At 62.0% G+C, this 223421-nt stretch carries 214 protein-coding genes, 1 tRNA gene and 9 pseudogenes (1 of these 224 only partly in view); 116 read left to right on the top strand and 108 right to left on the bottom strand.

Annotated features, from left to right (window positions below):
• Positions 1–34: 34 nt before the first annotated feature.
• The 6 genes from ACVINW_RS01380 to ACVINW_RS01355 all read right to left on the bottom strand — a co-directional run bounded on the left by ACVINW_RS01380 (position 35) and on the right by ACVINW_RS01355 (position 8272).
• Entirely contained in the window at positions 35–1276 is a 1242-nt protein-coding gene (locus ACVINW_RS01380; RefSeq protein WP_456749643.1) for a M48 family metallopeptidase, read from the bottom strand.
• Positions 1277–1310: 34 nt separating this feature from the next.
• Positions 1311–1871, bottom strand: coding sequence for a LemA family protein (locus ACVINW_RS01375; protein WP_092124555.1), 561 nt, complete (start codon positions 1869–1871; stop codon positions 1311–1313).
• Positions 1872–2084: 213 nt separating this feature from the next.
• Complete coding sequence (locus ACVINW_RS01370) at positions 2085–3092, bottom strand: small ribosomal subunit Rsm22 family protein (RefSeq protein ID WP_456749642.1); 1008 nt, start codon at positions 3090–3092, stop codon at positions 2085–2087.
• A gap of 110 nt (positions 3093–3202) precedes the next feature.
• Positions 3203–6667: a chromosome segregation protein SMC gene (gene smc / locus ACVINW_RS01365; RefSeq protein ID WP_456749641.1), complete on the bottom strand. Its 3465-nt coding sequence runs from the start codon at positions 6665–6667 to the stop codon at positions 3203–3205.
• A 346-nt stretch (positions 6668–7013) separates the two neighbouring features.
• Positions 7014–7670 carry a DsbA family protein gene (locus tag ACVINW_RS01360; RefSeq protein ID WP_456749640.1) on the bottom strand — a complete coding sequence of 219 codons (657 nt, stop codon included), beginning with the start codon at positions 7668–7670 and terminating at the stop codon, positions 7014–7016.
• A gap of 122 nt (positions 7671–7792) precedes the next feature.
• Positions 7793–8272, bottom strand: a complete 480-nt coding sequence (locus ACVINW_RS01355; RefSeq protein ID WP_456749639.1) for a DUF721 domain-containing protein — start codon at positions 8270–8272, stop codon at positions 7793–7795.
• Positions 8273–8413: 141 nt separating this feature from the next.
• Here ACVINW_RS01355 and mutY point away from each other — a divergent pair, with 141 nt between their 5' ends.
• A complete protein-coding gene (gene mutY, locus ACVINW_RS01350; protein WP_456749638.1) occupies positions 8414–9526 on the top strand; it encodes an A/G-specific adenine glycosylase in 1113 nt (370 codons plus the stop codon).
• A gap of 71 nt (positions 9527–9597) precedes the next feature.
• Positions 9598–10017 carry a PaaI family thioesterase gene (locus ACVINW_RS01345; protein ID WP_456749637.1) on the top strand — a complete coding sequence of 140 codons (420 nt, stop codon included), beginning with the start codon at positions 9598–9600 and terminating at the stop codon, positions 10015–10017.
• A 139-nt stretch (positions 10018–10156) separates the two neighbouring features.
• On the opposite strand, the gene ACVINW_RS01340 is transcribed toward ACVINW_RS01345, so the two are convergent.
• Entirely contained in the window at positions 10157–11422 is a 1266-nt protein-coding gene (locus ACVINW_RS01340) for a flavin-dependent oxidoreductase (protein WP_456749636.1), read from the bottom strand.
• 178 nt (positions 11423–11600) lie between these two features.
• Here ACVINW_RS01340 and ACVINW_RS01335 point away from each other — a divergent pair, with 178 nt between their 5' ends.
• Entirely contained in the window at positions 11601–12221 is a 621-nt protein-coding gene (locus ACVINW_RS01335; RefSeq protein WP_456749635.1) for a glutathione S-transferase family protein, read from the top strand.
• A gap of 177 nt (positions 12222–12398) precedes the next feature.
• On the opposite strand, the gene ACVINW_RS01330 is transcribed toward ACVINW_RS01335, so the two are convergent.
• The gene (locus ACVINW_RS01330) at positions 12399–13313 is read right to left on the bottom strand and encodes a LysR family transcriptional regulator (RefSeq protein WP_456756266.1); all 915 of its coding nucleotides are present in this window, start codon (positions 13311–13313) and stop codon (positions 12399–12401) included.
• A 152-nt stretch (positions 13314–13465) separates the two neighbouring features.
• On the opposite strand from ACVINW_RS01330, the gene ACVINW_RS01325 reads away from it, so the two are divergent.
• Entirely contained in the window at positions 13466–13909 is a 444-nt protein-coding gene (locus ACVINW_RS01325) for a nuclear transport factor 2 family protein (RefSeq protein ID WP_456749634.1), read from the top strand.
• 73 nt (positions 13910–13982) lie between these two features.
• Positions 13983–14090 (top strand): annotated as a pseudogene (locus ACVINW_RS01320) (DUF1127 domain-containing protein); the annotation flags it as partial.
• A 64-nt stretch (positions 14091–14154) separates the two neighbouring features.
• Here ACVINW_RS01320 and ACVINW_RS01315 read toward each other — a convergent pair.
• Together ACVINW_RS01315 and ACVINW_RS01310 are read right to left on the bottom strand one after the other, a co-directional pair.
• Positions 14155–14841 carry a glutathione S-transferase family protein gene (locus ACVINW_RS01315; protein WP_456749633.1) on the bottom strand — a complete coding sequence of 229 codons (687 nt, stop codon included), beginning with the start codon at positions 14839–14841 and terminating at the stop codon, positions 14155–14157.
• 368 nt (positions 14842–15209) lie between these two features.
• Positions 15210–16343: a DNA methyltransferase gene (locus ACVINW_RS01310; protein WP_456749632.1), complete on the bottom strand. Its 1134-nt coding sequence runs from the start codon at positions 16341–16343 to the stop codon at positions 15210–15212.
• 382 nt (positions 16344–16725) lie between these two features.
• Here ACVINW_RS01310 and ypfJ point away from each other — a divergent pair, with 382 nt between their 5' ends.
• Both ypfJ and moaB read left to right on the top strand, forming a co-directional pair.
• Entirely contained in the window at positions 16726–17664 is a 939-nt protein-coding gene (gene ypfJ / locus ACVINW_RS01305) for a KPN_02809 family neutral zinc metallopeptidase (protein ID WP_456749631.1), read from the top strand.
• Positions 17665–17792: 128 nt separating this feature from the next.
• Positions 17793–18356, top strand: a complete 564-nt coding sequence (gene moaB / locus ACVINW_RS01300) for a molybdenum cofactor biosynthesis protein B (protein WP_456749630.1) — start codon at positions 17793–17795, stop codon at positions 18354–18356.
• A gap of 138 nt (positions 18357–18494) precedes the next feature.
• On the opposite strand, the gene ACVINW_RS01295 is transcribed toward moaB, so the two are convergent.
• Positions 18495–19436 (bottom strand): bifunctional helix-turn-helix transcriptional regulator/GNAT family N-acetyltransferase, encoded by a 942-nt coding sequence (locus ACVINW_RS01295; RefSeq protein ID WP_456749629.1) that lies wholly within the window; start codon positions 19434–19436, stop codon positions 18495–18497.
• Between the two features lie 53 nt (positions 19437–19489).
• A complete protein-coding gene (locus ACVINW_RS01290; protein ID WP_456749628.1) occupies positions 19490–20059 on the bottom strand; it encodes a glycosyl transferase in 570 nt (189 codons plus the stop codon).
• Between the two features lie 164 nt (positions 20060–20223).
• On the opposite strand from ACVINW_RS01290, the gene ACVINW_RS01285 reads away from it, so the two are divergent.
• From ACVINW_RS01285 to ACVINW_RS01270, 4 genes are all read left to right on the top strand, one after another.
• Complete coding sequence (locus ACVINW_RS01285; protein ID WP_456749627.1) at positions 20224–21402, top strand: PA0069 family radical SAM protein; 1179 nt, start codon at positions 20224–20226, stop codon at positions 21400–21402.
• Positions 21403–21519: 117 nt separating this feature from the next.
• The gene (locus ACVINW_RS01280; protein ID WP_456749626.1) at positions 21520–21966 is read left to right on the top strand and encodes a VOC family protein; all 447 of its coding nucleotides are present in this window, start codon (positions 21520–21522) and stop codon (positions 21964–21966) included.
• A gap of 79 nt (positions 21967–22045) precedes the next feature.
• Positions 22046–22822, top strand: coding sequence for a ribonuclease HII (locus ACVINW_RS01275; RefSeq protein ID WP_456749625.1), 777 nt, complete (start codon positions 22046–22048; stop codon positions 22820–22822).
• 250 nt (positions 22823–23072) lie between these two features.
• Positions 23073–24578: a glycosyltransferase family 39 protein gene (locus ACVINW_RS01270; RefSeq protein ID WP_456749624.1), complete on the top strand. Its 1506-nt coding sequence runs from the start codon at positions 23073–23075 to the stop codon at positions 24576–24578.
• 115 nt (positions 24579–24693) lie between these two features.
• Here the strand turns inward: ACVINW_RS01270 and ACVINW_RS01265 are convergent, their stop codons facing one another.
• Positions 24694–25512: a uracil-DNA glycosylase gene (locus ACVINW_RS01265; RefSeq protein ID WP_456749623.1), complete on the bottom strand. Its 819-nt coding sequence runs from the start codon at positions 25510–25512 to the stop codon at positions 24694–24696.
• A gap of 188 nt (positions 25513–25700) precedes the next feature.
• On the opposite strand from ACVINW_RS01265, the gene ACVINW_RS01260 reads away from it, so the two are divergent.
• The 7 genes from ACVINW_RS01260 to ACVINW_RS01230 all read left to right on the top strand — a co-directional run bounded on the left by ACVINW_RS01260 (position 25701) and on the right by ACVINW_RS01230 (position 36484).
• Positions 25701–27374 (top strand): electron transfer flavoprotein-ubiquinone oxidoreductase, encoded by a 1674-nt coding sequence (locus ACVINW_RS01260; protein WP_456749622.1) that lies wholly within the window; start codon positions 25701–25703, stop codon positions 27372–27374.
• 454 nt (positions 27375–27828) lie between these two features.
• Positions 27829–29616: a tetratricopeptide repeat protein gene (locus ACVINW_RS01255; RefSeq protein ID WP_456749621.1), complete on the top strand. Its 1788-nt coding sequence runs from the start codon at positions 27829–27831 to the stop codon at positions 29614–29616.
• A 287-nt stretch (positions 29617–29903) separates the two neighbouring features.
• Positions 29904–30791, top strand: coding sequence for a 4-(cytidine 5'-diphospho)-2-C-methyl-D-erythritol kinase (locus ACVINW_RS01250; protein WP_456749620.1), 888 nt, complete (start codon positions 29904–29906; stop codon positions 30789–30791).
• A gap of 919 nt (positions 30792–31710) precedes the next feature.
• On the top strand, positions 31711–32889 hold the full coding sequence (locus ACVINW_RS01245) for an IS481 family transposase (RefSeq protein WP_456749619.1): 1179 nt from the start codon (positions 31711–31713) through the stop codon (positions 32887–32889).
• 269 nt (positions 32890–33158) lie between these two features.
• Positions 33159–34085 carry an SMP-30/gluconolactonase/LRE family protein gene (locus ACVINW_RS01240; protein WP_456749618.1) on the top strand — a complete coding sequence of 309 codons (927 nt, stop codon included), beginning with the start codon at positions 33159–33161 and terminating at the stop codon, positions 34083–34085.
• A gap of 133 nt (positions 34086–34218) precedes the next feature.
• Positions 34219–34812, top strand: a complete 594-nt coding sequence (locus ACVINW_RS01235; RefSeq protein ID WP_456749617.1) for a GNAT family N-acetyltransferase — start codon at positions 34219–34221, stop codon at positions 34810–34812.
• A 28-nt stretch (positions 34813–34840) separates the two neighbouring features.
• Positions 34841–36484, top strand: a complete 1644-nt coding sequence (locus ACVINW_RS01230) for a GMC family oxidoreductase (protein ID WP_456749616.1) — start codon at positions 34841–34843, stop codon at positions 36482–36484.
• 168 nt (positions 36485–36652) lie between these two features.
• Here ACVINW_RS01230 and ACVINW_RS01225 read toward each other — a convergent pair whose 3' ends face one another.
• Together ACVINW_RS01225 and ACVINW_RS01220 are read right to left on the bottom strand one after the other, a co-directional pair.
• The gene (locus ACVINW_RS01225) at positions 36653–38155 is read right to left on the bottom strand and encodes a flavin-containing monooxygenase (protein WP_456749615.1); all 1503 of its coding nucleotides are present in this window, start codon (positions 38153–38155) and stop codon (positions 36653–36655) included.
• A 90-nt stretch (positions 38156–38245) separates the two neighbouring features.
• The gene (locus tag ACVINW_RS01220; RefSeq protein WP_456749614.1) at positions 38246–39088 is read right to left on the bottom strand and encodes an AAA family ATPase; all 843 of its coding nucleotides are present in this window, start codon (positions 39086–39088) and stop codon (positions 38246–38248) included.
• 357 nt (positions 39089–39445) lie between these two features.
• Between ACVINW_RS01220 and ACVINW_RS01215 the strand changes: the two genes are divergently transcribed.
• The 3 genes from ACVINW_RS01215 (at position 39446) to sseA (ending at position 42152) form a co-directional block, all read left to right on the top strand.
• Positions 39446–40621 carry a vWA domain-containing protein gene (locus ACVINW_RS01215; RefSeq protein ID WP_016847779.1) on the top strand — a complete coding sequence of 392 codons (1176 nt, stop codon included), beginning with the start codon at positions 39446–39448 and terminating at the stop codon, positions 40619–40621.
• A 132-nt stretch (positions 40622–40753) separates the two neighbouring features.
• Positions 40754–41167: a rhodanese-like domain-containing protein gene (locus ACVINW_RS01210; RefSeq protein WP_456749613.1), complete on the top strand. Its 414-nt coding sequence runs from the start codon at positions 40754–40756 to the stop codon at positions 41165–41167.
• Positions 41168–41294: 127 nt separating this feature from the next.
• A complete protein-coding gene (gene sseA / locus ACVINW_RS01205; RefSeq protein ID WP_456749612.1) occupies positions 41295–42152 on the top strand; it encodes a 3-mercaptopyruvate sulfurtransferase in 858 nt (285 codons plus the stop codon).
• 111 nt (positions 42153–42263) lie between these two features.
• Here the strand turns inward: sseA and ACVINW_RS01200 are convergent, their stop codons facing one another.
• The gene (locus ACVINW_RS01200) at positions 42264–43112 is read right to left on the bottom strand and encodes a hypothetical protein (RefSeq protein WP_456749611.1); all 849 of its coding nucleotides are present in this window, start codon (positions 43110–43112) and stop codon (positions 42264–42266) included.
• Between the two features lie 329 nt (positions 43113–43441).
• Between ACVINW_RS01200 and ACVINW_RS01195 the strand changes: the two genes are divergently transcribed.
• Positions 43442–44596: a L,D-transpeptidase family protein gene (locus ACVINW_RS01195; RefSeq protein ID WP_456749610.1), complete on the top strand. Its 1155-nt coding sequence runs from the start codon at positions 43442–43444 to the stop codon at positions 44594–44596.
• Positions 44597–44693: 97 nt separating this feature from the next.
• Positions 44694–45437 (top strand): DUF4336 domain-containing protein, encoded by a 744-nt coding sequence (locus ACVINW_RS01190; protein ID WP_456749609.1) that lies wholly within the window; start codon positions 44694–44696, stop codon positions 45435–45437.
• A 61-nt stretch (positions 45438–45498) separates the two neighbouring features.
• Here the strand turns inward: ACVINW_RS01190 and ACVINW_RS01185 are convergent, their stop codons facing one another.
• Together ACVINW_RS01185 and ACVINW_RS01180 are read right to left on the bottom strand one after the other, a co-directional pair.
• Positions 45499–46461, bottom strand: coding sequence for a D-2-hydroxyacid dehydrogenase family protein (locus tag ACVINW_RS01185; protein WP_456749608.1), 963 nt, complete (start codon positions 46459–46461; stop codon positions 45499–45501).
• Between the two features lie 117 nt (positions 46462–46578).
• Entirely contained in the window at positions 46579–46830 is a 252-nt protein-coding gene (locus ACVINW_RS01180) for a hypothetical protein (protein ID WP_456749607.1), read from the bottom strand.
• A gap of 274 nt (positions 46831–47104) precedes the next feature.
• Between ACVINW_RS01180 and ettA the strand changes: the two genes are divergently transcribed.
• Complete coding sequence (ettA, locus tag ACVINW_RS01175; protein WP_456749606.1) at positions 47105–48754, top strand: energy-dependent translational throttle protein EttA; 1650 nt, start codon at positions 47105–47107, stop codon at positions 48752–48754.
• A 168-nt stretch (positions 48755–48922) separates the two neighbouring features.
• Positions 48923–49507 carry a TIGR00645 family protein gene (locus ACVINW_RS01170; protein ID WP_456749605.1) on the top strand — a complete coding sequence of 195 codons (585 nt, stop codon included), beginning with the start codon at positions 48923–48925 and terminating at the stop codon, positions 49505–49507.
• Between the two features lie 127 nt (positions 49508–49634).
• Here ACVINW_RS01170 and ACVINW_RS01165 read toward each other — a convergent pair whose 3' ends face one another.
• Positions 49635–50807 (bottom strand): toll/interleukin-1 receptor domain-containing protein, encoded by a 1173-nt coding sequence (locus tag ACVINW_RS01165; RefSeq protein WP_456749604.1) that lies wholly within the window; start codon positions 50805–50807, stop codon positions 49635–49637.
• Between the two features lie 82 nt (positions 50808–50889).
• On the opposite strand from ACVINW_RS01165, the gene ACVINW_RS01160 reads away from it, so the two are divergent.
• On the top strand, positions 50890–52119 hold the full coding sequence (locus tag ACVINW_RS01160; RefSeq protein ID WP_456749603.1) for a lytic murein transglycosylase: 1230 nt from the start codon (positions 50890–50892) through the stop codon (positions 52117–52119).
• Between the two features lie 84 nt (positions 52120–52203).
• On the opposite strand, the gene ACVINW_RS01155 is transcribed toward ACVINW_RS01160, so the two are convergent.
• Together ACVINW_RS01155 and ACVINW_RS01150 are read right to left on the bottom strand one after the other, a co-directional pair.
• Positions 52204–52488: a hypothetical protein gene (locus ACVINW_RS01155; protein ID WP_029084043.1), complete on the bottom strand. Its 285-nt coding sequence runs from the start codon at positions 52486–52488 to the stop codon at positions 52204–52206.
• A gap of 235 nt (positions 52489–52723) precedes the next feature.
• Complete coding sequence (locus ACVINW_RS01150) at positions 52724–53029, bottom strand: hypothetical protein (RefSeq protein WP_456749602.1); 306 nt, start codon at positions 53027–53029, stop codon at positions 52724–52726.
• A 364-nt stretch (positions 53030–53393) separates the two neighbouring features.
• Here ACVINW_RS01150 and ACVINW_RS01145 point away from each other — a divergent pair, with 364 nt between their 5' ends.
• Both ACVINW_RS01145 and bfr read left to right on the top strand, forming a co-directional pair.
• Positions 53394–53669, top strand: a complete 276-nt coding sequence (locus tag ACVINW_RS01145; RefSeq protein ID WP_456756265.1) for a (2Fe-2S)-binding protein — start codon at positions 53394–53396, stop codon at positions 53667–53669.
• A gap of 130 nt (positions 53670–53799) precedes the next feature.
• Positions 53800–54288 carry a bacterioferritin gene (gene bfr, locus ACVINW_RS01140; RefSeq protein ID WP_456749601.1) on the top strand — a complete coding sequence of 163 codons (489 nt, stop codon included), beginning with the start codon at positions 53800–53802 and terminating at the stop codon, positions 54286–54288.
• 92 nt (positions 54289–54380) lie between these two features.
• Here bfr and ACVINW_RS01135 read toward each other — a convergent pair whose 3' ends face one another.
• From ACVINW_RS01135 to ACVINW_RS01115, 5 genes are all read right to left on the bottom strand, one after another.
• Positions 54381–54794 carry a hypothetical protein gene (locus ACVINW_RS01135; protein WP_456756264.1) on the bottom strand — a complete coding sequence of 138 codons (414 nt, stop codon included), beginning with the start codon at positions 54792–54794 and terminating at the stop codon, positions 54381–54383.
• 184 nt (positions 54795–54978) lie between these two features.
• On the bottom strand, positions 54979–55332 hold the full coding sequence (locus tag ACVINW_RS01130) for a hypothetical protein (RefSeq protein WP_456749600.1): 354 nt from the start codon (positions 55330–55332) through the stop codon (positions 54979–54981).
• A 156-nt stretch (positions 55333–55488) separates the two neighbouring features.
• Positions 55489–55836: an MmcQ/YjbR family DNA-binding protein gene (locus tag ACVINW_RS01125; protein WP_456749599.1), complete on the bottom strand. Its 348-nt coding sequence runs from the start codon at positions 55834–55836 to the stop codon at positions 55489–55491.
• Between the two features lie 16 nt (positions 55837–55852).
• Positions 55853–56914: an alpha/beta fold hydrolase gene (locus ACVINW_RS01120; protein ID WP_456756263.1), complete on the bottom strand. Its 1062-nt coding sequence runs from the start codon at positions 56912–56914 to the stop codon at positions 55853–55855.
• 111 nt (positions 56915–57025) lie between these two features.
• Entirely contained in the window at positions 57026–57427 is a 402-nt protein-coding gene (locus tag ACVINW_RS01115; protein ID WP_456749598.1) for a nuclear transport factor 2 family protein, read from the bottom strand.
• Between the two features lie 140 nt (positions 57428–57567).
• Between ACVINW_RS01115 and ACVINW_RS01110 the strand changes: the two genes are divergently transcribed.
• Positions 57568–58257, top strand: coding sequence for an ArsR/SmtB family transcription factor (locus tag ACVINW_RS01110; RefSeq protein ID WP_456749597.1), 690 nt, complete (start codon positions 57568–57570; stop codon positions 58255–58257).
• Positions 58258–58272: 15 nt separating this feature from the next.
• On the opposite strand, the gene ACVINW_RS01105 is transcribed toward ACVINW_RS01110, so the two are convergent.
• Entirely contained in the window at positions 58273–58518 is a 246-nt protein-coding gene (locus ACVINW_RS01105) for a DUF2188 domain-containing protein (protein WP_016840968.1), read from the bottom strand.
• 175 nt (positions 58519–58693) lie between these two features.
• Between ACVINW_RS01105 and ACVINW_RS01100 the strand changes: the two genes are divergently transcribed.
• Together ACVINW_RS01100 and ACVINW_RS01095 are read left to right on the top strand one after the other, a co-directional pair.
• A complete protein-coding gene (locus ACVINW_RS01100; protein WP_456749596.1) occupies positions 58694–58960 on the top strand; it encodes a DUF2277 domain-containing protein in 267 nt (88 codons plus the stop codon).
• Positions 58961–59047: 87 nt separating this feature from the next.
• Positions 59048–59275, top strand: a complete 228-nt coding sequence (locus ACVINW_RS01095; RefSeq protein ID WP_456749595.1) for a hypothetical protein — start codon at positions 59048–59050, stop codon at positions 59273–59275.
• Between the two features lie 53 nt (positions 59276–59328).
• Here the strand turns inward: ACVINW_RS01095 and ACVINW_RS01090 are convergent, their stop codons facing one another.
• A complete protein-coding gene (locus ACVINW_RS01090) occupies positions 59329–59856 on the bottom strand; it encodes a collagen-like protein (RefSeq protein ID WP_456749594.1) in 528 nt (175 codons plus the stop codon).
• Positions 59857–59986: 130 nt separating this feature from the next.
• On the opposite strand from ACVINW_RS01090, the gene ACVINW_RS01085 reads away from it, so the two are divergent.
• Positions 59987–60991: a GNAT family N-acetyltransferase gene (locus tag ACVINW_RS01085; RefSeq protein WP_456749593.1), complete on the top strand. Its 1005-nt coding sequence runs from the start codon at positions 59987–59989 to the stop codon at positions 60989–60991.
• Positions 60992–61115: 124 nt separating this feature from the next.
• Here the strand turns inward: ACVINW_RS01085 and ACVINW_RS01080 are convergent, their stop codons facing one another.
• Positions 61116–61376 carry a helix-turn-helix domain-containing protein gene (locus tag ACVINW_RS01080; protein WP_456749592.1) on the bottom strand — a complete coding sequence of 87 codons (261 nt, stop codon included), beginning with the start codon at positions 61374–61376 and terminating at the stop codon, positions 61116–61118.
• Positions 61377–61547: 171 nt separating this feature from the next.
• On the bottom strand, positions 61548–62315 hold the full coding sequence (locus ACVINW_RS01075; RefSeq protein ID WP_456749591.1) for an SDR family NAD(P)-dependent oxidoreductase: 768 nt from the start codon (positions 62313–62315) through the stop codon (positions 61548–61550).
• Positions 62316–62439: 124 nt separating this feature from the next.
• Between ACVINW_RS01075 and ACVINW_RS01070 the strand changes: the two genes are divergently transcribed.
• The gene (locus ACVINW_RS01070) at positions 62440–62913 is read left to right on the top strand and encodes a hypothetical protein (RefSeq protein WP_456749590.1); all 474 of its coding nucleotides are present in this window, start codon (positions 62440–62442) and stop codon (positions 62911–62913) included.
• 136 nt (positions 62914–63049) lie between these two features.
• Here the strand turns inward: ACVINW_RS01070 and ACVINW_RS01065 are convergent, their stop codons facing one another.
• Positions 63050–63304 carry a hypothetical protein gene (locus ACVINW_RS01065; RefSeq protein ID WP_456749589.1) on the bottom strand — a complete coding sequence of 85 codons (255 nt, stop codon included), beginning with the start codon at positions 63302–63304 and terminating at the stop codon, positions 63050–63052.
• A gap of 242 nt (positions 63305–63546) precedes the next feature.
• Here ACVINW_RS01065 and ACVINW_RS01060 point away from each other — a divergent pair, with 242 nt between their 5' ends.
• The 3 genes from ACVINW_RS01060 (at position 63547) to ACVINW_RS01050 (ending at position 66329) form a co-directional block, all read left to right on the top strand.
• Entirely contained in the window at positions 63547–63987 is a 441-nt protein-coding gene (locus tag ACVINW_RS01060) for a hypothetical protein (protein WP_456749588.1), read from the top strand.
• Between the two features lie 32 nt (positions 63988–64019).
• A complete protein-coding gene (locus tag ACVINW_RS01055) occupies positions 64020–65057 on the top strand; it encodes a helix-turn-helix domain-containing protein (protein ID WP_456749587.1) in 1038 nt (345 codons plus the stop codon).
• 117 nt (positions 65058–65174) lie between these two features.
• Positions 65175–66329, top strand: coding sequence for an acyltransferase family protein (locus ACVINW_RS01050; RefSeq protein ID WP_456749586.1), 1155 nt, complete (start codon positions 65175–65177; stop codon positions 66327–66329).
• 191 nt (positions 66330–66520) lie between these two features.
• Here ACVINW_RS01050 and ACVINW_RS01045 read toward each other — a convergent pair whose 3' ends face one another.
• Genes ACVINW_RS01045 through ACVINW_RS01030 form a run of 4 tightly spaced genes read right to left on the bottom strand, consistent with a single transcriptional unit; the run spans position 66521 to position 70024 of the window.
• Complete coding sequence (locus ACVINW_RS01045; RefSeq protein ID WP_456749585.1) at positions 66521–67102, bottom strand: GDP-mannose pyrophosphatase; 582 nt, start codon at positions 67100–67102, stop codon at positions 66521–66523.
• 19 nt (positions 67103–67121) lie between these two features.
• Entirely contained in the window at positions 67122–67565 is a 444-nt protein-coding gene (locus tag ACVINW_RS01040) for a GNAT family acetyltransferase (RefSeq protein WP_456749584.1), read from the bottom strand.
• A gap of 14 nt (positions 67566–67579) precedes the next feature.
• The gene (locus ACVINW_RS01035) at positions 67580–69007 is read right to left on the bottom strand and encodes an FAD-binding oxidoreductase (protein WP_456749583.1); all 1428 of its coding nucleotides are present in this window, start codon (positions 69005–69007) and stop codon (positions 67580–67582) included.
• Between the two features lie 30 nt (positions 69008–69037).
• Entirely contained in the window at positions 69038–70024 is a 987-nt protein-coding gene (locus ACVINW_RS01030; protein WP_456749582.1) for an L-threonylcarbamoyladenylate synthase, read from the bottom strand.
• 79 nt (positions 70025–70103) lie between these two features.
• Between ACVINW_RS01030 and ACVINW_RS01025 the strand changes: the two genes are divergently transcribed.
• Positions 70104–70180 (top strand) — tRNA-Pro (locus ACVINW_RS01025).
• Between the two features lie 135 nt (positions 70181–70315).
• Here ACVINW_RS01025 and ACVINW_RS01020 read toward each other — a convergent pair.
• Positions 70316–70747, bottom strand: a pseudogene (locus ACVINW_RS01020) (site-specific integrase); the annotation flags it as partial.
• Positions 70748–70801: 54 nt separating this feature from the next.
• Here ACVINW_RS01020 and ACVINW_RS01015 point away from each other — a divergent pair.
• Positions 70802–71224, top strand: a complete 423-nt coding sequence (locus ACVINW_RS01015) for a hypothetical protein (RefSeq protein WP_456706924.1) — start codon at positions 70802–70804, stop codon at positions 71222–71224.
• On the opposite strand, the gene ACVINW_RS01010 is transcribed toward ACVINW_RS01015, so the two are convergent.
• The gene (locus ACVINW_RS01010; RefSeq protein WP_456706923.1) at positions 71221–71595 is read right to left on the bottom strand and encodes an excisionase; all 375 of its coding nucleotides are present in this window, start codon (positions 71593–71595) and stop codon (positions 71221–71223) included. The two genes, ACVINW_RS01015 and ACVINW_RS01010, sit on opposite strands and share 4 nt — an antisense overlap.
• 905 nt (positions 71596–72500) lie before the next feature.
• On the opposite strand from ACVINW_RS01010, the gene ACVINW_RS01005 reads away from it, so the two are divergent.
• Positions 72501–72824, top strand: coding sequence for a DUF736 domain-containing protein (locus tag ACVINW_RS01005; RefSeq protein ID WP_163155369.1), 324 nt, complete (start codon positions 72501–72503; stop codon positions 72822–72824).
• A gap of 175 nt (positions 72825–72999) precedes the next feature.
• Here the strand turns inward: ACVINW_RS01005 and ACVINW_RS01000 are convergent, their stop codons facing one another.
• Together ACVINW_RS01000 and ACVINW_RS00995 are read right to left on the bottom strand one after the other, a co-directional pair.
• Positions 73000–73635, bottom strand: coding sequence for an Lrp/AsnC family transcriptional regulator (locus ACVINW_RS01000; RefSeq protein ID WP_456706922.1), 636 nt, complete (start codon positions 73633–73635; stop codon positions 73000–73002).
• Between the two features lie 310 nt (positions 73636–73945).
• Entirely contained in the window at positions 73946–75352 is a 1407-nt protein-coding gene (locus tag ACVINW_RS00995; RefSeq protein ID WP_456749581.1) for a helix-turn-helix domain-containing protein, read from the bottom strand.
• A 132-nt stretch (positions 75353–75484) separates the two neighbouring features.
• Between ACVINW_RS00995 and ACVINW_RS00990 the strand changes: the two genes are divergently transcribed.
• The 15 genes from ACVINW_RS00990 (at position 75485) to ACVINW_RS00920 (ending at position 91259) form a co-directional block, all read left to right on the top strand.
• On the top strand, positions 75485–77014 hold the full coding sequence (locus ACVINW_RS00990) for an acyl-CoA carboxylase subunit beta (protein WP_456756262.1): 1530 nt from the start codon (positions 75485–75487) through the stop codon (positions 77012–77014).
• A 2-nt stretch (positions 77015–77016) separates the two neighbouring features.
• Positions 77017–79032, top strand: a complete 2016-nt coding sequence (locus tag ACVINW_RS00985) for an acetyl-CoA carboxylase biotin carboxylase subunit (protein WP_456749580.1) — start codon at positions 77017–77019, stop codon at positions 79030–79032.
• A gap of 105 nt (positions 79033–79137) precedes the next feature.
• Positions 79138–79530, top strand: coding sequence for a hypothetical protein (locus tag ACVINW_RS00980; protein ID WP_456749579.1), 393 nt, complete (start codon positions 79138–79140; stop codon positions 79528–79530).
• An 84-nt stretch (positions 79531–79614) separates the two neighbouring features.
• The gene (locus ACVINW_RS00975; protein ID WP_456749578.1) at positions 79615–79974 is read left to right on the top strand and encodes a VOC family protein; all 360 of its coding nucleotides are present in this window, start codon (positions 79615–79617) and stop codon (positions 79972–79974) included.
• Between the two features lie 46 nt (positions 79975–80020).
• Positions 80021–80548, top strand: a complete 528-nt coding sequence (locus ACVINW_RS00970) for a flavin reductase family protein (protein ID WP_456706917.1) — start codon at positions 80021–80023, stop codon at positions 80546–80548.
• 298 nt (positions 80549–80846) lie between these two features.
• A complete protein-coding gene (locus tag ACVINW_RS00965; protein ID WP_456749577.1) occupies positions 80847–81716 on the top strand; it encodes a branched-chain amino acid ABC transporter permease in 870 nt (289 codons plus the stop codon).
• Positions 81700–82731 (top strand): branched-chain amino acid ABC transporter permease, encoded by a 1032-nt coding sequence (locus tag ACVINW_RS00960; RefSeq protein ID WP_456749576.1) that lies wholly within the window; start codon positions 81700–81702, stop codon positions 82729–82731. The genes ACVINW_RS00965 and ACVINW_RS00960 overlap by 17 nt, the downstream gene beginning before the upstream one ends.
• Positions 82728–83453: an ABC transporter ATP-binding protein gene (locus ACVINW_RS00955; protein WP_456749575.1), complete on the top strand. Its 726-nt coding sequence runs from the start codon at positions 82728–82730 to the stop codon at positions 83451–83453. The genes ACVINW_RS00960 and ACVINW_RS00955 overlap by 4 nt, the downstream gene beginning before the upstream one ends.
• A 55-nt stretch (positions 83454–83508) precedes the next feature.
• On the top strand, positions 83509–84165 hold the full coding sequence (locus ACVINW_RS00950; RefSeq protein WP_456749574.1) for an ABC transporter ATP-binding protein: 657 nt from the start codon (positions 83509–83511) through the stop codon (positions 84163–84165).
• A gap of 162 nt (positions 84166–84327) precedes the next feature.
• On the top strand, positions 84328–85095 hold the full coding sequence (locus tag ACVINW_RS00945) for an enoyl-CoA hydratase/isomerase family protein (RefSeq protein ID WP_456749573.1): 768 nt from the start codon (positions 84328–84330) through the stop codon (positions 85093–85095).
• On the top strand, positions 85096–85878 hold the full coding sequence (locus ACVINW_RS00940) for a creatininase family protein (RefSeq protein WP_456706911.1): 783 nt from the start codon (positions 85096–85098) through the stop codon (positions 85876–85878). It abuts the gene before it with no gap.
• Positions 85879–86078: 200 nt separating this feature from the next.
• On the top strand, positions 86079–87209 hold the full coding sequence (locus tag ACVINW_RS00935; RefSeq protein WP_456706910.1) for an LLM class flavin-dependent oxidoreductase: 1131 nt from the start codon (positions 86079–86081) through the stop codon (positions 87207–87209).
• Positions 87210–87236: 27 nt separating this feature from the next.
• Complete coding sequence (locus tag ACVINW_RS00930; protein ID WP_050401602.1) at positions 87237–88016, top strand: enoyl-CoA hydratase/isomerase family protein; 780 nt, start codon at positions 87237–87239, stop codon at positions 88014–88016.
• Position 88017: 1 nt separating this feature from the next.
• The gene (locus tag ACVINW_RS00925) at positions 88018–89889 is read left to right on the top strand and encodes an AMP-dependent synthetase/ligase (protein ID WP_456749572.1); all 1872 of its coding nucleotides are present in this window, start codon (positions 88018–88020) and stop codon (positions 89887–89889) included.
• 137 nt (positions 89890–90026) lie between these two features.
• A complete protein-coding gene (locus ACVINW_RS00920; RefSeq protein ID WP_456749571.1) occupies positions 90027–91259 on the top strand; it encodes an ABC transporter substrate-binding protein in 1233 nt (410 codons plus the stop codon).
• A 64-nt stretch (positions 91260–91323) separates the two neighbouring features.
• On the opposite strand, the gene ACVINW_RS00915 is transcribed toward ACVINW_RS00920, so the two are convergent.
• Both ACVINW_RS00915 and ACVINW_RS00910 read right to left on the bottom strand, forming a co-directional pair.
• Positions 91324–92187: an AraC family transcriptional regulator gene (locus ACVINW_RS00915; RefSeq protein ID WP_456706907.1), complete on the bottom strand. Its 864-nt coding sequence runs from the start codon at positions 92185–92187 to the stop codon at positions 91324–91326.
• A 1258-nt stretch (positions 92188–93445) separates the two neighbouring features.
• Complete coding sequence (locus ACVINW_RS00910; protein ID WP_456749570.1) at positions 93446–93913, bottom strand: MarR family winged helix-turn-helix transcriptional regulator; 468 nt, start codon at positions 93911–93913, stop codon at positions 93446–93448.
• A 284-nt stretch (positions 93914–94197) separates the two neighbouring features.
• Between ACVINW_RS00910 and ACVINW_RS00905 the strand changes: the two genes are divergently transcribed.
• From ACVINW_RS00905 to ACVINW_RS00865, 9 genes are all read left to right on the top strand, one after another.
• Complete coding sequence (locus ACVINW_RS00905) at positions 94198–96456, top strand: xanthine dehydrogenase family protein molybdopterin-binding subunit (protein WP_456749569.1); 2259 nt, start codon at positions 94198–94200, stop codon at positions 96454–96456.
• 2 nt (positions 96457–96458) lie between these two features.
• On the top strand, positions 96459–96908 hold the full coding sequence (locus tag ACVINW_RS00900) for a CoxG family protein (RefSeq protein ID WP_050401596.1): 450 nt from the start codon (positions 96459–96461) through the stop codon (positions 96906–96908).
• A 2-nt stretch (positions 96909–96910) separates the two neighbouring features.
• Positions 96911–97783 (top strand): FAD binding domain-containing protein, encoded by an 873-nt coding sequence (locus ACVINW_RS00895; protein ID WP_456749568.1) that lies wholly within the window; start codon positions 96911–96913, stop codon positions 97781–97783.
• On the top strand, positions 97780–98259 hold the full coding sequence (locus ACVINW_RS00890) for a (2Fe-2S)-binding protein (protein WP_456749567.1): 480 nt from the start codon (positions 97780–97782) through the stop codon (positions 98257–98259). Before ACVINW_RS00895 ends, ACVINW_RS00890 begins: the two co-directional genes overlap by 4 nt.
• A 39-nt stretch (positions 98260–98298) precedes the next feature.
• Entirely contained in the window at positions 98299–99510 is a 1212-nt protein-coding gene (locus tag ACVINW_RS00885; protein WP_456749566.1) for an FAD-dependent monooxygenase, read from the top strand.
• Positions 99511–99541: 31 nt separating this feature from the next.
• Positions 99542–100258, top strand: a complete 717-nt coding sequence (locus ACVINW_RS00880) for an isochorismatase family protein (protein ID WP_456749565.1) — start codon at positions 99542–99544, stop codon at positions 100256–100258.
• Complete coding sequence (locus ACVINW_RS00875) at positions 100255–101067, top strand: alpha/beta fold hydrolase (protein WP_456706899.1); 813 nt, start codon at positions 100255–100257, stop codon at positions 101065–101067. Before ACVINW_RS00880 ends, ACVINW_RS00875 begins: the two co-directional genes overlap by 4 nt.
• A gap of 60 nt (positions 101068–101127) precedes the next feature.
• Complete coding sequence (locus ACVINW_RS00870; protein ID WP_456749564.1) at positions 101128–102180, top strand: leucyl aminopeptidase; 1053 nt, start codon at positions 101128–101130, stop codon at positions 102178–102180.
• Between the two features lie 111 nt (positions 102181–102291).
• Entirely contained in the window at positions 102292–103641 is a 1350-nt protein-coding gene (locus tag ACVINW_RS00865) for an MFS transporter (protein WP_456749563.1), read from the top strand.
• 330 nt (positions 103642–103971) lie between these two features.
• Here ACVINW_RS00865 and dinB read toward each other — a convergent pair whose 3' ends face one another.
• The 4 genes from dinB to ACVINW_RS00845 are packed head-to-tail and all read right to left on the bottom strand — an operon-like array spanning position 103972 to position 106681.
• A complete protein-coding gene (gene dinB, locus ACVINW_RS00860) occupies positions 103972–105075 on the bottom strand; it encodes a DNA polymerase IV (RefSeq protein WP_456749562.1) in 1104 nt (367 codons plus the stop codon).
• On the bottom strand, positions 105072–105797 hold the full coding sequence (locus ACVINW_RS00855) for an SOS response-associated peptidase (RefSeq protein ID WP_456749561.1): 726 nt from the start codon (positions 105795–105797) through the stop codon (positions 105072–105074). The genes dinB and ACVINW_RS00855 overlap by 4 nt, the downstream gene beginning before the upstream one ends.
• Before the next feature lie 3 nt (positions 105798–105800).
• On the bottom strand, positions 105801–106250 hold the full coding sequence (locus ACVINW_RS00850) for a hypothetical protein (protein ID WP_456749560.1): 450 nt from the start codon (positions 106248–106250) through the stop codon (positions 105801–105803).
• A 44-nt stretch (positions 106251–106294) separates the two neighbouring features.
• Positions 106295–106681: a hypothetical protein gene (locus tag ACVINW_RS00845; RefSeq protein WP_456749559.1), complete on the bottom strand. Its 387-nt coding sequence runs from the start codon at positions 106679–106681 to the stop codon at positions 106295–106297.
• Positions 106682–106826: 145 nt separating this feature from the next.
• On the opposite strand from ACVINW_RS00845, the gene ku reads away from it, so the two are divergent.
• Positions 106827–107756: a non-homologous end joining protein Ku gene (gene ku, locus ACVINW_RS00840; RefSeq protein WP_456706894.1), complete on the top strand. Its 930-nt coding sequence runs from the start codon at positions 106827–106829 to the stop codon at positions 107754–107756.
• Between the two features lie 134 nt (positions 107757–107890).
• Here ku and ACVINW_RS00835 read toward each other — a convergent pair whose 3' ends face one another.
• Positions 107891–109573 carry a PHP domain-containing protein gene (locus tag ACVINW_RS00835; protein WP_456749558.1) on the bottom strand — a complete coding sequence of 561 codons (1683 nt, stop codon included), beginning with the start codon at positions 109571–109573 and terminating at the stop codon, positions 107891–107893.
• A 464-nt stretch (positions 109574–110037) separates the two neighbouring features.
• Here ACVINW_RS00835 and ACVINW_RS00830 point away from each other — a divergent pair, with 464 nt between their 5' ends.
• Both ACVINW_RS00830 and ACVINW_RS00825 read left to right on the top strand, forming a co-directional pair.
• Positions 110038–110535, top strand: coding sequence for an NUDIX domain-containing protein (locus tag ACVINW_RS00830; RefSeq protein WP_456749557.1), 498 nt, complete (start codon positions 110038–110040; stop codon positions 110533–110535).
• The gene (locus ACVINW_RS00825; RefSeq protein WP_456749556.1) at positions 110535–110999 is read left to right on the top strand and encodes a metallophosphoesterase family protein; all 465 of its coding nucleotides are present in this window, start codon (positions 110535–110537) and stop codon (positions 110997–110999) included. The genes ACVINW_RS00830 and ACVINW_RS00825 overlap by 1 nt, the downstream gene beginning before the upstream one ends.
• 21 nt (positions 111000–111020) lie before the next feature.
• Here ACVINW_RS00825 and ACVINW_RS00820 read toward each other — a convergent pair whose 3' ends face one another.
• The gene (locus tag ACVINW_RS00820) at positions 111021–111584 is read right to left on the bottom strand and encodes an MOSC domain-containing protein (protein ID WP_456749555.1); all 564 of its coding nucleotides are present in this window, start codon (positions 111582–111584) and stop codon (positions 111021–111023) included.
• A gap of 261 nt (positions 111585–111845) precedes the next feature.
• The gene (gene ligD / locus ACVINW_RS00815; RefSeq protein ID WP_456749554.1) at positions 111846–112793 is read right to left on the bottom strand and encodes a non-homologous end-joining DNA ligase; all 948 of its coding nucleotides are present in this window, start codon (positions 112791–112793) and stop codon (positions 111846–111848) included.
• A 143-nt stretch (positions 112794–112936) separates the two neighbouring features.
• On the opposite strand from ligD (ACVINW_RS00815), the gene ACVINW_RS00810 reads away from it, so the two are divergent.
• Positions 112937–113539: a cell envelope biogenesis protein TolA gene (locus ACVINW_RS00810; protein WP_456706889.1), complete on the top strand. Its 603-nt coding sequence runs from the start codon at positions 112937–112939 to the stop codon at positions 113537–113539.
• An 82-nt stretch (positions 113540–113621) separates the two neighbouring features.
• Here the strand turns inward: ACVINW_RS00810 and ACVINW_RS00805 are convergent, their stop codons facing one another.
• Entirely contained in the window at positions 113622–113825 is a 204-nt protein-coding gene (locus ACVINW_RS00805; RefSeq protein WP_456749553.1) for a hypothetical protein, read from the bottom strand.
• Between the two features lie 340 nt (positions 113826–114165).
• Positions 114166–115086, bottom strand: coding sequence for a non-homologous end-joining DNA ligase (gene ligD / locus ACVINW_RS00800; protein ID WP_456706887.1), 921 nt, complete (start codon positions 115084–115086; stop codon positions 114166–114168).
• A 103-nt stretch (positions 115087–115189) separates the two neighbouring features.
• Here ligD (ACVINW_RS00800) and ACVINW_RS00795 point away from each other — a divergent pair, with 103 nt between their 5' ends.
• Positions 115190–115378 (top strand): DUF3606 domain-containing protein, encoded by a 189-nt coding sequence (locus ACVINW_RS00795; RefSeq protein ID WP_456706886.1) that lies wholly within the window; start codon positions 115190–115192, stop codon positions 115376–115378.
• A gap of 25 nt (positions 115379–115403) precedes the next feature.
• Here the strand turns inward: ACVINW_RS00795 and ACVINW_RS00790 are convergent, their stop codons facing one another.
• Entirely contained in the window at positions 115404–115682 is a 279-nt protein-coding gene (locus ACVINW_RS00790) for a hypothetical protein (protein WP_456749552.1), read from the bottom strand.
• A 928-nt stretch (positions 115683–116610) separates the two neighbouring features.
• On the opposite strand from ACVINW_RS00790, the gene ACVINW_RS00785 reads away from it, so the two are divergent.
• From ACVINW_RS00785 to ACVINW_RS00775, 3 genes and pseudogenes are all read left to right on the top strand, one after another.
• On the top strand, positions 116611–118623 hold the full coding sequence (locus tag ACVINW_RS00785; protein ID WP_456749551.1) for a ParB/RepB/Spo0J family partition protein: 2013 nt from the start codon (positions 116611–116613) through the stop codon (positions 118621–118623).
• A gap of 717 nt (positions 118624–119340) precedes the next feature.
• Positions 119341–119656: pseudogene (locus ACVINW_RS00780) on the top strand (DUF736 domain-containing protein).
• A gap of 48 nt (positions 119657–119704) precedes the next feature.
• Positions 119705–119932 (top strand): hypothetical protein, encoded by a 228-nt coding sequence (locus ACVINW_RS00775; RefSeq protein WP_456749550.1) that lies wholly within the window; start codon positions 119705–119707, stop codon positions 119930–119932.
• Positions 119933–120792: 860 nt separating this feature from the next.
• Here ACVINW_RS00775 and ACVINW_RS00770 read toward each other — a convergent pair.
• Positions 120793–121224 carry a hypothetical protein gene (locus tag ACVINW_RS00770; RefSeq protein WP_456749549.1) on the bottom strand — a complete coding sequence of 144 codons (432 nt, stop codon included), beginning with the start codon at positions 121222–121224 and terminating at the stop codon, positions 120793–120795.
• A 53-nt stretch (positions 121225–121277) separates the two neighbouring features.
• Between ACVINW_RS00770 and ACVINW_RS00765 the strand changes: the two genes are divergently transcribed.
• The 3 genes from ACVINW_RS00765 to ACVINW_RS00755 all read left to right on the top strand — a co-directional run bounded on the left by ACVINW_RS00765 (position 121278) and on the right by ACVINW_RS00755 (position 122565).
• A complete protein-coding gene (locus tag ACVINW_RS00765) occupies positions 121278–121487 on the top strand; it encodes a helix-turn-helix domain-containing protein (protein ID WP_456749548.1) in 210 nt (69 codons plus the stop codon).
• Between the two features lie 507 nt (positions 121488–121994).
• On the top strand, positions 121995–122243 hold the full coding sequence (locus tag ACVINW_RS00760) for a hypothetical protein (RefSeq protein WP_456749547.1): 249 nt from the start codon (positions 121995–121997) through the stop codon (positions 122241–122243).
• A gap of 13 nt (positions 122244–122256) precedes the next feature.
• Complete coding sequence (locus tag ACVINW_RS00755) at positions 122257–122565, top strand: hypothetical protein (protein WP_456749546.1); 309 nt, start codon at positions 122257–122259, stop codon at positions 122563–122565.
• 447 nt (positions 122566–123012) lie between these two features.
• Here ACVINW_RS00755 and ACVINW_RS00750 read toward each other — a convergent pair whose 3' ends face one another.
• The 3 genes from ACVINW_RS00750 to ACVINW_RS00740 all read right to left on the bottom strand — a co-directional run bounded on the left by ACVINW_RS00750 (position 123013) and on the right by ACVINW_RS00740 (position 124793).
• Positions 123013–123216 (bottom strand): hypothetical protein, encoded by a 204-nt coding sequence (locus tag ACVINW_RS00750; RefSeq protein ID WP_456749545.1) that lies wholly within the window; start codon positions 123214–123216, stop codon positions 123013–123015.
• A gap of 498 nt (positions 123217–123714) precedes the next feature.
• On the bottom strand, positions 123715–124224 hold the full coding sequence (locus tag ACVINW_RS00745) for a recombinase family protein (protein WP_456749544.1): 510 nt from the start codon (positions 124222–124224) through the stop codon (positions 123715–123717).
• A 341-nt stretch (positions 124225–124565) separates the two neighbouring features.
• Positions 124566–124793, bottom strand: a complete 228-nt coding sequence (locus ACVINW_RS00740) for a hypothetical protein (protein WP_456749543.1) — start codon at positions 124791–124793, stop codon at positions 124566–124568.
• 308 nt (positions 124794–125101) lie between these two features.
• Between ACVINW_RS00740 and ACVINW_RS00735 the strand changes: the two genes are divergently transcribed.
• Positions 125102–125419 (top strand): hypothetical protein, encoded by a 318-nt coding sequence (locus tag ACVINW_RS00735; RefSeq protein WP_456749542.1) that lies wholly within the window; start codon positions 125102–125104, stop codon positions 125417–125419.
• Positions 125420–126793: 1374 nt separating this feature from the next.
• Here ACVINW_RS00735 and ACVINW_RS00730 read toward each other — a convergent pair.
• A complete protein-coding gene (locus ACVINW_RS00730; protein ID WP_456749541.1) occupies positions 126794–126958 on the bottom strand; it encodes a hypothetical protein in 165 nt (54 codons plus the stop codon).
• Between the two features lie 281 nt (positions 126959–127239).
• Between ACVINW_RS00730 and ACVINW_RS00725 the strand changes: the two genes are divergently transcribed.
• Complete coding sequence (locus tag ACVINW_RS00725) at positions 127240–128367, top strand: IS630 family transposase (RefSeq protein WP_456749540.1); 1128 nt, start codon at positions 127240–127242, stop codon at positions 128365–128367.
• Positions 128368–129466: 1099 nt separating this feature from the next.
• Here ACVINW_RS00725 and ACVINW_RS00720 read toward each other — a convergent pair.
• The 4 genes from ACVINW_RS00720 to ACVINW_RS00705 form a co-directional block, all read right to left on the bottom strand.
• The gene (locus ACVINW_RS00720; RefSeq protein ID WP_456749539.1) at positions 129467–129820 is read right to left on the bottom strand and encodes a hypothetical protein; all 354 of its coding nucleotides are present in this window, start codon (positions 129818–129820) and stop codon (positions 129467–129469) included.
• Complete coding sequence (locus ACVINW_RS00715; protein WP_456749538.1) at positions 129798–130178, bottom strand: hypothetical protein; 381 nt, start codon at positions 130176–130178, stop codon at positions 129798–129800. The genes ACVINW_RS00720 and ACVINW_RS00715 overlap by 23 nt, the downstream gene beginning before the upstream one ends.
• Positions 130179–130334: 156 nt before the next feature.
• Positions 130335–131762, bottom strand: a complete 1428-nt coding sequence (locus ACVINW_RS00710) for a hypothetical protein (RefSeq protein WP_456749537.1) — start codon at positions 131760–131762, stop codon at positions 130335–130337.
• An 89-nt stretch (positions 131763–131851) separates the two neighbouring features.
• Positions 131852–133060 (bottom strand): hypothetical protein, encoded by a 1209-nt coding sequence (locus ACVINW_RS00705; RefSeq protein WP_456749536.1) that lies wholly within the window; start codon positions 133058–133060, stop codon positions 131852–131854.
• A gap of 355 nt (positions 133061–133415) precedes the next feature.
• On the opposite strand from ACVINW_RS00705, the gene ACVINW_RS00700 reads away from it, so the two are divergent.
• Complete coding sequence (locus tag ACVINW_RS00700; RefSeq protein WP_456749535.1) at positions 133416–133748, top strand: YybH family protein; 333 nt, start codon at positions 133416–133418, stop codon at positions 133746–133748.
• Between the two features lie 183 nt (positions 133749–133931).
• Here the strand turns inward: ACVINW_RS00700 and ACVINW_RS00695 are convergent, their stop codons facing one another.
• Complete coding sequence (locus ACVINW_RS00695; protein WP_456749534.1) at positions 133932–134363, bottom strand: DoxX family protein; 432 nt, start codon at positions 134361–134363, stop codon at positions 133932–133934.
• 634 nt (positions 134364–134997) lie between these two features.
• Between ACVINW_RS00695 and ACVINW_RS00690 the strand changes: the two genes are divergently transcribed.
• On the top strand, positions 134998–135138 hold the full coding sequence (locus tag ACVINW_RS00690) for a hypothetical protein (RefSeq protein WP_456749533.1): 141 nt from the start codon (positions 134998–135000) through the stop codon (positions 135136–135138).
• A 606-nt stretch (positions 135139–135744) separates the two neighbouring features.
• Here the strand turns inward: ACVINW_RS00690 and ACVINW_RS00685 are convergent.
• The 3 genes from ACVINW_RS00685 to ACVINW_RS00675 form a co-directional block, all read right to left on the bottom strand.
• Positions 135745–136062, bottom strand: a complete 318-nt coding sequence (locus ACVINW_RS00685; protein ID WP_456749532.1) for a hypothetical protein — start codon at positions 136060–136062, stop codon at positions 135745–135747.
• 694 nt (positions 136063–136756) lie between these two features.
• On the bottom strand, positions 136757–137095 hold the full coding sequence (locus ACVINW_RS00680) for a hypothetical protein (protein WP_456749531.1): 339 nt from the start codon (positions 137093–137095) through the stop codon (positions 136757–136759).
• Between the two features lie 180 nt (positions 137096–137275).
• Entirely contained in the window at positions 137276–138217 is a 942-nt protein-coding gene (locus ACVINW_RS00675) for a LysR family transcriptional regulator (protein ID WP_456749530.1), read from the bottom strand.
• Between the two features lie 129 nt (positions 138218–138346).
• On the opposite strand from ACVINW_RS00675, the gene ACVINW_RS00670 reads away from it, so the two are divergent.
• Together ACVINW_RS00670 and ACVINW_RS00665 are read left to right on the top strand one after the other, a co-directional pair.
• On the top strand, positions 138347–139312 hold the full coding sequence (locus ACVINW_RS00670; protein ID WP_456749529.1) for a tripartite tricarboxylate transporter substrate-binding protein: 966 nt from the start codon (positions 138347–138349) through the stop codon (positions 139310–139312).
• Positions 139313–139320: 8 nt separating this feature from the next.
• On the top strand, positions 139321–140334 hold the full coding sequence (locus ACVINW_RS00665) for a methyltransferase (RefSeq protein WP_456749528.1): 1014 nt from the start codon (positions 139321–139323) through the stop codon (positions 140332–140334).
• A 15-nt stretch (positions 140335–140349) separates the two neighbouring features.
• Here ACVINW_RS00665 and ACVINW_RS00660 read toward each other — a convergent pair whose 3' ends face one another.
• The 4 genes from ACVINW_RS00660 to ACVINW_RS00645 all read right to left on the bottom strand — a co-directional run bounded on the left by ACVINW_RS00660 (position 140350) and on the right by ACVINW_RS00645 (position 143397).
• Complete coding sequence (locus ACVINW_RS00660) at positions 140350–140829, bottom strand: lipocalin-like domain-containing protein (protein WP_456749527.1); 480 nt, start codon at positions 140827–140829, stop codon at positions 140350–140352.
• Between the two features lie 413 nt (positions 140830–141242).
• Complete coding sequence (locus tag ACVINW_RS00655; protein ID WP_456749526.1) at positions 141243–141734, bottom strand: lipocalin-like domain-containing protein; 492 nt, start codon at positions 141732–141734, stop codon at positions 141243–141245.
• Positions 141735–141791: 57 nt separating this feature from the next.
• Positions 141792–142508 (bottom strand): dienelactone hydrolase family protein, encoded by a 717-nt coding sequence (locus ACVINW_RS00650; protein ID WP_456749525.1) that lies wholly within the window; start codon positions 142506–142508, stop codon positions 141792–141794.
• Between the two features lie 16 nt (positions 142509–142524).
• The gene (locus ACVINW_RS00645) at positions 142525–143397 is read right to left on the bottom strand and encodes a tripartite tricarboxylate transporter substrate binding protein (protein ID WP_456749524.1); all 873 of its coding nucleotides are present in this window, start codon (positions 143395–143397) and stop codon (positions 142525–142527) included.
• A gap of 230 nt (positions 143398–143627) precedes the next feature.
• Here ACVINW_RS00645 and ACVINW_RS00640 point away from each other — a divergent pair, with 230 nt between their 5' ends.
• Positions 143628–144569, top strand: coding sequence for a LysR family transcriptional regulator (locus ACVINW_RS00640; protein WP_456749523.1), 942 nt, complete (start codon positions 143628–143630; stop codon positions 144567–144569).
• A gap of 107 nt (positions 144570–144676) precedes the next feature.
• A protein-coding gene (locus ACVINW_RS00635; RefSeq protein WP_456749522.1) for an IS5 family transposase occupies positions 144677–145439 on the top strand; the annotation gives its coding sequence in 2 pieces (ribosomal slippage) (positions 144677–145008 and positions 145007–145439; 765 coding nt in all).
• Positions 145440–145658: 219 nt separating this feature from the next.
• Here the strand turns inward: ACVINW_RS00635 and ACVINW_RS00630 are convergent.
• Positions 145659–146324, bottom strand: coding sequence for an SOS response-associated peptidase (locus ACVINW_RS00630; RefSeq protein WP_456749521.1), 666 nt, complete (start codon positions 146322–146324; stop codon positions 145659–145661).
• A 125-nt stretch (positions 146325–146449) separates the two neighbouring features.
• On the opposite strand from ACVINW_RS00630, the gene ACVINW_RS00625 reads away from it, so the two are divergent.
• Entirely contained in the window at positions 146450–147334 is an 885-nt protein-coding gene (locus tag ACVINW_RS00625) for a recombinase family protein (RefSeq protein WP_456749520.1), read from the top strand.
• Between the two features lie 87 nt (positions 147335–147421).
• Positions 147422–147595, top strand: a complete 174-nt coding sequence (locus tag ACVINW_RS00620; RefSeq protein ID WP_157863303.1) for a hypothetical protein — start codon at positions 147422–147424, stop codon at positions 147593–147595.
• A 211-nt stretch (positions 147596–147806) separates the two neighbouring features.
• Here ACVINW_RS00620 and ACVINW_RS00615 read toward each other — a convergent pair whose 3' ends face one another.
• From ACVINW_RS00615 to ACVINW_RS00600, 4 genes are read right to left on the bottom strand one after another with little or no spacing between them, the layout of a single operon-like run.
• Complete coding sequence (locus ACVINW_RS00615) at positions 147807–149066, bottom strand: ATP-binding cassette domain-containing protein (protein WP_456749519.1); 1260 nt, start codon at positions 149064–149066, stop codon at positions 147807–147809.
• Positions 149053–150696: a hypothetical protein gene (locus tag ACVINW_RS00610; RefSeq protein ID WP_456749518.1), complete on the bottom strand. Its 1644-nt coding sequence runs from the start codon at positions 150694–150696 to the stop codon at positions 149053–149055. Before ACVINW_RS00610 ends, ACVINW_RS00615 begins: the two co-directional genes overlap by 14 nt.
• Positions 150693–152894 carry an NHLP family bacteriocin export ABC transporter peptidase/permease/ATPase subunit gene (locus tag ACVINW_RS00605; RefSeq protein ID WP_456749517.1) on the bottom strand — a complete coding sequence of 734 codons (2202 nt, stop codon included), beginning with the start codon at positions 152892–152894 and terminating at the stop codon, positions 150693–150695. Before ACVINW_RS00605 ends, ACVINW_RS00610 begins: the two co-directional genes overlap by 4 nt.
• Entirely contained in the window at positions 152887–154197 is a 1311-nt protein-coding gene (locus tag ACVINW_RS00600; RefSeq protein ID WP_456749516.1) for an NHLP bacteriocin system secretion protein, read from the bottom strand. The genes ACVINW_RS00605 and ACVINW_RS00600 overlap by 8 nt, the downstream gene beginning before the upstream one ends.
• Positions 154198–154303: 106 nt before the next feature.
• Here ACVINW_RS00600 and ACVINW_RS00595 point away from each other — a divergent pair, with 106 nt between their 5' ends.
• Complete coding sequence (locus ACVINW_RS00595) at positions 154304–154831, top strand: hypothetical protein (RefSeq protein WP_456749515.1); 528 nt, start codon at positions 154304–154306, stop codon at positions 154829–154831.
• 380 nt (positions 154832–155211) lie between these two features.
• Positions 155212–155442, top strand: a complete 231-nt coding sequence (locus ACVINW_RS00590) for a Blp family class II bacteriocin (protein ID WP_212018041.1) — start codon at positions 155212–155214, stop codon at positions 155440–155442.
• 25 nt (positions 155443–155467) lie between these two features.
• Here the strand turns inward: ACVINW_RS00590 and ACVINW_RS00585 are convergent, their stop codons facing one another.
• Positions 155468–155680 (bottom strand): hypothetical protein, encoded by a 213-nt coding sequence (locus tag ACVINW_RS00585; protein WP_456749514.1) that lies wholly within the window; start codon positions 155678–155680, stop codon positions 155468–155470.
• 726 nt (positions 155681–156406) lie between these two features.
• Here ACVINW_RS00585 and ACVINW_RS00580 point away from each other — a divergent pair.
• Positions 156407–156886: a Crp/Fnr family transcriptional regulator gene (locus tag ACVINW_RS00580; RefSeq protein WP_456749513.1), complete on the top strand. Its 480-nt coding sequence runs from the start codon at positions 156407–156409 to the stop codon at positions 156884–156886.
• A 20-nt stretch (positions 156887–156906) separates the two neighbouring features.
• Here the strand turns inward: ACVINW_RS00580 and ACVINW_RS00575 are convergent, their stop codons facing one another.
• Both ACVINW_RS00575 and ACVINW_RS00570 read right to left on the bottom strand, forming a co-directional pair.
• Positions 156907–157095: a hypothetical protein gene (locus ACVINW_RS00575; RefSeq protein ID WP_456749512.1), complete on the bottom strand. Its 189-nt coding sequence runs from the start codon at positions 157093–157095 to the stop codon at positions 156907–156909.
• Between the two features lie 484 nt (positions 157096–157579).
• Positions 157580–157777, bottom strand: a complete 198-nt coding sequence (locus tag ACVINW_RS00570; protein ID WP_212018050.1) for a hypothetical protein — start codon at positions 157775–157777, stop codon at positions 157580–157582.
• A 679-nt stretch (positions 157778–158456) separates the two neighbouring features.
• Here ACVINW_RS00570 and ACVINW_RS00565 point away from each other — a divergent pair.
• Positions 158457–158636 (top strand): hypothetical protein, encoded by a 180-nt coding sequence (locus ACVINW_RS00565; protein WP_456749511.1) that lies wholly within the window; start codon positions 158457–158459, stop codon positions 158634–158636.
• 464 nt (positions 158637–159100) lie between these two features.
• Here the strand turns inward: ACVINW_RS00565 and ACVINW_RS00560 are convergent, their stop codons facing one another.
• The 4 genes from ACVINW_RS00560 to ACVINW_RS00545 form a co-directional block, all read right to left on the bottom strand.
• Positions 159101–160279, bottom strand: coding sequence for a DUF2252 family protein (locus tag ACVINW_RS00560; protein ID WP_456749510.1), 1179 nt, complete (start codon positions 160277–160279; stop codon positions 159101–159103).
• Between the two features lie 388 nt (positions 160280–160667).
• A complete protein-coding gene (locus ACVINW_RS00555; RefSeq protein ID WP_456749509.1) occupies positions 160668–160871 on the bottom strand; it encodes a DUF3606 domain-containing protein in 204 nt (67 codons plus the stop codon).
• Positions 160872–161387: 516 nt separating this feature from the next.
• The gene (locus ACVINW_RS00550; protein ID WP_456749508.1) at positions 161388–161603 is read right to left on the bottom strand and encodes a hypothetical protein; all 216 of its coding nucleotides are present in this window, start codon (positions 161601–161603) and stop codon (positions 161388–161390) included.
• 473 nt (positions 161604–162076) lie between these two features.
• The gene (locus ACVINW_RS00545; protein ID WP_456749507.1) at positions 162077–162346 is read right to left on the bottom strand and encodes a hypothetical protein; all 270 of its coding nucleotides are present in this window, start codon (positions 162344–162346) and stop codon (positions 162077–162079) included.
• Between the two features lie 706 nt (positions 162347–163052).
• Here ACVINW_RS00545 and ACVINW_RS00540 point away from each other — a divergent pair.
• The gene (locus ACVINW_RS00540; RefSeq protein WP_456749506.1) at positions 163053–163694 is read left to right on the top strand and encodes a hypothetical protein; all 642 of its coding nucleotides are present in this window, start codon (positions 163053–163055) and stop codon (positions 163692–163694) included.
• Between the two features lie 617 nt (positions 163695–164311).
• Here ACVINW_RS00540 and ACVINW_RS00535 read toward each other — a convergent pair.
• Together ACVINW_RS00535 and ACVINW_RS00530 are read right to left on the bottom strand one after the other, a co-directional pair.
• Complete coding sequence (locus ACVINW_RS00535) at positions 164312–164854, bottom strand: trimeric intracellular cation channel family protein (RefSeq protein WP_456749505.1); 543 nt, start codon at positions 164852–164854, stop codon at positions 164312–164314.
• A gap of 157 nt (positions 164855–165011) precedes the next feature.
• Complete coding sequence (locus tag ACVINW_RS00530; protein ID WP_456749504.1) at positions 165012–166280, bottom strand: M20 family metallopeptidase; 1269 nt, start codon at positions 166278–166280, stop codon at positions 165012–165014.
• A gap of 887 nt (positions 166281–167167) precedes the next feature.
• Here ACVINW_RS00530 and ACVINW_RS00525 point away from each other — a divergent pair.
• From ACVINW_RS00525 to ACVINW_RS00510, 4 genes and pseudogenes are all read left to right on the top strand, one after another.
• Positions 167168–168379 (top strand): annotated as a pseudogene (locus tag ACVINW_RS00525) (PAS domain-containing protein); the annotation flags it as partial.
• A gap of 24 nt (positions 168380–168403) precedes the next feature.
• Positions 168404–168985: a sensor histidine kinase gene (locus ACVINW_RS00520; protein ID WP_456756261.1), complete on the top strand. Its 582-nt coding sequence runs from the start codon at positions 168404–168406 to the stop codon at positions 168983–168985.
• Positions 168986–169657: 672 nt separating this feature from the next.
• Positions 169658–172021 carry a PAS domain S-box protein gene (locus tag ACVINW_RS00515; RefSeq protein WP_456749503.1) on the top strand — a complete coding sequence of 788 codons (2364 nt, stop codon included), beginning with the start codon at positions 169658–169660 and terminating at the stop codon, positions 172019–172021.
• A gap of 1344 nt (positions 172022–173365) precedes the next feature.
• Positions 173366–174709 (top strand): sensor histidine kinase, encoded by a 1344-nt coding sequence (locus ACVINW_RS00510; protein ID WP_456749502.1) that lies wholly within the window; start codon positions 173366–173368, stop codon positions 174707–174709.
• A gap of 143 nt (positions 174710–174852) precedes the next feature.
• On the opposite strand, the pseudogene ACVINW_RS00505 reads toward ACVINW_RS00510, so the two are convergent.
• Together ACVINW_RS00505 and ACVINW_RS00500 are read right to left on the bottom strand one after the other, a co-directional pair.
• Positions 174853–175721 (bottom strand): annotated as a pseudogene (locus ACVINW_RS00505) (transglutaminase-like domain-containing protein).
• A 175-nt stretch (positions 175722–175896) separates the two neighbouring features.
• Positions 175897–176694, bottom strand: a complete 798-nt coding sequence (locus tag ACVINW_RS00500) for an NAD(P)/FAD-dependent oxidoreductase (protein ID WP_456749501.1) — start codon at positions 176692–176694, stop codon at positions 175897–175899.
• A 385-nt stretch (positions 176695–177079) separates the two neighbouring features.
• Here ACVINW_RS00500 and ACVINW_RS00495 point away from each other — a divergent pair, with 385 nt between their 5' ends.
• The 3 genes from ACVINW_RS00495 to ACVINW_RS00485 all read left to right on the top strand — a co-directional run bounded on the left by ACVINW_RS00495 (position 177080) and on the right by ACVINW_RS00485 (position 178351).
• On the top strand, positions 177080–177295 hold the full coding sequence (locus ACVINW_RS00495; protein ID WP_456749500.1) for a DUF6894 family protein: 216 nt from the start codon (positions 177080–177082) through the stop codon (positions 177293–177295).
• A 295-nt stretch (positions 177296–177590) separates the two neighbouring features.
• Entirely contained in the window at positions 177591–177794 is a 204-nt protein-coding gene (locus tag ACVINW_RS00490; RefSeq protein ID WP_456749499.1) for a hypothetical protein, read from the top strand.
• 305 nt (positions 177795–178099) lie between these two features.
• Positions 178100–178351 (top strand): hypothetical protein, encoded by a 252-nt coding sequence (locus ACVINW_RS00485; protein ID WP_456749498.1) that lies wholly within the window; start codon positions 178100–178102, stop codon positions 178349–178351.
• A gap of 32 nt (positions 178352–178383) precedes the next feature.
• Here ACVINW_RS00485 and ACVINW_RS00480 read toward each other — a convergent pair whose 3' ends face one another.
• The 3 genes and pseudogenes from ACVINW_RS00480 to ACVINW_RS00470 form a co-directional block, all read right to left on the bottom strand.
• Positions 178384–178533, bottom strand: a complete 150-nt coding sequence (locus ACVINW_RS00480) for a hypothetical protein (RefSeq protein ID WP_456749497.1) — start codon at positions 178531–178533, stop codon at positions 178384–178386.
• A gap of 1503 nt (positions 178534–180036) precedes the next feature.
• A pseudogene (locus tag ACVINW_RS00475) lies at positions 180037–180405 on the bottom strand (SOS response-associated peptidase family protein); the annotation flags it as partial.
• Positions 180406–181273: 868 nt separating this feature from the next.
• Positions 181274–182557 carry an ATP-binding protein gene (locus ACVINW_RS00470; protein ID WP_456706834.1) on the bottom strand — a complete coding sequence of 428 codons (1284 nt, stop codon included), beginning with the start codon at positions 182555–182557 and terminating at the stop codon, positions 181274–181276.
• Positions 182558–182690: 133 nt separating this feature from the next.
• Between ACVINW_RS00470 and ACVINW_RS00465 the strand changes: the two genes are divergently transcribed.
• Complete coding sequence (locus tag ACVINW_RS00465; RefSeq protein ID WP_456749496.1) at positions 182691–183335, top strand: response regulator transcription factor; 645 nt, start codon at positions 182691–182693, stop codon at positions 183333–183335.
• A 2057-nt stretch (positions 183336–185392) separates the two neighbouring features.
• Positions 185393–185824: pseudogene (locus ACVINW_RS00460) on the top strand (Ku protein); the annotation flags it as partial.
• A gap of 738 nt (positions 185825–186562) precedes the next feature.
• Here the strand turns inward: ACVINW_RS00460 and ACVINW_RS00455 are convergent.
• Positions 186563–186844, bottom strand: coding sequence for a hypothetical protein (locus tag ACVINW_RS00455; RefSeq protein ID WP_456749495.1), 282 nt, complete (start codon positions 186842–186844; stop codon positions 186563–186565).
• Between the two features lie 710 nt (positions 186845–187554).
• On the opposite strand from ACVINW_RS00455, the gene ACVINW_RS00450 reads away from it, so the two are divergent.
• Positions 187555–187758: a cold-shock protein gene (locus tag ACVINW_RS00450; protein ID WP_456706831.1), complete on the top strand. Its 204-nt coding sequence runs from the start codon at positions 187555–187557 to the stop codon at positions 187756–187758.
• A 145-nt stretch (positions 187759–187903) separates the two neighbouring features.
• On the opposite strand, the gene ACVINW_RS00445 is transcribed toward ACVINW_RS00450, so the two are convergent.
• The gene (locus ACVINW_RS00445) at positions 187904–188059 is read right to left on the bottom strand and encodes a hypothetical protein (RefSeq protein ID WP_456749494.1); all 156 of its coding nucleotides are present in this window, start codon (positions 188057–188059) and stop codon (positions 187904–187906) included.
• A 79-nt stretch (positions 188060–188138) separates the two neighbouring features.
• On the opposite strand from ACVINW_RS00445, the gene ACVINW_RS00440 reads away from it, so the two are divergent.
• Positions 188139–188366: a hypothetical protein gene (locus tag ACVINW_RS00440; RefSeq protein WP_456706829.1), complete on the top strand. Its 228-nt coding sequence runs from the start codon at positions 188139–188141 to the stop codon at positions 188364–188366.
• Between the two features lie 1341 nt (positions 188367–189707).
• On the opposite strand, the pseudogene ACVINW_RS00435 reads toward ACVINW_RS00440, so the two are convergent.
• Together ACVINW_RS00435 and ACVINW_RS00430 are read right to left on the bottom strand one after the other, a co-directional pair.
• Positions 189708–189935 (bottom strand): annotated as a pseudogene (locus tag ACVINW_RS00435) (transposase); the annotation flags it as partial.
• Positions 189936–192294: 2359 nt separating this feature from the next.
• The gene (locus ACVINW_RS00430) at positions 192295–192489 is read right to left on the bottom strand and encodes a hypothetical protein (protein WP_456749493.1); all 195 of its coding nucleotides are present in this window, start codon (positions 192487–192489) and stop codon (positions 192295–192297) included.
• Positions 192490–192991: 502 nt separating this feature from the next.
• Here ACVINW_RS00430 and ACVINW_RS00425 point away from each other — a divergent pair.
• Positions 192992–193561, top strand: coding sequence for a peptidase S14 (locus ACVINW_RS00425; RefSeq protein WP_456749492.1), 570 nt, complete (start codon positions 192992–192994; stop codon positions 193559–193561).
• Positions 193562–194045: 484 nt separating this feature from the next.
• Here ACVINW_RS00425 and ACVINW_RS00420 read toward each other — a convergent pair whose 3' ends face one another.
• From ACVINW_RS00420 to ACVINW_RS00405, 4 genes are all read right to left on the bottom strand, one after another.
• Entirely contained in the window at positions 194046–194468 is a 423-nt protein-coding gene (locus ACVINW_RS00420; protein WP_456749491.1) for a hypothetical protein, read from the bottom strand.
• Between the two features lie 172 nt (positions 194469–194640).
• Positions 194641–195156 (bottom strand): inorganic diphosphatase, encoded by a 516-nt coding sequence (locus tag ACVINW_RS00415; RefSeq protein WP_456749490.1) that lies wholly within the window; start codon positions 195154–195156, stop codon positions 194641–194643.
• A gap of 103 nt (positions 195157–195259) precedes the next feature.
• Positions 195260–196027, bottom strand: coding sequence for an SDR family NAD(P)-dependent oxidoreductase (locus tag ACVINW_RS00410; RefSeq protein WP_456749489.1), 768 nt, complete (start codon positions 196025–196027; stop codon positions 195260–195262).
• Between the two features lie 23 nt (positions 196028–196050).
• Positions 196051–196233 carry a hypothetical protein gene (locus tag ACVINW_RS00405; protein ID WP_456749488.1) on the bottom strand — a complete coding sequence of 61 codons (183 nt, stop codon included), beginning with the start codon at positions 196231–196233 and terminating at the stop codon, positions 196051–196053.
• Positions 196234–196312: 79 nt separating this feature from the next.
• Between ACVINW_RS00405 and ACVINW_RS00400 the strand changes: the two genes are divergently transcribed.
• On the top strand, positions 196313–196462 hold the full coding sequence (locus tag ACVINW_RS00400; RefSeq protein WP_157113683.1) for a hypothetical protein: 150 nt from the start codon (positions 196313–196315) through the stop codon (positions 196460–196462).
• Between the two features lie 284 nt (positions 196463–196746).
• On the opposite strand, the gene ACVINW_RS00395 is transcribed toward ACVINW_RS00400, so the two are convergent.
• Positions 196747–197250, bottom strand: coding sequence for a YciE/YciF ferroxidase family protein (locus ACVINW_RS00395; protein ID WP_050401572.1), 504 nt, complete (start codon positions 197248–197250; stop codon positions 196747–196749).
• A gap of 189 nt (positions 197251–197439) precedes the next feature.
• On the opposite strand from ACVINW_RS00395, the gene ACVINW_RS00390 reads away from it, so the two are divergent.
• Positions 197440–198162 (top strand): hypothetical protein, encoded by a 723-nt coding sequence (locus tag ACVINW_RS00390; protein WP_456749487.1) that lies wholly within the window; start codon positions 197440–197442, stop codon positions 198160–198162.
• Between the two features lie 702 nt (positions 198163–198864).
• Here ACVINW_RS00390 and ACVINW_RS00385 read toward each other — a convergent pair.
• From ACVINW_RS00385 to ACVINW_RS00365, 5 genes and pseudogenes are all read right to left on the bottom strand, one after another.
• The gene (locus ACVINW_RS00385) at positions 198865–199971 is read right to left on the bottom strand and encodes a DUF1236 domain-containing protein (protein WP_456749486.1); all 1107 of its coding nucleotides are present in this window, start codon (positions 199969–199971) and stop codon (positions 198865–198867) included.
• A gap of 262 nt (positions 199972–200233) precedes the next feature.
• The gene (locus ACVINW_RS00380; protein WP_456709689.1) at positions 200234–201262 is read right to left on the bottom strand and encodes a glycosyltransferase family 4 protein; all 1029 of its coding nucleotides are present in this window, start codon (positions 201260–201262) and stop codon (positions 200234–200236) included.
• A gap of 134 nt (positions 201263–201396) precedes the next feature.
• A complete protein-coding gene (locus tag ACVINW_RS00375) occupies positions 201397–201603 on the bottom strand; it encodes a hypothetical protein (protein ID WP_456709688.1) in 207 nt (68 codons plus the stop codon).
• A gap of 45 nt (positions 201604–201648) precedes the next feature.
• Positions 201649–202096, bottom strand: a pseudogene (locus tag ACVINW_RS00370) (hypothetical protein).
• Between the two features lie 138 nt (positions 202097–202234).
• Positions 202235–202393 carry a hypothetical protein gene (locus tag ACVINW_RS00365; RefSeq protein ID WP_157113681.1) on the bottom strand — a complete coding sequence of 53 codons (159 nt, stop codon included), beginning with the start codon at positions 202391–202393 and terminating at the stop codon, positions 202235–202237.
• A 15-nt stretch (positions 202394–202408) separates the two neighbouring features.
• On the opposite strand from ACVINW_RS00365, the gene ACVINW_RS00360 reads away from it, so the two are divergent.
• The gene (locus ACVINW_RS00360; protein ID WP_456709686.1) at positions 202409–202828 is read left to right on the top strand and encodes a hypothetical protein; all 420 of its coding nucleotides are present in this window, start codon (positions 202409–202411) and stop codon (positions 202826–202828) included.
• Between the two features lie 375 nt (positions 202829–203203).
• On the opposite strand, the gene ACVINW_RS00355 is transcribed toward ACVINW_RS00360, so the two are convergent.
• Complete coding sequence (locus ACVINW_RS00355) at positions 203204–203548, bottom strand: DUF1236 domain-containing protein (RefSeq protein ID WP_050401567.1); 345 nt, start codon at positions 203546–203548, stop codon at positions 203204–203206.
• Positions 203549–203700: 152 nt separating this feature from the next.
• Between ACVINW_RS00355 and ACVINW_RS00350 the strand changes: the two genes are divergently transcribed.
• A complete protein-coding gene (locus ACVINW_RS00350; protein ID WP_456749485.1) occupies positions 203701–205104 on the top strand; it encodes a TAXI family TRAP transporter solute-binding subunit in 1404 nt (467 codons plus the stop codon).
• Between the two features lie 808 nt (positions 205105–205912).
• Here the strand turns inward: ACVINW_RS00350 and ACVINW_RS00345 are convergent.
• From ACVINW_RS00345 to ACVINW_RS00335, 3 genes are all read right to left on the bottom strand, one after another.
• The gene (locus tag ACVINW_RS00345; RefSeq protein WP_456749484.1) at positions 205913–206143 is read right to left on the bottom strand and encodes a hypothetical protein; all 231 of its coding nucleotides are present in this window, start codon (positions 206141–206143) and stop codon (positions 205913–205915) included.
• A 315-nt stretch (positions 206144–206458) separates the two neighbouring features.
• Positions 206459–206671, bottom strand: a complete 213-nt coding sequence (locus tag ACVINW_RS00340) for a hypothetical protein (RefSeq protein ID WP_456749483.1) — start codon at positions 206669–206671, stop codon at positions 206459–206461.
• Positions 206672–206776: 105 nt separating this feature from the next.
• Complete coding sequence (locus ACVINW_RS00335; protein WP_456749482.1) at positions 206777–206974, bottom strand: hypothetical protein; 198 nt, start codon at positions 206972–206974, stop codon at positions 206777–206779.
• 341 nt (positions 206975–207315) lie between these two features.
• Here ACVINW_RS00335 and ACVINW_RS00330 point away from each other — a divergent pair, with 341 nt between their 5' ends.
• Positions 207316–207480: a hypothetical protein gene (locus ACVINW_RS00330; RefSeq protein WP_157113680.1), complete on the top strand. Its 165-nt coding sequence runs from the start codon at positions 207316–207318 to the stop codon at positions 207478–207480.
• A gap of 254 nt (positions 207481–207734) precedes the next feature.
• Here ACVINW_RS00330 and ACVINW_RS00325 read toward each other — a convergent pair whose 3' ends face one another.
• Both ACVINW_RS00325 and ACVINW_RS00320 read right to left on the bottom strand, forming a co-directional pair.
• Positions 207735–207953 carry a hypothetical protein gene (locus tag ACVINW_RS00325; RefSeq protein WP_456749481.1) on the bottom strand — a complete coding sequence of 73 codons (219 nt, stop codon included), beginning with the start codon at positions 207951–207953 and terminating at the stop codon, positions 207735–207737.
• Positions 207954–208095: 142 nt separating this feature from the next.
• Entirely contained in the window at positions 208096–209928 is a 1833-nt protein-coding gene (locus tag ACVINW_RS00320; protein WP_456749480.1) for an outer membrane protein assembly factor BamB family protein, read from the bottom strand.
• Between the two features lie 246 nt (positions 209929–210174).
• Here ACVINW_RS00320 and ACVINW_RS00315 point away from each other — a divergent pair, with 246 nt between their 5' ends.
• From ACVINW_RS00315 to ACVINW_RS00305, 3 genes are all read left to right on the top strand, one after another.
• Complete coding sequence (locus ACVINW_RS00315; protein ID WP_456749479.1) at positions 210175–211749, top strand: sugar ABC transporter ATP-binding protein; 1575 nt, start codon at positions 210175–210177, stop codon at positions 211747–211749.
• Positions 211746–212738, top strand: coding sequence for an ABC transporter permease (locus tag ACVINW_RS00310; RefSeq protein ID WP_212022824.1), 993 nt, complete (start codon positions 211746–211748; stop codon positions 212736–212738). Before ACVINW_RS00315 ends, ACVINW_RS00310 begins: the two co-directional genes overlap by 4 nt.
• A 105-nt stretch (positions 212739–212843) precedes the next feature.
• Entirely contained in the window at positions 212844–213995 is a 1152-nt protein-coding gene (locus ACVINW_RS00305) for a substrate-binding domain-containing protein (RefSeq protein ID WP_456749478.1), read from the top strand.
• 287 nt (positions 213996–214282) lie between these two features.
• Here the strand turns inward: ACVINW_RS00305 and ACVINW_RS00300 are convergent, their stop codons facing one another.
• On the bottom strand, positions 214283–215080 hold the full coding sequence (locus ACVINW_RS00300) for a DeoR/GlpR family DNA-binding transcription regulator (RefSeq protein ID WP_456749477.1): 798 nt from the start codon (positions 215078–215080) through the stop codon (positions 214283–214285).
• Positions 215081–215430: 350 nt separating this feature from the next.
• Between ACVINW_RS00300 and deoC the strand changes: the two genes are divergently transcribed.
• The 7 genes from deoC to ACVINW_RS00265 form a co-directional block, all read left to right on the top strand.
• Positions 215431–216348, top strand: coding sequence for a deoxyribose-phosphate aldolase (deoC, locus tag ACVINW_RS00295; RefSeq protein WP_456756260.1), 918 nt, complete (start codon positions 215431–215433; stop codon positions 216346–216348).
• 1 nt (position 216349) lies between these two features.
• Positions 216350–218737, top strand: coding sequence for an aldehyde dehydrogenase family protein (locus tag ACVINW_RS00290; RefSeq protein WP_456749476.1), 2388 nt, complete (start codon positions 216350–216352; stop codon positions 218735–218737).
• Positions 218738–218817: 80 nt separating this feature from the next.
• Complete coding sequence (locus tag ACVINW_RS00285) at positions 218818–219273, top strand: RbsD/FucU family protein (RefSeq protein WP_456749475.1); 456 nt, start codon at positions 218818–218820, stop codon at positions 219271–219273.
• Positions 219274–219277: 4 nt separating this feature from the next.
• Positions 219278–220201, top strand: a complete 924-nt coding sequence (locus tag ACVINW_RS00280; RefSeq protein ID WP_456749474.1) for a ribokinase — start codon at positions 219278–219280, stop codon at positions 220199–220201.
• A 7-nt stretch (positions 220202–220208) separates the two neighbouring features.
• On the top strand, positions 220209–221084 hold the full coding sequence (locus tag ACVINW_RS00275; protein WP_456749473.1) for a carbohydrate ABC transporter permease: 876 nt from the start codon (positions 220209–220211) through the stop codon (positions 221082–221084).
• The gene (locus ACVINW_RS00270) at positions 221081–222118 is read left to right on the top strand and encodes a carbohydrate ABC transporter permease (RefSeq protein ID WP_456749472.1); all 1038 of its coding nucleotides are present in this window, start codon (positions 221081–221083) and stop codon (positions 222116–222118) included. The genes ACVINW_RS00275 and ACVINW_RS00270 overlap by 4 nt, the downstream gene beginning before the upstream one ends.
• 49 nt (positions 222119–222167) lie before the next feature.
• Positions 222168–223421, top strand: the 5' portion of a protein-coding gene (locus ACVINW_RS00265; protein ID WP_456756259.1) for an extracellular solute-binding protein. The gene runs 186 nt beyond the window's last position; the window shows 1254 of its 1440 coding nt (coding positions 1–1254); its start codon is at positions 222168–222170; its stop codon lies beyond the right edge, outside the window.

The raw sequence follows: 223421 nt of genomic DNA, 5'->3' as shown, positions 1-223421 counted from the left end.
ATTTCCTTAATGGACTGAGGTGCCTAGCGTGCAATCAGCGATGCTGGCCCCAAGGTCCTTGAAGCGGTCCCTGAAGCGGCTCGAATGGTCCCTGCGCGGGGCCTGTGCCCGGCAGCGGCGGCGGGGCGTTCGGTTGCGCGGGCGGCACGTCGCCCCACGGGCCATGGGTCACCGGCGGAGGCTGGCCGCCCGGTGCGGACGGTTGGTCCTGTGCCTGCGTCGCGTCCGACGTCTCATCCGGCAGCGCCAGCGGTCCGGGATCGTGGCCGCCGGCATATTTGACCAGGGCATCGACCCGGGACTTCACCGAGGGATGGGTGGCGAACAGGTCGGCAAAGCCCTCGCGCGGGTTGTCGACGCAAAGTTCCATCACGGCCGAGGTGGCGTCCGGTAGCTCGCCACGGTTCTCGATCTTGCGCAGCGCGGAGATCATCGCATCGGGGTTCTTGGTCAGCTCCACCGAGCCGGCATCGGCGAGGAATTCGCGCGACCGCGACAGCGCGAGCTTGACCACCTGCGACAGCAGCCAGGCCAGCACGATCAACGCGACCGCGATGATGATCACGACGATCGCGCCGCCGCCCGAGCCCTTGCTGTCGCGATCCGAGGATGATGACGATCGGGAGGATGACGAGGACGACCAGCCGCCTCCGCCGCCGCTCGAGTTCCACGACAGGTTTGTGAACAGGCGGAAGAACAGCTCGCCGAAGAAGCCGACTACGCCGGCGATGATCACCGCGATCACCATCAGCTGCACGTCGCCGTTCTTGATATGGGTGAGCTCGTGGCCGAGCACGGCCTCGATCTCCTGATCGTTCAGTGCCTTCAACAGCCCGGTGGTGACCGTGATGGCGTATTGCCGCGGGTTCAGCCCGGTCGCGAACGCATTCAGCGCCGGGCTGTCCATCACCTTCAACTTCGGCATCGGGATGCCGCGTGAGATGCAGAGATTTTCCAAGAGATTGTAGAGCCGCGGCTGCTGCTGCCGTGTCACGCTCTCGCCGCCGGTGACGGCGTCGATCATCTTCTGGTGGAAGAAATAGGCGATCACGATCCAGGCCGCCGCCGCGATCGTCGCCCACGGGAACGCCGACATCAGGTCGCGCGAGGCTCGCGCCAGGTAGTAGTCGACCGTGCGGCCGCTATCGATCACCACCTCCGCAACCAGCGCGCCGGCATAGACCAGCACGTAGATCAGCAGGAACAGGCCGGCGAGCAGCAACATCGAACGAAACTTGTTCGATGCGATATGCGTGTAGAGACCATAGGCGGCCATGACGGAGCAGCCTCTCGCCGGCGCGCGTCGCGCCTCAGAACTTCACGCTCGGTGCCGCCTCGACCTCCGTGCGGCTGGCGCCGAGGTCGAAGAAATCCTTGCGGGTGAAACCGAACATGCCGGCGAACAGCGCAGCCGGCATCTGCTGGATGCCCGTGTTGTATTCCTGGACCGCGTTGTTGAAGAAGCGGCGGCTGGCAGCGATCTTGTTCTCGAGATCGGACAGCTCGGAGGCAAGCTGCTGGAAATTGGCGTTGGCCTTGAGGTCCGGATAGGCCTCCGACAGCGCGATCAGCCGGCCGAGCGCGCCGGAGAGCTGGTTCTCGGCCGCCGAGACCTGGGCCGGACCCTGCGCCGAGATCGCCGAATTGCGCGCCTTGATGACGTCGTCGAGCGTACCGCGCTCGTGCGCGGCATAGCCCTTCACGGTCTCGACCAGGTTCGGGATCAAATCGTGGCGCTGCTTGAGCTGCACGTCGATGTCGGCAAAGGCCTGGCTGACCCGCTGACCGAGCGCGACGAGGCGGTTGTAGGCGCCGAACGCAAACAGCACGAGAAGGACGATGACGCCGATAACGATCCAGCTGGTCGACATGACAGGGCAACTCCTGATGGACGAGACGGCGGCACCGTAGCCCAGGATCGGGGCGCAGGGCAGCCCGCCGCGAAAAGGTGGGCAAAGCGTTGGTCGGTGATGGACGCGAACGGGTTCAATACGTCGTCCCGGCGAAGGCCAGGAGGCCATACGCCGCGGCCTGTGGAAAGGGCACAAGCGGCGTCGGCTTTGCTTCACACTCGAGATCGGTGGCTATGGATTCCGGCCTTCGCCGGGACGACCCGCAAGGGGTGTCTCGACCGCATCGCCCCAGCGCCATCTGCGGCCACGGGCGTAATCGGCCTTGGCGCGGCGCGGCACCCTGGTGACGACGACGCCCTCGGGCGTGCAGAGCTTGGCCGCAATCTCGACCTTGCCGACATCCGGCTGCGCCAGGACGCGCGACGGCCTGTTCTCAACGCGCGCGCGGCTCAGCGCGACATAGGCGAAGCGTTCGTCCTCGAACGGGGCGTCGGCGCCCTTGACCTGCCTATGCGCGCGCGAGCGTTGCAGGCGCTGCGAGAAATGGCACCAGTCCGGCGCAACCAGCGGACAGCCGCCGTCATGCGGGCAGGGGGCTGTGACATGCGCGCCGGCGGCGATCAATCGTGCGCGCAGCGCGATAATCCGCGCATAGCCCGCGGGCGTGCCGGGTTCGACGACCAGCAGCGTGTCGCGGGTTTTTGACCACAGCGCATCGGCCAGCGCCGCGCGCTCGGCGTCGCCGAGTTCGCCGATCATGTAGCTGGCAACGACGAGATCGGCGGGCTCGGCCTTGTCGAGCAGGGCGCCAGCCTGGCCGAGTTGGTAGTTGATGTCGTGCAGACGAATGCTGCCGTCAAACAGCCCCTCGGCCAGCCTCCGCAGCGCGCCATTGGCATCGAGAAGGGTGAAGTCCTGCAACGATGGGAACGCCTCCGCAGCCGCCCATGTCGCGGTCCCCGGGCCGGCGCCGACATCAAGCAGACTTGCGGGCGAAAAATCCGGCCTGATCTCGGTCAGCGCATTGAGGCTCGCCACCACGGCGGCATAGGTCGCCGGCATCCGCGCCAGCGCGTAAGCCAGCGCATCGGTCTCGGTCCTGATCGTCGAGGAGCCGCCGCCGTCGCGGTAGGTCTGCGAGATCACCGCGGCGCGGCCGGCGGCGTCGCTGCGCGGCTGGCCTTCGAGGCGCGTGTTGAGGGCCGCCTTCAGTTCAGCAGGCAGGTCAGGTGAGGTCATGGCTCGCCGTCATCTGCACGTCATTCCGGGGCGATGCGCAGCATCGAACCCGGAATCTCGAGATTCCGGATATGGTCCTTCGGACCATTCCGGAATGACGGAATCCAACTTTACGCCACGTTCTGGTCGAGGATATCGACGGCGCCCTGCAGGTCGACCGAGACCAGCTGCGACACGCCGCGCTCGGCCATGGTGACACCGAACAGCCGGTTCATCCGCGCCATCGTGATCGGATTGTGCGTGATGATGATGAAGCGGGTGTCGGTCGAGCCGGTCATTTCGTGCAGCAGGGTGCAGAACCGTTCGACGTTGTGGTCGTCGAGCGGCGCGTCGACTTCGTCCAGCACGCAGATCGGCGACGGGTTGGTGAGGAACACCGCGAAGATCAGCGAGAGCGCGGTCAGCGCCTGCTCGCCGCCCGACAGCAGCGACAGCGTCTGCGGCTTCTTGCCTGGCGGCTTGGCGATGATCTCGAGGCCGGCCTCGAGCGGATCGTCGCTCTCGATCAGGTGCAGCGCGGCTTCGCCGCCGCCGAACAGCTCGGTGAACAGCCGCTTGAAGTGGTTGTTGACGGTCTCGAACGAGGTCAGCAGGCGCTCGCGCGCTTCGCGGTTGAGGCTCTGGATGCCCTGGCGCAGCCGCTTGATCGCCTCGACGAGGTCGTCGCGTTCGGTGGTCAGCGCGGTGTGCTGGGTCTCGACTTCCTTGAGCTCTTCCTCGGCGCGCAAATTGACGGCGCCGAGCCGCTCGCGGTCGCGGCGCAGCTTTTCAAGCTCTTCCTCGACCTGCGCGACCGGCGGCAGCTCCGCGCCGGGCTCGATCTCGGCCATGGCGACGACGGCGCTGGGCTCGACCTCGAGCATGTCGTGGATCTCGCGCTCGATATCGGCGAGGCGGCGGCGGGTGCCTTCCATCCGCTCTTCGGCACGTGCGGTGGCTTCACGGGACGAGGACAGCGCTTCGAGCGTGGCCTTGGCGACGCGATCGGTTTCCGCCATCGCGGCTTCCGCGGTCGCCAGCGCGTCGGCGGCGATGCGGCGATCGCCTTCGGCGTGCTCGATCTCCGAGATCAGCGCGCTGCGCTTCTCGGCGAACACCTCCGGCGCATTGGCCAGTTCCTCGCGCTCGGCCGACACCTCGGCGATGCGCGCCTCGACGGTCTCGACCTGTGAGGCGGCGCTGGTCTTGCGGTTCTGCCACTCATTGCGCTCGGCAACGATCGCCTGCACGCGGCGGTCGGCAAGCTCGGCCTCGCGGGCGAGCGCCTGCGCCTCGGCGCGGACCTGCGCCGCGGCACGGCGCTGGTTGTCGATCTCGGAGCGAACCGCGGCGAGCTGGGCTTCGGTCTCCACGCCCGGCGGCAGTTCGGACAGCGCAGCGACCGCGCTCTCATGCGCGGCTTCGGCCTCGGCGCGATCGGCGGCGACACGGCTGTGCGCCTCGGTCAATGCCGATTTGCGCGCCGAGTGGCGGTTGATCTCGCGCTCGGTCGCGGCATGGCGCTCGCGCGCGGCGTCGGCCTCGCGGCGGGCGGCGCGCACGGCTTCGCGCGCGGCACCCTCGGCGGCGGACGCCGAGCGCAGTGCTTCTTCGGCCGTCTCCAGCGCCTGGCGCTTGGCGGCGGCATCGATGCGGGCCTGTTCCAGCTCATGCTCGATATCGACCAGGCGGGCGCGCTCGGCGAGCCGGCGCGCGGCGCCGGTCGGAGCATGCGCGTCGGCGACAAAGCCGTCCCAGCGCCAGACATCGCCTTCGAGCGACACCAGCCGCTGGCCGGTCTTCAGCTGCGACACCAGGTCTGCGCCGCGTTCCTTGGCCACCACGCCGATCTGGGCCAGGCGGCGCGCCAGCTCCGGCGGCGCCTGGACGTGATCCGCCAGCCGCTCGACACCGTCGGGCAGCGCCGGATCGCCTGCGGTTTCGCCGACATTGGTCCAGCGCATCGGCGCGGAGGAATCCACGGGCGCATCGAGGTCGTCGCCGAGCACGGCGCCGATCGCCTTTTCATAGCCCTTCGCGACCGTGATGCCGTCGATGATCGGCGGCCACAGATTCTTGGTCTCGCTGGTGACCAGCTTGGAGATGGTGCGGGCTTCGGTCTCGAGCCGCTGCACGCGCTTCTCGGCCTCGACCAGCGGATTGCGGGAGGATTCCAGCGTCTGCCGCGCGGCGGCGTGATGCGCCTCGCTCTCCTGCACCGCGGCCTCGGATTCGGCCAGCGTCTGCTGTGCCATGTCCATGGCGGCGGCGAGCGCATCGATGTCGCCGAGATTGCCGGTCTCCTGCGCGAGCTTGGATTCCTCGGCCTGGACGTTGGCGATCTCCTGGTCGAGCCGGGCCAGGCGGTCGCGATGGGTGCGGACGCCGGCTTCGAGCTGATTGCGTTTGGCGGTGAGGTCGGCGAGCTGCGTGGTCAGCTCGGAGAACTGGCGCTCGGTCGCGGCCAGGATCTCCTCGGCCTCGGCGACGCGCTCGTCGACGCCGGACCGCTTCTCGACCCGCGACTTGATCTCTTCCTTCAGCTCGGCGTCTTCGGTGTCGAGCCGCTGCAGCGCGATGTCGGCGTCCGAGGTCTGCTGCTGCTCGCGCGCGATGTCCTGGGCGAACTGGGTCAGGCGGCGATCGAGCTCGCCGACGCGCTCCTTGGCGCGCTGCTCCTCGCGGTCGAGCATCTCGCGCGCATTGGTCAGACGCTGCAGGCCGGCGGCGGCGCGCGCCTCGGCGTCGCGCAGCGCGGGCAGTTCGGTGGCGCGGATCGCCTGGATGCGCGCGGCTTCCGCCTGATGCTGGGTGCGTTCCGCCATCTCGCGCACGGCGAGATCGTGGGTGTGCGCGGCGTCGTTGACGTCGGCATTGGCCTCGATCCAGCGCAGATGGAACAGCATGGCCTCGGACTTGCGTACCTTGGCCGCGACCTCGCGGTAGCGGATCGCCTGGCGCGCCTGCTTCTTCAGGCCTTCCATCTGGCCGGTGAGCTGACCGATCACGTCTTCGACGCGGGTGAGGTTGGTTTCGGCCGCCTTCAGCCGCAGTTCCGCCTCATGGCGGCGGGCATGCAGGCCGGCGACGCCGGCGGCGTCTTCCAGCACGCGGCGGCGCTGCTCCGGCTTGGCCTGGATGATCTCGCCGATCTTGCCCTGGTGAACCAGCGCCGGCGAACGCGCGCCGGTGGCGGCGTCGGCGAACAGGATCTGCACGTCGCGGGCGCGCACATCGCGGCCATTGATGCGGTAGACCGAGCCGGCCTCGCGCTCGATGCGGCGGGAGATTTCCAAGAGCTGGCTGTCGTTGACAGCGGCCGGCGCCGATCGATCGGAATTGTCGATCGTCATCACGACTTCGGCGTGATTGCGCGCCGGGCGATTGCCGGATCCGGCGAAGATCACCGCATCCATGTCGGCGGCGCGCAGCGATTTGTGCGAGGTCTCGCCCATCGCCCAGCGCAGCGCTTCGACGAGATTGGATTTGCCGCAGCCGTTCGGTCCGACGACGCCGGTCAGGCCCGGCTCGATCATGAAATCGGTGGGTTCAACGAAAGACTTGAAACCGTGCAGGCGGAGGCGCGTGAGCTTCATGTACACAAATCTCGTTTGGCCGGGCGCGAATCTCCCTGCCGTGACAATACCATGGATGGCAATGTCGGTGTCTGGGTTGAATAGCTGCGTGCAGCTCTCATGAGCGGCGACAATGGCGATGCCTGTGCGTCAGGGCAACCGCTTGACCAAGCTTTTCCCAAGGGATTTACAAGGGATTTGCAGGGGTTTTGTGGCCTCTGCATGTCCCCGGAGATTCGCAGCACGCGAATCAGGTTTTCAACAACCAAATCATGCGACGGCCGCATGCCGTGACCGCAAGTCATCCACAATTATCGTGCCCGACTCGGAAGCGGGCACGACGTCGTCGGGCATCGAAGATGCGCGATCAGCTCTTCAGCAGCGGATCGATGTGCTTGCTGAACTCCTCGAACGAGGTCTCGCCCTTCAGCATCTCGCCATTGACGAAGAAGGTCGGCGTCGAGTTCACCTTCAGCACGTCGTTGGCGTACTTCTGGTCGGCGGCGATCTTGTCGAGCAGCTTCTGATCCTTCAGGCAGTCCTCGACCTGCTGCTGGCTGAGGCCGGCCTGCTTGCCGATCCGCGTCAGCGTCTCGGTGGTGTTCTTGACCACCCAGTCGTTCTGCTGGCGGAACAGGAGGTCGATCACGGCGAAGAATTTCGGCGCGTCGTCCTTGGCGATGCAGCGCGCCAGCATCGAGCCGGCGGCGGCCTTGATGTCGAGCGGGAATTCGCGGAACACGTAACGGACCTTGCCGCTGTCGATGTAGGTCGACTTGATCTTCGGGAACACGGTCTCGTTGAAATTGGCGCAGTGCGGGCAGGTCATCGAGGCGTATTCGACGATGGTCACCTTGGCGTCCTGCGGGCCGAGGCCCATGTCCGGCAGCGACTGCGGCTTGGCGACCTCGGCTGCGGTCTGCGCGAACGCCTCAGAGATCAGGCGCAGCGGCGACAGCCCGGCGAGGGCGGCAAGCCCGGTCAGCGAGAGAGCGGTGGTGAAAGCGCGGCGCGTGATGATCAAGGTCAGCTCCCGGATTGGCGCATGCACGCCGGAATGAAGGGTCCCGAAAAAAGAAGCCTTCGCTAGCTTGAAACCACCATTGTGGCAATGCCGCGGTCTCGCGGCCGCCCCTACGAAAAGCGTCAATTTCGCTTGATCGTGGCACCCAGCCGGGCCAGCGCCGCGCGCAGATCGGCGTCCTCGACGGCTTCCAGGTTTGTCGCCTCCCGGGCGACGATTTTGGCGTCGGGCGGGCGCGGCCGCGACGGCCGGCTGCGGCGCGACAGCGGGGCCTGGCGGATCGTCAGGCGGCCGACCGCGTGCCAGCCGAAGAAGCGGTTCACCCGCTCCAGGATGACGTCGGAGGAATGCTGGATCTCCAGCGCCATCGGCCCCTCGACCCGCAGCACCAGGGTGGCCGGCTCCTGCGGCTGCCCCTCCACCGGCCGCGGCCACTGGATCTTCATCGGCTCGCAATAGGGCGCGATCCGGTCGCCCGCGATCTCGGCCCAGCGCGTCACCAGTTCGCGCGCGGCAAAGCCCTGCTTGGCATAGGCGTCCTTGAAGACGTCGCTGAGCAGGATCGACAGGGGTTTTGCGCTGATCGGGCCGGGTTTGGACATAAGAGGGGTTATAGCAGCGGTGGCGACGCGGCTGAAACCTCGTTCATCATTGTGGCCGCGCTTCGGTCTGGACAAAGAAAGACGTGGATGCCCGGGTCAAGCCCAGGCATGACGTGCCGGGATTTGCCTTAAGATACGTCCATGAGCTCGCGCGCGGCCGCCAAAACCAAATCGACCGACCAGGAAACCGACCGCCCGGCGCGGCTGCTGGCCTGGTATGACCGGCACCGCCGGCAGCTGCCGTGGCGCGCGGCGGCGGGGGAGCTCGCCGATCCCTACCGCGTGTGGCTGTCGGAGATCATGCTGCAGCAGACCACGGTGCGGGCGGTCGGGCCTTATTTCGAGAAATTCGTGTCGCGCTGGCCCGATGTGACCGCGCTCGGCCGCGCCTCGCTCGACGACGTGCTCAGGATGTGGGCCGGGCTCGGCTATTATTCGCGGGCGCGCAATTTGCACGCCTGCGCGGTCGCGGTGCTGAGCGAGCACGGCGCGGCCTTTCCGGACACCGAGGACGGCCTGCGCGGGCTGCCCGGCATCGGGCCTTATACGGCGGCCGCGATCGCGGCGATCGCTTTCGACCGCCGCACCATGCCGGTCGACGGCAATATCGAGCGCGTGGTCAGCCGGCTCTACGCCATCGAAGAGGCGCTGCCGCAGGCCAAGCCGCTGATCAAGGAGATGGCGGCGACCTTGCTCGGTCCGTCCCGCGCCGGCGACGAGACCTCTCGCGCCGGCGACAGCGCGCAGGCGCTGATGGACCTCGGGGCCACCATCTGCACGCCGAAGAAGCCGGCCTGTGCATTGTGTCCGCTGAATGACGATTGCGCGGCGCGCGTCCGCGGCGATCAGGAGACGTTCCCGCGCAAGGCACCGAAGAAGAGCGGCACCTTGCGCCGCGGCGCCGCCTTCGTGGTGACGCGCGGGCGCGAGCTCCTGGTGCGCTCGCGCCCGGACAAGGGGCTGCTCGGCGGCATGACCGAGGTGCCGGGATCGGAGTGGCTTGCCGGGCAGGAGGATGCCGCCGCGCTGGCGCAGGCGCCGGAACTCAAGGGCGTCACCCGCTGGCACCGCAAGGCGGGCGTCGTGACCCACGTGTTCACGCATTTCCCGCTCGAGCTCGTCGTCTATGCCGCCAGCGTTGCGCCGCGGACCCGCGCGCCGGACGGCATGCGCTGGGTGCCGGTGGCGACGCTCGATGGCGAGGCGTTTCCGAATTTGATGCGCAAGGTGGTCGCCCACGGGCTCAATCTCTAGGAGATGACGACCTGCTGACACCATGCTGGCAGCAGCGCTCGGCTACGACCTCCGGAACAACAGAGGCTCCCATGATCGCAACCGCCCTCGACCGCATCCCGATGCCACCCGTCGCCAGGCTGCTCGGCTGGCGCGTGGTCGATGTGCGTCCGCAGCAGGGTTGGATCAGGATCGTGTTCGATGGCAAGCCGGATTTTTGCAATCCGGCCGGCTTCATCCAGGGCGGCATGCTGTCTTCGATGCTCGACGACACGATGGGCCCGGCGGTGTTCGTGATGACCGAGGGCCGGCTGTTCACCACGACGATCACGATGACCGTGAACTTTCTCGCGCCCGCGAAGCCCGGGCCGATCACCGGCGAGGCGACCGTGACGCAGCTCGGCAAGACCATCGCGTTTGTCGAGGGCCGGCTGACGGCTGAAGATGGCACGCCGCTCGCGACGGCGAGCAGCTGCATCCGCCTGGTTGACGCGTCGCGGGCGCTGCGCTGATGCCTCTTGCGCCCAACCTAACCCGTCATCCTGAGGAGGCCGCAACGCGGCCGTCTCGAAGGGTCGACGGCCCCACTGGTGGCCTTGCATCCTTCGAGACGCGCTACGCGCTCCTCAGGATGACGGGTAGAGAGTTGCGTCAGCCCGCCCGCTGCACGATCGGCGGCTTGGCGTTCAGGCCCTCGACCTGGAAGCCGGCGACGCGCTTGTAGTTGGCGGCGATGTCTTCCAGCTCCTGCTGCGACAGCACCTCGGTGACGACGCCGAAGCCGTCGGGCGCGCGCTCCTCGACCAGTTGCATCACCTGTTCCGGGCCGTTGCGGCGGTTCAGCATCACGAGATCGGTGGTCGCCGGCCGCCGCTCGGCCTCATAGGCGGACAGCGCCGCCTGCGTCGGGCCATGCGCCAAGATCTCGCGCGTCAGCGTGCGCGCATCCAGGATGGCCTGCGAGGCGCCGTTGGAACCGATCGGGTACATCGGGTGCGCGGCATCGCCGATCAGCGTGACGCGGCCGAAGGTCCATTGCGGGATCGGGTCGCGATCGACCAGCGGATATTCATAGGCATGCGGACAGTTCCGGATCAGGCCGGGCACGTCGAGCCAGTCGAAATTCCAGCTCTCGAACCACGGCAGGAACTCGTCGAGCCGGGCGGTGCGGTTATAGTCCTCGCGGCGCCATTGATAGGTCGGCGGCATGTGCCGCTCGGCGACCCAGTTGATGTCGAACTTGCCGTCCGGGCCGGCCTCTTTCGAGATCGGATAGCAGACGAATTTCAGGACCTCGTGGCCGGCCATGATCATCGTGCGGCCGGTCAGGAAGGAGTTCGCCCGCGTGATGCCGCGCCACAGGATGCGGCCGTTCCAGAGCGGCGGCCCCTCCTGCGGATAGAGTTTTTCGCGCACCGCCGAATGGATGCCGTCGGCCGCGACCAGCACCGCGCCGTCATAGCTGCCGGCGGGCCTGCCGGTCGCCTTGTCGATGAACTCGGCGCGGACGCCGTCCGCGGTCTCGGTCCAGCCGGTGAGGTGGTGGCTGGTCAGGATGTTCGCAGCACCCAGCCGTTCGGTCGCGGCATCGAGCAGCAGCTGTTGCAGCCGGCCGCGATGGATCGAGAATTGCGGCCATTTGTAGCCGGCTTCGAGCCCGCGCGGCTCGCTCCAGATCGGCTTGCCGTGCTTGGAGAAATAGGCGAGCTCGCGGGTCCGCACGGCGGATGCGTCGAGCACGTCGTGCAGGCCGAGTTCGATCAATTCGCGCACCGCATGCGGCAGCACGTTGATGCCGACCCCGAGCGGCCGTAGCTCCGGCACGCTTTCGAACACGCGGCAGGGCACGCCGATCTGGTGCAGGCTGAGTGCCAGCGTCAGCCCGCCAATTCCGCCACCTGCAATGAGCACCGTCATGAAAAGCCCCTCTCGATTGGCCATGGTCATCGCATGGCGGCGGTGCCGCGGGCAAGGTCCGGTCCGCGGCACGGTGCGGGGTGGACGGCGAGGGGGGCTGCCGCTAACGTCCGCTGCATCTCATAAAAAGCGAGGGCCGGGTCGCAACGGACCGACAAGGCCCGCAGAGGACATCGACATGTTCAAGCTCTATACCGCCCCCGGCACCTGTGCGCTCGCCTCCCACATCGCGCTGGCTGAGGCCGGTGCGCCCTACACGGTCGAGCGGCTCGATTTCAAGGTCAACCAGCAGAACAGCCCGGAATATCTCAAGATCAATCCGAAGGGCCGCGTGCCGTCGCTGGTGACCGACCGCGGCGTGCTGACCGAAACCCCGGCGATGCTGGCCTACATCGCGCAGACCCATCCGCAGGCGAAGCTCGCGCCGCTCGACGACGCCTTCGAGTTCGCCAGGCTGCAGGCCTTCAATTCCTATCTCTGCTCGACGGTGCATGTCTGCCACGCCCACAAGATGCGCGGCGCGCGCTGGGCGACCCAGGAGACGTCATTCGCCGACATGAAGTCGATGGTCCCGAAGACCATGGGCGCCTGCTTCGACCTGATCGAGCGCGACATGCTCAGGGGACCGTGGGTGATGGGCGAGAACTACACGATCGGCGACGCCTATCTCTACACGCTGACGCTCTGGCTCGACGGCGACGGCGTCGACGTCGCGACCCTGCCCAAGGTGAAGGCGCATCGCGCGGCGATGGAACAGCGGCCTGCGGTGAAGAAGGTGCTGGCCGAGGTGAAGGCGTAAGCGCCAAAAACTCGGTGTCGCAAAAAAATCGGTGTCGTCCCGGCGAAGGCCGCGACCCATAACCACAAATCTCAATTGTGGCGCGACGCTGGGGCCATGGCCCTTCATCTCCAATTCACAACTGTGGTTATGGTCACCGGCTTTCGCCGGGACGACGTGTGGAGAGAGAGCACGCCGTCACGTCCTCTGCGTCTCGAGCTCCCGTCCCGTCTCCAGCATCAGCCTGCGCAGCCAGATCGAGCCCGGATCCATCTGCGCCCGGGTCGGATAGAACATGTGCTGCTCGTCGATCCCGGGATCGAGCGGCGGGGTCACGATCATCAGCGACAATTGCTTCGCCAGCGCCGCGATCAGCCGGCGCGGCACGAAGGCGACGAGGTCGGTGCGCGCGGTGACGTGCAGCGCCTCGATATAGCCCGGCACCACCAGCGCGATCCGCCGTTCGATGCCCTTGGCGCGCAGCCAGGTGTCGATCAGATCCTCGTTGTGGCCGCGGATGATCACGGCGACATGGCGCGCGGCGAGGAATGCTTCGCGCTTCCGCAGCTTCGCCCCGGCGGGGTGGCCGCGCCGCACCGCGAGCGCATCGATGTCGGTGTAGAGCCGCTGGCGGTGAAAGCCCTTGAAGGAGTTGCCGATCGAGATCACGAGATCGATGGTGCGGGCGAAGTCCGGCGTGAAGATCGTGGAGCTCCGCCACGGCACCACGTCGATGGTGACGTGAGGCGCGAGCCGCGTCACCTTCTCCATCAGCGGCGGCATCAACAGCTCGACCGCGAGGTCGGGCATCATCAGGCGGAAATGCCGCTCGCTGCGGGTGGCGTCGAAATCGTCCGCCACGAACAGCGTGCGCACCTGATCGAGCGCCTGTGCCAGCGGCGAGCGCAGCGCCTGCGCCCGCGGCGTCAGCTCCATCCGCGCGCCGTTGCGCACCAGCAAGGGATCGCCGATCAGGTCGCGCAGCCGCTGCAGCGCATGGCTGGTCGCCGGCTGCGACAGATTGAGCCGCAGCGCGGCGCGGCTGACGCTGCCGTCGCGCAGCAGCGCGTCGAGCGCGACCAGCAGATTGAGGTCAAGCGAATTCAAATTCATCAGGTGAATATATATCATATCACCTATCGATTGGAAGAATGGCTGGCTGCACCGCAGGATTGGAAGGCAAGGCGATCTCACGCGAAGCGGACACTGCTTCGCGTGCGGAACGCTGCACGTCAAAGCCAACCCATCGCTAAAGGAGACGCGCCATGAGCGCAGCCGACAACAAGAAACTGGTGCAGGAGATGTTCGTGATCGCGGGCAGCCCCGATCCCGCGGTGCGCGAGAAATCGCTGTTCATGGCAACGCTTGCCGACGACGCGACATGGACCGTGACCGGGCAATATTCCTGGTCGCGCACTTTCACCGGCAAGCCATCGATCATGACCGATCTGCACGGCCATGTCCGCTCCAGGCTGGTCGAGCGCGGCCGCACCGTCGCGCATCGCATCATCGCCGACGGCGACATCGTCGTGGTCGAGGCCAAGGGCAACAACCTCACCAAGGAAGGTCAGCGCTACGACAACGATTATTGCCTGGTGTTCCGCTTCGACGGCGGCAGAATCAAGGAGGTGAGGGAATATTGCGACTCGGTGCTGACCGAGAAGGCCCTCGGTCCGTTTCCTGCCGCTGAGGTTCGCGCCGCGGGTTGAAACACCAATGGCCGCGCTCGCGGCGGCGCTGATCTGGTTCGGGCAATGGCGCGAGGACCGGCGCGCATAGCGGCAACTCGCCACCATGAGCGAGCGCGAACTGCAGGATATCGGCGTCTGCCGTGCCGATATCTGCCATCGTCGCAGTGACGACAAGCGCAGGCCGTACTGGCCGCCATAACAAGAACTCTCGTCAAGATTCCGGGTTCACGCGCGTTGCGCGTGCCCCGGAATGACGACTTGCGTCAGGCCACCTTGTTCTTGAGGTGACCGAACATGATGTCGCGCGCCGCGTCATCCATCTCGGCCTTGAAGGTGTGCTTGTCCTTCAGCGCGAGCGCACGCGCCGCCGCCGGCCGCGCCGAGATCTCGTCGACCAGCCGCTTGACGTTCGGGTATTTGGCGTAGCCTTCCTCGCCGAGGATGAAGGTCGCCATCCGCGCCCAGCCCCAGAACGCCATGTCGACGATGGTGTAGCTGTCGCCGACCATGTAGCGCGATTTGGCCAGGTGATCGTCGAGGATCTTGTAGTGACGATGCGCCTCGTACTGGTAGCGGTTGTTGGCGTAGTCGAGGTCCTTCGGCGCGAAATGCTTGAAATGCACGGCCTGGCCCGAATACGGGCCGAGCCCGGTCGCGATGAACATCAGCCAGGACAGCGTCGCGGCGCGGTTGGCCGGGGTGTTGGCGGGCAGGAACTTGCCGTGCTCCTCGGCGAGGTAGAGCAGGATGGCGTTGCTGTCGAACACCTGCACGCCGTCATCGTCGATCGCCGGCACCTTGCCGTTCGGGTTGACCTTGAGGAATTCCGGCGCGAACTGCTCGCCCTTGCGGGTGTCGACCGGGATCGCCTCGAACGGCAGGCCGGATTCTTCCAGGAACAAGGCGACCTTGGTCGGGTTCGGCGCGCCGTTGAAATAGAATTTGATCATGAAGGGACTCCCTTGATTCTTGTGACCGGCGGGTTCGGGACGCGGCGGGGGGAAGGCCGCACGGCCCCTCATGCGCAAACTTCGCTGCGATGCGCAAGCGACGAGTTTGTGAATCAGGGTCGCGTGGCGCGCTGGTCAGCGGGCCGCGTTCAAGAGGGGGCGTCATCTCTCTATCTGTCATTCCGGGGCGCCGCGAAGCGGCGAGCCCGGAATCCATTAGGCCGCGGAGCTTGCGGCGCAATGGATTCCGGGCTCGCGCTGCGCGCGCCCCGGAATGACAGGGAGAGAGGCGGAAGCGTCGGACAGGTCTCGCTTCCGCCTTCTGTTCGCCGCTAGATCTATCCTGCGGTCGCAATGACGGAGAGATCTCAGCCCACCGCCATCTCGGAGCGGATCTCGGCGCGCAGCTCGTCGATCAGCTTGAGGCCGTTCTTGGTCTCGACGTGCCAGAAGGTCCAGCCGTTGCAGGCGCCGGAGCCTTGGGCCACCGCGCCGATGCGGTGGATCGAGCCGACCTTGTCGCCGAGCATGATGGCGCCGTCGGCGCGCACCAGGGCGCCGTGGCGTTTCTTGGCGTCGACCAGTCTGGCACCGGGTACGATCATGCCGCGCTCGATCAGCTCGGAGAAGGCGACGCGCGGCGCCTCGCGCGCGGTCATGAACGGCGCCAGCGTTGCCTCCGGCAGCGGCTCTATCGCGGCGATGCGGGCTTCGGCGGCGGCGGCATAGGTCCGGTCGCGCTCGAAGCCGATATAATTGCGGCCGAGACGCTTGGCGACGGCGCCGGTGGTGCCGGTGCCGTTGAACGGATCGATCACGAGATCGCCCACCTTCGACGACGACAGTAGCACGCGGGCGAGCAGCTGCTCGGGCTTCTGGGTCGGATGCACTTTCTTGCCGTCATCGCCCTTCAGGCGCTCCTCGCCGGTGCACAGCGGGATCAGCCAGTCGGAGCGCGCCTGGACGTCCTCATTGGAGGCCTTCAGCGCTTCATAATTGAAGGTGTAACCCTTGGCCTTCTCGTCGCGCGCGGCCCAGATCATGGTCTCGTGCGCGTTGGTGAAGCGGCGGCCGCGGAAATTCGGCATCGGATTGGACTTGCGCCATACGATGTCGTTCAGGAGCCAGAAGCCGAGGTCCTGCATGATCGCGCCGACGCGGAAGATATTGTGATAGGAGCCGATCACCCACAGCGTCGCCGACGGCTTCATCACGCGGCGGCAGGCCAAAAGCCAGGCGCGGGTGAAATCGTCATAGGCAGCGAACGAGGAGAACTTGTCCCAATCGTCGTTGACGGCATCGACATGCGATTCGTCGGGACGCTTGAGATCGCCCTTGAGCTGCAGATTGTAGGGAGGATCCGCGAACACCAGGTCGACCGAGCCGGCCTGAAGCTTCGACAACTCGGCCACGCAATCGCCAATGACGATGTGGCTCGACGGGGCACTCTCAAATTTAGTGCGGGGCGCCCTTGCAGACGCCCCGCGACGCGACACTACCATGACTCAAGAACTCTGACTCAGGCGACGCTGTCGGCGACGCGGGACTAAACAACCGACTGGCGTCACATTGACCCGGCAAAGTAAAAATCGACTTAATTGGAAATCTTCATGCAAAAGATTGCAGCATCTTTTGAATGGCGTGGCGCATGGCCGTCGGCGTTGTGCTGCAACATCAGCGCATTCGGCGAAAAGTTTTGCCGATCATCAAACCGGCACGATTCAGCCGGTAGATTCGGCCTCATTCGCAGCCGGTTGCGCCGCGAGCGATGCGCGTCTTCCGGACTAGGCAATTATTGCCGGGCAGGATATTGATTAACAGAATGGAAATTTTAAGTTGGTGTGTCCCACGTTGGGTCGCCGACTGGAATGAAGGGAAACCGCCATGCGCTATGATGATTTCCGCCGCAGCGACGACATCGAAGACCGTCGCGACGACAGCGGCGGAGGCGGAGGTGGCGGCGGATTCGGCATTCCGATGGGCGGCGGAGGCGGCCTCGGCATCGGCACTGTCATTGTGCTCGGCCTGCTTGGCTACGCCTTCGGCATCGATCCGCGCATCCTGATCGGCGGCGCCGAGATTCTCACCGGCGGCGGCCAGGCGCCGACCTATCAGACCGACCGGCAGGCGTCGGGCGGCCAGGTCAAGCGTGGCGCCCCGACCGACGAGATGGGCAGCATGATATCAGGCATCCTGGGTGAGATCGACGATCGCTGGAGCGAGATCTTCCAGGCTTCGGGCCAGAGCTACACCGGTCCGAAGATCGTGCTGTTCCGCAACGCCACCAATGGCGGCCGCTGCGGCATGGCGCAGTCGGCGATGGGGCCGTTCTACTGCCCGCCGGACAAGACCATCTTCCTCGACACCGGCTTCTTCCGCGAGGTCGAGACCCGCTTCCGCGGCTGCTCCGGCAACGCCTGCAAATTCACCGCGGCCTATATCATCGCGCATGAGGCCGGCCATCACATCCAGAACCTGCTCGGCATCATCCCGCGCGTGAACCGGCTGCAGCAGCAGGCCGGCAGCAAGGCCGAAGCCAACGCGTTGCAGGTCAAGGTCGAGCTGCAGGCCGATTGTCTCTCCGGCGTCTGGGTCAACCGCGAGGAGAAGAAGCGGCCGGGCTTCCTCGAGGCCGGCGACATCGACGCCGCGCTGACCACGGCGAACGCGATCGGCGACGATACGCTGCAGCGGCAGGCGACGGGCAGGGTGGTGCCGGATTCCTTCACCCACGGCTCCGCCGCGCAGCGCAAGCAGTGGTTCATGACCGGCTACCAGCAGGGTACCGTGCTGGCCTGCAACACGTTCGGCGGTGGAGTGTAGTCGTTGGGGCGCCCGAAGTATTGACCGTCATGGCCGGGCTTGTCCCGGCCATCCACGTCTTACTTCTGATAGAGTGTGAAGACGTGGATGCCCGGGACAAGCCCGGGCATGACGAGAAGATTAGAGTCATGTCCTCCATCGACGAATCCAAAACCTTCATCCCGCTCAACATCGCGGTGCTGACGATCTCCGACACCCGCTCGCTGGCGGATGACAAGTCGGGCACCACGCTGGCCGACCGGCTCACTGCGGCCGGCCACGCGCTCGCCGCGCGCGAGATCGTCACCGACGACGTCGAGGCGATCCGTGCGGTGATCCGGCGCTGGATCGCGGACCCGGGCGTCGATGCCGTCATTACGACGGGCGGCACCGGCTTCACCGGCCGCGACGTGACGCCGGAGGCGGTCGAGCCGCTGTTCGAGAAGCGGATGGACGGCTTCTCGATCGCCTTCCACATGCTGAGCCACGCCAAGATCGGCGCATCGACGATTCAGAGCCGCGCCACCGCGGGCGTTGCCGGCGCGACCTTCATCTTCTGCCTGCCGGGTTCACCGGGCGCCTGCCGCGACGGCTGGGACGGCATCCTGGCCGCGCAGCTCGACTACCGCACGCGGCCCTGCAATTTCGTCGAGATCATGCCGCGGCTCGATGAGCATCTGCGCCGCCCGAAGGCGAAGGGCGCGAGCGCGTAGTATCGGCTCTATCCACGTCATTCCGGGGCGTGCGAAGCACGAGCCCGGAATCCATTGCGCCGCAGCGTTACGTGGCCGATGGATTCCGGGCTCATCGCTGCGCGATGCCCCGGAATGACGGCAGGGCATGAGGCGAGCCTACAGCTCCAGCTCCCAGGTCTCGCCGAGCAGATCGACACCAAAGCTGTGGTGCTTCTCTTCCCTCACCTTGTGGAATCCGGCGCGGGCGTAGATGCCGCGCGCGGCGACCAGAATGCTCTGGGTCCATAGCGTCATCTTCTTGTAACCCATCTCGCGGGCGGCGCGGATGCATTGCTCGACCAGCGCGCGACCGACGCCAAGTCCGCGCGCCTCCTCCTCGACCAGCAACAGCCGCAGCTTGGCGACCCGGTCGCCGCCATTGACCAGGAAGATCGAGCCGGCCGGCTCGCCATCGACCTCGGCGATCCAGCAATGCTCGCGGGCCGGATCGAACGACCGGATGAATTGCGCGCAGATCTCGGCCACCAGTGCCTCGTAGCTGATGTCCCAGCCATATTCGTCTGCATAGGCGCGTCCCTGCCGCGAAATGACCCAGCCGATGTCGCCGACGCGATGGCTGCGCAGCAGGAAGCCGGCCGGCTTGTTCGCCGGCGGCTCCATCGCGCGCTCGATCGTGCCCATCGCGCGCACCACGGCGGCGCGGCGCTTGCCGTCGATCCGCTTCAACAGAGCGCCGACCTCGCTGCGCGAGCGGCGGTCGAGGTCCGCGGCAGCGGTGCGGCCCTTGGCGGTGAGCGCCACCTGATTGACCCGCCGGTCGGCCCTCGACGGTTTGCGTGTCAAGATCTGACGGCGTTGCAGCGCCGCCAGCATGCGGCTGACGAAGCCGGGATCGAGGTCGAGATCGCGCACCAGATCGGTCGCGATGCAGTCGGGGCGATGCGCGAGCTCGTAGATGATGCGGGCTTCCTGCAGCGTGAACGGGGAATGCAGCAGCTTGGGCTCGATGATGCCGAGCTTGCGGGTATAGAACCGGCTGAAGCCGCGCACCGCGGCGACCTGGCTCGCAAGGGAGCCGTCCTGGGAATTTGATTTCATCAAACAGATTATTTGACGCAATCAAATAAATCGCAAGAGCCGTCCGCGAGGCGCTACGCCACCATGATCCGGCTGCGCAGCATGGTGCGGGAGGAACGGCCGAGCCGGCGCAGCAGCCGCGCCTCGGAGCGGCGGGCATCGGGCCGGTAGCCGCCGATCCGTTCATAATGCTCGCGCGCGATCAGGAGGCCCTGTTCGGCCGAGGGCCCGGTGATCATGCGGGCGACGAATTTGAGGCCGTCGCGCAGGCCGGGGTCGGTGTAGGGCGCGCGGGCGTAGCGGAAGATGCCGGCGCGGTCCTTGCCGCTGGCCGCCACCATCTGGATGAACTGGGTGGTCTCCTCGATCCAGCCGGCATCGAGCACCGCGCCCGGATGCAGGAACATCAGCCAGGGCGAGCGGGCCTGCTTCGCACCGGCGGCCAGCGCCGCGGCGCGCGTGCCCTCGAACCGCAGGAAGCCGCAGCCGGCCACGTCGGCGACGCGCTCCATCACGTCGCTATTGGTGCGGTCGACCAGCAGCACCTCGCGGACGACGCCGGCGGCCGCGCCCGGCACCAGCGCCGCCAATGTGGCGACCGCGGTGCGCTCGATGCCGTCGGTTGGAATGATCACGCTCAGCATGATTTGAGGCTTCGGTGGCTCAAACGGTTCAAGAAACTCCGGCCGTGTTATCACCTTGTCATATTCAAAGCAGCCTGTTCGCTTGCAGAATTTTGCAGCAAGGTTCTGTGGAATTTCTCGATTCATGTTCTTGATTTGTTCTCACGCTGTGCTAGCTTCACAGCATGAGCCGAGCATCCTCTCATGCCCTCAAGCACCCGCCGGTAACGGCGCCCTCCGATAACCCGGCGGGTGCACCTTCACCTGTCCCTGCGCCTTTTCCCGAGCTTGCGGTCGCAATCGAGCGCGAGCGGCGGCGCGGCCGCGGCGCGCAGTCCAACGCCAGCGGACGTTACGAGGCCGAGGCGAGGGTTGCGTTCGACGACGGCTGGCAGAGCCTCGACGACCTGCCACCATTTACCACCAGCGTGGCGCTCGACAGCTCGCGCAAGGTGATCACCCGCAACGACTCGCCCGATATCGGCTTCGACCGCTCGATCAATCCCTATCGTGGCTGCGAGCACGGCTGCGTCTACTGCTTCGCGCGGCCGACCCACGCCTATCTCGGCCTGTCGCCGGGGCTCGACTTCGAGTCGAAGCTGTTTGCCAAGCCGGACGCGCCCGCGCTGCTCGAGAAGGAGCTGGCGGCGCCCGACTATGAGGCGCGGATGATCGCGATCGGCACCAACACCGATCCCTATCAGCCGATCGAGCGCGAGCGGAAAATCATGCGCGGCATCCTCGAGGTGCTGGAGCGCGCCGGGCATCCGGTCGGCATCGTCACCAAGTCGGCGCTGGTGACCCGCGACATCGATATCCTGGCGCGGATGGCCAAGCGCAATCTCGCCAAGGTGGCGCTGTCGGTGACGACGCTCGACCCGAAGCTTGCCCGCACCATGGAGCCGCGTGCCTCGACCCCGCCGAAGCGGCTCGAGGCGATCAAGCGGCTGACGGAGGCCGGCATCCCGACCACGGTGATGGTCGCGCCCGTGATCCCGGCGCTGAACGACTCCGAGATCGAGCGCATCCTCGACGCCGCCGTCCATGCCGGCGCCAAGGAAGCAAGCTACGTGCTGCTGCGGCTGCCGCTCGAGGTCCGCGATCTCTTCCGCGAATGGCTGATGGCCAACTATCCCGACCGCTACCGCCACGTTTTCACGCTGATCCGCGACATGCGCGGCGGCCGCGACTACGACTCGCAATGGGGCACGCGGATGAAGGGCACTGGCCCGATGGCCTGGATGATCGGCCGCCGCTTCGAGATCGCCTGCGAAAAGCTCGGCCTCAACAAGCGGCGCACCAAGCTGACAACCGATCACTTCGCCAAGCCGAAGCGCAACGGGCAGCAGCTCAGTTTGTTCTAGGCGGGCCGCCGTAGCCCGGATGCAGCGCAGCGAAATCCGGGTTCTTATATCGGTGGCGAGTTTTCCCGGATTGCGCTTCGCTGTATCCGGGCTACGAAGATAACAGTGAGTGCAACGATGACTAACGCCCCGACCGCGCGCTTCACCGTCCTCACGCTCGGCGTCAGCGACATGCGCGCCAGCATCGTCTTTTACGAGTCCCTCGGATTCACGAGGAAGATGCGCGCGACCGGCGAGGAGGTGGCCTTCTTCGAGACCGGCGGCAGCGTGCTCGGGCTGTTCCCGTGGCATCTGCTCGCCGCCGACGCCGCACTCCCCGATCAGCCGCGGCCGGTCGCCTTCCGCGGCGTCGCGATCGCCTGGAACTGCAACGACGATGCCGAGGTCGATCGGGTGATGGCGTTCGCGCTGTCGAAAGGCGCCACATTGCTGAAGCCGGCGCAGCCGACCAGCTATGGCGGTTATTGCGGTTATTTCGGCGATCCCGACGGCCACGCCTGGGAAGTGGTGCGCGCGCCGGGCTTCGAGGTTCGCGATGACGGGCTGGTGTCAATTCCGGACTAGCAACGGCCGACTTGAATAGCGGGGACGGGCGGCCGGTTCCCGGTTGCGCCGCGGGGCTTGCTTGATCACGATCCCACGCATGATTCGGGATAAATCCAAAAGCGCATCAAAGACCTCGTCGAAGAAGGCGCCGGCCAAATCGGCCGGGCCGGCCAAGCGCGTCGTCGCGGTGACCCGGCCGACCTTCCGGCGCGAGCGCGCGCTGATCAAGAGCGGCGTCTGGCCGGTCGCCGGCTGCGACGAGGCCGGGCGCGGCCCGCTGGCAGGGCCCGTGGTGGCCGCCGCCGTCGTGCTCGATCCCGCCCGCGTTCCAAAGGGTCTCGACGATTCCAAGCGGCTGACCGCGGAGCGCCGCGAGGAGCTGTTCGAGGAGATCTGCGCCACCGCTGCGTTCTCGGTCGCAGTGGCCTCGCCGGCGCGAATCGACCGCGACAACATCCTGCGCGCTTCGCTGTGGGCGCTGGCGCGCGCGGTGCACGCGCTGCCGGAAATGCCGAAGCACGTCTTCGTCGACGGCCGCGACAAGCTCGCCACGCCCTGCGACTGCGACGCTGTGATCGGCGGCGACGGCATTGTGGCCTCGATCGCGGCCGCCTCGATCATCGCCAAGGTGACGCGCGACCGCCTGATGTGCGCGCTGGCGCTGGATTGTCCCGGTTACGGCTTCGAGCAGCACAAGGGCTATGCGGTCCCCGAGCACCTCGAGGCGCTGGACCGGCTCGGGCCGAGCAGCCATCACCGCAGCTTCTTCGCCCCCGTCGTCGCGGCGCGGCTGAAGCATCTTCCGGTGCCGGGCGAGCCCGACCTGTTCACGGTCGATGCCGAGAGCGAAGCCGTTTCATCCGAAGCGGCGTAAAGGGCGACGGCGCCGATCATCTCCGCTGGTCATCCCCGCGTATGCGGGGATCCAGTATTCCAGAGGCAGTCGTTTTCGATCGAGAGGTCGCGGCGTACTGGATGCCCACTCGCGGGGCATGACGGCTCTGTGTGGCTTTGCACCGCCGACTCATACGGCGCCGGTTGCCTCCACCGCCGTCGCCGTTTATCAAAACCCTCCGGATCAGATGACGCCGCTGACATGGTGGCAGGGGCATTTCAGGCGTTTCATGCGGTTTACCTCCCTGGTTGTCGAACTGATCCGCGCCCGGCCGCGCCTCGTGGTGTGGGTCGTGGTGCTGGTGCAGGCCGCGATCTGGCTGCTGCTGCCGCTGATCTTCTACGGCAGCCCGCCCGGCAATCTCGCCACTATCCTGGCCTTCGGCCGCGAGTATCAGGTCGGCACCGACATGGGGCCGCCGCTGGCATTCTGGCTTGCCGACATCGCCTTCCGTGCCGCCGGCAATCACGTGTTCGGCGTCTATCTGTTGGCGCAAGTCTGCGAGATCGCCACCTTCATCGCCTTTTATAGGCTGGCGCGCGCCATCGTCGGCGGCCCGCAGGGCGTGCTGGCGGTCTTGCTGTCGATGACGGTGGTGGTGTTCTCCTCGCCGAGCGTCGAGTTCGGCCCGCTGATCCTGGCGCGTCCGCTGTGGGCGCTGCTGCTGCTGCATTCCTGGCAGTTGATCGGGCAGAACCGGCGCAGCGCCTGGTTCGCCTGGTCGATCGATTGCGGCCTGCTGCTGCTGACGACGCCGGCGGCGATCGGCATGATCCTGCTCGTGGTCGGCTTTGCGCTGGCGACCGAGCGCGGGCGGCGCACGCTGCGCGCGGTCGATCCGCTCTATGCGCTCTTGGTCGTCATCGTGCTGGCGCTGCCCTATCTGATCTGGCTGGTCCGCGCCGATGCGCTCGCGCTGCCGGCCTTGCCCGGGATCGCCGATCTCAGGGAGCGCGCGCTGCGCTGGGGCGTCGTGCTCGGCGGGCTGATCGTGGCGACGGCCGCGATCGCGGTGCTGGCGATCCTCAATTCGCGCTGGTTCGCCCGCGCCAACGAGGATGCGCCGATCATCTACCGTCCGCGGGTCAGTCCGCTGGCGCAGCAATTCGTCTATTTCTTCGCGTTCGCGCCGGCGATTTTGAGCAGCTTCGTCTCCGGCCTGTTCGATCTCGACCGCACCTTCGGCGGCGCTGGCGTCGCGCTGTTGATGGCGGGGCTCGCCGCCGTCGTCGCGACCGGTGACCTGATCCCGCTCAGGCGGCAGCGGCTGTTGCGTTCGGTGTGGGCCTTCGCGGTCGCGGCGCCCGCCGCCGCCGCGCTGGCGGCGGCGTTGTTCCTGCCGTGGATCAGCACCACGGAGGCGCCGACCTCGCTGCCGGCAGCCGCGATCGGCCGCTTCTTCGACGACAGCTATGAGCGCCGCACCAACCAGCGCCTGCGCGCGGTCGCCGGCGATCCCGAGATCGCCAGCCTGATCGCGATGAACGGCCGCCGTCCGCATCTCTTGCTCGACGCCGCGCCGCAGCGGACGCCCTGGCTGTCGATCGCGAAGTTCAACGAGACCGGCGGCGTCGTGGTCTGGCGCGCGCAGGACACCGCCGGCACGCCGCCGCCCGAACTCGCACAGCGCTTCCCCGGCCTCGTGCCGGAAGTGCCGCGCGCGTTCGACCGCCTGGTCAATGGCCGGCAGCCGGTGCTGCGGATCGGCTGGGCGATCGTGCGGCCGAAGGGGTGAGGTTGATGTGAAGCCGTAGCCCGGATGAAGCGAAGCGAAGTCCGGGGCCACTTCCTCAACCTGCGCTGTCAGACCCGGATTGCGCTGCGCTCCATCCGGGCTACGAAGCTACAAGCTACGCCGTCGCCTGTTGCAACGCCTTCGCGATCGCGCGCAGATCCTGCCACGACAGCCGCTTGTATGACGGCGAGCGCAACAGATAGGCTGGATGGAAGGTCGCGACGGCGCGGATCGTGCGGGTGCCGGTGTCGTAATCGATCCATTTGCCGCGGGTGCGCATGATGCCTTCGCGGGTGCCGAGCAGCGCCTGCGTCGAGGGATTGCCGAGCGTCACCAGCACGTCGGGATTGACCAGCTCGATATGGCGCTGGATGAAGGGCAGGCACACCTGCGTTTCCTGCGGCGTCGGCGTCCGGTTGCCCGGCGGCCGCCACGGGATCACGTTGGCGATGTAGGCCTTGCTGCGATCGAGCCCGATCGCGGCGATCATGCGGTCGAGCAGCTTGCCGGAGCGGCCGACGAACGGCAGCCCCTCGATGTCTTCGTCGCGTCCCGGCGCCTCGCCGACGAACATCACCCGCGCTTGCGGATTGCCATCGGCGAACACCAGCCTGGTCGCGGTGTGCTTCAGCGCGCAGCCGTCGAACGTCTCCATCAGCGTGCGCAAAGCTTCGAGCGTCGGCGCGGAGCGTGCGGCCTCGCGCGCCGAGGCGACCGCAGCCTCCGGCGCCACGGTGATTTCGCTGCGCGGAACGGAAGGCATCGGCGGCGGACGCAGCGGGTTGAGCGCCACCGGCCGCGGCGCGGCGGGCGCGGGAACTGGCTCGACCTCCTCCAGCCGGTTGATCGGCGCATCGCCGAGCGCGCAATCGACCCCGGCCTCGAGGTAAAAGGCCAGCAATTGCTGCAGTGTAGGGGAGGGCTCGGGCATCATGATGGGGACAATTTAGAGCATGGACGGGAAAAGTGGAGGCTCGATTTCGGAAAAGTCCATGCCCCTGCGTCCTCGGAGCCGCGCGAAACCTTGCCAAGCGCAATTCCATGGTTGTCCTTCCCCGAAAAATCGGAAACAACGACCCTGAAAAGCTTAGAAGCGTTCTCATTGGGCTGAGATCAAAGATCATGAGTGCTGAAGACCTAAATGCCGAAGGCCTGCCTCCGCGTGAGTCTATGGAATTCGACGTCGTCATCGTCGGCGCCGGCCCGTCGGGCCTGTCGGCCGCGATCCGGCTCAAGCAGCTCAATCCGGAGCTCTCGGTTGTCGTGGTGGAGAAGGGCTCCGAAGTCGGCGCGCACATCCTCTCCGGTGCGGTGATCGATCCGTCCGGGCTCGACAAGCTGGTGCCGGACTGGCGCGAGGATGCCGATTGTCCGCTGAAGACGCAGGTCACGAGCGACCGCTTCTACTGGGCGACGTCGCAAGGCTGGTTCCGCATCCCGAACTTCATCATGCCGCCGTTGATGCACAATCATCACAACTACATCGGCTCGCTCGGCAATGTCTGCCGCTGGCTGGCGCCGAAGGCGGAAGCGCTCGGCGTCGAGATCTATCCTGGCTTTGCGGCGGCCGAAGTGCTTTATGACGACAAGGGCGCGGTGCGCGGGATTGCGACCGGCGACATGGGCATCGCCAAGGACGGCAGCCACAAGGATTCCTACACCCGCGGCATGGAGCTGCTCGGCAAGTACACGCTGTTCGCCGAGGGCGCGCGCGGCTCGCTGTCCAAGCAGCTGATCGCCAAGTTCAAGCTCGACGCCAACTCCGAGCCGCCGAAATTCGGCATCGGCCTCAAGGAGGTCTGGCAGATCGATCCGGCGAAGCACAAGAAGGGCCGGGTGCAGCACACGCTCGGCTGGCCGCTGAACGACAAGACCGGCGGCGGCTCGTTCCTCTATCATTACGACGACAACCGCGTCGCGGTCGGCTTCGTCGTCCATCTGAACTACAACGATCCCTATCTGTCGCCGTTCGACGAATTCCAGCGGATGAAGACCCATCCCGATATCCGCGAGCTGTTCGAGGGCGGCAAGCGGCTCGCCTACGGCGCGCGCGCCATCACCGAGGGCGGCTACCAGTCGGTGCCGCGGCTGACCTTCCCGGGCGGCGCGCTGATCGGCTGCGCCGCGGGCTTCGTCAACGTGCCGCGCATCAAGGGCGTCCACAATGCGATGGGCTCCGGCATGCTCGCCGCCGAGCATGTCGCCGCCGCGCTCGGCGCCGGCCGTGCCAATGACGAAGTCGTCGAATACGAGAACGCCTGGCGTTCGTCTTCGATCGGCACGGACCTGTTCAAGGTCCGCAACGCCAAGCCGCTGCTGTCGAAGTTCGGCAATCTGCTCGGCATGGCGCTGTCCGGCTTCGACATGTGGTGCAACACGCTCGGCTTCTCGCTGTTCGGCACCCAGTCGCACGCCAAGCCGGACCGCAAGACGCTCGATCCGTCGAAGCAGCACCAGCCGATTGCCTATCCGAAGCCGGACGGCAAAATCACGTTCGACAAGCTGTCGTCGGTGTTCCTGTCCAACACCAACCATGAGGAGGACCAGCCGGTCCATCTCAAGGTTGCCGACATGAACCTGCAGAAGACCTCGGAGCACGACGTGTTCGCCGGTCCCTCCAACCGCTATTGCCCGGCCGGCGTCTACGAATGGGTCGAGGAATCCTCAGGTCCGCGCTTCCAGATCAACGCCCAGAATTGCGTCCACTGCAAAACCTGCGACGTGAAGGATCCCAACGGCAACATCACCTGGGTTCCTCCGGAGGGCGGCGGCGGCCCGAACTACGAGGCGATGTAAGATGTAAGGTGAGGGGTGGGCGAAGGCGGCCGACCACATTTGCGTGAGACCACAGCATGGGCCGCCGCAACCGCGGCACGGCCCGCTCTCGGGTCGAGCGGCCGGATTGCACCGTTCGGTACAATAGGAGCGGCGGAACACCGGCCGGTGGGCGCCGTATCCGCTGCTTTTTGCTTCTGCACGCGAATATGCGCGGCCCGGTCACGATACCGCCATAGTGGGAGCGTCTTGCGGGGGCTGGCCGGATCGGCGGGTCTAAAGGCCTAATCTGCCAAATGATTCGTCATGGGCGCCCGTTGAGCTTTCCTTGGGGCGATCCTTGCGGATAAACGCCAAAAGCGGCATTGTCGCCCCCGCCGTGATGCCGCCGCTTGGGTTCGCATTTTGAGACTGATCGCAAGATCTTGGCCGTAAAATCCATCTTGGCGTAAACCCCTGGAGCAAGGCGACCGTGATGCTGTCCACCCGATTCCACCGCCTGACGATTGCCGTTCTCGCTGCCGCGGCGCTTGCCGTGCCTGCGCAGCTCGCAGCGCAAACGCCGGACCATCCGACCGACAATACCGCGCAATTCCCCTCCAAGACCGACCTGAAGTCGCTGACAACAGCCGGCAGCTATCTGGCCGCCCGCCACGCCAGCGTCGAGCGCGATGCGTCCTCGGCCGCGGCATTCTACCGCTCGGCGCTGCGGACCGACCCGAAGAATTCCGAGCTGCTCGACCGCGCCTTCATCTCCTCGCTCGCCGACGGCGACATCGAGGAGGCGGTCAAGCTCGCCGACCGCATCCTGACCCAGGACAAGTCCAACCGCGTCGCCCGCCTCGTGGTCGGCGTGCGCGACCTCAAGCTGAAGAAATACGCCGCCGCGCAGTCCAACATCAACCAGTCGGTGCGCGGTCCGATCACCGACCTGGTGGCGACGCTGCTGTCGGCCTGGGCGGCCTATGGCGCCGGCGACAGCAAGGGCGCGGTCGCCTCGATCGACAAGCTGACCGGGCCGGAATGGTATCCGATCTTCAAGGATCTGCATGCCGGCATGATCTACGAACTGTCCGGCAAGGAGAAGGACGCCGGCGCCCGCTTCGAGAAGGTCTACAAGCTCGACGATTCGATGCTACGCACGGTCGACGAATATGCGCGCTGGACCTCGCGCAACAAGGATGCCGCCGCCGCGACCGCGATGTACGAGGCGTTCGACAAGAAGCTGCCGCGCCATCCGCTGGTGCTTGAGGGCATCAAGGAGACCAAGGCCGGCAAGAAGCTGCCGCCGCTGGTCGACAGCCCGCAGGCCGGCGCCGCCGAGGCGCTGTACGGCATCGGCGCGACGCTGACTCGCCGCGGCGGCGAGGACCTCGCGCTGGTCTATCTGCAACTCGCGCTCTATCTGCAGCCGAACCATCCGCTGGCGCTGCTCTCGCTCGCCGATCTCTACGAGTCGGTGAAGAAGCCGCAGATGGCGATCAAGGTCTATGAGCGGATGCCGGCGTCCTCGCCGCTGAAGCGCAACGCGCAGATCCAGCTCGCGACCAATCTCGACGCCGCCGACCGCAGCGACGAGGCGATCAAGATCCTGAAGGAAGTCACCGCGGATCAGCCGAAGGACGTCGAGGCGATCCTGGCGCTCGGCAATATCGAGCGCGGCCGCAAGAAGTTCGCCGACTGCGCCACCACCTATTCGCAGGCGATCGATGCGCTGCCGGCCGGCAACGGCGACAAGAATGCCTGGGTCACCTATTACTACCGCGGCATCTGCGAGGAGCGCTCCAAGCAGTGGAACAAGGCCGAAGCCGACATGCGCAAGGCGCTCGAGCTGCAGCCCGAGCAGCCGCATGTGCTGAACTATCTCGGCTATTCCTGGATCGACCAGGGCATCAACCTCGACGAAGGCATGAAGATGATCAAGCGTGCCGTCGATCAGCGCCCTGACGACGGTTACATCGTCGACTCCCTCGGCTGGGCCTATTACCGGATCGGCAATTACGACGAGGCGGTGAAGAACCTCGAGCGCGCGATCGACCTGAAGCCGGAAGATCCGACCATCAACGACCATCTCGGCGATGCCTATTGGCGCGTCGGCCGCACGCTGGAAGCCAAGTTCCAGTGGGCGCACGCCCGCGACCTCAAGCCCGAGCCGGAAGAGCTGCCGAAGATCCAGGCCAAGATCGACAACGGCTTGCCGGATGATACCTCGAACGCCGCCGCGGCCGACAAGAAGAAGGACGACGACGGAAAGGGCGGCTAGACCCGGCGCTTGCGGCAAATTCGGTGTCGTCCCTGCGAAAGCAGGGACCCATAACCATCGATGATTATTGTTGCAAGCTACCCGAACGACGAATCCCGATCGCAACATCCGCCGCGGAGTATCGGTCCCTGCTCCCGTGCGCAATTGCGCACGAGGCAGGGACGACGGCGGCGGATGCGGCGCTTGATCCGGCATACTCCCGGAATTTCCATCCAAACAAAGGGATAGGATCGTGCGGCGATTTACGCTAATCGCTCACGATCATTGTTTTTTAGGGGTTACTCGCCGTGCCGGCGCTGATTGAAGAAGGGCGTGCCAAGGTCAACCTGACGCTCAGGGTTGTCGGACGGCGCGTCGACGGGTTTCACGACCTGGAGAGCGTCGTCGCGTTTGCCGATTGCGCCGATCGTCTGACGCTGGAGCCGGGGCCCGAATTGTCGCTGTCGATGTCGGGGCCGCTGGCCGATGCCTGCGGCGATACCTCGGACAATCTGGTGCTCAAGGCGGCGCGGCTGCTCGGCGAGCGCGTCGTCGATCTCGAGGTCGGCCACTTCACCCTGGAGAAGGTGCTGCCGGTTGCGGCCGGCATCGGCGGCGGCTCGGCGGATGCCGCGGCCGCGCTGCGGCTTTTGGCACGGCTCAACGAGCTTGCGCTCGACGACAGCAGGATCATGGAGGTCGCGCTGGCGACCGGCGCCGACGTGCCCGTGTGCGTCGCCTCGCGCGCCTGCGACATGACCGGCGTCGGCGAAGGCCTGCTGCCGCTCGATCTGCCGACAATGCCCGCCGTGCTGGTCAATCCGCGCGTGCCGGTTGCGACCAAGGATGTCTTCAACGCGCTCGGCCTGCGCCATGGCGAGCTCCTGATCGGCGCCACCGATGTCGTGATGCAGGCGCCGGACTGGCCGGCGGCCGGCCGCGCGGTCGACGACTGGATTGCGGCACTGTCGCGCGGCACCAACGATCTCGAAGGCCCCGCCGCGCGCATCGAGCCCGTCATCAGCGACGTCTTGTCCGCGCTGCGTGCGACCACGGGCGTCCGCCTGGTGCGGATGTCGGGCTCAGGCGCGACCTGCTTTGCCGTGTTCGCCAGCGATGCAGACGCGCAGGCCGCCGGCGAGAAGCTCCGCGCCGAGCATCCGGGCTGGTGGGTGCATGCGGGCTCGCTGAGCTAGCGCTGCTTGCTCTCTGTCATCCCCCGGTGCACGATCGCGCACCTGAGGGCTCGTGCGCCATCCTCTCCGCGTCATTCCGGGGCGGGCGTCAGCGCGAGCCCGGAATCCATCGGGCCGCAGGTGTTGTGGATCAATGGATTCCCGGTTCGTGCTTCGCACGCCCCGGAATGACGGCAGGGAAAGACTGCGACAAATCACCCCGACGGGCAAAATAGCGCTTCCGTCGTCGGGCAAATCAGATGTTCAATTCCGCCCGTCTCACCCGATCGAGGGGCGCTTCGCGATCGTCACGAACGCGGCGTGAGATGCGGTGGACGCCGATTGCGCAGTCGACGAATGCGCATGAAGCGGACGGCGAAATCGTGCAGGCCTGACGCCCTAGCGGTAGGTGTCTCTTCCGATTGCGCAATGCGCGTTGCGAAGACGGTGACAACAAAGCCAAGTCTCGCCGGGGCGAGCACGTATAAGCCGTAACCCATCGCGCAGGGAAAGCCGGATTGCTCCGGTTACACCTGTGGTCCTACCCCCGAGCTTTCTACCCATCGCTCGGGGCCCATGGGTGCGATCGGCACCCGGCTTTCCCTGCGCCCTCTGAACGAGAGAGGGTGGAAAGAAAGAGCAAAGCTCGGACAAATCATGTCGCGAGAACGCCGAACGATACCCCCACCACTACTGTCATCGCCCCGCTCGCCGCCTCCGCTAAAGCTTCGGCGCGCCACGGACTGCTTGCCTCGTCGAAGCCTTGGCGTAGACGGGACCGGGCGATCCAGTACGCCGCGGCTTCTCGGCTCAAGCACAGCCGTCTCTGGAATACTGGATCACCCGGTCAAGTGTTTAGACCGGACAGATCACTGACAGGTGTTCGGAGACATAGCTGACACGTCAAAATTGGCTGGATTGGTCGATTCGGGAGCCGTCCATGCCGTGGAGCGAGGTGTCAGTGATGGATCAGCGACGAGAGTTTGTGCGGCTTGCTCTGCAGGAAGGCGCGAACCGGCGAGAGCTGTGCCGGCGCTTTGGGATCAGTCCTGATGTCGGCTACAAGTGGCTGAGGCGGTGGCATGCCGGCGATCGGGAACTGGCCAATCAGTCCCGTCGACCGAAGACGATGCCCAAGCGCAGTGCGATCGCGCTGGAGGCGCAGGTGGTGGCGGTCCGCGACAAGCATCCGGCCTGGGGAGCGCGCAAGATCGCCCATTGCCTGAAGCGGGACGGGCAAGCTGTGCCAGTGGCCTCTACGGTGCATCGGATCCTGTGCCGACATGAGCGGATCAAGCCGAGTGAGAAGGCACCGCCCGGTCCGCCAGGCCATCGCTTTGAGAAGGAGGCTCCCAATCAGCTGTGGCAGATGGACTTCAAGGGCCACATGCCTCTCGGCAACGGGACGCGGTGCCATCCGCTGACCATGGTGGACGATCACTCGCGCTATGCTCTGTGCCTGAAGGCATGTGCCAATGAGCAGCGCCCCAACGTGCAGAAGCATCTGACCGATACCTTTCGCCGCTATGGCCTACCGGACGCCTTTTACATCGACAACGGCTCGCCCTGGGGCGATACGTCCGGCGCTCGCTGGACCGCGCTGAAGGTCTGGCTGCTCAAGCTCGGCATCCATGTGGTGCATGCCAGGCCGTGTCACCCGCAGGGCCGCGGCAAGAACGAGCGCTTCCATCGCAGTTTGAAAGCGGAAGTGTTTGCCCTGCGCTCGTTCCGCACTTTGCCGGAAGTCCAGCGTGCCCTGGATAGCTGGCGCACACTCTACAATTTGGAGCGGCCTCACGAGGCGCTCGGCATGGCTGTCCCAGCCGACCGCTACCGGCCGAGTTCTCGCGCCATGCCGAACCGTGTTCCGAAGGTCGAATACGATACCGGAGAGATCGTTCGCATCGTCTCCTCGACACGGAGCTACGTCGCCTTCCGGGGGCAGATGTGGAAAGTCCCGCAAGCCTTCTGCGGCGAGCCTCTTGCGATCAGACCGCTCAACCGCGACGGCAACTACGGAATCTTCTTCGCCAGCTGGCAGGTCGCATCAATCGACTTGACCAATGGCAGACCTGTCAGTGATGTGTCGGAACAGGCGTCAGCCATGTCTCCGGTCTAAACATCAAGCCGGGTGATGACACCGATGTTCCATATCTTCATCCGCATCGTCTGCCCGGCGCAGGCCGCGACAGCAGTGGGTGTGGCGGCATCGGGGCATCGCCAGAACGATATCGCAATTTGCGGCCATCCCACCTCAACGCCGGGCAGCCTTGCACCCCCGGTTGCTTGGCAAGCCATACCCCGTTTGCCATAACGGGTTGAAACAACAACGTTGCGCGTGCGGGGCCGTTCGGAGACCGCCGGCAGCCAAAGAGCCGGGAGGATGCCATGGCCAATATCCGAGTTCTCGCCACCGATCTGGAGTTTCCCGAAGGTCCCGTCGTGATGCCCGACGGCTCGGTCGTGCTGGTTGAAATCCGCGGCCAGCGGCTGACCCGGGTCTATCCCGACGGGCGCAAGGAGATCGTCGCCAAGGTGCCGGGCGGTCCGAACGGCGCCGCGCTCGGCCCCGACGGCCAGATCTACATCTGCAACAATGGCGGCTTCTCCTGGATCCCGACCAGGAACATGATCATGCCGGGACCGCAGCCGGAGGATTATCTCGGCGGCTCGATCCAGCGCGTCGATCTGCAATCCGGCAAGGTTGAGACTGTCGTCACCAAATGCGGCGAGCATGAGCTGCGCGGGCCGAACGACCTGGTGTTCGACAGGCAGGGCGGCCTGTGGTTCTCCGATCTCGGCAAGCGCCGCGCCCGCGACATGGATGTCGGCGCGTTCTATTACCTGAAGCCCGGCATGAACGAGATCGTCGAGGCTGTGCACGGCATCCTGCCGGCCAACGGCATCGGCCTCTCGCCGGACGAGAAGACCGTCTACATCGCGGAGACGCCGACGGCGCGGCTGTGGGCCTATGAGGTGTCCGAGCCCGGCACCATCAAGCCGCGCGACGTGATCTATCGCGGCGAGCGGGGAAAACCGATCGCCGGCCTCGGCGGCTACCAGATGTTCGACTCGCTCGCGGTCGAAGCCAACGGCAATGTCTGCGTCGCGACCCTGATCTCGGGCTGCATCTCGGTGATCGCGCCCGACGGCACGGTGGTCGAGCAGGTGCCGACCGGCGATCGCGTCACCACCAACATCGCCTTCGGCGGCCCCGACCTGAAGACCGCCTACATCACGCTGTCCGGCAAGGGCGAACTGATCGCGATGGACTGGTCGCGGCCCGGATTGCCGCTGAATTTTCTGAATAAATGACCGCACCCACCGTCATTGCGAGGAGCGAAGCGACGAAGCAATCCATCTATCCCCGTGTGTGGATAGATGGATTGCTTCGCTTCGCTCGCAATGACGATTAGAGTGAGGCCGCTTCCACGTAGAGGATATTCGAATGCCCTGGCTTGAACCGGTCACCCTTCGCGGCGCGCATGCGCGGCTCGAACCGCTGTCGCATGATCACGCCGGCGGCCTGGTCGAGGCCGCGAAGGACGGCGATCTCTCGAAGATCTGGTACACCGCGATTCCGAAGGCGGAGACCATGGGCAGGGAGATCGACCGCCGGCTCGGCTTGCAAGCCGCAGGCACGATGCTGCCGTTCACGGTGTTCGACGCCGAGGGCCGGATCGCCGGCATGACCACCTACATGAACGTCGATACGCCGAACCGCCGCGTCGAGATCGGCTCGACCTGGTACGCCAAGCGTGTGCAGCGCAGCGCGCTCAATACGCAGTGCAAATTGCTGCTGCTGACGCACGCCTTCGAGACGCTCGATTGCATCGCGGTCGAGTTCCGCACGCACTTCTTCAATCACCAGAGCCGGCGCGCCATCGAGCGTCTGGGTGCAAAACAGGACGGCATCCTGCGCAGCCATCAGATCGCGCCCAACGGCACGTTGCGCGACACCGTGGTTTACAGCATCATCGCCAGCGAATGGCCGACGGTGAAGGCGCATCTCAACTATCAACTCAACGAAAAGCCGCGCTGACGGTTTGGTCGGCGCCAGAAAAGAGACGATGGAAACGTTCGATTATGTGATCATCGGCGCAGGCTCCGCCGGGAGCGTGCTGACCAACCGGTTGAGTGAAGACGCGGGCACCAGGGTGTGCGTGCTCGAGGCGGGGCCGAGCGACTGGCATCCCTATATCCATCTGCCGGCCGGCTTCATCAAGACCTTCCACATGAAGAGCGTGAACTGGGCGTACCAGCAGGAGGTGGGTCCCTACACCGGCGGCCGCAGCATCTATGCGCCGCGCGGCAAGACGCTCGGCGGTTCGTCCTCGATCAACGGCCACATCTACAACCGCGGCCAGCGCCAGGATTTCGACACCTGGGCGCAGCTCGGTAATCGCGGCTGGGGCTATCCCGACGTGCTGCCGTATTTTCGGCGGATGGAGAAGCGGATCGGCGAGGGCGACGACACCTACCGTGGTCGGGATGGCAACCTCACCGTCACTACGATGGACTGGCAGGATCCGCTCTGCGAGGCTTTCATGGCAGGCGCGGTGTCGCTCGGCATTCCGCGCAATCCCGATTACAACGGCCAGATCCAGGAGGGCGTGTCGTACTGCCAGCGCACCATCCTGAACGGCCGCAGGGTCAGCGCCGCGACCGCGTTCCTGCATCCGGCACGTCGCCGTCCGAATGTCGACGTGCGCACCCATGCCCATGTCACCGGCATTATCTTCGAAGGCAAGCGCGCGGTCGGCGTGCGCTACAACCGCGGCGGCAAGCACGGCGATCCCCTGGAGATCCGCGCCACCAAGGAGGTCATTCTCTCCGGCGGAGCCTATAACTCGCCGCAGTTGCTGCAGCTCTCCGGCGTCGGCTCGCCCGACCTCCTGAAGTCGCACGGCATCGAGGTGCGCCACGCGCTGCCGGGTGTCGGCGAAGGCTTGCAGGATCACTACGCGCCGCGCTCGGTGGCGCGGGTCAAGAATATCAGGACCATCAACGAGCTTCGCCGCGGCTTCAGCCTGTGGGGCGAGGCGATCAAATGGGCGACGACGCGGCGCGGCCTGCTGTCGCTGTCGCCGACCATGGTCTACTGCTTCTGGCATTCCGGCGAGACCACCGAGAGCTCCGATCTGCAGCTCACCTTCACGCCGGCAAGCTACAAGGAAGGCGTGCAGGGCCAGCTCGAGGACGAGCCCGGCATGACGGTCGCATCATGGCAGCAGCGACCGGAGAGCCGCGGCTATGTCCGCATCCGCTCCGCCGATCCGTTCGCGCCGCCGATCATCCAGACCAACTATCTCGCCGAGGAGATCGACCGCCGCGTCGTGGTCGCCGGCATGAAGCTGGCGCGCCGGCTGCTCGCCTCCGAGCCGCTCTCACCGTATTACGCCTATGAGGATTTTCCGGGCCCGAAGGTGCAAAGCGACGACGAGCTGCTCGCGGCCGCGACCCAGCGCGGCACCACCACCTTCCATCCCGGCTGCACCTGCCGGATGGGCCCCGCCGATGCATCGTGGGCCGTGGTCGACGACCAGCTTCGGGTCCATGGCATGGAGGGCCTGCGCGTGATCGACGCCTCGATCATGCCGCGGATGATCTCCGCCAACCTCAACGCCTCGACCCTGATGATCGCCGACAAGGCCTCCGACATGATCCGCGGCAAGACGCCCGAGGCGGCCGCGAAACTGCCGGAGTATGCGTGAGGGAAGAGGTGAGCGCGCGTTTTCGATCAGTGCGCTTTTCTCTATCACCGTCATGCTGAGGAGGCCGCGAAGCGGCCGTCTCGAAGCATCGACGGCCCGACTGGGGCCGTGCATCCTTCGAGGCTCGCTGCGCGAGCGCCTCAGGATGACGGGACCAGCAAAGGCAGCTCAGCCGTAGACGAACGCCTTGTCCGCAAGGTCGATCGCGGGGAATTCGTCCTTCTCGGCCCAGTAGTCCTGGTTGTGCTGCCACTCCGGCTTGTCGCCGCGCTTCGGCAACAGGTGCATGCCGCGCATCATGTAGCCGGGGTTGAAGTTCTCCGGATCGATCCACGGCAGCAGCGGCATGTTGTGGTCTTCGGGACGCAGCTCGGGCGTCACTTTCTTGGCGCCGGTCGCCTTCATGTGCTTGAGCATGCGGCAGACGAAGTCGGCGACCAGATCGACCCGCAGGGTCCAGCTGGCGCGGAAATAGCCGAACACCCAGACGAGGTTCGGCACGCCGGTGAACATCATGCCGCGATAGGTCACGGTGTCCTTGAAGTCGAGCGGCTTGCCGTCGATCTCGAAGTCGATGCCGCCATTGGCGGAGAGATGGAAGCCGGTCGCGGTGATGATGATGTCGGCCTCGAGCTGCTTGCCGGACTTGAGCAGGATGCCCGTCTCGGTGAAGCGGTCGATCTCGTCGGTGACGACGGAGGCCTTGCCGCCCTTGATGGCCTGGAACAGGTCGGCATCCGGAACGAACGCGATGCGCTGCCGCCACGGCCGGTAGCTCGGCGTGAAATGGGTAGCGATGTCGTAGTCCTTGCCGAGCACGGCTTCGACCGCGGCCAGCAGGTCCTTCTTGGCGCCCTCGGGGTCGGCAAAGGTCCGCTTGGTGAACGCATCCTGCTCGAACAGGATCTTGCGGCGGGTGATCTCGTGGATCCAGTGCTCGTCGACCTGCAGCCTGCGCAATTCCTCGGCGATCTCGATCGCGTTGCGGCCGGTGCGGAAATAGGTCGGCGAGCGTTGCAGCATGGTGACATGGCCGGCGTCCTTGGCCATCGCCGGGATCAGGGTCGCAGCCGTGGCGCCGGAGCCGATCACGACCACGCGCTTGCCCTTATAGTCGAGGTCGTCGGGCCAGGTCTGCGGATGCACGACCGTGCCCTTGAACTTCGCCATGTCGGTCCATTCGGGCGTATAGCCGGCGTCGTGGCGATAGTAGCCCTGGCACATCCAGAAGAAGTTGGTGGTGAAGCGCAGCTGCTCGCCGGTGTCGATCCGTGTCGCGTCGATGGTCCAGAGATTGGTCTCGTTCGACCATCTCGCCGCGGTGATGGTGTGGCGATAGCGGATGTGGCGGCCGAGATCGTTCTCGTCGATCACCTCGCCCATGTATTTCAGGATCTCTTCAGCGCTGGCGATCGGCGCGCTGGTCCACGGCTTGAAGCGATAGCCGAAGGTGTGCAGGTCGCTGTCGGAGCGGATGCCGGGATAGCGGTGGGTCGACCAGGTGCCGCCGAAGGTCTTCTGCGTCTCCAACACCACGAAGCTGGTGCCCGGGGTTTGCGTGGTGAGGTGGTAGGCAGCGCCGACGCCGGAGATGCCGGCCCCTGCAATCAGGACATCGAAATGCTCTGTGGTGACCGGCTCGGCGGCGCGGATCTGGCTTTGGACGTTCATCTTCCCTGGTCTTCTTGTTGGTTGGCTTGTTCGTTGGGCGCTGGAAGCAAAACGCCGGAGCCATCGCCCCGGCGTCTGCCGATCTCGAAACTAGACTTCGCGGCGGCTGAGGAAGGCCAGCCGCTCGAACAGATGCACGTCCTGCTCGTTCTTCAGCAGCGCGCCGTGCAGCGGCGGGATCAGCTTGCGCGGATCGCGCTCCCTGAGCATCTCGGGCGTGATGTCCTCGTTCAAGAGCAGCTTGAGCCAGTCGAGCAGCTCGGAGGTCGAGGGCTTCTTCTTCAGCCCCGGCACCTCCCGGACCTCGAAGAAGATCCGCAGCGCCTCTTCCACCAGCCGCTTCTTGATGCCGGGGAAGTGCACGTCGACGATCTTGCCCATGGTGTCGGCATCGGGGAACTTGATGTAGTGGAAGAAGCAGCGGCGCAGGAAGGCGTCCGGCAGCTCCTTCTCGTTGTTCGACGTGATCATCACGATCGGGCGCAGCTTCGCCTTGATGGTCTCGCCGGTCTCGTAGACGTGGAACTCCATGCGGTCGAGTTCGAGCAGGAGGTCGTTGGGGAATTCGATGTCGGCCTTGTCGATCTCGTCGATCAGCAACACCGGGCGTTTCTCGTGGGTGAAGGCCTCCCACAGCTTGCCGCGCTTGATGTAGTTCTTGATGTCGGACACGCGCGCGTCGCCGAGCTGGCTGTCGCGCAGCCGCGACACGGCGTCGTATTCGTAGAGGCCCTGCTGCGCCTTGGTGGTCGACTTGATGTGCCAGGTCAGAAGTGGCGCGTCGATCGCCTTGGCGACTTCCTCGGCCAGCACGGTCTTGCCGGTGCCGGGCTCGCCCTTCACCAGCAGCGGGCGCTCCAGCACGATGGCGGCATTGACGGCGACCTTGAGGTCATCGGTGGCGACGTAGTCCTTGGTACCCGTGAATTTCATCGATCTCTTTGCCTTGCTTCTTTCGGCGGCGGCCCGCGCCCCCACACGAAACGACCGCTCTCACGGCGGTCGCATGTCCTGTCCAATGTCTTGTCCGGTACAATTCTAGTTGAAAAAGCCGGGCGGTCTAGCGTGGATTCCGCAGCGCAGCGGTGTCGGATCCGGGCTTTCGCATGGAATGTCAGGCGTCATCTTTCCGTGCAGCGGAATGATTGCCGATGCCGCGCGACCGTACGTCCGCCGCCACGGCGGCTGACGCCGGCAGAGGCAACCGGGTGAAAGTGGATGGCTGATCTCGGGATCAAGCACGGCCGGGGGCCCTTGACGCCACCGGCGCCGCGGGCGATCTAGATGGGTATGTTCCTGCAGTTCTTCACATCGCTGCGCGACGCCCAGGTCCCCGTGACGCTACGGGAATATCTGACCTTGATGGAAGCGCTTGACGCCGATCTCGCCGAACAGACCGTCGAGAACTTCTACTATTTGTCGCGCGCCGCCCTGGTGAAGGACGAGCGCAATCTCGACAAGTTCGACCGCGTGTTCGGCACCGTGTTCAAGGGACTCGAGAGCCTGCTCGACGCCATGGGCAAGGCGGAGATTCCCGAGGAGTGGCTGAAGAAACTCGCCGAGAAATATCTCACCGAGGAAGAGAAGAAGCAGATCGAGGCCATGGGCTGGGACAAGCTCATGGAGACCTTGAAGAAGCGCCTCGAGGAACAGAAGGGCCGTCACCAGGGCGGCAGCAAATGGATCGGCACCGCCGGCACCTCGCCGTTCGGCGCCCATGGCTACAACCCCGAGGGCGTGCGGATCGGGCAAGAGAAGAACCGCAACAACCGCGCCGTGAAGGTGTGGGACAAGCGCGAGTTCAAGGACCTCGACGGCAATGTCGAACTCGGCATCCGCAACATCAAGGTGGCGCTGCGGCGGCTGCGCAAGTTCGCGCGCACCGGCGCGCCGGACGAACTCGACCTCGACACCACGATCAAGGAGACCGCCAACCACGGCTATCTCGACGTGCACATGCGGCCCGAGCGGCGCAACGCGGTCAAGGTGCTGGTGTTCTTCGATATCGGCGGCTCGATGGATTCGCATATCGAGCAGGTCGAGGAGCTGTTCTCGGCCGCCAAGAGCGAATTCAAGCACATGGAATATTTCTACTTCCACAACTGCCTCTATGAGGGCGTCTGGAAGCAGAACAAGCGGCGCTTCACCGATCGCACGCCGACCTGGGACGTGCTGCACAAGTACCCGCACGACTACAAGGTGGTGTTCGTCGGCGACGCCTCGATGTCGCCCTACGAGATCATGGTGCCCGGCGGCTCGGTCGAGCATGTCAACGAAGAGGCCGGCTCGGTCTGGCTCGACCGCATCATCCGCACCTATCCGCACGCGGTGTGGCTCAATCCGGTGGCGCAGAAGCACTGGGACTATTCGGAATCGACCACCATCATCCGCCGCCTGTTCTCCGAGCGCATGTATCCGATCACGATCGAGGGCCTGGAGAACGCGATGCGGGAGCTGGTTCGCTAGACGGCGCCGGGGCGACGCGAAGCATCGAACCTCAGATGCGCAATTGCGCATCGGGGAATCTCGAGATTCCGGATCGGCCGCTTCGCGTCTGTCCGGAATGACGGTGGCGAAAGACAAAGAAGGGAGAGCTGCATGCCCCAGACCATCCACCGCGGGATCAAGGTGATGATCGACGAGGCCAATGCCGAGATCGAGACCATCAGCGCGACTGACGCGATCACGATGATCGGCAAGAACGACGTCGTGATCGTCGACATCCGCGATCCCCGCGAGATCGAGCGCGACGGCAAGATTCCCGGCGCGTTCTCCTGCACCCGCGGCATGCTGGAGTTCTGGATCGATCCGAACAGCCCCTACGCCAAGCCGATCTTCCAGGAAGACAAGAAGTTCATCTTCCACTGCGCCGGCGGCCTGCGCTCGGCGCTCGCCGCCAAGACCGCAAAGGACATGGGCCTCAAGCCGGTCGCGCATATGGGCGGCGGCTTCGCCGCCTGGCGCGAGGCCGGCGGCCCGATCGAGGCCTGGGAGCCGAAGAAGAGGGGCTGAGGGCGCTGCGCTGTCTTCGATCGTCATTCCGGGGCGCGCGCAGCGCGAACCCGGAATCCAGAGACTGCATTGCGAGATTCCGGGTTCGATGCTGCGCATCACCCCGGAATGACGAAGGAAATATGGAATGACCGCAACCGACGATCCGCTCGTTTCGACCGAATGGCTGGCCGCGCATCTCGGCGATGCCAATGTCAAGGTGCTCGACGCCACCTTCAAGCTGCCCGGCGTGCTGCCGCTGCCGAAGGATGATTATCTCGCCGCGCATCTGCCCGGCGCGGTGTTCTTCGATGTCGACGCGGTGTCGGATCATGCCAATCCGCAGCCGCACATGTTTCCGAGCGCCGAGCAGTTCGGCCGCGACATCGGCGGGCTCGGCATCGGCAATGCCGACACCGTCGTGATCTACGATGCCGGCGGCTGGGTCGCAGCACCTCGCGCCTGGTGGATGTTCCTGTCCTACGGCCATCGCAACGTGCGGATCCTCAACGGCGGCTTGAAGAAGTGGCGCGCCGAGGGCAGGGCGGTCGAAAGCGGTGAAGTGAAGCCGAAGCCCGCAACGTTCAAGGCGAGCTACGATCCGAAGCGCGTGCGCAGCATCGAGCAGATGATCGCCAATGTCGAAAGCCGTGCCGAGCAGGTGGTCGATGCGCGCGCCGCCGAGCGCTTCGAGGGCCGCGCGCCGGAGCCGCGGCCGGGCATCCGTGCCGGCCACATCCCGGGCGCGCGCAACGTGCCCTACAACCAATTGTTCGATGCCGCGACCGGCGAGATGAAGCCGCTCGACGAGTTGCGCCAGTCGTTCAGTGGCGCCGGCGTCAAGCTCGATGCGCCCATCGTGACAAGCTGCGGCTCCGGCGTCTCGGCCGGCGTGCTGACGCTCGCGCTGTACCGGCTCGGCGTCACCGACAGCGCGCTCTATGACGGCTCGTGGTCGGAATGGGGCCAGGCCGGCGGCCCGCCGATCGCGACCGGTCCGGCTTGATAGATATCCTTTACAGCGCGATGAGATGAAGTTGAATCGTCATCGCGCTTCGGCTCCTTGTTTGGGCATGATTTTTTCGGAGAACCGCTTCGCACTTTTCCGGATCATGCCTTAGCGCCGCGTGACCGGCACCAGGGTGGTCTGGCCGAACGGATCGATCTGCTGCTGCATGACCTGCCGAACCGGACGCGCGCGGACAATCCGCCGTCGCTCCTTGCGGTGTGCCGGCTTGCTCGCACTGCGCTCCTGCTTCTTCGTCCCGGCGGCCTTCGGCGCCGTCGGGGTTTCGATCACGACTTCAGGTCCGCCTAGTGTCGCGATCCTTGTTGCTGCCGCGATCGCTTCCGGTGACGGCGGCGGGGCGGGCTCCGCCGCGACCATTGCCGGTGCCGGTGCGGCAGGCGCGGGCTCGCGGGTCGTGGTGGGATCAGCGACGGCAACGACCTTGGGCTCGGTGGACGCTTGTGTCGCTTCGGCGGCAGCGGGCGTCGGCTCCGATGCCGGCGCGGGATCTGGGGTCGGGGTTTGCGCCGTCGTGTCGGCGGATTGAGTTGGCGCGGAGGTCTCCGCAGCTTGGGTTTGGGCCTGGGCCTCCGGCTTCGGCGGGGCGGATGGCACCGGATCGTCCGCCTTCACGGCGGCGACCTGCTCCGCTTGGGCTGGAGGCGCGGCCTCGGCGGGAGTTGCCGGCTCGGCCGCGGCGGGCTCGGGCGCGATCGAAGGTGCCGAAGTATTGGTCACCGCCTTATCCGCAGCGGGCGGATCGACCCGCACCATCGCGAGCACCGGCGGTGCCTCGGATGGCTGCGCGAATTGCGGCTCCGCCGGCGCGCGGCGGGCCGGAATGCTGGCGAATTCCTCATGCGCCGCGCGGAACAGCGCGGCCGCCCCGAGCCCAAACACCAGAAGCGAGATCGCCAGCACGGTCGCAGCGAACAGGAAACGAAGGCCGGGGAGCATGGGCGCGGGTTCCCCCTTCTACGGGAGGGTGCAGATATCAAGGGAACGCGGTGACCACACGAGAAAGCCGGCATCGCGAGCGCGAATCAGGCCGATTCGAGGATATCGCAACGCCCGGCGACTGTTTGTTACAAAATGCGGACGATTGATGACTTTGGCCACGTCGACAGCGTTTGCCGTGCCGTGAGACATCTTTGCAGCAGCGTTGGCCCACATCACAAATGCCCGAAATCGCCCGGGTTTCGCGGATTTGTCTTGAATGCGCCGCTATCTTCCTGCATTGGGCCGTTAACGGTCCGGTGTGGCTTGGGGACTATAACAGAGCAATGATGATCAACCGCATTCTGACGATTTGCGCTGCCGCGGCTCTCGGTGCGGCAGGAACCTCGCTCGCGCATGCGCAGCAGAGTTATCCGGCTCCCCAGGGACAGGTCTATTCGGCCGCGCCGCAGCCCTATCCGCAGGGCAGCATGCCGGATTTCGATGCGATCGACGATGACGACGCGCCGCGCAATTCCGCCGCGCTGCCGCCGCCCGGTCCGGTGATGTCGCCGGACGACCCGCGTTACGGCCGGCCGATGAATGCGCCGCCGGTCTACTCCGAACGTGCGCCGACCGGCCCGGTGATGTCGCCGGACGATCCGCGCTATGGCCGGCCGATGGGACCGCCGCCGGTGATCTATGGCGATCGCGCGCCGGGTGGTCCGCAGCAGGCCTATCGTGACAATGGCGTCCCCGCTGCCGGCGTGTCCTATGGCGACGACCGCGGCGGCATGCGTCCGCCGGAGGGCGTGACCGGAGCCGTGCCGCAGCAGCAGGCGCCGGTCGACGCCAATGGCAAGCCGGTGCAGATCGCAGCGCTGCCGCCGGACGAGCAGCCGGAAGATGGTCCGGCGCAGCTGGCGCCGAACCTGCGTCGCCAGGAAGTGGCATTCGCGACCAAGGAGCCGGCCGGTACCATCGTCGTCGATACGCCGAACACCTACCTCTATTACGTTCTCGGCAATGGCCGGGCGATCCGTTACGGCGTCCGCGTCGGCCGCGATGGCTTCACCTGGACCGGCGTGCAGAAGATCACCCGCAAGGCCGAGTGGCCGGATTGGCATCCGCCGACGGAAATGATCGAGCGCCAGCCCTATCTGCCGCGCTTCATGGCGGGCGGTCCCGGCAACCCGCTCGGTGCCCGCGCGATGTATCTCGGCTCGACCGTGTATCGCATCCACGGCACCAACCAGCCGTCGACCATCGGCAAGTTCGTCTCGTCCGGCTGCATCGGCATGCTGAACGAGGACGTCTCGGACCTGTTCGAACGCGCCAAGGTCGGCACCCGCGTGGTCGTGCTGCCGGGCGGCCCGCCGCCGGGAACGACGACCGCTTCCGCGGCGCCGCCGCCGAATCCGATGGCGCCGGCTCAGGCCGCGCCGCTGCCCGGCGCGCAGCCGACCTCGGTGCAGCCGCTGCCCGCGCCGGTCACGGTGCGCTAGGCCAACCGGCGACTCTTCGGAAAAGGCGCGCGAACAGCGCGCCTTTTTTGTTGCAACAAGCCGGTCTGTTTCGACGTTGCCGCCATGAGGCAATGCGATGCATGAATCCCGCCTGACCTATCCGCCGTTGAACACGCCGAAGCCGGTCGCTGACGACGTATGGATCGTCGACGGCCCGGTGATCCGGTTCGGTCCGCGCGGGCTCAGGATGCCGTTTCCGACGCGTGCAACAATCCTGCGGCTGCCAGGCGCACGGCTCTTCATTCACTCGCCGACCCCATTGGCGGACGAACTCAAGACCGAGATCGCGCGCCTCGGCGTGCCGAGCTGGATCATCGGGCCGAACCGCCTGCATTATTGGTGGATCCCGGACTGGCATGCGGCCTATCCCGACGCGCGCGTCTTCCTCGCGCCGGGAATTGCGCAGCAGGCCGGCGGCCGGCTTGCTTTTGATGGCGAGTCGCTCGAAGCACGGTCGGGATACCCGTGGGATGAATGGATCGCGACGCTTCCGGTGGCCGGGAGCTACATGACGGAAACCGTGTTCTTCCATCTGAAGTCACGGACATTGCTGCTAACCGATTTGATCGAGAATTTCGAGGCCGACCGCATTCGTTCGCCATTGATGCGGTTGCTGATCCGGATCGGCGGCGTGCGCGATCCGGACGGCAGCACGCCACGCGACATGCGGTTGACGTTTGCGCGCGACCGCGTCGCGCTGAAGGCCGCCGTCGCCTGCATGATCGAATGGAATCCGGAGCGGATCATCCTCGCCCACGGGCGCTGGTATGATCGGAACGCGCGCGCGGAGCTCGAACGCGCGTTCCGTTGGCTCGGCTAGAGCATGATCGGGAAAACTGTGAAGCGGTTTTCCGAAGCGATCATGCTCCACCAAAAATGCGTCAGACGAGCCGCCGCGGCGGCTCGCCGCCTTTGGTGAAGGCATCGATGCACGCGACCATCTGCTGATAGTGCGCTTGCAGGCTCTCGCGCGTCGCGTAGCCGAGATGCGGCGTGATCACGACATTGTCGAGCTTGCGCAGCGGATGATCCGACGGCAGCGGCTCGACCGCAAACACGTCGATGCCGGCGCCGGCGATCTTCTTCTCGCGCAGCGCCGTGAGCAGGGCGTCCTCGTCGACGATCGGCCCGCGCGCGGTGTTGACCAGATAGGCCGACGGCTTCATGCGGGCGAGATCGGCGGCGCCGACCAGTCCGCGCGAACGCGGGCTCAGCACGACATGGATGGTGATGATGTCCGATGTCGCGAACAGCTCATCCTTGCCGGCGCAGCCGACGCCGGCCTCCCTGCACTTTTCCGGTGTAAGGTTGGGGCTCCAGGCGATCACGTTCATGCCGAACACCTTGGCCATGCCGGCGACCTTGCTGCCGAGCTTGCCGAGGCCGACGATGCCGAGCGTCTTGCCCTCGATCTCGGTGCCGGCAAAGCTCTGCCAGGCTTCGCCGGCGTGCATGCGCGCATTCTCGCGGCCGATGCCGCGGGTCAATTCCAGGATCAGGCCCATGGTCAGCGGCGCGGTCGGATCGCGGCCATATTGGGTGCCGCACAGCACCACCTGGTTAGCCTTGGCGGCCTCCATGTCGATCGCGGCGTTGCGCATGCCCGAGGTGATCAGGAGCTTCAGCTGAGGCAGTGCATCGAACAGGCTCTTCGGGAACGCCGTACGCTCGCGCATCGCGCAGATGATCTCGAAATCCTTCAACTTCGCCGCCGCCTCAGCCTCGCTCGCGAACGGCTTGTCGAACACGGTCACCTCGACGCGGTCCTTGATCGCCGGCCAGTCGGCCAGCGAAAGCGCGATGTCGAAATAGTCGTCGAGGATTGCACAGCGGAGCCGCGTCATCGGAAAGGTCCATTCAGGGTGAGGGCGACGGCGGGAAATCGACCGTCGGGATACCCGTCATGGTCGCGCGCAATCGGCAGGCGCGCAAGCGGCCGCGCTTTCACATCGGGGCGATTGTCACGCCGGCCGGGACGGCTGCTGTGCCTTGGCGGTGCGGATATCGGCGAGCATCGACCGGACCGCCGGCGACAGCGCCATCTGCTTGGCGCGGCAGGCCGGACCCGGGCCGCGCATATAGTGCAGTTCCGGACGGTAGGGATTGAAAGCCTTGGCGACGAAGGCCCGCCAGAAGGTGCGGAATTCGGCGAACAGCGTCGCCTCGCCTTTGATCGCCGGACGCGAAAGGGGGGCTGAAATGATGGTAGCCATGGTGCGGCCTCAACTGTTTTGGTCGCGGTTCTGCCGCGAAAATCGCCGTTTTTCGGCGTTGAGAACGAGTTTTGGCCTGATTTATTAAAAGATGGTTTCAATTGTCGTGATTCGGCGCACACATCGCGGCGAACCCGTAGTCACCCGTGATGAATGGATCGAACGTGGTGAACGGATGGAAAACGCCCGCCCTGCGGTTGCGCTTTCAGGGGCCGGCCGTTACATCGGCGGCAGCAAAATTTCCTCCAATTCGGATCAATTCCAGGGACAGCGGATGGCTCGCCAGTTCATCTATTTCATGCAGGGTCTGACCAAGGCGTACCCGACCCGCAAGGTGCTCGATAACATCCATCTGAGCTTCTACCCGGACGCTAAGATCGGCGTGCTCGGCGTCAACGGCTCGGGCAAGTCGACCCTGCTCAAGATCATGGCGGGCCTCGACAAGGAGTATAGCGGCGAGGCCTGGGTCGCCGAGGGTGCCCGCGTCGGCTACCTCGAGCAGGAGCCGCAGCTCGATCCGAGCCTCTCGGTCCGCGAAAACGTCATGCAGGGCGTCGCCAAGCAGAAGGCGATCCTCGACCGCTACAACGAGCTCGCGGTCAACTATTCGGACGAGACGGCCGATGAGATGACCAAGTTGCAGGACGAGATCGAGGCGCAGGGCCTGTGGGATCTCGACAGCAAGGTCGACCAGGCGATGGACGCGCTGCGCTGCCCGCCGGACGATGCAGATGTCACCAAGCTGTCGGGCGGTGAGCGCCGCCGCGTCGCGCTGTGCCGCCTGCTTCTCGACCAGCCGGAATTGCTGCTGCTGGACGAACCGACCAACCATCTCGACGCCGAGTCGGTGTCGTGGCTGGAAGGCCATCTGCGCAACTATCCCGGCGCGATCCTGATCGTGACCCACGATCGCTACTTCCTCGACAACGTCACCGGCTGGATCCTCGAGCTCGATCGCGGCCGCGGCATTCCCTACGAGGGCAACTACTCGTCGTGGCTGGTGCAGAAGCAGAAGCGGCTCGAGCAGGAGGGCCGCGAGGAGGCCGCGCACCAGAAGACGCTGGCGCGTGAGCAGGAATGGGTGGCGTCCTCACCGAAGGCGCGCCAGGCCAAGTCGAAGGCGCGCTACCAGCGCTATGAGGAACTGCTCAAGCAGGCGAGCGAGAAGCAGACCCAGACCGCGCAGATCATCATCCCGGTCGCCGAGCGGCTCGGCGCCAACGTGGTCGACTTCGAGGGCCTCAGCAAGGGCTTTGGCGATCGGCTTTTGATCGACGACCTCAGCTTCAAGCTGCCGCCCGGCGGCATCGTCGGCGTGATCGGTGCCAACGGCGCCGGCAAGACCACGCTGTTCAAGATGATCACCAAGCAGGAGACGCCCGACAAGGGCACCATCACGGTCGGCGAGACCGTGCATCTCGGCTACGTCGACCAGTCGCGCGACGCGCTCGACGGCAAGAAGACGGTGTGGGAGGAGATATCCGGCGGCAACGAGTTGATCCTGCTCGGCAAGAAGGAAGTCAATTCGCGCGGCTATTGCTCGTCGTTCAACTTCAAGGGCGCCGACCAGCAGAAGAAGGTCGGTGCGTTGTCGGGCGGTGAGCGCAACCGCGTGCATCTCGCCAAGATGCTGAAGTCCGGCGCCAACGTGCTGCTGCTCGACGAACCGACCAACGACCTCGACGTCGACACGCTGCGCGCGCTGGAAGAGGCGCTGGAGGATTTCGCCGGCTGCGCCGTCATCATCAGCCACGATCGCTGGTTCCTCGACCGCATCGCGACCCACATCCTGGCCTTCGAAGGCGACAGCCATGTCGAATGGTTCGAGGGCAACTTCCAGGATTACGAAAAGGACAAGATGCGCCGGCTCGGCCAGGACAGCATCATCCCGCACCGCGTGAAGTACAAGAAGCTGACGCGGTGATTTGATTGCGCGCCCGGACGCGGCCCATCGCGCCGCGTTCGAACGCCGCTTCATTTGCAGGATCGTGACGGGATCGCGGCGCAATCTGCGGCCAGTTGTCGCTTTTCAAGCGCGTGGGAATGCGTAGATAGAGCGCTTCCGCAAATCGAATCCTGCGAGCACTCCAATATGTCCGCTATTTCCGAGGCGCGCGCCCCCGCGAAGGGCCGGTCGCTGCGTCCCGTTCCCATGCTGATCTTCGGATCGCGCTGGCTGCAATTGCCGCTCTATGTCGGCCTGATCATCGCCCAGGGCGTCTATGTCGTGCTGTTCCTGAAGGAGCTGTGGCACCTGTTCGCCCATGCCTTTGATTTCAGCGAGCAGCAGATCATGCTGGCGGTGCTCGGCCTGATCGACGTCGTGATGATCTCGAACCTGCTGGTGATGGTGATCGTCGGCGGCTACGAGACCTTCGTGTCGCGGCTCAATCTGCAGGGACATCCGGACGAGCCGGAATGGCTCAGCCACGTCAACGCCAGCGTGCTGAAGATCAAGCTGGCGATGGCGATCATCGGCATCTCCTCGATCCATCTGCTGCGCACCTTCATCGAGGCCGGCGCGCTGTCGTCCGGCAAGGGCAACTACACCGAGACCGGCGTGATGTGGCAGACCATCATCCACTGCGTCTTCATCCTGTCCGCCATCGGCATCGCCATCGTCGACAAGCTCTCGAACGATTCGATCGAGGGCGCCAAGCAGCAGGCCGGGCACTAGCGCGGGATGAGTTTTGACCGAATCGGCTCGGCGGTCTCGGTTCACCTCTCCCAGGGAAGAGGTGAACTTTCGATGCGGTTGCAGCTCAACCCGATTTCATCGCGCTCGAGGGATTGCTCGCGCTGCGTCACCGCGCAGTGCGTGTGCCGAGCGAAGCGGCCGCGGTGATCTTGCCGAGCCATTCCGGAATCTGCGCGGCGCCACGCGGGAATCCGCGTGCCATGGCAAGGACGAACACAGGTTGCCAGACGCCGAACAGCACCAGCCAGCCGAGCAAATCCGGAAGCTTGACGACCGTGCCGTAGACGATCCCTGCAGCGACGGCTGCGATCCAGGTCATGACAATACTGTTGAGCCGCCGGAAGCCGGGATTTGTCAGGATGATGCCAAGAATTGTGATCGCACCGCCAACCGCTCCGCCGACGCCACCGATGACGTAGCCCATGAAAGGATTATTGCTGAGCGTATCTCTGACCTCGGCGGCGGACGTGGTCGTTGTATTGCTGTCGGCAGCGGCGCTCGTGTCGGCAGCGGCAGTGGTGTCGGCAGCACCGGTGGTGTCGGCAGCGGCGGCGGTGGTGGTGGCAACTCTCGAATACTGGCCGAGTGTCTGAAGCGTGACACTGCTGGCATCGAAGGCCGAGATCCACGCCGCGGCGGTCATCGCAATCACGAGTGCCAGCTGGAACCGGTCCTTGATGCCGAAGATGAAATTGCAGGTCGCGACCACGACGCCGAATATGACGCCGGGCAGGATCGTTATTCCGCCGTAGGGCCCGGAATCGACGAACGAAAATCGCAGCAATCCGGTGGCATATTTCACGGCGAGGGTGCAGGCGATGGCGGAAGCCAGCGCCAATGCAATGAACGGCAGACTGGATCGGCCACGCGACAGCGCGCTTTCGGCTGCCAGCATCCGATCCACCGCGGCCCGCGTTTCGGCCGCCGCGCTGCCCTGCGGCTCGAGGATCGTGACCGCCTTGAGATAGGTCGGGACCTGGTCGAGCGGGGTCGGCGCCATCATCACCGGCAGCACGCGATTGCTCGGGTTCGGCCACTTGGTTTTGGCAAAGGCGAGCTCGCTCAAGGTGTAGCGTCCCCTGGTCACCGATGCCGGGCTGATCAGGAACACCATAAAATCGCTGCTTTCGATGGCTTTTTCGACGCGCGCATCGAAGCTGTCGCCCGGCGGAAGATCGTCGTGCGAAAAGAAAACGTCATGGTCGCAATTGCGCAGGGACTGGGCGATGCTGTCCGCCTGCGATTCCAATTCGGAGGGAAATGACAAAAATATGCGCATGGCAAAACTTACCACCCAGAATTGAATTCTGACATTGCTGATTCCACGTTGCAATGCCTGTTTCCGCAAGGTGACATCGATCATGAAATGGCCCGCCACCATTGTCGCATTGGCGCTGCTGTGTGCACCGCTGCAGCGGCCGGCCCACGCCGCCGACGCTGCGTTCACCCAGTTCATCGCCTCGCTGTGGCCGGAGGCCAAGGCGGCAGGCGTGTCGCGCGAGACGTTTGACCGCGAGACGAGCGGGCTTGAGCCCGACTACAAGCTGCCCGACCTGATCCTGCCCGGACGTCCCAAGACCGGCGCGCCGGCGCAGGCCGAGTTCGTGCAGGTGCCGGCCGATTACATCAAGGAAGCCTCGATCGCGCGGCTCGCCGCCGAGGGGCAGCGGCTGCTGCAGAAGTATCGTTCCTCGCTAGACGCGATCGAGAAGCGGTTCGGCGTTCCCCCCACCATCGTGCTGGCGATCTGGGGCCGCGAGACCGATTACGGCCGCTATTCGCTGCCCTACGACACGCTGCGCGTGGTGGCGACGCAGGCCTATGTCGGCCGCCGCAAGGATCAGTACCGCACCGAATTCATCCTCGCGCTGAAGATCCTCGGCGAGGGCGTGGTGACGCGCAAGGAGCTGCGTTCGTCCTGGGCGGGGGCGACCGGCTACACCCAGTTCCTGCCGTCGGAATATTACAAGCACGGCGTCGACCTCGACGGTGACGGCAAGGTCGACATCTGGCATTCGGTGCCGGACGCGCTTGCCTCGGCCGCGCAGCAGCTCGTCAACAAGGGCTGGCAGCCCGGCGTGCGCTGGGCCTACGAGGTCACGGCACCCGCCAATGCCGATTGCACGATCGGCGTGCCCGAAGTGACAAAACCGATCAGCCAGTGGCTGCGGGCGGGCTTCGTGCCGGTGCGCGGGCAAAAGCTCAATGCGACCGAGCAAGCGCAATCGGCCTCGCTGCTGCAGCCGGAGGGCATTTACGGTCCGGCCTTCCTGACCACGCCGAACTACTTCGTGATCAAGGAATACAATTTCTCCGATCTCTACGTGCTGTTCGTCGGCCATCTCGCCGACCGCATGACGAGCCCGCAGCCGTTCGCGACGCCATGGGCGGCGTCGAAGCAGCTGCGCTCCGCCGATGTCGAGGCGATGCAGCAGCAGCTGACGAAGATCGGGCTCTACAAGGACAAGCTCGACGGCAAGGCCGGGATGCAGACCCGCGCGGCGCTCGGCGCCTATCAGAAGCAGGCCGGGCTGAAGGTCGATTGCTGGCCGAGCGAGGCGGTGCTGCGTGCGATGCACGGGCAGCGCTAACCCCGAGGCCTGCACAGTGACGCAAACAAAAACCCGGCCGCAAGGCCGGGTTTTCGAGTGTGATGCTGAAACCGTGTCGGTCGATTAGTCGCAAACCTGGATGCGACGGAAGCGCCAGCCGTAGCCGTCCCAGAAGCGCTCACGCACCCAGCGGCACGGAGCTTCTTCGACGTAGGTCGGGGCCGGTGCAACATAGACCGGAGCCGGGCGAGCGCCGGCGATCGCGCCGCCGAGCAGGGCGCCGCCGATCAGGCCGCCGGCAACGCCGGCCGCGACGGCGCCGCCGTCACCAGCCTTGGCAGCCGGAGCAACCGCCAGCGAACCGGCAATCGTGGTAACGGCGACAAGGGCAGCTAAAGTCTTCTTCATGTCTTTGGCTCTCCTGGAAGGTGGTGGCGTCGTGGTTCGACGCCGGGTTTAGGTGACTCGCACGCTGATCTCGAACTGCTGTCTTGCTAAACAGCGCAGAACAGTCAACCGAAAGTAAACGTCCGCAGGCTCATCGCGCAGAAAAGCGGTTTTTTCTGGCCATCTACAGCCGACGTCCCGGAGAACAGTCGGTTTTCCGGGACGTTTGGTTCGATTTAATCGAGATGAACGCCGATCAATCGCAGACGCGGACGCGGCGCACGCGCCAGGTGTAGCCGTCCCAGAAGCGCTGGCGCTGCCAGAAACAGTCGGGACCATAACCGGGCTCGGCGACATAGGCCGGACCGGGCGCGTAGTAGCCATATCCCGGACCGTAATATCCATTCTGCGAAGCGATTGCGCCACCGACGAGGGCGCCACCGATCAATCCCGCAGCGACGCCAGCGGCGACACCGCGTTGTGCCTGGGCGGGGGCGGGCACCGCCACAGCGGAAACCGCCAGCGTGGCGGCGGCGCAAAGCGCCAGCAATGTCTTCTTCATGACCTCACCTTTCTCACGGGAGCAGGGACAGCGTGCGTTGGCGATCTGTCTCGCCTGAAGGGTTCCATATTCCGCTTGAATGATCAATGAACGACGCTGCCGTATTCGCGTCCAAATGCTTGCAGCTTTTGCAGTATCTTGCAACGCACAGCTGCTTGTGGCGGTCGGGCTGGGGATCGGCCCGGCAGGACCCGCCTGGCGGGTCCGATACTCCCGGAAGTCCGGCCGGTCGATTTAGATTCATTCCAATATGAATCCCGCATCAGTTTGGAATTGCTACAAGAACCGCTTTTTCCTTTTGCATCCCGCGGGGGCCGACAATATCCATATTGGCGAGCATCACCCGTTGGACCCGCCTCCTCTGATGATTGTCTGTTCCTGTAACGTCCTCAGCGACCAAGATGTCCGCAATGCCGTCAATGGCGGCGGGGCCGTGACCCGAAATGCCAAGCAGGTGTATGGCTGCCTCGGCTGCAGTGCCGAATGCGGCCGTTGCGCACGCACCATCAAGGCGATCATCGACGAGGCGCTCGGTCCCTGCGCCAAGGCCTGCTGCTCCGGCTGCCCCCACAGCGGCCATCCGCACGCCGCCAACGAAGACGCCGAGCCCGCCACCGAGTTCGCGCTCGCGGCCTGCTGACGACGCCAAATCCCCCGAATCCGGTTATCCACGCGCTGCTTCCGCGAAGGGTTGCCCTTGCCGGTAATCTGATTTAGAAGCGTTCTAAATTCGGACCGGCCAACGGTGGCCGCGACAGGTGGAGTGGATCATGCAAGGCGACCCGAAGGTCATCGATTATCTGAACAAGGGGCTGCGCAGCGAACTGACCGCCATCAATCAGTACTGGCTGCATTACCGGATGCTCAACAATTGGGGCCTCCTGGAGATGGCCAAGGTCTGGCGCAAGGAATCCATCGAGGAGATGGAGCACGCCGACAAATTCGTCGATCGCATCCTGTTCCTCGACGGCTTCCCGAACCTGCAGGTGCTCGATCCCCTCAAGATCGGCCAGGACGTCAAGGAGATCATTGAGGCTGACCTCGCCGCTGAGATCGGCGCCCGCACGCTCTACCAGGAGGCGGCAACCTACTGCCACGGCGTCAAGGACTATGTCAGCCGCGACCTGTTCGAAGAGCTGATGAAGGACGAGGAACACCACATCGACTTCCTCGAGACCCAGCTCGACCTGATCAAGCGCATCGGTCTCGAACTCTACACCCAGAAGCACGTCGGACATCTGCAAGGCGAGGACCACTGAGCGGCTTGACGCTCGGAGCGTGCCGCTAAAATACAAGGGGCCGTCCTTGCGGGCGGCCTCTTTTGTTTTTCCTGATCCGATGGCGTGGGCGGTCAGTAGCACCGCGTGATGTTGATGGTGCGGTCGCCGCCGCGTCCGGGCACCGTGACGCTCTCGGTGGGACAGCTCGACACATACGGGCGATCCGACGGCACCACGGCGGGCGGATAGCGATGCGCCCAGTCCCAGGGCACGTCCTGGGTGTAGGTGTAACGGACGTCGTTCGAGGCCGGCGCCGGTACCTCGGAGGCGAGGGGGGCGGCGGCCAACGCATCATCGTAATATCCGCCCGTTCCCGGCAACACGATGCCGGGCACCCGCAGATGATGACGAAAGGCGGGATGATGCGCGGAGAATGTGCCGCGCGGCGCCGTGCCGGATCTCGCATAGGTCTCGGTGGAGCAAGCAAGCAGCAGCGCTGCAACGCCGAGGGACGCCGTCAGCGCCCCATATGTTCGATAGGCCATTGTTGGAAGGGGCATGGCACGCACCAACTCGCGGTTACGGAGCATTGTGCGGACGCTAGGCCGGGCCGCGTTGCGCCCGCAAACTCATCCTTAATTATTGGTTAAGAAGTAAGGTTAACAGAGAGTAATTGTCTCAAATTGGCGCGATCACGGCGTGCGGCTTCGCGCGGGCGACGCGCGCCGTTCAGACGGCGTCGGCGGGGACGAAGCAGCTGATGATGACGTTGCCGCGATGGTGCACGTACCACACCACGGCCTCGCCGACCGGATTGCCGCGATCGCGGATGATCGCGCGTTCCGGCACCATCATCCATTCGCCTTCGATCGGCACCCAATAGGCGCCACCCCGTACATCGTAGCTGGTGCGATGGCCGTCGGAAATGTCGCAGCACGGCACGCCGTTCGGCGCCATCACGCTCTTGAACCAGGCGCGGATCTCGGGCGGCACGTTGTCGTATTGGCCGTTGTCGAACGCCAGGGCCGCGCCCGCCAACATGACGAGCGACGCAAGCCCTGCGACATGCGCGAGCCTTCGCATTGCCTTCCTCCGGCGAAAACTTATGCGTGATCCGCGCAACCTGCCGCGCGCGAATCCGATGTTTGCGCGATTAGGCACGAACCGCGCGCGGGATGCATGCTCAAAGAATCGGCGGAACGGCGTTGTGCGTCGTGATGCAGTGCGGGATCGCGGCGATCAGGATGGTTTCTTCGCGCGGATCTTCTTCGCAGGCTTCGCCGCGATATTGTCCCACGCCATTGTGAGCGCGCTGCGCAGCGTGACCTGATCGGCTTTGGCGAGACGGACATTGGTGCTGCCGCTCTTGCCCCACCCGCCCGGCACCGGCCGGAAGATCTCCGGCTCGGCCTCGACCACGACAGCCTGCTGCTCCGGCGTCAGCTTGACCATGCCCCAATCCTTGTCGGGGTAGCCGAGCGTCGCGAAGATACGCTTGCCGACGCGGAAGTCGGCGGTGCCGTGATGCGCGCCTTCGACGACCTCGGGCAGGCTTAGCGCGACCTTGCGAAAGCGAGTTGCGGACATCCCCTGATCCCGCTCGCTACATCGTCCGTTGCGGCGCGGTCTGCAGCAATTCCTGCAATTGCCTGGCATAGAACCTGGCGTCGCCGGTCGTCAGATGACCGCGCGTCTCGGTGCTCGCCGGAATCAGATAGATATTGCCGTTCTTGATCCGCTTCACGGCGGCTTCGGTGACGCCGGTCTCCGGCGGATTGCGCTCGTCGTCGGCCGCATTGATCGCAAGCAGCGTGGCCTCGATCTTCTCCAGTCCGGCGGACGGATCGTAATCGTACGACGCCTCCCATTGGTAGATGTAGTCGTTGGCGTCTGCGGTGACCGGCAGTGCCGGCTGGTCATCGACCATCTTGTCGGCTTGCTGTGCCGACGGCGCCAGCGTCTGGTAGCCGAGCGTGCCGCCGGCGCTGGCGAAGCGATAGGCCGCGATGGCATATTTCATCATCCGTGGCGGGCTGGTGTAGTTGCCGTTGTTGTAGTCGGGATCGTTGCGGATCGTGTCGAGCATGGTCCGGCGCAGGATCCAGTTGCGCGCCGCCATCGCCGTCGGTTGCGAGGCCATCGGCACCAGCACGTCCATCATCTGCGGATATCGCACGCCCCAGATCCAGCTATGCATGCCGCCCATTGAATTGCCGATCACGAGCCGCAGATGCTTGACGCCGAGCCCTTCGGTGACGAGCCGGTACTGCGCGTCGACCATGTCGTTGTAGTCGTATTCCGGAAAGCTGGTCCGCATCGCATCCGACGGCTTCGACGATTTGCCGTGCCCGATGCCGTCGGGGATGATGATGTAGTATTTCGCGGCGTCGAGCGGCTGGCCCGGGCCGAACAACTGGCCGGCAAAGCTCGGCGTCAGCATGCTGGCGGCCGAGCCGCCGGAGCCGTGCAGCACCAGCACCGGCTGCCCGGTCGGCGCGCCGACCGTGGTGTAGTGCAGCCGCAGTTCCGGCATCACCTCGCCGCTGTGAAACTTGAAGTCCTTCGCGATCCACTCGCCATCCTGCGGCGCGGGATAATCTGCAGCCATGGCCGGAACCGACATCGAGACAACAGCGGCAACCAGCGCCGCGCACCAACGGAACATCATGCTTCTTCCCACCCGCGGCGCGTTTGTCCAGCCGCTTCGACGCAGGCCTAGCATGAGGGAAAGCGTTGTCAGAGAGGACGTCGGCGCGGCTGGCGAAGATGTGTCCGGCTAGCCTGCCTTCAGGATCTTGAGCGCATACCAACCCCAATAGACCCGGTGGCGCTGGATCAGGCCGCCCTCGATCTCCATGACCTCGACCAGATCCATCTGGTCGCTGTCCGGAGACTGGCGCGGATATTCCCAGGTGAGAATTTTGCCATCGCTGAAGAAGCCCTGCTTGAAGCGTCGCCGCTGCGGTGGGTTGGTGCGGAACACGCGCGTGATGAACTCGCGCAGCGCCTCGCGGCCCTGGACGATGCCGTCCCTGGTGTGCATCAGATGCTGGACCAGCGGGCTCTCGATGGAGGCATCGGGCGCATAGAGCGCCAGCGCCGCCTCGAGGTCCTTGTTGCCGAGCGCTTCATCCCAAAGCCTGTAGATGCGTTCCGCGTCTTTGTTGCCTGCTGTCATGATTGTTCCCTTGTGTGTCGTCGACTGCCGCCGATTTGACCGGAGAAGGCGGCCGCAACGTTTCAGGAAAATCTGAAATGAGTTTCGCGATGCTGCGAATGCGCGTAGGAGGGTTTCGGCGTGATATGGAGGACGATGCGGTGGGATCATCCCAATCCGTGCAGACCGGATTTTCGCGGATCGCCGAGGCATTGGGCGATCCGGTGCGCGAGGCCATGGTCAGCGCGCTGGCGGACGGCAAGGCGCTGCCCGCCGGCGAGCTTGCCGCGGTCGCCGGCATTTCGCCGCAAGGCGCCAGCGCGCATCTGCAAAAGCTGGTCGACGCGCGGGTGCTGTCGGTGTGGGCCCAGGGCAGGTTCAGATATTACCGGATCAGGGATGACGACGTCGCGGCGCTGATCGAGAACCTGGTCGACCTCGCGGCCAAGGCCACGCCTGGACGCAAGCGTGCGATGCCGGCCGAGCAGCTCAGGCAATCGCGCACCTGCTATCATCACCTCGCGGGTCAGCTCGGCGTGCTGCTGTCGAATGCGCTGATCCGCCGCCGCCTCGTCATCGTCGACGGCCGCGATGGCCGCGTCACCGAACAGGGGCTGGCCTGGTGCCGGGCCGAAGCGATCGATTTCGATCCGGCGCGGCAGCCGCATCTGCGGCTCTGCAACGACTGGACCGAGCGCGTGCCGCATCTCGCCGGTCCGTTTGCCAATGCCGTGCTGGCGCGGCTGGTCGAGATCCGCGGCGTTGCGCCGCATCGGATTCCGCGGGCGCTGCGGATCACCGATCGCGGGCGGGCGTTCTTCGATCGGCTCGGCGTGCAGGTTCCGTTCTGAGCGCGCGTGGATGAGCTAGCGCCCGTCCTCGACTTCGGTTTCCGGGCGGTCGTTGCCGGAGGCGGTTTCGGTCAGCCATTTGCCGTCCGACGTCTCGTACTGGATCGCCTCGGTGCGCCCGGGAACGCGCTGCTCGTTGGCGGCGCGCCGGGCGGCAGCGAGCGCCGCGGCATGGGTTGGAAACGGTTCCGAGAACACCCCGTTGACGGTATAGGCCCAGCCGCCATCGTGCTGGACCACCTTGTAGATCACGTGGCTCATCCGGAACCTCGCTTCCGTCGTGAACGATGAGGCTGCCAGAATAGACCACGATGTCGTATTTTGCAGCAGCCGATCGTCCTTGAGCATGATCCGGAAAAGTGGAGGCCGGTTTTCCGAGAAGATCATGCTCGGATATCGAGACAGACGCCCGCTGCTGCGGGCGAGGGAGACCGACATGTGCCGCAATATCAAGACGCTGTTCAACTTCGAGCCGCCCGCCACCGAGGACGAGATCCACGCCTCGGCGCTGCAATTCGTGCGCAAACTGAGTGGCTTCAACAAGCCGTCGCAGTCCAATGAGGCGGCCTTCAACCTTGCCGTGACCGAGGTCTCGGACGCCGCGCGCAAGCTGCTGATCTCGTTGCAGACCACCGCGCCGGCGCGCGACCGCGAGATCGAGGCGGAGAAGGCGAGGGAGCGTTCGCGCCTGCGGTTCGGCTGAGGCCTGCGGCTTTCCGTGACTCAGGTCACGGTAGGCGCCGCGCTGCCGGGGCATCATGGCCGTTCACCCCGAACCCGGAACAACGCCATGAAGCCTGCCGCCCTGCTCACATTCTGTTCGATGGCGTTCGCCGTGCTCTGGACCTGCGGCATGCTGTGGTCGAGCGGCATGATCGACTTCGCCAACGTCATCATCCTGTCGGCGTGCGGAGCGTTCGCTGGCGTTGCCTGGTTCTACGCGATGCGCTGGGTCTTTCAACTCATGCAGCTCGCCAAGCTGTCCGATCCTCCGGCCAATTCGGGGACCGAGCGGTGAGCATCGCGCGCGACACGAATCTCGCTCGCCGTGTCGCGCAATGACAAGAAGGATTACTTCCTGTCCTTCTTGCGATGTTTCTTCTTTTTCTTGTGGTCGTCGTCTTCGTCGTCATCATCCGCGAAATCGACCGCGTCGACGTCAAGCGCGATCGCTTCCGCCGCCGCGCGCTCGGCGGCATCGCGCTCGGCGAGCTCGGCGGCTTCACGCTCCTTGGTGCGCTTGTAGTCTTCCCAGGCATCGAAGATCATGTGCAGCCACGGCATCACCTGCTCGATCGACGGCAATTGTCCGGGCGGGCCGGCCTCACCGCGCGGGCCGGCCGGACCCTGCGGCCCCTGTGGACCAGCTTCACCGCGCGGACCCTGCACGCCCGGCTTGCCTTGCGCACCCGGCTTGCCCTGCGGACCTGGCTTTCCGGCCACGCCCGCCTTGCCCTGCGGACCCGGCTTGCCGCGCGGACCTTCCGGCCCCGGCCGTCCCGGATGCCCTTGCGGTCCGGGCTTTCCCGGCTCGCCCTGACGGCCCTGCGGCCCCTGCGCCCCTCGTGCCCCCTGGCGGGAAGTTGTCTCGTCAGCCACTGATATGCTCCGTCGCGATGTGAAGCCGCTTGTAACAGAGGTTAGAGGACGGCTTCAATTCTGCCTGCAGGCACCGACGCGAGCGATCAACAGTCATAATTCCATGGGCATTATGACAGCGGAGGACGCATTGCGGGTTCTGAACGGCAGCTACGGCGACGGACCGCAAGCGCTCGACATCGTCGTGACGCGGCACGATGTGCTCGACGAAGCGAGCTTTCGCAGCACCGGCGTGCTCGAGCTCTATGAGCAGTTGTTTCCCGCGAGCGAGCGCGACAGCTCCGATGACGTCGTGCGCTGGCTGTTGTCGGACGACGTCGGCGAGCCCAGGCATTTCAGCGTCGGCGGCCAGCAGATCTCCTATCGGCTCGACTCGCGCTGCTTCATCCTGCGTGCCGGCGGGCGTGCGATCGGACTCGGCTTCTTCACCTATGATCACGGCAGCGACCTGATCTATTGCAACCATGTCGGCATCGACAGAGCGTGGCGCGGCGGCGGCCTGGCGCGCGCGTTCTATCGCGAGATGGTCGCCACGCTCGATGAGCTGTTTCCGCGCAACATCGGCGTGGTGCTCGAGGTCGAGCCTTTCGATCGCAATCGTCTCGTCGCGATCATCGCCGATCTCGAACGAACGGGCAGGCGGCAGCTCGTGGCGGATCAGCAGGCCGAGATCCGCAAATTGCTCCGCGTCCGTTGGTACGACAAGCTCGGCTATGCCGTGTTCTGCGACGCGCGCACGATGCGGCCGCTGGTGTGCCGCTCGCCAAGTCTTAATCCCTCGAGTCCTGATCCATCAAGTCTTGATCCGTGCCTGCCGTCATCTGATCGGGCAGGAGGCGAAGAAAATTACTGGCTGATGTGGCAGCCGCGGACCGGTGCGCCCCAAGCAGAGGCGCGCGCCGATCAGCTCTGGCAAAATGCCGTCGCCGCGATCTATGTCGAGATCCTGGCAAAGTCCCTCGTCGATGACGATCCGTTTGGACGCCGCGACTATTGGGACTATGCGACCGGGCTGGTCGCCCGGACGATGCAACAGACCGCGACGACCGACGTGCGTCTCGCACGCTGCCTCGCCGACGAGGACGGCGCCCTGCTGTCGCGCTGGCGGCGTCTTGCGATCGACCTGCCGATCTAGGACTGGCCGCCAGAGCTCGATGAAATGAAGTTGAAGCGGTTTGGCCGCGGACCGCGGTTCACCTCTCCCAAAGGAGAGGTGAACCTCCGCTGCCCCTTCACACCAACCTAATCTCATCACGGCTTTACGCCGCGGCGTGCTCGCTCAACGGCACCTCGATGCCGTCGGCCGAGTATTCGCGAATCTTGTTCCGCAAGGTGCGGACCGACAGGCCGAGCACGCGTGCGGCGCGAGTGCGGTTGCCGTCGCAGCGCGCGAGCGTTTGCAGCACAAGTTCCCGCTCGACTTCATCGACCGTCGCGCCGATCAGCAATGGGACGATTTCATTTGGAGCCAGCGACGGCAGCAGTGCTTCCGGCGACGGTACGGTGGACGCGTAAGACATGAACTCCTCCCGATCAACGCCCGCCTCATCGATGAGGCGGAGACATCGAGAAAACCAACTACCCCGTAGATCCACGGTGTGCCGGTTTGGTTAACAAGACCTTAACGCGCCGCTAACTCCCTGCGTTGTAAGCAAAATACCCAGAAATCGCCACGATTGCGGTTCCATCGGTCACAATGTCCGGTAGCCGCCGTCCACCATCACGATCGATCCCGAGACGTAGGCCGACAGGTCCGAGGCGAGGAAGATCGCGGGGCCGACAATGTCCTCCGGCTTGCCGGGACGGCCGAGCGGGGTGTGATCCATGAAGGCTTTCACGAGGTCCGGATTAGTCGCGCGCACCTTCTCGTTCAACGGCGTCTCGATGAAGCCGGGGCCGATCGCATTGACGCGCACGCCGTCCTTGCCGAGCTCGGCCGCCAGCGCCTTGGTGAAGCCGAGCACGCCGTGCTTGGAGGCGGTATAGGCCGGCGAGCTCGGCGTGCGCAGATGCACGAAAGACTGGATCGAGCCGATATTGACGATGCGTCCCTTGTTCTGGCGCAGGGCCGCGAGAAAGGAGTGGGTTACGTTGAAGACGCCGGTGAGGTTGATCGAGATGATATCTTCCCAATCCTTGATCACGGCTTCCTCGGCGCCCAGCATGCCGTTGCGGCGCGCGATGCCGGCATTGTTGACCAGGATCGAGACCGGCCCGACCTTGTCGGCGACCTGCTTGGCCATTGCGATGCAGGCGTCGCGATCGGTCACGTCGAGCGGAAAGCTGTCCGCCTTGCCGCCGGCGCTCCTGATCTCCTTGGCCGCTTCCCCCGCCGCATCGCCGTTCATGTCGAGCAGCACCACGCGCGCGCCCTCGCGGCCGTAGCCGACGGCGATCGCGCGCCCGATGCCGGAGCCCGCACCGGTGATGACGGCGATGTGATTGTCGAGAAGAGCCATGGTGTTTCCTCGTTTCTGATTTGTGATGTTGTCGACAACACTATTCAAAACTGCGCCAAGCGAAACGCCAAGCCGCGTTTGCGCGTTGCTGTTATCCGGATTCGGATGACAGCACGGACCGATCATGGACCCGCATATCAGACAATGGAAAGTTGCGATCGCGCGCTTCTGCGCGGCGCCGGATCCCGATTATCGCGAGATCGCCAAAATGGTCGCCGAGATCGCCACCACCGAGATCGACGAGACGCTGCGGCAAGCGGCCGCACAGGTGCTGCCGATCCTGCGCCAGGCGGCGCTGAAATCGGCTGACCGCCGGACCAGATCGATGGCGCTGCGTCGTCTCGGCATCGTTGCCGACGCGCTGCACACGCTGTCCGCGCCGCGGTTCGGCCGGCGCGGCTTGACGCCGAAGGTGCTGACGGAGGACGAGCGCTACCGGCAATTGCTTGGCCTGCCGTTCGGCCGCCATCTCGCGGCGACCGAAATCCAGCAGGCGTTCAAGCGCGCCGCCAAGACGGTGCATCCCGACGGCGGCGGCAACGGCGCGGCGTTCCTCGAACTCGCCGCCGCGCGCGACGCCCTGATCAAGCATCACTGATGCGTCTAGCATCACTGATGCGTCAAGCATCATTGACGCGCGATCGCGTCAAGTCCGGCAATACAAGGCCTGACAGCACAAGGGCCGACGACGCGTTATTGCCGCGTGTCCGCCCTCGCGCGTGATCGGCGATCGCTCAGAACGAGCAGGTGCCGTTGTTCAGGAGGCCGGTCTTGTAGCTGAATGCGGCGTCGAAGGTCGGCAGCTCATCGCTGACAATGGCGAAGTTCGCGGGCCACGGCGTGGTCGGGATGCTCTGGTCCCAGATCTGGCAGAAGCCGGTGTCCTGCCAGCGGATCAGATGATACGGGTTGGCGCTGGCGGGGCTGGCCGCGGCAAGCACGGACACGGTGGCGGCAATGGCGGCGCAGGCAATCGCAAGACGACGCATGGGAAATCTCCGCTTTGGATATGTGAATGCTCCGCAGGGGCAATCCTGGAGCTCAGGGGCCGATCGCCCCGGACATGCAGTGAGTGTTGCAACCCCGGGAACAGGTTCAACGCCGGTGCTGTGCCAAATTGCGCCGGATCGTGCGCTTGCTACAGTCGGCCCGGTGCGATTCGTGCCCGTGTCGCGACGCGAGCCGATCGATGTGAGTAAATCGCTGTGAGCAAATTTTGGGGAGACCGCACATGAAACCTTCGTCCACGCTTCGCGCCGTGCTGGTTGCACTGATGGCGTTCACCGGACTTGCTTTCTCTTCGGCGGCGCGCGCCGACAGCGGCTTCGTGACGCTCACGATCTACAAGGCCGGATGGATCATCGGCGGCTCCGGCGGCAGCGGCGTTTTGACCTTCCGCGGCCGCTCCTATCGGTTGTCCACCGGCGGCCTCGATTACGGCCTGGTGTTCGGCGGCTCCAAGACCGTGCTGCGCGGCCGCGTCAGCAACATCAATCGTCCGTCGGACGTTGCCGGCGTCTACGGCGCAGCGGGTGCGGGACTTGCAGTCGGCCGCGGCGCCCGCGCGATCGTGCTCACCAATCAGAAGGGCGCGGTGCTCGAGCTGACCGGCCACCAGGTCGGGCTGATGGCCAACGCCGATCTGAGCGGACTTGCGATCACGATGCGGTAGTTCGCCGATCTCGGGGCGTTTGAGTCGAGGTCGTGTCCGGTTTGGTGATGAAGATGCTCCTGGATATCGGTCTTCGCGGTGGGGCCCTGGCCTTGCTGGTGCTTCTCGCGCTCGACGCCCTCCTGCAGTTGCGCAAGACGCGGCTCGGCCGCATAACCCTTGTTCTCAACTTGTGCGGAATTGCGTTTCTCATCGAGACGGCTCCGCAATTTCACGACAGCCACGCCGTGTGGATCCTCTTCCTGCGGGTGGCGAGCAATATGGCGGCCGCTGTCTTTGTTCTCTGGAGCGAGGAGGTGTTCGACGACACGGCCAGGCCGCCGTTGATTGGTTGGACGCTCCTGGGTTTGATGGCCTTGCTTGTCATCTGGGCCGTGGTCGCCGACTCGTCATGGGCCTGGCTCGCGACCCATGTCTCCGCTCTGATGCTGGTGGTGATCGCGATCGCTCGCGCTCTGCTGGGCCGAGCCAACGACCTGATCGAAATACGCCGCCGGGATCGGATCGTGTTCGCGTGGGGTTTGGGCCTCACGATCGTGGTCTGCACGCTGATTGGGGCGAGCAATGTCGGGATGACGCCTGCGCTTCCCGGTGTGCTGGGCATCGCGCTGGCTGCCGCCTTGCTTCGCTTGCGTAGGGCAAGCCCGATCTCCGCGGTCGCCGCTGCGCCAGCGGCATCGGAGCCGGTCCCGTCGACGCTCGGCATGACGGAGCCGGAAGCCGCGCTGTATCAGCGTTTGCTGGCGACGATGGAAGTGGAGCGGGCCTACCGCGACGGCGGCATGACCATTGCGAGCCTGGCCAAACGGCTGGCCACGCCGGAATACCGATTGCGCCAGCTCATCAATCAGCGGCTCGGGTACGGCAACTTTGCCCGCTTCATCAACTCCTTCCGGCTGGCGGAGGCGCGCGCGGCGCTGGCCGATCCCGGTCAGGTGCGCGTCCCGATCTTGACGATTGCGCTGGATGCCGGCTTCGAGTCGATCGGCCCGTTCAATCGAGCGTTCAAGGTGCAGACCGGAGAAACGCCAAGCGAATTCCGCAAACGAACCCTGGCGGAACTGGTCTGACGCACCGATTGTCGGAAACGGCCAGATTTTGCGGGTTTCGGCGATCCTGAGCGCGACTTTCGGCGCGACCGGCCCGGCCTTGGCCATCATGTTCGCATCCAGCCCAGGGAGATGCCCATGATGCAACCCGCTTCGCCGACGACCCGCCGGCTTCTTTATATCGACAATCTGCGTTGGTCGGCGATCAGCATGGTTGTGGTCATGCACGCCGCCGTCACCTACTCGCCGTTTGGGAGCTGGTACTACCGCGAGCATCCGCCGCTGGGCCTGGTCACCGAGGTGGCGTTTGCGGCCTACCAGACGTTCCAGCACGCAGTCTCCATGGGGCTGCTGTTCGGCATCGCTGGATACTTTGCCGCCGGTATGGTCGCCCGCCGCGGCGTCGGCGGCTTCATGCAGGAACGGCTGTATCGTCTCGGCATCCCCCTTCTCCTGTACATCGGGCTGATTGGACCGCTGACAGAGTATTACGTCGCGGGATCATGGTGGTCGCAGCCGCGCCGGAGTTTCACGGAGGACTGGCTGCATCACCTCTCCAACGGAGAACTTCTCGACGGCTCCGGCCCGCTCTGGTTCTGCCTGGTGCTGCTGCTGTTTTCCGGCTGCTTTGCCCTGCTGTGTAGGTTCCGACCGATCGGCCAACCCGCCGCCCGTTCGCTACCGAGCCTGGCCTCGGTGCTTGGTTTTGTCCTGGCGATGAGCGCCGTGACGTTCGCAGTGGGGCTGCTGGCGCCGGAAGGCCGCAGCATCCTCAACATCGCCATTCACGACGCGCCGCAGTACCCCTTCATGTTCGCCGCCGGGGTCGCGGCGTGGCGAGGCGATTGGCTGCGACGGATGTCGAGCGGCGCGGGACGGCGCTGGCTGGTCGGCGGGCTGCTGGGGAGCATCGCGCTGTGGGCAGCCATCGTCGTCTTCGGGGGAGCCCTCGAGGGTCGGCTGGCCGACTACGGCGGCGGTTGGCATTGGCAGGCGGCGGGTATGGACTTTTGGCGCTCGGCAACGTGCGTCTCGCTCAGCCTGGGGTTGGTGGTGCTGTATCGTGACCTGTTCGACTGGCAGGGTCCGGTGACGAAATTCCTCAGCCGGAATGCCTTCGGCGTTTACGTTCTGCACGCCCCTGTGCTCATCGCGGTGACCCGCGCGATGCACGATTGGACCGTTGCCCCGCAATGGAAATTCCTGTTGGCAAGCCTCGTCGGCGTGGTCGCCAGCTTTCTGGTGGTCGGATTGCTGGCTCGGCGCATTCCGGGGCTGCGCGCAGTGCTGTGAACGTTGGCGCGCCCGTCGCAATGCCACGTGCCCTCAGGGGCCGGCGCGCAGCTGCATGATTTCTGGATATTGGAAATGTATCCGTGAGTTGCTCGACGTGTCAAGTCGAGCGCCGGCCGCCGCCGGCTCCTTTGCATGGGGTTGTTCCTCGATATTTTGGCGGCGCCCCCCGCGACTGACCGCGGCGGCACCTACCTGAACAGATGCAGCGCGGCGTATTGCAGCAGCATGATGGTCTTGGCGTCGACGATGCGGCCGTCGCTGATCATGGCGAGCGCGTCGTCGATCGAAAGCTCCAGCACCTCGATGTCCTCGCCCTCGTCGGCGAGCCCGCCGCCATCGCCGACGCGCATCGCGGCATCGTATTCGGCGACGAAGAAATGCAGCTTCTCGGTCACCGCGCCCGGCGTCATGAAGGCTTCGAATACCTTGCGTACGTGGGCGAGCCGGTAGCCGATCTCTTCCTCCGCCTCGGCGCGGATGCGCGCCTCCGGCGCGGCGTCGTCGAGCATGCCGGCCGCGGCCTCGATCAGGAGATCATCATAGCCGTTGGCGAACGCGGGGTAGCGGAATTGGCGCACCAGCACGACGCTGCGGGTCTTTAGATTATACGGCAACAGCGTCGCGCCGTTGCCGCGGTCATAGACCTCGCGCACCTGGGTCTGCCATTCGCCATTGCTGCGGCGGTAGTCGAATGTCGCGCTCTTCAGCTCGTAGCGGCGCTTCGACAGCAGCTCGACGTCCTTGATGCGGACGCGGTCGGCGATGCTCATGCGGAAATCCTCAACCCTGTCACGGCGTGGCTTCGCGGCCGTCGAGCCATTTGGCCAGCATCACCGAGGTCGATTCCTCATAGCCGAGCGTTTGGTAGAATGCGCTCGCCTTGGCGTTCTCCCGCCGCACCAGCAGTTGCAGCTTCGGCACGCCGGCTGCGCGCAGCCAATTCTCGACCGCTTCCATCATGGTGCGGCCCAGGCCCTTGCCCTGGCGGCCGGGGGCGACCGCGACGTAATAGACCCAGCCGCGGTGGCCGTCATGACCGACCATCGCGGTCGCCACGATCGCGCCGGCGTCGCGGCCGACCAGCACGGCCGAATTCGGTCCGCGTCGCGCCAGCGCGATGTCGGACGCGGGATCGTTCCAGGGCCGCGTCAGGCCGCAGGCCTGCCACAGCGCGACCACGTCGGCGACGTCGGCATCGGTGATCTCAGCAATGGCGAGCGCGCGGGAGGGCATTGTCGCCTGCACGCTCACAGCACCTTGCCCGGATTCATGATACCGAGCGGATCGAGCATCGCCTTGATGGAGCGCATCAGCTCGATCGCGACGTTGTCCTTGACGTCGGGCAGTTCGTCGCGCTTGAGCACGCCGATGCCGTGCTCGGCCGAGATCGAGCCGCCCATCCGCAGCACGATCTCGAACACGACGGCATTGACGTCGTGCCAGCGCGCCAGGAAGTCGGCCGCGTTGGCGCCGACCGGCTGGCTGACATTGTAGTGGATGTTGCCGTCGCCGAGATGGCCGAACGGCACCGGCCGCGCGCCGGGGATCAGCTTCATCACCGCCGCATTGGCTTCCTCGATGAAGTCGGGCACGGCCGCGACCGGCACCGAGATGTCGTGCTTGATCGAGCCGCCCTCCGGCTTCTGCGCCGCCGACATCTCGTCGCGCAGCTTCCAGAACGCCTGGCGCTGGCTCAGATTGGCCGCGATCACGGCGTCATCGACGATGCCGTCCTCCATGCCCTGGGCGAGGATCGCCTCCAGCGTGTCGCGCGCGTCGTCGCGCGACGACGACAATTCCATCAGCACGTACCAGGGGTGCTTGCTGGTCAAGGGATCGCGGATATCGATGCCATGGCGGATCGAGAAGTCGACCGCGATGTCGGCGAGCAGCTCGAAGCTCGTCAGAGCGCCCGCCGCCTGATTGCGCGAGATCGACAGCAATTTGAGGGCGGCCGCCGGCGAGGTCAGGCCGACATAGGCGGTCTCGACCGCGCGCGGCCGTGGAAACAGCTTCAAGGTCGCCGCGGTGATGATGCCGAGCGTGCCCTCGGCGCCGATGAACAGGTTGCGCAGATCGTAGCCGGTGTTGTCCTTCTTCAGCTTGGACAGCGCGTTCAGCACGCGGCCGTCGGCCAGCACGACTTCGAGGCCGAGCGCCATTTCGCGCGCCACGCCATAGGCGAGCGCGCCGGTGCCGCCGGCATTGGTCGAGAGGTTGCCGCCGATGGTGCAGCTGCCTTCGGCGCCGAGCGACAGCGGAAACAGCCGATCGACCTCGGCGGCCTTCTGCTGCACGATCTGCAGCACAACGCCGGCCTCGCAGGTCATGGTGTTGGATTCGACGTCGATGTCGCGGATCTTGTCGAGGCGCCGCAGCGACACCACGACCTCGCCATTGTGCGGCGTCTGGCCGCCGACCAGGCCGGTGTTGCCGCCCTGCGGCACCAGCGCGATCCTGTGCTCGCTCGCGAGCTTGCAGATCGCGGCGACTTCGGCGGTCGAACCCGGGCGCAGCACCAGCTGTGAGCGGCCGTGGAACAGGTCGCGCTCCTCGGTGACGTAGGGCTCGATGTCGGCGGCGTCGGTCACCGCATATTTCGCCCCGACGATGGCGCGGAATTTCTCAAGTAATTCGGGCGGAAGCGGCGGCACCGCGGACTGGACGATGTTCATTTTTTCTTGGTCTTTCACGTGGGTCGGGATTTACCGCCCAACCGCTGCGCGGCGCAGCCGGTCATTGATGGCTTCGCCCAGCCCGTCCTCGGGAATGGGCGTCACTGCAATAGCATCCGCATTTCTCTTGTCGAGCGTGCGAAGGTAGCCGAACAGATTTGCGGCGGCCTCGGCGAGATCGCCGCGCTCGGACAGGTTCACCTCCACCAGGGCGCATTCGCGCCGCGCCACCTTGGTCGGCCCGAACGTCAGCAAGGCTTCGCCAACATGGACGTCACTGGCATTGAGCCGAACCGGGGTGCGCGGCGCATAATGCGAGGCGAGCATGCCGGGGGCGACCGGCTGGGCGTCGCTCTCGGCGTCCTGCGGCGGCGACTGCAAGGGATGGCCGAGCACGCGCTCGATCTCGGCGCGCGTCAGCCCGCCCGGCCGCAGCAGCACCGGATCGGAGAAGCAGCCGATGATGGTGGATTCGACGCCGACCTCGACCGGGCCGCCGTCGACGATCAAATCGATCCGGCCGTCGAGATCGCCGTTCACGTGCTCGGCGGTGGTCGGCGAGACATGGCCGGACAGATTGGCCGACGGCGCTACCACGGCACCGCCGAAGGCCTTGATGATGTCGCGCGCCACCTTGTGGGCCGGAATGCGGATGGCGACCGTATCGAGCCCCGCAGTCGCGAGTTCCGCGACCGGGCAGGACAGCGCCTTCGGCAGCACCAGGGTCAGCGGGCCCGGCCAGAACGCGTCCGCCAGCCGCAGCGCCTGGCCGTCGAACAGGGCGATCCGGCGCGCGGCGCCGAGATCGGCGACATGGGCAATCAGCGGATTGAAGGCCGGCCGGCCCTTGGCCTGGTAGAGCCGGGCGATCGCGGCGGCGTTGCCGGCATCGGCACCGAGGCCATAAACCGTCTCGGTCGGAAACGCCACCAGGCCGCCTTCGGCCAACACCCCGGCGGCGGTCGCCGTGGCGGCGGCGCCGGCGGGCAGAACGTGCGTTTTCAGGCCTGTATCCACTGTGACTAGATTCCTCAATTGGGCGCCTTGTGGTCCCTTGCAGTCCCTGAAACCCGACGCTATAAGCCCGGCTCTCAGTCGGAGTGTGGCTCAGCCCGGTAGAGCACTGCGTTCGGGACGCAGGGGTCGCAGGTTCGAATCCTGCCACTCCGACCAGATTTCCTTAGGTTTTTTCTTCTCATCGGTGGCTGTTCCCAAGTCAACCACCGATTTGACCACCGAAACATACCGCGCTTTCAGGCCAATGGCTGCCGCCGCCCCGTGCAAATGATCGGGATGGTGATGGCCATAGGTTTCCTGCAGGACCTCCGCCGACATGCCGAGGAACCCGGCTGCCTCCCAAATCGGCACGCCGCGCTGCATCAACCAGGTTGCTGCCGTGTGGCGCAACGTGTGCGGAGTGACTTTCCCGGGTAACCTGGCCAGATCCACGGCAGATTTGAAGCCTTTCTTCACGGAAGCGACCGGCTTGCCATTGAACTCGACGAAGCAGGTGTTGATCAGCTTCCGGTCTTGCCAACGACGCAAATGAGCCAATAGCCGGGGTGGGAGCGGGGCTGGCGTCTGACGCTTCTTGGTAGCTCGCTTCCCGATCGGCCTTCGGTAGAAGATACCACGCTCGAGATCGACGTACGAGTGTCCAAGCTCGGGGTAAGGCGATGCCGCCGCGATTGCCCCGGCCCTGGTGCCGGTGTAGAGGCCGATCAGGATAAATCTGGCCACGTGTCGCAGCGGCCGGCGGTCTGTCCGGACCGGGTTGCCCCTTGAGCTGCCGGCATGGACGGTCTGCTTTTCGCGATAGCGCCAACATTGCCAAATCAGGGCCGCCGCCTCGCTGCGTGTCAGCCATCGGTCGCGTGCCTCACCTTTTGCCGGGAGGGATACGCGAACCGTGCCGCGGTGAAATCCCTCCTTTGCATGATGGTTGATCGCGGCACGAAAAGTCTCGAGGTCACGACGCGCGCCGCCCCGGCTGCCGCGATGTTTGACGTAACCGGCACAGGTTTGCGCGTTGACTGCCGCCAGCTTCTTGCCGCCCCAGAAGTCATTAAGCCGGTCGATCCTCGCTTCGATTTCAAACTGATCACCGGGCTCGCCGATATCGGTCAGATAGATCGACAGCACGTCGGCGCAATCGATGTCGTCGATATCTCGTCGGCTGCGCTCCGGTTGGTATTTTTGCGCGATGTAGTCTGCTAGCGCTTGCTCTGCTTTCTGCGGAGGCTTTGTTTCAGACGCGCTCGCAATGCATCCTGTGGCGATATGCCGGTCGCCGTCTTTGATAATCCAAACGGACTGGGCGACGAGGTCGCCTCCGCGATACCGTGCTTTGCGTCTGTAGAGCCGGGCTCCTTTGCTTGGACGCGGCATAATTCCCTCATTCTCTCTATATGAAAGAGTGTCGTGTAATCCTTGCCTGCAATGCGCTCGATGACGAGCCTTCCGCGAGAACTCTCTCTGCGCAACCCGGAGGCGGTCATCGAACCATCGGGAAATGCCACGGCCGCTGCTACAGAAAGCCGAAGCGGATCATGCAGACCAACAGCTTCGCGGTGCTTTGTGTCGATCATGTCAGCGGCATCGCGAAATCGCGAACGCATTGACGATGATCGGGCCTTAGGCGAGTGACATTCTTGTTTCTCTGATTGTTTAGAGCGTGTGTTTGTCTCGGGGGTGACGGGAGCCGGACATGTTATCCTGCATTGATCAAAGGTGCGGCCCTGATCAGCGTTGCCGCTTTTGATCAGCCGCCCCGTGGTGCTGGACGTCTCGGGATTGTCAGAGCCCATCGGCACATACAATCAACCCGTGGACGGCAACTCAATTGCGACGAGCCGCAGTTTGGGCCGACATGAGCGGGCAGGAAGAATGCCTGGGACGGAAGCGCCAGCGTTAGCTTAGGTGCGGATATCGATCACTTTTGCGAAGGGCCTCATTTTCACGTTGTTCGTTTCGGCTAAATTTCAATTGGTCAATCTTTGCTACCGTCAACGGTGCGGGCGAAACTGGCTCGACGAAGTTGGCCGCTGACCTGGCTATGCGCAGCGATTCACACGATAGGTCTATCCGGTTCAACAATATGCGGCGCTTGCTCGACACGGCTTGCTAGATTCTATCGGGTTGGATGTTTTGTCGCTACTGGTAGATTCGACAGGTGGGGCTCGGCCTGACGGCCCCATGGGTGCTCTTCGGTTCGGGATCCCGGTGCGCTCGATGTCTGTCTTGCCGCTGCTTCGGGGACGATTTCCCTGCTCATGGCTGTACGACCTATGGCAACCGTCCCGCCGTCCGAAACCCTCGCATGCTTCTTTTTTCCCCGCCGGCAAGCCGGCTCCTCGCGGCCGCTTCGCTGCAAAAAAGGCGCGAGCTCGGGTGCGCCGCTGACGCTTCGCCCCAGGGGTTCGGCGGCGTTCCGGCCGCCATGACGGTCTCGCCATCGCAGGGATCGGCTCTGCGGCAGCGAAGGAGACAGACCATGACTGCGATCGGATTCGTCACCCGTAACGACAACGGCGGCTTTAGGGGCGAGCTCAAGACCTTGTCCATCCGAGCCCACATCGACATCGTTCCCAACAGCGCCAAGTCGACCGAGGCTCAGCCGGACTTCCGCATCCTCGCCCAGGGCGTTGAGATCGGAGCCGGCTGGATTCGGCGTGGCGAAAGCAGCGGCAAGGACTACGTCAGCCTGTCACTTGCGGCACCTGAACTCGGGTCTCGCAAGCTCTACGCCAACCTTGGCCGAGCCGTCGGCTTGGGCGACGACAACGGCTTTTTCCTGATCTGGAATCCCGGCGACTAGCCCGGGATCTTGGGCTCCCGCACCTCGCGCGGGAGCCTTTCTCCAGCGGCCAGCTTTTGACCGTCGCGTTAAGCGTGCGCGATCGAACGCCGAACGGCATTCGATGTTTGTGCATTGGGCAAAAAAGCACGAACAACGAGCGTAAGGTCGAGACTGTTCTCCTGCGCGGCTTTGCCTAAGGAAGGCTTGAGGGGTACTGCCCGTCACCCCGCGAAATCCGCGAAGTCTCGAGATTCATGCCGCCATCGATCCTCGCCTGGGGCGAGGCGTCGTAATGCTGTTTGGCGGGCCTGTCGAGGCGCCTGGAAGAGCTGCACGGCTTGACCTGAACTGGCCGGTTCGTGTCGATAGGGAGCACCGTCTTGTGGGAAATCCGCTTCAGGGCCAGGTTCGAGCGAATGCTCGAAACGCCGGTTATGCGGGAGAGCTTGTTTACGATGAGATCCTCGAGAGCCTCGATATCAGACACCATAACACGAAGAAGATAATCGTTGTCGCCGGTCATGAGATAACATTCCATCACCTCGCCAAGGCGATCGATTGAACGCGTAAAGCTCTCGAGTGATGGCTGGGCCTGCCTTTCAAGCTTTACTTGTATGAATGCTGTAACGCCGATGCCGAGAACTGCGGGATCCAGCACCGCAATTCGCCGGTCAATGACCCCGAGTTTTTCGAGCGTTCGAACTCGAGCGAGACACGGAGACGGTGAGAGATTGACGCGGGAAGCGAGTTCAACGTTGGTCAAACTTGCGTTCTGCTGCAGTTCATTCAAGATCTTTATGTCGATCCTGTCCAAAGCCGTCGTCGTCATTTCATTCTCCCATGGGCAAGCATTCGTCGTCCCATCGAGGCCCGGCCCCTCGCGTTATTCCGCGAGGTGACATCTCGATGAAACAAATGCTATCTCTCGCCCGGGCGTGTAGATTTCGATAAAATGACGACTTGTATCGAAAAACGGTCAATCTGATCTTGCCGCCCGAACATGTGGCCCGCGCGCAGGTGGCGGCTGCCGTCGTGATGAGCAACGCGATTGCAATCTGTGCACTGATCCGGTCGCGGGAACTGAACCGGTCCAGCCCAGCCCGCGATCATTGGAGGGCCCGGCTTTGTCGTCGACGAATCTAGCCGGGTAATTGGTAGGGCAGTATGTCCCTGCGATCGCGGTCTATTCTCAATCTGCTCTTGAGCGGCGGGATCGCGCGTTGAGGACAGTTGGTCCGTTCGCAGATTCGACAAGAAATTCCGATCGGATCGAAAGTGCCTTTGCTTGTGAGCTCAAGCCCGTCTGCATATACGAAATCTTTTGCATAGGAGACTTCGCATCCCAGCGCGATGGCATAGCGCGGGCGAGGAGAGCCGAAGCCGCCCCGGCCTTTCGAAAGTTCGGTTGCGATGCAAAGAAATCGAATGCCGTCCGGTGTCTCGGCGAGTTGCCGAATGATTTGGCTTGGGGCCTCGAATGCCTGGTGCGCATTCCAGAGCGGGCAGGCGGCTCCGTAGCGTGCAAATTGCAGTTTTGCCGCGCTGTGGCGTTTGGTGATGTTCCCGGCGCGGTCCAATCGGGCGAAGAAAACGGGCACCCCCTTCGAGCCCTGCCGTTGAAGCGTCGACAGGCGATGAGCAACCTGCTCCAGGCTTGCGCCGAACCTGGTCGCGAGCAATTCGAGATCGTGCCGCAGCTCTCGAGCGGATTGCAGGAATCGTTGGTACGGTAGAACGAGGGCGCCCGCAAAATAGTTTCGCAATCCGGCGGCGCACACGTTTCGGGCATCGACTGATCGAAATGTCGCTTTATCTGCAATCTGACCAATCCGGTCTTCTTGTTCGAGAGCCGCGATTTGCAGGGCGATCTGGAAGGTCCGGGTTGGTGTCGGCAGATATTGGCTCAGAAACAGCGTGCGCGATGCGCGATCGAATTGCCGCAATGAAGTCTCGTTCGGGCCGCTCTGGCGAATCCGTACGCCATGTTTCGCTTCCAGGTAGCTGATCAACGCGGTCGTCGGGTTGCTGTCGGGAATATTCAGCCGGTCGGCAAGAGCCTCGGCAGCGGTATCCAACTCATCGACGTAATTGTCGACCAGGTGAAAAAAATCGCGAACTTCCTCATAAGCTGTCGGTTCTCCCGCCAGGTTGGCGATCTGGCTATCCAGGCTGGCGAGCTGCTCGCTGTTGCGCCGATATGCCTGATGCGCGTTCAGGAGCGCTTGAGCAAAACCGGGAGCGTTCTGAACCACCAGCTTCAACTCTTGTATGCTGGGCGCGTAGGAGGCGAAGATCGGATCAGCCAATGACTCGGCCAGCATCGAAATGACTTTGTCGCTGTCGTTGAGCGACAAAGAGCTCAGGTCGACCTGAAATTTTTCGGCAAGCAGCACCAGCACGGAGGCCGAGACCGGCCGCTGATTGTTCTCGATCTGGTTCAGGTAACTGAGCGAGATTCCCAGCCGCTCCGCGAATGCCGCCTGGGTGAGCATTTTGCTCTCCCTTACCTCGCGGAACCTGCGGCCGATATAAAGCTTTCCTGCCATTTGCAACTTCGCAATTTGCTGTTTTCATATCTGTAACATGTGCAAATGTGCGTCTTCAAGCCTTCTCAGGCCTCGGATCGCTTGTGTATGGCGGGGTAAGACCTGCTCGCGGACCCACCGGGGTGTTGTGTGATCTCCACAATTGAAGCTCTTGAAGAACGTCGCGCCGGCGCCAAATTGGGCGGCGGCGAAAAGCGAATCGAGGCGCAGCACGCCCGCGGCAAGCTGACGGCCCGCGAGCGGATCGAGCTGTTGCTGGACAAGGGCTCGTTCGAGGAATTCGACATGTTCGTCGAGCACCGCTCGATCGAGTTCGGCATGGAGAAGAGCAAGATCCCCGGCGACGGCGTCGTCACCGGCTGGGGCACCGTCAACGGCCGCAAGACCTTCGTGTTCGCCAAGGACTTCACCGTGTTCGGCGGCTCGCTCTCCGAAACGCACGCGCTGAAGATCACGAAGCTTCAGGACATGGCGATGAAGGCGAGGGCGCCGATCGTCGGCCTTTATGACGCCGGCGGCGCGCGCATCCAGGAGGGCGTCGCGGCGCTCGCGGGTTACTCCTACGTGTTCCGCCGCAACGTGCAGGCCTCGGGCGTGATCCCGCAGATCTCGGTCATCATGGGCCCCTGCGCCGGCGGCGACGTCTATTCGCCGGCGATGACGGACTTCATCTTCATGGTGAAGAACACCTCTTACATGTTCGTCACCGGCCCCGACGTGGTGAAGACCGTCACCAACGAGGTGGTGACGGCCGAGGAGCTCGGCGGCGCGTCAGTGCACGCGACGCGCTCCTCGATCGCCGACGGCGCGTTCGAGAACGACGTCGACGCACTGTTGCAGATGCGCCGGCTGATCGACTTCCTTCCCAGCAACAACACCGACGGCGTGCCGGAATGGCCGAGCTTCGACGATATCGGCCGGGTCGACATGTCCCTGGACACGCTGATCCCCGACAATCCGAACAAGCCCTACGACATGAAGGAGCTGATCCTCAAGGTCGTCGACGAGGGCGACTTCTTCGAGATCTCGGAGACTTTTGCCAAGAACATCGTCACCGGCTTCGGCCGCATCGCCGGCCGCACCGTCGGCTTCGTCGCCAACCAGCCGATGGTGCTGGCTGGTGTGCTCGACAGCGATGCCTCCCGCAAGGCCGCGCGCTTCGTGCGGTTCTGCGATGCCTTCAACATCCCGATAGTCACCTTCGTCGATGTGCCGGGGTTCCTGCCGGGCACCGCGCAGGAATATGGCGGCCTGATCAAGCACGGCGCCAAGCTGCTGTTCGCCTATTCGCAGTGCACGGTGCCGCTCGTCACCATCATCACCCGCAAGGCCTATGGCGGCGCCTTCGACGTGATGGCCTCGAAGGAGATCGGCGCCGACATGAACTACGCCTGGCCGACCGCCCAGATCGCGGTGATGGGCGCCAAGGGCGCGGTCGAGATCATCTTCCGCTCCGACATCGGCGACCCCGACAAGATCGCCGCGCGAACCAAGGAATACGAAGACCGCTTCCTGTCACCCTTCATCGCCGCCGAGCGCGGCTACATCGACGACGTCATCATGCCGCATTCAACAAGAAAGCGGATCGCGCGGGCGCTGGCGATGCTCAGCGATAAGAAGGTCGAGATCCCCGCGAAGAAACACGACAACCTGCCTCTGTGATCATGTTCAAGAAAATCCTGATCGCCAACCGCGGCGAGATCGCCTGCCGGGTCATCAAGACTGCGCGCCGTATGGGAATTGAGACGGTCGCCGTCTACTCCGAGGCCGACCGCGATGCGCTGCATGTCGAGATGGCCGATGAGGCCGTGTTGATCGGCCCGCCGGCCGCGGCCGAGAGCTATCTTCTGATCGACAAGATCGTCGAGGCCTGCCGCAAGACCGGCGCGCAGGCGGTTCATCCCGGCTACGGCTTCCTGTCCGAACGCGAGGCGTTTCCGCGCGCGCTGGAGGCGGCCGGCATCGTCTTCATCGGCCCGAACCCCGGCGCCATCGCCGCGATGGGCGACAAGATCGAATCCAAGAAGGCCGCTGCGAAGGCGAAAGTCTCGACCGTGCCGGGCCATCTCGGCGTCATCGAGGACGACAAGCACGCCGTCCAGATCGCCGACGAGATCGGCTATCCCGTGATGATCAAGGCCTCCGCCGGCGGCGGCGGCAAGGGCATGCGCATCGCGCATTCGAAGGCGGAGGTGGCCGAAGGCTTCAACCTCGCCAAGGCCGAGGCGAAGTCGTCGTTCGGTGACGACCGCGTCTTCATCGAGAAATTCATCGTCGATCCCCGGCACATCGAGATCCAGGTGCTCGGCGACAAGCACGGCAACGTGATCTATCTCGGCGAGCGCGAGTGCTCGATCCAGCGCCGCAACCAGAAGGTCATCGAGGAAGCACCGTCGCCGCTGCTCGACGAGCAGACCCGCCGCAAAATGGGCGAGCAGGCGGTCGCGCTGGCCAAGGCCGTGAACTACGATTCGGCCGGCACAGTGGAATTCGTCGCCGGCCAGGACAAGAGCTTCTACTTCCTGGAGATGAACACCCGCCTGCAGGTCGAGCATCCCGTCACCGAGCTGATCACCGGCATCGACCTCGTCGAGCAGATGATCCGCGTCGCGGCCGGCGAAAGGCTCGCGATCGCGCAGAAGGACGTCACGCTGACCGGCTGGGCGGTCGAGTCCCGCGTCTATGCCGAGGATCCGTTCCGCAACTTCCTGCCCTCGATCGGCCGGCTGGTGAAGTACCGTCCGCCGGCCGAGGCCAGCCATGACGGCATCACGATCCGCAACGACACCGGCGTGCAGGAGGGCGGCGAAATATCGATCCATTACGATCCGATGATCGCCAAGCTCGTCACCCATGCCCCGTCGCGCGCCGCCGCAATCGAGGCGCAGGCGACCGCGCTCGACGCCTTCTATGTCGACGGCATCAGGCACAACATTCCGTTCCTGTCGGCCTTGATGAACCATCCGCGCTGGCGCGAGGGCCGGCTCTCGACCGGCTTCATCGCGGAAGAATTCCCGAAGGGATTTTCCGCGCGTGCCCCCGAGGGCGAGATCGCGCGGCGGCTTGCGGCGGTCGGCGCTGCGATCGATCACGTGCTGGGCGAGCGCAAGCGGCAGATTTCCGGCCAGATGGGCGGCCGCGTGGTGCAGCGCGAGCGCCGCCGCGCGGTATGGCTCGACCGAGCCGAGATCGCGCTCGATGTCGCGCGCGAGGACGACGCCATCGCGGTGCGCTTCATCGGCACCGACGGGTTGCCGGGCAATCCGCACAATCTGGTGTCCAGCTGGGCGCCGGGCGAGCCGGTCTGGCAAGGTGCCATCGACGGCAATTTCGTCGCCGTCCAGGTGCGGGCCGTCAACAACGGCTTCCGTCTCGCGCATCAGGGTTTTGAGGTGCCGGTCTATGTCTTCACCGAGACCGAAGCGACCTCGGCGCGGCTGATGCCGGTGGTCTCGGCCGCCGACACTGGCAAGAAGTTGCTGTGCCCGATGCCCGGTCTTGTGGTGTCGATCGCGGTGACCGAGGGGCAGGAGGTCAAGGCCGGCGAGACGCTCGCGGTGGTGGAAGCCATGAAGATGCAGAACGTGCTGCGCGCCGAGCGCGATGGCACGGTCAAGAAGATCCACGCCGCCGCCGGCGCCACGCTCGCGGTCGACGCGCTGATCCTGGAGTTCGCCTGACAATAGGGATCGCGATCTTCGCATTCTACCGTAAGGAGATGTCGGCAACCCAAGGCGGAAAAAGGGCGACCGCCCCCATATGCAACGGGCTGCGGGCGATCAAGGTTGACCAATTTCTCGCCTGCATCTGGCTTTCAGTCAGCGCCACATCAACGCGTAGCGCAGTTCCACGATACGAGAAAGCTTGTTCGCATATGCGCGAATGCGCCGGCAGGGTCCAATAAAGGAAAAATCGGTTATCGGATAACTCGCGAGCTGCGCAAGCGCTCAGCGGCGGCGGGTTCACACGTATTCAACGGATCAGCGTCAGGCAAATCGCAATCGGCGCAAGCGATGCTACGCGCTCGAACGCTCTGCCGAAAAAACGGCAGGGTTGCGAATGACGCCATGAATCGTCTCTCGTCGTCGCATGCGCTGGAAATTAAACAAGCCGGCCTGGATAGTCTGCAGCATATTATGCTGATGGGCGATGCGCGCGGTGAAATCTTCGAACATTAATGCCGACCGGGCGGCGCAAGTATCATCATACAAGCGTGGCCGGAGGTCACGGATTGATGGTGCGCTCGGAATTGAAAGCAAGCGATGAAGCTCAAGCACATCTATCTTACCGCGCAGGAACCTGAAGCGTTAGCCCGCTTCTATGAAGCGCTTGGACTGACGATCCGCTTTGCCGACGGCGCCAAATGGATTCAATTCGCCGGAGAGAAGGCCGCCTTCTGCATCGCAGGCCCCGGAGAGTCGGCCTCCGAAGGGGCTCGGAACGCGGTCGTCGTATTTGAAGTGGATGATCTGGAGCTTACACTCGATCGGGCTCGCGCCCTGGGAGCCGAGATTTTCAGCGAAGTGCGGGACATGGGGGCGCATGGTCGTGTGGCTTGCTTGAAGGATCCGCAAAACAACACGATCCAGCTCTTTCAAGCGTCGAAGAAGCAGGGCGGCTAGCCGGCTCCGGGCAACTCGGTTCGAGTATTTGCGGGAATCCATCACCATGAACTTCCGAGTGTCACCGATGCCAAACCAACCATCCCCGGTGTTCAGCAGCGCGGAATTCCGGAGCGCAATGCGCCACGTGCCCGGTGCGGTATCTATCGTGACGACGGGTGTGCGACCGGGCAGACACGGTTTGACGTTGACGGCCGGGTGCTCATTGTCAACCGAACCATCGAGCGTGCTCGTTTGCGTCAACAAGACCGCCGGGGGCCACGACACAATAAAGCAGAGCGGATCATTTTGCTGGAACATTCTCACGGCTGATCACGCTGAACTCGCAAAGAAGTTTGCCGGGCAGGACGGAAGCAAGGGCGACATACGCTTTGCTGACGGTTTGTGGCGTCAGCTCACGACAGGTGCGCCGAGCCTCATCGAGGCAATTTGCAGCTTCGACTGTCGCGTCTCCGGTTCGTACGATGCCGGCAGCCATACGATCTTCGTCGGCGAAGTTGTTGCCCAGACGACCAACCTCGATCGCGAGCCGCTTGTCTACGTAAACGGTGAATTCACCGTACCGAAGCATTAGAGGGTCCGGCGCATGGGCTGCCGAATGAGTGTCGCACTCAGTGAGAATAGCGCCCGGACGCCGACCGCGAATGCGAAGCAAAGGCTCAGGTCATAGGGTCCGGGGCCAAGAGGATATCTGTCGCAAACGCAGGAGAAATACCAATGCGGGGGAACATGTTCGCTGACCAGATCAGGTCGGAATTTTGCGCCGGGGTGGTCTCGATCCCGTCCGAGCGCGGCCAGCCGCGGCTAGCAGTCCGTCTGAGTGTTGCGGTGTCCAATACCCGGCATTCGCTCGCGCCAGTCAGTGGTTGCTGATGCTCTCGCTCTGGCTCAATGTTCTTGCGAGCGGCATTCTGCTCGGTCTCGTTTACGGCCTCGTCGCATTGGGCCTTACCATTATATTCGGCGTCATGCGCGTCGTAAATTTTGCTCACGGCGAGATGGTCGTGTTCGGTGTCTACATCGGCTACTGGACGGTTCGCCTGTGGAACGTGCCAATCATCGTGGCGGCAGCTATCGCTGCGGTCGTGATGTTCGTCTTCGGATATCTGTTGGAAGCGCTGATTGTAAGTCGGTTCGTAAACCGGCCGCATCACTATCAATTCATTGTTTTCATCGGCCTGTCGTTGCTCTTTAGCGGAACCCTGTTGGTCGCGTTCGGGCCGGATCCGCGTCCAACTGCCTCGCAGCTGTCGTTTCAGACCGTGTCTCTCGGCCCTGTGACGCTCGACCTGGCGAGAGTGCAGGCGGCAGCGACCGCCGGGCTGCTTATAGCTCTGCTTGGAGCGTATCTGAAGTTCTCCCCGTTCGGCCGCTCGCTGCGGGCGGCGGCGGACAATCGTCTGGGCGGCCTCATCGTTGGACTGAACATTCCACGAGTCTATGCGGTTACCTTTGGCATCGGGGCAGCTTGCGCAGGGGTCGCCGGCGCCCTGATATCTCCCCTGTTCGACGCTCAACCATATCTCGCCGTCGATTTCACTCTCCTTGCTTTCGTGACGGTCATCGTGGGCGGGCTCGGCAGCTTTGGCGGAGCACTCCTCGGAGGTCTGGTGATCGGCGTCGCCGAGGCAATCGCGGCGTTGATGTTCACGCCTTCGATGAAGACGGCGCTTCCTTACGCGCTGCTGATCATCATCCTGGTTTTCCGTCCGAGGGGGTTTTTTGGTGCAAAAGAAATTTGACCGTGGGCTGGAACGGACACGGTGGCTTGCCGGGATAGCGGTCTTCGCTGTCCTGGGATTAATCGGGATGCTGGCAAACCCATACGTCATCTCGCTGATGACGATCGTATTGTTGTTCACCTTCCTCGGACAGTCCTGGAACCTGATGCTTGGGATCGGCGGGCAGCTATCGATCGGTCACGCCCTTTTTGTCGGGCTGGGAGCCTATTCCGTCGGTGTCCTCTACGTAAAGTACGGCATTTCGCCTTGGTTCGGGCTCTTGACCGGAATGATCCTCGCCGGATCCGTTGGCGCGTCGATCGCCTGGTTGAGCTTTCGGTTCGAGGTTCGCGGTATCTATTTCGCGCTGCTCACGATTGCCGCCGCCGAGTTCGCCAGGATCATGTTCAGTGGCTGGGAGTTCGTGGGCGCAATGCAAGGATTGTTCTTTCCTGCGCCAACAGGCGGGATTGAGATCTCCATGCTTCGCGGCGATGCCCGCTTCTACTACTTCGTCGCGCTTGCACTGGCGGCGTTGGGAATAATCGGAACCGAATTCATTTCACGATCCTACCTCGGATACGTATGGCGGGCGATGCGCGACGACGAATCGGCCGCACGCGCGCTCGGCGTCCGGACGTTCCAGCACAAGATTCTCGTGATCTCGCTATCGGCTGCAACGGCCGCCGCCGGCGGCGGCGTTCTGGCGCTCGTGCAAGGGTCGATATTCCCGGACTCAATCATGGGGATGGGGCTATCGGTAGACGTCCTGATAGGGCCCGTAGTCGGGGGGCTGGGGACCACGTTCGGTCCGCTGGTCGGGTCGCTCGCCGCGATTCCGCTCAATCACTTGATGAGCGCGCTCGGCGACAGTCTCCGGATCCCGGGACTGAACAATATTACCTACGGTGTTGTCCTGATCTCGGTCGTCTGGTTCCTGCCAGACGGCATCTGGCCGGCGATTGCGCGCTTTTGCAAAGCTATCCAGGCGCCACCCACGGCATGGCTGTGGCAGTCCCGAAAGGTCGAAGAATGACAGCCCTGCTTGAGGTCGAGAACCTGTCCCGATCGTTCGGAGGCCTGGTCGCGGTGAAGGATGTAAGCTTCTCACTTCGAGCGGGGCGGATCACAGCGCTGATCGGACCGAATGGAGCGGGAAAGACGACATGCTTCAACCTGGTCGCTGGTGCCCTGAAGCCGACCGGCGGCCGGGTGCTGTTCGAAGGCCGCCAGATCGACAATTCGCCACCCGAGACTGTTTGCAGGATGGGTATCGCGCGAACATTTCAGATCGTGCGGCCAATGCGTGACATGTCGGTGCTTGAGAATGCCATGATCGGAGCCTTCAGCTGGACCAGAAACGTAAGCGAGGCCAGATCGAAGGCGTACGAGTCACTTGAAAGCGTTGGTCTGGCCGCCAAGGCCCATGTAAGGACGGATCAATTAACGCTGCCGGACCGGAAAATGCTGGAAACGGCCAAGGCGCTGTCGACCCGGCCCAAATTGCTGTTGCTGGACGAGGTTATGGCGGGTCTGAGACCGACTGAAGCTGCGGGTATCGTAGGCGTACTGCAGAAGCTTGCCGAAGGTGGATTGACGATCCTCCTTGTCGAGCACGTCATGCGCATCGTGATGGAAGTTGCCTCGCATGTGGTGGTGTTGCATCACGGCGCCAAGATCGCAGAGGGACCTCCCAAAGAGGTGGTTGCAGATCCGAAAGTCCTCGATAGCTACCTGGGGCCAGGCTTCCATGCTTAGTGGTGCGCTTCTGTCGATCGATGGACTTTGTGTGGCGTACGATGGATCCTGCGCTTTGAACGGCGTCTCCCTGCAGATCCACAAAGGCGAATTGATCTGCGTCGTTGGCGCGAACGGCGCAGGGAAGACCTCACTCATCAGATCAATCTCGGGCATCGTTCGATCCTCGAGCGGTGTCATGAAGATGAACGGTGTTGATATCACCGGCATGTCGCCATGGGAGATCTGCGAGCGCGGCATTGCCCAGGTCGCGGAAGGTCGGCAGATTTTCGGAAGTCTTTCTGTGGAAGAAAACCTGCTCCTCGGAGGGGCGCTGAAGCGCGCGAAGGGCGGGCAGTCCGAAACGCTCGACTTCGTTTATCAATTGTTTGAAAAGCTTCGTGAGCGCCGGGGGCAATTGGCCGGTACGCTATCGGGCGGCGAGCAGCAGATGCTGGCTATCGGCCGTGCAATCATGTCAAAGCCCGAGGTCGTCATGTTTGACGAGCCTTCCATCGGGCTGTCGCCCGCGCTGACGGACGTCATGTTTGGTGTGGTGAAGTCCCTGCACGAGCAGGGAGCCACGGTCCTGCTGGTAGAGCAGAATGTGGCGAAATCGCTTGCGTTGGCCAGTCGCGGCTACGTTCTGGAGAACGGCTCAATCGTGCTCCACGGATCCAGCGACGAGTTGCTGAACAATCCCGAGATTCAGCGCGCTTATCTTGGACTGTAACGGTCCTGTGGCGCGACCAGCCCGTCATCCGAAAAGGCGGCCGAACGGTCGCGGCAGAAGATGCCGCGAAATAGCCCGGGCGCGACCATTTGTGTCGAGCAGCGGCGTCGGGGAAGGGGTGTCCCGCAACCAATTCCACAAGGCCTCGCCTAGGCTATTTCCATGGAAGCCGATGACGCCATTCTGATCGAACGCGACCGCGATGTGGTCACCATGACCATGAACAGGCCGCCGGCAAACGCACTGAACAACGCGCTTGTTAGCCGCCTGCTGGACACGTTTCGCGCATTGTCTCGCGAGGCGTCGCCGCCGGGCATTGTCCTGACCGGCCAGGGCGAGCGCTTCTTCAGCGCGGGCGGAGACATAAAGGAGGTCGCCGGCATCGAAATATCGCGGCCTCGGATGAGGAGCTTCCACGCGCTTCTTTGCGAGATGGAGAGATACCCCGCGCCCTTCGTGTGTGCCGTGCGTGGATACGCCGTTGGCGGGGCCTTGGAGTTCCTTCTTCACGCCGACTACGTCGTAGCGAACCATGAATGCAAAGTCGGGTTCCCGGAAATCAACCACGGCCTGTTGCCTGCAGCCAAGGGAATCCGGAAGGCAGTGCAGAAGCTTGGGCTTCGTGAGGCGCAGGCATTGCTCTACTGGGGCGACTTGACCGACGCCAAAAAGGCACTCCAAATTGGGGCGATCAACGAGATCGCAAGCACCGCGGAAGTGATGGTGAGAGCCGGGGAGGTATGCAGGCATCTTCGTGGAAAGGAGCGCAAGCTGTTTACGGCGATCAAGCGTTCGCTGAACCTGACGGGCCAAATGGACGATGCTGCGCTCGAGGCGGTGACGATCGAGGATCTTGCGGCCTATCTGGTAGACGATAGTTCGGCACAGGCGCGTTCGCGCTTCCTGTCGAAACAGCCAAGGAAAGCGTGAATGACCGCACCGGCATTGCCTGATGAGCTCCGTCTTGAACTGCTGAGCTTCGAACAGGTATCGGCTGCCCTTGCTGCGGGGGCATCGACCGTCCTGATACCCTGCGGAGCTGTGGAGCAACATGGACCGCACCTTCCGCTCTGCATGGATGCGGATCATGCAGACGCCATCGCGGCAAGCCTGGCGCGGCAGCTGGGACGTACCCTGATCGCTCCCACCATCAAGGTCGGCTGTTCAGCCCATCATCTGGTCTTCCCGGGGACGATCTCCATTCGTCCGGAGACGTTCGAATCGATCTGCCTGGATTATTGCACAAGTCTCGCGAGGCACGGCTTCAGGCGCATTCTGCTGTTCTCAGGCCATATCGGGAATTTTCCCGCGCTCCAGGAGATGCTTCCCCGGCTGAGGAGCGCCGTTCCGGTAGACGTCGAGATCGACGCGTACTGCGATGCCGTTGCCTGGATCGAGAGATGGCGAAGCGCCGTCGAGCAAGCGGGTGGTGACCCGAATGCTGTTGGAGGACATGCCGATATCGCGGAGACCTCGCTCATGATGTTGCTCCGCCCCGACAGCGTCAGGCTCGATCGGTTCGAGGTCGGGCATCTCGGTGCGCTATCCGAGGAGCAGCTTCAGGCAATGTGGAGAAACGGGATCAAGTCCGTCACGGCCAACGGCATCATCGGCAACCCGTTCGGCTCGACGGCGGGGATCGGCGAGCGATGTCTCGCGGCGATAACAGATCTTCTGGCCGTCTCGTTTGGAAGCCAAAGCAACGCCGTCTGAATCTCTCGTGCTCCTCCTCAGATGGACGCCGAGAATGATTGTCGCGCCACGTTCAGCGGCGTTGGCTGCGAAAGGGCAGGCGTTGACTGCTCACAGCACAAAATTTGGAAAGTCATCTAACTGCGTGGCGCATTCGAACAAAAATGTTGCCGCGCCCATGAAATGCTTCGCCATCTTGACACTCCATGAGGATCCAGAAGATGGCACTTACGTTCGGGTTTTGGTCGGAGCAAGAAACCCAGGTCGGGCAGAGCTATGCCCGCCGGCTCCATGAACTCGTGGACGAGGTGCGTCTGGCCGAAAAGGTCGGATTCGACTGCGTCGCGCTTTCCGAGCAGCACGTTGCGCTCGGCGGCATCTCGAGCTCCGCGCCGGAGGTCGTCTACGGGTACCTTGCAGCCGTTACGTCGCGCGTGAAGCTGAGGTCAGCGGTGACGCTGATGCCCCAGAAGATCAATCATGCCTTGCGATCGGCGGAGCGATTGGCAGTAACCGACATCCTGTCGCATGGCCGCATGGAATTCTACGCCGGCCGGGCCAACACGACCATCGCCATGCGCGCCTTCAACGTTGATCCGAGCGAAACTCTCGCTCAGATGGAGGAAGGCATCGCGCTCCTGAAGAAATCGATGCGCGAAGATATCTTCACCTTCGAAGGCAAGTACTATCAGATCCCGCCGCGGATGCTGGTGCCCAAGCCGATACAGAAGCCGCATCCGGTGATCGGCATCGCTGCGACCAGCGAGCGGAGCCACAGCTGGGCCGGATCCGAAGGCCTCGCCGTCATGAGTAACTGCATCTACCAGGGATGGGAGGTCCAGGAAAAGCTTCTAAACACTTACCGTCGCGGCTGGAAGCGTGACGAGCAAGGTCCGCTCGATCGGCCGCGCATCGGCATTCCGCTTTTCTTCGGCATCGGGTCAACCGATCAGAAAGCGAAGGACGATTACGCCGAGCCCCTCATGCACTATGCGAGGATTTCGACTGACGCCTATCCCCGTCTCGCAAAGCTCGCCGACGACTATGCGTATATGAGCGAGAGCGTGCCAGCCATGGAGCGCGCGGGAAAGGACTGGGACTACTTGCTCAACCACTCCGCGACAACGGTCTGCGGAAGCCCGGACACCGTCATTCGTCAGATCGAGAAGTTTCAGGCGATGGGCGTCGACGAGGTGCTTCTCCATCTCGACTCCGTCGATCACGAGAAGATCATGCAAGCGATCGACATGTGCGGCCGCTATGTGATCCCCCACTTCAACGATAGGAACAATGTCGTCCGGCCTACGGAAGATATTCTCGGACAGATCCGCGCCATGCGACCGCAGAAGTAAGCCAACCGGAACAAATGGAAGATAGCCATGTCGAAGCAGAACTACAAATATCTGATCGTCGAGAAGCGGCCGAGCGGTGTGGCCATCGTCACGATGAACCGGCCGGAGATCCTCAATGCGATCAATTGGGATATGCACAGCGAGCTCGAACGGGTCTTCGTCGAGCTGGACGAGGACAAGGCGGTCCGCGCGATCGTTCTGACGGGGGCGGGGCGGGGGTTCTGTTCGGGCGGCGATCAGAAAACGCTCGACAAGAGTCCGATCCCGTCGCCGACCCGGGGCGGACGCCATCTGATCCGGAACATGCTGGAGGTCGAGGCGCCGATCATCGCCGCGGTCAACGGCGTCGCGGTCGGTCTCGGGGCAACTCTCGCCTTGTTCTGCGATGTCATATTCGCCAGTCCGGCCGCGAGGTTTGCCGATACGCATGTTACCGCAGGCGTGGTCGCGGGCGATGGCGGCGCGGTGATGTGGCCACTGCTGATGGGACCCGTCCGGGCGAAGCACTACCTGATGACCGGTGACTTCATCTCCGCGGAAAAGGCCGCGTCCATCGGCATGATCAACGAGGTGATTTCGAACAGGGACGTCAAGGATGCTGCAATCGAGTACGCAGAGATGCTCGCGAGCGGCCCAAGAGAATCTATCATCTGGACCAAGTATTGCGTGAACAAGATCATCAAGCAGTACGCGCATCTGCTCCTTGACACCTCGACCGCCCTCGAGACGATCACCTTTGCCGCGCCCGACCGGCGCGATGCCGTGGCCGCCTTCGCTGAAAAGCGCAAGCGCTTCGCGGAGCGTTGAGGTGAGCGCCGAGGGTTTTGCGTCAGGCGCCCAACTCGCCGACGTGACCATTCCGCAGCTCCTGAGCCGGCGGAGGGTGGAGCTTTCTGACGAGATCGCGTTCAAGCAAAAACGTCGCGGTGAGTGGATTGCCACGACCTGGAAGCAGTATTCGGACGAGGTGGCCAAGTTGGCGGCGACTCTGCAAAAGGCTGGATTCGAACGCGGCGATCGCGCGGCGATCATGGGGGATGTGTCCCAGGAATGGCTTCTTGCGGACATGGCGATCATTTGTGCCGGCGGCATCATGGTCGGCGTCTACTTCACCTCATCGGCGGAGGAGGTCGGCTATTATCTGGGCGACTCCGGAACGTCGTTCATGTTCGTTGGCAGTGAACATCAGCTCGGTACCGTCCTTGCATCGGGCCATGCTGACCAGTTGAAAAGAATCATCGTGCTCGATCCCGCGTGGAAGAAGACAGGCGGGCCGGCGAACGTCGTCTCTCTTCATGACTTCTGGAGCGAAACATCGATTGACGCCGACATCTTTCTTAAGGAGCAGGTCGCAAAAGCAAAGGCGAGCGACCTGACCAGCATCGGATACACGTCCGGCACGACGGGATTTCCGAAGGGAGCGATGCTGACCCATCTGTCGCTGCTTGCTGGTGCGCACAGCGTAACCCTGTTCACGTCGAAGTTGCGCTCCGATGTCCACCGTGTCGTCGTGCACCTGCCGATGTCACACACGGTGGCACGCGCACAGGCAACGACACTGCCTCTGCTCATCCGCCTGGTGCCGTATTTCGGCGAGAACTGCGCAGAGTTCGCTCAAACCGTCAAGGAAGTGAAGCCGACCTACTTCATGGCTCCGCCGCGGTTCTTCCAGCGGTATGCCACCCAGATCCTCAGCAAGGTTCACGCCGGGTCCGAGAAGCAGAAGCAGGACTATCAGCTCGCGATGACTATCGCCCGCAAGGCCCTTGATGATCGTCAGGCCGGAGGCGTGCCGGACCCGTTCATTTCCGGCCTCTTTGCCGTGTGCCAGCAACAGGTCTTCCGTCCGCTGCTTTGTGAGGTCGGGTTCGAGGAACTCACGGTCGCATACACCTCGTCCGCGGCGATGCCTCCCGAGCTGATGTCGCTGTGGCAGCTATGGGGATTGCAGCTGAAGGAATGTTACGGACAGACGGAACTGGTCGGCGCCAATCTGGTGCAGATGGCGGAATGGCCGGAAGCTGGCACCGTGGGCGTACCCCTGCGGGATCCGGCTTGGGAGACCGCTGTTCTCGAAGACGGGGAAATGATTGTCAGGGGACCCGGACTTTTTGTCGGTTACTGGAATAAGCCGGAAGAGACCAAATCCGCTCTGCGCGATGGCTGGCTCTACACCGGAGACATCGTGGATGTCGATTCGACGGGCCTCTTCAGGCTGGTCGATCGAAAAAAGGAGATCATCAACACTTCCAATGGAAAATCCATCAGCCCGACGCAGATCGAAAACGAGCTCAGGCGCAGCCCGTTTGTCTCTGAGGCGGCTGTGCTTGGAGAAGGAAAGAAGTACCTCACGGCGCTGATCGAGGTGAACGCGACCGCGACGATGGATTGGGCCAGATCGCACGGTCTTCGAATCGAGCGGTACTCGGAACTGGCAAGCTCCGAAATCGTGGTGCGGATGATCGAAGCAGAGATCGGCAAGGCGAATGGCAGGCTTGCCAGGGCCGAGCAGATCAAGGCGTTCCGGATATTGCCGGAAGAGCTTTCTCCCGAGAACGGCATGATGACGCCGACTCGAAAGAAGCGTCGGAAGCAGATCATGCAGAGGTATCGGTCGTTGATCGATACGCTTTATGACGAGAGCGAAGACAACCTCGTCAAGGCGGAAGTCAAACCCTGAGCCAAACTACGCAGTCGGCGCATCTCGTGAAGCGCCGAGCGCGAGTGCTTGTCCTGGCGCGATAGCGCCTCATTGTTCGTCGCGCGCGGCGGTCAGACCGCATCGATATTCCTGCAGCCAACCAAAGGGGAAACTACATGAGAAAGCATGTCGAAAGCGGTTTGACCCGTCGGTCCTTGATCGGTAGCGGAATTGGCGCCGCAGTCGGACTCGCATCGTGGCAGTCAAGAGCGGCCAGCCCGGCCAAGGTCCGCGTCGGCGCAATCAATCCGAGCAGTGGCGTCCTGGCGTTTCCGGGGCAGGCTTGCGTACGCGGCATCGATGTCGGTGCGAAGTTCGCAAAGGAGAAGTTCGGTATAGAGCTGGAAATCATCCATGCGGACACGCAAAGCCGGCCGGAAAACGGACGGATTGCCGCCGAGAACCTGATCAGGCAGGGGTGCACGGTACTTATCGGCGCGTGGGATTCCGGAGCAACCATCTCCGCGCTTCAGGCCGCCGAGGCCGCAAAAGTGCCTATGGTCGTTCACATCGCGAGCGCGACCCAGGTGACCTCTCAAGGATTCACCGAGGTGTTCAGGTACTACCCGACGTCGCTGACCATCGTCAGGAAGTCGCTCATGGAGCTGAAGTCCATCCTGTCCTCGATCAAGGACGCTCCAACAAGCGCCGCCGTCATGCACCTCAACAATACGATGGGACAGTCGACCGCGGCGAGCATCGATCAGGCCTGGAAGGAGGTCGAAGTGCCCCTCAGGATTGCCGAGTATATTCCATACGATGAAAGAGCCAAGGATCTCTCGGTCGAGGTTGCAAAAGCCAAAGCGTCAGGCGCGGACGCGTTGGTCTCCGTGACCCGCGTCAACGACGCCATCATGATCATTCGGGAATGCACCAAGCAGGGGTGGAATCCCAAAATGATCTTCTCCCCCAACTCGAATGGCGCGCAGGACAAAGCGTATTATGACGCGTTGGGCAAGTACGGCGACGGCGCGATACTCTCGACCCTGTGGTACAATCCGAAGGCGCCTGACGCCGCGGCGATCTTGAAGAGATTTGCGTCCGATTATCCAAATGACTGGGTCGACGGGAATTCAGGCTGTGCCTTCGAAGCTGTTCAGATTGTTGCGGACGCCGTAAGCCGCGCCGGTTCTTCCGAATCCGCTGCGATCCACGCCGCTCTAAAAGCAACGGACATGACGCCTATCCTGATGTCCAGCGGCAAGATCAAGTTCGACGCCAATGGCCAGAATATGGGCAGCGACGTGACCATCCTTCAAGGGCAGAACGGGAAGCCTCGCGTGGTGGCGCCGCAGTCGGTCGCCGAAGCTTCGCTCCAATACCCTCTCGTACCTTTCAACACGCGATAGGAGACGCCGCGAGCTGCGGCCCCAGCTTGCGATGTTGGGAGCCAGGGCTGCCGGGCGAGAGTCTTCAAGCCGAGGGCTCACGGCCGACGAAGCTGGATCGCTCGGCAAGGAAGCGGCGCGGACTCTTGCCCATCGCCTTCTTGAACATGGTTATGAAGGCGCTGGGGGTTTCATAGCCCAGATCGAGCGAGACGGCCTGAACGGAATATCCCGCAGACAGCCTCTGCAGCGCGACGAGGATGTGAAGGCGCTGTCGCCAGCGTCCAAACGTCATCCCGGTTTCCTTCAAGACCAGGCGAGCGAAGGTCCGGACACTCATCGCATATCTGGTCGCCAATTCGTCGATCGTGCTGCGATCGCCGGGGTCATTGAGCAGCGATGCCGCGAGATGCTGAAGCCGGCTGTCGGTGGAGATGGGCAAGTACATCTGTTCGGTGGACATCTGCACCAATTCGTCGAGCAGCACGCGTCCGAGCCGGCTGGTCGGCCCCTCGACTGGATACAGGGGAGGAAAAACGGAGAGCCGATGGATCAGTTCACGGACGAGCGATGATATCGTGAATGTGCAGCACGTGCTCGGAAGCGTACTCGCCTGCGGATCGATGAAGACGACGTAGACCTTTCCATTGTCCGAGACGCAATTGCTATGCATGACGCCTGCCGGTATCCACACGGCACCCTGCGGCGGAACGATCCATAGTCCGCCGGGGGCACGACACATCACCGATCCATGTGAAGCGACAACGAGTTGCCCTTTCTTGTGTGAGTGGAGCGGAAGCTCGTCATTGTCTTCACCGGTTTCGATGCAGAATGAGGTGATCGGCCGATCGAACTGATCCGGATCAATCGGATCGTAGTTGATCCGAAGCTCGGGCAAATTCATTCTGGCAAAACCAGGATCCATTTCGGACGTGGACAACATGCTCATCGAATTCGCTCGCTACTGGCTACGGCTCCCGCAATTCAGGAGGCGGAGATAAGGGGCGCGCCTGGAGTCCGGGCGACGATAGCGCTCCGGGAAATGCTCGTCACCGAAAAGTAACGCGAGGATGCAAGAATCTGATCCTGCGGGTTAGCCTCGTTCCTTCCCGGATGGTGACTGTCACGGCCGCTCATCGACTGGCTCCGCGATGGGGAAAACAACCGGAAGGCTCAACGCAGGGAGCTGCTGCGACAAGACACGTCTCACGGCGCCAGACCGCAACCCCCGCCCCGACGGTAGAAAATGCCGCGTTCCCGCGCGAATTGGGTCCACCGATCGCGCTTTCACGGTTGTCCGCAGGGGTATTCGCCGGAAAATGCCGCGACCCCCGATGCTACCATTTCGCAGAAAGCTGGCACGGGCGTGTTGCCGATTGGAAGGCGAGAGCCAGGCCCGCGCAGGCCGTGACGTCGAAAGACAGAAGGCCGCGCCGTGCGATCGTTCGGGGGCAGTTGAATATGGTGGAGGATAATCGAACTGTCTTCTGCATATCCTTGAGCGCTCAGGAGCTGGAGTTCGCGGTAGCATGCCGTGACTTTGTTCTGCAGAAGAAACCCGAGCTCAGATCGTCCATCGTTGTAGCGGACAATATGCTTTCGATCGCCGACCAGCCACATGTCCGGCAGGCATTCATGGAATTGGGCCTGGCTAGATTGGTCCGCGTTCTGCGGCTCGCGATCGTAGGTAGAGCGATTGCGGTCAGGAGAGCACCCAGATTGCTGTTTGATCTCGCGCGCTTCAGGACAAAAATCGTCCGGGCCCTGCGCAGGCGCGCGGGGTAGCCGCTCAGGGATCGGCGTCGATCGATCGTGCGATGAAGCTAGCATTCGAAGGATGGCCGGTAATGGGCTCCATCAATTGTTATGATCGTGCCGTCATCGGCTACGACCCAACTGGCCTTCCGTCCATGCAGCATGCCGCGCGCCGATCTGGCTCATCCCGGCCTTGTCACGCGAAAATGCCGGAAACTGGGGCAATTCCGTCTTCTTCAGCACAAAATGCCGGGCGGCATACCGGATAGTTCTGTCGCTGAGATCGTTCGTTGGGCTGTCTTCGATCGAGATCCGCGTCGGCGTTTGCGAAGGATCTACATCCTTCGCTTCCTCCCTGGACTTGGCCCGGCTCGTGCCGGGCCATTTTTTTGCTTGGCGGCGGCTGAAGCGTTTACGGGATCAGCTTGTCGGCCGGCTCAGCGCCGTGGGGCTCAGCGGCGTATGATTTTCTTCAAGATCTCGGTCAGGGTCCGAAATTCTTCCCTCGTCAACGGGGCAAATGTCTCGCCGGAAATCTCAGCAATGGTCTCGATCGCAGCGTCCGCCGTCCGCCTCCCTTTATCCGTTAGTTCGATCTGCCGTCGTCGTGGATCCAGAGGATCCTTGGAGCTCTTGATCAGCCCGCGCGATTTGAGGCGATTGATGACGCCAGTGATCGTTGCTGAATCATAGTGGATCAGTCGCCCTAGGTGATTTTGAGAACATGATCCGACTTCCCTCAGTTTCGCCAGCGTCGAGAATTGGGGTGGGGTCAGTTCTTCGATCATTTTCGCGACAAAGATCGATGTGTGGGTACGGAGCGCGACGCGCAACAGGAATCCTGGTGCATCGTCCAACCTGTAAGATTGTGCGGTCTCTTTCGGCTTCTCCGTCGGAGCCGTCCTGGTTTTCGGTTGCACGATTTTCGTCCTCTTGCGGCACTTGCCCGTGGCTCGGCTGAACAAAGCTGGATGGCTCGGCCTCGGAAGTTCCTGGTTGATCATTTGTGTACATTCGTTGCCCCCAAGAATCCATGCCGTCTGACCGCGAGCCCTATCCGTCCGGCGGATAGGGCTGTCACTCGTATACGAGTGTAGCGCTTGCATACGAGTGATAATTGGGGTAGAGGTTGGGGATCGCCCCCTGGGAGGAGCCGCGCAGGCTTCCTGACCATCGGCTGTGACCTCGCACCCCGGATCCGAGCATGTCGGTGACTGACAGTATGAGTGCCGTACGACCCGACCTCATCGAGAAGGTTACGGGGCGGGCAGAATACGTTACCGACCTCGCGATCCCGGGGATGCTGCACGGCTTTGTGGTTCGTTCGCCGGCTCCTCACGCGCGCATCTCGTCGATTGACGCGAGCGTCGCCAGGTCCGTACCAGGGGTCGTCGACGTGCTCATCGGAGCGGATGTCGTCTCGTTCGGTTGCTGGGGTGTCGTGCTCAAGGACCGGCCGATCCTGGCAATCGACCGAGTCCGGTATGTGGGCGAGCCGGTCGCCGTGGTGGTCGCTGAGACCATCGAGATCGCCGAAGCCGCCGCGGAGCTTGTCGACATCGCGTACGACGAACTCCCGCACGCAACGACCATCCGTGAAGCGATGATGGCGGATGCGCCGCTCATCCATGAGCATCACGAAAACCTCGAAGACTTCTACTTCAAGGGCGGCGCCAGGCCGACACCGGGCAGCAACATCTTTCATATTTACAGGAACAACGTCGGAGATGTTGAAGCTGCGGAGACGGCCGCGGCGCACGTTCACGAGGACCACTTCACGTTTCCGGCAATCTCGCATTTCGCGATGGAGCCGCATGCTGTCATCGCCGACTTCCAGGGAGACTCCCTGACGGTCTGGGCAGGTGCGCAGACGCCGACCGCGGTTCAGAAGGTGCTCTCCAGGCTGTTCGGCCTGGCGCTGGCCAAGGTCCGCGTGATCGTCCCGTTCGTTGGCGGGGGATTCGGCGGCAAGGCATCCGTCAAGATCGAACCATTGGTCGCCGCCGCGTCCTGGAAGGTGCGCCGCCCGGTTCGGGTGGCTCAATCCATGGCTGAATCGATGCTCACCTGCCGAAGGCTCGGCGCTGACATCACGATTCGCACCGCGGTCGATGCCAATGGACGGATCCTCGCGAAGAGCGCCAGGCTTCTGCTCGACGGCGGAGCGTATTCAGATACGGGCTCAGCAGTCGCCACGAAATCGGCGAACCGCATCATGGGCCCATACGTGGTGCCGAACATGCGGCTCGAAGCATGTGCGGTTTACACGAACACCGTCCCTGGCGCGGCGTTCCGCTCAATCGGTGGCCCACAGGCGGTTTGGGCCAAGGAATCGCACATGGACAATGTGGCTGCGGCAATCGGCATGGACCCGACCGAGTTCCGCATGCTGAACCTGGCCTCCCGTGGCGAGCGCATCCGCCCCGACCTGCGCGCGCTCGACATGGACATGAGCGAGTTGATCGGCCGGGTGAGGCGGTCGTTCGCGCCGGACGCGCAACCCTCCAACCGCAAGGCGCAAGGATTGGCGCTTGCCGCAACCGATCCGGCGAATACGCCGATCAGCAACGCGATCGTGCGTCTCAAGATCGATGGGTCGATTCTCGTTTCGGTCTCCAGCATCGAGGTTGGTCAGGGTGCGCACGCGACGATGGCCCAAATCGCGGCGCAGACATTGAAGCAGAAGATGTCTGCGGTCACCGTCCTGCGCTCGGATACAGCGGTCGCCCCTTACGACTGGGGTACCGGCGCGAGCCGCTCGACCGTCGTCGTCGGCCTCTCTGTCGAGAGCGCCGCTCTCGACGCAGCCGATCAGATCCTCGACATGGTTGCAGAGGTCTGGGAGCTTCCCCGCGCCGGCCTGTCACTCGTCGAGGGAGGCGTCTCGACCGGTCCAGACGTTCTCACTTTCCATCAGATATTTCACCGCAGCCTGGGTGTCGATTCGGGAGAAGTCGTCGGCCGCGGCGCCATCACGCCGCGCTCGAAGAAAGGCTCCCTGGCGGAGTCACCTCTGTTCTGGGAGACAGCCGCAGGTCTCGCAGAGATCGTGGTCGATGAGGAAACCGGCGAGATCCGTGTGCCTCGGTACGCCAGCGCCGCCGACGTCGGCCGTGTGATCAATCGCCTCGCCGCGGAAGGTCAGGATGAGGGCGCTGCTGTCATGGGGCTCGGTCACGCGCTTCACGAGGCGCTCGAGTTCGAGGACGGGCAACCCGTCAACGCGACTCCGATCGATTATTCGATACCGCGGATCACCGACGTGCCGCCCTCGTTCGACACGATACTTGTCGAAAACGGCGACGGCCCCGGGCCTGGCGGCGCCAAAGGAATGGGCGAGGGAGCGATCCTGCCGGTCGCACCGGCGATCGCCAACGCGCTGTTCGCCGCCTACGGCGTCCGAATAACCAATCTGCCGATGACACCCGAAAATGTGTGGCGCGCACTCCGGAAGAGGAACTGAACATGGAATTCAACATGTCAATGGCGGTGCCGGCGACCCCGGCGCAGCTTTGGAGCACGCTGCTCGACGTTCCACGCATATCGAGCTGCATTCCCGGGTGCGAAAGCGTCGAGGAAATCCAGCGGCTTGCAACCTACAAAGCAACCGTCAAGCAGAAGATCGGTCCTTTCAAGCTCGAAGTGCCGGCCGACATCATCGTTGAATCGATCACCGAGCCGTCTCACGTGCGCACCCGCGCTACGGGCCGCGACAAGATCACAGGAACGCGGCTGGCCGTTGTCCTCGACGTAACCGTCACGCAGGCCGGTTCTGGATCCACATTTGCCGTGGACGCGAAAGTCGACGTGCAGGGCCGGCTCGCGAGCATGGGGTTCGGCATCATCAAACGCCGGGTCGATCAGAACTTCGAAGAGTTCGAGAAGCGACTCAAAGAAATGCTGGGCGCGGCCTGATCATGCTGCCGTCACCCTTCCAATTCGAGCGGCCTTCCACGATTGCCGATGCCGTGCGTGCCGTCGGCGATTCCGGCGACGGCATGTTCTACGCCGGCGGGACCGAATTGCTGCTCGCGCTGAAAATGCGCGTCATCCGTATAGACCGCCTCATCGACATCAAGGGTATCCCCGGGCTCGATTGCATCGCCGTCAACGGCATGAACGAGATCGAGATCGGCGCGCGTTGCACGCACAGGAAGATCAGCGGCGATCCCGTTATCCGCGAACACGTGCCGGCGCTTGCGTCGCTCTGCGCCGAGGTCGCAAACATCAGGGTCCGGAACGTTGGAACAATCGGCGGCAACCTCTGCTTCGGAGAGCCTCACGCCGATCCGCCGACGATGCTCGCCGCTCTCAACGCACGGCTGGTGCTCGAGGGATCCCGGGGGACGCGTGAAGTTCACGCTGATGATTTCATCCGAAGCGAAATGGAAACGGTGCGCGAGCCTGACGAGCTGCTGAGAGTGATCGTGTTCCCGCGGCCCGCGGGACCCGTAACCTATCGCCGGTTCAAGCATGGTGAGAGGCCCTCCGTTAACGTCGCGATGGCCTGGTCACTGAACGCCGGCGGCACAATCACGAGCGCCCGTGTGCGGGTCGGCGCGCTTGGTTCGCGGCCACAGCCTTTGCTGGTCGTCGAGGATGCCCTCCGAAACGTAGGGGTCACAGAGGCTCGCCAGGCGATTGAGACTGCTCTTCCCGCAGCCTTGGATCAGCTTGAAGTCAACGCCGATCGGCATGGGGGAGCCGATTACAAGCGTCACCTTGCAGGCGTGCTTCTGCTGCGTAACGCCGATGAGGCTGTCATCGCCGGCGGGAGCTGGCCGAAATGACACAAGTATTGGCGATCTGCTTCGCGTTGAACGGCAAGACGATCGCCGTCGACGTCCCGGCCCATATGCTCCTGATCGACCTCATCCGGGATCGTTTGGACCTGAAGGGAACGAAACGTTCCTGCGACATGGAAGTATGCGGCGCTTGCACGGTCCTTCTCGATGGCGAGCCGATCTCGAGCTGCACCACGCTCGCAGTCGATGTGGACCGGCGCGACGTCACGACAATCGAGGGTGTCACGCCGCCGGACGGGCTATCCCCGATCCAGAAGGCGTTCGTGCATCATGGCGGCCTGCAGTGTGGCTTCTGCACGCCCGGGTTCATCATGGCGGTCACGGCGCTCTTGAAGACCACGCCGCACCCGACAGACGCGGAAATCCGGCACTATCTCGACGGCAATCTTTGCCGCTGCACCGGTTACACCAAGATTTTCGAAGCCGTGAAGAGCCTTGCGGTCCGGCGGGATGCCGCTTGAAACCGTCGCGAGACGGCGCAGCTACTTTCTGGAGGTACCATGAGTATTGATCAGGTCAAAAGAACGAGCGTCTTGATTGCGGGCGCGGGCATCGGCGGCTTGGCGATGGCGTTATCGCTGCTTCGACGCGGGATCGATTGCGACGTTTTCGAGCAGGCGTCCGAGCTGCGTGAAGTCGGCGCCGGCCTTTGGGTCTCGATGAACGGCGTGCGCGTACTTCGCGATCTCGGCCTCGCCGAACAAGTCGAACAGAATTGCATCGCGGCCGAGCGACGTTCCATCCGGCTCTGGAACACCGGTGAAACGTGGTCGCTGTATGACCGGTCCACCGACGCAGCCCGTAACCAACCCTACCTTCTGCTGCGCGCGCACCTGTTGAAGATCCTTGTCGACGGTGTACGGCGATTGAAGCCGGACGCCATCCATCTGAACGCCCATGTTGTCGGATTCAGCCAGAGCCGGGACGGGATTCGGCTTCGGCTCGCGGACGGCCGCGAGGTCGAAGGTCGGGCGCTGATCGGCGCCGACGGTTCGCATTCGAAGGTCCGAACCGGGCTGATCGGCCAGATCGAAAGCCAGTACACCAACGCAATCGCCTGGCGTGGTCTGGTGCCGGTCGACCGGCTCGAGCCGCATCAGCGCGAGCCCGTGGTGTCGACATGGATTGGGCCGAACGCACATGTCACGGCATATCCGGTCCGCTGGCAGAACACGGAATTGATGACGTTCTCGGGGCAGGTCGATCGCAACGACTGGCTCCTGGAATCCTGGTCGGAGAAGGGGTCTGTCGAGGAGTGCCTGAAGGACTTCGTGGGCTGGCATCCCGACATCATCGCGCTCGTCAGCAACGTCGAAAGCCTCCACAAGTGGGGCCTGTTCGTGCGGCCCACGCTGGCTGGTTGGTCGCAAGGACGGGTCACGCTTCTTGGAGATGCGTGCCACTCCATGCTGCCATATCTCGGTCAGGGAGTGAACATGGCGTTGGAGGACGCCTCCGTTCTCGCCCGGTGCCTCGAGCAGCACCCAAGCGATCCTGCGAGAGCTTTCCAGACATATCAAAGCCTGCGCCTGGATCGCACAACCAAGGTTGTGAACTCCGCGGCTGGGATGCTGCCGATCTTCCACAACCCGGCACTCTCCAGGGCCGAAACGGCCGGAGACTACATCAGGACGCAGTGGGCGCCGGAAGCGACCGCCGCTCGTTACGACTGGATCTACCAGTACGACGCGACCGCCATTCCTCTTCATTGACATCTCTCCCCACGAGCAAGGGTGCACAAGGATGATCGGCAAAGAGCAGCCCTGGGACAGGGTGATACCGCTCGAAGAGCGCGAGACCTACGCGATCGCAGGATTGGGTGGCGCGGCTGGATTCGGCAAACGGCCCGCGCTGCTGGTGATTGACGTGCAGTACCGCTCGGTCGGTGACCGGCCGATGCCGATCCGCGAGGCGATCAAGCAATATCCAACCAGCTGCGGTGAGGCTGGTTGGCAGGCCATGGCGCAGATTGCCGATCTGATGCGGTTGTTTCGCGGCAGAAGATGGCCGGTGATATTTCCGCATGTCGCCTGCAAGGTCAGCCATGACGAGGGGGCATTCGCGGCAAAAATTCCAGCCATCATGCAGATTCCGCCCGAGGGCTACGACTTTGTTCGTGAGGTGGCTCCAGAGCCGGGAGAACTGCTGCTGCCAAAGACGCAGGCAAGCGCATTCTTCGGCACCCCGCTCACGACATATCTCGTCGGGGCCGGGATCGATTCACTGGTGGTGACCGGCTGCACGACAAGCGGCTGCGTCCGGGCATCGGTCGTCGATGCATGCGCGCTGAATTTCAAATCGATCGTGCCGAGCGATGCTGTCTACGATCGTTCGCCGACTTCGCACGCCGTCAACCTGTTCGATATAGCCAGCAAGTACGCAGATGTGATGCCCACCTCGGAAGTCACCGAGCGGCTTCATGCGCTGCCAGCCGATCGTACGCAGGATCGCCCGACATGAGTGTCGCCCAGGTCTCCGGTCTGCTCTACGGCGCTCACGTGCGCGCAAATGGCGTCCGCCAGCATTACCTGCGCTTCGGCGGAGCCGGTCCTGCCATCATCATCCTCCCGGGCATCTCGACGGCCGCGGCACAATGGGCGTTCATCGCGGAACGTCTGTGCATCGGACATGACGTCTATGTACTCGACGTCCGGGGACGCGGCCTTTCCGAAAGCGGGCCGCATCTCAATTATTCGCTGGATGCCTGCGCCTCGGATCTGGTCGCATTCGCCGAGGCGCTGGAAATAGGCGCGTATACCCTGCTCGGCCACTCCATGGGCGCCCGGATCGGAATTCGTGCCGCGCGCTGGCGGCCATCGTCCATGAGACAGTTGATCCTGGTCGATCCTCCGGTCTCCGGCCCCGGACGCCGCGCCTATCCAAGTCCGATCGGGCCTCTTCTGAAGCTGCTTCATAGCGCAAGGCTTGGAGAAGCGGACGCGGCGCTGCGAAGCCCCTCCGCGCCGCGCTGGCCCGAAAAGCACATCCGTGCCCGGGCCGAGTGGATGCACACCTGCGACGAGCGCGCCCTGATCGAAAGTCACAAGGGCTTTCATCACGATGACATTCACAACGATCTCGCCAACCTCAGCGTCCGCACCTGGCTGCTCGTTGCAGGCAAAGGCGACGTCATCCGTCCCGAAGATGAGAGAGAGATTCAACGATTATTGCCGTCCATCGAGATCAAGCGACTGGAGAGCGCAGGTCACCAAATGCACATCGACGACACGGAAGGCTTCCTTTCGATCGTCAGTGACGTCCTCGCCTGACCGCTCGAAAGACCGGTCGGAGCGCTGCGATTACATGCCCGGCAAAGGAGATGACTGAAGATGACCCGGCAACGCATCGATGTTGATATGCTCGAACTGTTCAAGGCCGAACTTGCACTCTGCAAGGTGAGCGAAGGCGAGGTCGTGGCTGTCCTGAGCGGCGGCGAGGATCAGTCGGAGTATGCCCAGACGTTCATGCTGGCCGCGCGGAGCCTTGGCGCGACAACTTTCCACCTCAATGTTCCAAAGTACGGCCAGAGCAAGGTTGCGGGCCAGCAGGGCAGACACGCGCTGAGCGGCAACCAGCCGGCGATCGACACGCTCAAGCGCGTGGACATGGTGATTGATCTTCTGGGCCTGCTGTTCTCGCGCGAGCAACTCGAAATTCAGGAGGCAGGCACGCGCATTCTGCGCGTCATGGAGCCGTTCCACATTCTCAAGAAGATGTTCCCGACTGAGGATCTCCGCCGGCGGACCGAGCTCTCACGAACGCTCCTGCAGTCAGCCAGAACCATGCGCATCACGTCGCCGGGCGGAACGGATGTGACCTACGGCCTAAAGCAATATCCGGTCATTTCCGAGTACGGATACACCGATGAACCGGGCCGCTGGGATCATTTCCCGTCAGGATTTGCTTTCACGCAGGCCACGGATGGGGACGTCAACGGCACTGTCGTCCTGATGCCGGGCGACATTCTCTGCGCATTCAAGCGCTACATCCAGTCTCCGGTCACGCTCACCATCAAGGACGGCTACATCGTCGACCTCAAGGGCGAAGGCACCGACGCGACGCTCATCAGGAGCTATATCGACAGTTTCGGCGATCCGCGAGGTTGGGCAATCTCGCATATCGGGTGGGGATCGAATGAGCGCGCCGACTGGCACCATATAGCTGCATCTCAGCAACTCGCGTCGGAGCACATCATGAGCGCGCTTTCCTTTTATGGAAACGTTCTGTTCTCGACGGGACCGAATACCGAGCTTGGCGGCACGAACGACACGCCGTGTCATCTCGATATCCCGCTTCGCGGCTGCAGTCTCTGGCTCGACGATATTCACATCCTCGACAAGGGCGAGTTTGCCTACCCGGAGTTGAGGGCGCCCGGCCGCTAGGCCTCGGCATCGAACCGGGACCCGGAGTCGCAATTGCGGCTCCCAATGACGCGGAAAGCGCTTCGGCGACGATCATCCACTGTTCAGCTCTTTCAACGGGGAACGCATTGCATGTCTAAGACCGTCTCAGGCGCGGAAGATTACACGGCCAGGCAACGTTATTCGATCATGATCTCGGCGATGCTGGGATACATTCTCGACTTCTACGATGTCCTGATCTTTCCGTTTCTGCTGCCAGCGATCCAGCGGTCAATGTCGCTATCGTTGACCGAGATCGGCTCCCTGCAAGCCCTGACGCTCTTCGGGTCGGCGATCGGCGGGGCCCTGTTCGGCGTCATCGGTGATCGCCTTGGCCGAAAGACCTCGCTTCAGCTCACGATCGCGCTGTTCTCGGTCGCGGCGATTATTTCCGCGTTCGCATGGAATTACTGGTCGCTTGCGGTGCTGCGGTTCATCACCGGAATCGGTCTTGGCGGCGAGTACGGCGTTGGCATGGTGCTTTTCAACGAGGCCTGGAAAAAAGGCAGCCGCGGCCTGGGCGCGGCTGCGCTTCAGGGCTGCGCCGTGATCGCATCGTCCACGGCGTCGATCGTCGGAATCTGGCTTATCGCGACGTTCAGCGACGAGTGGAGCTGGCGCATCGGCCTGCTGAGCGGTGGAATGCCGATCCTGCTGATCATCTTCATCCGCTTCTTCATGCCTGAATCGAAAATCTGGCTGGAGTACGAGGCGCAACGCAAGGCCGGTCAGGTTGCAGAGGCGGCCCGCACGCTTCCCCTGGCGGATCTGTTTCGCAACGGGCTGGCGCGCCAGACCGTCACTGCCTGCGTGTGGCTGATGAGCTACATGCTTTGCTACTACAGCGTCGTCTCCTTCATTCCGACGCTGTTGCTCCGGGACATGCACACGCCGGGCGACGTGGTTCGCACCACGGCCGTTCTTCTTTCCGTGGTCAGCGGCATCTGCTATCTCGCCAACGGCTTTTTCAACGACAGGGCTGGCCGCCGGTTCGGTGCTCTCGTGCCGGCGTTGTTCTGGATCGGATCCTTGGTTGGCATGGCGGTATGGGGAGGTCAGCTCTATGCCGGCTCGAAGACCGAGTGGCCGATGTTCTGGCTCTATATCGGTTTCGGGATTGGCAACGTTGCGCTCGGCGTGACGGGCGTCTGGATCTCGGAACTCTATCCGGTCAATCTGCGCGCGACGGCGGTGTCCACATTCTATATGGGCGGTCGTGGCCTTGGCAGCATCGCGCCGGTTATCGTGCCCCTTGCGGCCGCTCATTTCGGCGGAAGCCTGCTGAACGGCATGGTCGCCGTGGCTCTTCCCGCCGCGGCTACCTTCGTTCTGGCCTCTCTTCTGCTTCCTGAGACGCTCGGTCGGGATTTGTCCGCGAAGGGCTTCAAGGCCGATGCGGACTCGGAGCCGGCGATGAAGGCTGCTCCGGTCTCGAGCGTATGATGCGCTCGTGAAAGACGCGCGGCGAGATGAGTGCTTGGCGCGCTCGTCGCGCCGGCCTGGCGTGAAAGTGGCTTTCGGTACAGGGCTCGTCGAACGGACAAATGACGTCTGGTCGAGGCCCTCAATGCATCAATCAAAACGTGGCCAGCACCGTCTTCTTCATGCGTACCGCTGCCCCGATGGCAGATGTTGCCGACCGGCCGATCCTCGGTGCCCCTGCCGAACCTGTTGCAATCATGCGATAGTGCTGCTTGGGCAATTCGGATTTCCGCGGCATGGCGATTGGCCGTATCGTCCGGATTTGGCGGTGTCCTTACGTAGCCGCGACCTTCAGATCGGCAGGTCAAGTTGCGGCGCCGCATCGTCGTTCTGTAGGGACGAAAGCGAAACCCCCAGCAGCCGGACTGACCTGGAAAAGGGCATCTCGTTTTGAAGGAGCGCGATCGACAGTCGCTCGAGTTCTGCGCGGCTTGAAACCGCAGCAGGTACCGACCTGCTGCGCGTGATGATTTCGAAATCGTTGAATTTGACCTTGAGGGTCACCGTTCGGCCACGCGCTGCCTTGTCTTCACAGTGCCGCCAGACCTTGTCGATGAGTGGCTGCAGTTCGGCTGCCAAGGTCTGGAATTCCGTCAAATCGCTTGTGAAGGTGGTCTCTGCGCCGACCGACTTCCGGATTCGATCGGCGCGGACCTCACGATGATCGACGCCCCTTGAGATCCAATAGTAGTACGCGCCGGCCTTGCCGAAATTGGCTTGCATGAATGCGAGCGACTGATTGCGCATATCGAGCCCCGTGTAGAGACCCAGGGCATTCATCCTGGCGCCGGTCGCAGGACCAATGCCGTGGAATTTGCCGACGGTCAGGGTTTCCACAAATGCCGGGCCCATTTCAGGCGTGATGACGTACTGGCCATTCGGCTTGCGGTGATCCGATGCGAGTTTTGCCAGAAACTTGTTGTATGAGATGCCGGCCGAAGCGTTGAGACCTGTCTCGGCCTTGATCTTGGCCCGGATAGCGAGCGCGACGTCGCGCGCCCATGGGATGCGTTGCAGGTTGTCGGTCACGTCGAGATAGGCCTCGTCGAGCGACAGGGGCTCGATAATCGGTGTGTGTTCTGCGAAGATGTCGCGGATCTGCTGCGAGATGGCCTTGTAGATCTCGAAGCGCGGCTTGACGAAGATCAGATCGGGACATTGTCGTTTTGCCGTGACGGACGGCATGGCCGAACGAACTCCGAACTTTCTGGCCTCATAGCTGGCTGCCGCCACGACGCCGCGTTCGCGGGATCCTCCGACGGCAACCGGCTTGCCACGCAGGTCTGGATTGTCCCGCTGCTCGACGGACGCATAGAATGCGTCCATGTCGATGTGGATGATCTTGCGCTGCCTGACCGGCGCAACCGCCTGGTCGTCATCGATCTCGATGGTCACGTCCCGAGCCCGGCTGTATCTTCCTTGACGCCGCGGGCGACGACCCGAAGTGTTCCGTCGGCAAGCGGCCGCTGCAATTTCAGTGCCTCGTCCGGAGGTGCCGTCATCCAGACGTCTACCTCCACCGGCGATGTGAGGATCACCGGCATCGCCTTCGGATGAATGGCACCGACCTCTGCATTGGGCTCCGTCGTCAGGAACGCGTAGAGGTCATTGGTCGTCTCACCTTCCTTGACTTTCCGGACGGACGTCCAGCTGGTCCAGATGCCGGCGAAGCAGGCGAGGGGACGGCTCTCGTCGAGCGCGAACCAGATATCGCCGCCCTCAGCCTTATTGAACTCGCTGAAGGAGTTGAACGGCACCACGCAGCGGTTTTCGGGGCCGAGCCATTTCGTCCAATGCTTGCTCTTTACGTTGCGGATATTGGTCGTACCGCTGTCCGGCTCCATCCGCAGCAATTGCTTGAAATCGACCGCCTTGCCTTTCGCCTCGAGCTTTGCCGCGCGCTTTTTGGTTGCTTCCATCATGGCGTGCTGCGAAGACGGCATGCCCCACCGTGCCGTCGCGAGTTCGCGGCCCTCGGCCCCATTGCGCACGATCGGCGCCTTATAATCGGGAAAGACCCCTGGCATCGGCGCCAGATTGCCAATGTACCGGTTCACGACGCGGAACAGCGCGGCGATGGCGGCTTGATTGTTCGTGATCGAGTAGAGATTGCACATCGGTCAGGCTTCGGTCCGAGAGTGGCGCGGCTGCCCCGCCAATTGTAACAGAGTCGCAGAGGGACGCCGGCCGGCCGTGCTGCATTTTCGGCAGCGCAGCCGGCTGGCGAGATCATGTACGAAGGTGGCCCGCGGATTCTTCATCGCCGTGAGGTCAACGTCACTTGGCGTCTTGCAAGCTTCGCATCTGATTTCGAGCCAGGTGAAGCCTCCATTTAAGGCCTGGTCGATCGTCGGGGAGGGATCGATCGGCTCTCCGTCGGACCACATGCGTTCGTTCCAGCTCTCGCACAGCAGCTTGTCCGCCTGCTGGATGAGTGCTTCCCCCTTTGCCCGCATTTCTGCCGATCGGGTGGCCAGGATGTTGGCCATTGCGCGCGCCTTACCAAGCTCCTTTTTCAGCGCCTTGCGGCCGCTGCCCGACAAGGGCGTAGGGTGATATTTCGGGGTCATCCGGACACCGGCGCAAAGAGATCCGATCGGCGACCTGATGCTGGCTACGGCGTCTCGAACGCCGGCCAGCACCCGTCTTCTTCATGCCTGCCGGTGCGCTGCTGGCAGGTGTTGTCGAGCAGCCGCTGCGCGACGTCCTTCCAGGCTGCGTTGCGGCCATACAACCGGACTGCATCGGCGCTCTGGATTTCCACGGTCCGCTCGCAGCGGCGGCAGGAGACGCGCAGCACGTGGGCCTTGATTTCCGAGAGGCGTCGCTGTTGGGCTTGGGCGCCGGCGCGAGGATCTTTGAGGACCGATTCCCAATATTCGGCCGGGAGGGGCGCATCCGGACCCGCAGCGGGCGGCGCTCGTCTACGGTCGGCTTCAGCGGCCAGTTTTTCCATCTGTTTCGGGGTCGGCATGCGCCAGCTCGCGGGTCGGTCGGTCATGTCCGAATTAGAACATAACAAGAACAAATGTCGAGTCCGACCAGCCAGCCGCTTAGAAAATTCCTCCCGTAGGACGGGTCGCGATGTCGGAACCAAGCCGGGTCGTTCGTCTTGAATCCGTTATCAGTATCGGAGTTCCCTCGGCATGGCCCCCCGCGCTAACTGGAAAGGCTTCCTGCGTCTTTCCCTCGTCACCTGTCCGGTCGCGCTCTATCCGGCCACGTCGGAATCCGAGAAGGTCTCCTTCAACCAGTTGAACCGAAAGACCGGCCACCGGATCAAATATGCCAAGGTCGATGCCGACACCGGCGAGGAGGTCGACAACGAGGACATTGTCAAGGGCTACAAGGTGGACGACGACAGCTTCGTCGAGGTGACCAAGGAGGAGCTCGAGAACGTCGCGCTGGAATCGACGCGAACCATCGAAATCGACGAGTTCGTCGACCGCAGCGAGATCGATCCGCGATATCTCATTCGCCCCTACTACCTGCGTCCGGACGGAAAAGTCGGGCACGATGCCTTTGCTGTCATTCGGGAAACCATCCGCGAGATGAACAAGGTCGCGATTGGTCGCGTGGTGCTGACCAATCGGGAGCACATCATCGCGCTGGAGCCGCTGGACAAGGGGTTGATGGGGACGCTGTTGCGCTATCCGTACGAAGTCCGTTCCGCCGATGAGTATTTCGACGACATCCAGGATGTCAAAGTCACCAAGGACATGCTCGAACTAGCCAAGCACATCGTCAATCAAAAGTCGGGTCACTTCGAGCCGGACAAGTTCCAAGACCAGTATGAAACCGCCCTCATCGATCTCATCAACCAGAAGCGAGCGGGTAAACCCATCACAGCAAAGGCGCGTCCTCGCGGCGAGAACGTGGTGGACCTGATGGACGCGCTACGCAAGAGCATTGGAAGAGAGGGAGCCGCGACAGAGGCACCCAAGAAATCAGGCAAAAAGCCGCGTAAGGCCGCCACTGGGCAGAAGGAAATGCTGATGCCGATCGCAGGCAAGAAGCCGGCGAAAGAGGCTTCGGCGAAGAAGCCGGCGGCCAAGCCGCAGCGGAAGTCGGCTTGAGCATATCGTGAAGCATCCGGATTTTTCTCCGAAGTGTGGATGCAACATTCTGGTGTCAAAATACGACCGAGAGTTAATCACGGACGATAGGTTCTGAATAAACCATTGGTGGTTATTTATCGCTCTCGGCAGGACTACGCGGCCGGTGCGCCTGCGCGTCCCCTGTGTTTTAGGTAGCGGAGGATGTCCGGCAACGACATCGCGTTCAAAACCCGATTCGGCGATACACCGCCCTTGCGCGCCATCTCGACGCCCCAGTGCATGTGGTCGAGTTCGCGGATCGAATGAGCATCCGGATTGATACTCATCATGCAGCCGAAGTCTAAAGCCGCCTGGTGCCATCGCCAGTCAAGATCCAGCCTCCAGGGATGGGCGTTGATCTCGACGGCAACGTCATTCCTGGCGCAGGCGCGCAACACCTTTTCGATGTCGATGTCGTATCCGGGGCGGCGCTGGAGCTGGCGTCCCGTCATATGTCCGATGATCCTCGTATAACGATTGGAAATGGCTCGCAGAAGCCGGTCGGTTTGCGCTTTCCGATCCAGCTTGAAGCGGCCGTGGATGCTGGCGACCACGAAATCGAACCGATCGAGGACATCGTCGGGATAGTCCAGGGAGCCGTCGGCCAGGATGTCGGATTCGATCCCCTTCAGGATCCGGAATTCCTTTCCGAACTTCCTGTTGAGCCGGTCGGCCTCGCGGTGCTGCTCCTCGATCTGCTCGACCGAGAGCCCCCCGGCGTAGTGTGCGGACTTGGAATGGTCCGCCACTCCGAAATATTGATAACCGCGCTTTCGCGTGGCGTTCGCCATCGTCTCGAGTGTCTCTGTGCCATCGGACGCGTCGGTATGACAGTGCAGAATTCCGTGAAGATCGCCGTCGGTGACGAGCTCGGGCAGTTTGCCCCTTAGCGCCCGTTCGATCTCGCCGCGCCCTTCGCGCAGTTCGGGCTCGATGAACGGCAGGCCGAGCGCGTCGTAGATGTCCGCTTCCTTCGCCGCCATTATGCGCCGGCCCTTCCGGAGGCCGTCTGTTTGCAGCGTCATGCCCTTGCGCTGGGCGAGCGTGCGAAGCTGTTCGAGGTGTTCGGCCGATCCGGTCGCTTGCAGCAGCGTGGCTCCAAAATGTTTTCGGTCGGTGAGGTGGACCTTCAGTCCCGAAGAATTCAGAGCCGTGGGGGCGTCTTCGTCTTTGGCAGTTTCTGCGACAAGGACGAGTTCGGCCACCAGTTCGCAGCCGCGCCGGAAGTCGCCGGCGACGGCGATGTGCTTTAGGTCGGGGCGCAACTTTGCAAGGGATGCCTGCGCATGTTCGATCAGGGCCGCGGCGCGATGCAGATGCAATCGGCCTTCGCCGCTCTTTGCGATCGGAAGATTCTGCAGGATCTTGGTCTGAAGCGACGCGCCAAGTCCTTTGGCCTTACGGCTTCGATCGTCCCTGGCGGCGGCTTCAAGCTCCGCCAACGAGGCGATTCCAAGGTCCTTGTGAAGCCGCAGTACCTTCTCCGGCCTCAGCCCGGGCACCGTCAGCATCTCGAGTACGCCGGCGGGGATCTCCTTGCGCAGCTTCTCCAGGCTTGGATGGCTGCCCGTCCGATGAAGCTTGGAAATGATGTCGGCAATGGCTTCGCCAACGCCCGGAATTTCGGTGAGCCGGTCCTCCTCGATCAACGTTTCGAGTGGGATTGCGAGCGCTGCGACATTGTCGGCGGCGCGGGCATAGGCCTTGGCACGGTAGGGATTGCCGCCCCGCATGGCGGTGCGTTGCGCGTACTCGCGCAGGAGTTTTGCTACTTGCTGGGCCTCAGCGACGGCCACTCAGCGGCCTCCCGTCGCCCTCAGTCCGCTCCGTGTGGTCGAGCGGACGAAACGCATTGTTCGGTACCGAACCTGAGCCCAGCGATTTCTCAAGCTTCTGTGCCGCTCGGAAATCGTCCATGTGATGCAGGTTCGGGCCGAACGCGGCCTCCTTCATCAGGAGGTGGTATACTCTGCCTACCACGGCCTGGAGATGCTTCATTCTTCCGAGCGGCATCGCCCGTGCCTTGCAGAGGGCTCGGATGGCGTGGGCCCTAAAATAGTGGAAAGCATCCGACATATCGATCTAACGTTTGTCCTGATTTTTTGTTCTTGTCGGAGCCCCGTGCGGGTTTGGCTCCAATCTGAGGATCGCACTTGAGGGTCGGTCATCAGCAGAGGAAAGAGAACGAGACGCTATCGGAACCGACCCATGTCGTTCGTCTTGATTCCAGGCCTACCCCGAGACGGAGTTTTGAGCACCGATGGCTCCCCGCAGAAATTCGACGAGATCGACAGTGAGCGCGGGCATTCTGGCTTACCGTGAAGGAGGTCGCGGGCTCGAAGTGCTGCTCGTACATCCTGGCGGTCCGTTCTGGCGCAACAAGGATAGGGGCGCCTGGTCTATCCCAAAGGGCGAAATCGATGCACTGGACGATCCAGAGCAGGTCGCGCGACGCGAGTTTGCCGAGGAACTCGGCCACACTGCCTCGGTTGGTCGGCTGCAAGAACTAGGGGAGGTCCGACAGCAAGGCGGGAAGCGCGTCATGGCATTCGCCGGAGAGTGCCATTTTGACGCGGCGGAGCTCACCAGCAATACCTTCGATATCGAATGGCCGCCCCGAAGCGGACGGCGGCAGAGCTTTCCCGAAGTCGACCGTGCGGAATGGTTCGATATCGAGTCTGCACGCACGAAAATACTTTCCGGGCAGGTCGAGCTTCTCGATCGACTTTTGGCGATCGTGGGTGAGAGCGCTGGGTAATGAGCTTCAGGATTGGAATCATTTCGGACACGCACGGCCTGTTGAGGCCCGAGGCGGAGCGACGCCTAACGGGGGTCGACAACATCGTTCATGCTGGTGATATAGGCCGGCCCGAGATCGTCGACGCGCTTCGCCGGATTGCGCCCGTCACCGCCATCCGTGGAAACGTGGACAGCGGCGCATGGGCCCGCGAATATCCCGACACGAAGCTCGTCCGTCTGGCGGGGAAGGCGATCTATCTCCTGCACGACCTGAAGACGCTGCAGGCCGATCCCGGCGCGGCGATTGATGTGATCGTCTCCGGGCATTCCCACGTACCGAAGATCGAGACGGTCGGCGGCGTTCTCTACCTCAATCCCGGTAGCGCAGGACCGCGGCGATTCAACCTTCCGATCACGCTTGCGACGCTCGAAATCACACCCGAGGGCTTGCGACCGGAAATCCACGATCTTGGAGGCGGCTGAACACGCAGCGGCGAAGGGAGTTCACAGCGGAGGAAGAAGCCGATGAGGGCAATCCGGAAGGACGGCACGGATGGGATCGCCTGGTGATATTTCGCCGCCTTCGGACACAACCGCCATGACGCCAGCCCGGAATGGCGGATTCGGCGTTTCGGCTAGTAATCGGCTTTTCAATCCGGACTTGAAGCGATCGATGAGAATGCAGGGCGTGCGGAGGCCAGTGAGCCGAATGTTCACCGAGGCGCCGATGCGGAATTGTGTATTGAGAGGCAACCTCTCGAGATCGAGCCCGGTCGTCGTGATGTTCTCGCCGAGATCCCCGGGGCCAACGTCAAAGCCCGAGTTTCGCAGTGCCTTGTACAGTTCGCTCGGGATGAGGTGAACCTGCCGCAGGTTTGGTGCCCGGGGGTTTTGGCGCGCCAGATATCGATGCCGGACTAACTGGCCGTAGTGGGCGTCGCCTTCGACGCCTTTTCCCGTCTTCAGAACGATGGAGAGGCAGGGAGTCTTGCTGAACCGATGCTTGGCGTCGATCGCAACAGTGACGACTGATCCTTGTAGAGCAGGGAATTCCAGGAGGTGGTCCATTGATCCGTCGGGCTGGAGGGGGCGTTGTCGCGGCGACGATGCCGCGCGGCATGGAGTTCGCTTTGTTGCTCGCGAGCTGGAGCGATCAGGGACGTTATCCCACCGGCTCGCAGACCTTCGTCGGACGCTGCTTCGGTCATGATTCATCTTTGCTGCGTCGGAGCAGGATTCCTCATCCAGGCGCCGGCCGAAATCCACCCTCGTACATAATGGGCAAATGCGCAAATGCGTTCCGTTTGCCGGTTCGGACCGAAGGGATCGCTATTTACGTGAACGTTCTCGCTCGCGCACGACATCCTTCGCCCGCTTGTCGGACCTGAGCCCGAGATAGACGGGCTGGCGGAGCTCGCCTTTGCTGGTCCACTCCGCGAATTTGACCTCGGCGACCAGCGAAGGCCTGACCCATGTCGTGGCGGCCTCGTCCTTCACTTTGGCAGGAAAGGGTGACTTCGGGGCCGTCAGTTTCACGAGCCTGGCATGGAGGTCTTCCAGGACCTTGTGGCTGAAGCCAGTGCCGACATGTCCGATGTAGCGCCATGCGTCGCCTTCCCGCACGGCAAGGACCAGGGCGCCGAAGAACGGCCTGGTGCGCCTGGGCGCCGTGAAGCCGGCGATCACCACTTCCTGCCGCTTTGCCGTCTTGATCTTCAGCCAATCGGGGGTCCGGCTGCCGGACGCATACCCGCTGTTGGCGCGCTTTGCCATGATGCCTTCAAGGCCCTTCCGGTCGGCCTCGGCGAAGAATTTTGTGCCGTTGCCTTTACGGTGAGCGCTAAAGGCGATCAGCTTGTTGCGCGGCAGAATTGCCTTCAACCGCTTCTTGCGCTCGAGGAGCGGGTGGTTGCGCAAGTCCGCTCCGTTCTCAAACATGAGATCGAAGGCGCAGTACAGCAACTTCGCCTCATGCCGCAGCGCGTTTTGAAGCAGCTGGAAATGCGAAACGCCGTCCTTACCGAGCGCGACAAGCTCGCCATCGATGACGGCGTCGCCCTTCACGCCCTCCAGCGCTTTGGCGACCTCAATATAGCTGCGGCTGATGATCTTGCCGTTGCGGCTGTAGAGCGCAACCTTGCCTTTCCGGATTTCCGCGATCATCCGGAAGCCGTCGTACTTGTCCTCGAATACCCAGCCGGGGTCATCGAACGGCGCGTCGGTGAGCGTGGCGAGCATCGGCTGCAGGCGCTTGGGCAGGGTCGACGTCCGGCTCATTCGAGGCCAATCCTTAAGAGCAGGTTGCGAAATGCATGGACGTCCTTCAAGGATTAGGGAACGTTTCGGGGCAGCGTCGTGTTCCGAAAGCATCGTGGCTTGCGAGACCTCGAGGATTGACCGGGCGAGGGCGGATCAGACCGATGGCCAGAAAACTGAAAACCTACCAGACCTCTCTCGGCTTCTTCGATCTGGCGATCGCCGCTCCCTCCATGAAAGCGGCCCTCGAAGCCTGGGGCGCCGACAGCAATCTCTTCCATCAGGGCGCGGCGAAGGAAAGCGGCGATCCGGACGTCATCGAGGCTGCCATGGCTGCGCCGGGCGTCGTTCTGAAGAGACCCGTCGGTTCCAACGGGCCATTCAGGGAGCATGCCGAGTTACCTACTGACCTTGCCAGCGGCAGTTTAAAGAAGACGGGCCGCCGTCAACCGCGGAAGCCTTCTAGGCGGACCCAGGACGATGCGGCCGATCGGAAGGCTGCACTTGCTTTCGAGAAGGAGCAGCAGCGGCGGGAGCGCGAACGTGCCAAGGAAGAGGCCGACCGGCAGAAGGAGCGCGAGCGACGGCAGCACGCCGTCGACAGGGCGCAAGGTGTCTTCGACGCGGCCCGTCGCAAGCACGAAGGAAAGGCCGCTGACATCCAACGACAGTTCGAGGTTCTTGAGGAAAGTGCGAGGGACGAGGAAGCGCGTTGGGAAAGGGAGAAGGCCCGCTTGGAAGCCGCATTACGACGGGCACGAGGTTGAATCTCGAAGCGAGCATCTCGAGACTAGGCCTGATTGGCCGCCCAGATCGGAAATCGCCAATCCAAACTGCCAGATCTTCAGCTTAACCGTTGCTGTCTTCCCGCAAGATGCGCTCAAGATCATCCTCGAAGATATTCTGCGTTGCTTCGAAGAGAGCCAGGAGCTTCAGAGCTTCCTCGGTATTTGCACCGCGCTTGCGGATCACCATTTTTCTGCCTTTCGACGATCTGACGTCCTCCGGCAACATGGCGGCGGGGAGGATGAAACGTTCGGACTCATGAGACATTGGTGGCTCAAGGCGGCAGCGCGATCGGTCTCTCAGCCACCGGTGGGCGCGGCAAGTGCCTTTGCCGTGATGACTGGATCATATGCCGCGTCAAGAGTTCGGATACTGGCCAATTCAAGCTAGATCACTGAGATTGGCATCGCCCGGGGTGCTCGGATTCAGCGATCGCTTGTAAACTATCGGTGGGAAACCGCCCGTGCTGCGGCCTGATTGACCTTTGCGCGGTCCCGCCTGTCCTCCGGCGACAGCTCCATCAACGCTCGATGGAGCTCCGCGGGGATCGTCAGAGGACTATCAAGCGGCTTCTCCACCCACGGCCAGAAGCGGTCAAAGGCGTCCATTACAGATCCTCCCGGAGCCCCCTGAAGAAGGGGTGGCGGACTTTCCCCTCCGCCGATTTCGCGCGGTACTCTATCTCGGCCAGCAGCTTGGGCTCGACCCAGATTCCTTTGTGGGCAATCCGCTTTGCATAAGGCTGCGTCTCGCGGATCAGCGGCATCAGACGCTTCTGAAGGTCGGTAGCTGACGCCTTGTTGAACCCATGGTCCACCTTCCCGGCATAGACCAGATCGTCGCCCTTGCGCCGGCCGACATAAAGCCCGTCCCACTTCGTCCCATCGAGTGCGAAGCCGGCAATGGTCAGCGTCTCACGCTGCACGCAGGTTTTTTTGACCCAGTCATTTGTGCGTCCCTTCGGGTAGGCGCTGTCTCGGACCTTCGAGACGACGCCTTCGAGGCCGAGCTTGCAGGCATGTACAAACATCTCGCGCCCCTCTATCTCGAAGCTTTCGCTGAATTGGATGTCGGTGCCGCCTACAATCTTCTTGAGTTCGGCCTTTCGCTGAAAAAGCGGTAGCTTCCGGATGTCGCGGCCGTTCAGATAGAGCAGATCGAATGCTACGAGCACGATGGTCTTCGATTTGCCCTTGAGCTCGTTCTGCAGGACCGAGAAGTCGGTCGTGCCGTCGGCAGCCGGTACCACGATCTCGCCGTCGACCACCGCCGAGTTCGCCTTGATGCGCCAGGCGTCGTGAGCGACCTTCTTGAAGCGATGCGTCCAATCGTGGCCGCGCCGGGTAAAGATCTTCGCCGTTTCGTTGCCCACATGGACCTGAACACGGTAACCATCGAACTTGATTTCGTGAATCCAGCGCTCTCCGGACGGCACCTTCTCGATCAAGGTGGCCAGGGCCGGTTCGATGAAGCCGGGCAGCGGCGCCTTGGCGCCGATAGCCGCCGGCTTTTTACGCTGAAACGCCACTGAAGAACTCCACGCTACAGCCGATTCAAATTGGCACAGTTCGAATCGTTCCGGAACCTCGGAATCCCTGTCGCGTTGCGTCGATGTACGACAGGAGACAGCCATGGCAGTAGCGAAGAAGAGCAAGACAGCGCGCGGACGAAAGCAGGACCGAGCGCGGGTGGCCGGCGGGCAGGACTATGAAGTGCGGTACGAGGCGAAGAAGACTGGAAAGTCGGCGCTGGCGGTGAAAAAGGCCGTCAAGAAGGTCGGCAACGCGCGCAAGCGCGTGGAGAAACGGCTAGGCCGCTGAGCACGAGACGGGTCGGCGTGGTTGCTTAGCGCCGGTCCTCCTCGCCAGAAGGGCATTCCGGGCAGGTATCACCGATCCCGTCCAGCACGTCGCGAACCGCGGCGTCCGCCGCATCAGAGGAGAGGGCTGTTGGCGGGTCTCGACGTGCGATATCGAGGGCCCGCTCTCGCGCATGCGGGTCGGCGCGGTCCTTCATCCAACCGTGCTCCTCACACTCTCGGATAGCACCCGCTTCCTGGAGCACGTTGATGGCCCATCCGCGCAGCGTACGTATCGGCGGCCTTCGTTCACTCGTCGTCAGCATCGAAATGGCTCCCGATACGACGAATCGTTGTGTCCGCAATTCGTTCCCTTCCTACCACAACGGGATTCTCAACGGCGGAGCTCAAACTGCAGAGTTCCATGCCCGGCCGCGGCGAACTGTTCTCTCTCAGTGGGGAGCCGGCTGAAGGCCCGACATTTGCGAAGGGACGACGCCAGGCGGGTAAGAAGAGTTGAAGAGGTGATCTCCGTGGATTCCGGATTTTTAATCTATCATGCGCAGACAATAGCGCCCGGCGGAGCCCAGATTCTCTGAATTACATCTTCGTGGTTTTCCGCTTGGGCGCGTGCGGCAATGACCGCAGCGGGCTCTTGTGCACCGAGCCGCGTAGCGTCTCGGCCATCCCGGCTGCGATCCCTCGCGCAACTATAGATGTATCACGTATAGATATATAATGTGTCGCTCGCCGGAGGCACTCGCCCGCGGGCCCCGCCGTCATTGCATGCCGGCGTCGCTATCGCTGTCCCGCGCTCGGGTGCCTTGTTGACCGGTCTCGCGACCGCAGTCGCCTCGGTGCCCGCGGGCATTGCATGCCCGCGTCGCTATCACTGCCCTGTCGTCGGCTGCCCTTTGATCTTATCACTCCTGGCTTGATTTCACTTCTTTCGGGTTGCGCAGCGCTCTCATCGTCGAGGCTATGGGGCGCTGCCCCTCGCGCGCGCCAGGGTGAAGCGCCGGCTTATGCCGGCGCCGACCCGAGCGGTCTCCCCGGTCTTCCGCGCTGTTTTCATTCTGCCGACCTTGGACGACGTGGCATGCGCTTGTGCAGACCCGCTTCTCGCGAAGCGGCCCTTCGGGCGGGTGATACCCCTCCGCCCGGGTCGCCCTGGCACTTGCTACCCCCGGTCTCGCCGACGGGCAGGGGCGCAGGCGCGTGGTGCGCCTTGCACCCATGTAAGCAAAAGGAAGAATGATCATGTCGGCCAAATCAATTGGAATACCTGATGGAACTGAGGTTCGCATTCCGCTCGGCAAGCTCAAGAAGTCTCCGAAGAATGCGCGCAAGACGCCGCACAGCGAGGCGGCGATCGAGGCTTTGGCGGCGAGCATCGCCGCCAAAGGCATCCTGCAGAATCTGGTCGTCGAGCCGGAGGTCGATGACGAGGGGGCAGCCACTGGGTTCTTCTGCGTGACCATCGGGGAGGGCAGGCGGCTGGCCCAGCTGCTGCGGGTCAAGCGCAAGGAGATCAAGAAGAACGAGCCGATCCGCTGCGTCATCGATACCGCGAACGACCCCCACGAAATCAGCCTGGACGAAAACGTCACCCGGGAGAGGATGCATCCGGCCGACGAGTTCGAGGCGTTCAGGAAGCTCGCGGACGAGCGCGGGCTCGGTGCGGAGGAGATCGCGGCCCGCTTCGGCGTCACCGCGCATGTGGTGCGGCAACGCCTGCGGCTCGGCGCGGTGTCGCCCAAATTGGTGCAGCTCTATCGCGACGGCGATCTGACCCTTGAGCAGCTGATGGCGTTTGCCATCACGGATGATCATGCCCGGCAGGAGGCCGTCCATGAGCGCCTGCCCTTCGACCCCGATGCTGCCACCATCCGGCGTCTGCTCACCGAAACCCATGTCGCGGCCACGGATCGGCGGGCGCGTTTCGTCGGGCTCGAGGCTTATATGGAGGCGGGCGGCACGGTGTTGCGCGACCTCTTTACCGAGGATCGTGGCGGCTATCTGGAGGACGTCTCGCTGCTCGATTTGCTGGTGACCGCAAGGCTCGGCCGCGAGGCGGATAGCCTGCGGGCAGCCGAGGGATGGCGATGGACAGAAGCCCATCTCGACTTCCCGCATGCCCACGGCATGCGCCGGGTCTACCCGCATCCGGTCGAGCTGTCGGCGGAGGATCAGGCCGCTCTTCTGGCAGTCCAGAACGAGTTCGACCGGCTGACCGAGCAGCATCAGACGGCCGAGGAACTGCCGGACGACGTGGACGCACGGTTCGGTGAACTGGAGTCCGAGATCGTGCGGCTGGAGGCGAAACAACAGGCCTACGATGCCGCCGACGTCGCGCGCGGCGGCGCCTTTGTGGTCCTCAATCACGACGGCACGGTGCGGGTCGAGCGGGGTTTTATTCGCCCGGAGGACGAAAAGCCCGGGGCCGAAACCGACCCCGAGAGTGGCGCCGAGGCGCGGGATGAAGAGGACGGAGGAGGCGAGGAGGGCGCGCCGGATGACGAAGACGACGAGGGCGCGAGCGACGAGGACGACGAGGATCAGAAGCTGTCCGACGCTCTCATTCGCGACCTGACCGCGCACCGAACCTTGGGGCTGCGCCTCAATTTGAGCGAGCAGCCTGACGTCGCCATCGTGGCGGTCACCCATGCACTTGCCGCCCAAATCTTCTATGTCGGCGCGGCCGCGCATGTGGCCGGCATCCAGCCGGTGAAGACCGATCTGGCCGCTCATGCGGACGGGATCGAGGACACACCCGCCGGCAAGCTGTGGTCGGATCGCCATGCCAATTGGGCACGGCAGATGCCCAAGGACGTCGCCGGACTGTGGGAGTTCGTGGCCGAGCTCGACCACGACAGCCGCATGGCGCTGTTCGCGTATTGCGTCGCGCTCACGGTCAATGCGGTCAAATTGCCGTTCGACCGGAGGCCGCGTGCGCTGGCGGCGGGCCGCCGTCTGGCCGAGGCCGTGGCCCTCGACATGACCGCCTACTGGCACCCGACGGTGCGCAGTTATCTTGGCCGCGTCACCAAGGCGAACATCCTGGAAGCTGTCCGCGAAGGCGTCGGCGGGGAGGCGGCGGAGCGCCTCTCGGACATGAAAAAGGCCGACATGGCGCAGTCCGCCGAGCAGCTGCTGGCCGCAACTGACTGGCTGCCGTCGCTGCTGCGAACGGCCGTGCCGCAGGGGCAAGCCGACGTGCAAAGCAAGGTGGAGGGCTCTGAACCGCATCCGCAAGCAGCTGAGTGAAACCCTCGCCGGGGCCGCGTGGGCGGCCCCGGCGTGATCAAAATTTTCGGCCGCGCACCTGACGGCGCGCGGCCGGTTCACCGGTGCAAAGCGGCAATTTCCACGCAAGCCCTCCTTCCGATCGACGGCACGATTCAGCAGATCGACGTAGATTACTGCAGCCAAGTGGCTGTACCGCGTACCCGTCGACCTTCACCAGCGAGGCGCAGACCGGTGCCGGAAAACTCAGATCGTGCCTTCACCGTGCCTGTCGAGAGCGCATTAGGGCGGACAATAGCTCTGGCGGTGTGACCGGTTTTCCATGCGAACATCTGGCGGGTTCCCATGCGCTAATCCGGCTGAGTCTTCACTGGCATTGATGTGCGGATATCGCCTTGATCGAGCCGGTGTAGCCGTTACCAAAGCGGTGTAGCCGGCCGTCGCCACGGAAATCTCCTTCAGTTTCCGTCATGGGGCTCGGGTCCAACGCAGTCACGATTGGGCTGATCAGGCCCGGGGGACGGCAAGCGCCTCGATCGCCTTCCCGCAACAGCTCACGCCTGCTTTTTTCCCCTGCCGCGAAGTGGCGGCATTCCTCGCGGAAAGACAAAAAAGCAGGCTTTCGCCGTCCTCCGCTGGCGCTGCGGGCCTAAAGGCTGCGGGCCGATCGCTCCCCGGGCAAGGGATCGCCATCGAGGCTGCGATGGACGCGGCCCGAGCAAACAGACGGAGATAATCATGGCGACCATCGGCACTTTCACCGCTTCCGACAACGGCTACACCGGCTCGATCAAGACGCTGACGCTCAACATCAAGGCCAAGCTCGTCGCATCCGAAAAGGACAACGACAAGGCTCCCGACTACCGGATCTTCGCAGGTTCGACCGAGTTCGGCGCCGCCTGGAAGAAGACCGTCCGCGACAGCGATCGCGAATATCTCTCGGTCAAGCTCGACGATCCGAGCTTCCCGGCCCCGATCTACGCCTCGCTGGTGAAGGTCGAAGGCGAGCGAGGACGGATTCAGCCTGATCTGGTCGCGCCGCAGCGGCGACTGATCGGCCGCAACCATCGGCCCCGCCTCCTCGGAGGCGGGGCTTTCTTGCGTGCTTGCGCTGCTTTGGCAGGAGGCTGAAGCGCATTTTGCTATCGGAAAAGAGGGCTTCGTCGCGAGCAAAAATGCGATCGATTCGACGGATTTTTGCGCGGTACTTCGAGTTCAACGGACGGAATTTCACGTCGGATCTGGTTCGATTTTCGACGTCCGCAGGTGGCATTTCGTCGGCTTCCAGGTGCGCCGACGCACCGTTGCGGCGGCGAAATTGTGCCGTTGAAGAGCGTGCAAACCCGCACGGCGCACCGGGATTCGCGCGGTCGGCGATGTTGCGTGACGTCGATGCAATTGCCTCGTCGCGGCATAGAGAGGAAGCGTGAGCGGGGTGAACGTGAAGAATAGGAGAGCGCAAGATAAAAGTACTATCGCCAAAAGGCGGCTAAGTGGTTGTCTGCACATCCAAGAGCTAGCGCTGTTACGGTCCGCGATGTCGCCAGAGCCAGGCCAAGGCCAAGACGCGTCTTGGTGATTGCGTCCGCGGCCGCGAGCGTGTGGCCACGCGCCACGAGGGGACCACCTAGCAGTCGATGGTGAATTTGGACGGAAGCTTGGGCTGTTGAACGAAGGGCTATTAGTGCAGTCAGCAGTGTTCGACATCTTTACTGTGAGCGTCGAATGAAGGTGTGCCGAAGTGGAGCGTCGGAACATGAGCATGTTTCGCAGGCATGTGTCGCTCTTTGGCTGGCGACACCAGAGTCACGATATCAATGTTCGCTATCTCCATCACGACGCCGTCAGGCGTTGGGCTCGCCGGCGAGGACACGGCGGCGCGCCGTTAGTTCCACATCATCATTGTCCTGATGCCTCATCTCATGGGCATGCGCTGCAGCATCATGCTATATGGGAGGGACCAGGAAGGGCCTCACCGCGACACTGTCGCCAGACGGTTGGCGAGTCGGCGCCTGTCGGCGCTTAGCAGTCCGGCATGAAGATGCTTCGCGCGCCGATTTGTGTCGCGAAAGGCCAGCGCTCTGGCTAACGTCACACTAGCGGAAAATCGGCATCGGCCGGTGATCGCCAAAGAGCCTTCGGCCGAACACAATAGCGGAGCCTCGCTGGGCGCTCTCACGCCTCATTTGCTCAACGTTCGAACGACGCGATCGCGCGTTGCACCGCACGAGCTGAATCTTGAAGCCTATTCAGGAGCGTTCTCAGCTCCGCTTGTGTCGTTTCTTCCAGACGCAGGTTGTCGCCAGCCAGGAACTCCTGGATTAGGTGGTCAATGGAAACCGTCTTGACGACTGACGTGCAAGCGGTTGCCTCTCCAGCGACGGAGGACGCAATTCTACCGTCGCCTGCCAAAGCTATTTCCACGGACACGTTAGCGAGGACCGCGTGTTCGATCAGCCCGAGAGGGATCTCCAGTGAAGCCACAACTCTCCCGGTCGACACGTCGAGATAGCCGACGTTCGAGATTTCTCGCCCACATTTGACGAAGGGACTGAGGCTCAGCTCAACCGGACTTGCGGACATAGGTCGCCCAATTTCATGGAAGGAGGGAAGGATATCCATTTTATGACTCATAGTCTATGGGCTAGACAGCACAGATTCTCTTGCTGTCCTGCATGCGCTTGCAGGATCGAGTCGGTCTCAACGTTCAAGAATTACGTCGGGCAAGAAAGCTCAGCCAAGAAGAGCTCGCGAGCTTGTCCGAGGTCCATCAGACGTATTTGAGCGGGGTCGAAAGCGGCAAAAGAAATCCATCGCTCTTGGTGATTGAGCGGATAGCCAAGGCTCTAAGGGTCGATCCGGAGGAGTTGGTTCGCCGACGGTGACTAGCAAGCGTCCTACTAGTTACGAAAGTTGTAAAGCGCCCGCACGATGGTGCCACGAGGGCGACAATTTCGCTTCGTGCGACAGGGCCAATTTCGATAGTCACTGTTGGGCCGGGCTCCGGCGTCATAAACTTGGGGTGGAGGTTCGAGTCCTTCCCCCCGCTGCCGCGTATGCCCAACTGTAATAGGGGCCTCCGGAAAGAGTCCTTCGCCAACCGGTGCGGCCATCTCCCTTGATCTCGACCGCGGAGCCTTCCCAAGGCCTTTCGGGTGGACGATGACATTGTGCGCAAGCGACTGCCCCTTTCAGTCTTCTAGTCTAAGCGTGCGCCGGCTCCCAAACGGACTGTTCGACGATGCGCAGATGGAATACGTCGATCGTCTGCCACTCCTTATAGAGCCCGATAGGTCTAGGTTGACCACTCTTGTAAGAAGGGAGGGTCTTTCGAAACTGGCTCCGGGTTCGGTCGGCTAACAGACAGTCTCGTTGGAACAGGTAGCGTAACGGTGCTGGGCCATCCGAGCCCGCAAGGCATCAACTCCGGATCGGGCCTGTCTGGTTCGACAGCATGGCACGGCGCTTTCCGTTTCCGGCAGTATCTCAAGAGCGTCAACGCGGACGATGGAGAGCAGCCCGACAATGATCTTCGCCAGCTTGAATACAAGAAGAACCAATATGCGCCGCTCGGCGAAGGCATAGTATTGCGCTACCAAAAAGGCTTGTTTCTTCCAAGAAGCTGGTGTTTCCAGTCTTGATAAGGCCGCCCGCATGGCCAAAGCGGAATACGTGTTTGCGGCACTGCTACGCCGGTTCGAGGCCGAGGGGCGTAACGTCAGTGACAAGGCCAGCGCCAGGAATTACGCGCCGACCGCGTTCGCCGGCGAGCAGGAAGCCAAGGAGATTCGGGTCAAAAAACCAGATCTCGAACAGGCCATGCGCGATGCCCTTAAAGCCGGCAGGATTCGTGTCGAGAGCTATGGCAGGCCGTCTCGCCCAAACTCCAGGCTCGTTTTGACCGGCGCGCAGTCAGCGGCGTCGCAAGGCGGCAATCGCGAGGCAAAACCGGTTCTTCAATGACTAAGTCCGCTATTTGCCGGAAGTTGGGCCCTAGGTCATCGGGAAGCCCGGCGTGTTCTCACACATGGTATTTTACCACGATGAGGGTTGTCGGATTTAAGACGGGAAGGGCTGTAGCTGCGATCCTCACGTGAAGTTCTATGCAGAGCCGAGCCGAAGCTGAGGCCAAGGCCCGGACGAGGCACGCACGGGCACGCGTGCATGCGTGCCACGTGTGCATCTATAGGCCTGGGATGTGGCACGCACGGGGATGCACGCTTCTTGCGCAGGCCCCGCAACCCGCTCGAGGCAAGGCGCCGGGGCGCACCGCCTAGCTTCTTCCGGCACGCGTCTCGGCCGGTAACCCGCACGGGGTGCTTTGCTTCAGTGCGCCGAACTGGACCTTAGGGGCTTGGCCCATCCGCGCGTGCGCGTGTCTCCGATCAGGCGGCGGCTTCGGATCGGCACCTAGCCCAAGGTGCGCATGACGGCGGCAACGCGGCGTCCTCGGGCAGTCGTTGCATTGACCTGGAGCAGATCCATGATGGCGTGGGTCGAAATGGACTCTACGTTTTTCAGCTCGGGCTCAAGCTGCGTGCACCAGGGCTCATCGTACCCTGCCGCAGCCTCGATCCGCACCTTGGCCTCGTTCATCCTGCTGCCAAAGCCCATTCTATTCCTCTTGGCCGGTCTCAAATCGCGAACGGTGGAGCCCGCGGCCCGTCCCCCGCATCGTCCTCGGACCCAACTCGAACAGGTAGCGCTTACCTTTACGAGGGCCGCTGGCAGTGGTCGCGCCGAGGGCGGGCGGCCCTCAAATCTGAGGCGCGGAGGTTGAGTCCCGTGTGACTACGGTACCACCCTTAGCCGCTGGGGGATGAGCCCAAGCTGGGTGTATCAAGTTGGGGCAAACAATCCGACGCGAGGATTGCCAGATGAACGAGCGCGAAATCGACATTGCATGTGCCGTGTACGACGCCGTAGTCGTGGCATCCTTTGGCTTGCTCGCCTTCGGCACATGTTTTCTTATGTCAACGTGACGCGCGTCCGCCCTTGTTTGTCCTGGCTGGGGAGGGCGAAGAGACCCCCACATGCGCTGCGCCCTCGAGGGCCGCGAGCGCCAGGACGCGATTGCCAGGAATCCCCCTCGCGATGGATGGCTGGTCTACTTCAGGCGTCTGCGGCGGCGGCCTCGAAAGGGGCGCGGTATCCCGGCGCCAAGCGCGAGATCATGCTGACATCGACCGCATAGGACTTTGCGATCGACGCCAGGCTCTCACCGGCAGCCCGACGCTTCACCGCTTCCTCGCGCTGGCAATCGGACAGTTTTCGCTTGCGGCCAAACTTGACCTTGTTTGCCATGGCGCGTTTGCGGCCTTCACCAGTGCGCTCGGCGATCAGTGCGCGCTCGAATTGCGCGATAGCAGCCAGCTTGGTCGCGGGCAGCTGGCCTTGCGCTGATGAGGTCTCGAACAGCGGATCTCCGAGACTGCGGAAGACCGCGCCGGCCTTGCCGATACACTCGATCAGGTCGAGCAGTTCGCGGGTCGAGCGGCCGAGCCGGTCCAGCTTGGTGACCAGGACCACGTCGCCGGCCTTCATAGCGGCCATAAGCTTCGCCGGTTGGGGGCGATCGGCGCGGGCGCCAGCTGGTCTTCTCGCGATAGATGGTATCGGCACCGGCGGCCTTGAGGGCCTCCAGCTGACCGGTCAGGTGCGGGTCCTTGGTCGAGACGCGAGCGTAACCGAGGGTCGCCATTTTCGTCTCCGATTTCGCAAGTAACTTTCCCAAAGTATGAGCCGCCGATTTTGCTTGTTCAGCTATTTCTTGCGAAACTTAGGAGTTTTGCAAATAGGACCGTGGCGCTTGATGCCCATGGTGGCCCGAGCGGCTTTGCAGCCATGGGCCCAATGACACCAGTCTTTCCGAGACTAGCTTGGCCCGTAAGTTGCTCGCTCATCCGAGCCAGGATTTTGCCGCTACCCTCCCGGGGCTGGACCGACGCCGCCCGCAGTTGATTTCAAGCGGGCGGCGTTGCTGTGTAGTCCATGAGTTCGCTGACCGGCCTAGCCGGTGCTGGGGACGCGGGAGGGGGTGATAGAAGCGCGTCCTCGGCGGTGTCGGACATCACCATCTGCTCCGCCGCGCGCCACGCGGCGGCTTTGGTTAGTCCGACTGCGACGACGTCGTCGTTGAGGGGGACGGCATAGGTCCCGTCGCGAGTGCGAATGATGTCGATGGTGGTCATGGGGTGCGTAAACGCGCGCGCTGGCGGCGGGTTCCCGCACCCGCCCGGCACCTGCGAGCCGGACAAGCGTTGGTCCGGTCGGCCAGGAACGAAAGCACAGCAGCACAGTTGCAGCCTCAAAAGCGCGCACCGCACTTGGTCAACTGGCCGCGCTGGTCCCGTTGTTGGCCATGTCAGCTCTTGGCCGCGACGGGCCCCCCGGGTTGCAGGCATACTCGAGTCGGAAAATAAACGTAGGTCGGCGGATCTGTGGCGCGCCCGGCGGCAAAAAATTTCAGCGGACGGATGCGTATGTGGGGGAGATGCGTATGTTGGGAGTGACTAGCTTGCGGCAAGCCATAGAGAAACTGGGTCCCTACCAATCACTCACGCTGTTAGCCGTACCGGTCTGTCTGGTTGAGCCTTTGAAGCTCATCGCTCTAGCGGTGGCGGGTGAAGGCCACTGGATCAGCGGCACAGCGATGATCATCGCAGCGTATGCCGCCAGTCTACTCATTGTGGAACGACTGTTCGCGGTGGTGAAGCCAAAGCTGCTGAAGCTTCACTGGTTTGCGAAGCTATGGGCTTGGTTCGTTGTCATACGAGACAAGCTCGCCCGTGCGTTTCGGAGCACGTCGGGTTCGTGACGCGCGTATGACCACGTCGAGCACTTGTGAGGAAAGAGCTCTTAGCATCCTCCGGGAATTGCAAGCTGCCGAGGAGGCACAACGCGCGGTGCTGAACGCGCTCAGCGGGCATCGCTACTACGCCGGCTGACGCACGCGAGCGCGTGCAAGATCCAAAATTTTTTCTCCTGCGCTTCGAGATTTAAACGACGGCCCCACGCCGCGCCAGGCTTCACGCGTTGGCGCTCGATGGACCCCCTAGGTCCCCCATGTCCACGGCAGCCCCGTCGCGCGCCGCTTAACGTGTCCCAAAAATATCTAGGGCCCCGAAACCGAATTTGTAAACGAAGCCGCAAGGTGGCGGCGAACGGGCCGTGAGAGTCAGCGTGGACCCAGAGCGGACCTACTTGCCGTTCTTGATACGTACTGGCGTCATGGTTTGTCCCCATGCACGGGGCGGTGCTGGCCTGTTTCCATCCCCAGTGGCCTGCTTTGAAATTTCGAGTGGCCTAGTTTGGACTTAACCCTGCGGCAACCAAGGGTTAGCCGGTGTTCTCAGTAGGACTACCAGAGACCCTATTCACGGTTCTGGGCATATCAAATTCCATAGGTCGCTATCCGTTCTTATCAATCAGCGCACGCAATTGGCCCAGATCAACGGGCGCATCGGCAATGTTCCGAAACATGCCGGGCATGACCCGGGACCGCGCCATCACGATTGCCGCATTCGCCTCAATTACGTTTGCTGTGCTGGCCCTCATTGCCCTCTTTGCGACCTAAGGCGCTGATGGCACAAACTGCACTTTCCACGGAAAAGTTCCGCGATTAACTTATCATAAGCGCAGTGACTATCGGGGATGTGCCATGGCCGAAATATTCGTCCGAGTAGGCATCGTCGCGCTGGGCGTTTGCCCTATCGCAATTGCCGCTCTGGCGTTGCTTGTTTGAGAACCTGGCCCGCACGCACCAAACGGGCCGGTAGCTGGCCCCAGCAACGAGCCTTCCCCTACAAGGCCCCCATGTTGCTGGGGCCACTCAAACGCGGAGGCCGCCTAAGGTCGCGCGGCTTCTTAAAAGCGAATCGCAAGCCGTGAAGACACTCGCAGAAGCCGAAGCCTTGCTAACGGCAATTGAACGCGATCTTGACGAAGTCAAATCGAGACGACTGCGCCAGCTAGTGCGGGAGGCCGTCGAGGAGTATCGGAAGCAAATCCGGCATCTACGCAAACGCTATCACTGAGGCCGCCTCATTTGACGGCGTCTTTCATTCAGCTCAGTGCAATCTTGAGATCGCAGGAAGCGCGCTTGTCGCGTCCGCCTCCGGCGGGCCGAGTAGAGCCCACACGGCTACGGCCAAAACAAGCGCGCTGAAGAACGTCCACGATGCCAAACGCATTACGGCATCATCGTCATAGTCGCCAGATCGGCATTGGTGAAGCTTGGCCCGCCCGATGCAAGATAGATTGTGGCGAGCATCAATACTGAAAACGCTGCGTAGCCAAAAACAATCAGGCCGTCATAACTGCGAACAGAAGACGGCATGGTGTGCAAGATCGCCATGACCAATTTCCTATTCAGAATTGCGCTTCGTTGCGCGCCGTCATCCTAGGCCTGATCTGAGATAGCGCTGTGAAGCAATTCACAGCACTCGCGCACAAATTTCCGTCATTCTCGTTGGCCGCCTCTAGATATGGACGTCCAGATTTCCCACGCGCGCCCCGTAGCAGCTCCTTGCTTGGAAGACTGCAATCCGGCTCTCGCGGGGTAAACGACCAAAGTAAAGCGGACCGCAATGGGCGGCTTTTGAGCCCTTAGCGAACGTCTCCGCCGGGTGGCGCGTCATGAAATCCGATGGAACAATTCAGAGAAGCTATCTCCGCCAATGGCGCCTCCTGATCAGGGAGTACGAGGCTGTTAAATCTGGAAACTCCACGGCATTCACCAAGGTGCGAGACTTCTACGCGCATCATGGCACTGGTTCGCAAACCTTTCGAAAGTACTACAACCGCTATGCTGCTAGCGGGCTCACAAGTGATTTGCTGCCGCGACGGCGAGGTCCGAAACTGCGCGTTAAGTCAGAAGCCGAGGTTGTCGCTGCAAGAGACGCAGTATTCAAAGTCCTTCATTCTCCGCCGTCCGATTTCGGCTTCAATCGGTCGACGTGGAAGCGCGATGATCTGCAGCAAGCACTAAAGACAGCCGGGGTGCTCCTGAGCAGGCGGAACATCAATTCCATCATCCGTGCTGCTGGTTATCGATGGCTAAAGGCAAAGCAGGTCCTAACAAGTAAAGACCCTGAGTACCGAAAAAAACTAGACAACGTGCAATCTATTCTGCGGGACTTACGGGCCGATGAGGGCTTCTTCTCGGTCGACGAGTTCGGACCAGTCGCAGTTCTAAAGCGCGGCGGGCGGAGCCTTGTTGCTCCAGGCGTGAATGTTTCGGTACCTCAATGGCAGAAATCCAAGGGAACGTTGATAATCACCGCAGCCCTAGAGCTTTCGACAAACCAAGTGACACACTTCTATTCAGAGAGGAAGAACACCGCGGAGATAATCAAGCTGCTGGATCAATTGCTAGCTTGCAATCGCCACCTGTCGCGACTCTATCTGTCTTGGGACGCGGCTTCGCGGCACATGTCCAAACAACTCGCGCGTCGGATCGCATCAAACAACGTGATGGCAGAGGTCACTGGCGCCACCCGGGTAGAGACCGCGCCATTGCCCGCAGGCGCGCAATTCTTAAACGTCATCGAGGCAGTGTTCAGCGGAATGGCACGAGCAATTCTTCACAACAGCGACTATCCATCTGTTGACGAGGCTAAGCGAGCAATCGACAGGTATTTCGCTGAACGTAACCAATACTTCCAGGAGCATCCGAAAAGGGCGGGCAATAAGATTTGGGGCAGCGAGCGGGAAATGTCCACATTTTCGGAGAGTAGCAACCACAAGGACCCGCGATACAGATGATCTTGAGAAAGATCTGCTGTTCGCCCGAGGCTGACCTCAGCCCAGAGCGCGGCGATGTCCGCCCCCGAGGGGGGATCCGACTAAGGGCATACTGGCTGCCGGGAACAGCCTTTGACCCGTTGCGGAAGTTCAAGGGCGATGAAGTCGTGCTATGACATGCGCTCCAAATATCAGGAGGGCCTCATGCGTAAAGTTGCGTGCTTCGCGCCATTTGGACTTCTTCTTGTTTGCTGTCAGCCAGCTCTCGGTCAACTGGTGACCATTCCTGGCGGGGTGTGTCGCCCGTATACCGAACGGACGCAGGAAGTGGGGTGCTGGATACTCGCGAATGATACGGTGGGTGAGCTGACTGGAACGGAAACATTTTGGCATCTAGATGCCTTTCCAACACGCGCAGCGGCGGAAGCCGCAAAAACGAATCGGAGCAGCGTTGTGGATGCACTCGGGAAGACGTGGCTACTCACTATAGGGGATGCTACCTGGCAAGCGAGTGGCGGGGAGCACGTGACGACAATCGGGCCGCTACCCATCTCACCAGGCACTTACGCGGCCCAATACATGGAAGCGATATTCACGCCAGGCATGACGGCTCCGGCGCATACGCATTCTGGCCCGGAAGCTTGGTATACGGTCGCTGGAGAAACGTGTCTCGAAACTCCGGCCGGCACGCAGATTGGTCGAGTTGGCGGTCCTCCAGTCATCATCCCGGGTGGACCGCCCATGCATCTCACCGCAACGGGGACCGAGGTGCGACGCGCGCTCGTGCTGATCCTTCATGACGCTAACAAGCCGCCAACTACTTTGCATCACGAGTGGACGCCGAAAGGATTGTGCAAAAGTTGATCAGACGCCATGACGGCGGTCCGCCTCTCTATCCGCCCGACGGTCGTAGGGTGATTCCGGTTATGGCCCTTAGCGACGGTTCCGGGATATCTGCTCTTGCGCCGCTATTTAGGGCTAAGCGGACGTAACATCAGCTCTGTTTGCCTGATCGGGAATTCCATGGCTAGGGGTAGGGAAGGGCTTAAGGACTGACGCTTCGTTCATGGATCATGGCGGCGCGAGCAGCCTTCTTGATCCCGGCGTTGCAAGCGATGTCCTAGGGCTGAGTGACCCTGTTCGCCAAACGCTCAGCAAGCCCGACAGGATGTCTTTGGCGGGTCTTCGCCGATTCTTGCAGCCTCCTAGGCAATTGCTGTTCGTAGCGGATCGCGCCCTGACTCGGGTTTCTGACATCGAGAGCCTGGTCCCGCAGGCCGCCGCCGATGCTCTGGTTCTTGTTGATTGTGTTGGTAAGGGTGGAGTAGGGCGAGACCAGGCCGCGCCCCAGGAAATCGGCCTCCTGCGCAACAGCTCGAGCTGCGCCACGCCAATCGCCATGCGTGGCCTTGGCAACATCACCCGGTTCGATGATTTGCTTCCCGCGCCAGTCAACGCCCGAGAGCTGCTGCATGGCGGTCGACAGGGCCGGAGACAGGGTGAATGTATCGCGCGCTGCTGTGGTGAGGTTTTCCTTGCCACGGGCCGCTTCGTAAAGATGGTAGGGGATCGCGAGAGGCCCCGCCTGCGTGGTCGTTGCCGGTGATCCACCGCGCGGCCTTGTCCAGCATTGGATAGACGGCAAACGAGAGCAGCCCCATGGCGAACAGGTTGCCGATTGCGTCCAGCTTGTTGCCGCGGGATCCGCGAACGAGGTCCTTGGCGATGTTCGCATAGGAGTTGAAGACGCCGTAGTGGTACCGTCCGAGCACCATGAAGGTAGGCTCGGCCAAAATCTGAGAGAAGATTCGCGCTCCTTGCTTGCTGCCCATGATTGTCGTTGGGATGCGATAGTTCGGAATGTGCTGCTCCGCTTTCGCGATGGCGTCCTATCGACATTCCGTCGCGCATGTGCTCTAGCACGGAGTGGGTCAGGAACATGTCATTAGCGGCCCACATGGCGTGGCTTGAAGCCTTGTAAACAGCTTTCACAAGGTCAATTGGACTACGCCAAACTGGCGCGCGATAGGGTCCCACTTTGATGGGTTCTTTTCGACGGCCTCTCCAAATCCCCTTGCAAGATTGTCGAGAGCATGGCGCGAGATGACACCGCCGTAAATCGTCCCGGCTCCGCTCTCTCGGAGTTGCTTCTGCAGTTCGCCCTGCGTCATGACAGACTTGATTGCCTTCAGGCCATCTAAGGCGAGACTTTTATAACCGCCCGTGCCGGGGAGCCATCGGAAGCCGCGCTCGACAAACCAATGTTCTCCCACATTGCGGATGTGCGCCGTCGGCATCCAGAAGATCGTTTTGGTTACTGCCTGGCTCAGCTTGCGCAGTCGGTTGATTGCAGGTTCGTTGATGCCGGGCCGAGCGAAGTCATCCATGACATACGCGAGCTGCGGGTCCATCTTCCAGCCCTTGAAGTTCTGCAGCCGCGTCTCGACGTAGTTGTCCGGCGCTTTCTCGCCGGGCTTTTTGGCGTGCTTCAGGAATTCGGGGTTTGATTTAAGATCCTGCAAGAACTGCAGATGCCGCGCAATTTCGCCAAGGTCGAGATTGGCCGCAGAGGCGGAGAGGGCGGCGTTGTGGTAATATTCGGGCTTGCCACCGCCGGCCACGCGCGCGTGCTCTTCGATCTCCGGGGTCGTCGCTTCCTTCATCGTGAAGTCGCGGTGACCCAGCTGGTACTGCTCGCCATTCTTGTATTCGAAGCCGGGGTCGACCACCTTCATCGGCCGGCCGTTGTTCCACAACGTGAAGCCGTCATGGTTTAGCGAGATGACGTAACGACGACCTTCCGGGCTCTCCAACGCGACGAACTTGCGATCCAGCATCGTGCCGCGGGGACGCGTGGCCAGCGCATACGTACCCTCGATCGGATCGGCGCTCTCGCCCGGGTTCAGGATGTTTCGTTCCGGCGAGTCGCCTTTTGTAATGCGGTAGATGTGATCCTGAATTTTGGGACCAAGCATGTCGGGATCAAGCTCCGAAACCTGATCGAAAAGTCGGTCATTTTCATCGAAGAGCGGCTTCAGGTGTTGATTGTAGAGCGCCTGTTCATGCGGATCGAGCTGACCGATCTTGCCGGCCTCACGCGCGAAATACATTCGCTCAAGCGTCTTTGGGTTGTTCAGCTCCTTCGGGAGTGATGCAGCCCACTTTTGCAGGTCAATGACATGCTGCTCTTTCGCTTTGCGCACCTTGTAGAGCTCGTCCGAGAGCGAGCGTGCATATTCTTCCTGGGGGCTGCGATTGTCATCGTGCGCGCCGCGGGCGATATAGCTCTTGGTCGGCTTGCGCCCCGGTTCGAGGAATGAATGGAGAAAGGCCGATCCCTTGAGCTTGGATTTGAGGTCGTCGACAATCTTGCCGTGGTCGATCCAACCGCCTTCGTCCTTCAGGAGTTTGTCCATGAGACCGCGCACGGTAGTCGAGTTGGAGTCGCGCACTGTCTCCGACAGGTCGGTCTGAGTGTGATTGTCACCAGGTGGTCCTTCGGCGCCTACTTCGCCTTGAATTTTTTCACCATCGTTCGCGCGAGCCGACATCGAGGCGGGCGGAGTGGGCCCATGCTTGCCTGGCATCTCATCGAATGGCGGCAGCCGCACACCCTCAACCTGTTGTGGGGGACTAACCACTTGCGGCTGGTCAGGCTCTTGCACTGGCTCTGGCGCTTGGCGCGCTGGAGTTGATCCAGCAACGTCGCCGCTGTCGCCGGGTCCACATCCCCTGTGGTCAGCATGTCGCCCTGCTCAGTTGGGGCAGTCGCTTTCCCGTAGACCCGATCGGGGCGCTCCGGGCTCGACTGAGGATTGCCGACCGTCTCGCCAGTCTCGGGAGGCGCTGGCTGGACGGTCGCAGCTTCGCCTTCCACGATGGGCTGTTGCGATACCTGCGCCTCCTCCTGTGCCGGCTGGGCCGCAGGATTTAGGTCGACATTGGGACGGCCGGCAACGCGGCCAACTGCGCGAGCGCCAGCGCCGGACAGGGCTTCACCAACGCGGTTGAAGCGCGGAAACGCTGCGCCGGCCGCGCCTGCGACTGCCAGCTTCGTCGGGTCCACCGAGCTTTCGTTGTAGAGTTCCTGCCCGGCTTCGAAACCGCCCATGAGCGCGCCGTCGAGAACGCGTTCTCCGACACGGGCGCCGGCTGCTGGAGACATCGTTGCGATGGCAGGAGCAATGCCGCCCACAAACGCCGTTTTCGGGTTTGCCTGGATGTTGGCGGCACGCTGCGCGTCGTCGTTGAAACCCATGGCGTCAAGGGCCACCGACTGCGCCTTATCGGTCGCCGTGGAGCCGCCGATCATGCCGATCAGTCCGCCGACGATGGGTCCGGCCGGTGCAAAGGGGCCAAGGAATGGCGCTGCCGCCGTACCTAATGCAACGCCGGCTCCGGCCCCGGCAACACCACCGGCCGCGGGCAAGACACCATGCGCCGCCTCACGACCGAATGTCTTCAACTTGCTTTCAGCCTTGGGGCGCGGTGATTGCTGGTCTGCCCGCGGAAACTGCCGATCCCACTCCTCACCGGGCCACTGGTCTTCACCTGAAGCCTGAACCGGCGCGGCATCGACCCGAGGGAATTGATTGTCCCACTCCCTGCCGGGCCAATCCGGAATTTCATCGAACATAAGGGGACCCTCAGGCTGAGGTGCCTGCTGGTTGTCCGGCATGTCATCGAACAATGGGAGGGTATAATTATCGGCCATGGCGGCGCCTCTCTGACGGAATCATTTCCGAGCGTGCGCCCAAGGCGTTTATAGGAACTTGGTGGCTTTGCTTGAGGTTGCGGGACACTTCCGGCCATAAGGCGGCCGCCTCAGTAGGCGGCGTCTTCCTGTGGTGGCCCGTTGCTGACCTCCGGTGCCATCGCCAAGACGTTCGGGTCCGACAGTACAGCAGACGCCCGGTCCCGAGGCCCTGATGTCGCAGTTTGACCCTAAAGATACGCCTATCGTGGTAAGTTCGCCACGATGCGGAACGACTTACGCTTTCCCCGGAGGCACCAAATGGACAAGGCGTACAATGCTGCCGACATTCACCCCATCTATATGAGAGCCTTCAATGCTGGCGACATCGAAGCCACAGTTGCCTGTTACGAGGACAGTGGATGTTTTGTGTCAGCTTCGGGGCGCGTTGCTCGCGGCGCTGCCGAATTGCGTGAAGTATACCGCAAAACCTTTGCTGCAAGACCGATTTCGCAAAGTTCTCGAAGCCGGAAATGATCTGGCCCTTGTTATCGGCGAGTGGACCTCTAAGGCTCAGATGCCGACCGGCGATACGAAGATTTGGTCTGGCACCTACACCGACATCGTTAGGAAGCAATCGGACGGCACCTGGAAACTGGTCCTTGATAATTCGCATGGTGTTGAACCTTCGAAGGAGCAATCGACCTGATCACCCGTTGCGCTTTTTTCCGGTTTTGGCCCGCTACTGACCTCCACGCGAGCGACCGCAGGGCCTGGTATCCGGCGTAGACCGGACCAGCCCTGAAGCAGGGTTGAAGTCGCTGAGAAGAAGAGTATTCAGCTAACGCATGAGCTCAGCTTAATGCAGACGATTGCAATTCCGCTCTCTTCTCTAGGATGGAGTGCTGACGAGCCGGTTCTCCCAAGGAAGCTTCGGCGAAGCTTTTAGTGCGAACGCTCCATCGCCAAGCAGCGCTTGGATGGCCAGCATGATGGCCCAGACAAAGGGTAGTTCCCAGCCAGCATCCGTGAAGTAGAACCCCTTTCTGGCCGTCCAAAACAGGGTCGCACCGATCATCATTGGAAGCGTGTAGAGGCTCACCCAACGTGTGTATATGCCAAGCATCAAGAGAATTGCCGCTCCAAATTCGGCGCTCAGGGCGTAGACGAGCACCCATTCGGGATACCCCGCCTTCAAAAGCCCATTCCACCACAGGCTAATCGGCTTGAGGACGGTTTTTCCGTAGAGGTGGACAATGAAAAGACTCGCGAGCGTCAGGCGCAGGAAAAACGCACCATAAGGTGCAGTTCTTTGGTCAATCACTGGTGGCTCCTTGAAATGCTGCGGAACCCCGCTAGTCTGACTTATAGTCAACAAATTTCAACCGCCGCTGACCAACGCTCGAAGTGCGTTTGGCTAGGCGGCTGGGCTCCAGATTCCAATACCCAAAGCCAAACCACAACGTCGCCCGTTGGTCCGGAGCTGACATGCAGCTAGGTCGGCTTCAACGTCAGCTTCGGATACGCGCCCAGTCTAGTACTTGCGCGGTTAGCTCGATCGGAACAGACTAGATTGCCGTCCGCGATCCGCGTTGCGGGCGGCTGGATCGTCAAATGGCCTCAGCTTTTCGCTGAGGCCTTTTTCATTCTTGGGGGGGCCGCGTGAGGGCTATATCACCTTCTTTCGCGATTGCGCTTTTCGAACATGCTGCGAATGCCGCGCGACAGCTGCGGGATATCGCCATTGTCCGGCTTGTTGCACTGCGGGTACGGCGCTCCCGCGCCGCCGCACCAGCATGCGTGATTGCCGGTCCACGGCTGATCCGGATGGTTCTCACAGACCCATCCGGTGTTGTCGCAGAGGATGCAAGCTGGCCCGGTCATCGCATCAGCCTGAACAGCTCGAGGACATCGGTAAGCCGCAACTTGGCACCCTTCGGCATGTGCTGAAGAAGCAGATGCGCGGTATCCCCGGCAATCTCGTCTCGCTTGAGGGGCTGTTCTCAGCGTGGAACAGCCGCATTTTCTCGGCGAACTTCCGGGCGACCTCAGGCGGGATTTCGAGCGGCTTCCGGGTGATCGGCATGCCCGGAAGATAAGTATCCGGGGCTCGTTTGGCGAGTTCCGTATAGACCAATGGCGCATTGTCCTCCGCAGCCCAATTTGCGGAGGCTCGCTGCACGCAGCGATGCTACACGCTAGCGCAACTGCAGCACCAGCGCCGGTAGGGGCGCTGGTGCTTTTTATGAGAGCGGCCCCAGCAACCTATGGGGGCCTTATAGGGAAGGCAGGTTGCTGAGGCCTTCTACCGGCCCGTCCGCGTTAACCGGGCCAGGTTCAGAAAAGCAAAGTGGCGGCTGTTATGAGGACTGGAAGCAAGCCGAAGAAAATGATCGCAGCGTCGTAATGCAGTCCAGGTGTTTCGGACATTGCATCTGCTGCGCGACGGCCGCCGATTGTCGAAGCGCGCGAGCTGCGCTGATCTGGGCCACTAGTCGAAGAAGAATCCAGAAGACCATATGTCATTGGAAGCCCCGGCCTCGAAGGGTTTCCATGCTATGCAGAGATATCCTCGCGGGAAAAGTGCAGTTTGTGCCACAACTACTTAGTCCGGTAGTTCTACGGTCCCTCAAATGGACTCGGGAAAAAGTGGCAATTCTAATCGGGATGCTTACGATTGTTTCATCGGGTCACGTCCCGATTCATCATAGGGATAACTGGGCCTCAGCTTGTACAACCTCGCTGAGGCCGCTTCTTTTCAGGTGAACAGGTCTTTCCCAGCCTGCAGCATCCTCACGAACGTGCCGCTCTCGTGGTACTCTAGCCAGCCCTGATCTTTTTGCGTATTGCAGCCCCGCCCAGTATTCGGCCGGCGTCGCCTTGTCCTCATCAAGCACCGGATAGTTGATCTTCTCGATGTAGATCCTGCCATCCTGGATTGGCTCGAATGTTCGCGCGTGCTCCATGAGTCTTCGCGCGGCTTTCTCAGGGTCGGAGTAGAGCCGGTCGCCAATGTACTTCATCGTTCATCATCTGCGGGATTGGCGAGAGCCCCGGCAATCTTTGGGGGCCAAGGAGGCGGTTGCCGGGGCCCTCTATGCGGCTGGCTCAACGCCAGCCGACTCGCAAGGGAGAGGCTGCCAGCCTTAAAGGGCCAGCGCAATCGCAGTAATGGCGATAGGGAGAAGACCCAACAGGACGATGCCTACACGGACCAACGTTTCGGCCATGGCACACCCCCGACAAGAGGTCGATTATCATATGTTAGCCGGGTAACATTCTCGGAGGAAGCGCAATTTGTGCAAAACACACGCGGTCGATCGATCCGCGCGCTCCCATCCTCGCCTAGTTTGCGGTTGATGAACGCTTCAGCGCGCCGCTTTGCCAGCTCAGGCAACCTCGTGCGCACGGTGCTGTGTACCATCTCATCGTCGAGCTGAATGACTATCTCAAATTGATCGTCGTATCGGCTCGTCACGCTGAACGTAACGCTTCTGTGGCTGTAAGACGTGGGCATGCGCCGGACTTAGCAATCGACCGGCGGCGCCAGTACCGGGAACGTACGGGCAATCGTCCCGCTGCTGGAATAGGCTTATGCAGACAAGATTGCGAACTACATGTCCGGGGCGATGTCGATCCCGTATCGCGCAAGTGCGATCGACAGCACCAAGCCGAAGAGGCTGAACAGTGTTACGACGGCAAGAGCCGAAAGGGGCGTCAGGTTTTGTCGGGAGACCCGACAGCGCGCAGCATCTTATCTGCCCTCGTGCCCGGTGGCTCGACTACAAGGCTGTCGAATTCCATCTTGGACGAAGCCTTAATCACGGGATCGGCTGGCAGGCAGTCGTTGGGGGCGTACCACGGCGCCTTTTCAATGGCTCCGCCCTCCAGCGCCTTCGCCATCAATTGGCCGATCTCAGGTCCGGTCAATGGGACGAGACTGCCATCCTCATGCTTGTAGAGCTGGGGGCAGAAATAGAGCGCGTGGATCCGCGGGTCATAGCCGTCCAGAACGAGGAAGTATTCCGGCTTACGAAAAAGCTTTCGCTTCTTCACCAGCTGGCGGTCCTGCGTAGTGAGGGCAACACGCAGCTTTTCGCGTTCGTGCCCGACGATGGTGGCGGCTTCCAGAAGAATGAGCCAGTCCTTCGTATTCGCGTTGTCCTCATGGATGGAGACTAAGGCGCGTACTCATAAACTCGTCAGTTCCGCTTATGAAGAGTCCGCTCTGAGCGATCAGTTCACTCCAACCAGCGCCTGACAGACCTCCCGGCTGGCCTCTTGGAATAATTTGACTCCGCCTCCGGCCCGCCGTCCCTTCAAGGTGATTAAGGCTATCGGGGCGGACGTATCGCCAAGATCGACGTTCAGCGCGCGGAGCCATGCACTGCTCGATCGCATTCTGAGTATCTGCATGGGCAATAGGGTTATAAACCGGCTGCTCGCCAACAGATTCAACCGCATGTAGATTGAAATCGTGGTGACGGTCGTTGGTGGAAGCGGCAGGTTATGTCGCCGAAATAGCTCGACGCCGGTACGCCCCAAAAAACTATCGGGCGGCGAGAGCGTCCATTGCTCCTGCATAAGTTCTGCGAGCTTCAACTTCTTCCTCGATCGCAGGAGCGGATGCTGTCGCTCCGCCATCACCGCAAGGGAGGATCTAAACAGCACCTCCGCGGACAAATCATCGGCGACCGGCAACGGCGACCAGCGCGTGATGGCCAGATCAAGCATTCTCTGGCGCAGAGCATGCTCCAGCGCATCCCGGTCACCTATCGTCACATGATACCTGATGCCTGGATATTTGCGGACGAGATGTTCGATGATTTCTGTAACGATAGCGGTGACCGGCTCGGTTGTACCGATCGCAACGAGCCCTTGCGCCGGATCTGACCTTTGCGCAATGTCGGTAACACCTAGCTTTATTTCGTCGAAAACGACGCGCGCGCGATCGACAAGAAGGCGACCGCACTCAGTGAGTTCAACTCCGCGCGAAGTGCGATCCAGCAGCGTAGCTCCGACGGCATGCTCCATATCGGTGATGGCTTTGGAGATCGCCGGCTGCGACAACCCGAGACGGCGAGACGCCTTGGCCATGCTGCCGACCTCTGCGACGGTCTGCAGCGTATGCAGATCCTTGAGGCGTAGGCGTCGGCCGATGCGGTCGTGCCACTGCATGGGTATTCACCTCACGTTATAGCCCGATAGAAAAATGCAATTTCGGGTTATAGCGATGTTGCTCCAGAATAGCGAGATGGAAAGCCGGCCGGACCATCGTATTGCTGTCCCGAGCACATGGAGAACGCCATGCAGCTTTACTCGCGTCGCGCCATACTGGCCGGGTTTTCGACTCTGGCTCTTCCGCTACCCGTTATTGCTGCCGACCAGCCGCTGAAGATTGTGTTTCCATTCGCGCCTGGTGGGTCGGGAGATTCGATGGCCCGGCTGTTTGCCGAGCAGCTTCATACCAGGCTCGGCAAGGTGGCGATTGTAGAGAACCTTGCTGGCGCTGGCGGGCGCATCGGCGCTCAGGCGGTCAAGAATGCCGCACCGGGAGAGGAGGCAGTGCTGTTTGCTTCCGCTTCGCAATTCACACTTCAGCCGCATCTGTTCAGGAGCCTGGGATATGATGCAGAGCGCGACTTTGTGCCACTTTCGCAGGTGATGACGGTCGATCTCGCTCTGGCGGTCAGCGGGAAGCTGCCCATCCATTCGGTGCACGAACTCATCGACTGGGTGAAGGCCAATCCCGAACAGGCCGTGTACGGCTCGCCGGGAGCAGGTACAGCACCTCATTTCATCTGCGGCGAGTTTGGCCGGATCACAGGCCTGAACCTGCGCCACACGCCCTACAAGGGTACGCCTGCTGCCCTCCCGGATGTGCTGGCCGGCCGGGTCCCGCTGTATATGGCGTTTCTTTCCGAACTCCTGGAGCAACATGGGGCCGGTGGCATACGCATCATCGCCACCGCAGCCGCTGCGCGATCTTCCTTCCTGCCCCAGACCGCAACTCTGAAGGAGAGCGGGATCGATATCGACGCAGCCGGGTGGTTCGCATTCTATGCGCCTGCCCATTCCTCGCGTCAGTTCGTTGAGCGCCTGGGAAAGGAGATCATTGCAATCGGGAGCGATCCCGAAATGCGCGCAAAGATTCGTGCCATGGGGTGCGAGCCGACAGGAACGACATCGGACAAACTTAAACATATCCAGCGCGCCGAGTTCGAACGCTGGAGACCGATCGTCAAGGCGTCAGGATTCCCGATCGAAGGCTAGAGCGGCACATGACCACCAATCCCCGCGAAAAGTTGTTGGATCTTGTTCAATCGCACCGCGTGACGGCAGTGATCTATGTCGCTGCCCGGCTGGGGCTCGCCGAGTTGCTACGCGACGGACCGCGAACGGTCGACGAACTTGCGCGCCGAACCCACACGGATCGGGACGCACTTGCCCGCTTGCTCGTCGCTCTCTCGACCGTCGGCATCTGCACTCGCGTCGGTGAAGGCCGCTACTTGCTAACCGAGTTGGGGGCGGGACTCGACGGTGCTGCGGGACCATCATTCAAGAACTGGGTCATTTTTGAAGGCTCCATGCTGACCAGGAGGTGGGATGGTCTTCTGGATTCGATCATGTCGGGCAAGACGGCTTCCCAACTTCAGAACGTTGACGACAATTTCGATCTGATGGCGCGCACGCCAGAGCATGTGCGGATATTCAATGATGCGATGACAGACCTGACACGGCTGGTCACGCACGATCTAATGCAGGCCTACGACTTTGGAACGATCTCCCACTTGATGGATGTCGGAGGCGGCTCTGGGGAGCTCATCGGCGCCGTGGCGAAAGAATATTCGAATATCAAAGGAACGGTTTTCGATTTGCCGAGGTGCGCTAACGCCGCTAACCAGCACTTCGGCAGCCTGGGACTCTCCGATCGCCTTACCTTTGTCGCAGGCGATTTCTTTCACGCGGTGCCCGCAGTGGCCGATGCGATCATCTTGAAAAGCATTATTCACGATTGGGATGATGAGCGCAGCCGCATTATTTTGGGAAACTGCCGCCGAGCGCTTCCGCAAAAAGGCAGACTGCTATTGGTCGAACGTGCGATGCCGGAATTGCCCGGGACCGATGACGTGGGCAGGTCTTGTGCGATGAGCGATTTAAACATGCTGCGCGGTCCAGGTGGACGGGAACGGACCGAAAGGGAATATGATCGGCTCCTGACCGAGAGTGGCTTCCGTACCATCGCGGTTCTCCACGCCGGCCGCTTTAATCTGATCGAGTCGCGGCTTTGTTGAGACTTGTAAAGTGGTTCACTTTGCGCGCTTCCAGGTCACTTCGACATTCTCTCCGCTCGGAGGGCGAACAGTCAGTGTGAGTTGATCCCCAGTTATCGTAACGAAGCGCTTCTGATCTGAGCCGTTCCAGTTGGGAAAGGAGCTACCTTCAATATGGATTGCGATGCTAGGGTCTGCCTCATTCACGGTGTACGTCCCGAAGTAGGTCTGGGTTCCATTAGCTGTTGTTTCATTTTCTTCCGGAGTACCGTGCCATAGCGTATTGCTTTTGTATTTGGCGCGGTCTGGGCGCATGACCGTGATGATGTAGCGCCCACCCGCATCAAAAATGGCCATACCCGCTGGGTTCTCTCCGAACTGCCGTAAGGTGGTGCCATCGTTTTTCTTCTGCTCCCAGGACGCCACGATCCAAGTTCCGACGAGGCCTTCCTTCATCGATTGCTGCTGACCGGTGGCGATATTTGCATGCAAGGACAGCCCGAAAGCCGCGACCATGCACGCTCCAAGAACTCCACGGTGCTTCCTCATGTCTCCTCCGCCTTTCAAGTCGCCAGATTGCAGGAATCTAGGCTTGTGAGGGACTGGTTTCCACATTCTGGTCATTTCCGCCGCATTTGGCCGAAATTGAGGACTGGTTGATGTCCCGCTCCTGGACCCATCTGCGAAGTTGCGCCGCGTCTCTCGAGGTCCATTCATCGCGGTGGAGCGGACCAAATATGCCCGACGACCTGAGTTCTTCGCACTTTGGCCCGTTCCGGCCGATGCGGAAGCTGGGATGCAGGTCAGCTTGCCGGGGTAGACCGGAAACCCCATCTTCTCTTCCGAAGGGTGCTCGTGACCCACAGGCGACATTTCCGTGTTGGTGGCTCCTTGAATGGGCAAGCATTTCGCCAAATGCTCCAAAGCCGTCAGTGTTCGCGTTCCCAGGTCAAAGTGCCGACGACTTTCTTACCCTGATAGATCCCAACTGAGCTGACTTGTTCAGCCGTTCGGAGGCTCAACCGGTCACCCTCCAACTTGAAAAATCTCACCTGATCCAGCCCGGTGAGGAGCTCGTTGCCCGATATGTCGACCTTGGTCGTGAACTTGTCTCCGTGGATGGTGAATTTACCGGAGTAGACAAGCAATGACTTGAGGAGCGCCGCTGCCTCTTCGTTGTTTGTTGCAGGCTTGCGGTTTGCTCCGACAATAATGAAGGCCGCAAGTCCGTCCGGCGTGAAGAGCGCCCTGCCTTTCGGGTTAGGACCAAACGGTTCGGTGGCGTCGCCGCCGACAGTTTGAATGGTCCAAGAGGTCAACTTCCAGCTCCCGACCAGTTGCTTCGATGCGTCGTCCGCAAACACAGGTCCGGACGGAAAACAACAACAGAAAGCAACCAATAAGGCAACGAGACGCGCCATGCTGTTTCCCGTGAATGGCAAGTCGGGTTCCGACGATGAACAGGATAGCCGGGGCAATCAAAAGTTACGAGCCTCGGACGGCGACTGGAGACATCGAAGAATCTCACAGGCGCGCCTCATTGAAAAATCATATGCTACCCGGTCAAAGGACGGGCTTGTCCGCATCATGTATCCGTGGGGGATCCGGGGCAAGATGTGGACTTCGACATTGTCCATGCGCGCCGCCACGTCATGATACGCCTGCAGCACTTCGGCCGGCGCGCGATTGTCCTCGTCGCCCCACATGAAACAGACTTGCTCGCGGACCCCGGCAAGCTCGTGAAGACAGTCCAGCATCTCCGACCCGTGGCAGCAGATACCGACGGCATAACCAAGTCGCTTCGGCCCGAGAATCGCATAGGGGCCGCCGTAGCAAAATCCCATGACCGCCGCCTGGCCGTTGAATTGCGGGATCGTGCCGAGGTGTCTCAAGGTGTCGATCATATCGTCTTCGCCGGCCTTGATTTGCTCGAGGCGCGGCTGCGCGCGCTGGGCCGCACGCGGGTCGTTCCGAGGCAGCGGGCCGGCAATCGAACGCCAGAACAGATCCGGCACCGCGACGATGACGCCGTATGCCGCCAGTTCGTCGGCGATGGCTATCATGTCGGTATCAACACCGTGAATAGCGGAGGCAAGCACAATTGCAGCGACCGACTTTTCAGTCTCGGGCGCGACCAGATAGCAATCGAACGCGCCGCCATCCTTCGCGCAAATCTTGCTGAATGTCCCCTGCATGTAGGACTTCGCCGTGCTACTCCGGTCGTATCTTCGCAAGGCTGATCACTTCGGCCCACTTCTCGGTTTCATCGGCCATCAGCTTGCCGAAATCGGCGGGCGAGCCGCCCAGTGCTGTCGCGTCGAGGCCGCGCAGGCGCATCCTGAACCCCGCATCGGCCAGTGCGGCGTTGGCCTCCCTGTTGAGCCTGTCGACGATCACGCCAGGGGTGCCTTTCGGCGCGCCGATGCCGAACACCGAGCTCGCCTCGTAGCCGGGCACGAATTCGCCGATAGAAGGCACATCCGGTAATGCCTCGGATCGCATCGCCGTCGTCAGCCCAAGCGCGCGCAGCTTGCCGCTCTCAATGTAACCGATCGAGGCCGCCACATTGGCAAAGACGACCTGCACCTGCCCGCCGAGCAGATCCGTGATGGCGGGCGCCACGCCGCGATAGGGCACATGCTGAAGATCCAGCCCCCCGGCGGCCTGCTTGAACAATTCCGCGGCGATGTGGGTGATCCCGCCCACGCCGCCGCCCGAACCGTAGGCGAGTTTTCCGGGATTGGCTTTGGCATAGGCGATGAACTCGGGAATCGTATGGGCAGGAACCGATGGGTGGATCACCATCACCAGCGCGCCACGGATCAGCCCTGCGACCGGCGCTATATCCCGCAGGAAGTTGAAATCGAGATTTTCATAAAGCGTAGCATTGATCGCGTTGGAAGAGCCAGCCAGCAGGAGCATGTAGCCGTCGGGAGGCGCGCGCACGACCGCGTCAGTCGCGAGATTGCTTCCCGCCCCGGGCCGGTTCTCGACGATGAATTGCTGGCCGAGCCGCTCCGACCACCAATCTGCGACCAGACGCGCGAGAATGTCGTTTGGGCCGCCGGCGGCGAAGCCGACCATGATCCGGACCGGTCGAGAGGGATAGATGTCGGCGTAAGCCAGGCCCGACAGCAGCGGCGGTGCCCCCGCTGCGAAGCGTAAAAATTGACGTCGGGAGGGAGTCACAGGCTTTGCTCCGTCGAACCTATACCCAAGCGGGCTCTCTTCACGGCGGAGGATAGTTGATGCTGTCATAAGCGCATAAGGCTATTGTCTGATGAGATCATTTCAAAACGGATATGGGCACTCTCATGCAGATGAGCGATCGCATCGGAAAGCGGATGAAGCTGCAGAATCTGCACGTGCTGATGGCGGTGGTGGAGGCTGGCAGCATGGGCAAGGCGGCCCTCATGCTCAATACCACCCAGCCCAACATTTCGAGATCAATCGCGGAACTCGAGCGGGCGTTTGGCGTCCGCCTGCTGGACCGCCACCGGCGCGGAATCGAGCCGACCGCGTGCGGCCGCGCCCTGATCAATTGCGGTACCGCCGCATTCGACGAGCTACGGCGGGGCGTGAAGAGCATCGAATTTCTGGCCGACCCCACCGCGGGAGAGGTGCGGATTGGAAGCACGGCTGATCTGGCGGCGAGCTTCGTTTCCGCGCTCATAGACCGGCTCTCGCGGCGTCATCCGCGGATCAGATTTCAGCTCGTGACCGGCTACATCGAGGCGCTGCATCGCGACCTGAGCGAACGCAAAGTCGATCTGTCGTTCGTGCGCAGTCGCGGCCCGATTGCCGACGAGCGGCTGCATTTCGAGTTTCTTTTTGAAGATCGCTACGTCATCGCGGCGGGCGCGAACAATCCATGGACGCGTCGGCGCAATATCCAGCTCTCCGATCTGGCGGGGGAACGTTGGGTGCTTCCGCCGCGGGAGAGCGTGATCGGCTCCATCATCTCGCAAGCCTTTCTTGCCCGAGGGCTCGCGTATCCCCAGGCGACGGTGGTCACCGATGCCCCCCATATGCGGGTCAGCTTGCTGGAGACGGGGCGGTTCATCACGGTGTTCCCGGCTTCCACGCTGAAATTTCTCGCCAGGGAGGCGGCGCTCAAGGTCTTGGCCATTGAACTGCCGGCGGACCGTCGACCGAACGGCATGCTCACTATCAAAGATCGCACCGTCAGCCCGGTTGTACAGCTCGTCATTGACAGCGCTCGTGAGCTCGCAAAGCCAATGGCGAAACGAAAGTGACAAACCGCACGTCAGTTCGTGTCCATAAGCGCCGTATCAGGAGCTGCCAGGATCGTTGCGTTTGGCTCGACTACCGTGATTCAAACTCCTGAACTGGAGCTCGAATCATGCGCTACGAACTCGCGGACCATGAATGGACCGCCATCAAGCCGATGCTACCGAACAAGCCGCGTGGCGTTCGTCGGGTGAACGACAGACGGGTCCTGAATGGCATCTTCTGGATCCTCCGATCAGGAGCACCTTGGCGTGATCTGCCGACGGCGTTTGGCCCATACACCACTTGCTATAATCGCTTCGTCAGGTGGCGGCGGGCCGGTGTTTGGGGCCGCATCATAGAAGCGCTTGCCACTGCTCATGATGCCGCTCTTCAGATGATCGACACCTCCATTGTCCGCGTGCATCAGCATGGAGCCTGCATCACAGCGAACCAGCGCCAAATCGATGGGAAGGTCTCGCGGCGGGTTGACGAGCAAAATCCATGCGGTGGTCGATGGCAATGGTCTGCCGGTAAGGCTGGCGCTGAGCCCGGGTGAAGCCCATGACGTTCAACTTGCCGGAAAACTGCTGTCTCGTCTGAAATCCGGGTCAATGCTGCTTGCCGACCGTGGCTATGACGCGGACTGGATCAGGGAACTTGCCATGAAGAAGGGCGCGTGGGCCAACATCCAGCCGAAAAGCAATCGCATCGATCCGATCTGCTTCAGGCCCTATCTTTATCGTGCTCGCAACCAGGTCGAGCGGTTCTTCAACAGGATCAAACAATGTCGTCGCGTGGCGACGCGCTACGACAGGCTGGCCGCGAACTACCTTGCCTTCGTTCAGCTCGCGTCAATCAGGCTATGGCTACGTCGTAATGAGTCCGCGTCCTAGAGTTCCTTGCTGTCTACCGAAGATACTCATGCGCTCCATACGAATTCAGGCCGACACAAGTTCGGGTCGGGCTCCAAGTGATGCGTCCGCCGGCGGGGACTAGTCGACGACCGAGAGCATCGACGGCCCGGAGCGCCGTCACAGCTTCCTTAATCGTATGCACGGCGACCCCGGAAAGTCCACCGTCGATCGCCTCAGGCACCGACCCGCTTTGAGACCCTAAACAGCCGACAAACGATCTTCTTTGTCAGGTCGGCGCATCACAATCTTCAGTGCGTCGTCGGCCAATGGACGCTGAAGCGCCTTCGCTTCATCCCACGGCGCGCGCATCCAGACATCGCGCTCCTCGTCGGTCGTCAAGATCACGGGCATAGCCTTAGGATGAATGGGTTCGACGATTGCGTTCGGCGTGGTGGTGAGGAAGCCATAGACGAGATGCGGCCCGGAGATCGGCTTTGACTTGGTACCTCGGTCGCCCTTGAACTCGGTCCAGATGCCCGCGAAAGCAGTCAACGGCCGGTCATCGCTGAGCGCGAACCACACCACGTCCTTTTTCTTGGTCTCCGGGTTTGGCTCCGGCGCGTACTCGGCGAAGCTGTTGAACGGCACGAGGCATCGGTTCTCGGGCTTGAGCCAGAACCGCCAATGAGGTGACGACGTGTTGCGGATGTTCGTAACCGGCGGTCCGCCGGTGCGCGGCGGAGGCGGCATGCCCCAGCGCATTATGGCCATCTCGCGCTCGTCACCGGCATTGCGAATGACGGGAGCAGGATAGTCGGGAAACACTCCCGGCATGGGAGCTAGGTTGCCGACATATTGGTTGACGACCCGAAACAGGTTCAGAATCGCAGCCTGGTTAGTGGTGATGCTGTAGAGATTGCACATCGCTTCAAAGATGAGGCTTTCCGACTTTGTCGTCGAGCAATTTGTCGACCGAGGCTTCGCACCGTCACTTTCTCGCTCGGCCGTTCGGCGCTATACTTTTGGGGCCCCAATCCGGATACCGGGCCATGGCCAACTCCCTTGTCGTACGCAAGGGCACGAGTTTAGCGGAGCGCAACAGAGCGCTGCGCGCGGCTCGGTACGTTCGCATGTCCACCGAACGGCAGCAATACTCGATCCAGAACCAGGCTGCCGTAATCGCCACATATGCGCACGCCCACAACTTGATGATAGTCCAGACCTATCGTGATGAAGGCGAGAGCGGTCTCCGGTTGAAGAACAGGTCTGGTCTCATCAAGCTGATAGAAGACGTGCAGTCTGGGACGGCGGATTTCGGCCACATCTTAGTCTACGACGTGAGTCGATGGGGGCGATTTCAAGATACCGATGAAAGCGCACACTACGAGTTCGTTTGCAGGCAGGCTGGCATTAGTGTCGCATACTGTGCCGAGCAGTTCGACAACGACGGCAGCATGCTCTCCAGTATCGTAAAAAACATCAAGAGGGTGATGGCGGCTGAGTATAGCCGCGAACTCTCAGCAGAGATTTTTGCCGGGCAGTGTCGGTTTGCGCGCCTCGGTTACATGCCTGGAGGCCTCCCAAGTTATGGGCTGGCGCGCGAACTGGTCGACGAAAATCAGCGGTCGAAAGGCGTACTCAAGAAAGGTGATCTAAAGTATCTTATTACGGACCACATCCGGGTGCGACCAGGACCACCTGAGCAAGTCGCCATCGTGAGGTGGATGTTTCAACGGTTTTTGGAGATCAAATCTGAAACGTTGATCACGTGGGAGCTGAACAAGAAAAATATTCCAGCAAGCAGGGGCGGTCGCTGGAGTTGTTCGTCCGTTACCAGGATATTGAAGAACGAGCACCTCTGGTTCTTCATCGTTGGGATAAGAGATTGCAATCGCGCCAAATGCGAGCGCCAGCCGCGCGCTTCCAAAGCGTGACGCGGATCACAGCGACTAGCCTGGTGACCTTGTATCGAGTGATCACGGCTTGAGGGGATGGCCCCTCCCGAAAACAGGAAAATGGCTATGAACAAGTTCGACCATGAAATGTCGATGGAAGCCCTCGATCGCGTTGTCGGCGGTGCGGATGGGGATGGCAACGGTACCGGTACGGGTAACGGTGGTCACGGCCTCGTTCGCGGAATCAAGCAGGTCATCGGTGCGGTGGAAGGCATCGTCAAATCAATTTGGCCCTTCTGATCCTCGCTGGAATCCGCGTTGTCACGCAATCGCCGATGGACAAGGCGGCATGCTGAGGTAAAGCTTGCTGCGCACCGATTGCGCAGTAAGCTGCTGTGCATCACGCTTTCCCGTATTCCTCCTGGTTCGCGGTCCGCAATAAATGCCAGCCAATGTCTTCGGATAGGCGACAGTAGGCTCGCAAGCCGGGTTCAGATGGATCGGCCGGCCGCTAGGCGACAAGCTGTCTCCGCGCGAACTCCGCGAATAGGCCAGCTCCGCTCGTCAGCTCGTCGTAGCTTCCCGACTGCACGATCTTGCCACCGACCAGCATCACGATTCGATCCGCGTGGCGGATGGTGCTCAGGCGATGTGCAATGACAATCCGCGTGACGTTGAGCCGCTCCAGCGACGCGCCGACGATCGCTTGCGTCTGATTGTCGAGTGCGCTTGTTGCCTCGTCAAAAAGCAGGATGCGTGGCGAACGAGCCAGCGCGCGGGCAATGAGCAGCCTCTGGCGCTGTCCACCCGAGAGCGTATTGATGCCTTCGGCAACGAGCGTGTGCATACCCATCGGCATCTGCCGAATATCGGCGTCGAGCGCCGCCAGCCGCGCTGCCTCCCAAGCCTTGTCCAGCGTCAGGTCGACGCCGCCGCAAATATTTTCGTACAGACTGCCTGTCGCCAGCTTCGTGTCTTGCAGCACAACCCCAAGCTGGCGTCGCACATCATTGATCGCGATCGTGTTCAGCGCTTTGCCATCATAGAAGATCGTCCCGGCTTCCGGTCGCTCGAAGTCCAGCAGCAATCGTAACAGCGATGATTTTCCGCTCCCTGAAGGACCGACAATCGCCACATACTCCCCCCTCGGAACGCGCAAGGTGATGTCATCAAGAACCGTGGGTCCGCCCTCGATATAACGGAAGGTGACGCCGGAGAACTCGATCTCGCCCGACAGCTCGCCCGCCGGCCGTCGATCTTCCGCGATTTCGGCGGCAGCGGAGAGAATCGGCTTCATCCTGGCGAGATGGGGGATGACCACTAGCGATTCGCTCATGCTCGAGGCAAAGTTACCGATCGCTGCCGTGGTCTGGCCGAAGGTGGTGAGGAAACCTAGAAAGGCGCCGAGATTGGCCAGGAGCTGACTGTTGGTGCGCCAGGCGATCGCAAAAATGATCAATGTGGCCAGAAGAGGAAAGGCCGTCTCGAAGACAACCAGAACGTTAGCCACTCGCTGCGAGGCGATGAAGTAGCGCTTCTGAACAGCGAATTGTCCCGACCATCGCGCCAGTGCGCGGCTTGCGGCGTTCGCCACGCGAAGCTTGCTGACGCCGGCAATCAGTTGCAGCACAAAGCCGCTGACCTTGCCTTGCAGATTGAAGTGCTTGCTTTCGTAGTAGATTCGCACGGCGCTGGTTGCGACGATTGCGGCCGCCCGGAGCGCAATCAGCAGGAGCGCGATGCTGCCGAGGCGGAGGTCATAGTAGAGCATGAGCCCAATACTGAAAATGCCGAACAGGGCCGATGTAAAGCCTCGCAAAGGTTCGTCCGGTCACGATCTGGCGCGTCGCTTCAATGCCCATCGAACGGTCGACCAAATCTCCGGTCGTGTAGTCGCGAAACAGCGACGCCGGTAACCTGAGCAGGCGATCGATGAGGGCGGCCTGGAGCCTGTAGTCGAGCAGACCTTCGAGCCGGAGGGTGACCAGTCCCTGCATGCCTTGCAGTCCCGCCATCGCGATCGCGGTGACAGAGAGCGCCGCCGCGCAAACGACGAGCTGGTCGATCTCCGTGCGTGGGATCACGGAATTGACCAGCAGATTTGTTACCAGCGGCGGTATCAGCGACAGCAGCCCGATGGCGATGATCGCGAGGACCATGCGAACCATGCTGGCGGAGAGGCCCCCGCTTGCGAATGACAGCAGATCACCATAGCGAAGCGGGTGCGCGGGCAGGACTTTGTAGAAGCTGATCGCTTCCGGTGCGAGAGCGTTTGCGGCCGAGCCATTGACCGGTCGCCGCCATCCTTGTTTCGGATCGATCATGGTGTACCCGCCGCGCCGGTCACGGATCAGGGCGACCGGGTCGCGTTCGGGCCCATGCCACCCCAGCAGGGGGCCGGCATCGGACCTCCACCAGCGATCGCGCAACTGGACGCGACGAATTCGTAACCGCGATGCCCGCGCGATTTGCAGAATGTCGCTGATACTCTGGCCTGCGGGATGCGTTCGGCTTGCATGAGCGATGGAGCTTCCCGATGCGTCGGCGACGAGGCGGCAACTGTCGAGCAGGGGGTCGCCGGAATCCAGCTCGACCTGCGCACGACCGGTTGGGGCCGTGACAACTTCGGACAGGCGCTCGAGCGCATCCAGCGTCCGCGCACGGGTCAGTTCGGCTCGCCGGGCCAATTGGTGACGCTCGGACGACCTTTCATCTCGAAGCCTCCGCTCTAGACTGGCGACAATCACGACATGGAAGCGGTCGAGGGCCGGCCAGACCAGGGGTAGTTCAGGTGCGGTCGGCTCTGCTATGATCCTGGCGCCGCTCTCGCCGGCTTCCAGCGAGGTCTCCGCTGTGAGCGGAATGAAGGGACCTCCGGCCTCGAGCTCGGGGTCGAGACCCAGTATCTTCGCGCTTCCTGCATCGATGCGGGCCCACACGATGCTTCGCTTCGGGCCGCGGCAACGTTCGCCCGGACGCAGTTCTCTCGTTTCGCCACCGATCAGTTCGGAAGCGTCGTCCGATCGGGCCGAGCCGGCCGCGATCGAGGACAGTCGGGCGATCCAGCCGGAGATGCGATCCCTGGCGATCTCGTTTCGCGGGACTGTGGTGATTTCCGCGTCAGGGCTCCCGACTGCGACGATCTGCAGCCGCATCGCTGACCGTTCACAAGCCGTGTGCAGGTCCAGTATCACTTCACCAATTTCGCACCTCAGCAGATGATGTCGGACGCCATCCGTCTCCACCGCGAAGATATCTATATGACCGGCACTCACCTCCAGCGCGTGATCGCGTTCGTTGAGGAGAACGGGATGCCGCGGGTCGATCGCCGTGCGGCGAGCGGCGGAGACGGCAATTGGCCTCACGTTCACAAGCTCATCTTTGGTAACGGGGTTACTCATTCGCTTGTCACGAGCCTCGCGTAGGCGCCCTGGAGCGCGACAAGCTGTTCGTGGGTGCCGCGCTCCACGATCCGGCCATGCTCCAGCACGATGATTTCGTCGCAATCGCGCACTGTGCTCAGGCGGTGCGCGATAATGATACAGGTGCAACCGCGGCGCCGCAGGTTGTCATCGATGACTTTTTCAGTGATCGGATCGAGGGCCGCCATTGCTTCGTCCAGGACGAGGATCGACGGATTGCAAACCAGCGCGCGGGCGATTTCGATACGTTGGCGTTGCCCTCCGCTGAAGTTGCCTCCGCCCTCATTGATGTGGCAGTCGTAGTTTCCGGGACGCGTTGCCAGGTCGTGATGGATCAGTGCATCCCGCGCGGCGGCGATCAAGTCGCGCTCATCCACCGTCAAATCCCAAAGGGTCAGATTGTCGCGCGCGGTCCCCTCGAACAGAAAAATGTCCTGATCTACATAGGAGACGGAATTTGCGAATTCCTGGGGTGGAATGTCCGTCAGCTTCCATTGATCGAAGAGAACTTCTCCCGCCCACGGCTCATACAGTCCGCAGATCAATTTGCCGAGCGTCGATTTTCCGCTACCGGAGACGCCGACAAGTGCCACGCGCGATCCCGCGGAGATCGCCAGCGACAGGTCGGCCAGCAGCGGCGGTTCCAGAACCGAATAGCCGAAGCTGATGTTGCGAAGCTCGACCCTGCCAGCAAGCTTTGGTGGAATGTTATCGACGATGTTGCCGAGCGGCTTGCGCCGGAGTGGGTAGTTGCGAATATCCTCGAGCCGTTCGAGCGCTCCCTTTATCGTCTGCAGGCCGCCGAAATAATTGACGAGGTTCTCGAATGGTTCTGAGAAGTTCGCGGCCAGGGATTGGAATGCGACCAGGCTGCCAAGGGTCAGCGAGCCTTCGATCACTCTCAAACCACCGAGCCCCAGGATCGCTGCGATCATCAACCCGGAGAGCAGCGTCGGCATCATGTCGAGGATGACGGCTGATGCACCGAGCTTCTGTTCGGCGTTCAGATTGTTGGCCTGGAGGCCCGCCCATTTGCCAAACGCATCATCCTCCAGGCCGCTTGCCTTGATGGTTTCGATGGTGCGCACCAGGCCTACCGTGGCACCCAGGAGCTTGCCCCGTTCAACCGCGAGCCGGTAGCTGAGCTCCTGCCGTCGAGCCCCGATCAGGCGAAGCAGAAGAAGATTCAGGAAAGCGATCGCGATGCACAGCACCGTCAGGCTGACGTCATAGACCGCCATCGCGCCGGCAAACAGAAACACCGACGTCAGGCTGAGTGCGTTCATCGCAATGCCGCCGGACAAGAGACGCGCGATTTGCTCGTTTGACGCGACGCGGCTTGCGACGTCCCCGGCATGACGCTGGGTAAAGAATTCCAACGGCAGCGCCATCACACGCCAGAGGAAGCGGCTGGTCATGACAATAGAGAGCTTGGCCTGCAGCCGTAACAGCACCGACTGACGAACCGCGACCATCACCCCGCGACAAGCTGCCGTCAACGCCATTCCGATCAGGAGTGGTATGAGCCAGCTACCGCTGTGCTGAATCAGGACGTTGTCGACAAAAATCTTGGAAAAGCCCGCGGCAAGGATGTTGGGAATGACAAGCACGATACTTACGATCACCAGCAGGACAACCGCTGCCCTTGAGTGGCGCAACTCTCGCAGCAGCAGCCCCATCCCATTGGGCTTGCTGCCGACCGTTTTAAACTCGTCGCCGCGCTCGAAGACCAACACCACCCCGGTGAAGGCAAGATCGAGCTCGGCCATGCTGATGCGTCTGCGGCCGCTCGCAGGATCATTGATATAGGCGTGCCTGCCCTTGATACCCTCCAGCACCACAAAATGATTGAAGTTCCAGTGGATGATACAGGGCGTCGGGAGCTGGACCAGCGCGGATGGCTCGACACTGTATCCTCTTGCAACGAGGCCATAGCGCCGCGCCGCCCTGACAATATTGCTGGCCTTGCTGCCGTCGCGCGATACGCCGCATGCAATGCGGAGCTGCTCCAGAGGAATCCAGGCGCCGTGATAGGCGAGAATGATTGCGAGCGCCGCAGGGCCGCATTCGACCGCCTCCATCTGCAGGACGACGGGGGTCCGCTTCACCTTCTTGCGCAGCAGTCCTGACAGGCGACCGTGCCGCGCGTTTGCTGACGCAGGAGAGCGCTTATCCATCTATTCCCGTGAGGTGCCTGATCAAGGGGATCACCAGATCGAGCGGCCGCTGTTGCCGAGTTGTGATTTCGGCGCGCGCCAGCGTCCCGCTCGTCAAATGAGTGGAGGGTCCCTTGCCCACAGCCCAGCGATAACCTGTCGCGGTGGACTCATCTTCCTGAAGAGTTACCTCAGCGGCGTATGGCGCGCTATTGTGAGAGAAGCGGGATACCAGGCTTTCATTGTGCAATGCTGCGCTGATGCCTTGAGGCGTCATCGGGAAGTCAGAGACGCTCAACACCGTACCCAGCATCATGCCGAACTCTTCGCGCTTGACGGTGCTCGGCTCGAGATGGACCACCATCCCCGGCTTGATCTGCTTGCCATGTTCAGCTGGGATATAGACGACGGCCTGCAGCTTGCGGCCCTCGCTTTCGATCTGGACCACCGGCATCCCGACCGTGAGCACCGAGCCGGGAGAGATCTTCACTTCGAGGACACGGCCTTCCATCGGACTGAGGACCTGCGTATTCTGGCTCAACTGCTCCGCGGCTGCATTCACCTGCCGGCGCGCTTCGCTCAGGGTGAATTCGGATTGCTGAATGTCGCGTTCGCGCTGTGTCTCCAGGTCCGTCTTCTGCGCCCTGAGCTTGAGAATCTCATTCTGCGCGTCGAGGCGGCGTTGCTGCGCATCGCTCAGTTCCTGCCGCCGGTCCTCCAGACTGCGTCGCGTCGCGTAGCCCTTCGCGAGCAGCCCTTCGAGGTTCTTGACGTCGACCGACAGATAATCGACGCGCTGGCCGGTCGCCTTGATGACTTGCTCGAGCGCGGCTTCGAGTTTCTCGAAATTCTGGCTCTTGGCGGTGAGCTCGGCTGCGACCTTCGACTTGAGGTCGGTATCTTCGCGCTGGCGCTCCCGGAATACTTCGACCGCCGCCTTGTGCTTCTGCTCAACGTCAGTCTGAACGATCTGAGCGATCGGCTGACCAAGGTCGACGTGGTCGCCGACCGTGACGGCAACGGACTGTAGCCGGCCGGCAGCGGCCGAGACCGCGTCAACCACCTTGCCACCATTGCTGATCAGGATTCCCTCGCCGGAGACGCGGGTGGGCACGCGCCCGAAAATGCCCCACACGACCGCGGCCACCACCGCAACGAGGAAAACGACCGTGATAATCCAGTCCGCAGGCCTGGTGATGACGACGAGCTGATCAAGCTGCTCGGGAGAGGCCGCGCGGTCGAGTGCGGTCGCCCGAAATGCCCGTTGCGGCTCGGAGGTCGCACTCCTATTCTCAGGTCGTCCGAGCGTTTCCGAGGTGGACATATCCGCACGCAAAGGACTGAATTGATTGAATGAATATGCCGGCATTTTCGCATAGATCAGACGGGGTCACAACAACGGCCGGCGTGAAATCGGTGCCGAGGTTCGAATGCGCACTCTGAGCGGCAGGGCAACGCGGTTGTTTGCAGTGCACGCGCATCAGGCCGTGCTCGTGACGAGTGTAGCGCTGGGTCTGCTATGGTCCCCTGTGTCACGGGCCGGGGTCCTTTCCGAGAGCGATCGCAAGCAGGCGGAAAGCTTGAAGCCGTTGTTTGCGAATCTGATGAGTGATCTCGTCGAGACCGTCAAGCGCTCGGACGTGCCGAACGGGGACATCGTCTGTGTCAACTCCACGATCCGCGAGCTTCTGCAGATCTCCGACGAACTCGCCAGTTACGAGTATCTGATCACGATGGAGAAGGATTTGACTGACGTCGGTGACGACAGTCCGTTGCGAGGTGTCGTCAAGTTTGCGGTCGATAAGACCAATGTCATTCTGACTGGCGAGAGAAAGCGGCTGGTTCAGTTGTCCGAGCAATGCAACAAAAATCCGGTGGGGTTCGGCAAGGCACAGGAGGCGTTGAGGGTCATCGATACAACGACTGGCATCCTGAACTCTATCCGCGATCGCCTGTAACGCGTCACGCGTTTGCCGACGCCAAATGCGGGATCTGCCGGCGGGTCCCTGGTCCCACATTGCGCACGCTCCTTCGTGTTCTCTGCCATGTCTTCGGGGCGGATCGTTCTTTCCTGAACTCCGCGCGGCACAATAGACCTGCCAATTAGATAGAGCGTGATTTGCATCACTGAGTGCGATTGTGCGCGATGACGGGCTGGGTTTCGACGAATGGCGACATTCGCCCTCGCCCTTGGAATCCACGCGGCTCGGATCCGCCAGCTTGATCGCGGCATGTGCAGCTCAGTGACAATCCTCACGGAGACCTCCGAGCAGCTGAGACATGTTGCACTTTGGTTGCGGGTTGGTCCCGCACCATGAACACAGCAAGGAGGACTGAGATGACACGTAGCATCCACGACGATGCAGCGACTCGCGAGCTTTCCATCGACGAACTCGACGCGGTGGCCGGCGGCAAATGGAGCTGGGGAGATTTCGCCAAGTCGCTGTTGGGGGGAGGAGTGACGGGCGGCATGGGTGGCGCAGCAGTTGGCGGCATCGGCGCCGTACCCGGTGCCATTGGCGGCGGTCTCCTCGGCGGGATCGGGTACTGCATCAGCCAGCTGTTTTGAGCATGCCCTCCGACCAAAGCGAGACTCAGCGCGGAGTCCGCATCTTGGGTTTCGCTTTAGCGGCAAGCATGATCTCAAGCGGCACAAGCCCAACAGATGAGAGGAGAGTACCATGCAGAAAATTCGCGAGTTGACGGCTGACGAACTCGATTCCGCCTGCGGTGGAAGCCGCAGTAATGGCGGAGCCGGCGGTTCGGCTGTTTCCGATTTCATAAATTGGCTTTTGAGCCAACTTCACATTCCCACCTCGCCGGGAGGACCCATTCGGAGCTAGCTCCGACCCGGTTTTTGCCCTGGGCTACCGAAAAGGATCAAGGGATGCGAGGTCTCGGAAACGAGAACCTCGCATTACTTTTAGTGGCACTGCGACATGTCGATCTGCGACGTTATGCTGTGCCTCAATCGGCAAGAACAACGACGATCCCGTGAAAAGCGTGAGTCTGCATCGCCTGTATGAGCTGCGTGATCAAGATCACAGCGCACTGCGCGTTGCCGCGGCAAGCTGCACCCGGATGACAGCGATCATCCGTTCACGTTAGACAGATGGAGACTTTGATGAGTGCATACCAGAATGAGCGTCAGACGGTCCGTCCGCTGTCGGACGAGGAATTTGAATCCGTGACCGGCGGTTGCTTCGGAATCCCGGTTTCCGACGGTCATGGTGGGGTCATTTATGTTTCTCCGACGATCGGGCGTGGTCCATGGCTTCCGACGAGCACCGGACCTACCTTCCCCACGGGTGGTCCGTTCGGACCGTTTCCGGCGTGATCAACCGGCAGGTGCGCGTCAGAGCCGGCACTTGTACGATGCCGGCTCTGAAGTCGGGCATGAACCGGCGCAACGAAGCTCCTCGGCGTGATCACGCCGGCTAGACGAGGGGCGCCGGTTCATGTGAACGAGCGGACGCTGTACTCACTGGGACCGCCGGGCTTGCTGCCGCCGCGAGTGGCAGTATAGTAGCGCGATGGCTGTCAGCTCTCCCGAATTGAAAGCTTTCCTGCTCGCCACGCCTTTCTTCGGAGGGCTGTCAGATACAAGCCTCGATCTGTTGATTTCAATGCTCGTCGACCGCGGCTTCGACATCGGCGCCACGATCGTAGCGGAAGGAGAGCCGGGGCGTTCAATGTTTATCGTTCACTCCGGCGAGCTCGTCGTGCGGAGGCTTGGGCATTTGGGACGCTCAATCCGGATGGCAAGTCTTGGGCCTGGTGATTTTTTTGGCGAGATGACGCTCATCGAAATGCAGAATCGTTCGGCTTCCGTTGCAGCGCAAAGCGCGACTGTCCTGTATGAGCTAACGGCTCGAAACCTTTATATGTATTGCAAGGCAGACATCCACGCCTATGTCCTCGTGATGCAGAATATCAGCCGCGAACTTTGTCGGAGGCTTCGTCGCGCTGATGATCGGATTGCCGAGCTACTGGCGCATCAGGCAGAGCAATAGCTCACAGTCCTGAGAGCCATTCAAAAAATCGGACCCAAGAGTGACATCGTTGCTTTGATTTTGCCGCTGCCGTCGCCAGCGGACTGGCAATTGCGGTGGTGCCGCAAGCCGAACTGTGAAAGCGGGCGATGAATGCCGCGGTCGTACTGGCGGCCGGCCGCGCGCTCAGCGTGACCAAGGGTTTGATGCGCGACCAGGAACGGAATCATGGATCGGGCGGTCGAGGAAGGGCGGCTCTTCCACGAGCGGTTGACGAAACCTGAAGCGCGCGAGGCCTTCGTGGCCTTTGTCGAACGCAGGCCCCCGACCTTACGAAGCTGTCCTGACTACCAGAGGATTTGGTAGGCTCGCCGACCGGATTTAGTGGCGACGGATTTCGTACGAGTGGCGGTTCTTTGCGGACTATCGAAGCCCGACGTTTCGAGCGGGACCGCCCTCCGGTAGCGAAACGGGGTGTCAAAATGGTGGATCTCGCGACGCAGCGGACGCGTCTTGCCGAGGCCATGGTAGTGGGGAAGCCCGCTGGTTTTGGCCAGCGGGATTCTCTATTCCGTCCGGGCTACCGCTCGCGGTTCACCGATCCGAGGTTGCTGGCGACGACAAAAATGCTAGGACGCTCACCGGCGACTGCGAGGTCATTAGGCCGATTCTCGACGGCGCACGCCAAGGCGCCAGCAAAGGCGCGCGCATGATTCAAACAGGCGGCTGGCCCGATGTCTTGTTGAAGCCGTCGAAGAAGGCGCCGTAAACTTGCCGATTTGTCAGCCCATCGCAGTTTACATATGATGGATAGACACCGGTTCCAGCTGGTCCGTTCGGGCAGAACTGGTAGCCGTCCTGCAGGCTGCCGCTCGCGAGATCGAGCTCGGCGTCATTCAACTCGTCGATCATATTCGTTCTTCCTTGCTGTGATGAACACCGCGTTCATCGAGTTGCGAGCATGGCAGCTGAGATCCTTTGTCACCGTGACTAAGGTCACCGTTCTTCGTTGCCGCAGGCTAGCTTAGAAGTGGCACAAGAAGGCGAGGTCTGGTGCACCAAAGGGAGCTTTGATCGGACCGATCGGACAGCTCCTTCCTTTTGACGCCGTCAGTTTGCGTCTGGTCGTGTTAGCTACACCTCGGCGAGGTCGTTTCTGATGCTAGTCTGGTGGGGCAGTGCTTCAGCCTCCGGTTACCGGACAACGATCAGTCAGCGGTCAAAATGTCTCGGTAACCCCGCGCAGGAGAGGGCGGCGACTGGCGTTGAAATCACCGTCTTCGCCGATACAACGCGCGCAACCCACATCGCTGTTTTCTGCAAAAACCTATCAGTGCCCTCACAACGTCGATCTGGACGCGGCGAGATGGCCTGACGGGATGCGTCTGTCTGATCTCGAGCCGCCGCACACCTGCTTGAGTTGTGGCAAGCAAGGCTCGATCATCGTTCATTAGCCGTGCCGCTCAAATTGAGCGCCAGCGGACCGCGTCGAATTTAGGTGTGTGACGCGCGTCACAGCGCCCGTCGCTCGGAGCTCGTATTCATCCTGCACCAGGTGGCGATGCAGCCGCCGGCAACAGGAGGAAAGCAGATGGAGATGACGAGCATGCGTGAACTGTCAGCCGACGAGCTGGGAGCAGTTTCGGGAGGTAAGCCGTCGAGCCCGGTCAGTGTTCCTGGAAATGCGTTCGACAAGCTGCTTGCGGCTATCGACAAAAACCTTGCGATGGTGAAGGACCTAAAGCCGGGCGGTTACCTTCCGCCCGGCTAAGCCAGTGACGCTGCATCCGTGAGTTATGCGGCCTCGGTGCTTGCTGCTCTCGGAAAACGCCGTTGGGAGTCATGCTCCCAGCGGCGCATTTCGCGCCACGGGGTCGATCCGCCTTGAGACGCAAGGCCGCGGGTCGGCAACGGAGCGGAAATGCCCTTGAAGCTGATCGGAACCTTTGGCTGGGATAAGCGACTGAAATCGAGGCAAATGCGAACGCCCTCCGAGCGCACCATAAACCCAACAGGGATCCTTTTTGTTGGCACAGCATGCCACTGGACGGTTCAGCGGACTCGACCAATGTTAGTGGGGAGCCAAGATGTGACCGATAAGGTTTGGTCGCAAAGCTTATCAGTCGGCGTATTCCATAACATTCGATGGGCGAACGCGGTCGTATCGATTCAAATTGTGAATGCGGCCTTCACTCAGGGGCCAAATCCGCCCCACGACGGTGTGAGCACTCGCCTCTAGGCCGCCAAAGCAAATCGACGACAGTGTTCAAGATAAGCTGCTTCGTGAGACGCAACCAAGGAAACGACGCTGCTCCAGAGCCAACTTGGCGCGTCCAGCGACTTGCTCTTGGATCCGGCGAGCGTTCGAAGCCATCGCTTTCGCTCTGCACCGTCCATCTGGCGCCCATGTGCCTTGCCCACGACCGTCGCTAGATACTTAGCAACATCCTCAGCTTCGTCTTGAGCCATAGAATCGAAATCGAATTTCAAATCTTGCGGCAGCAGCTCCCGAATGAATACCGAGCGGTTGCCGATACTGCCGGCCACCATCCGTTCTCCCAGGTTTGGCGAAAGATTTTTAGCTCCCTCGACGACGCGGTCGCTATTCGACTTGGGCATGCGAGTCTTCTTGTACCGCGGAGCCGATGCCGTCACTGCTTCCTTGATATCCATCAACGCGTATTCGGCCGACCGGCCTGATCCGACTTTGACCAAAACGGCGTAGCGCAAAAGCCCAAGCGAGCTGCAGCCCTTTACCCAGTAAGCAGCATCGGCGACTTTGAGTCGGCAATCATCCTTGCGCGATTTGAGCGTTGTGATCAGATGCTGAAGGGGGTTGGTTGCAAACAACTTCTTGATTCGACGGCGTTCCAAGTCCGATATCGCAAGAAACTTTTTGCTTAGCGGGATCGTGGGTTTTGTATTTCGGATCCGCTCTTCAGCGAGATGCTTCCAGGTGCGCCGTGCTGACTGCCGCACCACCAGGCGGATTGTTTTCGGCATGTCGCGCAAATCGTCTTCTGAACGAAGCGCCTCCTGATAGCCTGCGATCATTGCTTCCATCATCTTAGCCGCGGTGACGCCGGGTAGGTTGGAGCCCCGCGAGGCTGTCGTGAGCGACAATGCCAGGCGGATCAGGTCGTGAGACGGATTGCCGATTACGGTCTGGTCAAGATCACGGATCTGTACTCGTATCTTGCCATCGGCGTCCGCCAGAGGCCCCAAATTGCCTGCGTGGCAATCGCCGCAGATCCAGACCGGCGGCCCCTCCGGCAAAGTGCCTCGTCGTTGAGCGTCTAGCCACTCGTAGAACTTGACTGTGCTTCCGCGAACATAAGCGTGCGCGGAGCGTGCCATCTTCAGCGTTTGTTGTGTTTTCAGAATGCCTTGCCGCGTTGAATCCAAGTTGCTCACCAGACCTCCCGCACAGTCCGAAATCGGGTTCCGGCAGATGGAACTTCATGAGCGCCTTAAAGTTCCGCTGGTTTAAAGATACCGCACGCGTTATCTCGGCCTACGGCCCCGCGGCGCGGTGCAAACCTTAGCCCAAGAACCTTAGCTCGGAGCCGCACCGCGGCTTCGCTTCGGTTCATCTCAACGGCAACCTCGGCGGCATAACGGCCTTCAGAGATGAGCTTTTGCAAAGCGCCGTCTTCAGCGGGATCCCAGGGTCGGTTCTTCGGCATCGTGATGCAAGTCAGTCTTTGAGGCCAATTCGTACTGGTGAGCCTTCTCCAGCAGTGCATCTCTGATCGGACCAGGCGGAAGGAGAGCGGCCTGTCTTCGTGCTTCGCGTGCACATTCAGCGCTGACTTCTTGCTCTCTCGTCATAGCTCGCCTCCAGCTCCTTGCGGACGGCCGCAGCAGAATTCCCGACTTTATCGACCGCCTTACGAAGCTCTTCCTTTGAGACAGCGAGCGCATGAGCCCAGCATTTCATTTGATCAGGCGCATGCACGTTGATCTTTGAACGCTCAAACTGATCTTTCTTTGTAAGGCCGTCCATTTCCGAATAACCCGGGCTCGGGCGCTCCGTTCCTAAGTAGGAAACCTGCCGCCGCTTCCTTGAGCAGGTGCGGGCACTGCAAAAGCAGTATGGAAGCGACCGGACCTATCGGCAAAAGCGCGGGTAAAAGGCAAATCTCAAGTCCAAACGCCGTTCGCGTCAGCCTCGGTCCGATTTGGAAGGTCAGCCAGCTTCGATCGCTCGCAAAGGCGTCACAGCTGGAGAAACCCAAGGGCCTGATCGCGAGTAAAGCGCAGCGCGAGGGCACCTGACTCCGGCCGATCAACCAGGCCTCACCGTCGCAAGAAGCACGCTAGTTCTTCCTGGGTGGGGTCTCCGAGAGAACCCCGCTCACATCTGGCTCCGCCACGCCCTGATCAATGTCATCGGAGCTGTTGCACGCGCATCTCATGCCTGCGCCACACTGGCAACCCCTCGGGTCTTTCGTCCAGGCTAGGAGTGGATGGTTTTCGCAGACCCAGCCCAGACCGCCGCAGATCGGACAATTGGGGTTGATCATGCCGCGAGCAGACGCTTGTAGCGCCGGTAAGCGTCAATGGCGTTGTTCGCAAGCATCAGCGGCCGATGCTCACCAGCCCGCGCCATGTCGTCGATATTTCTGAGAAGGAAGCGGCCCGCGTCGGCTGCGTCTGTGATTTCGCCGGAGCGCTCGAGGAAGTCCCAGGCGATCTGAATCGACTTCTCCACGAGGACTGGCAGCGGCTCGCTCATAAAAGCAAAACAAGCCTCGAGCTCGATAGTTCCTTTTACGAAATACACCGGGCCGGCGGCAGATCCGCCGAAAGGATCGCGCTCATCTTCCTAAGCTGTGACGGTACGTCGGTCAGAGAGCGATCGTCGTGAACGGTGCACAATTGCGTCGCACAACGAGGTTCGGGCTTTCGAAGAAAGCTAACGAATGTAAATTAGTCACAGGCTCACAGGGCGGGACCGGCCACATGCGGCGGACACTGCTGATCAATCCTTTCCATCTGCTCGCCGAAACGCCCGGCCAGCGCGCGGATCCGGCTCAAAGATACACACCGGTGTGCGATCGTTGTGGCTCAGATGACATTGTTTGTCACGCAACGATCCAGTGGAGCAATGAGGCTCAAGACTGGCAATTGACGAGTACTTTCGGGCAGCCGGCGCACTGCAATCGCTGTAAATCGCCGTGCGGCATGGAATGGCTTGCGTTCAGCTAGTCACGTGCGGGCCATCTGCTGCAAGAGAGCTTCTTGCCGGTCCCACTCGACTGGAAGCGACTTGAGCAATTTTGCCAGATCAAGCCCGACGGGTTGTTGGCCGTTGAGAATTGCTTCCGTGAGCGTTGGCGAGAGCAGCGTCAGGCGGAGTACCTGGCAGAGGTAGGATTCGTTGATCTTCTCGGCCTTTGCCAATTCGCGGACTGAAGTAAATAGGTTCGACTCAAGCATGCCCCGCCATCTATGAGCGCGAACGAGCGCCTTGATCATGGTGTTGTCGATGCCCGTGGGAGCAGGGGACCAGGGCGATGAGTCGGCCGGGGTGACCACGCGCTTTCGACCTCCCTGACGGCGTAATGCAATTGGGATACTCACAACAATCGAGCGTCCATCACGGCTCAATTTGGGGCGCCCGGGTGGGCCGATGGTAATGGGAGCTGGGCGGGTCACTCGGCGGCCTGTGGCAAGTTTGAATTTGTAGTGAGTTGGGCTGTTAGTGAAGTGAGGCCGTCAACCCTAAGCGTGATGTCCAGCCTGTCCGCTCCGAGATCGGCGCGCTCAACGAGCAGCTCAACGATGCGAGCCTGCTCTGCCGGGAACAGCTCATTCCATAGCTCGTCAAATCCAGCTAGGGCGTCGCGGACATCGTTCTCAGTGACGTCTTTGCGCTACTTCGAACGCGGAGGCTCGATTGATGGCGCAGTGCCATTTGTTGCGGCTCTTGAGCGGGCCAAGACGGGAACGCTTCCCATTCGGAGGCAGGATCAAGGACGTGGCTGCCGCCTGCCAGCCGGGTGGCGGCCGACGCCACATGAAATGCAATTCGCCTTAGACCGTGGTCTCAGCCACGAGCGTGCGCTGGCTGAAGCCGAAAAATTCACGAACTACTGGATAGCCAAAGTCGGCGCCGGCGCTACGAAGTGCGACTGGAGTGCCACTTGGCGAAATTGGATCATTGCAGCCGCGGAGCGCATCTATGCCCGTCCTTCCTATCTCGCTTCCCAACGTTCGCAAACTGGACCAGATGCCGTCTTGGCCGGAATGGGTCGACTTGCGCGTGCGATCGATGAAAGACGAGTGTCAACGATCGTTGGTGGACGGGAAATACAGGACCCTGCCGACGCTCCCCGTCAACTTGGTCTTGACCCGAGATCAGAGAGAGGTGATTGAGCGTTATGTCTCCGACGTGAACGCCCTCCTTCAGCAGACGCCGGCTCGGCATGAAGATTCGGAGCGGGCTACGCTGGCCAAGATCACAGTGCTGCTCATGGGGCAATTTCGCAATGCACGGCTCACGGCTGTAGAGGCCGAAATAGCCGGGAAGCATTATCTTCTGGCCCTTAGGGACGTGCCGTCATGGGCGGTCGAAATTGCAGTCGATAGCTGGAGCAGCGGCCTCTGCGGTAACGATGAACATGGCGAACCGTACGATTGCGCATGGTGGCCCGTTCCCTTCGTGCTGAAGAAGATTGCTATCAACGTGACCTTCCCCCTGTACAAACAAACCCGAACGCTACACCGGCTTCTTGCGGCAGAGCCGATCGTCGAGTTTAGCGACGAGCACCGCGCCAGCATGAGAGCTAGGGTCGCCGGCCTGTTACCTTCGCCGCGCGCTTAATTCGTTCTTTGAGTTCGTATGCGCTGGTCGGTTAACGGCGGCGGCGCATATTGATCGCCTACCGTGGGATGCAGCCAAAGCAAGCCCGGCCTCGAGCGTGAGGGCGGCTGCCGGTGAGATCGCCGCAAGTAGACGCGACCTGTGTGGCACCATCGCATGCACGGGGTCCGATAGCGACGGGCCTGGCTCCGCCGAGCATGATCGCTGAGGACATGGGAAGCATCTCGGCGCGAGAGCGCTGGGATTGCTCGCCTATGTCCTCCGCAACAAACCTTCACCACCGAACATTCGAGAGCTTCGCCGCTGGTGAAAGATGCGGACGCGACGGTGGCCATAAGGCTGAGGCGTTAGGCTGTTATCGCGGAAGCGGTTGTGCCCTCCTTAACAGGGGGGGTGGGTCAAAAGTCTACGAGTTTTTTCTCGTCGACCGGTCTCCATGATTCACACGCAAAAAGTTCGGAAATAAAAACAAAAAGCCGACCTGGGTGAATGTCTTAGAAGTCTGCCTCCACGGGGACTGGGGCGCCTCGCACTTCTTCGACAACAAATTTCAGCTCGGTCCGCAGATTCCGCAACGCAATCGCACCAAGTGGCTCCTGGCATTGTCATGCAAACGTTTAGTCATCCTTTTGGATGCCAGGGTCCGATCGTTGCGCCAGTTTCGCAACCGGAAGCCGCCAACCGCGCTTAATCGCCATTACGCGAAGCATGAAGCATGAAATCAACGCCGCCACGGTCACTGGAGCGACCGGAAATTCAAATACATGGCCGACGACAACGATAGCTGCCGCCGCCAGTGCCGCAACCGCATAAAAATCTGCGCGCAGGACGGTCGGAATCTCGGCGAGCAGCACATCGCGGACCATACCGCCGCCGATTCCGGTGACCATGCCAAGAACGGTCGCCATTACTGGATTGAGACCAAACGACAGCGCTTTAGACGCGCCTGCGACGGCAAATAGCGCCAGTCCCGCCGCGTCAAACACCAGCACTGAATTCGACATCCGCACAATCAGGGGCGAAAAGTAAAAGGTAACGAGGCCCGCGACCAGCGAGACGCCGAGATAGCGCCAGTCGCCGACGGCTCCGGGAGGCACTGCGCCAATCAGAAGGTCGCGGGTGATGCCACCGGAATTTCCCGCCGCGAAGGACAAGACCATGACGCCAAATAAGTCCAGACCGCTTGGTCCCCGCCAGTGCGCCGCTAAGCGCGAAGACAAAAGTCCCGGTCAGATCAAGCACGATAGGAAGCTTGTCCACGGCGCTAGCTTTCCTCGCCTCATGAGAGAACAAACATGCTTCGACCGGCCAGAACGCCTAGGCTGACAACCAGGCACGGGCCGCGACGACGAGCGCTTCGACGCCGGTTTGTAGCGTCGGGTGGAGAACGGGCGCGAACTTCGGGCTGTGGTTCACTGGAAGCTCGTTGAGCTTGTTCGCTTCCTTGGCTTTCTCGTAGATCTGTGGATCGGTGCCGCCGACAAACCATAAAACCGAAGGCACGTGCCATTGGGACCCAAACGATCCGAAGTCCTCGCTCGCCGGAGCCGGCCCCGTCGCCCGGACACGATCGGCGCCGAAATGTCCCCGGAATGCATCAACCACCCGGTCAGTAGCTCTTTGATGGTTCACGTTCAGAGGGTATTGATCGATCGTCGTGATCTCCGGCGGCCGCGGCGCCCCCGAAGCGGCCGCTTCGGCATTGGCAATCCGCTCGATCGCAGCCAGCACCCGTGCCCGCACGCCAACGTCGAAGGTCCGGACATTGAGCTTGATGATGGCCTCGTCCGGGATGACGTTCTCCTTAGTGCCTGCCTGCAGGACGCCAACGGTCAACACGGCGGCCTCGGCGGCGGCTACTTCGCGCGAGACGATGGTTTGGAGCCTCAGAACGGTCGACGCGGCCATGACGACGGGGTCGATGCTGGCTTGGGGCATGGAGCCGTGGGCTCCCCGGCCGAACAGACGGATCTGCAGGCTATCCGCCGCCGACGTGATCGCGCCGGCACGACCGGCCACTGTGCCAGACGGACCCACCATCACATGCTGGCCCAGGATCACGTCCGGTTTCGGAAAGCGCTTGAACAGACCGGCGTCGATCATGGCCTGTGCACCCTCGCCCGTTTCCTCAGCCGGCTGAAAGACGGCCATAAGCGTGCCACGCCAAGAAGCCTTAGCTTCCGCCATCAGCTTGGCGGCGCCTGCGAGCCAGGTGACGTGCATGTCGTGGCCGCACATATGTGAGACAGGAACCGTCTTGCCCTCTTTGTCCGTCGTCGTGGCTTTGCTGGCATAAGGAAGACCGGTTGCTTCCTGGACGGGCAGGGCGTCCATGTCGGCCCGCAGCATGACCGTTGGGCCATCACCATTCCTAAGCAGGCCGACGACGCCGGTTTTTCCGATCGCTGTCGTCACCTCGTAGCCAGCAGCGCGAAGCCGATCGGCCGCCAGACCCGCCGTGCGCGTCTCCTGCATCGACAGTTCCGGATGCGAATGTACATCCTTGTATAAGTCTGCCAGGTCGGGAAGCATTGCATGGAGGTTGCGCAATGCCGGGTCTGAAGCGAGCGACTGAGCTTGAGCCATGCCTAAACCTTTCGGGTTTAAGTGCACGAGTTTGTCCCCATTTCGGGCCTCCGCAACTGGTTTCTTTGCCATCAAGCGAAGTTGACGGCCGGGGCACGTATTCGTTTCTGGTGGAAAATCGCCGCGCGCCGTCGTGGAGGTGCAGTTGCGAACTTATCTGGCTCAAGTCGACGTTGGCATGTCACTTGTTGGGCTTGCGGCAGACATTTCCTGACGCCCAGCTGGTCTGTCTTGATCCGTCATTCGCATGTATCGCCATTGTGAGGGGAGGGGGGTGGTCAAATCCTCTGGCACTCTCGGTGGCGGACCGGTCCCACTCTCATTCAGGGATTTTTTTCATCGTAGCAGGATTTTGTCCCCGCGCTCATTTGCAGGACAAGCTGCTCTAGCGAAATTGATCGATATCTGAAGCGCTTATGACAGCGGCGTGAGGCGATGGCCTGGCCCGAAACTTGTTGGCGAGCATTTGTTTTCGAGCGCCATTCGGTGGGCCGATCGTAACCAAGCCCGGAGAGTTGGCCCTATCCAGAAGATAGGGGCAGCAGCAACATTGAGATGATCACGCGCGTTTCAGAGAAGCCCCTCGTACCTCAACGACTCCTGATCGTTGGACTGTCTACCGCGGGGGCTAGAATCTACTAGTAGGGTTATTCGGTACGTCTCCCACATTGCAAGATGAACTGGGTGCCGCGGACTGCGGATAGGGTCAGCAGTCGCAAACAAAATCATCGTTTAGAACGATGACTATCGTCGAAGCTTAACGTACCTCCGACCTCGCTCGGGGCGGAAGAATGGTTTGCCTGCGCCGTGGACTGGATTCTAGGGAACTTCGCGATATAGATGAGCGTTAAGCCAAGTTTTGAAATCACCTTACAAGAGATTCATAATTGAGTGCTTTGACACAACAAGCTGGGTCGGACGTACATCAGTTAATCAATCGATTGCAAGCGCGCGACGCGGAGCTAGCGCTGATCCATCGGATCGCTGGCGTTGGCGGAGTTGAGGTCGACTTGAGGGACGGCTTCCGTAATCGCAGGTCACCCGAGTATTTGAAGATTCATGGTCTGCCGCCAACGGCGGCCAACGAAACTCATGAGGATTGGGTGGCACGCATCCATCCGGATGATCGAATGCGCGCAGAAAGACAGTTTCTCGATGCCTTAGCCGGGGCCACTCTCGACTACTCGGCTGAGTATCGCATCATTCGGCCGAGCGATGGTCAGACGCGCTGGGTTCGGGTCGCGGCTCAGATCGACCGTGATACCAACGGTAGGCCGATTCGCTTGATCGGCGCCCATTTCGACGTGACGGATGGCAAATTCGCCGAACAAGCTCTGCGTGAAAGCGAGGAGCGTTTTCGAACCATTGCGAACAGCGCGCCGATCCCAATGTGGGTCACCAAGCTTGACGGCACACGCTCCTTCGTAAACCAGGCATATGCGGAATTCTTTGAACTGGACTATGAGGAGGCTCTGAAATTTGATTGGCGCGCCCGGGTGCACCCGGACGATGCTGCGAGCATCCTGGAGGCAGAGCAGCTGCGAAGCCTTGTGCCGCTGAATTCTGACTCGCCCGACAACCTATTCGCAATCGAGACGCGAATCCTGCGTGCGGATAGAGATTGGAGATGGATCAAGGCTGTGTCTCAGGCCCGCTTCGATGAACGCGGACAGCACGTGGGCTTCATCGGTGTGGCGCATGACATTACAGTGGCCAAGCAAGCTGAGATCGAGCTTCGTACGTCTGAGGAGCGCTTCCGACTCATGGTTGAAGGCGCGCCCGTGATGATCTGGATGAGCGATTCGGATGGGAGATGCGTCCATCTCAATCGGATGCTGCGCGAATTCTGGGGCGTTTCGGAGCAAGAAGTCTAACGGTTTGATTGGAGCAATACATTGCATCCTGAGGACCGTGCTAGCGTGTTGAGCAGGGTCTCATCCGCTCTGAAGGAACGGAGTGGCTTCGAGCTGAAAGCCCGTTACCTCGCTGCAGATGGCCGTTACCGTGTGCTGGATACCAGCGCTCATCCGCGGCTTTCGGCTTCAGGCGAATTTGTTGGCCTGATTGGAGCGAATGTCGACGTTACAGCACGCGATGAAGCCGAGAGAGCCCGCGAACTGCTGGTGGACGAACTCAATCACCGCGTTAAGAACACGCTCTCAATCGTTCAGGCCGTCGCGCGTCAGACATTCAGGAACAATGCCGATCCGGTCGGAGCTAGGCACGCGTTTGAGGGGCGCCTGATTGCGCTTGGCCATGCTCACGATCTGCTGACAAGAACAAACTGGGAGAGCGCTTCGCTCAAGGATCTGGCCGATGTGACGCTCGATGTTAGAGGAGTAAATGCAGATCGGATATCGCTCACTGGGCCAGCGATTCTGCTCACGCCAAAACAAGCCGTCTCGATTGCGATGGCATTGCACGAGCTTTGCACGAATGCGATGAAATATGGAGCTCTCTCCAGGAATGAGGGGCGCGTGCAACTTGACTGGCACAGGGACGATGGTGCGCGGTCCGAGCTCCGCATGATCTGGCGTGAACGTCACGGACCGCCGGTCTCTTTGCCGACGCGCCGCGGCTTTGGCTCTACGTTACTTGAGCGCACGCTGGCCCATGACCTTGGCGGAGATGTGAGCGTTAGATTTGAGCCGGCGGGGCTGCTTTGCCAAATCGCGCTCCCACTCGAAGGCATAGTTGCCCGCTAGGGCGCCTCGGCAGGGTCGAAGGCCCGACAGCATTTGGCTAAGTCGGGGGACGCTTGTCTTGTCCAACCGCGGCCTTGCGCTTGTTGCCGTGCCAAGGCCCCTTCCTCGGCCAACGGCCGACTTCTTCCATAACATCTCATTCGCGAACCCCATCTTTGTTTCTTACACTGCCGGAACGCGAATATGCTCGCGTGCTGTCCTGGTGCGATCCCAATAACCTAGACGGCGCTGCCAGCGGCATCGGCGATGATCGTGGAGTTGGCTTATCGAACTCAGCTGCCTGGACTTCGGCGAACGAATTCGGTGATATACGCGAAGTTGACGACGTCGTTCGCGCCTTGGTTAGATCATTGATGAAATAATCTATTGACTAGCATTGCTAATATTGAAGTTATCCGCGCCACCGCCACCCCAGGCATAGTCAACCCCGCCGGTGATCTGGTCGGCCCCGCTGCTCATCAAGAAGAGGACGCTGCCGCCGCCGGTCACCGTATCGGCGCCGTTGAGCCATGTTCAGCCGCATATCGGTATTGATCGGCGTGGAAAGCGCTTTCGGCTTGCGCAACAGCTTGCCTCTTTTCAGCACCGCACCGGTGTTCTACGGAACCGAATTGGTCGGGCGGTGTTTCTGTAGGTTACGTCCTAACCCGCGGGGTCAGGGATAGGATAGGCATGGACACCTCAAACCGCTTCGAAGCCGCACAGACCAGCGACGACCGCTACCGGCTCCTGGTGGAAGCGATCACTGATTATGCGATCTACATGTTGGATCGCGACGGTCGCGTGACCAGTTGGAACCCCGGCGCGAGGCGCTTCAAGGGCTATGAGGCGGATGAGATCATCGGCCGTCATTTCTCGACCTTTTACACCGACGCTGAGCGAGCGCAGAACGTCCCAGCTCTGGCGCTGGCGGAGGCCGAGAGCACTGGCCGCTTCGAGCGCGAAGGCTGGCGCGTCCGGAAGGACGGAACGCAGTTCTGGGCTCATGTTGTCATCGACGCGATCCGCTCGCCTGAGGGGGACCTTGTCGGCTTCGCCAAGATCACCCGCGACTTGACCGAACGAAGGGCTGCCGAGACGAAACTGCGCGAAAGCGAAGAACAGTTCAGATTGCTTGTTCAAAGCGTCACCGACTACGCCATCTTCATGCTGGATGCCGGCGGCCACGTGGCGAGCTGGAACGCGGGTGCGCAGCACATCAAAGGCTATGCCCCGGAAGAGATCATTGGTCGGCACTTTTCCCACTTCTACACGGAAGCCGACCGTGTTGCTGGGCTTCCGGGTATAGGCCTGGAGACAGCAACCCGAAACGGGCGCTGGGAACACGAAGGTCAACGAGTCCGAAAGGATGGCACTGTGTTCTGGGCGCACGTCGTGATCGACGCCATCCGGGACGACACGGGCGAGCTCCTTGGCTTTGCCAAGGTTACACGAGACGTCACCGAACGCCGCGAGGCGGAAGCGACGCTGCGGGCCGCGCAAGCGAGCATGATCCGTTCGCAGAAGCTGGAGGCGATCGGGCAACTCACCGGCGGCGTTGCACACGACTTTAATAATTTGCTTCAAGTCATCAGTGGAAACCTGCAACTGCTGAGCAAGGATATCGCCGGCAATGCTAGGGCTGAGATGCGGGTCCAAAGCGCCCTCGCGGGTGTCGCCCGTGGTTCGAAACTGGCCTCTCAATTGCTAGCTTTCGCGAGGCGACAGCCACTGGAGCCGAGAGTCGTGAACGCCGGCCGTCTCATCAAGAACATGGACGAGATGCTTCGTCGCGCCATCGGTGGGGAAATCGAAGTCGAGACGGTGGTCGCGGGTGGACTGTGGAATAGCCTCGTCGATCCAGATCAACTGGAAAATGCGGTCTTGAACCTCGCGATCAACGCTCGCGACGCCATGAATGGCGAAGGGCGGCTTACGATCGAGGCAAGCAATGCCTTCCTCGACGACGAATATGTCCGCCAGCATGACGAATTGTCCGCGGGGCAATACGTGATGATCGCGGTAACCGATACTGGCGTCGGCATTCCGCCGGATATTCTGGAACGTGTCTATGAACCATTCTTCACAACCAAGACGGAGGACAAGGGCACGGGCCTCGGCCTCGCTATGGTCTACGGCTTCGTCAAGCAGTCCGGCGGACACGTCAAAATCTACAGCGAGGTCGGTGCCGGGACTACGGTCAAACTATACTTCCCGCGAGCGGTAGCGAGCGAAGACACTGTAATCGGGGCTCCGGCCGGTGAGGTTCGAGGCGGAGAGGAAACCGTCCTCGTGGTTGAAGATGACGATGAGGTGCGCGAGGTTGCGGTCTCGATGCTCACCGAGCTCGGCTACCGCGTGGTTAAGGCGCGAGATGCGGCAAGCGCACTCGTCGTCATCGATAGCGGCATTCCGATAGACTTGGTATTCACCGACGTCATGATGCCCGGCAGCGTGCGTAGCCCAGACTTAGCGCGAAAGGCCAAGGATCGATTGCCCAATGTCGCCGTACTATTCACATCCGGCTACACGCAGAACGCAATCGTGCACGGCGGACGGCTCGATCCCGGGGTGGAGCTCCTGGCCAAGCCCTACACGCGCGAGGCACTCGCGCGGAAAATCAGACACGTATTGGCGAATCAAGCTCTAAGGCGCGTGGCTCAAGGGTCACAGCACTCGGCCAATGCAAAGACTATTAAGGATGCGACCGTGTTGCTCGTCGAGGACGACCCGCTCATCCGCCTAACGACGAAGGAGATGCTGAGCGACATCGGATGCGAGGTAGAAGAGGCCAGCACGGCACAGGAGGCCCTGAAGATCCTTGATGCGCAACCTGTGGACATTTTGCTCACGGACGTCGGCCTTCCTGGAGTCTCGGGGCTGCAGCTCGCAAGGGACGTCCAGGCGCGTCGGCCCGATCTACGCTTGGTTCTCGCGACAGGTGACAGCGGAGTAAAAGCTGAAGCCGCACGACTGGGCGCGCTATTAATCGTGAAGCCTTACACCCCAGAGTCCCTCCGCCAGGGGCTAGAAAATGCGATGAAGAAACGTCGCTGACTAGTTGGACTTGCTTGATGGCTGACCGCCCGATGTAAATAAGTGGATAACAGATATCTTTCCGAGGGGAGCAATAAGGCGGCGTCGCGTGAGCCGCAGCTCAATTAAGAGCCGACTCCGTAAAGGAGGCTATTCACCGATTGAAGGCCGGCCGAGCCCATGACGTGCGGACGGAATCGCGAATGCCTTAATGTTTAATTACGCCGGAGATCGCGGCAGACGCGCCCTCAAAATCATAGCGTTGTTGGAATTCCTGATTGTCTACCCACAGCCTCACTGCAACGAGCGCGAGGGTACCGCTAGATTGAGTTTGGGTGCGCGACTGTCTATGAACCTCTGACTACTCAGGAAGAGCGTTGCGACAAACAATAGAGCAAATGAAGCCGTGGTGATCTGCGAAGACATTTGATGACCTCTATGCAGTCCCGATGGCCGCGAGCGTCAAGCACATATAAACCGCCGTGATAGCCAGACCGAATATTCGTGCTTCCTTGCGGCCATCCATCTCTTCAGCTCCATTGGTTGTCCCCGAATGAACCCGGTGAGCGACGCGCGGTTCCAATCAAATCGGGAACAAGTGGCAATTTTGGCTGTGAGTTCAAAGAGGCTTAACGGCCTCATGCTTTGGAAGACGACCCAATGAAGTTGAAGAAGCCATTGCCGCTCCAGTCATTACTGCGTTCGCTGCGCCGTGATTTGCTACTGAAGCATTCTATGTTGTTCAGGACACCAAGAACAAAAATGTGGCATCACCTCTTTTGAATCGGGCTCGGGCAGAATCTCGCGTCTTGCGTCAACCACCGGCGACCGACGCTAACCCTAATGTTGCGGATGATTGCGACGGTCGGCTATCGATCGCTCACGACCAGGACCAGACTCCAAGCCGTCATAAGGCCCGGCATCTGGATGTAGGTGACGACGAGCGCCACGTCCTCATGGGCTCCCAGCCGTATCGCGCGATGCGCGTTCAGGGTTTCGAATTACGTCCAAAGCCGGATCGCTCCGGAACAACGACCGCATCCATTCGGATCAGGTATTCGTCCTCACCGATCGAGAACCAACTCTTGGCCAGGTTTGGCAATGCCGCCATTCCAGCCGTTATCTCGCCAGAAAGTCCCGAATCGGTAATAACTTATGCTGATAGCCCGCCAGGCGCTGTCCCTGCCGTCCGCCGCCTCGCGGCATTTGTCGTCAATGTTCAGCCAGTCGCACTCAGACCCTCAGGCATAAGGAGCTGCAAGTATTCAAAAGCGGCCTCTTTTGAGGTAAAATGTCCGAACGCAGCCATCTCTCGTCTTTAACTGCAGCCGTCGTAGAGAGAGGCGATGGCGCGAGCGAGGGCGGATGTTGGACGATCGTTTGGATGAGCCTAGTCGGGTCGCGCTTGCCGCGTTGGTTGACGCCATCCCACAACTTGCGTGGATCGCAGACGCCTCCGGCGACAGGTATTGGTACAATCGTCGCTGGTACGAGTACACGGGCACTGATTTCGAACAGATGCGAGGCTCGGGTTGGCAGAAGGTTCATCACCCCGACCATGTGGATCGCGTCGTCGCGAAGATGAAAGCGTCATTCGCAACCGGAACGCCGTGGGAAGACACATTTCCATTGCGGGGTAGGGATGGCACCTATCGATGGTTTCTTGTGCAAGCGCTCCCGTTTCGTGATGCTGCGGGCCAGATAGTTCGTTGGTACGGAACGAACACGGATATTACCGAGCGCAGAGAGATCGAAAGCGCGCTTCGTGATAGCGAAGAGCAGCTGAGATTACTTGCCTCGATAGTCCACTCAAGCGACGACATCATCGTAAGCAAAACTTTGGATGGCATCATCTCGAGCTGGAATGAGGGTGCCGAACGCGTGTTCGGTTACATGGCGGCGGAGGCAATCGGACAGCCCATTACAATCGTCATTCCCGAAACCCGCCATGCTGAGGAACGGGAAATACTATCGAAGGTACGGCGCGGAGAACGCATCGAACATTTCGAGACAATTCGTCAGCGTAAAGACGGTACTCAGATTGTGGTCTCCTTGACCATTTCTCCAATCAAGAACAAATCGGGCGTTATCATTGGCGCTTCTAAGATCGCTCGCGATATTACCGAGCAGAAACGAATACAGGAGCGAATTTCCGTACTTGCTCGGGAGGCCGAGCACCGAAGCAAGAATGTGCTCGCCAATGTGAGCGCTATGGTCAATCTGTCGCGGGCCGATTCTGTCGATGAACTAAAACAGTCGGTGCAGGGACGCATCCAGGCTCTCGCGAACGTTCATTCGCTTTTTGCAGCGAGTCGCTGGACCGGAGCGGAACTGACGCTGATCCTCAAACAGGAGATGGCCCCCTATTCATTTGGCGTGAATGATCGCGTTCGCACGAACGGACCTCAAGTATTGCTTGAACCGGACCTGGCGCAAGCGATTGCCATTGTCGTCCATGAATTGGTGACGAACGCTTCTAAATACGGTGCCCTATCCACAAGCCACGGCTGTCTTGACGTGACGTGGTACGATTCCGACCGGAAGTTGCAGCTTGTCTGGGCTGAGAGCAATGGTCCGAAAGTGGAGGCGCCGAGCCATACAGGCTTTGGCAGCAAAATCATTCAGGTAATGGCTGTCGAGCGAAAGGGAGCCGTGACTTTTGATTGGCGTCCCGAGGGTGTGGTATGCCGGATTAGTTTTCCGCTTTGATCGTATGTCGGCGACGACCTGCTCCTCGAAGTGCGCTCACGGATCCTTGGAGCTCAATGTGAAGCGCAGCGGCGAGCGTTCTGCGATCACCTAGCCGGTAAAGCTGAGCAGGCGCTGTAATGTCACGCGCACGAATATCCCGATCAGGCAAACGCTGCCTCGCGTTCAGGGGGAGCATGATTGCACGTCTGCTGCTCGTTTGGCGTGGAGCGTTCTTCGGTGATGACGACAAAGCTCGACAGTTGCGCGGGTCCAAAGGCCGTCGATATAGCAACGTCCGCAGCATCGCGGCCTCGCGCAATCACAATACGACCGATGCGCGGATGATTGTGTCGAGCATCGAAGGTGTACCATCGGCCGTCAAGATAGGCTTCAAACCAAGCACTGAAGTCCATTGGGGCAGGATCTTTTGGCACACCAATGTCGCCGAGATAACCTGTGCAATAACGAGCGGGAATGTTCAGGCATCGACAAAGTGTGATGGCTAGATGAGCAAAATCCCGGCATACGCCTCGTTGTTCGTCATGTCCCTCGGCGGCTGTTCGATCGCATCGCGCATGGTGATAGCCGAACTCGAGTCGGTTATGGACATAGTCGCAGACGGCCTGTACTCGTTGCCAGCCGCCGATGATGGTGCCGAACCTAGACCAAGCAAAATCGCTGAGCTTTTGCATATCGCAGTAGCGGCTACCGAGCAGGTAGATTAACGCGTCGTCCGGCACACTTGATCAATCTCGACCTGCCGGGCATCAGGGGCGATTTCATCAGGTCGGCCGCTATCCGAAATGATGAAGCGATTGTGTATCTCAATCAGGCCGGCCGGCGCGGTCAAGCGCGTGCATATATTGCCGAACGAATCGCGATAATCGCGATGCGCGACATCGGGAGAAAAGCTGACTTTATGTTTGGTCAACAAGTCGGCGTGCCGCGACGGATGAACGGTAAGCATGAGGACCATGGGCACGTCTTGAAGGCAGTTGAAGGCTATATCGTAACCGGCTTCGATTTCCATCGTCTTGCCTCGTTGCGTTGGTGTGCAATAAGTTGGATCAACGCAGCGGGTTCCAAATCCAATGTGCTGAAAAGACAGGCAAACATCCCGCCGCGCGGGAGGGGACAGAGAACCAGCTTTCCGTGTAGCTCTTATTCGGTTTCCATAACATCGGATGTGCCGAGCTCGCGTTCTATCAGGCTGCCATGCCGCCGCTGGCGTCGCCGGCGCGCGCAGACAGCTCGCGAAGAACGGCGGCCGAGAGTTGGACATTGCATCTTCCACGCGCGCCACCCAGGGGCTCGGTGACGATCAATTGCTGCCGTGTCGGCACCAGCGGGACGCGAAGACCGCTTGCCTCCGCGACCTGCCGCGTCCATGCGCCGGCCGCATCGACAACGACAGGGCTTTCAATGACGCCGTTCGGCGTGGTCACGCGGATCACCGCGCCGCCGACGATGTTCACGGCACGTACGTCGGTCTTTGGTAGCAAGATTGCGCCGCGGGCCGCGGCGGCCTTGGCGAAGCCAATGGCAACCTGCGCCGGGTCGAAGTATCTGTCGTCACCTATCCTCATCGCCGCTTCAACGCCTGTCGGCTTCAAGAATGGATTGAGCCGATTGGCCTCCTCTGGAGAGACCAACTCGACATCAAGGCCCATGCGGCGACCTCGCTCAAGGTCGCCCTTGATAACCTGCGCGTCTTGCGGGCGACGTGCGATTCTGAGGCTGCCCGAGTGCACCCAATCTAGAGGCTGCCCGGTTTCTTCCGTGAACGTTTCGATCTTCCGACACGCGTCCTTGATGAGGCCGATCATTAAGTCGCCTTTGCGAACGCAGCTCACCATGCCTGCCGCGCGGGGTGACGTTCGCGATCCGATCTCATGCTTATCGATCAGAGCGACGCTGAGACCTTTGCGTTTGCTTAGGTAGTAGGCAGTCGCCGCGCCCAATGCGCCAGAACCAATAATAATCGCGTCGGCCTTGCTAATCATGGTGCAAAGCCCTCGACATACAATGGCGATGACCAAGATTAACACGCGGCGGGGGCCATGACCACTACGCTGTCCTAGGGCCGCGTGACCTTGTTCGCCAACCGCTCTGCAAGTCCGACGGGATGTCTTTTGCGGCTGATCGCCGATTCATGCAGCTTCCTAGTCAATTGCTGTTCGTAGCGGATCGCGGCCTGGCTCGGCTTTCTGATATCGAGAGCCTGGTCTGCCGCCCCCGATGCTCTGGTTCTTGTTGATGATGTTGGTAGGGCGAGACCAGACCGCGCCCCAGGAAATACTTCTTTCACGTTCGACACGAAACGATCACGCGCGACCATGAGGGGAAGAGCTGGCAGACCGACTTGCTGCTTGGAACGAGGCAACGTTCATGGCGGGTCGGATGCTGCAAGACGTTGACGGCAAACTTAAGCCGGGCCGCGATTGGGAAATGGAAGTCACCGACGAATTTTCCCGGCCGCTTTTCCGCTTGGTGATTTCCGCTCAACAGCCCTCCATGGCAGGAGGACGAGGGAGGAGCGCGATTGAGCCCCGCTTCCAAGCTCGCATCCGGTCGTCTGCGAAAAGGGATGGCCGGCGCCGATGAACGGAGATGAGGAGGCGAGACCGTAGCCGCGCCATGAGGCGGCGGTGAACCTGATCCGACGTTTGATTCCTATCAAATTGATAGTCCCACAAACGTTCGCCGCGGTGAGCGGGCCAGGCAGCTCGCTGACGGTCACGCATAAAGCTTCGGGAAGGTTCTCCTCGCATCAAACGCCCGAGCGGTTGGCCACCTCAGAGCGGACCTATTGAAGTTCTAGCTCGAAGATTTGGGGAACCTATAGCTTACATGAAACTTACATTTCCGTTCCGCAGGAACCTAGCTGGGAGGGGAATGCATGGGTCAGGTACGCCGTCGCGTCAAGCAAACCAACTCACTTGAAGAGCGCCTTTTCGAGCGAGCCAAGGAACTACGCGACCAAGCCGCAATGCTGGCCCCAGGGATCGAGAAGGAAGCGCTGTTGAAGCTGGCGCGGCAAGCTGAGGCTGGTGCAAGCATGACCGAATGGCTGCGCGGTCCCAGACTACGGTCTACGATATGAAACGATCCGCGGAGCCCAGCAACGCGCTAAAAATCGCGGCTGGAGTGTCTGTTTTGCTCACCCTATTGCTCCTGGGTTTTTTCTTTATCGCGTTTTAGCGTAAGGGCGGCTCGATTGGTGGCGCTTCCACTCTCCCCAAGCTGCTGGCGGGGGCTGCTTTCCATTCGACCCCGGAGTTCTCCGGATACATCCATAAAAAACTCTTTAAAGCCGCGCTGCGATCCTGGTTATCGATGGATCAAGACCCGCCACGGGAACGGCTCGTGCCCTTGTTGAGGCGCGGTTACGTTCGACTGGCGGGTTGGATGGTACGCGACAACAGAACGGTGGAGGCAAGCCGATTGCCGGAGCCGACGCGGACCGAAGCGCCAGCTAGAATCGTCACGACATCCGGAGCCGCCCAGACCTTAAAGGAGCGTGATTTGATGAAGGGCTTGTTGCTCGCTTTCGGCATCCTTTTGGCACTTTACGTCGCCGACCAGCATTTCAACCACGGTCAGTACACCGACGCCGTCCAGCGTATGGCGGCTCAGATGAGACATTCGTTCGGACCGTAAGGCCGTGCCAGCATAGCGCCATGCAATGTTCGTTACAGGCCGGCGCCGACGTCGATCCCGTATCGCGCAAGGGCGATCGACAGCACCAAACCGAAAAGGCTGAATAGAGTGACCACCGCAAGGCTCGACATCGGCCGGTGCGTGGCCCGGAGATCCGTTACGGGCTTCGAAAGAGCAACCACCTGAAATTCTCCCCAAATCGAATGCGGAGAGGTTAGTAGTTAAATATTACCAGCGGATTGCGCCGATTGTTTCAATTGCGCTTCGCCGAAACGCAGCCGCCCCGCTTAAGCGGATCGCGCTCGGCATGAAACGCCTGCATCTTCGCAGCAAACCTGCGGCCGCCTCCGGTCGGATCTATTTTCGCGTGATCGGCAGCACCGCAAGATAGGTCCGAGGTACCGGATTGGCGAGAGCGCCGCCGCGCACGACATCACGCCCGACGGCGTAGTTTTCGGCGCAAAACGCGCCTTGTACTGAGCGCCAACATCAATGACCTGTGCGATGATCCCGCGTGCCTGTTTCGGGATAATTGCTGGCTCCGCACGCGTAGCTCACTCCGCAGTGTCGGCCGTTGTCAGCGCGCGACGCGTTGGTGACGGACACTCCGCCTTCGCCTTGCGTAGAGCCGCGGTGGTCGCGGACAACAGCCACTTGTGGCGCAGCGAAAGAATGGGTGCTCATGCCTCCGCCGTGACCGCCTGCGAAAGCCGACGATCCCGAGAAAAGTGCGATAGTGGCACCAACCGCAGCAATATACCTGTTCATCTGATCGCTCCCTGCTGACCGGATCATTCCGGCGATGGGAGACCTTATGTCCAAGCCTTGATGCACGATGTGACCGACGTCACGTTGACGTTGACCTTAGCTCGCGCCGGTTTGGCGAGTTCCAGATAAACCAATTGTGCATTGTTCTGGGAGGGGAAATTTGTGGAAAGTCTGTACACGCGGCGGCATGCTACAACGCTTGCGGAACTACAGCACCAGCGCCCGGTAGGGGCGCTGGTGTTTTTTTATGAGGATCGGTGCTGTCCTGAAGGGAGCGCGATTGATCTCCGGAGCCGGTGGCTTCCTGCTGACCTTTAGTCGGTCCAAGTACGGTCTCCACACCGCTCGCATTCAAACGTATGAATGACAACTCCGCTCTCGGATTCCATGATTGTTCGGACAAGGGTGAGCCTAGCGCTGCAAAAGCGGCAGTCATGATGCGATCGGTCCGGAACAGTGGCGATCTTCTCAGCTCGAAATAGGTCCACGCCAACCGAGCCATTGGTTTTTGAAATGAAGTCGCGATACGTTACAATCGTCTCGCAAATGCTCGATCAGCATCGGCCGCCCCCACAGAAAAGGCATTCGAACCCCTAACGGGTTCAAGTGGGAGAACACTGCGAAAGTTACAGCGATTCCAACCCCCCGCGGTGTTGCGCGATACCCACTGTGGACAACAATACAATATGGCCACATCCGATTCGGTCGCGATTGCGGAGGCCCTTCGCCTCCCTAGAGGGTCTCGATCGGTCTTCAGGTGATCACGACCAGGGCACAACGCTGCCCGCTTAAAATACACACGGGCAGTGTTGGCTCTAGCCCCAGGATTAAAGTGCAAAATCCTGACGAGTAGAGAACTGCGTTAGCGTGCAAACGTTTCTTACCTAGGGAGGGGTACCCCCGTGGCCGTGCCCTCATTAGGGGCCCGGGATGTTTTGCTTCGCTTGGCCGCGGGCGAAGATCTTCAGCATATCGTTGGGCAATGGACGCTGAATCCCTTCGCCTCATCCTACGGAACGCGCATCCAGACATTGCGCTCCTCGTCGGTCGTCAAGATCACGGGCATAGACATAGGTGGATGAACTCGACCATCGCATTCGGCGCGGTGGTGAGAAATCCGTAGACGAGGTGGGCTGGTATCGGCTTCGACTTGGTCCAACGATCGCCATTAAACTCGGTCCAGATGCCGGCGAAGGCCGTCAGCGGCCGATCATCAGCGAGGGCGAACCAAACGACATCCTTTTTCTTCGTCTCGGGGGCGGTTCCGGGGCGTATTCGGCGAAATTGACGGATAAATGGCTTATCGAAACTCATGGTCAGAAACTGAGCTGATCCGTCATCGCGTGTTGATCAAACTCCGCTCCAATGCGGGCAAAAGCGGAATGACAAAGAGCACGTTCGTTTTCTGTCTGCGCATTGAGAGCTTGCCGGCCTTGATGTGCTGGCGCCCCACTCGAACAACGTCGGCGGCGGCAGCAGGCAGCGGTTTCTTTTAAGGCTGAAACAGGGGGCCCAATTCCCCTATCCGATTAGAGGCGGCTCGTCCTGAATGGACGGGTCACTTCTGCGCACGAGAGCGTTGCCGGAGTTCTGGCGGTCGTGACAGTGCGCAAGCTAGGAGTTGGCTTTATGGCTTTGAGCTTGGTGAAGGTGCCGGCGGCTGAGGCGCCGGCGCCGGTTGATCCAGAGAGGTGATTGGCTGATCTGCGGAATGCGTTCCCGGCATTCGCGAGTTTTTCAGCGGCTTCCTCTCGAGCTGAACGTTACACCCATGAAAGAGCGATCAAAGACATCGGATGCAGCGAGGCTCACTCACAGTTCTATTGAGCGGTCGGCGTCCGCCCTGGATGCGTCCGTCGAGTTGGCTATTGGTCGACGACATGCTCAGATCGAGCCAGTGGCGGATCGATCGCGAGCCCACTCGCAATCTTGAGGAACAATGTTTTCGATGCTGCATCGCGCCGGCATGACATGTCCGAAATGCACCGGCCTGATGAAGGTTGGCCTCGACACTCAGTTCGTCTGCGAGCCCTGTCGCGAATATGTGTTCGTATTTGTCGTCACGTTACGGTTTCACACCGGTCGCGACCGTGCTCAAGGAGTTCGGGTCTGGTCGCGGAGGCCCAACCGGGAACGCGCGTTAAGAATACTCGGTCACTGTGCGTCATGATGGTCGAGCGGAAGCCCGCAGCGGACGATGGTCTTGCCTTGCTCGCGGCATAGCTGCAGGTCTCCATCGAGCGCACGCGCGCGTTCGTGCATACCGGTCAGGCCTCTGCCGAACGTCAGGTCTTGTGGCAGGCCAATGCCGTCGTCGGAGATCTCTATCTCGATCTGATCTTCGTTGACCGTCGCCGTGACGTCCATTTCTGTCGCGTTGGCATGCCGGAGCACGTTTGTCACACCCTCCTGGATCACGCGATAGGTAGTTTGCGCGAGCAGGCCGTCGAGGTCATTCAAGCGATGATCGATCCGGGATGTCACTTGGAGATTGGGGGCCTGGGATTGCGCATTGCGCAGCAGTGCTTGCACGCTGGCAGCCAATCCCAGTTCCGCAATGTAGACCGGGCTCAGGCCCTCCAGCACACGCCGGTTCGCCTGCTGCAGGGCCTCCGTCGCGGCGAGAATGCCGTGCGCTGGCGAACCTGGCTCGGGAGGACCTTCGGCCTCTGGGTCGGACAGCGCCGTCGCGTTGGCGCGGATCGCGAACAGAAGCGGGCCCAGCTCGTCATGCAGCTCCCGTGCCAGTTCGCGGCGCTCGTCGTCCTGGACTGCGACCAGTTTGCGCAGCAGATCTCGGTTGTCGCGGCTGAGGCGCTTCAGCGTCGCGGCGAGCTCGTTTGCCTCCGCGCAACTCTTGCGGATCTCGGGTGGGCCCGCCAGCGGGATCGCGGCATCGTAAACGCCGTTGCGCATCCGGGTCAGTCCTGCACCGAGCTGCTCCAGGGGACGAAGCGCCGAGCCTGTCGTGAAATAGGCGCTGAGCCCGGCGAGTAGCATCAACGCTGCGCTCGAGCCGGCTATGGCCAGGAAGCCCACCCATTTTTCCAGGATCTCGGCCGACAGGTCCGGTCTAAAGACGATATCACCGACATGCGCCGTTCGGATTGCGACCGGATGGCTTGAGCCGAGCTCGGGAATCTGCAGCAGGGCGGTAAACCAGGCGGGAACGCTGCCACGGTAAGTGTCCGAGGCCGCGCCCTGCCAGTCGGCACCCGACGGCACGAACGCTATCGCGGCAGGCGCGCGGAGGGAGGTTGCGAACGCATTGAGCGTCTGTTGCGGATTGTCCGCGGCCGCAAGCGCAGCATTCAGCGCCTCGGCTACGCGCTGTGCAGAGCGGGCGCCTTGGGCATTCTCATCCTCGAACTGCTCAGGCGAGAAGGTCTGCAGTGCAAGGCCGCCGAGGAGCAGTGCGCCGACAACCATTGCGGCCATGGGCAACAACAGCCGTGCGCGAAGCGAGCGGCGGTTCCACAGTCGGTTCAAAATTCTTGGCACTGCGGGCTCCGTTCGGCGATTCTTCTCTTTTAATTTCCGCGCGAAGTTCTATTTTGGCTGAGGAGGAAGCGTGCACGATACGGCCAAATCAGCCACGAGGATATTGATCGTCGACGACCATCCCGTGGTGGTGTCGGGCTGCCGATCCCTGTTCGCCTCAGACAAGACGGTGAAGATCGACGAGGCCGCGGACGCTAAAGCCGGTCATCGAGCTTTCCTGCAGAAGCGGCCAGATGTGACCGTTATCGATATTAAGCTCCCCGACGTTTCCGGGTTCGAGCTGCTCCGTAAGATTCGCAAGGAAGATCCGGACGCCCTCGTCATCATGTTCAGCATGAATGACGATCCCGCATTCGTCGTGCGGGCTGTGGAGATGGGTGCGCAAGGCTATCTGTCGAAGAGCGACGATCCTCGCCTGTTCGTGAAGGCGGTGCGCAAGGTCGCGGCCGGGGAGCGGTTCGTTTCGCCACATCTCGCCGAGGCGATTGCTTTCGGCGGTGCCGCGATCAAGGCAAACCCGGCCTCGCAGATGTCGGCGCGAGAACTGGAAATCCTTCGGTTGCTTGGTCGTGGCGACAAGATCGTCGACGTCGCATCGGAGCTGGGCATCTCCTATAAGACCGTTGCCAACACCACATCTCTGCTCAAGCAGAAGCTCGGCGCGAAGAGCCATTCCGACCTGGTGCGGATCGCCGTCGAAATGGAACTTAGCTGACCCTGCCGCGAATTGAGCTGGCCGCGTCAATGGGAGGGCCAGTCCTTCATTGGAATACGGGTTGCATTCTCGGGGCAATGGAAGCGACGAATGCACCTTCCAGCAGCTTTGATTTGAAAGGCTCCGGACGGCTCACCACCGGGGCAATGACCAGCCTTGCCATTCCCCTAGCCCATCCGAATCGCGGTAGCTCGCAACGCGCTGACCGCGCTGGGCAAACCGTGGGCTTCTGTCGCGCTGCGCGTGCCGGGTCGGCCTTGCATGTCGCGCGATTTGCTCAGGTGCCTTAGGCGGGTCGGCTTCTGCGACAGCCGCGGGCCGCGGTGCGGGAGCTTGGGCAGTGACGGGAGCCGAGGGCGCGGGTGAGGCGGAGACGAGCGGTGCGCTTGTATCCATCCGTATCGCCTCCGGCCATTTGTGCCGCGAGTGAATGCGGATCGTTGCGCGGTCGATGTCGTTGAGGGCAACGGCAGCTGGTGGTGCCGGAAAGTACCAATCCGCGACAAACAGCAAACCGAGCAGCATCGCGCTTGTAAACAGCAAGTATCGAAACAGAGGCATCAAACCGTCCATAATTCCGGACCGCATATCGGCACCGGCGCCGACTAACGGGAAAAAGCGGCAATCGTTCCTGGCGTCTTTCTCGCCGAAAAGAGGCCACCGCTTGGCGGCCTCTTCGTCTAACCGGTAAACTGACTACAAAGCGATCTACCTGTCGCCCGCGCCAATAGCCGCGACCCTCGTGCTCGCGGAAAGTGAACCGTCCGTGCGGTCTCCACCGCAGCTTGTCCTCGTGGACAACGACGCGAGAGCCCCTCGGATAATCCCAACCTAGTGGGTGTGCCAGCACACTTGCCCAGAGCATACGATCACAGCAGATGCGCTCATCGCGGAGGCAACCAGGAAGCCGCCCCAAGAATCGCGCCGACGGTCGTTCTGCCAATCAGTTTCATGTCATCACTCCTCACTCGCAACCTTTCCCCGTGCGCCAACACTTCGGATTCAAGGCTGTTGCTGGCTTTCGGGAATAATATGCAACTCAGCTGGGAACTGTCGGCCCGTGCCGCGGTTGATGGCCTGTGCTTGGCACACAATCAACTTCCCCAATGGCTCCGGTGCAGTTCCTCGGCTGCGCCGGAGCTAACGTTTGCGTCCGAGCCTAAGCGAAGAATGTCGTTTCGAAGGTTACCATGTGGCACGCATAGTTTGTGACAGCAGACATAATGGAAGACTCGCGCTAGAGCGGCGCCCGGACGTGTTGGGCAGCCGGCAACGTGAGGCTCTTTGCGGCTCTCGATTGCACAAATAGGCCGGAGGTTACGATCAGGGCTAGAGAGAAAAAAGCCACCACCGACATGCATGCAAACTGATCACCAGCGCCCATCCCAGCCATTCCACGTTTGTTTCAAGCCGTGAACGTCGCAGGTATAAGTTCGTTCCCTGGATTGGGAAAAACCGGCAATGCTCTCGGTAGAGGGAGCCCTATGCGACCTCGCATCAGGCGCTCGCGCAGGACACGGCATTTCAGAAGGAGGTCGTTAAATGCGGCGAAGGCGTTGGGGAAGGCCATGAAGCTCCCGCGTGCCGGTAACCAGTCTCTATCGGCCGATGCCGCGCATCCCGCGACGGAACGACGTGGTCTGGATCGGAAATTTGGGGCGATGGAGAGCGCGCAACCGACGAATTCCTCATCTCCCCTGCGTCACAGCTGGGATTGCGCGGCGAAATTCACGGCGTGCGCTACTCGGAGGCCGCATTGCGTGTGATCGAGGCGGCGGGCATGGATTATTGCGGCTGGTTGCCGGCACATCGTGCGCCTGCGGCGTTCGCGGCCGCACGTGCAACGGTCCATGTGCCACGCGGCCCCTACGTGCAAGCGCTGCCCGGCATACCGACCATCGTCGAAATTCCAATTCGGATTGATCAGAGCAACGCGGGTCATGCCGAGGCTCCCTTGTGTACGACGGATGGCCCGAACCGGCCGTCGAGCCAGGCATGCAGCGACTGCAAGCCCTCGCGCAGCGGGACCTTCGGCGTCCAACCCAACAATTTGGTGAGCGCGCGTCGTCCTGACGAACCGGGAGCACGTCATCGCCCTTGAAGCTCGCGACAAGGGGCTCATGGGCATGCTGCTGCGCTATCCCTACGAGGTTCGCGACTCGGCCGAGTATTTCGACGACGTTCAAGACGTGAAGATCACCAAGGATATGCTCGATCTGGCGAAGCACATCGTCGAGCAGAAGTCAGGCCACTTCGAGCCCGACAAGTTCGAGGATCATTATGAGGCTGCGCTGACGGAGCTGCTCAATGCGAAGCAGAAGGGCTTGCCGGTGAGGGCTGCTAAGAGGCAGGCTCCCAGCAACGTTGTAGACGCCATGGATGCGCTCAAGAAGAGCATCGACAACGGAGCGAGAACGCCAGCCAAGGCCGCTCAGAAGCCCGCTAAGGCGGCCAAGAAGGCCCCGGCCAAGAAGCGCAAGGCCGGGTGAGCCGGAGGTTCTCCTACCCAAAGGAACTGCTCACTTCTTCAGTAGGTTGTTCCAAACTTTACCAGTCACAGGACCGACAAACGTTCCTGTCTTCATGCAGGTCTCACCGGCTTGTTTGCAGCCCGCCTCAATGTTTTTGCCGCCAGCGGCTGAAATGCATTTCTGCACGGCCGCAGAGCATGTGGTCGCCATTGCCCCGGAGGGTGCGATAGTCGTTAGCGCCAGAGCTAGAAATGTAAATCGCATAATGATCCTCTGGTAGGTGAGCTGAAGGTTAGTGCAGCTAATTGGTTCTTGGATGATAGCCGACACCCAGCCGGACGTAATCGGGATTGGGTGAAAGTGACGTGCGCGCAGCGGGAGACCTTGACCTTGGCGGGCTTCTCAAGTCGCTGATCCGCAAGACGCAACCCTTCACCGGGCGCATCGCACACGAGGCGTTGCGTCGAGCCCCCTGGCTAATGGCGCAGATCGAGTATCGGGCCCAAGCAGACGAGGGGAAGGCTCGGGATCCCTTCTTCAAGGGCCTGAGAGAGGATTTTGAAGGCTGGAGTTCCTGTATCCGACGTGGTGCGGTGAGCTTGCGGTGTCTGCAAGGATGCTTCGGTACGCCCAAGGCTGTGTGCGATCTCGCGCATGGTTTTACCCTGCCTGCGGGAGTTCGAGGAGTTTCTATTCCTCCTCAAGGCTCCACTGCATAATCTTCCAGCCGCCTTCGACGTGGCGCATCGGCGTCGCTTATTTCACTTCGCCAGTGGTCGGCGTGTTTTCAGGATTTTGCGCCCCGCCAGCCTTTGGGATCACAGTGTCCTTCATATTGGTGGGGGGCATGTTCGGTAGCACCTCGACCTTGTTCTCCGGCTTGAGCGCGGCGCAGTCCATGCCGTAAATGAGCTCACCCTTGGCAGATTGTCCGATAGGCTTGCATTCCTGCAGGGCAGTGGAATCGACCCCTTTGTCGTCAGCAAGTGCTGGTGAAATGAGCAGCGATAGAGATAGCGCCGCAGCGATCCTGAGCATAGGTTTCTCCTAATCAATCAATTTGCCTCAACCCGGGATCGCGCCGCTAGTTCCGAGACGCACGGTTGGGGCCTCGGAGTCGAGCAGGGTCTTGTCATGGCCCTAGCCCGAAGTCGGGCCTCTTTGGAACATGCTGATCCAAAAAAGTACGCCGCAGGGCCCGAAATGGTTTGTCCCGGCCGCGCCCGTCATTCCCCCCACTGGGGCCCTGAAATTCCCAGTCTCCGTTACCTAGCAGGCTTACAGCGAAATGGCTGTTGCCTCACTCACACAGCCTCTAAGAGAGGAGCCGACGCCAGGGCCTAAGCGCCAGCTCCTCCGAAACGAGACTGTACTCAACTATTCCCCAGATCAGTCCCGTCCCTTCGAGGAGCCTGCGCCGATCTGCTTGCTGATTTGCTATCGGCCTCATCTCGGCCGGAAGTGAATTGCAAGGAAGCAACATCGTTTTTCGGCAACAGGAAAAAACGCCGCCGGTCTCAGAAATACATGCCCGGCGGCGTTCACTCCAAAACCTGGGCCCTGAAAATTCCCAAGCGCCAGATGACTCTCAGCATTGCCACTTGTTCCCGGGTGGCGCTGCCTAAATTGAAGGGCCTGCCAGAGGTCGATAGCCGGCCGGGGTCACGCTCGGCCGGTTTTTCTTGCAGATGGCCGCGCTGTCGACTTAGGCTCTACCACCATTCACCATTTTAAAGGGAGAGAGCGACGTGGCGACAGGTACCGTGAAATGGTTCAATCCAGTCAAAGGATTTGGATTTATCCAGCCCGACAGCGGCGGCAAGGACGTGTTCGTACACATTTCAGCGGTCGAGAAGGCGGGACTGAGCACTCTCAACGAGGGAGCAAAGGTCAGCTACGAAGAGCGGGAAAACCGCGGCAAGACATCAGCTGAAAACCTCAGGGTGGGCTGAACGTCATCAGGAACAAGTGGCAATGCCGGGAGTCATACTTATGCTCCCGCGAAGATCGCCCCCCCCGACCGGGAGCTTTCAACGGCCCTGGCGCTCCCCGCGCTGGGGTCGCTTCTTTTTGTGGGTAGATTGTGGGTTATTCCAACTAATCATTCAAGACGATGACGCCGGCGGCCGCCGCTAGTGCCGCCGAGCGGGCGTTCTCGTTAAAATGATGATGCGCTTGCCGCAGCAGCCAAGCTTCGTCGTCCGCGGGCACGTCCCGCCAGCCGTCCAGCGAGCGCCCGACTTCATTTACCATTATCGGGAAAATCTGGAACCTTGGGCCCAGGTCGCTGTTTCGCAATGACTACTTTGACGTCCATTGGAGGAGAACTGAAATGAAGAAACTCGTTGTATGCGGTGCCCTCGCAGCTTTCGCATTTGCTACGCAGGCAGCCAGCGCAGCTGAGTTCTACATCGTGCGCGATGCCAGCACCAAGAAGTGCACGGTCGTCGACACCAAGCCGACGACCACAACCACGACTGTAGTGGGCGATGGCGTTTACAAGACGAAGACGGAAGCTGAGTCCGCGGTGAAGACCACCAAGGTCTGCACTGAGCAGTAAACCTGGATCACCCATAGTGGAGGCATAGGAATGCCCGTAATCTTATTGTGGGGGATTCCCACGCTCATTGTTGTTGGCGGTGCTGGATACTGGTTAGTTCACATGCACTAGTGCCATTTGATCAGAAGCGGCTCGTCCCAAATGGACGGGCCGTTTTGGCGCTACGTATCCACAGCACGCTGAGCCGGCCAAGTCGCGGTGATATCTTCGCTGCGGACAAACGGCGGTCTCATCATGCAATCGAGCTGATGCAGGCGCGGTGGTGATCGCGCGAAACCCGGCAACTTCTAACACGCCGATCGGCACAGTACCTGGGTCTCGAACGCGACGACCTACGCCTGCGCGTTGCCTGATCCAGCCGACCTGGACATCGCCATAAAACCGTTCCAGCTATCGCGATGCGGATCCCTGGAGGGCCGGCGCCTCAAGTCGTTCGTGACCCGTCTCCGATCGGGCAGCGTTGCCACAACTGCAGGAACTCGGCTGCCGACCTTGTTGGCACCGGCGCATTTGACGCAACGGAGCGTCGGGCAACGTCATGAACCAACGTGGTTGCAACATGGGATAGGGCGGCGAGGCGCGACCGCGCGCCGCGTCTTGCAGCGGGAGCATGTGATCTCGAGCCACGGGTCGCCGGCGTTGATGGCTGATCGATCAATGGCGATGGTAGGACCACCGTCCCACCACATCCTCTCTTTCCAACTCTGACAGAGCAGGTCGTCAGCTTCGCGGATCAATGCCACGCCAGCTGAACGCTTCTCGGCCGATCGCTGAGCCAGGATCGTCGTCACAGCCCGAGCGCGCGTCAGCTGCTTGGTCAGCGCTTTCCGGTCTCCGCCGGACAGGGGCATAGGATGATGCTTTGCCGCCATTCCGGCATGATTGCGCCGAAGCCAATGCGAGTGAAGTCGCTAGGTCATGTGGGTTTGGAAGGCCTCCTGTCCAACGCTTTCGTCAAGCCCGAAGCGATTCGAGAGAAAATTTTTGGCCAAGGATGTCGTGGCCGAAGTCGCTATGTCCAACGGATCGTTCACGTCCTTAGCGGGTTAAGAAGAACGCCGAAAACTGGCATTAAGACACTCCGCGCTAGAATTTCGGCATCTTTCGCGATGCCGCTGCTCGCGCCGCAACGGTATTCTCCTTCGACAGCCCCTCGTTGACCAGCTTGATCTCGTTCATGCTGTCCAGTGTGAGCACATCACCTTCGGACAGATTCCAGCTGACTTCGTAAATAATGCCAGTAGCACCGGTCTTTTCGATATGGTGGAATGCGCGCGGCCTCGTCGGCTACGGGCAGGTCAAAATAGCCTTCGAGCTCCGAGCAGCGAACACGCGCTCTCAGACGCCAGCATGGCACCAGCGGCTGAAGCGCTGATGCACCGTTTTCCACTTGCCGTACCGCTCCGGCAGGTCGCTCCAATGTGCGCCCGATCGTAAAACCCACAAGCATCCGTTGACGAACAAACGATTATCCGCAGCCGTACGTCCGGGGTCGCCAGCCTTCCCCGGCAGCAGTGCCGATATCCTCGCCCACTGGGCCTCCGCCAGCTCATATCGCTTCGCTGCCATCATCCGTTCCGTGTCGAATCACGGAACTCTATGAATCAGCGATCAAACCACTTGGGAATCCCGAATGTCGATCGGTCCTAGCGCGGAATGCAAGCAACCGAGTGCCGCGCCCATCGATAGTACTGGCCGCAGGGCGGCGTGGGTCGGGAAGTAGCAGGACACTCGTTACGAACTGGTCGAGCTTCTTGCCAGCCATCACGCACGCAGGCGCCAAACACCGACGTATGACAACCAACGCCGCACGCGCTGGCGTCCCTAGCTGCGGTCAAACCAATCAAAATCAAGCTGACACTGAGCAATAAGCGCACCATAGACCTTCCTCGCGATCACTTCGTTAAGATCGAAATGGCAAGCTTCCTTTCCGGCATAAGTTCCCCGCGCCCCGGGGAAAGAGCGCTGGGACTGACAGTGAGGGCGGTCGGGGCAGGACCGTGTATGCCTTCAAACGATTTCCTAATTTTCCCGGCTATGCATCGTTCCAACCAAATGGCCCATTTTTCAGCGTTGCTCCCTGAGGGACTTACGGCTCCGCCATGATCCGGAAGGCCTTGCGCTGTTCGGCGCTTGCGTGGGCGCGTTCGAGCGCCGTTGGGTAGCTCAGCTGCTCGTTGAGCTTTACCTCATAGAGCAGGGCCCCGGTCAAGGAGACCAGGGCGTGCGCCCAGACAGCTCACGAACATCGACCATCACATATGGCTGGCGTTGTCGTCCGCGAGGCACAACGCCGTCCGCTTAAAATACACGCAGACGGCGTTGCCTCTAGCCCCAGGAAGGTGACTGCAAAATCCTGACGGCTAATAGTACGAGCTAGCGCGTCAAAGGTTGCAACTTCAGGCGCGTTACAGGGAGTACTCCCAAAGAGGGCAGAGGAGCTGTCAGCTTGGGCGAACAAGCGGTTCGCCAAAAATGAAACGGCCCCAACCAGGGGGCCGCCAACCCGAGAAGGCCCGGGTTTTCTTCCAGCCGGTGGGGGGGCGATTGAGTGGCAGGAAGCGATAACTGGACGCTCAGCCCTCTCAATAGTTCCTTGCCCCCGGCGACTTCCGGGAAAAAAATGGCACTAGCGACTTTTCGGGCAGCTCGATCCGCCGGTGAACTCCCGAGACCATGTCATGCGAGCAGGTCTTTCCCCGATTGCTTCACCCTAACGAATGTCCTGCTTTCGTCGTTTTCGAACCAGCGCTAGCCGATCGATGCTGTAGCCCAGCCCAATATTCGGCCGGCGGAGCCTTCTCCTGGTAGATCATCGGATAGTTGATCTTCTCGATCTAGATCCGGCCACCCTGGATCGGCTCCGGCGCTCCCGTGTGCACCATGATCCTGCGGCCAGCTTTCTCAGGGTCGGAGTGGGGGACGGTTAGCTTTCACTTCATTGTGCGCTTCGGTGGATTTCCAGTCCGCGTAAGCAGCAGTCCTCACCCGCGAAAATGCCAGGTGCGACTTTGGGAATGACGCTAGGCTTCTGATCAGGCTGCGCCGCATCCGCGGCATGAGAAACAGACGATCATCAATTCCCCTCAAAGGGCGAAAGTGTCACTGATGAACGGGCAATCTCCAACGAGGTTGAGAGGGCGCCAGGGGACATGCTAAGGTTGGCAATCGAAAGTTCTGATCTTTTTCTCTTGTCAATCAATTTGAATGAGGGCGTACTTTGCCCACGACCGAAGAATTCCGCGAGGAAGCGGTGGCTCAAATCGCTCGGGCGGCCAGACAGGGACGTCCGCACATCGAAATCAATGCAGGCGAGCTGCATAGGATAGTGAGCCCCGATCAAAACGAGCATGCTATGGCGTGCAACGCACTGCGGGAGCTTATGGGACCAACTCACATGGTGATCTATGAAGCCCCAGCCGGGGACGGTCCATCATTCACCGTTCGGTACGCTCTGCCTCGTTGATTGTCGGTCAGCCACCGATCTTGAGTGCTCAGTATTGTCATCGCGGCAGGGGCCGCATTTGCGGTCGTTGGTTATGTCGAGTGATCATCAGACGTCAATCTGGCTCATTTCATGAGCCGGACCGCTGCGGATGTCTCGCCGACTCTGCTGCCGAAGGGCCGGTTGCGAGCAGGGCAAAAGGTCGCTGCCGACGCTTTCTCTGCCGCTCGAATAACCCCGGCTTCAAACGACTGCGTCCGATAAATTGGGGACGCTGAAATTCCCCTACGGCCGAAATTGCAGGGTTTGCGCCGGACGAGGAGGTTAGCTGGCGGGCACTCCGACCTTGCCGTCGGCCGTGATCCTTAAACTATGCCCATTGGGGCAGGTAAGGTCAGATATCGCGCGGGCTACGAACTGAATCCACGCGATGGAACTGTAAGCACAACCTCACCGCAAATCAGGCAGACGTGTCCTTTGTGCTCAGGTGGTTTTTGGACATTGGCACCACTGTCCAGGACTGCGCTCGGCGGCGAGCAATTCCAGCGCTCGCATCATTTCCGGTGTCCAGCAGCCGCCGAGAAGCAACAGGCCTTGCGTAAGCTCCTCTTGCGTGAACTCGCGCATCGCACGCAGCAACTCCTCGACGCGTTGATTGTCCAAAACCGACTTGGTCATGGACTTGCCTACGGTCCTCTGCCGCAGGGGTAAAAAACGACGATATATGCCGGGGCAGGCGATATGGTTCCGCGCGAGGAACAGAATTCCTGCTCCTTCACGAGCTGATTTGGAATCTGGAGGCAGATTCACACGGGTTATTTGCGAAGCTGCCGGGCGCGGCGATGATCATCCCTCAGGGCAGGCGATTTTCATTTCGTAGTTTTTTAGCCCTAAACGACAGCCGCTGCTTCTCGGTGGCAGTGGTCAGCGCTTGGCCCCAGCATGATCCGGATGCTGGGGTCTTTTTTGGGGGGCGACCTGAACGCATACGAAGAGACGGTTAGCGGGGCGGTCCGCCAGGACGGCGTCCCTAACAATCGGCGCGACCAGCCGGACGCTTCAGGCTCTTAAGCCCTCTTTGCAGATTCCTGGAAACGCGTCTGCCCGGTGCGCAGGCCGATCGGGAACCGATAGGGCATCTGCATGTAGTCAGAGATCAAAGCCACGAAAGGATTGTTAGATGCAACTCGCAACGCTACCGGCCACTGCCTTCAAGTCGCCGGCCATCAGCCTCTCTGGCGTTGTTGACTATGATATGTACACCGCTTTTCGGCGGCAGTTCGACAACGCGGCCGACAAAGACCTTGTCGTGATCGAGCTGTCGACCTTGGGTGGGGACCCCGAGGTCGCCCGAATGATGGGGGAGGACGTGCGGTTCGCGAGCGAAACGGAGCCGCAACGTCGCTTTGTATTCCTCGGTAAGGCTGTGATTTATTCGGCGGGCGTTACGTTCATGAGCTTCTTTGCGCGGCCGAACAGATACGTCGCGCGCGGCACGCGACTGATGATCCATGAACGCAAGCTTTCGAAGAGCTTGGTGATCGATGGCCCTTTAACGGCATGCATTGCGGTTGTGAGAGCGACGCTCAACGAAATCGAATGCTCGATCGCCATACAGAACGAGGGCTTTCAAAATCTAATCCTGGGATCGAACGTAACCATCGATGAGGTCATGCAGAAGGCGCCGTCAAACTGGTATTTGGAGGCGCAGGAGGCGAGGACGTTGGGTCTGATCGAGACGGTTCTGTAACGCCGGAAAGGATGCAACAAGACTTATTCAGCCTCAGACGGAGGGCTCGGTGGCGGAAGCCCGTAGCGCTTGGCCCGATCGGCCGCCAACTTCCGATAGTCCTTCGCCTGCTGCATGAATTGCGCTTTCAGCCTGAGATCACTCTCGCCGGCGGCGAGGCGCTCAAATTGCAAAGCGTGCTCAATATACTCTGTTAGTAGCTTCATGGCTGCTAAGCGCCAACGCCTTGCTTCGCCGCGCGCTCCGCTCAAAGAACCGGCTCGGAGTGCGGATGCGAAGCACGGCGGATCATTCGGTAGACGGAAGATCGTTCAAGAGCCTCGATCTGACAAGTAACCCTTCCTCCAGTTATCGGCAGCCTCATGGAGGCGCGTCCGGCTCGACCGGTCCGACCATCCGGCCATTGCTTCGTGGGCTTCGGCAAGTTGCATCGTTTCAAATGGTGACATGCGGGCAGTCTGGGCCGGCCGGGAAATCCCCGCGATTACACAGAGCAACAAGTCGTCTTGCTGCCATTCAAAAGCAAATGCGCGAACCACCATCCAACCTCAGACTGGCCTGCATGTTCAAATTCGATCACATCGACGGTGTGGAGTGCAGCGTCATTGGACTGGCGGCTGGTGCGTCGGTCGCGCTTGTCGTCAGCGTGATCTGTCTCTCCATCTGGTGACGCTGGCCACCCCTCAGGCGTCACCTCACGGCCCCAGCTAGTGCCCTCGCTGGGGCCGTTCTCGTTCGGGAACAGTGGCAATTTGCGGCGTTGCAACGTCGGCCCCTCGCTGGGGCCGTTTCTTGTCAGGCCAGGAGATCTGCCTGGCTTGAGCATCCTCACGAAGGTTCCGCTCTCGTGGTACTCGAACCAGCCGTTGCTCGGCGGGAGACGCTGCAATGAAATCGTGTCGCTCACCAATCGAATCGGACCGAGTACCGCTGCTTCAGCCGCAGTTCGGCCGATACGAGCACCTGCTCAGAGTCAGCACCGTCACGCACCACGGCCACTAAGGTCTAATCAGTAGCGGAGGGGTTGATTTCGACGTGGCAGACATGCTCTCCGCCTGGGAGACTGCGGAGCTCGCGCGCTACCTTGACAGCCGCTTGATGGTCTTGACGGCACGTCTCGGCCCCCGCCAGCCTAGGAATTTCAGCTGCTTGTTCTCCAGAGCGTTCGTGGCCCGAAAAAACTGTTCGAGTTCATCGCATGCGCGAGAGGGGAGATGACGGATATCCATGAGCTCTGTTTCGGCCGGAGAGCGGTCCGGCACGGCGAAGATGCGGTCGTTACGCTCCTTCTTACCGTGGGCCTTCTGCTCGACCTCGAGGATGCCGACCGGCCTGCATTTGAGGACTACGCCGGGGTAAGTCTGTGCGTCATGGACGATCAGAACATCGAGCGGATCGCCGTCTGGGGCTCTCGTGGACGGGATAAAGCCCCAATCGTATGGATAGCTGAGTCCGGACATCAAAGGCTTGGAAAGGGTGAAGAAGCCGAGCTCTGGGTCGAAATCGATTTTGCAGGTACTCCCGCGCGGAGTCTCGACGATGGCATGCACACGTTCGTCGTCGGCCCAAGCGGGCAGTGAAAGGAGCTTGTTCATTCCCAGAAAACGGGGGCGACACGAGGATTGTTCCTAGAAGGACGTCGGGCCCAGCCGTTTGGCTTCGAGGAGCCGGCAGGGGGCGGGTCGTGCTCAACACCGGCTACTGCTGCGGCGGTTGGCCGTTCGAGGCAGATACGCCGCCATCGACGGCCACGTTGGCGCCGGTCATGAAGCTCGCATCGTCGCTTGCGAGGAAAGCGATCACGGAGGCGATCTCCTCTGGTTCGCAGACGCGGCCGAGCGGGATTCGCTCGGCGAACCTCGCCAGCAGTTCCTTGTCGTCCATCATGTCGGCGGTCATTCCGGTCCGCGTCAGGGATGGACAAACCGCATTGACGCGCACGCCTCTCTTACCCAGATCCATGGCGAGAGCGCGCGTAAGATTGACCACAGCGCCCTTCGCCGCGTTATACGGGCTCATGCCCCAGTCACCACCGGTCCCCGACACTGAGGCGGTGTTCACTATCGAACCCATGGTTTTCTCCAAATGGGGCAGCGCAGCGCGGCAGCCGAAAAACACACCGTCCACGTCGGTGGCCATGACCTTGCGCCACTGATTGTTCGTAATGGTCTTGGGGTCTCCGCCTTCGTGAACGCCCGCGTTGTTCACGAGGACGTCGAGCCGGCCGAAGTACTTGATCGTGGTCGCCACCATCTCATCCACGGCGTCTGGGTCAGAGACGTCTGCCGTGTGAGCAAGGGCGCGGCCGAACCCAAGTTCTTTCGTGACGTTCGCGAGTTTCATCTCCTCGCGGTCAACAAGCACGATGCTCGCTCCTTCGGACGCAAAGCGGCGCGCGGTTGCTGCCCCGATGCCGGACGCCGCGCCCGTCACGATCACGACTTTGCCTTCAAAACGGTTGGTCATTCGGTCATCCTTCGCGTCATTGGCTAGTCGTCGAGGTTGAGATCATCGCCTTCGCCGAGCCCGACCGTCCCACCATCGGCATGGACAAGATCGTGGTCTTGCATTTCGGCCTTGCCAGTGTGCTCCACGATAACGCGTCGCTTGCCGCGCTCCGCCTTCGAAGGTTTCGGCGATGTCATTTTCGGCTTTTCGGGTTTGACTGACATCTGTGTCTCATCGGCGGCGTGTTCCGGCCTACGCTAGCCGTGTCGGCCTGGGCGGGTGCGCCGTCCTCGGATGCCGATCATGCAGAAACAAGGCAAGGGCGTTTGCCATTTCTTCGTCGGCTGCCGCTGCTGCGAACAGGCGTTCCTGCGCGTCCCGCGGAAGGTCCGCCCAAACAGCCAGCGCGGCGTGGCCGAGCAAAGCAGTCAACCGGTTTTCATCCGGATGTAGCACCTCCGGTGGACCAGGCAGCTCATCGGGTTGCAGCATCGGCCTTTCCCCTGCCACATCGTCTGCAAAGTCGACCGTTTCCGGCCGCCTCCCGACCGCTTGACGCGAGCCCTCATTCGCAAGCCTTCCGTCACCTACGATCTCGGCGACGAATTGCTTGGCAGTTCCTACGAAAGTGTCCTTAACGCTCATTCCCGCTAAGCTCCGAATGATTGCGCACGACATGCAGGCCGTACCGTTGGCCGGCTGTCATCATGGATAGCCGATTGTGCGGCTGTGATGAATTAGGCGGCGCGTTGATTGACGCCGCTCACGGCCATATCGTTCAGCTTCTTGTCCGTTGCTTTTTCCTCGTCGAGGGTTTCCTGCAGAACGGCAGCGCAGTCATTACGGCCCAGCCTCTTGGCCCACGCAATCAGCGATCCGTAGCGGGTGATCTCGTAATGCTCGACGGCCTGGGCTGCGGCGATAAGTGCCGCATCCAGCACCGTCTTGTCGTCGACATCGCCGGCTACGTCACTGGCTTCTTCCAGAATGCCATCGATCGCAGGGCAGTTCACGCCTTTGGCCTCGACGCCGTGCATCTTGAAGACTCGTTCCAGTCGCATGATCTGGTTCTTCGTCTCGGCGAGATGAGTTTCAAATCCCTTCTTCAGAGCTCGGTCGCTTGCCTTCTCGATCATGTCTGGGAGGTTTTTCATGATCTGCTGCTCCGCATAATAGATGTCACGCAGGGTATGCACGAAAAGGTCATTCAGCGTTTTGATGTCTTTGGTGAAGAGTCCCATTGCTTACTCCATTTTCTGAGCTGAGCTTGCGGAGCAACGGTCGCAGACGATGCGCGTTCCTAAGGACTCGCGACGAATCCATTCAAGGGGCTGATAAGGAGGGTTGCCGAAAGACCACAAGCGGACCGAAGTGCGCTCGTTTCCGCCGTTGACTCCCCATTTCCGTCAATTTTGACCGCCATCTCAGGCATGGATATTTTTGCCGAAACGTGGCCAAGTCACGCGATCCATTCCTTTCAGTCAAAGCGATTTGCGAAACGCCAAATGAAAAACGCTGCGCTGTTTGCCCTTGGCTTGTTGGCCGCTGGTGTTTTGTTCCACGACGGCGCGAGATGTCAGACGTCGCTGGCCCCGCCACTTTCGCTTGCTCCGCCGCCGCCGTTAAGTGAACAGGGGACGGCACCTCCGGCCGCCGCCCCCACCAACAGCGTTTGGCCGCCGATGGCGGCACCGAGCGTGTCGCCGCCGCGGGTGGCGGGCAAACATCCGACGTCATCAGCAAAGAGCAATGTTGGGTCGTCACCGGCGATGGATGACGTTCCGCCGCCGGCGGAGACCGCCAAGGGCTCGGTTCCAGCCCGAGCCGCTAAAGATGTGCCGCCACTGGCATCCGCCCCACCATCTGCCACTGTCAAGGACACGCCGTCGGCGCCCGACGATGTTTCGCCAGCACCGGCGATCGGCAGGCTGCCGCCATTGGCCAAGCCGGCCACCGATTACGATGGCTTTAGCGTCGGCACCGTCGACGACAATGACGCGTCAAGCCGGACGACGCGACCCGTCAGGTCGCGCGCGGCAAAGCAGTCCAAGCGCGGTCAAGAAGCGGATCGTGTCTCTGGGCAGCAATCGGTCGATCCCAGGGAAGATGACAAACTAAAGGGCAAGCTCACGATTTGCCGCGGCTGCAAGTAGCAGGTCGCCGCTCCGGTTGCGTTCGTCAATTGGCCCACGAGGCAGGCGATCCAAACGCCGCTCCGAACACAGGCGCCGACGCTTCCAATAGTTTGCTGGAATGGCCGTTGTTTGTCTGTAGCTGGCTCAAACTTGCCCATGACGGATTGGAGCGAGAGTTCAAGTTTCACAGCGCTTAGAGAGTGGCGTACGCACGGGTGTGCACCGGGAGGTCAAGAAAAATCCCAACACAGCCAACAACCGTGGGCTTATGGCGGATGTGCCGGATCTGAACTTCCGAGGGCAGGCGAGGCGAGTGCTCCGCGAAAGCAGAATAGAATCGAAGGGGCCGCTCGGAGAGCGGCCCCTTCTCAAGTTCACCAGCTTCGGGTGCCGAAGCTGAAGCCGATGCTCGGGGGACCACCGTAGTAGCCATAGCCGCGGACGTAGCAGCCGGGGCCGGCCATAGTGGCCGTGACTTCGGCGAACCACATACTCGTCGTCCCTGCCGTAGCGGCGGTGGACGTAGCGGGGGCCGCGGGTCGGCGTCCGGCAGCAACGGCCATACTCGTCACAGAAGAGACGGATCTGCTTGGCGCCACCAACCTCGGTCGTCGCGATGGCCGCGGGCGCGACTGGGCGGCACCCGCAGAGGCCGACAGCGTGGCCCCGAGCGCTCCTAGACTAGAAGGACGGTCTTCATCATGTTCTCCTTTGCGCGAGTCAGTCGATCTCTTCGATGATGCGACGTTCGTGGGGCTCGACGATGTAGGTACGGCTGTCCCGGTTGATGTACCGGTACTCGCGAAGGCTCGGAGCATCCCGATAGACCTCGTCCGGGAAGGTCTCAATCTCAACGTCCTCCGGCACGCGCTCGCCGGTCCGCATCTCGGTCCGGACGGTACTGCCGGTCGTGCGACTCTCGCGTTCGACCGGGCGCGCCTTGGCGTGCTTGCGGACGACCTCGCGATCGCGGTCGCTGAACGTTACCCTACGCTGCTCGGTGCGCGCCGGCGCCGACGCGGTCGAGCGGCCGGAGTAAGGCAGGACCGTCACGATCTTGTAGGTGGACGGCTCCACGATCACGATCTCGTCTTTCACCAGGACGAAGTCATAGCCTCGATACTGGGGCACGATCTCGACGACGTCGGCGGGCAGTGGCTGCAGGTGGACGTCCCGCGGCACGACGGTGCCCACCGACAGCGAGAAGTTCACGCTGGTGAGCGGCTGCACGTTCAGGTGCGAGATCGACGTGCTGATGCGCGTCCGCTGCTGGTCGTTGATGTTCGCCGCGGCATTCACGTTGGTGTTCGAGGAACGGTCAGCAGTGTTTTGCTGATTGTTTGGCTGCTGCGCGGCGTTTGTCGATCCGCTACCCGTCGGCGACTGCGCCTGGTTGGTGTTCGACGTGGGCGGATTGGCGCTCTGCGTCTGATTGTTCGTGCTTGATGGCGGATTGGTCTGCGCCTGGTTCGAGGGTGTTGTGCCCTGGTTGGAGGGATTGGTCTGAGCCTGGTTGGCCGAATTGTTCGAAGCAGGCGCTTGCGTCGTGTTCGTGCCGCTTCCGGGATTGGACGACTGGCCCGCCGCGGTCTGACCGTTCGTCGACGGAACCTGCGTCTGGCCGGAATTCGACGAAGGATTCGTCTGTGCGGATCCGGATGACGAGCCAGGTGACGTGGTCGATGTCGAGGGCGACGTGGTCGACGTATCCTGTTGACGCTGCGTCGTGGACGGACTGGAGCTTGACGTGTTTGGAGAAGACTGCGCAAACGCCGAAGTCGCGATCGCGACCGCAGCGGTCGTGCCCAAGAATAAACGCTTGTTCATCTGAACCTCCCTAATGTGGAAGCCGATCAACCCTCGGCGTGGCGTTCGGTTCCGAATCGGGAAATTTCGGCAATTGCATGAGATCGATGCTGAGGAATGGGACGAGGGTTCTGTTGGTTAATGCGCGGTCTTTGCCCGTTCAGCCCAGGCCAGAACTCCAAATGCGTTAGTAGGCGCTGGCCATTTCCTTTCTGCCACAGCGTCGGACTGACCGTCGGGGGCTCCAACGCGAGAGCATCAGCATCGAGTTCTTCGAGCGGCGTCATCTGCGAGCGACCAGCTCGCGATACCGGCTTTCGTATTCCCTTGCCATACGACTGGCGACGAAACGATCCTCGAAGCGGGCGCGAACCGTTCTTCTGTCTAGCCGCACGGCTTCCTTGATGGCTTCGATCGCCTGCTCCTCGCTGTCCACAATAAAGCCGGTGACTCCGTCCTCAACTACTTCCGGCACCGATCCAGAGCGATAGGCGATCACAGGCGTCCCACACGCCATTGCCTCGATCATGACCAAGCCGAATGGCTCAGGCCACTTGATTGGGAACAGCAAGGCGGCGGCACCCGCGAGGAACGGTTGCTTGCGGACTTCGTCTACCTCGCCGACCAGCATGATATTCTCGCCGTCGATCTCATGCTCGAGCTTCTTTTTGAAGTAGACCGTCTCCGCACGGGGAATCTTGGCGGCAATCCGCAGCGGCATCTGGACGGCACGGGCAATGCGTATTGCATCCTCCGGGCCCTTCTCCGCAGTGAGTCGCCCGAGAAAAGCTAGGTACGAACCCGATCCGTAGGCGGGCCAAAACAGATCCTTGGGGAGTCCGTGCGGAATCGTCGCCACCCAGTTCGCCTCCGGGAGGGGCCGGCGCTGGTTGTCCGAAATCGACACGAATGGGGCCTGCGGAAACGCGCCGATCACGCCGGATAAGCCGGGTAGGTCAAGCCGGCCATGCATGGTCGTCAGAAACGGCACACCCGAGCGAGCTAGGACTGGCAGAGGTAACCAGTCGACATGCGAGTGGATCACATCGAATTCGCCTGCGCGCTCGGCGATGGCCTCAATCAGCAGAGCGCAGGCGGCATTTGGATCGACGCCCTTCCGCCCCAACCGCAACGCGCGCGGCCAGACAGTATGGAGCTTCCCCGTCGTCCTCGAATCTCCACTCGCGAACAGGGTGACGTCGTGCCCGAGTTCGACCAGCTGATCCACGAGCCAGGCGATCACCCGCTCCGTGCCACCATACAGCCTTGGAGGAACGCTCTCGGCCAAGGGAGCAAGCTGGGCGATCCGCATCGATCACTCACCAAAGATGACCCGCAGGCCGGTCACGACGACTGCGGAGATGAGAAAGGCGATCGCGAGCAGCGTCCAAAACGGCCTTGTGCTCCCCCGAGCTACGCATGTGACGAGCACTTTCATGCTCGTCTTCATTTGTCTCGGGGGAGACGCTGTAGGTAGGCAATCCCGAAGCCGGTGAGTTCTTCGGTATCGCTCTCTCGCTCTTCCCCTCTCCTTTGCAGGTAGTGTTCGAGAAGGCAGCGCCGGCTGTCCCGCGGGTCAACGTCAGGGTGGCGCGCCCGGTAAACTGTCCAGGCGGTCTCGGCGGCATTCTTTGAGATGACATCGTCGACCATCTTCAGGCTCCCGGCGACCAATCCAATCTCTCGAAACGCAAGACGTCAGGAAAGTTTCCTATTTTGCCGATCACCCCAATGATTCGGAGAATACGTATCCAACACGCTTTGGCACTGGCCCTCTCGCGCCGCACGGCAACGCTGCAGGCGCAGGCTTCGACCAGAGCGCTTGGCGGCAAGAAGCGGAGAGGTCGGGGCTAAAGCCGACGGCTCCGCTGCGGGCGCTCTCCGTCCGCATCTCGGCGGTCCCGCCTTTATGAATTCGAGCACGGCACGACCCTTCTCAGTGCCGTGCCATCCGCCTTTGAGACGCTCGACCATTCCTTGCGACAGGATGTCGAGGTCGGGCACGCGAGCGGCGAGGCGCTTAGTCCGCTTGGCCCAGTCGCCCCCTCGTCGCCAGAATCGCCATATCGCGCTTGAGGTCGGCCATGACGGCGAACCCCCTCGGGATACTAACCAGGATCTCGAGCACAGTGACTTGGAAGTTCACCGCACCTCCCCTGCCTATCGCCTCCTGTCGGAACGCCGTTGAGGGCCTCGCGTCCCACCTGGTTCTTTTCGGGCGCCCGCAGAAGTCCGACTGTGTAAGACGATTCTCGCCGAACTCAACAAAGTTAACGCGGCCACGTCAGGCAATGGCCATGGAGCGCTTCCGCGGCGCAGCACTGAACGCAACGTTGAACTTCCTGTTGTGGCGGAAGCTCGATGTTCTCGAGTTAAGCTGCGTCGGCGCCGAGCGAAACCATTGCCGTTTTTTCCCGTTGTTGGCGGGGCGCTCGAGCAACATGAAAGGATATCCTTGATGAAGAAGCTTGCAATATCGGCATTGATGGTCGGCACCCTCGGTCTGGCCTCTGTAGCCACGACGGCTCCTGCCGAAGCTCACTGGCGAGGCGGATGGGGATCAGGGATCGCCGGTGGCCTGGTTGCCGGTGCCGTGATCGGCGGGCTCGCCTCTTCGGCTTACGGCTGGGGACCGGGTTACGGTTACTACAGCGGCCCCGGCTACTACGGCGCCGGCTATTATGGCGGCCCGTACGCCTACGACTACGGGTACGATGAGCCGTATCGCTGGGGCGGCGGCTACACCACGACCTACTACACGGCGCCCGCTTCCTACGGTTATCGCTATCGTCGCGTCGTCCGCCCGGCCTACGCCTATTACCGCGGCTCTTATCCGGTCATTCGGCACCACTGGCATGGGCATTACCGGCACTGGTGAGAGCTATCGATCCGCACGCAGCGAGGCCGCGCTATGGAAGGCGCGGCCTATCCTTTGCAGGATCACGGCCAGCATTCTGTCACCCCATCCACCAGCAAATGGCTCGGTCCGCTCGAAGGCGAGACGCCGATCGGAGGTGCCTTTCTGCAGCTTTGCCGAACGCTTCGGATGCGGGCGGGCCGCTCTGGAGCTTCAATCTCGACGCCCGATGCTGCAGGCATTGCGGCCATGGCTTAGCAGCATCCGCGGACGAAGATGAAATGATCGGCATGGACGGCCGCTCGCAGATAAGAAATCAGGTATCGGCGGAGGCTGGATTGGAGCGGCGGGCCGCTTCGTTCAGCGACCCGCCACTGGAGTGACTAGTCGGAGGGACTAGTCGATCTCCTGGACGACCTCTCGGGTCGACGGATCGACCAGCATCACGCGCTCGCCCGAGTAGACATAGCGGTACTTGGTGAGCGAGGGACCCCACTCGGCAGGGACCGCCTCGAGCTCGACTTCGCGCGGCACCGGCTGACCGACAACGATCTTCTCGCGGGTCTCCACGGGACGGACCTTGTGTTCGGTGACGTAAGACCGGATCTTCGTGCGGTATTCCGGCTCGATCTGCACGGCGGCAGTATGTCCGGTGCCGGTGGTGGTGGTGACGGTGGACTGCGCCATCGCGCCCGTTGAAATCATCGCCACCATCGCAGCTGTCAGTAGAAGCTTGTTCATCTTTCTCTCTCCTCGCCGCCATATGCGGCAGGGTCGAGAACCCTCCAATGATGGCAAGGTTCCGGTTCGTCCGCATGCGTCTGACGGAACATTCGGGTTCGGCGACGGTTCGTCCCAAGTTCCCAGCAGGGACTTGCTTAGGGAGTCCGCTGATGCCACCGTCCGACGCAGTCAGGAGTGCCTCCGATCGACGGCAACGAAGGCTCCTGATCCTGCTGGCTTTGGGATTCATCATTTTTGGCGCCGCCGCGGCCGCCCTATTCTACGTCCTGCAGCCGGAGACCCTCCGGATCGCCGTCGGCCCCTCAGGGAGCGACGACCATCAGGTGGTCCAAGCGATGGCGGAGGCCTTCGAAGAGGAAAGCAGGACGGTTAGATTGTCCCCAATCACTACCGCCGGAGCGGCCGAATCCCTTACATTCCTGGGGGCCGGCAAAACCGACCTGGCAATCGGTCGCGGCGACCTCGCCATGCCGTCTGATGCGCAGACGGTGGCCGTCCTGCGTAAGAACTACATCGTCATATGGTCGCCGTCCGCACGCGCGGGCAAGAACTCCAAGAAGAAGGGCGCTGCAAAGATCGGTGAGATCGCCGATCTCGCGGGACACAAGGTCGGCATCATCGGACAGACCGGCGCCAACGTCGCGCTCCTGCGGACAATCCTGGAAGGTTCAGGCGTGCAGCCCGACAAGGTTGCCACGGCCCAATTCGGAACCGAAGAGATCGAAAAGCTTGCGCAGGACAACACTCTAGACGCGTATCTCGCCGTCGGGCCTCTCGATAGCAAGATCACGGCTGCGGCCATCGCCGCGACGTCCCGATCGCGCGGGGCGCCGAAGTTTCTTCCGATCCAAGCATCTGAGGCGATCGCCCTGCGGCATCCACGCTACGAGGCCGAGGAAATCCCCGGCAGCGCCTTCAACGGTAACCCGGCCTGGCCCGAGGACAAGATCGACACCATCAGCGTCAACCATCTCATCCTGGCCAGAAAAGAACTGTCGGAAGCCAAGGCAGCGACCTTCTATCGACAGCTTTTCGCGGTGCGCGATACGATCACGCAACGTGTGGCCGGCGCGGCGCACATCACGAAACCAGAGACGGATAAGGAGGCCGAGCCTTCCGTACACCGGGGCGCCGCAGCAGTCATCAACGGGACCGAGCGGACGTTTCTGGACAAGTACAGCGACTACTTCTGGTTCGCCCTACTTTTTCTCTCCGGGATCGGTTCAGCCGCCGCTTGGCTCCGGCGCTATCTGAACCGGGACGAACGGGTGGTTAACACCAGCCATCGCAGCCGCATTCTCGCCGCGGTATCGGAGGTTCGCAATGCTGGGTGTGAGCAGGATCTGCTGGCATCGCAACGGGAGGTCGACGCGATCATCGGCGAAACCCTCAAGTGCCACGACGAAGGAGCCATCGAACAGGAGGACATGGTGGTGTTTGGCCTCGTCCTTGAGCTATTCGATCATGCGGTCGCGGAAAGGCGAGCGGCGCTGCAGAGCAGTCTCCCCGATCAAGCGCGGACACAAGGACCGAGTCTCGCCTCTCGCCGATAGCCGCACCCGGCAAGCCAAAACTCATCGTGCAACACCGTCGAAAGCGCCGAGCCGTCGTTCAAGATCGAGAAGACATCCCGCGGAGGTAAATGCGCGGCGGCTCCCTCCAACATGTCACTCGCATCGACTTTTGCAGCGACCGCCAGGTGGCATCGACCGTGTCGGGCCTCTCGGGGCGAGGAGGCGGCGGAAGCGCCGCTCAGGACCACCTGGGTGACGGGGTGATCCGCGAGTGTGCGGCTCGGAGTAAGCTGCAGCGCCGTTGAAACACACCGAGCCTGCGGCAAAGCTCCAAGATCGCTATGTGGCCATCGACCAGTTCCTTGATGATCGCTTAGTAAAGCGAAATGCGACCCGTCGAGATCAGCCCAGCAAATAGACGTAACCTGCTGTCCGCGCGCTCCGATCTCTTCGTTTCGGCGCGATGGCGACGCCCCGGCGATTTCGCTAAGAACCGATCGCCGAGTTCAGCTCAGCGCCTAGCGCTCCGCATCGCCCCGACCGTGCGCCATGCCGACTATAATGAATATGCCGCTCGGTGATGCTATACACCGGCCAAGCTTCGGTGTCCGTTCGCTTAACCGAACTGGGACACTCGAAAATCAACCCAAAGGCACGAGGGGCAGTACGCGAACGCCCTATTATTCTGCGGGCTGGACCGTTCCATGGTCCGGACACCGCTAGCGAGGCCCCGCGTCGGGTCCTCGAGGCCTCACCTTGCAGTAGGGGCTCCCCGCGAACGTTCCGCTCTCGTGGTACTCGAGCCAGCCGGTGCTCCGCGGGAGACGCTGCAACGAAATCCTGCCGCTCACCAATCGAATCGGACCGAGTACCGCTGCTTCAGCCTCAGTTCGGTGGTCTTTGCCGAGATGAGGACCTGCGCTTGATCGGCGCCATCACGCATGACGGGCACCAAAGTCCAATCAGTCCCGGAGGGGATGATTTCGACGTGGCAGACATGCTCTCCGCCCGGGAGACTGCGCAGCTCGCGCAGAGCGATGAGTTCGAGATCTTTGGCGCATGCCATTGTGACGGGCACGGGAGGGCTCCTGGCCTTTCATGCGGATGAACTCGGACTGCCCCGTGCTGTTCCATTCGATACCCTGACGCAGGGGTCTGGCCAGCCGGAGGACGCTGCGATCCTGCAAAGGATCTGGCGGAGCAGGCAAGGAATCCTATGCGAGTCAGCACATAATCTTGAAGTCGGAGAACGTCGTTCTAGAATACTGCCAGCGCGCCGTTTTTGTGCATCGATCTCACGGACCTGGGATAGGTCGAGAATCCGTCGGCATGTCTGCGACGGCCGTACTACGGCCTGTCTTCAGCCCTGATCCTCTAAGACTTGCCCGGCGCCCTAATCGGCGTCGATTGTCTTCGCGTTCGATGAACGCGGAACGGGTGCCACCTTCTTTAGTGGCTTCTGTCGCGGTGGTCTCGGCTCCGTCTTCTCCAGCTCTGCCTCAAATCGCTTCTGCCGCGATCGGGCAATCAGGCCGGCCAGCACCATCACGAAACCTGTAGCGATCATCGCATAGGGGGCCAAGTTCTTCAGCGAGACCGAAACCAATTCGCTCCTCGAAGCTCCGCGCCATCGCCGGACGCGAGCCTGATCCAGTGCAGGAAGCGCTCGCCGTGGTAGAGGGCGAGGTGGCCGGGCGACGCGAAGTCTGCTTCATTTTCCCTCGTGCCGGTGCTGCTGGAGAACGAGGCGCCCTTTAATGAGTTCGGCCTGCTCCTTGGTAAGTTTCTCGGCGATATCGCCGTTCTTGAGAAGAGCGGGGCCCTTCCGTTCTCGGTCATAAACCATCCAGCCGGTGGTTCCAATTCGAACGAGGAACCTGGCCTGCATAGGCAGTTCAGCGTAATTCACTGGATACCCCAATTGACACATGCAACCTGCACATTGGGGCATTTGGCGAGCGCCGCGGTCATTTCACTATGTGAATCGCAGTAGTCGATTTTAAGCGAACTAGTTACCCGTTACAGCAACAACGCTGACGTGCATACTTAAATGCGGTCGCCTGCCAAGCGGCGCAGACTAAAGCGTATGTTCGATCAGATTGAGGTTGTTGAATACGTGGTGCTCAGCTTCGGGCTGATGGGGCTCGCCGTGAGCGCGGCCTTCTTCCTCCTCATGTCCTGAAGCCAGCCAAAGGAGAGGCCGTTTCTTATCAAGGCGAACTGGTCGCTCCTAGCGTGCAGGAAAACGCCATGGAAGACATGGTATCGAGCGTGAAGAAGCTTCGCGCTGAAGCCGATCTGGCGCACCAGATCGCTATGAGCGCTACGGACGATAAAAAGCGCGAGCTATACGAACGCCTGGCGGCTCACTTTAGGCAAGTGGCTGTCGAGATTGAAAAGGCGATAAGCGACTAGGCAAGTGAATAGAAGAAAACCGACCATGCTGGGGATCTCGAATTCGCTCGCGCGTTACGAAGTTACGAATGGCCTCACGCACACGATCGGATGATGTACGGCAGGTTCGGTTGGTGTGGGGAAAGGCGGTAGCGCTCTAGCGACTCGAACCTCCGACGGATCGTTATGCACACCGTCGGTTTCGCTGGTTTAAGATCTGACGCCAACCACCGATTGACCACCGAAACCCCGTGAACAAACAGCGATAAAGGTGGTCAATCAGGATCGACCTTCATTGTTTTTGTTGATTTTTTCGACCGCTGATTACGTTCGGGACGCAGGGGTCGCAGGTTCGAATCCTGCCACTCCGACCATTCATTCAAACACTTATAGTTTCTGTGTTTTTTGTGCGCAACGAGATGCGCATCGATTTGTGGCGCGGCTGCCATGTCCGTCGATTGCGCGACGATGTCTCTGATATCGGCGAGTCGCACGATGAGTCGCCGCGGTCGTGCGCCGCCCGGAACCGGGATGACCTCCCTTCGGACCCGTTGGCCGATCTTGGCGACATCAAAGCACGAATAGCCCGCGGCGAGTAGTGCTCAACGTGCCATCGCCAATCCCGACACGCGTTTGTCAGGGGGTGCCGACCTCGAAGGCCAGCAGGACGTTGCCGGGCAGGCCGCTCCATTGCGCGTAGCCGGAATTGACGTACAGCATGCCATCGACGACGACCGGGCCGGGTCCGTCCATCGCACCGCCGCGGGCGGCGACGCCATTCACAGTGGTGTAGTCGCGCGCCGTGTCGATCTCCCAGAGCAGCCTTGCGTCATCGGCCGCATAGGCGCGCAGGAAGCCGCTGACGCCGCCCGAGAACACGACACCGGGAATCAAGGTGACCGCTGCGGACAGCGCCGGACTGCACTGCGGGCGATCGCCGCAGGCAACCGGCGGCACCTGCATTGCGATTTTCCCGGTCGCGAGATCGAGGCCGAACAGGCCGCCGCCTTCGCTCGAATTGAGACGCCGCGAGCCGTCCCTCAGGAACCGGACGTCGGAATTGGCGACGTAGATGCGATCCTGGTCGGCGGCGGAGCCCCACTCGGTCCCGCCCAATGGGCCACCCTGGCCAATCCGCGTCTGCCACAGGATCTTGCCCTCATGGTCGGGATCCAGCGCATGGACCACGCCGGATTTCTGCCCGATCACCAGCACGCGTTGTCCGCTGCGCAAGCTCACCAGGATCGGCGATTGTCCGAAGTCATGATCCGGGCCGCGGTCTTGCGGACAGTTGCTCTGGTCGGTGCCGAAGCACGCCACCACGAAGCTGTCCTTCGGCGTCGCCTGCTGATGCCACAGCATGCGCCCGGTCGCGAGATCGAGCGCGAGGATGGCGTCGCTGGTGTCGGTTGCCGGATCGGCATAGCTGTTCGAGGTCGCGACATAGAGCGCCCGGCGCGCAACGTCGATCGTCGGTGCGGACCAGACCGAGGCGCCGGCCGGCCCGAACAGCTGGGTCCCGATGGCGTTCGTCCGCGTCGGATGCGGCGCCTCGGCGATCGTATAGGTCTTCCAGATCTGCGCGCCGCTGTCGGCCTTCAGCGCAACGACGCTGCCGCGAAACGTGCAGCATTGGTAGGTGGGCCGCGATCCCGTGGCCTCCTCGATCGATGAAACGCCGACATAGACCGCGCCGGAATGGAAGACCGGTGCGCCGGTAATCCGGGCGGCCATGTGATCGTCGACACGGCTTTTCCAAATCAGCGTCCCGGTGGTTGCATTCACGGCGTAGACGTTGGCGAGCACATCGCCAAAGAAGATCACAGGCTGCCCGTTATCCAGCGTCGCGAAACTGATCGCCGCCCGCACCGGCGCATCGGTCGGAAACAGCCAGCGGGTGCATCCGGTCCTGGCGTCGAGGGCGTGGACCTTGCGGTCGCCGCCGCCGACGAACAGCAACCCGCCGATGACCGTCGGCTGAGCAAAGGCGACGGATGTATTCGGGAATCCGAAGGCCCATTTCAGACGCAGTCGTGAGACCTGGTCCTGTGCGAGGCCGGCCATGGCCGCCGGCTGAAACCGGCTGTTGTTGAGATCCACGCCCCAGCCATTCCATCGCGGGCCATCGATTGCTTGCGGAAAGCCGGTCTCGCTTTGTGCGCATTGGCCCGCATTTTCGCTTGCCGCTTGCGACGCCGCTTTTCCGGTGACGAGCGAGGCGATCGCTGCCCGCTCGTCATTGCTCAACCCTTGCGCGAAAGACGCCATCGGGCCGGTGGTGATCGCACCCAGAACTTCGTCGAACGACTTCGATTGCAGGGCGGCACGGCTCGGCGCGCGAACATTTGCATTGCCGCCGTCGTGACACTGCGCACAGCGCTGCGCGTAGAGGGCGGCTCCGCCTTGCTGGGCTGTTGCAGGCAGGCAAGACCCAATCAGCGCGACGGCAATCGCAGCACTCAGTTTCATCGTGGTTCACCCGGCATTGGCTCTGATGAGACGAGCGATCGAAGCGTAGCACAATCGTCCGGCGGCCGGCGGCGGGGGCCGGGTGGAGGACCGGACCGCGGCCACCCCAATTCGAGCCCCGTCGCCGCGATCTCCCATTGACAGGGCGCCTGATGTGATAGAATTATAACACAATAAGTTGCAAAAATAACAACATGTCATCATCGTACCAGCGCCTGGCGCGGGTGACGGGAGGAAATTTTGGAATTGTCCGGTTCGATCGCGGCAGAGCCTCGGCCGTCGACGGCGCTTCTGTTGGTCGGTGGCATCAACAAGCGCTTCGGCGGCGTGCGCGCATTGCGCGACGTCAACCTCGAGGTCCGTCCCGGCGAGGTACACGCGCTGCTGGGCGAGAACGGGGCCGGAAAATCCACGCTGATCAAGATCCTCAGCGGGGTTCATGCGGCCGACAGCGGCACGATCGAGATCGCCGGCAAGCCGGTCGCGTTCGACAGCCCGGCACGCTCGCGCGAGGCGGGGATCGCCGTCGTCTATCAGGATCTCAGCCTCGTTGAATCGCTCAGCGTCGCCGACAATCTGTTGCTTGGCCGCGAGCCGCGCGCGCGGTTCGGCTTTGTCCGGAAGCGCGAATTGATGGCCAGGGCAGAAGCGTTCCTGAGCGAGCTCGGCATTCCCCTCGACACCAAAGCTGCGGTCGGCTCGCTGCCGTTCGCCTACCGCCAGATGACCGAGATCGCCAAGGCGTTGATGGGCGAGGTGCGGCTGTTGATCCTCGACGAGCCGACATCCTCGCTGACGTCGGATGAAGTCCGCATCCTGTTCGACGCGATCGGCAAGGCGACACGCCGCGGCATCGGCGTGATCTACGTGACGCATCGCCTCAACGAGGTGTTCGAGATCTCGCAGCGCGTCACGGTGCTGCGCGACGGCGCCAATGCCGGCACCTTCGTCACCGCCGAGACCGACATGAAGCGGCTGGTCAACGCCATCATCGGCACCGATCGATCGGCGCCGGCCACGACGCGCGCCGCGCCCGCTGCCGCACGTGCGTTCGATCCGTCGCCGGTTCTGTCGCTCTCGGGCGTTTCCAATGACCGGCTATCGGCCGTCGACATGTCCGTGATGAAGGGTGAGATCCACGGCCTCGCCGGATTGATCGGCAGCGGACGTACCGAGATTCTGGAGACCATCTTCGGACTCCGGCCGGTCGAGCACGGCACCCTCGAGATCGAGGGCCGGCCGTGGCTGCCGAAGGGAGCGGCCGATGCGATTGATCACGGCGTCGCGCTGGTGCCGGAGGATCGTCACGTGCAGGGCCTGGTGCTGGACCATTCGATCGAACGCAACATCACGCTGCCGCGGATTCCGCACTTCTCGCGCTGGGGCTTCATGCAGCAGCGCGCCGCGACAAGGCGCGCGGAAACGGCGGTCGCCAGGCTTTCGGTGAAGGCGCAGGGCGCCTCCAGCCTGGTCAGGACCTTGTCCGGCGGCAACCAGCAGAAGGTCGTGTTCGGAAAATGGAATGATCCGCGGCCGCGCGTGCTGCTGCTCGACGAACCGACGGTCGGCGTCGACGTCGGCGCGCGCGAGGAGATCTATGGCGTGATCCGCAATGCCGCGCGCGACGGCAGTGGCGTGCTGGTGGTCTCGTCGGATCTCGTCGAGCTGATCGAGCTGTGCGACCGCATCTCCGTGATCGTCGATGGACGCGTCGCGCGCACGCTTCAGCGCGGCGAGATCGATGATGCCGAAGAGCTGCATCATCTGCTGCAGATGTACCAGGCTTCCGGACAAGCCGTATTGCAAGAGCTGCCCGAATGACTGAACTGATCGCACCCAACGTCGTCGCCGCGTCGACCCGATCCGATCGACGCCGCAAGCTGCTGCAGAACCTGCTGCGGGGCGAGCGGCCCTACATGCTGTACATCGCCTTCGTGGTGCTCTTGGTGGTGTTCAGCCTGTCCTCGCCCTGGTTCCTGTCGGTCGACAATTTCCTCAACATCGGCCGCCAGACGACGCTGGTGTCGATCATCGCGGTCGGCATGACCTTCGTGATCATCGCGCGCCAGATCGATCTTTCGGTCGCATCGACATTGGCGCTGTCGGGCATGGCTGCCGCGCTGGCGATGAGCCAGATCAACAACAGCTGGATAGTCGGCGCCGTCGCAGGCCTCGGCACCGGCGCGTTGGTCGGGCTGCTCAACGGCATCCTGACCACGCAGCTTTCGATCCCGTCCTTCCTGGTCACGCTCGGCTCGCTCAGCATGGCGCGGGGGCTGGCGATGATGGTGACCAACACCAAGCCCGTCATCATCACCAACGAGACCTACTTTGCGATCTTCGGCGAAGGATCATTTCTCGGCATTCCGGTGCCGATCGCCTGGACACTGGTGGCGATGATCGTCGGCATCCTGCTGCTGCACTACAACGTGTTCGGCCGCCGCATCTATGCGGTCGGCGGCAATCCGACCGCAGCGCTCTATTCCGGCATCAATACCAAATGGGTAACGACTGCAGCCTTCGTGCTGACCGGCACGCTGGCCGGACTTGCGGCGCTGGTGCTGTCCGCGCGCTCGCATGCCGCGCGGCCCGACGTCGTGCAGGGCATGGAGCTCGACGTCATCGCCGCCGTGATCCTCGGCGGTTGCAGCCTGTTCGGCGGCCGCGGCTACATCCTGGGGACGCTGTTCGGCAGCCTGATCATCGGCACGCTCAATAACGGGCTCGTGCTGCTCGGCGTCAGCTCGCCGCTGCAACTCGTCATCAAGGGAGCGATCATCGTGGCCGCGGTCGCGTTCACGAAGCGGTAGTCAGGAGGAGATGCAGCGCATTGCGTCGCGAGGCCACTGCGTTGCGGCAGTAGGGGCAAGGTCGCCGGCCTCCGGTCAATCGGCGACCACAAAGGGAGGAAAACAATGAAGCCAATCTTGCGACAAACGCTGCCGCTGACCGCGCTGATCGCGGCGACGGCCATTTCGATCGCGCCCTCGGCCCGTGCCGAAGTGCCGGCAAGCTGCGTCAAGGGCGTCGATCTTGCGACGCTTGGACCAAAGTCGATCGTCGGCCAGGGGCCGCACGGCGAGAAGGCCGCTTCGCCCGAAGTGCTGGCGCTGTCGGATGCCGAAGCCGCCAAGATCAAGGAGAAGAACTTCAAGGTCGGCATCTCGATGCAGACCGTCAACCTCGACTGGGCGCAACTGCAGATTCAGGGCATCACCGACACGTTGAAGAAGTACGGCGTGACGGTGACCGGTGTCGCGTCGGCCGAATATCAGGTCGACAAGCAGATCGCCGATATCGAGAACACCATCCAGCAGCATCCGGACGGCATCATCTCGATCCCGGTCGATTTCACCGCGACCGCGCCGACCTACAAGAAGGTCGCCAAGGCCGGTATCAAGCTGGTGCTGATGGACAGCATTCCGACCGGCCTCAAGCATCCCGAGGAATATGCCTCGATGATTTCGGCGGACAATCTGGGTAACGGGCAGATCGCGGCGCAGATCCTGGCGTCCTGCATGGCGCAGGGCGCAACCATCGGTCTCGTCAATTTCGGCGTCGACTATTTCAGCACCAACGAGCGCACCAAGGGCGTTCGCGAGTGGATGCAGAAGAACCGGCCGGACATCAAGATGAAGCAAGTCGACTTCACCGACCCGCCGAAAGTGTCGCAGATCGCGGGCGACTTCCTCACCGGCAATCCCGACGTGAAGGGCGTGTTCGCGGTCTGGGACCAGCCGGCGCTGGATACGTTGAGCTCGATGCGCGCGCAGGGCATCGATATTCCGGTCACGACCGTCGATCTCGGCCTGCAATCGGCGATCGAGATTGCGAAAGGCGGACCGCTGAAGGCGACCGGCTCGCAGCGTCCCTACGATCAGGGCGTCGCGGAGGCGATGGCGATGATGAACGCGCTGCTGGGCAAGGAAACGCCGGCCTGGGTCGGCGTGCAGTCGCTGCCTGTGACGCAGTCCAACGTGCTGGAATCCTACAAGACGGTGTTCAAGAAGGAGCCGCCGCCGGAACTGACCGATGTCTGCAACAAGGCGAAGCCGGCCTGCAACTGATCTTTGGCCAGCGATGCGCGGTGTCGCAACGGCGTGCATCATGGACGAAGCTGACCCGGGCGAGCCAGCCCCCGCCCGGGTCAGAGCGTTTTCGCGCGGACAACCGTTCCGATTCAATCGGAAAGGAAAAGGTTCCGGTGTTGTGTCTCTGGCAGCCTATTCTGTCATTCCGGGGGCGCGACGAAGTCGCGAACCGCAGATGCGCAATCGCGCATCGGGGAATCGAGAGATCGTGGATCGAGATTCCGGGTTCTCGCTTCGCGAGCCCCGGAATGACACCGAGCGAATCACGCTAGCTTGCTGGTCACGTATTCGACCGGAAGGCTGCGGAAATGCTTGCGCATGTCGGATGAGGCCGCGCCGCCGACGATGATCCGCGAGAACGCGGCGATGTCGGAGAAGAATGCCGATTTGAGGCTGCCGAGCTTGCTGGCGTCGATCACCAGGATGCTCTCCATCGCGGTCTCGATGACGGCCTGCTTGACCGCGACCTCGTGAAAATTCGAGCAGCTCGCGCCGCGGGTCCAGTGCACGCCACCGGCGGAGATGAAGGCCTTGTTGATCCCGAGCCGCCGCAGATAGGACAGCCCGTCGTCAGACGCAAAGGACTGCGACGACGGATGGTACAGCCCGCCCATCAGCATCACCTGCGTGGCCGGCCGCCGCGTGACGATCGAGGCCACGTTCATCGAATAGCAGATCACCGAGAGTGGCAGGTCCTCGGGCAGGCAGTCTGCCAGCGACTGCATCGTGGTGCCGCAGTCGATGAAGATCGTATCGCCTTCCCTGATCGAGGCGGCGGCGGCCCGGCAGGCAAGGCGCTTGTCCTGGGTGTGCTGGTCGATCTCCTGCTCGAACGCGTATTTGATGCCGGTCGGCGATGCTGCGTTGACGACATAGCCGCCGAGCAAGGCGAGCGCGGCCTCCGGACCGGCAAGGTCACGCCGCACCGTCATTTCGGAAACCCTGAGGAGCTCGGCGGCGTCCTTCAGATGCAGCGCGCCACTCGATTCAACGGCGCGGCGCAGCCTCTGCAGGCGCTGGACGCGGGTCTCGCTTGGTCGTGCGTTGGGGGTTTCAGCCATTTTGATCGCCGAGCTTGCTTATCCGATTGACAATGATCTTACAATGTTGTGAGTTTATCAACGTCGGTTTGTTACAAAAATAACATCCAGTTCGATGGGCTGAACCGATGCCAGAACGATCCCGTTCCTCGGCAGTCGGCAAACCCAGCGACGAGGTGAGGGGAGGATCACATGTTGCGATCTGCACATTCAGTCTATCTGGCGATCTCGTCGATTCGCTAGCACGCACGGCGCCTCCCATGACGCAGAGCGTCTTCATCCAGAATCCGTCCCCATTGGCCGTGCAGACGCCTGCTCCGGGCGGCGAGCATCCGCATCCGATCCCGCGCAACAGCGGCCGCGCGCTCGAGATGGATTGGGTCGACGACATCAGGATCAATCTGTCGGCCGCCGAGCGGCGCGTCGCCAGCCTGCCCGGCCGGCGGACCGTCAAGAAGGACGCACAGGCCGCGTGGCTGCTCAAGGCGGTCACCTGCATCGACCTGACGACGCTCAATGGCGACGATACGACCGAGCGGGTGAAGCGCCTCTGCGCCAAGGCCAAGGCGCCGGTGCGCGGCGATGTCATCGAGAAGCTCGGCTTTGCCGGCCGTGACCTGCATACCGGCGCGGTCTGCGTCTACCATCGGTTCGTCGCGACGGCGGTCGAGGCGCTCGATGGGTCCGGCATTCCGGTCGCTGCGGTCTCGACCGGATTTCCCGCGGGTCTCGTGCCGCACGATCTGAAGCTGAAGGAGATCGAGGCCTCGGTCCGCGATGGCGCGCAGGAGATCGACATCGTCATCACGCGTGAGCACGTGCTGACTGGCGATTGGCGGGCGCTTTACGCCGAGGTGCGGGATTTCCGCGCCGCCTGCGGCAATGCGCATCTCAAGACGATCCTGGCCACCGGCGATCTCAAGACGTTGCGCAATGTCGCCAAGGCGTCGATGGTCTGCATGATGGCCGGAGCCGACTTCATCAAGACCTCGACCGGCAAGGAAGGCGTCAATGCGACATTGCCGGTGACGCTGGCGATGTTGCGGATGATCCGCGTCTATCAGGAGCGCACCGGCTATAAGATCGGCTTCAAGCCGGCCGGTGGCATTTCGACGGCAAAGGACGTGCTCAACTACCAGTTCCTGATGAAGGAGGAGCTGGGACGCGACTGGCTCGAGCCGGACCTGTTCCGCATCGGCGCCTCCAGCCTGCTTGCCGACATCGAGCGGCAGCTCGAGCATCACGTGACCGGCCACTACTCGGCTTTCAACCGCCACCCCGTGGGATGAGATGAGCGTCGCAAACTATTTCGAGACCATGGAGTATGGCCCCGCGCCCGAGGCGGACGGCGAGGCACGCGCCTGGCTGGCGCGGCACGGCGCCACGTTCGGGCATTTCATCTCCGGTAAGTTTGTCGCGCCGCATGCCGGCAAGCACCTCACGACGAGCGAGCCCGCCACCGGCAAGACGCTGGCGCGCATCGCGCAGGGCGCTGCCGCCGATGTCGAGGCCGCGGTCAGCGCCGCGCGTACCGCGCAGACCGCGTGGGCCAAGCTTGGCGGTCACGGCCGCGCGCGTCATCTCTATGCACTGGCGCGCATGCTGCAGCGTCACGCCCGGCTGTTCGCCGTGCTGGAGGCGATCGACAACGGCAAGCCGATCCGGGAAACCCGCGATCTCGACGTGCCGCTCGCCGCGCGCCATTTCTATTATCACGCCGGCTGGGCGCAGTTGCAGGACCGCGAATTCGCCGATCAGGTGCCGATTGGCGTGATCGGGCAGATCATCCCGTGGAATTTTCCGCTGCTGATGCTGGCCTGGAAGATCGCGCCCGCGCTCGCCGCAGGCAACACGGTGGTGCTGAAGCCGGCCGAGTTCACCACGCTCACCGCGCTGCTGTTCGCCGAACTCTCCGCCGAGGCCGGCCTGCCGCCGGGCGTGCTGAATGTCGTGACCGGCGATGGCGCGACTGGTGCGTTGCTGGTCGAAAGTCCCGGTGTCGACAAGATCGCCTTCACCGGCTCGACCGAGGTCGGTCGGCTGATCCGCCAGGCGACGGCGGGCACCGGAAAATCGCTGACGCTGGAGCTCGGCGGCAAATCGCCGTTCATCGTGTTCGATGATGCCGATATCGATGGCGCGGTAGAAGGCGTGGTCGATGCGATCTGGTTCAACCAGGGCCAGGTCTGCTGCGCCGGCTCTCGGCTGCTGTTGCAGGAAGGCATTGCGGAAACCTTCCGCCGGCGGCTGATCCGCCGCATGGAGACGCTGCGCGTCGGCATGCCGCTCGACAAGGCGATCGACATGGGCGCGGTGGTCGCCCCCGTGCAACTCGAGCGGATCACGGCGCTGGTCGAGACCGGGGTGAAGGAGGGTGCGGAGAAATACCAGGCGCCCGGCGCGATCCCGGCGGAAGGATGCTTCTATCCGCCGACTTTGCTCTGGAACGTGCATCCGTCCTCGACGGTTGCGACCGAGGAGATTTTCGGCCCCGTGCTGGTGGCGATGACGTTCCGCACGCCCGACGAAGCTGTCATGCTTGCCAACAACACGCGCTACGGCCTTGCTGCCAGCGTGTGGAGCGAGACGATCGGGCTTGCGCTCGACATCGCGCCGAAACTCCTGGCCGGTGTGGTCTGGGTCAACGCCACCAACCTGTTCGATGCCAGCGTCGGCTTCGGCGGCTATCGCGAGTCCGGCTTCGGGCGCGAGGGCGGCCGCGAAGGCATGGTTGAATACCTCAAGCCGAAGGCCTGGAGCGGGCGCAAGGCGCGGGCCAAGGCATCGCCTCTGCCTGCGGCGGAAGGTGTCCGCAGCGGCTTCGATGTGCCGCCGATCGATCGAACCGCAAAGCTATTTGTCGGCGGCAAGCAGGTGCGTCCGGACGGCAATTATTCGCGCGCGGTGCTCTCGCCGAAGGGCCGGCGGCTCGGCGAGGCGGGCGAGGGCAATCGCAAGGACATCCGCAACGCGGTGGCCGCGGCCCGTTCCGCCGAGTCGTGGGCGCGGGCGACGGCGCATAATCGCGCCCAGATCCTCTATTATCTTGCCGAAAATCTCTCCGCGCGCGGCGACGAGTTCGCCCGGCGTATCGCCGACATGACCGGCGTGTCGGGTGCAAAGGCGCGCACGGAAGTCGATGCCAGCATCGAGCGGCTGTTCAGCTATGGCGCCTGGGCCGACAAGTTCGAAGGATCGATCCACGCGCCGCCGCTGCGCGGCTTGGCGCTCGCGATGCACGAGCCGATTGGGGTGGTCGGCGTCGCCTGTCCCGACGAGGCACCGCTGCTCGCCTTCGTCAGCCTGGTCGCGCCGCTGGTTGCGATGGGCAACCGGGTCGTCGCGGTGCCGAGCGAGCGGCATCCGCTTGCCGCGACCGACTTCTATCAGGTGCTCGAGACATCTGATGTGCCGGGCGGTGTGGTCAACATCGTCACGGGTGACCGCAACGAACTGGTCAAGGTGCTTGCCGAGCATGACGATGTCGACGCGCTCTGGGCGTTCGGATCGCAGGAGGCTTCGACGGCAGCGGAGCGGCTGTCGATCGGCAATCTCAAGCGCACGCTGGTCGACCATGGTCTCGCGCTCGACTGGTACGACAAGGCAGCGAGCGAGGGCCCGATCCTGCTCCGCCATGCGGTGCAGGTGAAGAACATCTGGATTCCGTATGGGGACTAAAAAAGTCACTTAGCGGTGATACCGGTAGAGATCCGAACCGGCAGAGTCCGGTGATTTTTGAAGACAAGGGAGGACGCAACATGCTCAAGGGCATCAATCCGCTGCTCAATGCCGACGTGCTCTATGCCCTGCGAGCGATGGGGCACGGCGATCGCCTGGTGGTGTGCGACACGAATTTTCCGGCCGACTCGATTGCTCGGCAGACCGTGTTCGGCGAGCTGCTGCGCATCGACAATGTGAGTGCCGCCAGGGCGGTCGAGGCCGTGCTCTCGGTGATGCCGCTCGACACCTTCGTCGACGATGCCGCGATCCGCATGGAGATCGTCGGCCAGCCGCAAGAGGTCCCGCCCGTGCAGCACGAGGTGCAGGCCGCGATCGATCGCGCCGAGGGACGGTCCTGGCCGCTGGTCGGCGTCGAGCGCCATGCGTTCTACGAGAAGGCCAAGACGGCCTATTGCGTGATCGCGACCGGCGAGCGGCGCTTCTACGGCTGCTTCCTGTTCAGCAAGGGCGTCATCGCGCCGGACGTGGAGTGACGACATGAGCAGGAATGGCGTCGCCGTCCTCGGCGTGTTCGTCGTCGATCTGGCGTTCCGCGCCGGCAACATGCCGGCGATCGGCGAGACCATCGCCGGATCTGGATTCGCGATGGGGCCCGGCGGCAAGGGCTCCAACCAGGCCGTCGCGGCCGCGCGCGCCGGCGCCAGCGTGAGTTTCATCTCGCGGATCGGCAGCGATGCCTTCGGCGAGCTTGCGATCAAGACCTGGGAGACCGAGGGCATCCGGCCGCGCGTGGCCAGGACGGCGGAGGCGCCGACCGGCGCGGCGTTCATCTATGTCCACGAGACGCGCGGCGACAACGCGATCATCGTGGTGCCGGGCGCCGCGGGGGGGATCAGCCCGGCCGATATCGACGCCGCAGCGGATGCGATTCGCGACTCCAGGGTGTTCGTGACCCAGCTCGAGCAGCCGGTCGATGCGGCGTGGCGCGGGCTCGAGATCGCGCGCGCCGCCGGCAGCATCACGGTGTTCAATCCGGCACCGGCAATCAAGTTCGACACCGGCTTGTTTGCGCTCTGCGACTACGTCGTCCCCAACGAGACCGAGGCCGAAGCGCTGACCGGGATCGCGGTGGGCGATCTCGCCGGTGCCCGTCGCGCCGGCGATGCCCTGCTGGCGAAAGGCGCCGGCACCGCTTTGATCACGCTCGGCGAGCGCGGCGCGTTGTTTCATGCGCGGGATCGCTCGCTGCACGTGCCGCCGTTCGCGGCCGGCAAGGTGGTGGAGACCGCCGGCGCGGGCGATGCATTCGTCGGCGGCTTTGCCGCAGCGCTTGCAGCCGGCGCCGATCCGCTGGAGGCGGCGCGGTTCGGTTCGGCCACGGCCGGAATCTCGGTGACCCGACCTGGCACCGCGCCCGCGATGCCGCAGCGCGCGGAGATCGACGCGCTGCTGAAGGGATGATCGCGCGATGATGCGGAACGATCCGATCAAGCATGTCTTCATCTGGCCGGCGGTGCTCGTCGTGCTGGCGATCTCGATCTTTCCGCTGATCTATTCGCTGACCACGAGCTTCCTCAGCTATCGCCTGATTCCGCCGATCCCGCCGCGCGTCGTCTGGCTCGGCAATTATGCCACGCTGTTGCAGGAGCCGCGGTTCTGGAGTGCGCTGTTCACCACAACGCTGATCGCCTTCATCGCGGTCGGGCTGCAATATGCGATCGGGTTCGGCGTCGCGCTGGCGCTGAACGCGCGGGTGCCGGGCGAGCGGCTGTTTCGCGTCGCCCTGCTGCTGCCGATGTTGCTGGCCCCGGTCGCGGTCGCCCTGGTGGCGCGCATGATCTTCAACCCGACGATGGGGCCGCTCAACCAGTTCCTGTCGAAGTTCGGGCTGGCCAATCTGCCGTTCCTCACCAACGGCCATTGGGCGCTCGCCTGCATCATCGCGGTCGAGGTCTGGCAGTGGACCCCATTCATCATCCTGATGATGCTGGCCGGCCTGCAAACCCTTCCCGAAGATGTCTATGAGGCCGCCGAGCTCGAGAATGCCAGCGCCTGGCAGCAGTTCTGGGGCATCACCTTTCCGATGATGCTGCCGATCTCGGCCGCAGTCGTCTTCATCCGCCTGATCGAGAGCTACAAGATCATGGACACGGTGTTCGTGATGACCGGCGGCGGACCGGGCGTCGACACCGAGACGCTGACCTTGTTCGCCTATCAGGAAGGCTTCAAGAAGTTCAATCTCGGCTACACGTCGGCTCTCAGCTTCCTGTTCCTGATCGCGATCACAATCATCGGCGTCACCTATCTGGCGCTGCTGCGGCCGCATCTGGAGAAGCGCCGATGAGCGGACAGGGCCTGACCGGATTGTCGCCATGGAGCCGCCGCCTGGTCGCGGTCGGTGTTCTCCTCTGGTGCCTGATCACGGTGTTTCCGCTGTATTGGGTGGTGGTGACCGCGTTCAAGACGCCGCCGGGCGTCGTCGGCGGGCCGACTTACATTCCGTTCGTCGACTTCACGCCAACCTTGCAGCCCTTCATCGATCTCTACCAGGGGATCCGCGGCGAGTTCTTCCGGACCTTCCTGAACTCGACTATTGTCGGCCTGTCGGCGGCGGCGATCGCCACCGCGATCGGCGCGATGGCGGCCTATGCACTGGTGCGGTTCGAGTTCAAGGTCCGGCTTGGTGCGGGCCTGGTGTTCTTCCTGCTCGCGCTCGGCGGCTATCTGCTGTTCAACGCGACGTTGGGGTTGACCCGGCCGCAGGCGCTGCTGCTCGCCTTTCCGATCGCGCTGATCGCGGCTGTGATCGCCAATCGCCTGCCGCTGCCCGGGCCGATCCTCGGCAATGAGGACATCCTGTTCTGGTTCGTCAGCCAGCGCATGTTTCCGCCGATCGTCACCGCGTTCGCGCTCTATCTGCTCTACAGCGAGATCGGCCGGCTCGGCTTTCAGCTGATCGACAGCTTCGTCGGCTTGACGCTGTGCTACGTCGCGTTCTCGCTGCCGATCGTGGTCTGGCTGATGCGCGACTTCTTCGAGGCAATCCCGATCGAGGTCGAGGAGGCCGCGATGGTCGACAACGTGCCGAGCTGGCGCATCTTCATCGGCATCGTGGTGCCGATGTCGATGAACGGCCTGCTGGCGACGTTCATGATCACGCTGGCCTTCGTCTGGAACGAGTTTCTGTTCGCGCTGTTCCTGACCAATTCCAGATGGCAGACGCTGCCGATCCTGGTGGCGGGACAGAACAGCCAGCGCGGCGACGAATGGTGGGCGATCTCGGCGGCGGCGCTCGTCGCCATCGTCCCCATGATGATCATGGCGGGCCTGCTCAGCCGCATGATGCGGTCGGGCCTGCTGCTCGGGGCCATCAAATAGCAAAAGCGTATGTAGGGAGGACTAGACGATGTTACGACGGACGTTCCTGATGTTGACCACCTCGCTCGCGATCGCGGGCGCTGCGAGCCAGGCCAGTGCGGCGTGTAGCCCGGATTACACCGGCGTCACCCTGACGGTAGCGTCGCAGACCGGACCGTATATCGCGTCCGCGCTCAAGCTCGGCGCCGACGAATGGGCCAAGAAGACCTGCGGCAAGGTCAATGTGGTCGAGTTTCCCTGGTCCGAGCTCTATCCGAAGATCGCGACCTCGCTGACCGCATCGGACGCGACGTTCGACCTCGTCAGCTTCGCGCCGGCCTGGCTGCCGGACTTCGTGCCCTATCTCAGCGAGATGCCGAAGGAGATGCAGTCCGGCAAGGACTGGGACGACATCGAGCCGGCCTATCGCGAACGCCTGATGGTGTGGGAAGGCAAGATCTACTCGCAATCGATGGACGGCGACGTCCACACCTATACCTACCGCACCGACCTGTTCAGCGATCCCAAGGAGAAGGACGCGTTCAAGGCCAAGTACGGCTACGACCTCGCGCCGCCGAAGACCTGGAAGCAGTATCTCGATATCGCGGAGTTCTTCCAGCGGCCCGACAAGGGCCTCTGGGGCACGGCGGAAGCCTTCCGTCGCGGCGGTCAGCAGTTCTGGTTCTTCTTCAGCCACGCCGCGGCCTACACCAACAATCCGAACTATCCGGGTGCGATGTTCTTCGACCCCGAGACGATGGACGCGCAGATCAACAACCCGGGCTGGGTGAAGGGCCTCGAGGAATATATCCGCGCGTCGAAGCTCGGGCCGCCGAACGCGCTGAACTTCTCGTTCGGCGAGGTCAACGCCGCGGTCGCCGGCGGCCAGGTGGCGGAATCGATCGGCTGGGGTGACACCGGCGTCATCGCCGCCGACCCGAAGCAGTCGAAGATATCGGGCAAGGTCGGCTCGGCGATGCTGCCCGGTTCGGACGAGATCTGGAACGCGAAGACCAAAAAGTGGGACAAGTTCCCGAGCGTGCTGCCGGGCCCGTTCATGGCATTCGGTGGCTGGCAGATCGCGGTGCCGAAGGCCGGCAAGAACCAGCAGGCGGCGTGGGACTTCGTCAAGACGCTGACCAGTCCCGACGTGTCGGGGCAGGCGGCGATCACCGGCGGCAGCGGCGTCAATCCCTATCGCAAATCGCACACCGCCAATCTGCAACTGTGGAGCAAGATCTTCACGCCGGAAGAGGCCAAGGAATATCTCGGCGCGCAATCGGACTCCATCAACGCCAAGAACGTCGCGCTCGACATGCGTCTG

The sequence above is a fragment of the Bradyrhizobium sp. USDA 4461 genome, assembly GCF_054055655.1.
Note: the sequence above shows the minus strand (reverse complement) of the source record. Positions and strands in the feature narration are given on the sequence as shown.

Excerpts from the sequence above, each read along its gene's own strand:
- ACVINW_RS01375 (WP_092124555.1), bottom strand. The coding sequence starts at position 1,871 with ATGTCGACCAGCTGGATCGTTATCGGCGTCATCGTCCTTCTCGTGCTG.
- ACVINW_RS00300 (WP_456749477.1), bottom strand. The coding sequence starts at position 215,080 with ATGGCTGAAACCCCCAACGCACGACCAAGCGAGACCCGCGTCCAGCGC.
- ACVINW_RS00565 (WP_456749511.1), top strand. The coding sequence starts at position 158,457 with ATGGAGATGACGAGCATGCGTGAACTGTCAGCCGACGAGCTGGGAGCA.
- ACVINW_RS00820 (WP_456749555.1), bottom strand. The coding sequence starts at position 111,584 with ATGGACCACCTCCTGGAATTCCCTGCTCTACAAGGATCAGTCGTCACT.
- ACVINW_RS00595 (WP_456749515.1), top strand. The coding sequence starts at position 154,304 with ATGCGCACTCTGAGCGGCAGGGCAACGCGGTTGTTTGCAGTGCACGCG.
- ACVINW_RS01280 (WP_456749626.1), top strand. The coding sequence starts at position 21,520 with ATGACTAACGCCCCGACCGCGCGCTTCACCGTCCTCACGCTCGGCGTC.
- ACVINW_RS00400 (WP_157113683.1), top strand. The coding sequence starts at position 196,313 with ATGCAGAAACAAGGCAAGGGCGTTTGCCATTTCTTCGTCGGCTGCCGC.
- ACVINW_RS00730 (WP_456749541.1), bottom strand. The coding sequence starts at position 126,958 with ATGGCGATCTTGCACACCATGCCGTCTTCTGTTCGCAGTTATGACGGC.
- ACVINW_RS00895 (WP_456749568.1), top strand. The coding sequence starts at position 96,911 with ATGCTGCCGTCACCCTTCCAATTCGAGCGGCCTTCCACGATTGCCGAT.
- ACVINW_RS00620 (WP_157863303.1), top strand. The coding sequence starts at position 147,422 with ATGAACAAGTTCGACCATGAAATGTCGATGGAAGCCCTCGATCGCGTT.
- ACVINW_RS00415 (WP_456749490.1), bottom strand. The coding sequence starts at position 195,156 with ATGAACAAGCTCCTTTCACTGCCCGCTTGGGCCGACGACGAACGTGTG.
- ACVINW_RS00850 (WP_456749560.1), bottom strand. The coding sequence starts at position 106,250 with ATGACCCCGAAATATCACCCTACGCCCTTGTCGGGCAGCGGCCGCAAG.
- ACVINW_RS00630 (WP_456749521.1), bottom strand. The coding sequence starts at position 146,324 with ATGTGCAATCTCTACAGCATCACCACTAACCAGGCTGCGATTCTGAAC.
- smc (WP_456749641.1), bottom strand. The coding sequence starts at position 6,667 with ATGAAGCTCACGCGCCTCCGCCTGCACGGTTTCAAGTCTTTCGTTGAA.
- ACVINW_RS01345 (WP_456749637.1), top strand. The coding sequence starts at position 9,598 with ATGATCGCAACCGCCCTCGACCGCATCCCGATGCCACCCGTCGCCAGG.
- ACVINW_RS00615 (WP_456749519.1), bottom strand. The coding sequence starts at position 149,066 with ATGCTCTACTATGACCTCCGCCTCGGCAGCATCGCGCTCCTGCTGATT.
- ACVINW_RS01000 (WP_456706922.1), bottom strand. The coding sequence starts at position 73,635 with ATGACGACGACGGCTTTGGACAGGATCGACATAAAGATCTTGAATGAA.
- ACVINW_RS00870 (WP_456749564.1), top strand. The coding sequence starts at position 101,128 with ATGACCCGGCAACGCATCGATGTTGATATGCTCGAACTGTTCAAGGCC.
- sseA (WP_456749612.1), top strand. The coding sequence starts at position 41,295 with ATGACCGCAACCGACGATCCGCTCGTTTCGACCGAATGGCTGGCCGCG.
- ACVINW_RS01285 (WP_456749627.1), top strand. The coding sequence starts at position 20,224 with ATGAGCCGAGCATCCTCTCATGCCCTCAAGCACCCGCCGGTAACGGCG.
- ACVINW_RS00545 (WP_456749507.1), bottom strand. The coding sequence starts at position 162,346 with ATGATCAAGGCGCTCGTTCGCGCTCATAGATGGCGGGGCATGCTTGAG.
- ACVINW_RS00495 (WP_456749500.1), top strand. The coding sequence starts at position 177,080 with ATGGCGGGTCGGATGCTGCAAGACGTTGACGGCAAACTTAAGCCGGGC.
- ACVINW_RS01035 (WP_456749583.1), bottom strand. The coding sequence starts at position 69,007 with ATGAACATCGTCCAGTCCGCGGTGCCGCCGCTTCCGCCCGAATTACTT.
- ACVINW_RS00750 (WP_456749545.1), bottom strand. The coding sequence starts at position 123,216 with ATGGGCTTTGGCAGCAGGATGAACGAGGCCAAGGTGCGGATCGAGGCT.
- ACVINW_RS00735 (WP_456749542.1), top strand. The coding sequence starts at position 125,102 with ATGTTGGGAGTGACTAGCTTGCGGCAAGCCATAGAGAAACTGGGTCCC.
- ACVINW_RS01335 (WP_456749635.1), top strand. The coding sequence starts at position 11,601 with ATGTTCAAGCTCTATACCGCCCCCGGCACCTGTGCGCTCGCCTCCCAC.
- ACVINW_RS00720 (WP_456749539.1), bottom strand. The coding sequence starts at position 129,820 with ATGCAGCAGCTCTCGGGCGTTGACTGGCGCGGGAAGCAAATCATCGAA.
- ACVINW_RS00685 (WP_456749532.1), bottom strand. The coding sequence starts at position 136,062 with ATGAAGTACATTGGCGACCGGCTCTACTCCGACCCTGAGAAAGCCGCG.
- ACVINW_RS00825 (WP_456749556.1), top strand. The coding sequence starts at position 110,535 with ATGAGCTTCAGGATTGGAATCATTTCGGACACGCACGGCCTGTTGAGG.
- ACVINW_RS00765 (WP_456749548.1), top strand. The coding sequence starts at position 121,278 with ATGCGCTTGCAGGATCGAGTCGGTCTCAACGTTCAAGAATTACGTCGG.
- ACVINW_RS00900 (WP_050401596.1), top strand. The coding sequence starts at position 96,459 with ATGGAATTCAACATGTCAATGGCGGTGCCGGCGACCCCGGCGCAGCTT.
- ACVINW_RS00405 (WP_456749488.1), bottom strand. The coding sequence starts at position 196,233 with ATGTCAGTCAAACCCGAAAAGCCGAAAATGACATCGCCGAAACCTTCG.
- ACVINW_RS00995 (WP_456749581.1), bottom strand. The coding sequence starts at position 75,352 with ATGGCAGGAAAGCTTTATATCGGCCGCAGGTTCCGCGAGGTAAGGGAG.
- ACVINW_RS00275 (WP_456749473.1), top strand. The coding sequence starts at position 220,209 with ATGATGCGGAACGATCCGATCAAGCATGTCTTCATCTGGCCGGCGGTG.
- ACVINW_RS01265 (WP_456749623.1), bottom strand. The coding sequence starts at position 25,512 with ATGATGCCCGAGCCCTCCCCTACACTGCAGCAATTGCTGGCCTTTTAC.
- ACVINW_RS01065 (WP_456749589.1), bottom strand. The coding sequence starts at position 63,304 with ATGCGTCGTCTTGCGATTGCCTGCGCCGCCATTGCCGCCACCGTGTCC.
- ACVINW_RS01240 (WP_456749618.1), top strand. The coding sequence starts at position 33,159 with ATGGCCAATATCCGAGTTCTCGCCACCGATCTGGAGTTTCCCGAAGGT.
- ACVINW_RS00395 (WP_050401572.1), bottom strand. The coding sequence starts at position 197,250 with ATGGGACTCTTCACCAAAGACATCAAAACGCTGAATGACCTTTTCGTG.
- ACVINW_RS01075 (WP_456749591.1), bottom strand. The coding sequence starts at position 62,315 with ATGGCTCTTCTCGACAATCACATCGCCGTCATCACCGGTGCGGGCTCC.
- ACVINW_RS01180 (WP_456749607.1), bottom strand. The coding sequence starts at position 46,830 with ATGGCTACCATCATTTCAGCCCCCCTTTCGCGTCCGGCGATCAAAGGC.
- ACVINW_RS01325 (WP_456749634.1), top strand. The coding sequence starts at position 13,466 with ATGAGCGCAGCCGACAACAAGAAACTGGTGCAGGAGATGTTCGTGATC.
- ACVINW_RS00830 (WP_456749557.1), top strand. The coding sequence starts at position 110,038 with ATGGCTCCCCGCAGAAATTCGACGAGATCGACAGTGAGCGCGGGCATT.
- ACVINW_RS00605 (WP_456749517.1), bottom strand. The coding sequence starts at position 152,894 with ATGGATAAGCGCTCTCCTGCGTCAGCAAACGCGCGGCACGGTCGCCTG.
- ACVINW_RS00640 (WP_456749523.1), top strand. The coding sequence starts at position 143,628 with ATGCAGATGAGCGATCGCATCGGAAAGCGGATGAAGCTGCAGAATCTG.
- ACVINW_RS01260 (WP_456749622.1), top strand. The coding sequence starts at position 25,701 with ATGAGTGCTGAAGACCTAAATGCCGAAGGCCTGCCTCCGCGTGAGTCT.
- ku (WP_456706894.1), top strand. The coding sequence starts at position 106,827 with ATGGCCCCCCGCGCTAACTGGAAAGGCTTCCTGCGTCTTTCCCTCGTC.
- mutY (WP_456749638.1), top strand. The coding sequence starts at position 8,414 with ATGAGCTCGCGCGCGGCCGCCAAAACCAAATCGACCGACCAGGAAACC.
- ACVINW_RS01270 (WP_456749624.1), top strand. The coding sequence starts at position 23,073 with ATGCGGTTTACCTCCCTGGTTGTCGAACTGATCCGCGCCCGGCCGCGC.
- ACVINW_RS00430 (WP_456749493.1), bottom strand. The coding sequence starts at position 192,489 with ATGACCAAGTCGGTTTTGGACAATCAACGCGTCGAGGAGTTGCTGCGT.
- ACVINW_RS00700 (WP_456749535.1), top strand. The coding sequence starts at position 133,416 with ATGCTGGCGACATCGAAGCCACAGTTGCCTGTTACGAGGACAGTGGAT.
- ACVINW_RS00755 (WP_456749546.1), top strand. The coding sequence starts at position 122,257 with ATGGCCAAAGCGGAATACGTGTTTGCGGCACTGCTACGCCGGTTCGAG.
- ACVINW_RS00290 (WP_456749476.1), top strand. The coding sequence starts at position 216,350 with ATGAGCGTCGCAAACTATTTCGAGACCATGGAGTATGGCCCCGCGCCC.
- ACVINW_RS00940 (WP_456706911.1), top strand. The coding sequence starts at position 85,096 with ATGACCGCACCGGCATTGCCTGATGAGCTCCGTCTTGAACTGCTGAGC.
- ACVINW_RS00355 (WP_050401567.1), bottom strand. The coding sequence starts at position 203,548 with ATGAACAAGCTTCTACTGACAGCTGCGATGGTGGCGATGATTTCAACG.
- ACVINW_RS00625 (WP_456749520.1), top strand. The coding sequence starts at position 146,450 with ATGGCCAACTCCCTTGTCGTACGCAAGGGCACGAGTTTAGCGGAGCGC.
- ACVINW_RS01105 (WP_016840968.1), bottom strand. The coding sequence starts at position 58,518 with ATGAGCCACGTGATCTACAAGGTGGTCCAGCACGATGGCGGCTGGGCC.
- ACVINW_RS00440 (WP_456706829.1), top strand. The coding sequence starts at position 188,139 with ATGAAGAAACTCGTTGTATGCGGTGCCCTCGCAGCTTTCGCATTTGCT.
- ACVINW_RS00655 (WP_456749526.1), bottom strand. The coding sequence starts at position 141,734 with ATGGCGCGTCTCGTTGCCTTATTGGTTGCTTTCTGTTGTTGTTTTCCG.
- ACVINW_RS00410 (WP_456749489.1), bottom strand. The coding sequence starts at position 196,027 with ATGACCAACCGTTTTGAAGGCAAAGTCGTGATCGTGACGGGCGCGGCG.
- ACVINW_RS00675 (WP_456749530.1), bottom strand. The coding sequence starts at position 138,217 with ATGCAGTGGCACGACCGCATCGGCCGACGCCTACGCCTCAAGGATCTG.
- ACVINW_RS00330 (WP_157113680.1), top strand. The coding sequence starts at position 207,316 with ATGGAAGACATGGTATCGAGCGTGAAGAAGCTTCGCGCTGAAGCCGAT.
- ACVINW_RS01095 (WP_456749595.1), top strand. The coding sequence starts at position 59,048 with ATGAAGCCTGCCGCCCTGCTCACATTCTGTTCGATGGCGTTCGCCGTG.
- ACVINW_RS00880 (WP_456749565.1), top strand. The coding sequence starts at position 99,542 with ATGATCGGCAAAGAGCAGCCCTGGGACAGGGTGATACCGCTCGAAGAG.
- ACVINW_RS00390 (WP_456749487.1), top strand. The coding sequence starts at position 197,440 with ATGGATATTTTTGCCGAAACGTGGCCAAGTCACGCGATCCATTCCTTT.
- ACVINW_RS01225 (WP_456749615.1), bottom strand. The coding sequence starts at position 38,155 with ATGAACGTCCAAAGCCAGATCCGCGCCGCCGAGCCGGTCACCACAGAG.
- ACVINW_RS01315 (WP_456749633.1), bottom strand. The coding sequence starts at position 14,841 with ATGATCAAATTCTATTTCAACGGCGCGCCGAACCCGACCAAGGTCGCC.
- ACVINW_RS00865 (WP_456749563.1), top strand. The coding sequence starts at position 102,292 with ATGTCTAAGACCGTCTCAGGCGCGGAAGATTACACGGCCAGGCAACGT.
- ACVINW_RS01120 (WP_456756263.1), bottom strand. The coding sequence starts at position 56,914 with ATGTTCCGTTGGTGCGCGGCGCTGGTTGCCGCTGTTGTCTCGATGTCG.
- ACVINW_RS00280 (WP_456749474.1), top strand. The coding sequence starts at position 219,278 with ATGAGCAGGAATGGCGTCGCCGTCCTCGGCGTGTTCGTCGTCGATCTG.
- ACVINW_RS00575 (WP_456749512.1), bottom strand. The coding sequence starts at position 157,095 with ATGATTCCGTTCCTGGTCGCGCATCAAACCCTTGGTCACGCTGAGCGC.
- ACVINW_RS00425 (WP_456749492.1), top strand. The coding sequence starts at position 192,992 with ATGCAACTCGCAACGCTACCGGCCACTGCCTTCAAGTCGCCGGCCATC.
- ACVINW_RS00385 (WP_456749486.1), bottom strand. The coding sequence starts at position 199,971 with ATGAACAAGCGTTTATTCTTGGGCACGACCGCTGCGGTCGCGATCGCG.
- ACVINW_RS00785 (WP_456749551.1), top strand. The coding sequence starts at position 116,611 with ATGATCATGTCGGCCAAATCAATTGGAATACCTGATGGAACTGAGGTT.
- ACVINW_RS00550 (WP_456749508.1), bottom strand. The coding sequence starts at position 161,603 with ATGAGCGAGCCGCTGCCAGTCCTCGTGGAGAAGTCGATTCAGATCGCC.
- ACVINW_RS00365 (WP_157113681.1), bottom strand. The coding sequence starts at position 202,393 with ATGTTGCTCGAGCGCCCCGCCAACAACGGGAAAAAACGGCAATGGTTT.
- ACVINW_RS00845 (WP_456749559.1), bottom strand. The coding sequence starts at position 106,681 with ATGACCGACCGACCCGCGAGCTGGCGCATGCCGACCCCGAAACAGATG.
- ACVINW_RS00350 (WP_456749485.1), top strand. The coding sequence starts at position 203,701 with ATGCCACCGTCCGACGCAGTCAGGAGTGCCTCCGATCGACGGCAACGA.
- bfr (WP_456749601.1), top strand. The coding sequence starts at position 53,800 with ATGCAAGGCGACCCGAAGGTCATCGATTATCTGAACAAGGGGCTGCGC.
- ACVINW_RS01005 (WP_163155369.1), top strand. The coding sequence starts at position 72,501 with ATGACTGCGATCGGATTCGTCACCCGTAACGACAACGGCGGCTTTAGG.
- ACVINW_RS00665 (WP_456749528.1), top strand. The coding sequence starts at position 139,321 with ATGACCACCAATCCCCGCGAAAAGTTGTTGGATCTTGTTCAATCGCAC.
- ACVINW_RS00445 (WP_456749494.1), bottom strand. The coding sequence starts at position 188,059 with ATGGTAAATGAAGTCGGGCGCTCGCTGGACGGCTGGCGGGACGTGCCC.
- ACVINW_RS01200 (WP_456749611.1), bottom strand. The coding sequence starts at position 43,112 with ATGCTCCCCGGCCTTCGTTTCCTGTTCGCTGCGACCGTGCTGGCGATC.
- ypfJ (WP_456749631.1), top strand. The coding sequence starts at position 16,726 with ATGCGCTATGATGATTTCCGCCGCAGCGACGACATCGAAGACCGTCGC.
- ACVINW_RS00955 (WP_456749575.1), top strand. The coding sequence starts at position 82,728 with ATGACAGCCCTGCTTGAGGTCGAGAACCTGTCCCGATCGTTCGGAGGC.
- ACVINW_RS01330 (WP_456756266.1), bottom strand. The coding sequence starts at position 13,313 with ATGAATTTGAATTCGCTTGACCTCAATCTGCTGGTCGCGCTCGACGCG.
- ACVINW_RS00890 (WP_456749567.1), top strand. The coding sequence starts at position 97,780 with ATGACACAAGTATTGGCGATCTGCTTCGCGTTGAACGGCAAGACGATC.
- ACVINW_RS00485 (WP_456749498.1), top strand. The coding sequence starts at position 178,100 with ATGGTACGCGACAACAGAACGGTGGAGGCAAGCCGATTGCCGGAGCCG.
- ACVINW_RS00320 (WP_456749480.1), bottom strand. The coding sequence starts at position 209,928 with ATGAAACTGAGTGCTGCGATTGCCGTCGCGCTGATTGGGTCTTGCCTG.
- ACVINW_RS00660 (WP_456749527.1), bottom strand. The coding sequence starts at position 140,829 with ATGGTCGCGGCTTTCGGGCTGTCCTTGCATGCAAATATCGCCACCGGT.
- ACVINW_RS01210 (WP_456749613.1), top strand. The coding sequence starts at position 40,754 with ATGCCCCAGACCATCCACCGCGGGATCAAGGTGATGATCGACGAGGCC.
- ACVINW_RS00310 (WP_212022824.1), top strand. The coding sequence starts at position 211,746 with ATGACTGAACTGATCGCACCCAACGTCGTCGCCGCGTCGACCCGATCC.
- ACVINW_RS00935 (WP_456706910.1), top strand. The coding sequence starts at position 86,079 with ATGGCACTTACGTTCGGGTTTTGGTCGGAGCAAGAAACCCAGGTCGGG.
- ACVINW_RS01255 (WP_456749621.1), top strand. The coding sequence starts at position 27,829 with ATGCTGTCCACCCGATTCCACCGCCTGACGATTGCCGTTCTCGCTGCC.
- ACVINW_RS00580 (WP_456749513.1), top strand. The coding sequence starts at position 156,407 with ATGGCTGTCAGCTCTCCCGAATTGAAAGCTTTCCTGCTCGCCACGCCT.
- ACVINW_RS00915 (WP_456706907.1), bottom strand. The coding sequence starts at position 92,187 with ATGAGCATGTTGTCCACGTCCGAAATGGATCCTGGTTTTGCCAGAATG.
- ACVINW_RS01130 (WP_456749600.1), bottom strand. The coding sequence starts at position 55,332 with ATGCGAAGGCTCGCGCATGTCGCAGGGCTTGCGTCGCTCGTCATGTTG.
- ACVINW_RS01295 (WP_456749629.1), bottom strand. The coding sequence starts at position 19,436 with ATGAAATCAAATTCCCAGGACGGCTCCCTTGCGAGCCAGGTCGCCGCG.
- ACVINW_RS01115 (WP_456749598.1), bottom strand. The coding sequence starts at position 57,427 with ATGACAGCAGGCAACAAAGACGCGGAACGCATCTACAGGCTTTGGGAT.
- ACVINW_RS01080 (WP_456749592.1), bottom strand. The coding sequence starts at position 61,376 with ATGTCTTACGCGTCCACCGTACCGTCGCCGGAAGCACTGCTGCCGTCG.
- ACVINW_RS00945 (WP_456749573.1), top strand. The coding sequence starts at position 84,328 with ATGGAAGCCGATGACGCCATTCTGATCGAACGCGACCGCGATGTGGTC.
- ACVINW_RS00985 (WP_456749580.1), top strand. The coding sequence starts at position 77,017 with ATGTTCAAGAAAATCCTGATCGCCAACCGCGGCGAGATCGCCTGCCGG.
- ACVINW_RS00490 (WP_456749499.1), top strand. The coding sequence starts at position 177,591 with ATGGGTCAGGTACGCCGTCGCGTCAAGCAAACCAACTCACTTGAAGAG.
- ACVINW_RS00270 (WP_456749472.1), top strand. The coding sequence starts at position 221,081 with ATGAGCGGACAGGGCCTGACCGGATTGTCGCCATGGAGCCGCCGCCTG.
- ACVINW_RS00740 (WP_456749543.1), bottom strand. The coding sequence starts at position 124,793 with ATGACCACCATCGACATCATTCGCACTCGCGACGGGACCTATGCCGTC.
- ACVINW_RS01235 (WP_456749617.1), top strand. The coding sequence starts at position 34,219 with ATGCCCTGGCTTGAACCGGTCACCCTTCGCGGCGCGCATGCGCGGCTC.
- ACVINW_RS01040 (WP_456749584.1), bottom strand. The coding sequence starts at position 67,565 with ATGCCCTCCCGCGCGCTCGCCATTGCTGAGATCACCGATGCCGACGTC.
- ACVINW_RS01160 (WP_456749603.1), top strand. The coding sequence starts at position 50,890 with ATGAAATGGCCCGCCACCATTGTCGCATTGGCGCTGCTGTGTGCACCG.
- ACVINW_RS00705 (WP_456749536.1), bottom strand. The coding sequence starts at position 133,060 with ATGGCCGATAATTATACCCTCCCATTGTTCGATGACATGCCGGACAAC.
- ACVINW_RS00500 (WP_456749501.1), bottom strand. The coding sequence starts at position 176,694 with ATGATTAGCAAGGCCGACGCGATTATTATTGGTTCTGGCGCATTGGGC.
- ACVINW_RS01125 (WP_456749599.1), bottom strand. The coding sequence starts at position 55,836 with ATGTCCGCAACTCGCTTTCGCAAGGTCGCGCTAAGCCTGCCCGAGGTC.
- ACVINW_RS01070 (WP_456749590.1), top strand. The coding sequence starts at position 62,440 with ATGGACCCGCATATCAGACAATGGAAAGTTGCGATCGCGCGCTTCTGC.
- ACVINW_RS00930 (WP_050401602.1), top strand. The coding sequence starts at position 87,237 with ATGTCGAAGCAGAACTACAAATATCTGATCGTCGAGAAGCGGCCGAGC.
- ACVINW_RS00975 (WP_456749578.1), top strand. The coding sequence starts at position 79,615 with ATGAAGCTCAAGCACATCTATCTTACCGCGCAGGAACCTGAAGCGTTA.
- ACVINW_RS01060 (WP_456749588.1), top strand. The coding sequence starts at position 63,547 with ATGAAACCTTCGTCCACGCTTCGCGCCGTGCTGGTTGCACTGATGGCG.
- ACVINW_RS01195 (WP_456749610.1), top strand. The coding sequence starts at position 43,442 with ATGATCAACCGCATTCTGACGATTTGCGCTGCCGCGGCTCTCGGTGCG.
- ACVINW_RS01150 (WP_456749602.1), bottom strand. The coding sequence starts at position 53,029 with ATGAAGAAGACATTGCTGGCGCTTTGCGCCGCCGCCACGCTGGCGGTT.
- ACVINW_RS00600 (WP_456749516.1), bottom strand. The coding sequence starts at position 154,197 with ATGTCCACCTCGGAAACGCTCGGACGACCTGAGAATAGGAGTGCGACC.
- deoC (WP_456756260.1), top strand. The coding sequence starts at position 215,431 with ATGGATTGGGTCGACGACATCAGGATCAATCTGTCGGCCGCCGAGCGG.
- ACVINW_RS00795 (WP_456706886.1), top strand. The coding sequence starts at position 115,190 with ATGGCAGTAGCGAAGAAGAGCAAGACAGCGCGCGGACGAAAGCAGGAC.
- ACVINW_RS00770 (WP_456749549.1), bottom strand. The coding sequence starts at position 121,224 with ATGGATATCCTTCCCTCCTTCCATGAAATTGGGCGACCTATGTCCGCA.
- ACVINW_RS01215 (WP_016847779.1), top strand. The coding sequence starts at position 39,446 with ATGTTCCTGCAGTTCTTCACATCGCTGCGCGACGCCCAGGTCCCCGTG.
- ACVINW_RS00670 (WP_456749529.1), top strand. The coding sequence starts at position 138,347 with ATGCAGCTTTACTCGCGTCGCGCCATACTGGCCGGGTTTTCGACTCTG.
- ACVINW_RS00540 (WP_456749506.1), top strand. The coding sequence starts at position 163,053 with ATGCCCGTCCTTCCTATCTCGCTTCCCAACGTTCGCAAACTGGACCAG.
- ACVINW_RS00650 (WP_456749525.1), bottom strand. The coding sequence starts at position 142,508 with ATGCAGGGGACATTCAGCAAGATTTGCGCGAAGGATGGCGGCGCGTTC.
- ligD (WP_456749554.1), bottom strand. The coding sequence starts at position 112,793 with ATGAGCCGGACGTCGACCCTGCCCAAGCGCCTGCAGCCGATGCTCGCC.
- ACVINW_RS00790 (WP_456749552.1), bottom strand. The coding sequence starts at position 115,682 with ATGCTGACGACGAGTGAACGAAGGCCGCCGATACGTACGCTGCGCGGA.
- ACVINW_RS00305 (WP_456749478.1), top strand. The coding sequence starts at position 212,844 with ATGAAGCCAATCTTGCGACAAACGCTGCCGCTGACCGCGCTGATCGCG.
- ACVINW_RS01155 (WP_029084043.1), bottom strand. The coding sequence starts at position 52,488 with ATGAAGAAGACTTTAGCTGCCCTTGTCGCCGTTACCACGATTGCCGGT.
- ACVINW_RS01045 (WP_456749585.1), bottom strand. The coding sequence starts at position 67,102 with ATGAGCATCGCCGACCGCGTCCGCATCAAGGACGTCGAGCTGCTGTCG.
- ACVINW_RS00905 (WP_456749569.1), top strand. The coding sequence starts at position 94,198 with ATGTCGGTGACTGACAGTATGAGTGCCGTACGACCCGACCTCATCGAG.
- ACVINW_RS00715 (WP_456749538.1), bottom strand. The coding sequence starts at position 130,178 with ATGGGCAGCAAGCAAGGAGCGCGAATCTTCTCTCAGATTTTGGCCGAG.
- ACVINW_RS00810 (WP_456706889.1), top strand. The coding sequence starts at position 112,937 with ATGGCCAGAAAACTGAAAACCTACCAGACCTCTCTCGGCTTCTTCGAT.
- ACVINW_RS01230 (WP_456749616.1), top strand. The coding sequence starts at position 34,841 with ATGGAAACGTTCGATTATGTGATCATCGGCGCAGGCTCCGCCGGGAGC.
- ACVINW_RS01015 (WP_456706924.1), top strand. The coding sequence starts at position 70,802 with ATGGACGGTCTGCTTTTCGCGATAGCGCCAACATTGCCAAATCAGGGC.
- ACVINW_RS01355 (WP_456749639.1), bottom strand. The coding sequence starts at position 8,272 with ATGTCCAAACCCGGCCCGATCAGCGCAAAACCCCTGTCGATCCTGCTC.
- ACVINW_RS00590 (WP_212018041.1), top strand. The coding sequence starts at position 155,212 with ATGACACGTAGCATCCACGACGATGCAGCGACTCGCGAGCTTTCCATC.
- ACVINW_RS00855 (WP_456749561.1), bottom strand. The coding sequence starts at position 105,797 with ATGTGCAATCTCTACTCGATCACGAACAATCAAGCCGCCATCGCCGCG.
- ACVINW_RS01310 (WP_456749632.1), bottom strand. The coding sequence starts at position 16,343 with ATGGTAGTGTCGCGTCGCGGGGCGTCTGCAAGGGCGCCCCGCACTAAA.
- ACVINW_RS01050 (WP_456749586.1), top strand. The coding sequence starts at position 65,175 with ATGATGCAACCCGCTTCGCCGACGACCCGCCGGCTTCTTTATATCGAC.
- ACVINW_RS00510 (WP_456749502.1), top strand. The coding sequence starts at position 173,366 with ATGTTGGACGATCGTTTGGATGAGCCTAGTCGGGTCGCGCTTGCCGCG.
- ACVINW_RS01185 (WP_456749608.1), bottom strand. The coding sequence starts at position 46,461 with ATGACGCGGCTCCGCTGTGCAATCCTCGACGACTATTTCGACATCGCG.
- ACVINW_RS00710 (WP_456749537.1), bottom strand. The coding sequence starts at position 131,762 with ATGGACAAACTCCTGAAGGACGAAGGCGGTTGGATCGACCACGGCAAG.
- ACVINW_RS00375 (WP_456709688.1), bottom strand. The coding sequence starts at position 201,603 with ATGGTCGACGATGTCATCTCAAAGAATGCCGCCGAGACCGCCTGGACA.
- ACVINW_RS01275 (WP_456749625.1), top strand. The coding sequence starts at position 22,046 with ATGATTCGGGATAAATCCAAAAGCGCATCAAAGACCTCGTCGAAGAAG.
- moaB (WP_456749630.1), top strand. The coding sequence starts at position 17,793 with ATGTCCTCCATCGACGAATCCAAAACCTTCATCCCGCTCAACATCGCG.
- ACVINW_RS01190 (WP_456749609.1), top strand. The coding sequence starts at position 44,694 with ATGCATGAATCCCGCCTGACCTATCCGCCGTTGAACACGCCGAAGCCG.
- ACVINW_RS00285 (WP_456749475.1), top strand. The coding sequence starts at position 218,818 with ATGCTCAAGGGCATCAATCCGCTGCTCAATGCCGACGTGCTCTATGCC.
- ACVINW_RS00470 (WP_456706834.1), bottom strand. The coding sequence starts at position 182,557 with ATGGCCGCAATGGTTGTCGGCGCACTGCTCCTCGGCGGCCTTGCACTG.
- ACVINW_RS01170 (WP_456749605.1), top strand. The coding sequence starts at position 48,923 with ATGTCCGCTATTTCCGAGGCGCGCGCCCCCGCGAAGGGCCGGTCGCTG.
- ACVINW_RS01135 (WP_456756264.1), bottom strand. The coding sequence starts at position 54,794 with ATGGCCTATCGAACATATGGGGCGCTGACGGCGTCCCTCGGCGTTGCA.
- ACVINW_RS01290 (WP_456749628.1), bottom strand. The coding sequence starts at position 20,059 with ATGCTGAGCGTGATCATTCCAACCGACGGCATCGAGCGCACCGCGGTC.
- ACVINW_RS01245 (WP_456749619.1), top strand. The coding sequence starts at position 31,711 with ATGCCGTGGAGCGAGGTGTCAGTGATGGATCAGCGACGAGAGTTTGTG.
- ACVINW_RS00530 (WP_456749504.1), bottom strand. The coding sequence starts at position 166,280 with ATGGCTCAAGCTCAGTCGCTCGCTTCAGACCCGGCATTGCGCAACCTC.
- ACVINW_RS00920 (WP_456749571.1), top strand. The coding sequence starts at position 90,027 with ATGAGAAAGCATGTCGAAAGCGGTTTGACCCGTCGGTCCTTGATCGGT.
- ACVINW_RS01100 (WP_456749596.1), top strand. The coding sequence starts at position 58,694 with ATGTGCCGCAATATCAAGACGCTGTTCAACTTCGAGCCGCCCGCCACC.
- ACVINW_RS00645 (WP_456749524.1), bottom strand. The coding sequence starts at position 143,397 with ATGGTCGGCTTCGCCGCCGGCGGCCCAAACGACATTCTCGCGCGTCTG.
- ACVINW_RS00970 (WP_456706917.1), top strand. The coding sequence starts at position 80,021 with ATGAACTTCCGAGTGTCACCGATGCCAAACCAACCATCCCCGGTGTTC.
- ACVINW_RS00570 (WP_212018050.1), bottom strand. The coding sequence starts at position 157,777 with ATGATCGACGAGTTGAATGACGCCGAGCTCGATCTCGCGAGCGGCAGC.
- ACVINW_RS00875 (WP_456706899.1), top strand. The coding sequence starts at position 100,255 with ATGAGTGTCGCCCAGGTCTCCGGTCTGCTCTACGGCGCTCACGTGCGC.
- ACVINW_RS01010 (WP_456706923.1), bottom strand. The coding sequence starts at position 71,595 with ATGATCGACACAAAGCACCGCGAAGCTGTTGGTCTGCATGATCCGCTT.
- ettA (WP_456749606.1), top strand. The coding sequence starts at position 47,105 with ATGGCTCGCCAGTTCATCTATTTCATGCAGGGTCTGACCAAGGCGTAC.
- ACVINW_RS00885 (WP_456749566.1), top strand. The coding sequence starts at position 98,299 with ATGAGTATTGATCAGGTCAAAAGAACGAGCGTCTTGATTGCGGGCGCG.
- ACVINW_RS00515 (WP_456749503.1), top strand. The coding sequence starts at position 169,658 with ATGGACACCTCAAACCGCTTCGAAGCCGCACAGACCAGCGACGACCGC.
- ACVINW_RS00535 (WP_456749505.1), bottom strand. The coding sequence starts at position 164,854 with ATGGTCTTGTCCTTCGCGGCGGGAAATTCCGGTGGCATCACCCGCGAC.
- ACVINW_RS01145 (WP_456756265.1), top strand. The coding sequence starts at position 53,394 with ATGATTGTCTGTTCCTGTAACGTCCTCAGCGACCAAGATGTCCGCAAT.
- ACVINW_RS01165 (WP_456749604.1), bottom strand. The coding sequence starts at position 50,807 with ATGCGCATATTTTTGTCATTTCCCTCCGAATTGGAATCGCAGGCGGAC.
- ACVINW_RS00805 (WP_456749553.1), bottom strand. The coding sequence starts at position 113,825 with ATGTCTCATGAGTCCGAACGTTTCATCCTCCCCGCCGCCATGTTGCCG.
- ACVINW_RS00690 (WP_456749533.1), top strand. The coding sequence starts at position 134,998 with ATGCGCGGTATCCCCGGCAATCTCGTCTCGCTTGAGGGGCTGTTCTCA.
- ACVINW_RS00555 (WP_456749509.1), bottom strand. The coding sequence starts at position 160,871 with ATGGACGGCCTTACAAAGAAAGATCAGTTTGAGCGTTCAAAGATCAAC.
- ACVINW_RS01220 (WP_456749614.1), bottom strand. The coding sequence starts at position 39,088 with ATGAAATTCACGGGTACCAAGGACTACGTCGCCACCGATGACCTCAAG.
- ACVINW_RS01380 (WP_456749643.1), bottom strand. The coding sequence starts at position 1,276 with ATGGCCGCCTATGGTCTCTACACGCATATCGCATCGAACAAGTTTCGT.
- ACVINW_RS00455 (WP_456749495.1), bottom strand. The coding sequence starts at position 186,844 with ATGCTCAGGATCGCTGCGGCGCTATCTCTATCGCTGCTCATTTCACCA.
- ACVINW_RS00610 (WP_456749518.1), bottom strand. The coding sequence starts at position 150,696 with ATGAGTAACCCCGTTACCAAAGATGAGCTTGTGAACGTGAGGCCAATT.
- ACVINW_RS01370 (WP_456749642.1), bottom strand. The coding sequence starts at position 3,092 with ATGACCTCACCTGACCTGCCTGCTGAACTGAAGGCGGCCCTCAACACG.
- ACVINW_RS01340 (WP_456749636.1), bottom strand. The coding sequence starts at position 11,422 with ATGACGGTGCTCATTGCAGGTGGCGGAATTGGCGGGCTGACGCTGGCA.
- ACVINW_RS00360 (WP_456709686.1), top strand. The coding sequence starts at position 202,409 with ATGAAGAAGCTTGCAATATCGGCATTGATGGTCGGCACCCTCGGTCTG.
- ACVINW_RS00965 (WP_456749577.1), top strand. The coding sequence starts at position 80,847 with ATGCTCTCGCTCTGGCTCAATGTTCTTGCGAGCGGCATTCTGCTCGGT.
- ACVINW_RS00725 (WP_456749540.1), top strand. The coding sequence starts at position 127,240 with ATGAAATCCGATGGAACAATTCAGAGAAGCTATCTCCGCCAATGGCGC.
- ACVINW_RS00380 (WP_456709689.1), bottom strand. The coding sequence starts at position 201,262 with ATGCGGATCGCCCAGCTTGCTCCCTTGGCCGAGAGCGTTCCTCCAAGG.